The sequence below is a fragment of the Candidatus Eremiobacteraceae bacterium genome, assembly GCA_035295225.1.
Classification (GTDB): domain Bacteria; phylum Vulcanimicrobiota; class Vulcanimicrobiia; order Eremiobacterales; family Eremiobacteraceae; genus JABCYQ01.
In genome coordinates this window covers 1-228,569 of the sequence record DATGJI010000058.1, presented here as the reverse complement: position 1 = coordinate 228,569, position 228,569 = coordinate 1, and the positions used below count along the sequence as shown (strand labels likewise).

Genomic DNA, 228,569 nt, shown 5'->3' with positions numbered 1-228,569 from the left:
CGCGTTGACCGAATAGACGTCGGACGTCGTTCCGGCTTTCACGAGTGCGCTTGCCGCGGTCGTGGTGACGTGACCGAGGACCTTCGTCGAAGCTTGGGTCACGAGCTTTACAGCCTGCGTGTTATCGGCGAACACCGAGACACCAGGTTGTGAGATCGTGTCGTAGCCGTCTTTGCTCGCCGTGACTTCATACGTGTCAGGCTGGAGCGAGACGAACGTGAAATGACCGCCGCTGTCGGTGGTCGTGGAAACCGACTCGGACGGAGATGATGCTGTGACCTTCGCGCCAGCGAGCGGAGTGCCGTCCTTTAACGTCACACTTCCGTTCAGCGCGCCGGTCGTGCCTGCCAGTGCCCATGTTCCCTGGAAGAGCAGCACCAACGCCGCCAAGAGGGCTATTCGAACCCAACCGTTTTTCAACATTGAGGTTCCCTCTTGAGAGAGTTTGAGTGAGCACGCACTTCGTGCGCAAATCGCCGTTTTGTGCGTACCAAAATGGAGCAAGCGGCCCAGTGCCACTCACTTTCCACGAGGCGCGCTTCCATGTTAAGCAAATCCTAACCTTGCTCTAAGGAAGCTCTTTGCGGGACAGGTGTCGCTGAAGGGGTCTCGATGAAGGGGCCGACGCCAGTCGGCCCGCGGGATTAAATCTACGCGATCGCCTTCTTCACCAACGCCGGAATATCGGACGGGCTATCGGCGACTGGCACTTTCACACGGGCGAACGCTGCGAGCTTCGATTCCGGCGTGCCAGAGTTGCCGCTGATGATCGCGCCGGCATGACCCATGCGCTTGCCCTTCGGCGCGGATCGCCCGCCGATGAATGCGACCGCATGCTTCGTGAAGCCGCCCCGCTCGATGAGGTCCGCCGCGTCCTCTTCGTCGGACCCGCCGATCTCGCCGACGATCACCACCGCGTCGGTACCCGGATCTCTCTCGAAGGCCTCGAGGCAATCGACGAAGACCGTGCCGATGATGGGGTCGCCGCCGATGCCGACGCAGGTGCTCTGGCCGATGCCGTTGCGCGTGAGGTGGTCGACGATCTCGTAGGTCGCCGTGCCGCTGCGGCTGATGAGTCCGACTCGGCCCGGCTTGAAGACGTGACCGGGCATGATGCCGGCAAGCGCCGCTCCCGGCGTGATGACACCAGGACAGTTCGGGCCGATCACGCGCGTGTTCGGCCCGATGACCGCAAGTGCTTTGATCATGTCGTGGACGGGAATGCCTTCGGTGATGCAGATGACGAGCCGAAGGCCCGCGTCCGCGGCTTCGAGCACCGCGTCCGCAGCGAATGGCGGCGGCACGAATATGACCGACACGTCGGCGCCCGTTTTTTCACGCGCCTCGGCGACGCCGTCGAAGACCGCAAAGCCCTCGACCGTCTGACCGCCCTTGCCCGGCGTGACGCCGCCGACGAGATCCGTGCCGTAGGCTCGCATACGATTGGCGTGATACAGACCTTCTCGGCCGGTGATGCCCTGCACGATCACTTTTGACGTCTTGTCGAGATAGATTGACATTCGCTCTCCCGTTCCGATCCTGAAGGGGCCGACGTCAGTCGGCCCACGTTCTGTTTGCTTGGGCCGACTGACGTCGGCCCCTTCGGGCATCGATTGTTACGCCGACTTCGCTAACGCCACTGCTTTGCGCGCGCCTTCGTTCATGGTCTCCACCGAGGTGATGCCGCTTGCGGCGAGCAGCGCGCGGCCTTCCTTTTCATTCGTGCCGGTCAGTCGGATGACGAGCTTGTCCTTGCTCCAACCGCCGCTTGCGAGCGCTTCGATCAGACCTTTTGCCACTTCGTCGCCGCGCGTGATGCCGCCGAAGATGTTGATGAACAACGACTTCACCTTTGGATTCGAAGTGACGATGTTCACCGCTTCGCGCATGAGCGCGGCTTGTGCGCCGCCGCCGATATCGAGGAAGTTCGCCGGGTTTCCGCCTGCCTGCTTCACGGCGTCCAGTGTTCCCATCACCAGGCCGGCGCCGTTGCCGATGATCCCGACGTCTCCATCGAGCTGCACGTAATTATTCTCACCGAGTCCGGCTTTGATGGCGCGTTCTTTGAGCGGATCCGTCTCCGCTTCGGTCTTCCATGAATTGAGCTCCGGGCGCCGGATCAGTCCGTTGTCGTCGAGCTCCACTTTTGCGTCGGAAGCGATCAGCTTCCCATCTTTTGTGATGGCGAGCGGATTGATCTCGACGAGCATCGCACCGGAGCTGAAAAAGACATCGTAAAGTTTTCCGAGCAGCGATGCGAACTGATTCCAGATCTCTTTCGGCAATTTGGCTTCGCGTGCGACGCGGCGACCGACAAACGACGAATACCCCATCGCCGGGTCGATCCGGTAGCGCGCGATCGCGTCGGGGTGTTTTTCCGCAACTTCCTCGACGTCCATCCCGCCCATCGCCGACGCCATGATGATCGGCCGCTTGCTGGCCCTGTCGACCGCGATAGAGAGATAGAGCTCTTTTGCGATGTCCACGCGCTGCTCGATCCAGATGCGATGCGCGACTTCGCCTTCCGGATTCTGTGCATTCGCGATCCGCATGCCGAGGATCGCCGTCGCCGGCTCGACGACATCGTCGGCGTTCGAGCAGAACTTGATGCCGCCGGCTTTGCCGCGCCCGCCGATGAGGACTTGCGCCTTCACGACCGATGGCGCCGGATTGGCGCGCATGATCGCGACCGCTTCTTCAACCGTCGAGGCGACGTGGCCAGGCGGCGTCGGAATGCCGGCTTGGGCGAACAGCGTCTTGCCTTGGTACTCTAAGAGTCGCAAATGACAGCTCCCTTTAGGATAATGTGGGGCCGACCTTTACGGTCGGCCGGCGGACCATAAAGGTCCGCCCTACAGTATTTGAATCATAATCTGCCCAGCAGTTCGCGCGCGATGAGGATACGCTGGACCTCGGACGTGCCTTCGTAAATCTCCGTGATCTTTGCATCGCGGTAGTAGCGCTCGGCTGGAAACTCCGTTGTATAGCCGTAGCCGCCGAGCACCTGCACGCACTCCGCGGCGTGCTTTCGCGCCGCCGTGGACGCGAAAAGCTTCGCTTTGGACGATGCATCGAGAACTTGCATGCCTTGGTCTTTCATCCACGCCGCGCGATACAACAGCAAGCGCGCGGCGTCGAGATCAACCGCCATGTCGGCGATCTTGAACGCGACGGCTTGAAAATGGCCGATCGGTGCGCCGAATTGTCGACGATCCCGCGCATAGGCCTGCGCCGTGTCCAAGCACGCCGCCAGAATTCCGACGGACTGGGCAGCGATTCCGAGCCTGCCGATGCCGAGGCTCGCGAGCGCGATCTTGTAGCCCTCGCCCTCGTTGCCTAAGAGGCGATCGGCCGAGACGCGCGCGCCCTCGAGCACGACATCCGTCGTATCTGACGAGTGAATGCCGAGCTTTTCTGTCTTTCTCCCGAGCATGAGTCCCGGCGTTTCGCGATCGACCAGAAATGCGGAAATGCCTTTCGGTCCGGGTCCGCCGGTGCGCGCAAAAACGACGAACACCTTTGCAAAGCCCGCGTTCGTGACCCACTGCTTGCGTCCGTCCAACGTATAGTGGTCGCCGTCGCGCACCGCGCGCGTGCGCAACGCACTGGCATCCGATCCCGACTCGGCTTCAGTCAGCGCAAAACCGCCGAGCCATTCTCCCGCGCACATCTTGGGAAGGTATGTCTCGCGCAATGCTTCGCGCGCGAACTGCTCGATGATGCGCGTTATCAGGCCGGCATGGACCGACACGGTGACGCCCACGCCCGCGTCGGCGCGGCTTATCTCTTCGATCGATATCGCGACGCTGATCGCGTCGAGTTGCGCGCCGCCGTATCTCTCCGACACCGACATGCCCATGATGCCGATCTCGCCAAGCGCCGCGAACACATCAACGGGAAACGTGTGATCGCGATCCCACGCGGCCGCATTCGGGGCGATTTCGCGCGCCGCAAACGTCGCGACGGCCTCGCGGACGGCCCGCTGATCGTCGGTGAGGTTGAAGTTCATGGGTAGGTGTAAAAGCCGCGGCCGCTCTTGCGCCCGAGTTGCCCCGCGGCCACCATCTGCTTCAAGAGCGGGCACGGCCGGTACTTCGAATCGGCGAAGCCGTCGAAGAGCACTTGCATGATCGAGAGGCACGTGTCGAGCCCGATGAAGTCAGCAAGTTCGAGCGGACCCATCGGATGATTCATGCCGAGCTTCATCACGGTGTCGATCGCTTCGGCCGACGCGACTCCTTCGAAGTGCGCGTAGATCGCCTCGTTGATCATCGGCATGAGGACGCGGTTGGAGATGAAGCCGGGAAAATCGCGGACCTCGACCGGCGTCTTCCCAAGGAAGAGCGCGAGATCGCGCACGGCCGCAAAGGTCGCATCGCTCGTCGCAAGGCCGCGGATGATCTCCACGAGCTTCATCACGGGGACCGGATTCATGAAGTGCATGCCGATCACGCGATCGGGGCGAGAAGTCGCGGCGCCGAGGACGGTGATCGAGATGGAAGAGGTGTTCGACGCGAGGATCGCGTCGGGAGGCGTCGCCTTGTCGAGTGCGACGAAAAGCTTCTTCTTCAGCGTTTCGTCTTCGGTCGCCGCCTCGATCGCGATGCGCACCTCCGCGGGCAGCGTGATGTCGATGTGCGGCGTGATGCGGGCAAGCGTCGCGTCGGCAGCGGCTTGCTCGATCTTGCCTCGCCCGATGGCGCGCTCGAGATTCTTCTCGATGACGCCGACGCCGCGGCGAATCGCGGCCTCGGAGACGTCGTGAAGCAGAACGTCGTGACCGACAGAGGCGAAGACATGCGCTATGCCGGCGCCCATTTGACCGGCGCCGACGATGAGAACGCGCACGTGCCTAGCGGACTTCCACCAACATCGCGTCGCCTTGGCCGCCGCCGCTGCAGATCGCAGCGACGCCCAAGCCGCCGCCGCGCGCGCGCAGTGCGTGCACGAGATGGCCGACGATGCGTGCGCCGCTGGCGCCGAGCGGATGGCCAAGCGCGATCGCGCCGCCGTCGACGTTGACTTTGTCCAGGTCCAAGCCGAGGCGGTCCGCCGAAGTCAAGGTCACGGCCGCGAAGGCTTCGTTGATCTCCCAGAGCGCGATGTCCGACGCCTTGAGCCCGTGGCGTTCGAGCAGCTTTTGGGCGGCAAGAGCGGGAACAAGCGGCAAGTACGGTGGATCCCACGCGGCAGTTTCGTGGCCGCGGATCGTCGCAAGCGGCGTCAAGCCGTTGGCTTTCGCGAACTCTGCGCCGGCGAGCACGAGAGCGGCTCCGGCGTCGTTCACGCCTGGGGCGTTGCCGGCCGTGATATTTCCGTTCTTCACGATCGGCTTGAGTTTTGCGAGCGTCGCGAGATCGGTATCTTTGCGCGGCGATTCATCGCGGTCCACGAGATTGAAGGGCGCGCTTGGATCCGCGAGGTACGGAGAGAACTTCGCGGGGTCGGCCACGAATCGCTCGGGCGTCTGATCGGCGAACATCGCGCCGACACCCACGGCGACGCGCGGCGCGGGCACGCGCTCCGCGATGAGCTTGCCGCGCTGCTTCGTGGCGACTTTGAGCGGAATCAATTCTTCTGCGAAGCGGCCTTGTTCGTGCGCGGCGATAGCAAGGCGGTGGCTGCGCAGCGCGAACTCATCCTGCTGTGCGCGCGTGATGCCGAAGTGCGTGGCTACTCCATCAGTCGCGTCCGCCATCATGCAATGGAAGTACGCCTCCCACAACCCGTCGTGCACCATCGCGTCGAGCAATTGTGCGTTTCCCATCTTGTAGCCGAAGCGCGCCTGCGGCACGAGATACGGAGCGCCGGACATGCTCTCCATCCCGCCCGCGACGACTGCTCGCGCGGCGCCCGTTTGGATCAAGCGATGGCCGTTTGCGATCGCGAGCATGCCGGAAGCGCACACTTTGTTGACGGTGTCGGCCACGATCGTCTTCGGCAGGCCGGCGAAAAAAATCGTCTGACGCGCTGGGGCCTGGCCCGTGCCGGCTTGGATGACCTCGCCCATGATCGCGTGATCGAGGGCCTCGGTTGCGATGCCGCTTTTTTCCACCGCGACCCGCACCGCTTCGCCGCCAAGGGTCGTCGCCGCGAGGGATGAGAGTGCGCCGCCGAGTTTGCCGATCGGTGTTCGAACGGCGGAAAGAACGACCGTATCATTCATAGTGCTCATGACATCCGGCGTATTTTCCCGATTCGCCGGATGCGCCTCCGAAAAAAGAGGCCGCCTTGCGGCGGCCGTGCGTTCCAGAATCCCCGTTCGACTAAGTCCTTAGCCTTGAGTCTCCGCAGAATCGACCAGTGGCACGTCGGACGGGGATGATTGCATTTCGCACCGGACCCTCGCCTTTGCTTTCGCAAATCGGCCCTGTTTTTCGACCAAAGCCTGTGATTTGGTCCCACGATGCGGAATATTTTGGCGCCCGGTCTTGTCTTGATCGGCAAGGCATTCCGACCGGGACAACCGCTCAGAAAAACACCCCATAATCGCGCCACGGCCCCAATTTCAGGGCGACCACCACGATCATCACGACGAAAAACGCCAATGTGATGATCTCGGCGCGCGCGATAACTTCTGCTCGCCATTTGCCGTAGCGATCTTCGGGGGCAAGCCGGCTGCCGACCGGCATGATGCTCGGCACCGCCTTGACGTAGCGCCGATACCTCTCACCGAACACGCCGGCGAGATAGGATTCTTCCAGCGGAATGATGATCGCGTACACGCCGCAGACGAGCAGCGCGACGACCGCCGTCATGATGGCGCCTTCGAGCGGTGAGACGCCGCCGGCGAACGCGATCAAAAATCCGAGCGCGATTATCGCGTTTGCCAAGTAGAGCGGGTTGCGCACTGCACCGTAGGGACCGCCCGTGATGAGCGTCGGCGCAGTGACGATCGCGGCGCGCGTGGTCACGCCTGAGTAGCCGACGGCCCAGATCCGAATCGCCTCCCCGATCGCCGCGACGATGACGCCGATCAGCGCGCTCTGCATCGTCGGTCTGCCCAAGACGAGCAGCACGAGCGCAACGGGCACAAGTAACGCGCCGCGATTCTTGAAGACGAGCGTTCGGAACCCGCCTGAGTTCACGTGCATGGCCCGCTAGATTTATTTCGAACGACGACGCGACCTTTATCCTATCTGAAGGGGCCGACGCCAGTCGGCCCTGCCGAACGTGGCCTGGGCCGACTGGCGTCGGCCCCTTCTTTCAAAAAAACGACGCGTACAAATCGCGTAGCGTGCGATCCAATGGAATGGTCGGCTTCCAGCCGGTGTCGCGGCGCAGTGCCGAGGCGTCGCCAACCAGCAGCGGCGTATCCGATGGGCGCATGCGAGCCGGATCTTCTTCGATCGACACTTTCACGCCGGCGATTTCCAAGAGCGCGTCGACGATCTCGCGCATGCTGACCGAATCACCGCTGCAGACGTTATATACTTTGCACGGCGCGCCGCGTGCGCCGAGCGCGCGATATGCGGCCGCGACATCGCGCACGTCGAGAAAATCGCGCCGGGCCGTCAGATTGCCGACGCGCAGAACGGGCTTCTGGTCGCCGCGTGCGATCGCGGCGACCTGTCGCGCAAAAGCCGGTGCCGCGAAGAGATCGCTCTGTCCGGGCCCGGTATGATTGAACGATCGCGTCGCAAGCGCGCGCGCCCATCCGCACCGCGCATATTGCAGCGTCGCGACTTCGGCTGCGGCTTTACTGGCCGCATATGGATTGAGCGGCCGGAGCGGTGCGCTTTCGCGCAGCGGCATCAAAGCAGGATCCGCGTTGCCGTAGGCATCCGCTGATCCCACGACGATGACGGCCGCATCGGGTGCTTCCCGCCTGCACGCTTCGAGCAGACGGATGGTGCCCATGAGGTTGACTTCAAGGGTGTCGGCCGGATCGGCGATCGAGGCGGGGACCGAAGACTGCGCTGCGAGATGATAGACCACATCGGGCCTTGCATCGCGAACGGCGGCTGTTAAGGAATTGGCATCCGAAAGATCGAGCTGCCGCCATTCCACGCGCTGAGCAGCGGGTTCGCCGAGCGTGTGAAGCGCCATGCGACGCGATCGCGCGCCGCCGAACACGGCATCGCCCGCGTCCAACAGCTCGCGGACGAGCCACTGCCCGACGAAGCCATCGGCTCCGGTGACTAGCGAGCGCATGTATTTCTAACTGCGCAGCCTTGCGAGATCCGCATCCACCATCATCTTGATGAGTTCGGCGAACGTCGTCTTGGGAGACCAGCCGAATGCGGCCTTCGCTTTGGACGCATCGCCGACGAGCACGTCGACTTCGGCGGGCCTGATGAACTTCGGATCGAGCACGACATGTTTGCGCCAGTCGAGTCCGACGACGCCGAATGCGGCCTCTACGAGCTCCTGGACGCTGCGCGTCTCGCCCGTTGAGATGACGTAGTCGTCGGGCTCGTCTTGCTGCAGCATGCGCCACATCGCGTCCACGTAATCGCCGGCGAATCCCCAGTCGCGGCGCGCGTCAAGATTGCCGAGCCGCAGCTCTTCAGCCAATCCGAGCTTGATGCGCGCGGCAGCATCGGTCACCTTTCGAGTGACGAATTCCAACCCGCGTCGCGGAGAGTTGTGGATGACGCATTCTCCTACGCCGGCGTGAAAACGCTCACTGGTGGTGGACAAATCATAGAGCCAACCGTCGTATGCGGGCAGCGGTGTAACTCGTTTGACTTCTGCGAGCTCTCGCCGCAGATGGCGGCCTTTGCCAGTCAAGAGCGGCGTGCGCAGATTTATCGCGTAGAACGCACCAGGCCGCTCGCTCGGTCCGTGGTCGACGTTGAGCACGAGATCCACGTCGAACGCCGTGCGCGCCATCCACCACAACCCCATAGCGAGCACCGGCGAATTGGTCTTGAAGTTCTTGAACGGGTGGCGCGCATTGCCGCGCTTGAGGCCATCGGTCGCGTTGTATCCGTCTAAGAACCACGTCCACGTGTGCGCATCCGCGTTGAGAACGATTTGGGGAACGCGTTTCATGCCGTCTTCGGTATAGCAGATGTCGTGCATCCAGGCAGCGAACGCGGCCGCGCCGTTCAGGGCCAGTGCACCGACGGTCGCATCCGGCCGGAAACCGGACGATGTCCGACCCTCGGTCGACCAGCCGCACGAGACGCGCTGCCATGTGTCGGCGAATCGCTTTCGCAACTCTCCGTCGTTGTTCGTGAACTTCGCGCGGACGTGACCATCGCGTTCGTAAGCCGAACCGTCGCCGACGAACGCGCCGAGGAGCCACGCCAAATCGTGGCTGATCGCGGTCGTCTCCGGCGGAGCGGGCAGCATCGCGCGCCGCATCGAGTCACCCGGTAAGACCTCGCCCGCTGGGCGCTCGCAGCCGTCCATGAACACGACGTGGTCGCGTGTCGCCGTGACCGTGCCGCAGCGTGCCTCGATGCGAGTGACGCCTTTGTCAGAGCGCGAAGGCGCATGGTGGTACGCGGTGCCGCCGAGGACGTCGACAAACCGCTCGCCGTCCCAGACTTCGAGGGCCTCAGTCGCGAAGCGCTGCAGAGCCGGCCCCTTCGGCCGCACACGTAAGACTTCACCGATCGGCACGACATCGATGAGGCCGCGCTGGCGGACGATGACCGGCGTGTTCGCCGGCACGCTTTCATGATTGAAAAGTATGCCCGAACAGGCATATAAGCCGTACGACTCGCGGTAGTTCACCGTTATCCAATGGCCATAGACCTTGGCGACGCCGTAGGGGCTGCGCGGATAGAAGGGCGTGCTTTCGTTCTGCGGTGTCTGCACGACTTTGCCGAACATCTCGCTGCTCGAGGCTTGATAGAAGCGCGCATCGGGTTTCAGACCGCGCAGCGCCTCGAGCAATCGCGTGACGCCGACCGCTGTGAACTCGGCGGTGAGCACGGGCTGCGCCCACGATGTGGGCACGAACGATTGCGCCGCAAGATTGTAGACCTCGTCCGGCTGCGCTTCGCGGATCGCGGTCGCGAGCGAGTGCTCGTCGAGCAGATCGCCCGAGAGCAATGTGATCTTGTCGACGATGTGCGCGATCCGGTCGAACGAATTGGTGCTGGAACGGCGGGTGATGCCGTAGACATCGTAACCCTTCGCCAGCAGAAATTCCGCCAGATACGATCCGTCTTGACCGGTGATGCCCGTGATCAGCGCACGCTTAGCCAATGCTGCTCCTTCAACGCCGCACCGCGACTGCCGCTCATTCCCCGCAAGTGGCCGGTGGCACCTCGCATCAGATCGCGCCGGCTTCGATGCCGGGATTTTTCAATTCGTTCGCATACGCGACAATACCGAGCCCCGCAAGCGCGACAAGCCCTCCGATGGCCGTCGTCAACGGAATCGTCTGATGCAGGAAGAGATACGCGAGCAGTGCGGCGATGGGCGGCTGCGCGAGGATCGCCACGCCGACGACGGTGGCAGGCATGAGCCCCAGTGAATGCGAGATGAGCGTGTGTCCGCCGACCGTCACGACGAGCGCGAGCAGCAGCGCGAACCCGAGGTCGTGGAGACTGACCGCAGGCGATGTGCCGGACGCGAACATCGCGATCCACATGCAAGCCGCACAGGCGGCATAGACGATGGTTGCGTAGCGCGGCGCATCCACGCGCATGCGCACGCGTCTGCCGAGCAGGAGGTACCACGTCTCGACGAGCGCTGCCGCGAGCGCGAGGCCATCGCCGAGCAGTGCGGTCCCCGACACGCGCATATCCATGCCGGCGACGATCGCCGTGCCGCAGACGGCGACGCCGATCCCGACGATCGCGAGCGGTCGCGGCCGTTCTCCGAAGAAGAGCGCGCTGAAGAGCGCGATCCAGATCGGATCGGTACTGACCATGAGCATCGCGCTCGAGACGGTCGTGAAGCGGATGCCCACGGCCCAGAGCGTGAGATCGGCGGCGAAGAGCGCGCCTGCGACCGTCGAGAGCGCGATGTCGCGCCCGGCGAAACGCGTCGCGCTGTCGCGCGACTTGCTCCACCGTCCGATGAAGACGAGCGGCAATATGAGCACCGCGGCGAAGAGACTTCGATACGCGACCATCGCGATCGGCGGCGCGGCGCTAAGCGAATAGAATATTCCTGCGCACGCGAGGCCGGTGACCCCTGCCAACAGCAACGCGTAGCGTGCGGCGATCGGACCGCCGCGCTGCGTCTGCGCGATCAACTATTGTGCGCGGCGTCGTGCAGCGCACGTTCCTGCTCGCGCGTTTCTTTGCGTTGGCGATAGCGCAGTTCGGCTTGCTGATAACGGAGCTTCTCGGCCTCCGATTGCGGAACGACGCGCGGAATCCGCACCGGCTTGCCGCTTTCGTCGAGCGCGACGAAAATGAGATATGCGGAGGCGACGTGATGTCGTTCGCCCGACGCGAGATTTTCCGTCTCGATGTGGACGCCGACTTCCATCGACGTGTGGTGCGTGTAGTTGACGGCGGAACGAAGTTCGATCATGTCGCCGATGCGAACGGGATAGAGAAAGTCGAGCCGGTCAATACTTGCCGTGACGCACAAACGCCCCGCATGCCTGATGGCCGCGGCGGCGGCCGCTTGGTCGACAAGCTTCATAATGTGACCGCCGTGAACGTTGCCCATCGGATTTGCGTCGGCGGGCTCGGCGAGCGTGGCCAAAACTGACGCCGAAGCGGAAACGGGCCGTTCGGATTCTCGTGATCGACTATGCTCTGTCATGGGCCCACCAGTTCGCCTCGATGCGCGCTTTGGCTTCATCGCATTGATGAAGGGGCCGACGCTAGTCGGCCCGTGCTGCCATGACGTGGGCCGACTAGCGTTGGCCCCTTCAGACAAATCCGGGACGAAGGCGGGCTGGGACCCTTTACCGCAGTAGTGTGGAACTTTTCTTCAGTTTTATGGTATCTAAACTCGACGGGAGGTTCGGTCATCAACGCGACGGGCCTGAGTGACGAGACGCTAGCGGCCCTCGTCCTTACGGGAGACACCCAAGCCTTCGCGCCGCTGGTGGAGCGGCACCAGCGAGGAGTCGTCAACTTCATCCATGCGAGCGTCCGGTCGGCCGAGGACGCAAACGATCTGTCTCAGGAGACGTTCATGCGGGCCTACGCTCACCTCCGAACCTTCAACCCCGATCTTGGCAAATTCTCCACGTGGCTTTATCAGATCGCACGCAACGTCGCCCGCACGCACCTCGGCAAAGAAGGCCGGCGGCCGCCGACCGAAGACCTCTACGAAGACGAGACCATCGAACAACGCATTCCCGACACGCGCCGCGACGCTGCGCCCGACGCCTCGCTTATCGCGGGCGAAGACGAGGCGCTCGTCCGATCCGCGCTCACGCACATACCGGAGAAGATGCGCGCGGCGCTGGCGCTTCGCTATTTCAATCATCTCGAATACCAGGAGATCGCCGACACGATGCAAGTGACGCTCGGCAATGTGAAGACACTGATACACCGCGGCAAGGCGGCGCTCGCGCGCGAGCTTGCACAAGATCATCCGACCGGTTTGATCGGCGCAGGCGCTCAACAGGAGATACGCGGACGTGAATTGCTCAGCTTGTAGTTCGAGGCTAGCGGCCTACCGCGACGGCGATCTGTCGCGCGCCGACGCGCGTCTCGTGAGCGAACATCTCGCGGGGTGCCCGGGGTGCACTGCCCTCGACGCACGGCTGCGTCGCGTGGATGAGGCGCTCACGAGAGTCGTGCTGATCGAACCTGCGCCCGGCTTCACCGCCACGATCATGGCGAAGATCGCCGCGCTGCCGTCGCCCGCGCGGCGCCGCGTCGTGTGGCCGTGGTTTGCCGCGTACGTCTTCGCGACGTGGGCGATCGTGGCGATGCTCAGCGCGCTGCATATCGTGAACTTCAGCGCGATCATCGGCCGCGTCGGCGGATTCGCCGGCCAAGCCGGAGTCGCACTTGAGACCCTTTCCCGTCTTGGTGGTCATTTCCACGTCGCCGACGTGGCCGCTATCGCGGTGGCCATCGAGGTCGTACTACTCGCCGTCGCAGCGACGGCAGGACGCAAGTACCTGCCGCGCCTCGGTTCGGCACTGCTTGGAGCCCGATCGTGATCAACGAAGTTTTTCTACAACGAGTGTGGCGCTCGCCCGCGTCGGTGCTGGCGGCGGCGGTCGCAGCCATCTGCTTCGCGACCTGTTCGCAACCGGCGGCTGCCGCGTACGGACACAGCCAAGGCGACCGGGTCGTCTTCGGATCGAGCGTGGTCATACCGGCAGGCGATGAGGTCAAAGGCGACCTCGTCGTCATGGCCGGCAGCGCCGAAGTCCACGGCACGGTCGACGGCGACGCGGTCGTCATGGCCGGCAGTCTCTACATCGCGCCGGAAGGCGTGGTCAAGGGCGAGACGGTCGCGCTCGGCGGGAGCGTGGACAACGAGTCTTCCTATAAGAAGTCGAGTGGGTCCAGCCCCTTCACCTCGCCGTTGCCGATCATCACGCCGATCGTCGTTCCGCCGATGCACGTCGTGCCGGACGATAATTCTGCAAGCGACTATAACGGCTACAGCGCCAAACGCGACTGGATCGAAGTGCTGATCACCTTTGGCGTGTTGACGCTCCTCGCATTCGCGCTCTTCCCTGGCCGCACGCGGCTCACGCTCGATCATTTGCTCCATCGGCCGGCGCTCGCCGGCGTGCTCGGGTTGACGTGGCCGTTCACGCTCAGCATCATCACCGTCGGTCTCGCGATAACGGTGCTCGGTATCGTGCTCATCCCCGTGGCCATTGTCGCGGTTGCGCTCGGCTATCTCGTCGGCCGCGCGGCGCTCTCGATGTATCTTGGACGACAGTTCTTCGAGTTCAGTAAAGTGGCGGAGCCGAGTCCGCTCGCGTCGATCGGGCTTGGGCTTCTGATCATCACCGTGCTCGAAGGTATTGCGCCGCTCTGGCTCGGCATCGTGCTCGAAGCGATCGTGAGCGCGCTTGCGATCGGATCCGCCATGTTGCCGCTGCTCAACAAACAGGGTTGGCCGCACACGACCTTCTCGGCTCCGCCGCCGGGCAGCCCGCAGATGAGTCCGCCGGCGGGCCCGATGTACGCGCCGCCCACGGCGCCGCCGCCGAGCGGCCCTCCCGCGATCCCGTAGTCGGCACAAACAAATGTGGGGCGGACCTTTATGGTCCGCCTATTTTTTTTCGTAACGTCCACATTGGGGGCGGACCACAAGGGTCCGCCCTACATCATCGCGGGGGCGCGATACCCAGATATCGGTAGAACGCGTCATAGCTGACCGGCCGGCCCAGGAAATGCTCGAGCAGCACGTCCGGTTCGTAGACCGCGCCGGGCTGCAAGATGTCCTTGCGATAGCGCATGCCGGCGACCGGGCTTTCCAGACCGTAGCGCTGGAACACGGTGAACATATCTTGCGCAAAGACGCGTGACCAGAGATAACCGTAGTAGCCCGCGTCGTATCCGCTCATCAGATGCGTGAACGACGCCTCCGGATACGTGCCGGGGATCATGTGGCCGACGGTCATCTGCTTGACGAGCTTTGCCCAAAGCGCGTTAGCATCGACGGTCGGGCCCGAGCTGTGCAGCGTCATATCGTAGGCCGCATAGAAAGCCTGGCCGGTGTAGTCGGCTCCGTCGCCGACATGCTGGAGCGCGACCATCTTTGTGATGAGCGCATCGGGCAGCGGCTTGCCGGTCGTGACGTTGCTCGAGACGATCTTCAAGATCGACGGCTGCCACATCCAGTTCTCGAGCATCTGCGACGGCGCTTCTACAAAATCACCTCGGACGTTTGTGCCATACAAGGTCTCGTACGGAGCGGTGGAAAGCGTCGAGTGCATCGCATGACCGAACTCGTGGAAGAACGTGACGACGTCGTCGTGGCTTAAGAGCGCAGGCTGACCGGGCGCAGGTGCGGGCCAATTGCCGACGATAGCGGTCACCGGCTTTTGGTACGAGCCGTCCGGCAGCACGCGGCCGGGCCGGATTCCGAAGTTCGCGAAATGGCCGTATTTGCCGTCGCGCGGAAAGAGATCGAGATAGAACCACCCGATCGCTTTGCCGCTTGCGGCGTCGTTTATAGCATACTCGCGTACGCCGGGCGCCCAAGCATCGGGCGCAGCGATCGGCGTGAAGCGGACGCCGAGCAGCTTCTGATAGATCGAGAAAACGCCGGCGATGACGTGGTCAACCGGGAAATACTGGCGGACGACCTGATCGTCTACCGCATAGCGCGTCTTGACGAGCTTGGTCTCGTAGTATGCTCCATCCCAGCCCGCGAACGGAGTCGGATCGCCCGATGCTTTCTTCAGCGCGACGAGCGTCGCTCGCTCGGCCCGCGCCTTCGGTAGAAGCGTCGTGTCGATCTGGTTGAGAAATGCCATCACGCGCGTGGGCGACTTGGCCATTTTCGCTGCGAGCTGGTAGTCGGACCATTGCGCAAAGCCGAGCGCTCGGGCGAGCTGATAGCGAAGCGCGACGGCGCGCTCGAGACGCTGCACGTTGGTGGTGCCGCCGCGACGCTCGTACGCCAAATAGTAGGCTTTGCGCGCATTGCCGTCGCTCTCGTTGTCCATGAATTGCGAGAACGTGCTCTCGTTGACCGGCACGCGGTAGCCGGTTGAAGTCTTCGAGAGTGTCGCGACGAATGCCGGCGGCAGCGACGACGCATCTGCCTGCGATATCTCAACCGCGCTCTTGTCTTCGTCGATCGCGCGCTGAAAAGCGATCGTCTCGCCCGTGAGCGTGTCGAAGAGCTTTGTGACGCGATCGCGCTCCGCCGGCGGCAGTGCGACGCCTGCGCGGATGCCGGTGAGGACGTAGCTCTCAACGAGCTTTTTGGCAGCGTCGGTCTTGGCATCGCCGAGCGCCTGCACGCGTGCGGCAATCGCGTAGATCTTTGGATCCGCACTCAGCGCGTTGTAATAATCCGAAAGTTTCTGCTGGCAGTCACTGGCGGCATCGCGCACGTCTTTCGTCGGCGCGACAGCGGAAAGGAACGACTGCGCGGCGGTCTGATCGTTGAGCTCGGCTTCTGCCGTCTCGATCTGGAGCAGCGAATCGTCGAACGTCCATTCCGGAGAAGACAGCGACTCGATCTTCGCGATCGTCGCTTTCGCGCTCGCGATCCCGTCATCACAGGTCTGCGCGACTTGCGCGGCGGTCTGATGCCACTGCAGGCCAGTATTCGCCGGCAAGTACATCTCGTACATCGCGGCGGCGGACGCTGCGCGCGCGCAGGCGAGCGCGATGACGCACGAGAGCGCCGCGGCGCAAAGAGCGGTAGGAATGCGCGGAGTTGTCATCTGTCAACCTCATTTGCGTGGGCCGACAAGAAGCCGGCCCTTTCAGGATTATTCAGAGATAGAGCCTGTCCGGGTCGAGCACGTCGCGTAGCAGATGAAGTTCGTGGTCGGTCGGCGGCGGAATCTGTTCGAGCGTTGCACGCACGCGCAACGGCCAGCCGACCTTGGCTTTGACAGCTTCGACTTCGACGTTGGGATAGATCCCGACCAGTTCGAGCTCGCCGTCTTTCGGCGATGGTTCGAGAATGCCGACGTCGGTGACGATCCGCACCGGGCCGCCGCCGGGCTGGTGCAGTTCCTTCCGTGTTCCGTGCTTCCCCGCGTGACCGGGGGACGTGATGAAGTCGACCTCCGCCGGAAACGATCGCGCCGAGAGCGGCGCCGCCACGATGACGCGCTCCGCGTGGACCGCGATCTCACACGCGCCGCCGCTTCCGGGCAGCCGCACTTTCGGCGCGTCGTAGCGTCCGATCACGGTGGAATTGATGTTGCCGTAGCGATCCACTTGCGCGCCGCCGAGGAAACCGACTTGGATGCGCCCACCCTGCAAGTAGAGCATGAAGATGTCGGCCATTGATGCGACGGAAAGCGATCCGGTCACGAGCGCGGGGTCGCCGATGGAAACAGGCAGACGATCGGGCACCGCTCCGACCGCCCCCGACTCATAGATGAGCACGAGATTCGGCGCGTGCGTCGCCCGAGCCAAATTGCACGCGAGGTTCGGCAAACCGATGCCGACGAACACGACGTCGCCGTCGCGCAGCTCCTTGGCGGCGCGCACCGCCATCAACTCGGAATTCTTGTAGGCCGCGATTTCAGAAGCCGTAGTTGACCCCTTCGCAGACCTGATCTTCAGCGTTGAGGCGCTCGCGCAGCGTCGGGCCGAGCTTCAACAGATATTCGTTCCGATCGGCAACGCCGTAGACGAACTCGTCGAGCCATGCCGCGAGGCTCGCCTCATCTTTTGAGATGTTCTCCCATGCGACGTAGAACTCGTTGTCGCGATCGTAGTAGCCTTGCGCGTACGACGGGTGCGCGCCCCATGGCTCGTGCACGACCGCGTCGACGATCAATCCGGGGATGAGCGTGCGGTTGGGATCCGCGCGGATGATCGCTTCGCTGACGATCTCCTCCACGACGAGGATGACGCGATCGGCCGCGAAGGCCGCCTCTTTCTGCACGCCGTACAGGCCCCAGATCTGCGCGTCGCCGCCTACGTCGGCGCGCTGCGCATGGATGATCGCGACGTCGGGATTGATAGCCGGCACCGTCGCGAGCTCTTCGGACGTGTATGGACAGGTGACGGTTCTGATCAGCGGGTTGACGTCGGGGAGATCGCTGCCGCGGTAGTTGCGCATCGGCCAGAACGGTAGTTTCGCCGCGCCGGCGGCAAAGCGCGCCATCAGGCCGTAGTGCGAATACTCTTCGATCTCGAGCTTGTGCGGGATGCCCTTCTCGACCGCGCGGCGCAGCGCGAAGAGCGATCCGACGCCCGGGTTGCCGGCCCACGAGAAGATCAATTTCTTGGCGCAGCCGGCCGCGATCATCTGATCGTAGATGAGATCGGGCGTCAGCCGGCAGAGCGTGAGGTCGCGCCGGCGCTGGCGGATGATCTCGTGCGCCGCCGCGAAGCAGATGAGGTGGGTGAAGCCCTCGATGACGACGGTGTCACCGTCGTGGACGAAACGCGAGACGGCGTCGCGCATGGACATCAGTTTCGCAGACGAGGCCGGTGCGCGCGCACCGGCGGATCCGCTCGAGCCGATGCCCGCAGCGGTCACGCCGGAACCCGCAACTCCGTCAGCACCTCGTCGAAAATGCGGAGCGCGATGCGCACGTCTTCCGCGTCGATCACGAGCGGCGGCGCGATGCGGATCGTGCTCCGGCCGCAGCCGAGCAGCAAGAGGCCCTTCTTGAACGCCGCCAGCTCGATCTCGTGGACGAGATGCACGATCGGTTCTTTCGTGCTTCGATCGCGGACGAATTCGACGCCGATCATCAAACCGACGCCGCGCACGTCGCCGATGAGGTCGTGCTTTTTCTTCAGTTCGTTGAAGCCCGCGAGCAGCAGCGATCCCATCGCAGCCGCGTTCGCCATGAGGCCGCCTTCGACGAGGTCGAGCGTGGCAAGCGCAGCAGCGCAGCCGACCGGATTGCCGCCGAACGTGCTGCCGTGGCTTCCGTGACCCCACGACATGACGGATTCCTTCGCGATGATGGCGCCGATCGGCAAGCCGGAGCCCAAGCCTTTTGCGAGCAGCGTGACGTCAGGCGTGACGCCGAGCGCCTGCGACGCGAACATCGAGCCTGTGCGGCCGACGCCGGATTGCACTTCGTCGAAGATCAGCACGGCGCCGTGCTCGTCGCAGAAATCGCGCCAATAGTCCAAGAACGCTCGCGACGGGATCACGTAGCCGCCCTCGCCGAGGATCGGCTCCATGACCACCGCCGCGATCTCGTCTTCGCCGACGCGCTCGCGGAAGAGATTCTCCGCAGCTTCGCGCCAATCGGTGGGGTGATACGGGTTGTCGTACGGCAGATGGTGGACTCCCGGAAGCAGCGGACCGAAATGCCGGCGGTACTTCACCTTGGACGAGCCGAGCGAGATCGCTCCCATGCTGCGGCCGTGGAACGAGCCGTGGAACGAGATGATGTACTGTCGCTTCGTGTGGCTGCGCGCGAGTTTGATCGCGCCTTCGACAGCTTCCGTGCCGGAGTTGGTGAGGAACACGCGCTTCGGTTCCGGGCCCGGCGCGAGCTTCGCGAGCCGTTCGCAGAGCTGCGCGAAGACCGGATAATAGAAATCCGTCGCGCACATGTGCGAGAACTTGTTGAGTTGGTCGGTCGCTGCCGCGACCACCGCCGGATGGGCGTAGCCCGTGGAAGAAACGGCGATGCCGGCCATCATATCGAGGTAGCGGTTGCCGTCTACGTCTTCGACCATGGCGCCCTGGCCGCGCGCCGCGACGAGGGGGTACTCTTTGATGTAGGAAGTCGATGCGTACCGCTCATCTTGCGCGATGATCTTGAGCGCGTTCGGCCCCGGCGGCACGACCCCGATGAAAGGATAATTCTTCGCCATAATAATCGTTCGTTCGGGAAGGCCTTTCATCCGTCCTTTTTAGGATAAACGTTGAGAGAACCGGTTATACATTCGCCGAAAATAGGCGTTACGTCATATATGTTAGGTCATCCGCGTCCGGGATTGTTCGCGCAGGAACTGCGAGACGTAATACGGGCCGCATCCGCCCTTGCCAGTGATGCCGGAGCCCTTCCAGCCGGTGAACGATTGCACTCCCGGCCAGGCGCCGGTGGTCGCGCCCGTGCGACGGTTGACGTAGAGCACGCCCGCTTCCATCTCGTCGAAGAAACGCGCGATCTCCGTCTCGTCGGCGGAGAAAAGGCCGCCGGTCAGGCCAAGATCGACTTTGTTCGATTCGTCCAACGCCTGATCGAACGATCGGACCACGCCGACTGCAAGGAACGGCAGAAACAGTTCGCGTGAGAACAGCTCGTGATCCAGCGGCAGCTTGGCGACGGTGGGTTCTACGTAAAGACCGGCGGCGAGTTTTCCGCTTTGCATGCGCGCGCCGCCCGTGAGGATCTCGCCGCCGGACTTGGCCGACTTGACGCTCTCCTCGAAGGTGCGCACGGCGGACTCGCTGATCACCGGGCCCATGTAGATATCCTTGTCCGTCGGATCGCCGATCGCGAGTTTCTGCGTCTTTTCTTTGAGCAGTGCGAGAAATTTCTCCGCGACGCTCTCATGGACGTAGACGCGCGAGCATGCGCTGCATTTCTGTCCTTGAAGCCCGAACGCAGAGCGCATGACGCCTTCGGCTGCCATATCCAGATCGGCGCTCGCCGCGACGATCGCCGCGTTCTTCCCGCCGAGTTCTCCGAGAACCGGTTTTGCGAACGGCCCACCCGCACCGAACTCGCGCATGAGGCGCATGCCCACTTCTTGCGAACCGGTGAACGCGATACCGTCGATTCCGCGATGCCGCACCAACTGTTCGCCGACGGACGATCCGGAGCCGTAGAGCAGATTGAAGACACCCGCCGGCATGCCCGCGCCCTCGTAAGCGCGCGCGAGCATCTCCCCGGTCAACAGCGCGAGGCCGGCGGGCTTGAAGACGACCGTGTTTCCGGCCACGAGCGCCGCGCTCGACATGCCTGTGGCAAGCGCCATCGGAAAATTGAACGGCGAGATGACGGCAAAAACGCCGAACGGCCGAAGCACATCTTGCGTCTGCTCGTTCGGCGCGAGCTTTCCGAGCGGACGTACGAATCCATCCGCGTGTTCCACTTGATCGGCGTAGTAATCGATGAGATCGGCCGACTCTTCCGCGTCGCCCAGCGACTCCATGCGGTTCTTGCCGATCTCGACCGTCATGACCGCGGCGATCTCGAAGCGCATCTCGCGGATCTTCTCGGCGGCGCGGCGCATGATGGCGACGCGCTCTTTCCACGGCATGCCGGCCCATGCGGCTTTCGCGTTCTTGGCGGCCTCGACCGCGTCGTCGACTTGGGCCGGCGTCGCGCCCGTGAACGAACCGATCTTCCAACCGCGATCGATCGGCGAAAGCGAGTGCAGCGTCTCGCCGCCGCCCTTCACCCACGCGCCGTCGATGTACAGGTGATGCTCGGCACCAAGTTTGCCGCGCAGGGCGGAGATGGCAGCGTCGAACGACTTGTGGATCTCACCCATGTCGGCGCTGATGGCGGAATAGGTGATCTTCGGTGCCTTGGTCGCGGTGGTTGCGGTCATGATGTCCTCGTGGCGGCAGCAAGTGGTGGATGCGTCGCGTGTAAAGCGCTTGCCGTCGCCGCGAGGGCTGCGCGCAAGCTTTCGGTGAGCTCATCCAATTCGGCGAACGAGATATTGAAGGGCGGCGCGATCATGATGAGGTCGCCGTTCGTTCCGTCGGCTTGACCCACGTTGGGCCAGACGCAGAGTCCGGCTTTCAGGCACTCCTTGACGAGCGTTTCGACGGCCTTGGCGCCGCGCGGGAACGGAGTCTTCGTCGAATGATCCGCCACGATCTCCACGCCGGCGAGCGCGCCGATGCCGCGGACGTCGCCGACGATATGCGCGCCGTCGCCGACCGTCAAAAGCGTGCGCAGGCGGCGCTGAAGTTCCGGCTCCAGGCTCGCGGCCCGCGCGACAAGGTCGTGCTTGCGCACGTACTTCGCAACGGCAAGCGCTGCGGCCGCGGCGAGCGGATTGTGTGAATACGTCTGCGCGTGCTGAAATCCGCCGCTGCCGTTCTTGATCGTCTCGAAGATCGTGCGTTTGACGAGCAGCGCCGAAAGCGGCGCATAGCCGGCATTCAATCCTTTGCCCATCGTGATGATGTCGGGCACGACCGGCCCGCCGCTGCGCGATGTATAATGCTCGAGTCCGAAATATTTCCCCGTCCGGCCGGCGCCGCACAGCACTTCATCGGCGATGAAGAGAATGCCGTGCTCGTCGCACAGCTCGCGGATGCGCGCATAGTAGCCGTCGGGAGGCACCGACGCTCCGGTCGACGATCCGCCGATCGGCTCGGCGATGAAAGCGGCGATGTTGCCCGCGCCGACGCGCGCTATCGCCTCGGCGAGCGCTTCGCCGGTCATGGCAGGCGCGTCCACGCCGAGCTCTCCGGCACGGTACGGATATGGCGCATCGATCATGACGACGTCGAGCAGCCAGGGCGCGTACATCTTCCGATAACTTGCGCGCGCGGATGCCGAGAGCGCAAGCAGCGTGTTGCCGTGATAGCCTGGCGAACGCGCGATGATGATGCGCCGCTGCGTTTCGCCGCGTTCGACGTGATACTGGCGGCTGAGTTTGAGCGCCGCTTCCACGGCTTCGGAACCGCTGCTCAGGAAATACGAGAGATCGACACCGGGCGGCGCGTGCTCGGCGAGCATGTCGGCCAGTTCTTCCACCGGACGATTGGTGAATGCCGTTCCGTTGACGTATGCGATCGTGCGCGCTTGCTCGGCGATGGCATCGGCGATTTCATCGACGCCGTGGCCGATGCAGGCGACCATCGCGCCGCCGGAGCCGTCGAGATAGCGTTTGCCGTCGGCATCGTAGAGATAGACGCCCTTGCCGCGCACGATCGTCGGAAGCTCGACGTTGAGTTTGCGATAGAAGACATGTCCGCGCATGGGATGATCAAACTTCGGCGATGGGGGGCATGACGGCCTGCGGCAGCTCCGACGCAGCGCGGTTGTCGCGCAGCGCTTGCCACACGCAAAAGGCCACTGCAGGCAAGAGCAAGCCGTTGACTATGATAGCGGTCGTGAGCAACCGTACCGCGGTCGTGCCGAAAAGCGCCATCAACACGGCCTCCAACGCGACGGCCACGATGAGGAAGCGGCCGATGCGATAATCGCGCACGGCGATGAGATACGCAAATCCCAGACCGCACGCGCCGAGCAGGCCTTGATCGATGCCGTACAGCCGAAGCAGCGGGATCGCTCCCGCGTAGGTCGCTCCATATGAGACGGCGATCACGAGCTTCGGCACGGTGACGAGTACCGCGACGACGACGCCGGTGACCAGCAGGCCGGCGCCAAAGCATACCGCGAGAAGCCGCATGAGCGACGACCGGCTCGCGTGCTGCGCGGCGGCCGCTTTCGGCAAAAGGATGAGTCCGATGAGACCGACGCCGTACGGGATGATGCGCGCGATCGTGCCCGCGGCTCCGTAGTAGCCCGCATCGACGCCAGTCAGATGATGCTTGGCGAAGATCGTATCGACGAACATCAACGCCGCCGTGCACACGCTCACGCCGAGCACCCGCGACGATTCGCCGCCCAATCGCAGATGGTCGTGTTCGGCGACGTCGTACGTCGCCGGTTTGGCGATGCGTTGAAACGGCGGCAAGAGAATCGCCGCCCCGAAGGCGATGCCGCCGGCGAATCCGCCGAGGGCGCCCAGCGCTTGCCAGCCGATCGCGACGAGCACAAGCGCAAGGATCAATTTCACGATCGATTCGCCGAGCAGCGAGGCGGCGAAATAACCAAAGCGATGCGCGCCTTGTGCCGCTCCGCGAAGAAACGACGCGACGACGTTGAGCATGCAGAACGCGGCGAACGCGATCCAGAGATCCCATCGAGTGATGTGGAGGTACGGACCAAGCGGCAGGCTCGCGACCAGTATGCCGAGACCTACGACCGCGCCGACGCCGAGCGCCGCAGGGGCCGCATGGCGGACGAACGCAGCGATGTGATCGTCGCGATGCAGCACCCACAGCTTTGCGGTCTCTTGAACGGCGACGTTGTTGAGCGCCTGTCCGATCACGCCGATGATGCCGAAGATCGCCAGCATCGCGACGAGCGTGCCATACTGGTCGGGCCCGATCCGGCGCGAGATGATGAAATGGAACAGATAGCCGATGAGGTTCGCGAGGAGCGCGCTGCCCACTACGAGGCCGGCCTCACCCGCGAGCTTCCGAAGGTCGAATTCTCCGCGCGCGGTCACCGGACGGGGCTTGTGCGATCCCATCGTTCGGGCAATTGTCCGGCCCCGCCCGAGCGGCCTTTAGGCAGAGGGCGAGGCTCGGCGCGACCCGAATGCACAGGCTCCGCGGACCAAGTGCGGTTCGCTGCTTGTCCATTGAGGGCTCAATCGTGGCAACCGTCGTAGGGATTTTTCCGGATCATTCGAGCGTCTCCAAGCTCATCGAGAATTTGAACGCAGCGGGTCATGACGTCTCGCGCGCGCACGTGCTCTGCAACGAAGATATCCCTACCGATATCTGCGAGAGCGGCGTCAAGTGCACGTGGATCGGCGATGTCAACCGGACGATGGCCGGCGGTGGATCGCTCAGCTCCGCGGATGGCCTCAACATCAGCGTGCCCGGACTCTCAGGTTCGGGCGGCGGCGACGTGGTGTACGGCGATTCGATCAACGACTATCTCGCCGAGCTGAACGTACCTGACGGCCGCACCGACGATTATGCGGTCGCGGTCGAAGCGGGCAGAACGGTCGCCGGGTACCGCGCCGACGACGGCCAAGCCGAAGCGCTGCGCGGCGCGTTCTCTTCCGCCGGGGCCACGGTGGTCGATATCTTCTGACCATTGGGCAAGCGATGTTTGCCCTACTACGAGGGACGGAGCCTCATGTGGGGCGATCTCAATGTGGGGCGGACCTTTATGGTCCGCCTCACTGGTCATATGGCGGCGAAACAATTTCTTTCATTTTCTCGATACCGGGCTCACACTCCATTGGGCTGCCGTCGATCCGATAGATTTCTAGTTCAGATAACCGACCGTGAACAACATGCAGCGCAAAATTTATTTGGATCCCATCAACGTCATGAGACGTGGCTTCGACCGGAACTTGAAATTCCACATTGGCACGGGGCGTGTTTGGCAAGTGGAAGTCAAATCTCAATATCTCCCCAAGACTCGTCACGCTCATGCCTGGGTCGACGAGCTGTTGTCGCAACTCGTTCGATCCAGGAAATGAATTTGAGAGAAGAGCGTCAAGTATGCGGCGCTCGCAGGCAGTGAGGTTCCGCTGCAAGCCTTCTTCCGCAAATCTCCAAGCCATGAGTCCCGCCTAGAGGCGGACCATAAAGGTCCGCCCTACATTTTATTCGTTGAGCGAGCCGGTGCGATAGCCGCGAGCATCGATCTCTAGCTGCATATACCCGACGTCCGCGAAGGCGCGTTCGACGCGCGAACGCATCTCGCTGAGCCGATTGACATCCGCGACCGGGACCTCCACGCGCGCCAGCGTTCCGTAGTGCCTTACGCGCACGACCGGGAAACCCGATGCGCGCAGATAGCTTTCCGCCAGGTCGATCCGGCGCAAGTCCGTCTCCTCGATCCGCGTGCCGTACGGAACTCGCGATGAGAGGCACGGCGTCGCCGGTTTTTCCCATACCGACAGGCCGAGTTTTTTCGCAAGCGCGCGGACGTCGGATTTGCTGAAGCCGGTCTCGGCGAGCGGGCTGCGAACGCCGAGCGCGCGCGCGGCCCCGCGACCCGGCCGCACGTCCAGCGCCGCGATGCCGTCGTCCGCGTTGAAACCGTCGACGACGTGCGCGATTCCGCGCTCGTCTGCGAGCGCGCGCAATCGTGAGAACAATTCGTGCTTGCAATGATAGCATCGGTCGCGTTCGTTCGCGCGATATTTCACTTCGTCGAACTCGCGCGTCTCAAGTATTTCATGGCGAGCACCGATCGCGCGCCCGACCGCAACCGCCGCCTCGAGTTCGCCGCGGGCCATCGAAGGCGATACACCGGTGACGCCGAGCGCCGATGCGCCAAGCTCTTGCACGCAAATCGCGAGCGCGACAGCGCTATCCACACCACCGGAGTAAGCGATGACAGCACTCCCAAGGCCGCGGATGGCGGATCGAAGCTCGGCCTCAGGCATCTGCCGCGACCTGGAGCAACTTCTTCACCTCAGCGATCTTCCGCGACCGTCGGCGGGTTGGCCGTAAGCCATTCATCTGCCGCGCGTTCGGCGACGCGCATCACGTCGACGAGCGCCGTGCCGTCGCGGTGCGCGATCGCCTTGACGTCGTCGTACTCCGGGCGCGCGCGCGGTCCGGCGGGCGTCTGCACGACCTTCACGCGAATCGCGCCGATGCCGGTCTCGATCGTGTGGATGCTGCGCGCACTTACGGCGCGCCGTGCCGTCCAATGACGAATGCCGATCGAGGTCGTCTCGGTCAGCAGCGAAGCGATCACCGCTTCGGCGCGTTCGGCCGGCGCGAGCGCGGTGAGGAGTATGCCGGGCCTGCCCTTCTTCATGTGGGCGGGCGTCGTCCACACATCGAGCGCGCCGGCAGCGAACAGCCGCTCGAAGACGTGTTCGTACGCCTGCGGATTCATGTCGTCGATGTTCGTCTCGATCTGTTCGACCGCGTCCGGCGAGGCCGCCGTTCCTGCGCTGGGCGCCGCCGCCACGTCGCCGATGATCACGCGCAACACGTTAGCGAACGGGAAGTCCGAACGTCCGCTTCCGTAGCCGATCGCGCGTACCGTCATGGGCGGGCGGGGCGCAAACGTCGCTACCGTTGTCAGGATCGCCGCGCCCGTCGGCGTGACGAGTTCGCCATCCACATCCACGTCGTACGTCGGAGCGCCGCGCAGCAATTCCATCGTGGCCGGCGCCGGTGACGGCAATCGCCCGTGCGCAGACGAGATCGTTCCGTGACCGCAGGGCAGCGGCGAACAATGGACTTGGTCGATATCGAGCATGTAGAGGCCGAGGGCGGCGCCGACGATGTCCACGATCGCGTCTATCTGTCCGACCTCGTGGAAAGCGATCTCGCTCAGCGGCTTGCGATGCACGCGCGCTTCCGCTTCACCGAGACGATGGAAGATCGCACGCGCGGTCTTCTCGACCGCCTCGGGCAGCGCACCGCCGCGAATGACTGCCAACACGTCCGCAAGCGTGCGATGCGGTCCGTGTTCGTGGTCCGCTGCGTCACCCTCGTGACCGGCATGATGATGATCGTGATCGTGGTCGTGATCGTGATCTTCGCCCGGAACGCTCACGTCCAAGTACAGCGCACCCAATCCGCGCTTATGAACCGGCCTCGCGTTCATCGTCCAACCGCTCACGGGAAGGCGACGGAGTTCGCGCTCGAGCGCATCGAGGCTCAAGCCCGCATCCACGAGCGATCCGAGGATCATGTTCCCGCTCGCGCCGGCGAAACAGTCGAAGTACGCGATGCGCACTATGCGCGATCCGTCATGGCGGCGGCAGAAAGATTGATGCGCGATGCGACGCACGCGGCGCCGAAGCCATTGTCGATGTTCACGACGGCCACGCCGCCGGCGCACGCGTTGAGCATGGTCAACAGCGCCGCAAGACCGCCGAACGACGCGCCGTACCCGACGCTCGTCGGAACTGCGATCACGGGTTTGTCCGTCAGGCCGGCGATGACGCCGGGCAGCGCGCCGTCCATGCCGGCGACGGCGACGATGACGTTCGCGCTTCGCAGCGCGCCGATGTGGCCGAGGACGCGATGGAGTCCCGCGACGCCGACGTCGTCCACGCGCGCGACGGCATTGCCCATGACGTCGAGGCAGACCGCGGCCTCGGCGGCCACGTTTCGGTCGGCTGTGCCGGCCGAGACGACACACACGCTGCCGAGGCGCGGAAGCGGCTCGCGTTCGATGGCGATGATGTGCGCGTCGCTCTCGTAACGCGCGTCGGGCGCGAGCGCTCGGACTGCCTCGAAGTGTTCGCGGGCCGCGCGCGTGGCGAGCACGGTCGCGCCGCGGCTCAACATCGCCAGCGCGATCGCGCCGACTTGCTCGGGCGTCTTGCCGGGGCAGTAGATCACCTCGGGGAATCCGGTGCGCGCCGCGCGCAGATGATCGAGCGTTGCGAATTCCAATCCGTCGCCCGCGTCGCGCGCGCCGAATGCGGCGACCGCTTCGTTGACTGAAATTTCGCCTTCGCGAACGGACTCGAGAATGCGTTCGAGGGTGGAGCGGAGTTCGTCGGGCACAGCGTCCGCGATTCGCCTTTGGATCAACGCTGCCCCCTCGCGAAGACGCGTGTCGTATGGCAAAGGAGAACGCGGGAATCCGCGGCGTCCTGGTGAAGCGGTCGTCATGTCTTTAGCCGCGCCCGGCTCGCCGGAAAACGCCTCTGTCTTTCGCTTCGCAAAACGCATGGCCGGCCTCAAGGCAAGCGCCATTCGCGAAATTCTCAAAGTCACCGAGATGCCCGACGTCATCTCGTTCGCCGGCGGACTTCCTGCGCCGGAACTCTTTCCCGTCAAACAGTTCGAACTCGCGTGCCAAGAGGTGCTGGAGACGCAGGGGCCGGCCGCCCTCCAATACAGCGTCACCGAGGGCTATCCGCCGCTGCGCGAGTGGATCGCGACGTATCTGCACGAGACGATCGGGGTTGAGTGCACTTCCGATGACATCCTCATCGTGAGCGGATCGCAGCAAGGCTTGGATCTCATCGGCAAAGTGCTGCTCGATCCCGGCGACACGGTCATCATCGAAAGCCCCGCATACCTCGGCGCGATTCAGGCGTTCGATGCGTACGAAGCCCGCTACGTGACCGTCAAGACCGACGACGACGGCATTCTCGTCGACGATCTCGAGCGCGTTCTGCACGAGTGCGAGCGCGCGCGCACGAGACCGAAGCTGCTCTACCTCGTGCCCAATTTCCAAAATCCGAGCGGCATCACGCTCGCATTGGCGCGGCGCAAAGCGGTCATCAAGCTCTGCGCACGCTACGGTGTGCCGATCTTCGAAGACGATCCGTATGGCCGGTTGCGCTATTCCGGGATCCATATCGCCGCCATCAACGCGCTTGCCGGCGGTGACGGCTGCATCTACATGAGCACGGTCAGCAAGACGATCGCGCCTGGCATGCGCGTTGCGTGGCTCGTGACCAAAGATCGCGCGCTCTACGAAAAGATCGTACCCGCGAAACAGGCAGCCGATCTGCACACGTCGTCTTTCACGCAGCGCGCCGTCTTCGCATATGCGCGCAAGGGAAGCCAATTCGAAGACCATGTCCAGGAGATGCTGCCGGTCTACGCGCGACGCCGCAACGTGATGCTCGAAGCGCTGGCCGAGCACATGCCGGCCGGCACGACATGGACGCGACCGGACGGCGGTTTATTCCTCTGGGCCCGCATGCCCGAAAGCATCGACACGCAGCGACTTCTCGCGCACGCGTCGGAACAGAAAGTCGCATTCGTGCCGGGCGCGCCATTCTGGGTCAATGCCGACGTGCGCAACACCATGCGCTTGAACTTCTCCAATGGAACGGACGAACAGATCGCGACCGGTATTGCCCGGCTCGGCGCGCTCGTCAAAGCGTCCTTGAGTGGCCGACTCTCGTAAGTCGCTCCGGATACTTCATCCGACGGCGGGGCCGGCGGCGATTCTGACGCTGACGTCTCTCTTGGCATTGTGCGGCTCGCCCGCGCGCGCGGCGACGAGCCATCCCGCAGTGAGCGTGTCGGGCGGTACGGTGGAGTTCTTCGCCGGGCATGTCGTCCTCGACGCCCGCGGCGGGGCGCGCCTTGACGACGGTGTGCTGCACGTCAGCGCGGATCGTATCGTCGTCGACCTACGTTCCAATCGCTACGTCGCTGCCGGTGACGTCATCGTGACTCAAGCGCATGGTACTGCAGCTGCGGTGACCGGAGCTGCGATGGGCGTCGATCTCACGACCCATCGCGGGTTGTTCGTCTCGCTTGTGCCCACTGCGGTGCGCACGGCGGTCGACGGTCCGAACGTCGATGCGCAGCTTGATCCTACCGCGTTGCCCGCGCAGCCGCTAGCCTTGCCGGATGTCTCGGGCGAGCTGCCGTTTGCGCTTGCACCGCGCGCGGTCGCGCATTTGGGCGCGGACGTACGGCTCGAACGCACGACGGTGCTCGTGCCGGGCGGCCGGCCCGTCAGTCTGCCCTCCTACGTCTACACGTTTGCGTCCGATCCGGGATACAACACGAGCAACATCAACACGAACGGCGAAGACGTGCCGATCACGTTCGGCAGCACACGCAACTCGATCCAGAGCGCGCACTTCTTCTACGATCCCGTCGTCAAACTCGGCGCCGGCATCTCGGAGAACATCGTCGACGGTCAGCGCGCCTACGTCTTGGCATCGCTCGCGCCGCTGAACGGGCCGCGCCACAACGGCGCATTCACCTGGTCGGACGACGTCAACGATCATACGGTGCAGTCGTACACCGCAAACGCGACCACGGGCTTTGGAACCGCGCAAGGCTACGATCTCCGCGACTCGATACACCGCTCGTATTTGGAATTGGCTGCGCAATCGTTCTCAGGAGTCGGTCAGCGCGGTTCGCATATAGGCTGGCAGAGCTACGATCAGCAAGTCGGCTCACGCGGGCTCGGCTCGCTGCTCTATTATCACTTGCGAAGCGAGTGGGGCGTCGGCTATGCCTCCACGCAATCCGAATTCGACCCGTTCGTATTTCCGCCGCCGCCGCCGTGTCCGCATCCGCCTTGCCGGCTAGCTCCTCAACCGCTCCAACTCCCACGATCGATCTGGCACACGGCGCTCGAGCTCTACACCACCACGTCGGCGTTTTCGGTCGGCCCCGGTTCCAGCGTGACGCTTTCGGCGGACTACCACGATTTGCACGAGACGCTCGCGCACACGCAGTTCGCAGAGACGTATAGCGCGAGTCTCGCGCATGTGTGGAACTCGTTCGTCAGCACGAGCATCTCGGAAAACCTGCAGCCGACGCATGACGGTTACCCCAGCCCGATGGCCGGTCTGCCCGGCGTCGGATACCGCACGGTGTTCAACGATCAGCAATTCGCCGTCTTCTACACGAATCCAAACGCGTTTGCGCTCGATCTCAACGCCGTCCATCAGACAGCCGGTTCCGACTCGCCGAACGGCGCCATCGCGCAGCCGTGGGGCGTCAGCGCGCTCGTGCGATTCCGCCTGACGCCATCGCTCTCGCTGCAGCTCAGCAGGTCATACAGTTTCGGCTTTGAAGGCCAGCGCTTCGGCGCGTTTGGCGTGCAGATATTCCCGTGAGGCGGATCTGATAGCATGAAAGTCCTCGTCACCGGCGGCGCCGGCTACATCGGCGTCGTCCTTTGCGAGCGGCTGCTCAAGAGCGGGCACAGCGTACGCATCCTCGACCGCCTCTACTGGGGAAGAGCGCCGCTCAAGCACCTCGCCGATCGCGTGGAGCTGGTGCAAGCCGACGTGCGCGACGTTCCCGACACGGCATTTGCCGACATCGATGCCGTCGCTCATCTCGCCGGACTTTCAAACGATCCAACGGCCGAGTACAATCCGAGCGCGAACTGGGAGATGAACGCGATCGCGACAGAAACGCTCGCGCTCGCGTGCAAGCAGCGCGGTATCCGGCGCTTCACGTTCGGATCGAGCGCATCGATCTACGACGGACTTGGCGAAGGCGTTTTTGACGAGAACACGGCCGTCGATCCGCGCGGCGCTTACTCGCGCTCCAAACACGAAGCCGAAGCGCGGCTGCTGCGAGCGGCCGGGCCCGACTTCGAGCCGGTCATTCTCCGCCAGGGCACAGTCTACGGCTTCAGCAGCCGTCTGCGTCTGGATCTCGTCGTCAACACGTTCATCAAAGACGCGCTCCTGCGCGGCGCCCTTTATCTGCACGGCGGCGGCTGGATGTGGCGCCCGCTCGTCGACGTCAACGACGTCGCAGAAGCGCACGTACGATGTCTTGAAGCGCCGGCAGATGCCGTGGCGCAGCAGATCTTCAACGTGGTGCACGACAACTTCCAGATCCGCCAGCTCGCCATGCTCGTCACTGGATCGCTTTCGATCATGGGCCGGCAAGCCAGTCTCGAGACGGCGCCGGTCCCCGCGATCAACCGCGACTATCGATGCACGAATCGCAAGCTGACCGAACGGATCGGCTTCACGCCGAGCATCACGGTGCTTGAATCGATCGAAAAACTCTTATCGTCGCTGCCGGTGACTGAGCCCACGCTGCTTGCGCATCCGCGCTACTACAATATCGCGTGGATGACGCTGCTCGATGAGATCGTGGAAGAGCACAGCCCGTTTGCGTCTGTCTGGGAAAGCGCGCGCCGGCCCGCCTAAATTTCTGAAGGGGCCGACGTCAGTCGGCCCGCGTTCTAAATATCTGAAGGGGCCGACGTCAGTCGGCCCACGTTCGTTCGCTTGGGCCGACTGACGTCGGCCCCTTCAGAAAGAAAGCAATCTTCTTTACAGATGGCCGCGGGCGCGCAGGTAGTCGGTCAACGCATCGCGCCAGGGGCGCGCTGAAAGGCCGAACGAGGAAAGGCGCTCGCTTGCCAGCGCCGAGTATGCAGGCCGCCGCGCGGCTGTCGGCATGGATGCACTCGCGACCGCGGTGATATCCGCATCAAGACCTGCGCTGCCGATGATCGCCGTTGCGAACTCGTACCACGAACAAGCGCCTGCGTTCGTCAGATGATACGTGCCCGGCGTTGCCCGGCGCGCAAGAAGCGCAACGGTGAGGTCGGCTGCATCGGCCGCATACGTCGGCGTCATGACGATGTCGTCGACCACTTCGATCTTCTCGCCGCGGCGCGCTTTGGCAAGCATCGTCTCGACGAAATTTCCGCCCTTGCCGCTCGAACCGGCCACGCCGAACACCGACGCGATCCGAAGCACGAAGGCCTGCGAGTTGGCGAGTCTGACGAACGTCTCGCCCGCGAGCTTCGACACGCCGTACGAATTGATCGGCGACGCGAGATCGCGTTCCACGTACGGCCGCGCCCACTGCGCGCCGTCAAACACGTAGTCGCTCGAATAATAGACGATCGCCGCGCCGCGCGCGTGCGCGCTGAGCGCCGCGTTTCGCGCTCCCACGGCGTTGATCGCAAGTGCTTCTTCAGGATGGTCTTCGCAAGCATCGGTCCGGTGAAACGCGGCGGTGTTCACGACGACGTCGCCGGGCGCCAGCGGCGAGAGCGCTTCATCCAACGCGGCGCGATCTTCGACGGGACTCTGCTCGTGCGAAAGAGCGAGGACCTCGAAGCCGGCCGCGCGAGCGGCGCGAACGACCTCGGTGCCGACCTGGCCGCCCGCGCCGATCACGGCTACGCGCAACGCGTAGCTCCGGTCATAACGGCAGCGGCAACGGGCGCGGTTCGGGTGCCCTGCGCATCGCCGGTATCAGCGCTATCGCCACGAAAAATGGCAAAGCCATCTTCGGAAACGTGAACACGTCGTCCACGAGCCCATGAAGACAGAGCGCGAACAGAGCGCCGTACGCACCGACCGCCACGGGGCTTGCCCACAATTCGGCGGATCGCGCGCGCAACAACATCAAGCTCAGAAATGCGATCAGCATCGCAAGCCCGACGACACCGAGATCCACTGCTGTCTCCAAATAGAGTTGGTTCGCGTTGCCGTGCCACGCCGTCCGCGGTGCGTTCGCGCAGCGCGCGTTCGCGTCGGCGAAATTACCGGCACCGTAGCCTTTGAGCGGCGCAGTCGCGATCAACGATTCTGCGCACTGCCACAGCTGCGCGCGCGCAGCCATGGAATACGTCGCAGACGGCGTGGCGAGAAGTTCGTGGCGAAGGCCGTCGAGCGGTATGTTCGCGCCGGCCACCGGAATCACGAAGAGCGCGACCGACGCGGCGACGACCGCGCCGCGCTTCGGCAACGACGAGACAGTGACGGAATCGGCGTAGCGCTTGGCCCAGATATAGGCAGCGACGACGACGCAGACGCCCGCGGCGCACGCCCAGAACGCACCGCGCGAAAAGGTGAGGATCAGATCCGAGGTGAGCAGCCCGAGCAAGAGCGTGCCGGCGATAAACGCGAGCCTGCTCACGCGCGAGAAGAGCAATATCGCCAATAAGATCGGGATCACCGTCTCCAGATAAGCGCCGAATTGGTTCGGGCCCTCGAGCGTCGACGTGACGCGCTGCACGAGCAGTCCGTCGGTGGCGCGAAAAACGTCGGGCGCGCCGGCGAACGTCTGCCACAGACCATCAAGCCCCACGATGACGCTCGAACCGAGGAAGACCACGGCGACGCGCATCGCATCACTCGACGATCGCACGGTCGCCGCGGTAAGACAGAACGCGCCCGCATACCACGTCCAATGCAATGCGTCGCGTACGGCGTCTGCTCGTCCGGCGGCCCATGCGATGCTGATGAGTCCGAATGCCGCGAATGCCACGAGCACCAAGGGCGCGCGGTCTGCGAAGAGCGCGCCGCGCATGCCTTCGCGTTCAGACGAATCGAGCGCGGCCCGCAGCAGCACGCCGGCGAGCGCTCCAGCGAAGACGGCCTTCGGCAGGGTCATGAGCGTGGGGCCAAGCGTGTGATACCACGCGAACGGCGCCGTTGCGGCGATCGCGGCGCCTGAAGTCCAAGGAAGACGATACGAAGCGATCGCTACCGCCAAGCCGCATGCGGCCATAGCCGCGGCGACGGGCAACGTGAGTGGCAGCGCATCGGTCATCGAACGTCGAACCCAGCTGTCTTCAATTCGGCCGCTCCGTCGGATTGTACGACGCCCAATACCAACGGTTGGCGCTTTGGCGGTGTCGTACCCACCTGATACGTCTGTTCAAGCAAACGCACGATGCCCGCGTCGGGTTCCGCGGCGATAAAGCGCATGATCGGCTCACCTTCGCGGACCTCGTCTCCTGGGCGGCGCATAAAACGCACGCCGATCCGCGGTGATGCATGCGAAGGTGCGCGTGACTTGGCTTCAGCGACGATCTCGCCGACGGCCCGCGTGTTGATCCGGCCCACGACTCCTGACGCCTGTGCCCCGACTGCGTAACCTTCGGCAAACGTCCGGTCGAACCGGTCCAACCGGCCGCCCTGCGCGCCGAGCATCTCCGAAAATTTCGACCGCGCGGCGCCATCCCGTAACGCTTCGTCGACCCGGACCATTGCCTCTTCGCTCTCCGCGGCGCCGCCGGCTTCGAGCAGAGCGGCCGCGATCAGGCGCGACGCCTCGCGCAGACGCGCTCCTCCGCCGCCCTCCAACACGAGAAGCGCCTGATCCAATTCGAGCGCATCGCCGGCCGCGTCCGCGAGCGGTTCATCCATCGACGTGAGGAGCACGCGCATACGGCGACCCATAGCCGCGCCGATCTGCGTCATCGTACGGGCAAGTTCTCTGCCCTCGTCGACGTCGCGGAAGAACGCGCCGTTGCCGACCTTGACGTCGAGAACGATTGCCGGTGCGCCGGCCGCGATTTTTTTGGACATCACGGACGCCGCGATCAGCGGGATGCTCGCGACCGTGTCCGTACGGTGCCGCAGCGCATACATCTTCCTGTCGGCGGGCGCCAACCGCTCGCTGGCAGCTGCGATCGCGCAGCCGACGCGACGCACTTGATCGCGAAATTCCGGAATCGTAAGTCCGACGCGCGTTCCGGGCACGCACTCGAGCTTGTCGAGCGTGCCGCCGGTATGGCCGAGCGCACGGCCGGAGAGCTTTGCAACGCGGACACCGCAGGCCGCGGCAAGCGGAACGGCCACCAGCGAGACCGCATCGCCCACGCCGCCCGTCGAATGCTTGTCGACCACGTTGCCGTCGGCGGCGCTCCATGCGATGCGTTCGCCTGAGTCCGCCATTGCCTGCGTGAGCGCGATCGTCTCGCGCAGCGTCATGCCGCGCGCGCAGACGGCGCGCAGCCATTCTGTCATCGCGTCGTCACCGATCTCATCGCTGACGTACGCACGGACCAGTGCGGCGATGTCTGCCGGCGTATGTTCGCCTCCGGCCGCTTTTGCGTCGGCCATGCGCCGCGCATCTGAATTCGAGATGTTCAACCTTCGAGCGCGCCGACGACGCCGCGCACGAGCGCGAGCACGTCGCCGGACGCACCGCGCACGACCTCCTGCACCGACTCGTGCGTCGGTTCTTCGAGGTGCCCGCACGTCGAAGCGTCGGGCACGGCCGCGTTCGCAATCACGGATATCCCAAGCGATCGCATGCCTGCATGCCGCGCGGCGATGACTTCCGGCACGGTCGACATGCCGACTGCGTCTGCACCCAGATGCGCAAGCATGCGGAGTTCGGCGTCGGTCTCATATTGCGGCCCGATCATGGCGACGTAGACGCCTTCCGCAACCGCGATGCCCGCTGCCGCGGCGACGCGGCGCGCGCTTTCGCGTAAACCGGAATCGTACGCGTCGCGCATGGACGGAAACCGCGGACCGAGTTCGGGCGCGTTCGGCCCGATCAGCGGGCTCGTCCCCGTCAAGTTGATGTGATCGCGGATCAACATGATCGTGCCGGGCGAGAACGCCGGATTGATGCCGCCCGCGGCGTTCGTGACGATCAATGCCGTCGCGCCCATCTTGTGCGCGACGTACACCGGAAACGCGACTTGCCACATGGGATGGCCTTCGTAGAAATGGATGCGTCCGTCGAAGAGCGCGACTGGTCTGCCTTCGAGCCGCCCCACGATCAGCCGGCCGCGATGTCCCGCCACGGTCGTCGCGGGGAAGTGCGGCAACTCGTGATAGCCGAAAGCCACCGCGTCGGTGAGCGAATCGGCGAGTCCGCCTAACCCGGATCCGAGGATCACCGAGATCTTCGGCTTGAGCCGCGTGTGCTTGCTGATGAAGTTGACGTTAAGGGTGACGTTATGCGTGAGCGAACTCAAGATTTTCCTTGTCTAGCAGCGGATGCCGCGCGGCGGCCGACATAATCCGCCATCACCGCGAGGAGCTGTGCGAGTTCTTTCACGCGCAGCAGCGTTCCGACCGCGAGGAACGTCGCGCCGGCCGCGACGATGTCAACGGAAAGCGTGGCGACATGCTGCCAGATCGTGCCCGCGTCATGCCAGAGAATGCTGTTGAGCGCGTAAGCCACCACAGCCATCGCGCCGGATGCGACCACGACACGCCACACGGGTGAACCCACTGCATCGCTGTCGCCCGAGCCGACGCGAGTGCGCAAGATTCCGAACAGCACCGCTGCTTCGGCAAGCGACGCGAGCGAATTCGCCGACGCGAGTCCGTTGACGCCGAATGGCCGTACCAGCAGCGCCGAACAGACGACGTTGAGGACCATCACCGAGGTTGCCACGATCACAGGCGTCCGCGAGTCGCGCATGGCGAAGAAACAGCGCGTCAGCACGATGCTTGCCGCAAGCCCCAGCAGTCCGACGGCGTAGAACTGCATCGCGCCGGCCGTGCGCACGAGGTCGCCGTGCGTGAACTCGCCCCGTTCGAAGAGCACGCTGATGACGGGCTGCGCGAGCACGATCAAACCGAGCGCCGCCGGCAGCGTGATGAGCGCCGTCATGCGCAGACCGGTCGAGGCGGTCAGCCTGAGCGACGGCAGCTCTTTGCTTGCGAATTGCGCCGAAAGGATCGGGAAGATCACCGTCGCGATCGCCGCCGCGAACAACTGCTGCGGAAAGCCCACGACCTTTGTGGCGTATTGCATCGCGGCGATCGCGCCGTTGGGCAGACTCGCCGCGAAGTATTTATCGAAGAGCAGATTCGCCTGGCCGACAGCCGAGCCGACGACGATCGGACCGAGGATGACGAAGAGACTGCGCAGACCTGGATGGTTGAAATCGATGATCGGCCGGTAGACGCAACGGCGGAAATAGCTCGGCAGCTGCACGAGCAGCTGCGCGACGGCGCCCGCAGCTGTGCCGAAGACGAGCGCGTAAATGCCGTAGCGCGGGAAGAGCCAGAGCACGGCCGCGATCGCGCAGACGTTGAGCGCCATCCCCTGCAGGCTCGCCGCCTTGAAGCGCTGCTGCGCGTTGAGCAGCGCCTGCACGACGCCGGCGATCGACGTCGCGATGATCGTCGGCATCATGATCTGCGTCATGTGCGTCGTCTGGCCGGACTGGCCCGGCGGAAATCCGAATACCGATACGATGTACGGCGCAGCGAACCAGCCCACGATCGCGCAGACCGAGAGCACGATGAGCAGCATGTTGATGACCGTGCTTGACAAGCGCCACGCCTCTTCGGCTTCGTCGGACGCGAAGTAGCCGCTGAGGACCGGCACGAGCGCGCTGACGAGCGCGCCGTTGAAAACGCCGAACACCATCGTTGGGATGATCGCTGCGATCAGAAACGAGTCGAGTTCCCAGCGCTCGCCGAAGTAGCGCGCGTTGACCATCTCGCGGCCGAAGCCGAGCAGCATGCTCACCAGCGTGGCCGACATGACCGCGATCGTGCTCGATGCCACGCTACGACCGGCTCGGTCTTGTCGCGGCACGACGAGCGCCGGACGCTTGGCGGTTGCCATGTGCTTGGGGCGTTTCTCAAAGTCGGGCGACGACGCCTACCGCGGGGGAACGATTGCGGCAGGCCCGTAATTCTACGGCCCTGGTGAAGATCGACGCCATTTTGCAGAGCCGTCGCCCGAGCTTCTCGTTCGAGTTTTTCCCGCCGCAGAGCGACGACGGCGTCGCGAGGCTCCTCAAAACCGTTGAAGTGCTTCGCCCGCTAGCGCCTGCGTTCGTCTCCGTGACGTACGGCGCCGGCGGCAGCACCCGCGCGCGGACGGTCGAAGTGACGCGCTCGATCAAGAACGACCTCGGCGTGGAGACGATGGCCCACCTCACATGCGTGGGAGCGGACGTGTCGGGTCTTCGCAGCGTGCTGGATGAAGTCGCCGACGCCGGCATTGAAAACGTGCTCGCCTTGCGCGGCGATCCGCCGAAAGGCGCCGCGGCATTCACGCCGACACCGGGCGGCCTTTCGCACGGTTCGGATCTCGTCGAACTCGTCAGCAAGAACTACGATTTCTGCGTGGGCGGCGCGTGTTATCCCGAGAGGCACGTGGAGTCGGCTAGCGCTGAGGCTGACCTCCGGTATACGCGCGTGAAAGTCGATGCCGGGGCGAAATTCTTGATCACGCAGCTCTTCTTTGACAACGAGCGCTACTTCGCGTACGTGGAGCGCGCGCGCGAAGCCGGCATCGAGATCCCGATCATCCCCGGCATCATGCCCATCACCAACGCGGATCAAGTCGCGCGGTTCACGAGCAGGTGCGGCGCCACGATCCCGGCCCGGCTCCGCGCCGAGCTCGATGCGCGCAAAGATGAACCGGAGGCCGTGGCCGAACTCGGCGTCGCATACGCCACTCTCCAGTGCGTCGATCTCTTGGAGCGCGGCGTACCTGCGATCCATTTCTACACGCTGAACAAATCGCCGGCGGCGCGGGCCGTCGTATCCGCATTGCTCGCCGATCGGCCGTGGGAGCGAGCAGCGGGGCGCCGCTATCTCGATGCGCCCGAGCGCGAGGCCGAGGCCGCCCTCATCGCGCGCGAAGGTCCGGTCTATTGACGACTCTTCCTTATTATTTGCGCAAAGGCGTTTCGTCGCTGTACAGCCGCGCGATGCAGCGGCGCTATCTGGCGAAGCACCCGGGAACGCCGTACGCGATTCCGCCGCTGGATGTCGAGGGAATCGTCGCCCGGCTGCGCTCGCTCGCACCGGAGGTCGAGGTCCGGCGCTACGACGTCGATCCCCACCGCATGCGCGAATGGGAACAGAAAGGTCGATATCCGGCGTTTGCATACGTCGTCTCGCGCGACGAGAAGATTCTCGAGCATCAGGTCTCGTGGGATCTCCTCGAAACGCCTACTGGCGGAACGGTGATCGATGTCGCGTCGTGCCGATCGCACTTCCCCTCGATCGTGCGCGCCACCGGCCGGCGCTGCATTGCGCAGGACCTTTCGTATCCGCAAGGATTGCGCGGCGACGTCCTCGGCGGTGACGCCGCCGCGATGGATCTGCCGGACGCCTTCGCAGACGGCATGACGCTTCATTGTTCGTTTGAGCACTTCGAAGGTGACGCGGACACGCGATTCGTCCGCGAAGCAGCTCGCGTTCTCAAACCCGGCGGCAGAGTGGCGATCCAGCCTCTCTACGTTCACCAGGACTACTTCGTCTTGAGTGATCCGTACGGTCCAGAGGGCGTCGGACCGATAGACGACGGCGCATACTTCATCGCGGCGTTCGGTTATTCAAATCGTTTTGGCCGTCACTACGATCCGCAGGCCTTCGTGCGCCGTGTCGCCGCGCCGGCGATGGGAGCCGGACTTCGTCCGATCTTCTATATAATTGACGGCGCTCACAAGGTCTCGCCCATCTGCTATTTGCAATTCGCCTTGGTACTCGAACGAACGCACAACGCCGCGTAGGAACGTCATATGGAAAAGATGGTTCCTTCGCGCCGGGGTCAAACATATGTTCGAGGATGTCTCTACGGCGCCACGTGAGCCGCTCGTAAGCACCATCGAATCGGCGGTTTCCCGCGCCTTTCGACAAGGTGATGGCTGATAGAAAAACTTGCTTAGGTCACCTCTCACCGGCACTTTGTACAAAGTGCCGGCGAGTCGTGTTTTGCTGTTGAAAGTCTGGGAGGGCTCAAGGTTATGCGTAGTTCTTTTCTGCGCCGGTTGAGCGGTCATCGTGGCCGCACGGCGCTTTTCGTCGCGGTGACGGCCGGCGCGGTCTGCGCCGCGGCGTTCATCGTACCGGCCGTTGCGCGCGGCCGCGCCAATCCTAATCTCACCGTGGCTGGGCAGACGCAATTTGTCGACAACGTCGACGCGTACGCCGTGCAAGGCGTTGTCGGCGGACAGAACAATGCGACGGCGATCGAAGGCTTTGTCACCAACGCCAGCGCGACGTTCGACAACGCCATCTTCGGCTACACGGTCGCACCGAGCGGCAACGCGGTCATCGGCATCGCGCAGCCGTCCAGCGGCACCGCCACTGCTCTAGTCGGATATTCGTATCGCGGCTACGGCGTGATCGGACAGACGCCGTACACCGGGGCAACGGTGGCCGGTGTGCTCGGGCAAGACCTCTCCGGAACCAGCACGTCTAACGCCGGCGTCATGGGGACGACGACGGCGGGCTACGGCATCACCGGCTCGGGGACTGGATCGCTTGGATACGGCGGCAATTTCAACGCGAGCGGATCGGGCGGTTACGGTCTGTACTCATCCTCGTCTCTCTCCTATGGCGGCTATTTCGCCAGCTCCACCCTCGATGGCATCTACAGTTACACGTTCAACGACCCGCACTCGTCGGGATACTCAGCGTACGGCGTTGAGGGCGTGGATGCAAGCAGCGACACCGCTGGAACCACAAACTCGGGCGTCTTCGGCTATTCAACCTACGGCACCGGACTCACAGGTCAATCGGGCGCGGCAAGCGGCACGGCTCTTGCGGGCAGCGGCGTGATTGGAATAACGAACAACGATTCGTCTGCCACGGGCGCTACAATACAGTACGGCACAAAGGGCGTTGATAACGATCCAAATCCGGGTTCGTTCGACGCCGGCGCGTACGGTTCGACGATCAACGGGTACGGCGTCGAGGCGATTAGCTCGACTTATATCGGATCGTTGGGGTACAGCAACGGATACATTGGCGGTGAATTCGAGACTGGTTCTACGGGCAATCCGGCACTCATAGCCTACGCGGCAAACTCAAACAGCAGCCTAGAGCCCGTGTTCGAGGCCCTTGGATCTGGCTTTACTCCCCTATTCTCCGTCGCCGGCGACGGTTCGGCCGTTGCGGCAGGTAGTATCACACAGTTCGGGTCGCCGCTCATCGCAACACGCACGCAAGGCGGATCTGCTGAAATCGCCTACGGTTCTCGCGAAACGCGGCCTACGATCGAAGACGTCGGCGAGGGGAATCTTGTCGGCGGCTCCGCGTACGTGCCGATCGATCACGCCTTTGGCGCGACGATCGACCCGAATGTGAACTATCTCGTTTTCGTGACACCCCAAGGCGACACGCAGGGCCTTTACGTCACCGGCAAGACGCATGCCGGTTTCTACGTCCGCGAGCACGGCGGATCATCGAACATCGCGTTCGATTATCGTATTGTCGCGAAACCGGTATTCGACAACGAAGCGCGTCTGCCGGATGCTCGTACGTTGCCGGCCCTCGCTCATTTCATGATGCAAACGGCTCGGGTGAAAGAGCAGTCAGCGGCTAGCCTCATCGCGCAGGATAGACGCATGCGAACGGATTTGGCCAATCGCATGCTTACCGCAGACAAGCTCGCAAAAGAACACGCGACGATCAAGTACAATCTTGCGAGAGAGGCGCAGCTGCGCAAGATGAAGGTGCCGCACGTGCCGACACCTGCTGAACTCCACGTTCCAGGCACGACACCTCACTAGCGCCTCAAACGCAACCATCCGCTACAAAAGGGCGGCACGCAAGTGCCGCCCTCGATATTTCACTCTGCATTCATCTAACACGGCTCGACTTGCTGTGCAGATGCTGCTGCTTTAACGCGCCTCTCGTTTCGGTTTTTGTGTAGTGCTCACATATCGTAGCCGCAATGCGTCGTCCAAGGAGCAGCAGCAAGCACCGCGTAAGAACGAAAAAAGCGCACCGCTTGCCTGCTCTCCAGATTTATCACTTCGTCGGAGGACGCTCATTGGCCGATTCCGCCAAACGCAAAGCGGTCGTCTTCGCGGAATATTTCCCGCCGTACATGAGCTCCGACCGGCGGCTCTTCCATCTTGTCGAAAACCTGAAGCGTTGGGATTGCGACATCGTCGTGACTCCGCCGTTGCGCTGCATGACGGGTCTCTGCGAGGACTCGCTCAAGAGCTACGCCGTCAACTTTTCGCCGCCGGCTAAGCCGCTGCGCGTCGGCGACATACATGGTTCCTATCTCGTCGTGCCCGACGCATTGCACAGCCTATTTCCGAATCACGTCCTTTTGCCGTTGGCCTACGCGCTGACGATTCCGGTGCTCACGATCGAGGCCATCCGTATCCTGCGCGCGAAAAAACCGGATGTCGTCATCGTCGGTCATCCGTCATTCATCACGGGAGTCGTCGGCACGCTGGCCGCACGATATTGTCGGATCCCCATCGTCCTCGATTATCCAGATGCATGGACGCCGCTCGCTTTGGAGACGGCGGGCGCCAAGCACGGCGGCGGTCTCGAACGTGCCCTCCGGACGATCGAATCATTCGTCGCGCGCAGTGCTTCATCGATCATCTCCATCACGGACGAGCTGTCGAAATACATCCGCCATCTCGGCGCGCGCGCGCCGATCACCACGATCGCGAATGGCGCCGACGTCGAGCTGTTCACCCCGCCGGAGCGCCGACCGCCGAGACGCGGCAATGCACCATACAGCATTCTGTACACGGGCCGTCTGGAGGCGTGGGCCGGGATCGACCATCTCGCCGATGCGATCGAGAAGATCGCCGAACGCCTCGGCGATCGCGCGGAATTTGTCTTCGTCGGCGATGGAGGGGCGGCCAAGCGCTTCAAGGCCGAACTTCGCGCCCGCAACCTCGACCGCTATTGCCGATTCGAAGGCTATCAGCCGTATGACGCGATGCCGGAGTTCATCGCCGGCTGCGACCTCGCGATTCTGCCGTTTCCGAACACAGGCACCACGCGGCCGTCGTCGCCGCTGAAGCTCTTCGAATATATGGCGATGGCGAAACCCGTGATCGCGACGAATCTGCCGGGCGTCCGCGAGGCGGTGACCGATCAGGTCGTGCTCGTCGAAGGTCTTGACGACCCGCTGTTCGTCGAGAGCGTGGTGCGCCTCGTCGACGACGCGCACGAACGCGAACGCTTAGGCGCTGCCGGGCGCGCTCTCGTGGCGGGCAGTTATTCGTGGCCTCGACTTTCAGAGCGCTTCGAGACCGAGCTCGAACGCGTTGCCGCTTCCCGCGCGCACGGCCTTGCGCCGTCGCCGCCGGCCGACGAACGCATCGTCGGTCCTGCGGTGCCCACGGCCGTGAGCGTCGACCGAGCGATGATCGTGTTGCCCACCTATAATGAATTCTCAAATCTCACGCCGCTCTTGGATGCGATCTTGGCGGCCAGCGACAGGATCGACGTGGTCGTCGTCGACGACAATAGCCCGGATGGTACCGGCGCAGTCGCGGATGCATACAGTCACGCGACCTCGCGCGTGCACGTGGTGCATCGGCGCACCAAACTCGGATTGGGCTCGGCGTATCATTCGGGATTTCGCTATGCTCGCCGTCTCGGCTACGGCATGATCGGCTCGATCGACGCCGACATGAGCCACGATCCGTCGCGCTTGGGCGCCATGCTCGCCTGCGCGGACGAAGGCGCAGATATCGTGATCGGGTCGCGCTATGTGTCTGGAGGTCAAACGCAAGGCTGGCCGCTGTGGCGCAGGGTGCACAGCAGATTGGCCAACGCGTTCATCCGGACAGCACTGCGCTTACCCGTCCACGATTGCACGTCGGGCTATCGACTTTATCGCAGTTCGGTGTACGACGGCCTCGATAGCGCCGGTTTGTTCAGTCAGGGATTCGACGCGTTGGTCGAGATCTTACACCGGGCGACGCGCGCGGGCGCGCTCATCATCGAAGTGCCGATCACGTTCACGGATCGGCACACCGGTGCATCGAAGATGGGATCGCGCGAAATCGCCGGATCGCTGGCCACCGTCCTCAGACTGTGTGTCGAACGTCCGGGGTCAAGGCGCCGGCCTGCGAGCTACGATGAGGGTGTCGTAACCCAGCCAGCGGGGAACGGCGTAGTAGTGCAAGCCGAGCCACTTGTGCAGAACGGGCAGGACGTGGTACGTGCCCGCGCTGACGATCTCAAGACCTGATCGTTCGATCAGCGCGGTCCAATGTTCGGGTGGATGCTCGTTGACGTGCGTCGGATCCGCCTGATATCGGCGATACCAGCTCACCGACGCCGGGTTCGGCGTGGCGAGCACGAGATGCCCGCCCTCGTTCACCGCGTCGGCCAGACATCTGACTCCCGCGCCTTCGTCCGGCAAGTGCTCCACGACTTGCAGCGATACGACCAGATCGAAGCGTTTCTGAAATGGATTCGGCGCCTGTGCGTCGGCGACGGCGAATCTTTTTGGCTCGCCGCCGTCTGCGATCGCACGCTCCACGGCGTATTCGGAGATGTCGGTACCGTAGATATCATAGCCGAAGTCTTTGAACACCGCTATTCCGTAGCCGAGCGCGCAACCCACCTCCAGCATCGTCTTGCCGCGGCCGATGGCGATCGCCGGCACCGCGCGCACCGCCAACCGAGCGTATTCCCGATAGAACGCAAGGACGGTTTGCGACATCCCCGCATACCCGCCGGACTTTCCATAGGTGGAGGTCTTCTCGAAGTAGTCGCGCTCGAACGTCTTCACGCGCCTTGTGCGCCCACCGCCGGCATGCGCGCATCCATCCAAGCAACGAAGCGCTTGATGCCCTCGTCGAGGCTGACCTCCGGCAATCCGATCACTTCGCGGATCCGCGTGTCGTTGGCGAGCAGATAGTCCACGTCGCCGAGCCACGTCGCGCCGCTCGTCTCGATGCGCAGGTACGGCTTGCCCATGATCGCGGCCACGCGCTCCGCGAACGCCCGAACCGTGATTGGCTGTTTGCCCGGCACGTTATAGATGCGGTGCGGCGGATTATTCACTGCGATTACCGCCAGCACGGCGGCCGCCGCATCCGTGCAGTACAAGAAATCGCGCTGTTGATTGCCGCTCCCCAGCAGCTCGATGTGATCGGTCGCGGCGCGCACTTTTCGATAGAGATCGAAAAGGATGTAGCGCGGTGCGCGCGGCCCGATGACGTTCGTGAAGCGGACGACGCGCCCGTCCACGCCGAAGTTGCGCGTGAAATCGTCGACGGCCGCTTCTGCGAGCAGTTTTGTCGAAGCGTATGGCGAAGGCGCGATGGTCGGGGCCGTCTCTTCGAAACGGATCGGCGTCGCGCTGTTGCCGTACACCGACGCGGACGAAGCAAGCACCATCGTGGCTTTGGGAGCGTGGCGCCTCAGTGCGTCGAGAACGTGGACCGTGCCCATGGTGTTGATGTCGTAGGACAACGCGGGGTCCTGCGATGCGCGCGGCACGCTCGCGATAGCGCCGAAATGCAGCAGATAGTCCGCGCCCGCGACCGCGTCGCGCAATGCGATATCGTCGCGGATATCTCCGACGATCAGACGCGCGGCCGGGTTGACGTTCTCGCGCGCGCCCTCCGCGAGGCTATCGAAAGCGATGACATCGGCTCCGGCGTCGACCAACGCGTCGACCATATGGGAACCCAAGAAGCCGGCGCCGCCGGTCACGACTGCGCGCGCGCCGCGCAAACTTCGGAGATCGGGAGCGTTCAATCTTCAACCTTCCTGATGAGGGTGGTATTCGGAGGCGCAGCGTCGATTTCGGTTGAATCCTCCGCGGGCTTGAGCGTAGCCTGCCAAGATCCGCATTCGTCAGAGCGCCAGAAACGCGGAACGGATCGGTGACATGCCAAGGCGACAACTCCTTCCAACGGTCCTTGCGCACACGATCGGCGTCGGCAACCCCACGATCAGCCCGCTCGCAATCGCGAACGTTTTAGAAGTTCTGCGCTCAAACCGCTTGACGTACGGGCCGTTTAGCCGTCGCTTCGAGCAAGAGTTCTCCGCGATGCACGGCGCGGATTTCGGTATCTTCTGCAATAGCGGCACAAGCGCACTGCAAGTCGCCCTTGATGCGATTCGCATTTCGCGCCGTCTCACGGACGGCGACGAGGTGCTCGTTCCGGCGCTGACATTTGTCGCCACGATCAACACGGCGCTGCACAACCGGCTGAAACCGGTCCTGGTCGACGTGGATCCGGACTATTACCTGTTAGATCCGGAAAAGATCGAGGCGCGAATAACATCGCGAACGCGCGCTATCATCCCGGTTCATGCGTTCGGCCAGCCTGCGGACATGGCGCGCATCGCGCCTATAGCCGAGCGTCACGACCTGTCGGTCATCGAGGACTCGGCCGAAGCAGTGCTCGTACGGACGAGTGGTCGTGCCGTCGGGTCCTGGGGAAACGTGGCCTGCTTTTCGACATATGCCGCGCACCATCTCTCGACCGGTGTCGGCGGCTTGGCGACAACAAGTGATCCTTCGCTTGCGCAGCTTATCCGAAGTCTCGTCAACCATGGGCGCGATACTGCGTACACGAGCATCGACGACGATGACGTCGAAGATCGCGACACGTTGGCCGAGGTCGTTTCTCGCAGGTTTCTGTACCACCACATCGGTTACTCATACAGGGCGACCGAATTGGAGGCCGCATTGGGCTGTGCAGCACTCGAGGAGCTGCCGGAAATTGTACGAGGTCACCAGTCGGCTGCAGCGCGGCTTTCAGCCGCGCTGGCGCCTTTGGAGTCGGAAGGACTCGTTCAATTGCCAAGAGAGCGCGACGGTACCGAACATTCGTACATGATGTATCCCATCGTCGTCGCCGCGCATGTCGACGTCGGGACGTTGATATCCCATCTTGAATGTTCCGGAATAGAAACCCGCCCGATGCTGCCGATACTGCAACAGCCGGCATACGCGAATGTCTGGACGCAAGATGAGATCGACGGATGCCCTGTTGCGGAGAGCCTGGGTGCGCGAGGCTTTTATATCGGGTGTCATGACGGAATGACCGAAGAGGCAGTCTTGCGAGTGGCGCAAATCCTTGAAGATCAGACATGGCGCAGCATGGCATCTGGCGGTTAACTCGGTGACCTCGGCTGGATCGCGATTCTCCGCGCAAAAGAAGATGTGGGATGACCTTGCTGCGCTGGACCCGATGTGGACGATTCTGTCGCGGCCAGACAAAATCGGCAATCGCTGGGACGAGGCCGCTTTTTTTGCGACCGGTGAAGCTGAGGTCACGGCCCTATTCGAATTCATGGCCAATGCCGGCATCAACCCGGTCCGCGAACGAGCGCTGGATTTCGGCTGCGGAATCGGAAGGCTTACGCGCGCGCTCGCGAAGCGCTTTGAACAATGCGACGGCATAGACATATCTGCGGCCATGATCGACGCGGCCGTTGATCGCAATCGAGATCACCACAATATCCGTTGGACCGTCAACGAAACTGACGACCTTGTTGCGTATCCTTCCGGAGCCTTCACGTTTGTCTATACGAACATAACGTTGCAACATCTCGAGACCGAGTCGGCCATCCGTTACATCGCGGAGCTTCTTCGAGTGCTCGCAGCGAATGGAACCCTCGCATTTCAGATGCCTGACGCCGGACCCTACTCCGCTAAACGGCGCCTGACTGAATTCATAGCTCCGCTCGCGTTCCGGGCCCCGCGACCTCTGTTGCATGTCTATCGCCGCTTACGCTACCCTCCCGAGGCGTTTGTGACGTTGGCGTCGTTACCACGTCGCGTGGCCGAGATGCATGGCATGTCGCCGGATCGGATCCGGACGGTCGTAGGGTCTTCTGGGGCCACGGTTGTCGCGCTCAAAGAAACCGACGATGCCGGACCGGGGTGGCGTAGCTACCTTTATTGCGTGCGAAAGATTCCGAGCAGCTCATCGTAGATCGCTGCGTTCGTCTTCGCAAGCGCCGCCCACGAGCGCCGATTCGCAAAATCGACAACTTTCTGCACACGCTCTCTTAGCGCATCCGGCGATGCGAGCGCGGCTTTCATCGCTGCGACGATCGCGGTTTGGTCCCCCGGTTCAACGAGATCTATCACCGAGCGGAGCGCGGCGTTGTGGCCGGCGCTCGTCGCGATGATGGGCCGCCCAGCAGCGATGGCGATGTGGAGCGGGCCGCTCGCGCCGACGTTGCGCAGATATGGCAGCACGACAAGGCTCGAGTCGGCGACCATGCGCTCAAGCTCGTCATCGGGAACAAAACGCCGCTCGAAGCGACAGCGGCCTGCGGGCACTTCACGCGCCAGTTGCTCGAGCTCGTCGGCATAAGACTCGTCCGCCGCTGCTTGCGGCCTTCCGGCGATGAGCAGATCGCCTTGCCCACCCTCGCGCACGTACTGCGCGAACGCGCGCAGCAAGACATCAAAGCCTTTATCCGGTCGCACGAAGCCGAATGCGAATATCTTCGGCGCGCCGGTAGCCGGCAAAGGCACGAAGTGCGGCGAGCAGCCGAATACTTCTTCTCCCAGATCTTTAAGCTGGTAGCTTTCGCCGAGCGCGCGCGTCATAGGAGAATTCTCGTTGGCCGCGAGGCAGAGGATGCGCGCGGCGGCCGCGTTGAGCCGGCGCATAAACCGGCCGAAGTATGCGACGACGAGCGGCCGCAGGAATGACGGAAGGCGCCCCGCGGCCGGCGAGGATCTGACGTCTTCAGGCAGCCAGAGGCTGTGCAACGTGATGACCGTTGGAATTCCAGCGGCGCGGAGCCGACGGATCGCCTCGACGAGCGGCTCGCCCAATCGTCCGCCGTAATCCTGATTCGGCCCGTATGTCACATGGACGACGTCCGGCCGGTGACGCAGCACAGCTTCGACGAGTTCGCGCTGCGGTGCATACGACGGTCTGCCGAGGCTGCGATCGCGAATCGCGCGATCCACCGCAAAATCGCGCCACGAGTCTTTCGAAGGCGCGTCGGTATATTGTGAGACCACGACAATGGACTCGGGCCCGATCTCTTCGCGCAACGCAAGCGCGTACTCACCGAGATACCACGCCTCGCCCTTCTGCTGCGGAGGAAACGCCCCGACGAGTGCGACCTTCACGATGTCACTTGCGTCCTGCGATGGCGGCGCGCAGGGTCAACAGCGCGAGCATAAAGTAACCCAGAAGCACGGTCGCGCAAAGCCACATGAATAGTTCTTGCGGAGCATAGTAAAGAGTGATCTTCGTCTGCGGCCCATCCACGAGCCACGCGTTGGCATATCCGTCCGCCATCCCGTGCCACATCGCTCGGGCGCCGATGACGCTCCATCCCGGAGCATAGCGATCCCTGAAGATTAGAAGCGCGGGCCCCTTTGCCGGCGTGCGCAGCGTCAGGTCGATGCGCCACGGCAAAGGACGAGTCACTGCGCTGATGGCGATCGCCGGATACTTTTCGCTCGGGGTGTTTGAGGCACCGCGCGCAAGGCGGTAGATGACCGTGGCGCCCGTCGGCCGCACCGCGATGTAGTCGGAGAGACCGGTAAGCGCCGTCCATTGCGGGTAGCGCGACGGCGCGATCGCTTTCGTGCTCTTGACGCCATCGATCGTCAACGCCTGCACCGACGACGTGAGGATCGACCAGCCGCCGCCTGCCGGCAACTTCAGCTGCAACGGCCGTTGCGACTCGGTGAACACGCCGCCTGCGATCGCTGCAGACGGATCCGGCGTTCGCGCGCGCCATCGTTCCGCGTCCACCCAGTTGCGCGTCGGGTCGTCGGTCGCGCGAGACGGCGGCGGCAGTTCCACCGCGGCCGCACCGGCGCCGTCGGGCGGCAGCGGACCAAGCGCAGACTGAAGGTACACACCGCCGCTCATTTGATCGAACGATAACGGCATCGGTGCGAGCTGAGCGGCGAACGAGACAAGCGGTTGCGGCGTAAGCGCTATGACGCGAGCCGGGGAAGCGCCCGCGATGCCGGCCGCTGTGGAGTGAAGCCGACCGGCTTCAGCACTCACCATGTCATCGCGGACGACGACGCCGCTTGCGCCGAGCGCTTCGGCGAATGCTCGCCACGAGTCATCGTTTGGTTGGCCTGCCGATGCGAGTGCCGTGACGGGAAAGCTCGCCAAATACTCCGTCATGCTTGGGTGCCGGTCGTCGGATGGCGCGAATGCGTCCACGCCGCCGACCGCCACACCGCGCACGCGGATCGGCGTGAGCAGCGGCAGCGGCACGATGCGCCCCGCCGGCAACGTGGCGACTGCCGCCTCCGTGTTCTGCGCCGAAACCGGTATCTCCACATTTGTCACGGTTTTGCCGACGCCGCCGGCCAGCGTCGGCAACGTCGCGGCGACGATGGCGATGAAAAGCATCGCGGCATATTGCCGCCGCGCCGCATGAACGCAAAGCCCCGCACCCCATGCGATCGCAAACGAGATAAGCGTCCCGGCCGAGTAGAGTTCGCGAAACGCGGCGCTGGCCGGCACGGCATCGAACGCGGCGCGCCATAGACCGGCGAGTGGACCTTGCGTGCCGGTCACGAATGCGAGCCCGACGAGACAGAGCAATAAGACGCCCTTCGCAGCGGGCCATGAACGCCATGCGACGAGCCCGACGGCAGCGACCGCGATCGGAATCCACGGCAGCCACGCATACGAGCCGAATGCGAGCGCCCCGTACGGTTCGATGTAGTGGACGAGCAGCAGCGCGTCCGGCAATTTGACCGATTGCGCATCTTCCCAGCTCTGCAGCGGCGGCGGCACATCGATAGCGACCGCGCCGTGCGATTGCACAAACGCCCAGAGCGTCGGCGCGAGCGCGAGCAGCGCCGCTCCGCACGCGATGGTCAACGCCTTGGTCGATTCGGCGAACGTGGCGCGCGTGACCAACGATGCGGCGAGCACCGCGACAGCGTCATACACGAGAAATTGCGGCGCGATTGTGGAGAGCGCTGCGCACAGCGCCAATCCAAACGCGGCGCCGCGTTCGCCTTTTTCATACGCCACCGCGCGTTCGAAACACCACGGCAGCAGCGCATAGCCGAACCAAAGCGTGATGTGTCCGGCGCCGAGTTCGTTGACGACATACGGCGACGCGACGTACGCGAGACCCACCGCAGCGGCAGCGAGATCGGAGGCGTCGTATGCTGTGCGCGCCGCTCGCGCTGCGCCGAGACCTGCGATGACCAATGCAAGCAACAGCATCGCCTTGGCCGCAAGAATCGGCGAAACGAGCAGCGCCAGGCCCGCGAGCACGAGCGGCACCGGGTTGGCTGTCGCGAACGGGTTGGGATGCCCGAGCCCCGCCGGATCCCAGGTCGAGAGGTGCGCGATCGCGCCGTCGGCGGCTGCCGCCGTCGTGAATGGCAGACTCCAATCGTGATGATATGCCGGCATGCCGGGGGTGAAGAGGATCGGACCGCTGCATGCGACTGCCGCGACGATGGGCACGACGTACGACGCGAAGCGCGGCCTCAATAATCGCCTGCCGGAACAGACGCCGGCACGCGGTCGCGCGAAAACCGCAACAGATCGGTGGCGGCGGAAAGCGGTGTCACGCTGTCGGCGAAATCGCGAAAGCGCCGATCGGACGCGGCGGTCACGAGTGCGGCTTTGTCCGAGCGCCGCAGAAATGCCAAGACATCGCTGCCCCGCCATACCGCAGTGACGCCGTGCGCGCCTCCGACGGTGACGAGTGCCGTGGGAATGGGCGAGCCGGTAAGCGCAGCGGCAGCGCTCGAATCCCATGCGTAGCCGATCGTCGCCGACGTCACGTGGACCGGCCTCGCGCGGCGCGCCGATGCCGGCCAGATGTCGGCGTGAGCGATGATGCGCATGTGGTACGCCACACAGTCGGAGAGCGGCCGTTGCGTGACCGGCACGAGCGCGCGCATGTGCGTCGGTCCGAGCCAGAACACCGCCGCGTCGACGCGTTGGTCGAAGAGGCACGAGAGTGTTACGCGTGCATGACCGCTCTGTCCGATGGGCCGGTCGAGCGTGATGTTGGCGCGCAACCCGTCGTCGAACGCCGGGTGCAAAGTCGACGCTGGGATCACGACATCGAGCCCGATGCGGCCGGGCCGCTTCGCAGGCTTGAAGCGGAGCGGCGCGAGCACGCGGTACGAGTCGAGTGTGGGAAGCGCATAGGTGGCCGCGCCGGAATTGCTTGCGAGCGGCTGTTCGAAACCACCGAGCGCGGCCTGCAACGCAGAATTTTGACCGGCGATGGCAATGCCGCCGCCTAGTCCGACGACGTCGGCGAACGATCCACCCCAACCGGTCGGCAGCGGCAGCACGACTTGGTTCTCGCCGAACGCCGCGACGAACTCATCGCGGTGGCCGGTGACGACGATGCGCGTCGTGCCGGCCGGCACGAGCGGCAACACCGTTTGCGGATCGGGCGGTACGTCCGGCAAGTCGGCAGATGTCGCGCTGTCCGACTCGTAGATGCGCGGCGAGCCTTCCCGCGGCGAGCCGGTCCAGACCAGATGCAGGCTCGGAACCAATATCTGTTCGTCATCCGCATCGGACCATGCGTTTGCGACGACGAATTTAACGGGAGTCGATTGCAGCGCCGCCTCCTGTTTGTGAACGCGCGGCTCAAGGAAGAGATGGAGCACAGGCCGGTCCGGCAGTTCCGCTTGCAACACGTGTGGCGATATGAGAGCGCCGATCGCATCGCCTGGTTTACTATGCGCGACTAACCAGCGCGCGGCGTCCGCGAGGCCGTACGTCGGCTCGGCGACGCCATATACCCGCGCGGTGCACGCAAAATCGAAGCATCCGATCGCCGCGGCACCCGGATAGGGAAAGAACCATGCGGCCCACGCCAAGTCCGCGGCGACGGCTATTGCGCCCGCGCGCGCGAACATCCGCGCATCAAGCGGGAGCGCGTCCAAACCGAACGCGGCGAGCAACGGAACGAACGGATATGCGAACAGCAAATAGTGCTGCAGATAGAGCGACGTCGGAACGACGAAGATGATGCCGATCAATACGCCGGCCGCGCACCAGGCAGCTGCGGTGTGACGGCGCACGAATGCTGCCCAGAGACCGATGACCATGAGCGCGAGCATCGCGGGCCCGCAATGTCCGAGATCTTGCCCGATGGCGATGAGGATTCGCTGGTCGAGCGGCCGCGAAACGCCGATGAGCGCATCAAACGCGATGCGTTGGCCCCAGACGAAAGCAAGCCGCTGCAGCGTGTCTTTCCAAAGGAATGGCCAGAGCGCGACGAGACCTGCGATGGCCGCGACGCCTTGCAGCAGCGCGATCGAAACGGCTTTGCGCCACGATGCACCTGCGGCCAGAACGACGAGTGCATCGAAGGCTGCGATAAGCGGCGCCGTGAGCACTTGCTTGGAAGAGACTGCGATCGCCGCGAGCACCGCCGCCATGCCCAGACTGCGCGCGCTGCCGTTCTTCACTGCGTGCACCGTCAGCGCGAACGACCAGCACGCAGCGGCTAGGTAGCCCGACTCTTGGTAGAACGCGCCGGCGTACTGCAGTACGACAGGCGAAACCGCGAACAGTCCCGCGGCCACCCAGCCGACTCGCTCGGATCCGAGCAGCCTTCCGAGGACGTACGTCGCGGCGACGGCGCCGCCCATGCCGACGCACGAGATGGCCGCCGGCAGTATCGTCGGTAACGCCGCGGCGCCGAGCAGCGCTGCGATCGCTTGATATGCGATCGGCTTGCCCATGCTCTGCGCGTCGATGAGGCCGTTGAGGCCGTGATGTATCGCCCCGACTGCGACCGCTTGCATCGTGTCGATATATCCGAACCCCAGGTAGCCCCAATTGCGCCACTGGTCGCCGCCGATCGTGTCGTTGTGATACTCGTGCGGCGTGAGGATATACATCAGCGCCGCCGACCCTGCCCAGATCGCGGCGACGATGCGTGGATCCGCGAGCGAACTTTTCTTTGCTCCGCGCAGCACCTTCGATGCTGCGAAGACCGTGAGACAGAACGCGGCGATGAACAAGAGCCCGATCACGAACGGCGGCGTGTCGGGCATCGCGCGAAAAAGCTCGACACGCGTGGCGCGGTCGACGCTTGTGCGGACGTAGTAACTATCCGCTCCGCTGCTGCGGAAGACAAACGGCTTCTCGGGTGTCGCGCGACCGCTTGCGACGGCAAATATCCCTGAGATGATCGTGACGCGCGTCGGTGCGAAGGGCCGGACGACGATCTCATCCCCGATGAACGCGCCGACCGGCGCCCGGCTCGGCACGATGGCGCTCCAAACACGCTCGTCGTGCACGCGCGCCAAATACATCCCGGCTGCACCAAGTGATACCGCGGTCGCAAGGATCACAAAGACACCGGCGCGACCAACGATTGCTCCGCTGCGTGAGCTGACGGGGATGACGTTCCTCCTTTACTGAAGTCCTCGCGTCGCTCGCATTCGCGCCTTGCGGGCATTTGCCCCCACAGGAGGTCGCTCCAACCGACCGTGTCGCGCCGATTCGCGTTGTATAGCCCGCTCGATCCGGCATTCGTCGGCGGGCTTCGTTCGTGGCTGACGGATTTTTGGGTGCCGTTCACGCGCACGCGCGACGCTTCGTTGACGGTCTTGCACGCAGCGACTCGTCCGCACGCAGCGCACGGCAGCATGAGCGCCGTCGCGATCCCGTCCGCGATCGATGTCGTGGAGGTGAAGGCTGCTTCGGTTCCCGGTTTACCCGGAAGACTGCCATCGACGGCAGCGCTCGCCGCTGCATTTCGGGGCTTCGATCTGGTCTACGCGGACAACGGCTATGCGTTTCAGGATCGGATCGCGCTTGCGGCTGCGCGCCGCGCTCGCGTTCCGGCGATCTCCGGGCATCATGCGGTCATCCGCTTCGGCGGACTGCACGATCTCGCGTGGGCTGTCTCCGGTCGCGGCGCGATCCGCCTCTTTGACGCCGTACACGTCTTGAACGCAACCGATCGCGACTATTTGCTGGGGCTCGGAGCACGCAACGTTTTCGACGTGCCGATCGCTGTCGACACCGACTCATTTGTGCCGCGCGCTCGCCCGGTGCAGTTCACGGTCGCATTTATCGGCCGCCTCCATGTGCAAAAGGGCGTGGACAGGCTTGCGGCTATCATCAAGAAGTGCTCTGCCAAATCTGGCACTTCGATCTCGTTTGTGATCGGCGGAGCGGGTCCTGAAGCAAACGCTTTGCACGATATCGCGAATTTTCCGAACGTGCGAGTGCTTGGAGCGCTGGACCGCGCGGCTTGCGCCCGCGTGTTCGGCGATGCACATGTCGTGCTCGTACCGTCACGATACGAGACGTTTGGGATTGTCGCGGCAGAAGCGCTTTCTGCCGGCTGCCACGTGATCGCAAGCGATATCCCGGGCTTGCGCGACGTCGTCGGCGGCGTGGGCACGCTTATCGGCGCGCCGGATGACATCGACGCGTGGGTTGGTGCGATCGAGTCGGCGCGAGAATCGTTTGCGGCGAATCCGCTTGCGCTCGCCTCCGCGTCCGAGCAGGCTCGCGCGCGAGCTCTTTCGCGCTATTCGTTCGACGCCGTCGCCGATCGTTTCGACGCGCTTCTGACGGCCGCGATGTCCTCATTCCGCGCGCGACAATCCTGAATAACGGGGCAAGCGATGGTTGCTCTGCCACGAGAGGCTGCTACGGCAAGTCGGCCCAGCGGTAGATCGTCGCCGCGATGTCGAGAACGTCGCCGCCTTCGATGACGAGCTCGCGCGCGGGCCGCTGCAAACCGCTGCGTTCTCTCTCCACAGACGTCCACGAACCGCGCGTGAACAAGTAATGAAAGTCCGTTCCGCCCTGCAGCTCGGTGACGATACGGAAGTGCCGGCCGTCGACGCGCTGCATCTTTATCGCCTGGGCGTTCCATCCGCTCGTGTCGGTCGCGATGTAGACATCCGCATCGAATGGCGTATCCGGCGGCACGAGCGCGTTGATCGTGACTTGAACTGCCGCAGACAGCTTGCTCGTATAGCGCGTCTTCGGCGGGGCGAGATCAGGGTTCGGTTGCGGCGACGACGCGGCGATGACGTACGAACGCGGCACCTCGGCGATCGGCGTGGCGTTTGGACGCGGCGTGCGGGCTAGTCGCAGCGAAGTGACCAGTCCGGTGTCCGGCGCGACGATCGCGATCGCGTAGAGCCCGGGCTCGACGGCATAGCCGGGCGCCGCGCCGGTATCGTCGTCGACGATGGCGACGTCCGGTGCGAGCTTGAGCGCATCGCCCGTGCTGAAGACGACGTATCCGCGTTCGACGTCGAGCAGTTGACCGGAATAGCGCGGCAGCGTGGGCGCGGGCGTCGCGGCGACGTCCGGCGGCGGCGTCTGCGACGCTTGCGGAATCGGCGTCGCAGCCGCGAGCACTGTAGGGCCGACCTTTATGGTCGGCCGGGCGGACCATAGAGGTCCGCCCCACATTGAAGGTCCGCCCCACATCAGTGGAACGCTCAGCAGCAGCGCGATCATTGCGCGCTCACCTGGATGCCGAACTGCGGCGTCCAAACGCGCCCGCCCCAGTTGAAGAGATAGCCGCGCGACACGTCCGCGAAGAGCGTGCGCGTGATCCGGAATCGAGCATCGCCGTTCAACTGGTAGCGCGGCACGCTCGTGAGGCCGGGCACCTGCACCGGGGAATAGTTCGTCTGTTGCGCCGCGGCGGAGAATTGAAACGCCGTCGACGGCTGCCACGATCCGCTCAGTATGTAATTCCGGCTCACGGCGTCGGGCACGACGGTCGCTATGCCGTATATCGGCAGCCCGTTCAGCGACTGCGGCGCCGGCGTCAGCCCTGTCGCGGTGTTTGGGGACGCAAACGTCAATGCTGCACTCGTCGCGCTCACGGTTTGCGTCAGCTGCGTCGCGACGAGGTAGATGTGCGGCGTCACTTGTCTGCTTGCACTGGCGGTAAGGGTCGTCGTCGTGATCGTGTTCGGAAAACTCAACCACGTGCGCTGGATCTGCGCGGTTGCGTCCAAGCCGATTCCCGCGGGGCCTTGGTACTGCGGGGTCGCAAGGTACGCGCCGAGATAGTGCGACCAGACATCGGGAAGCGTCTGGCCGGAGATTCCAAATGCATCGTGGATGTGTGCAAGACCTGACTGCAGCCGGTAGGTGAAACCGCTCCTGAAGAGCGGCTGATCGTAGCCCGCCCATTGCGATCCGAGGACGAACGGATGATTGGGCTCTCCGGTCGCAAGGAGCGAGTCGTACGATTGCGTCGCGTCGACACGCAGCGCCGATTGCGCAAGCGCCTGCGTGAGCTGGACATCGGCGAATCCGTTGGACGAAGCCGGCTGCGCGAGCCCGGATTGGACGGTGAAGAGCTGCGCGTTCACCGCAAAGCCGGTGCGAGTACCGACTTGATCGTATCCCAGCAGATTCCACTGTTTGGTCGGCTCGCTCGCCGGGTTGAGGCTGAAGACCGCATATCCGGCATCGCCGAACACCGAGTGGTGTTCGAAGGACCAGAACGCCTTCACCGGCCTCGTCTGATCGTAGCGAAGGTGCAGCGCGTCGAGCGAATCAGCCGAGCCCGCGAACGCGTACGGCGCGTCGAAACTCGCGCCGGACAGCGAGTTGACGCCGAAATTCTGATTCGCGGAGTAGTTGTAGACATACACGGGAAGCGCCGGTGTCGGGACTGCGTCGAACACGCGGATCGTCGCCGGCGCGAAGCGTGCGAACGTCGTGAAATCTATCGCCGCGCTCGTGCCTTCTATGTACGGTTGGATGTTTTGCAAGTCCGGCAAGGCGAACGCGTCGCCCGGCATCTCGCGTCCTTTTTCCGGCGTGCTCCAATCGCCGTTCAAAAACGTCCAGCGATCTGCCGCGGGCACGAGCGGCAAGAAATACGCTCGCCGAAACGCAAAAAAATCCGCGAAACCCGCGCCGGCGTAGTCGCCGGCGGCCGTGTGCAGCGTGACGTGCCCGGCTACTGCGATGCGGCGCAAGCGCAGATCGACCGTCGCGATGTCGCCGCGAACCACGGCGCCATCGGGAAGTCTGACTTCGACGCCGTCGCGTGCTTGCACGACCGCTTGATCTGCGAAATAACGCACGTGCCCGGCGCTGACGCGGAGAAGCGCATGACCGACGTCCTGCGGTGCTTGATCGGATCTCGCCGGTATCGGTGACATCGCCGCGAGCGCGGCTGCAAGCGCGATGGCCCGCTTCACCAGGCCCCTTCGCGGAAGATCACCGCGGGGATAGTCCGGACGAGCAATGCGAAGTCCACGGCCGGCGTCCAATTGCGCACGTACCAGACGTCCATGGCCATCCAGCGCCGGAACGGCACGTTCGCCCGGCCGCTCACCTGCCACAATCCCGTGAGCCCCGGCGTGACGTTCAACCGCTCGAGATACGGCGGGGCGTAGTTGGCGACTTCATTCGGCAGCGCCGGACGCGGACCGACGAGCGTCATGTCGCCGCGCAAGACGTTCCACAGCTGCGGCAGTTCGTCAAGGCTCGTGCGGCGCAGGAACGGGCCCAGCCCGTGGAGCCGCGGATCGTTGGCGATCTTGAGCGCAGGGCCATCGCATTCGTTGAGATGCGCGACGCATTCGTGAAGCAGATGCGCGCCGTCGACCATTGTCCGAAACTTGTAGAATCGGAACAGCGAACCGTTCTTGCCCACGCGCGTCTGCGTGAAAAGCACCGGACCCGCCGACGTCAACTTGACCGCGATTCCTATGATGATATACAAGGGCGAGAGCACGACGAGCAGCACGGCGCTGACGCACACGTCGAGCAGTCGCTTCCATACTATCCACCAACCCGGCACGGCCCGCTGCTCGAAAAATGTGAGCTTTGCCGGGTAACGCGGCTCGGCATCGCGCGCCGCTTGCGGCAGGATGGCGGATGGAGTGCTCATACGATGAGCGGCGTCCAGGGTTCGGTGATCCCAAACGTCTGCAAAACGCGCTCGCCCACCTGAGAGAAAGAGTTGAGCTCGCCGAGCACGCGGCCGGCTACGCCCGGCCGGTAGTCGACGAGGGGCGTGAACTCGCGCGTGTGGTCGGTGCCTGAAGCGGTCGGGTCGCATCCGTGATCTGCCGTGATGAGCAATCGATCTCCCACATGTAGGCGATTCAAGAGCTGGGGCAGCGCGCGGTCGAGTGCGATAAGCGCTTTCGCATAGCCGTCTGCATCGCGCCTGTGCCCGTACTTCGAATCGAAATCATTGAGATTCGTGAAGCACAGGCCGCCGGGTCCATGGTCGAGCCAGTCGAGCGTTCGGGCGATGCCCTCGGCGTTGTCGGCTGTTCGGCTCGCGGCGGCGATACCCTGGCAACAGAAGATGTCCTGGATCTTTCCGAGGCCGCACGTCGGAACGCCGGCACGCTCGAGCGCGTCGAGGATGCTCGGCCGCGGCGGTGCGACCGCATAGTCGCGGCGGTTCGGAGTTCGCTCGAATGAGCCGGGCGCGCCGCGGAATGGACGGGCGATGACGCGGTTGACGCGATTCGGAGGAACGAGCATCGCTCGCGCTTGCTCGCACCACGACCAAAGAGTCTCAAGCGGAACGATGTCTTCATGCGCCGCGATCTGAAAGACGGAATCCGCCGACGTATAGACGATCGGCCGGCCGGTGTTCATGTGTTCACGGCCGAGCCGTTCGATGATCTCCGTACCGGACGCGGCCACATTGCCGAGCACTTTTGCGCCCGCGATCGCTTCGAAGCGCTCGATGACGTCTGCTGGAAATCCGTTCGGATATGTCGGAAATGCGTGGCGGATGACGATACCCATCATCTCCCAGTGACCGGTGATCGTATCTTTGCCGGCGCTCGCCTCGAGCAGACGCGCGACCGTGGCGCTCGGCTGCGCCACCGGATCCACGCCCGGAATCTTTGTGATGCACCCGAGACCGAGCGCCTCAAGCGTCGGAAGCGCTAAGCCGCCCGCTGCTTTCGCGGTGTTGCCGATCGTGTTCGCGTTCGGCGAATCACCGAAGGCGAGGACGTCGGGCGCCGCTCCCACGCCCCCTGAATCGATGACGAGCACGACCGCGCGGGCATGAGCCAACTTACCAATCCACTCGGACGTCGACCGATCGCGTCGCGCGCGCGCCATCCCGGCGCACCGCTGTGATGATCAACTTCTGCGGACCGATGGGCAGCGGGATGTTCGGGAGCTGCATCGAGATGCGGAACTTTCCGATCGCGACACGCGGCACACCGACGCGGATCGTGCCGACTTCCGCGGTCACGGCCGCAGCATTGCTCGTGGTGATCACGCGGCCGCTGACAAGGTCGCCGGGATGGAAGTCGGTGGACGAAAGCGAGACCGAGACGATCCTCACCGGATCCGAGTCGGCGGCGACCGGAACGCCCGAAGGCACGGGCTCCGGCGTCGCGGCTGTGAGGAACACAAGCGCCGCGAGCCCTGCGAGCGCACGTATGAAAACCATTGTTGACACGTTCTTCGCTTGGCTCCCCGCTTCCGGCTTCGCCTTGGGCCGACTGGCGTCGGCCCTTCAAATATAACGTATAAATCTGACGTACGTCTTCAAATATAACGTAGATGTGGTAAAATGCGGTTCTAAAGCACATAGGCCGGGTCGAGCGCGACCCGGCCACTCACCTTTTGGAGACTCATCACTCGGCCGCGATGCAAATCGGTAACCGTCTGCTCGACCTCTTCTCTTCCTCAAGCCCGCTCGTCGGCGAAATGCAGCGTTTCATCCGCGCGCGCATGAGCACCGACATCCTTGCGACAGCGCAAGGCGCCAGAACGTTCGTCGTCGCCGCGCTGTGGGGCGAAATCGGCGGCCAGATCGTCGTCTGGACCGGAACGCAGGAATCGGCCGACCGTTTTGCGTCCGATTGCGCGTTCTACCTCGAGCAGCACGGATCTCCGGTCTGGTCGATCGCGGCGCGCGACGAGGTGTCCGACGCACCGCTCAATCCGACGCTGCAGAGCGCGCGCATGGAAGCACTCGCTCATCTTGCGGACGGACGGCCGGGCGTCTTCTGCATCCCCCACGAGGCATTGCGGGGCGCGGTGCGCACCGCGGACGATTTCAGGCGTGCGACCCGTCGGCTGCGCGTCGGCGATACGCTCGCATGGGAGACGCTGCTTTCCGATCTCGTCTTGCTCGGCTACGAACGGGTCGACACAGTTGGCGCAGCCGGCGAGTTCGCTGTGCGCGGCGGAATCATCGACGTCTTTCCGCCGCTGACGGATCTCCCGCTGCGCCTTGAGTTTTTCGGCGACACCCTGGAAAGCATCCGGCCATTCGCGCTCGCCGATCAGCGCTCCGTCGGCGAAGAGAAAGCAATCGTCATCTCTCCGTGGTCCGACATATCTGATGGCGCGGCCGGCTCTCTCCTGGATTATGCACCTGAAGCGGTGGTCGTCATCGAGGATCAGGATATGATCGCGGCGGCGGACAGCGCGCCGCTCGCGGAGAGCGGCGGCGACTCGATCATCGCAGCGGATGAGGACGACGATTCGGCCAGTAGTACGGCGAGCACCGCTCGCCCAGACGCGGATCGCAGGAGGGCGAACAACGCTCGCCCGGATACGGACCGAAACTTCACGCTTACGGAGCTGGTCGAGCGCACGGCGCAACGCGCGGTGCTGACGTTTCCGTCCGAGATCGCGAATGTCAGGATCGCGCGCGACGCGGACGAAAAGGTCGCCATCGGAGCGAGCGTGGCGCCGCAATACGGCCGCAGCGTGGAGCGGTTCGTGGATGACGTTCGAACGAGGATCGCTCGCGGGCAGACGGTCGCGATCGTCTCCGTCGGCCACCGTCGCGTGCGCGAGATGCTCGATGAGGCCGACATCGCGGTGGAGGGGCGCGGCCACGGTCAAGTGATCGTCGTCGACGGCACGCTTGATGCCGGCTTCGTGATGGATCGCATCAACCTTGTGGTGATCGGCGACGCGGAATTGTTCGGCCATTCCGCGCGGCGCCACAAGATGAAGGCGGCGAAGGAAGGCGTGCCGCTGAGCGAAGCCGACTTGAAGGCCGGCGAATATTTCGTTCACGCCAATCACGGCATCGGCCAATACGTCTCGCTGGAACGCCTCACGATCGACGATGTCGAGCGCGACTTCATGCTGCTCAGATACCTCGGCGAGGACCGCCTCTACGTCCCGATCGATCAGATGCATCTCGTGCGCAAGTACGTCGCATCCGACGGCGCCGCGCCGCGTCTCTCAAAAATGGGCGGCAGCGACTGGGCGCGCACGCGCGCGCGCGTCAGAGAAGCGGTGGACACGATCGCGCAGGGCCTCGTGCGGTTGTATGCGGAGCGCGAGACCGCGCAGGGGCACGCGTTCGCGCCCGACACGCCGTGGCAGGCGGAGCTGGAAGAGTCGTTCCCCTACGACGAGACACTCGATCAAGCCAGCGCGATCGAAGCGGTCAAGGCGGACATGGAGCGGCCGCGGCCGATGGACCGCTTGATCTGCGGCGACGTCGGCTACGGCAAGACCGAGGTCGCGATCCGCGCCGCGTTCAAGGCGATCATGGATCGCAAGCAAGTCGCCGTGCTCGTGCCGACCACCGTCCTTGCCGCGCAGCACTTCCGCACGTTCTCCGATCGCTTCGCCGCTTTTCCGGTGCGGATCGGTCTGCTCTCCCGCTTCCGCACGCGCGAAGAACAGAAAGAGACCTTGCGCGACCTGCATGCGGGCAGCGTCGATATCGTGGTGGGCACGCACCGGCTGCTGCAGAAGGACGTCGGCTTCGCGCGGCTCGGGCTCGTCATCGTCGATGAAGAGCAGCGCTTCGGTGTGATGCACAAAGAGCGCTTGAAAGAATTGCGCCGTTCCGTCGACGTGCTCACGCTCTCTGCGACGCCGATCCCGCGTACGCTGCACATGGCGATGGTGGGTGTGCGCGACCTCTCGCTCATCCAGACCGCCCCTGTCAATCGCGTCGCGATCAAGACCGTGGTCACTCCGGCGAGCGACGCAGTCGTCGGCCAAGCGCTGCGGCAAGAATTCGAGCGCAATGGTCAAGTCTATTTCGTGCACAACCGCATCGAGACGATCTACGGCGTCGCCGCAGCGCTGCAAGCGCTTGCACCGCGCGCGCGCATCGTCGTCGGACACGGTCAGATGCGGGAAGGCGAATTGGAAAAAGTGATGGTCGCGTTCGTCAACGGCGAGTTCGACATGCTCGTGTCGACGACGATCATCGAGAATGGCCTCGACATTCCGAACGTCAACACGATCATCGTCAACAACGCGGATCGCTTCGGCCTCGCGCAGCTCTACCAACTTCGCGGCCGGGTGGGGCGCAGCGCGCATCAAGCCTATGCGTACTTTCTTCATCAGCCGCACCGCAAGCTCACGATCGAAGCCGAGTCGCGGCTCGATGCGATCCGCGAATTCTCGCATCTCGGCTCCGGTCTTCAATTAGCGATGCGCGACTTGGAGATCAGAGGCGCCGGCAATCTGCTCGGTCAGCGGCAGTCGGGATTCATCGCCGCTGTGGGCTTTGAGACCTATTGTCAAATCCTTCAAGAAGCGATCGCGCAGCGCCGCGGCGAGCCGCAACCGCCCGAGATACCGCCGCCTGTCCTCGACCTCCGAGTCAGCGCGTATCTGCCGTCGGAATACGTCAAAGGCGCTGGTCAAAAGATAGACATGTACCAGCGACTGGCCGCCGCTCGTACGATCCCAGAAGTGGACGCGGCCGGCGAGGAATTGCGCGACCGATTCGGACCGCTGCCGGCACCGGTGGAGGCGTTGCTTGAGCTGACGCGTGTGCGCGTGCTCGCAGCGGCCAAAGGAGTCGAAAAAGTTGCGCTCGAACAGCGGCGATTGACACTCGAGATCGGGCGACGGTTTTCATTCTCCGAACAAGCGCTTCCAGCGCTTACCGCCCTAACCCGGGGAAACTTTCGTTTCACGCAGAGCGCTATCGTCATCCACCTGCCAACTTCGATGCAGGCGCGTGACGGCATGCTCGGCACCGTGCGCGAGATCTTAACCGCTCTTTGACGGCGATGGCGCGGCACGATTCTGCAGGAGGTTATTGATGAATCCCACGCCCGCGATGGCCGCGATCCTCGCCGCAGGCCTGATCACGACGGTCGCCGGCTGCGCGACCAGCAAGCCCGTCATCACCGTGAACGGCACGGCGATCTCGCAAGCTGAGTTCGATAAGAAGCTGGAGTCGAACACCCGTGCGAGCCAACAAGTTCTGCAGCAGATGGTCGACAAGCTGCTCATCACCCAATATGCTGCCGCCAACAACATCACCGCGAGCGACGCCGATGTCACGGCAGCGCTGAACAAAGTTGAAGCGAACTTCCCGGCCGGTCAATTCGATGAAGTGCTCAAACAGCAGGGCATGACCATGGACGACGCGCGCGACATCATCCGCGAGCAAGTGCTTCTGAAAAACGCAGTCGACAAAGACATCAAAGTCGACCAGTCGCAGATCGACGCGTACTTGAAGACCAACAAGATGACCATGAACTCGCCTTCGCAAGTCCGCGTCCGTCACATCCTCGTGAAGACGCAAGCGGAAGCGATCATGATCGAGCAGAAACTGAAGAGCGGCGCGGATTTCGCGGCGCTCGCCAAGCAATACTCGATCGATCCGTCAAGCAAAGACAAAGGCGGAGAGCTGCAGCCGTTCGGTCCGGGCCAGATGGTGCAGCCGTTCCAGGACGCAGCGTTCAAGCTCAAGGTCGGGCAGATCAGCCCGCCGGTGCAGTCGCCCTTCGGTTGGCACGTGATCCAGAGCGAGGCCATCACACCGATGTCGCGCGCTTCGATCGTCGCCGCGATCCAGGCGCAGCAAGAGCCGACCGCTACGACGGACTTGATCACAAAGCTTCGGCAACAAGCGAAGATCGAATACAACGATCCGGCGTTCAGCGGATTGTTCCCATCGCCCCAGCCGCTGCCGCCGACGAGCGGAGCGCCTGCGGCAACACCGCACAGCTAAGCATCGCGACGTAGTGGAACGAACGGGCCGGCATCAACGCCGGCCCTTTTTTTCCCTAGGTGGGGCGCGCTGCTGTTCGAAGGGCCGCCGCGGCTACCGCGTCAAAGCACACTCCCGATGCCGACGTTGACGGTTATCGGGCTCGGCCCGGGCGATGCGTCACTCCTGACGCTCGGCGGGCTGGCGGCCCTAGAAGAAGCGCCACGCGTCGCGCTGTGCGGCATCGCGCCCGACCTCGAAGAGCACCTTCGCGCGCGCGGTATCCGTTTGATCGCGGCGCCCTTTCACGGCACATCGCTGCTGCGCGGCGTGCCCGAAGCGGTTGAAGCCGCTGCGGACTTCGCGCAGGTCGGTGACGCAGCGCTCGGCGTGCCCGGACACCCGATGCTTGACGTTCCCGGCTTGCCGCACATTCTCGCCGGCCTCGGAAGGCGCGGCGTGCGCGTGCGTATGGTCGCGGGCGTGCCGCGCGCGGCGCTCTCCGCAGCCGCCGCCACCCCGCTCTTGCCGTTGCCGCCCGTCGCGGTCCATCACACGTGGGATGAGCTCGTAGAGGTCATGGCGCGGCTGCGCGTGAGCTGTCCTTGGGATAAGGAGCAGACGCACGAGTCGCTGCTGCCATATCTTGTCGAGGAAGCGCACGAGGTCGTGGAGGCGGTGGACGAGCGCGATCCCAAAAAGCTCAGCGAAGAGCTGGGCGACCTGCTGCTGCAGATCGTTTTCCACGCGCAGATCGCATCGGAGAAAGGTCAGTTCTCCGTCGCCGACGTCATCGACGCGCTCTCGAACAAGATGATCCGCCGGCACCCGCACGTGTTCGGCGACGCGCGCATCTCCACGACGCAAGAACAGATGAAATCGTGGGAGATGCTCAAGACGCAAGAGGCGTCGATCAAGCATCGCGAGTCGCTGCTCGACGGTATTCCGAAGAGTCTGCCCTCATTGCTCGGCTCGCAGCGCATGCAGGAAAAAGCCGCGACCGTCGGCTTCGACTGGCCGCAGACCGACGAGATCGTCGCAAAACTGCGCGAGGAGCTCGCCGAGCTTCACGCCGCAATGGCCGGTGAATCGCGTGACGAGATCCGCGACGAGCTCGGCGACGTCTTCTTCACGCTCGTCAATCTGGCGCGTCGTCTCGGCGTTGACGCAGAGGCCGCGCTGAGGGGCGCGAATGCGAAATTCCGCGCTCGCTTCGCTTCGATGGAGCGCTTTGCCGGCGGCGGCGCCACGGCGCTCGCGGGCCGCAGCCTCGAAGATCTAGACGCCTTGTGGCGCCGGGCGAAGGACCATGAGGCTGGACAAGTTTCTTAAAGTAGCACGCTTGGCCAAGCGGCGAACGGCGGCCAAAGATGCGCTCGATGCCGGACGGATCGAGTGCGGCGGACGAGCCGTGAAGCCGGCGCATGTCGTGAAGCCCGGCGACGAGCTGTTGATACACTATGCGAGCCGCGATGTGCGAGTGCGCGTACTGGCTGTGCCGGAGCGGCCCGGCGCGCGCGTCAAGCCCGACGATCTATACGTGCTTCTGTCGGATCTGCCCGCTTCGTGACGGCGCAAGCGCTGACGGACCGCGTCGCGGGTCCGCTCACCGTGGGAATGTTCTCAGATTCATATCTGCCGGAGAAGAATGGCGTCGCCGCGTCGGTGGTGGTGGCCGCCCGCGCTCTTCGCAGGCGCGGCCATCGCGTGATCATCGTGGCTCCGGCGCACGACTCGACGCCCGAAGATGAGCCCGACGTCTTTCGCTTTCACTCCGCTTCGTTTCCATTCTACCCACAGCTGCGCATGGCGTTTCCGCTGCCGGCGAAACTGCTGACGTCGCTGCCCCACGTCCCGTTCGACGTCGTCCACTGCCACTCGTTCTTCTTCGTCGGATGCATGGGAGCGTATCTGGCCCAGCGGCGCAAGACGCCGCTCATCTTCACCTATCACACGCGGTTCACGCAGTACACGCACTACGTGCCGCTGCGTCAGGCGTTTACGGAATCACGCTTCGTCTGGTTGTCACGCGAGTTTTCGAACCGCTGCGACCGCATCATCGCTCCGACGCGTTTCACCGCCGACGAACTCAACGGGTATGGCGTCAGCAAGCCGATCGACGTGCTGCCTACCGGCGTCGATCTCTCGATGTTCGAGGGCGGCTGCACGCAAGCCGAGACGCTGCGCGCGCGGTGCGGCGGCCCGATCGCGCTTTATGCGGGGCGCCTGGGCAAGGAGAAAAACGTCGACCTCGTGTTGGACGCGTTTGCGCTCGTCGCTTCTCAAGTGCCACGCGCGCGCCTCGTGATCGTGGGCGAAGGACCGCACGAAGCGGAACTTCGACGACATGCGGACGCGCTGCCGTGCGCGCACGCCGTTGAGTTCACCGGCGCGCTGGAAAAACCGGAACTCGGCGCATGGTATCGCGCCGCCGATGCGTTTGCATTCGCGTCAACGACCGAGACGCAAGGGCTCGTGCTTGTCGAAGCGCTGTCGCACGGCGTGCCGGTCGTCGCGATCGATTGCCCGGTATCGCGCGAAGTCATCGGCCGCGGCGCATCGGGCAGATTGGTCGACTGCTCGCGTGAGGCGTTTGCCGACGCGTTGATCGCGATCTTGACGAGCACGTCGTCCGAGCGCGCTTTGCATTCGGACGCCGCGCGCGTGGCCGCGGCCCCCTATGCGATGGATACGGTCGGCGAGCGCCTCGAAGCGATCTACCTGACGGTCTAAGGATGGCGAATTTTTGAAGGGGCCGACGATTTGAAGGGGCCGACGATTTGAAGGGGCCGACGCTAGTCGGCCCTCATTTTTTTGAAGGGGCCGACGCTAGTCGGCCCAGCGAACGTCACGGGGGCCGACTGACGTCGGCCCCTTCAGGCGTTCTTTACGGCGTGTGCAGCGCGCAGCCGCCGATCTTGTTGCTCCACAGCGGCTGGACCGCGTACTTTGCGGTGCCCAGGGTGATGTCGGCGAGACTCTGCCAAGCGCAAAGGTCACCGATCTCCTCCCCTTGGTTGTTGGCCCATGCCGTTTGGAGATTGACTTCGGGGTCCGTCTGGCTCTCGGCTTCTTCGTGACCCGCGACGATGCTCACGCCATCGAGGAGACCAGACGCACCGGGGTTGACGCTGTTCTCGCCGCAGTTTCCCCCGGCGTCCGTCATGTATGGCAGGTTCGTGTACGAGATCTCACCGCCGCCCGAGCTCGTGGGGCTGTGGTAGGCGCAGAATGAGGTGCCGAATCCGCTCGAGTTGTGGAGGTGCGGCGTCGCGACGATGTAGTTGCCGTCGACGTTGTAGCCGAAATGCGCTTCACCCTTCGCTGCTTCTGCCTGGATCTGCGCGTCGGTCGGCGACGTCGGAACGGCCGACGCATCGACCCACGTGCCTTTGAGCTGACCAGTCGGGTTGGTGATATGCTTCTTGACGCTGCTGACGATTGCGTAGTACTGGGTATCGGTGGCCAGCCACGGGCTATGGCCGATGCCCTTTAAGAACGCGGTCAAGTACGCCTTCTCGTGCGACGGATCGGCGCTAGCCTTCTGGAATCCCCAGAAGATAACGTAGATGCCCGGGTGTTGCTCAACCGGACCGCCTAAGTATTGTAGGTTGTTCGGATTGGCAAACGGTCTGGCGGAGTTCACGGTGCGCATGATGTGCACGCGCGTCAGGTCGATGCCCGCCGCTGCGAGCGAGCTGTCGCGTTGGACGATCGATTGCGGATTGACGGGGCTCTGCGGTCCCGGAAGCGAGCTGCCCGCGCCGTTGCAAGCCGTCAGCGCCGCGAGGGTCAGACCGACTGCCGCCAATTTCAAAGACTGGTGCATGCTACGAAGTATCCTCCTCCACGATATGGGTTGAATGGCTCGAGATAAAGCGCGAGCCGTACGCCGCCCTTAGCGGTCTCCTAATACGAGACCTTGGGACTAAGAGAATGCATATGCGATACGAGATGATGTGATGATCCGCACAACCATCGCATATCTAGAAGATTCGTCGCGCGTCTGGGGGCCGACTCGCGTCGGCCCCTTCAAAAAAACTAGGCCGGCGACTCATCGCCGGCCCAGTCCGTTCCCAGATCGATGACGGGCGTCTCTTAGAGAGGCGCACCTGCATCGGCTGCGACGCCGAACGGCGGGCTCGATGAGCCGAGACCGCTCGAGATCGTGTTGGTCTCAACGCCGCCCGGATACGTGTATTCGTGGACGACGCCGAAGACCGCATCTGACACGTAGACGTGCCGCTCGTTGCGCACGAGCGCAACGCCGAGCGGATCGCCATTGTCGGTTGCGAACTCGAACGACGGCGTGCCTGACGGCAGCTCGTAGATCGATGCGAACCCGCCGCCGAAGGTCGGGCCAGTTTGGTCGAGTCCGAGCAGATCCTGCGTGTTGTCGAACTGCAGGCCGCCGGGGAACCCTGTCGTGACGGCTGTCGGATATGCGCTGTTGCCGCCCGGATAGAATTTGACCATCGCGCCGAGACCGGTGTTCAGGTCGATGTAGTTGACATACAGCGTGCTGCTGTCATCGAGGGCGTCGAACAGCACTTTCAGGTTGTTCGGCACTTTGTAATGGTGCGTCGGGGTGTTTGCGCCAGGCGCGTACACGGTCACCGAGCCGGCGATGGCGCTTGTGTCGAAGATGTTCGACGCATAGACCGTGCCGTCATTATCGACCGCGACGTCGACGGGATACTGGCCCGGATCGGCAAGCGTGCGGTACGGGTTCAGGTGGCCCTTCTTAAAGACGAGGATGTTGTTCGCGCCGGTGTTTGCGACATAGAGGTCGCCGTTCGCGGTGACCGTCATGCCCTGCGGGTTGATCACGCCGTTGACGATCGTGCCGACCGGGCTCTGGCCTGTGCCGGTTTGCCGATAGACCTGGATGTCATTCGTGTAGAACTGCGAGACGTACAGAAGCGACAGGCCGGAGGTGACGTCTTTCGACATCCAACCCTTTGGTTGCACTCCGGAAGGATGAACGAGCATCATCTTAGCCGGGTTCATCAGTGAAGGAACATGCGACATCGACATCGGGCTGACGTGTTGACCAGACTGATTCGGCTGGCTGCCCTGCATCGGGTTGACCGCAGAGGCGCCGCCCGAGCAGCCGGCCAGCGCCGCGATTGCCGCAGCTGCGCCGAACGCATAGAGCGGGGTAGGAATACGCATTCAGTTTATCTCCTCGAAACGTTTCTGGTGATTGAGATGCGCCCACCCGGGCGCAAGCGTATGCAGGTTATCGCCACCGTTCGCAGATGTCGAAGCATCGAGCAGCTTTTCCTCGATACTTTGGCGCCTTTGAAGCGATGGACGGAAGCCCGCCCTTCCCCGCGGGGATGGGAAAGCTTCCGCCAGCCTGCGCGTCGTCATACGTCATATCCTGTGCCAAAAACGGCACTGCGTGATGATTAGAGCTTTTTTCCCAACTCGCTTGCGCGAACGCAAAGGTCCCATGTACCTTTGACTCAAGCGAAGTGGCCGGTCGAAGCCGTTCGAAGAGAGCAGCGACGAGTCGGTCGCCGCGGGAGCCGCCGATCGGGAACGCCAAATCGCGACGCAATGGCTTCAGCCCGCGAACGGAAATCGCGCATAGCAGTTTTTTCGGCCGACGCAAAGGATGAGATCGCCCGCGCATCATTCAGGCGCGATTGCTGTCCGCGCGCGTTTCTCGCGGCTTTCGCGGCGTTGGGGCGGCGCGGTTCGCGTTCGATCGAGAACGGCGGCGTGACCGTTCGAACGGCGCGCGTTTCGATCGCGCGCGCCGTGCTTAAGGCATCGGCAAAGGCGCACATCGCGGCGCACGCGCACGATCTGGACGCCAAACGCGCGCGCGATTCGCTCTCCGTCTTAGTCACGCTTGACTTGCCGGAAGTGAGCAAGCCGTCGATACCGGCGCGAGCGTGCTGCCGCGGCGCCTGGATTCGCGGCGCATTTCTCGCGTGCGGATCTGTCGCCGATCCCGCGCGCGGCTACCACCTTGAATTCAATACGCGTGACGATGGGGCGGCGCGCGCAGTTGCGGCAGGCCTGGCCGCGCTCAAGGTCGACGCCGGAATCTCTCGGCGCAGAAAAATGCCTTTCGCATATGTGAAGGACGGCCAAGCGGTAGCAGATCTTCTCGCGCAAATGGGCGCCACGCAGGCGGTTCTCCGGCTCGACGACATACGCGCTCGGCGCGAGACGAAGAACAATATCCGGCGAACGGTGAACGGCGAGGCTGCGAATGCCGCGCGCGCAGGCACGGCTTCGGCGCGTCAACTCGAAGCGGCGACGTCGCTGCTGCACCCAGCTCGCTCCCACATTCTTTCCGCGCCTCTTCGCGAGGCCGCGCGATTGCGCCACGCAAACCCGGATCTGACTTTGAGTGAACTTGGGCGCCGCGCACGGCCCATGGTGACAAAATCCTCGATGGCCTATCGACTGCGTGAGATCGAGCGTCTCGCCCGCTCGCGGCACCGCCGTTGAAGGGCAATCGATGCTTGCCCTCCCACGATGTCGGTCCGTTCGTTCGACAAACGTCGATGGACGATTCCCCGGCGCATTTAACCGTGCAGGTTCGGCCACGTCAAGAGGGCTAAAACTCTCGATACATCCGGCCGATTTCGGCCAGTCTTTGAGGAGTCGAGCGTGGCATTCCGCATCGCCATAAACGGGTTCGGTCGAATCGGCCGTCAGGGCTTCCGCGCTTTGATGGAACGTCATCCGGATATCGACGTCGTGGCCGTCAACGATCTCGGCGACGCCGCTACCGCAACGCACCTATTCAAGTATGATTCCACGTACGGACGATTTCCGGGAACCGTGACGCATACGAGCGATTCGTTCACGATCAACGGCAAGACCATCCGCCTCGTGCAAGAACGCGATCCGGCAAAGCTTCCGTGGCGCGAATTGAACGTCGATCTCGTGATCGAATCGACCGGCTTTTTCACCGATGCCGCCAAAGCGCGGGCGCATATCGATGCGGGAGCGAAGCGCGTCATAATCTCAGCGCCGGCGAAGAACGAAGACATCACGATCGTGCTCGGCGTCAACGAAGAGAAGTTCGATCCGGCAAAACATTTCATCATCTCAAACGCGTCGTGCACCACCAACTGTCTGGCCCCGCCCACGAAAGTGCTGTTGGATGAACTGGGAATCGTCAAAGGCACGATGACGACCGTGCACTCGTACACGAACGATCAGCGCCTTCTCGATTTTCCGCATGAGGATCTGCGCCGTGCGCGCGCTGCCGCGCTCAACATCATCCCGACCACGACCGGGGCTGCAAAAGCCATCTATCTCGTCATCCCGGAGATGAAGGGCAAGCTCGACGGATTCTCGCTGCGCGTTCCGACGCCCACAGTCTCCGTCGTGGATCTTGTCGTGGAAACGGAGAAGACGTCCACGAAGGACGAGGTCAACGCGCTGATGCGCAAGTGGTCTGAGTCGGAGCGTATGAAGGGCATCCTCGGCGTCACGGACGAGCCGCTCGTCTCCATGGATTTCCGCGGCGACTCTCGCTCATCGGTTGTGGATTCGCTCTGCACGATGGTGGTCGGCGGCAATCTCGTGAAGGTCGTCGCGTGGTACGATAACGAGTGGGGTTACTCGTCGCGAATCGCCGACCTCACGGCCTATGTCTTGAAGAAATCTGCGTAGCGCCGTGCCGGCGCGTTTTCTAGCCGACGCGGACGTGAGCGGCAAGCGCGTCCTCGTGCGTGAAGACCTCAACGTGCCGCTCGAAGACGGCCGCATCACGGACGATACGCGCATCGTGGCTGCCGCTCCGACGCTGCGCGCCTTGAGCGATCGCGGGGCAAAGGTCATCGTGCTCTCCCATCTGGGCAGGCCGGACGGCGTCGTCGTCGAGTCGCTCCGGCTCGCGCCGGTCGCAACGCGGCTAGCGGAGATCCTTGGCCGTCCCGTCCTGACCGCGCCGGATTGCATCGGTCCGCAAGCGCAAGCCGCGGTAGACGCGCTCCACGACGGCGATGTGCTGTTGCTCGAAAACGTCCGCTTTCATAAGGAAGAAGAAGAAAACGATCCTGGCTTTGCGCGCGCGCTCGCGCAGCTCGGCGACCTCTATGTGAACGACGCATTCGGAACGGCGCATCGCGCGCACGCTTCGACGACAGGCATCGCCGCATACCTGCCCGCTTACATGGGACCGCTGATGGCGCAGGAGCTCGAAGTCCTCGATTCGATCCTCTCGGATCCGCACCGTCCGTTTGTGGCGGTTCTCGGCGGCGCGAAAGTGTCGGATAAGATCGGCGTGATCGAGCGACTGCTCGAGCTCTGCGACCAGATCGTCGTCGGCGGCGGCATGGCCAACACGCTGCTTGCGGCTGAGGGCATCGACGTCGGCAAATCGCTGCGCGATCCCGACCTCGAACCGGCGCGCCATGTCTTCTCAAAGATCCACGACGGGCACGTGCGCGCGCACTTGCATTTGCCGACTGACGCAGTCGTCGCAAAAGAGCTCAAAGCGGGCGTCGACACGCGTTTTGTCGACGTCAAACACGTCGCGCCCGACGAGATGATCCTCGACATCGGTCCTGGCACGGCCGAGCACTTCCGCGGCACGATCTTGCACGCAAAGACGGTGCTCTGGAACGGACCCATGGGCGTGTTCGAAAACGACGCGTTCGCGGCCGGTACCGAAGCGGTCGGCCAGGCGATCGTAGATTCCGGCGCGATGTCCGTCGTCGGCGGCGGCGACTCCGCTGCCGCGGCGCATAAGCTCGGCTTCGCGGCGAAGATGTCGCACATCTCAACCGGCGGCGGCGCTACGCTCGAGTACCTCGAGGGCAAGGAACTGCCGGGTGTAGCTGCATTGCGTCAGGCGCCGCCCGCTTGAGCGCACGTCGGCCGCTCTACGCCGCCAACTGGAAGATGTATAAGTCGCCGCTGCAGACGCGCGAGTACGTCGAAGCGTTTGCGCCCGAAGCCGCCTTGCTGACGGATCGTGTCGACATCGTTTTGTGCGCCCCGTTCACCGATCTTGCGGCGCTCGTCGAATCACTCGGCGATTGGCCGATCGGTGCCGGCGCACAAGACTGCTATTGGGCGCCCGAAGGCGCCTTTACCGGCGAGGTCAGCGCTTCGATGATCGCGACGATCGGCTGCCGCTATTGCATCGTCGGGCATTCCGAACGCCGGCAACATTTTGGCGAAACCGATGCGATGGTCGCGAAGAAAGTACGCGCGCTGATCGCCGAGGGCGTGACGCCGATCGTCTGCGTCGGTGAGACGTTGGAGGAGCATAAAGCGGGCGCCACACTGCAGCGGGTCATGCAGCAAGTATCGGATGGCGTCGGTCATCTCAGCGATGAGGAACGCGCTGCGATCGTCATCGCGTACGAACCGATCTGGGCGATCGGAACCGGCCTTGCCGACACGCCCGAAAACGCCAATCGCACGATCGCGCTGATCCGGCAGACCGCCGGCGGCCTCGATGACGCACGCATTGTGTACGGCGGGTCGATGAAAGCCGAGAATGCAATGGCTTTGTGCGAGCAGCCCGATATCGACGGCGGTCTGGTCGGTTCGGCTAGCCTTCATCCGGCGGCATTCCTTGCGCTTGTCAAGAGCGGCCTCGGCGATGCCTAGAAATCGGGTCGTCCTCTGTATCCTCGACGGCTTCGGGTGTTCGACCGAAGTGCGCGGCAATGCGATCGCCGCCGCCGACATGCCGAACTGGCGCGCGCTCTTCGCGAATAACCCGCATACGGAGCTCGGCGCCGCCGAAGAAGCAGTGGGTTTGCCGCACGATCAACAGGGCAACAGCGAAGTCGGCCACTTGAATCTCGGCGCGGGCCGCGTCGTGCTCCAGAGCGTGACGCGCATCGACGATGCGATCGCTCGCGGCACCTTCGCGTCGAATCCCGTCCTGCAAGGTTGCTTCGCGCATGTCAAGCGGACGGGCGGCACGCTGCATCTGCTGGGCCTCGTTTCGCCGGGCGGCGTTCACTCTTCGATGCGGCACCTGTATGCGACGATGGACGCGGCGAAGGCTGCCGGCGTTCCCGTCAAGATCGCTGCGTTTCTCGATGGGCGAGATACGCCGCCGCGCAGCGCGGGAGAATATCTGCGCGAGCTCGAGTCGGCGTGCGCGGCGAACGGCAATGCTTCGATCTCAATGATCTGCGGCCGCTTCTTCGCGATGGATCGAGACAAGCGATGGGAGCGGACGCAGCGTGCGTATGATGCGCTTGCAGACGGAGCCGCTCTGACCGCCCCGTCCGCCTCGGCCGGTTTGGAGGCGGCGTACGCGCGCGGCGAAGACGATGAATTCGTGCAGCCGACGATTTGCGCCGGCGTTGCCGCGCCTATCGTGAAAGACGGCGATGCATGTTTCTTCTTCAACTTCCGGCCCGACCGCGCGCGTCAGTTGACGCGGGCATTCTCGGATCCGGAGTTTACCGAATTCCCGGTCAAGCATTTCAACGATTTTATGTTCGCGATCATGACATTATACGATGCGTCCTTCACGAATCCGGTGATGTTCGGGAAGATCTTCGAGCAGCAGACGCTCGGTGAAGTGGTCTCAGCTGCCGGGCTGCGCCAATTGCGTCTCGCAGAGACCGAGAAATATGCGCACGTCACGTATTTCTTTAGCGGCGGTCGCGAGGAGCAGTTCCCAGGAGAGGATCGCGAGCTCGTGCCTTCAGCGCGGGAAGTCGGCACATACGATCATCTGCCGGCGATGCGCGCGAGAGAGATCACGGATAAAGCCGTGGCGGCCATCCGCTCGCGCGACTATGCGCTCATCGTCATGAATTACGCGAATCCGGATATGGTCGGGCACACCGGCAAATGGAAGCCGATCATCGAGGCGCTCGACGTCGTGGACGAGTGCCTGGGCAAGCTGGTGACTGCCGTGCGCGAAGCCGGCGACATTCTCATCGTGACTGCCGATCACGGCAACGCGGAAGCGAAGATCGATCTTGCGACCGGCACCGAACTCACGGCCCATACGACCAACGTCGTGCCGCTGGTCGTAACCGGCGCACCAGGTGTGGCCAAGTTGCGCGATGGCGGGCGGCTATGCGACGTCGCGCCGACCATCTGCGCGCTCATGGATCTTCCACAGCCTGCGGTGATGACGTGCCACTCGCTTCTCGCTGACTGAAGGCGCCGACGCGATCCTGAAGGGGCCCAAATCCTGAAGGGGCCGACGCTCGTCGGCCCAACTCGCAATCATCTCGCTCTCGACGAACGCCACGCCGCACGCGTTTCGCCTTTCGGCATCCGTGTTCATAAATTGGCCGCATATCCGCGGTAACGCAGACACTTTCCCGACGTATCGTCCTCGCACCAATCGCGCCAGTGCAATGCCGGAGGACGAGCGATGGAAGCACCCGATAGCCTAGCGTGCGCAGCCGCTGGAATGCGGTTCCAGCAAGCGCGTCTCGATGCCATCGCGGCCAACCTCGCCAACTCGAACACGCCCGGGTTCGGCGCACTGGACACGAGCGGTGAATTCTCCGCTCGCCTCACGGCCGCGCGGAACACACAAGGTTCGTTGCGCCCCACCGGAGTGGCCACGGATCTTGCACTGACGGGTCCGGGCTATTTCGCGGTCGCCGCGCCCGAAGGCGTTCGCTATACGCGAGATGGCCGGCTTTCGGCCAGCGGCGACACGTTGCGCGACATTGGCGGCCATGCGTTGCTCGGCTCGCTTGGCGCCGTCCGGTTTCCGCGCGGCGCTTCTGTCGATACGGATGGCCGCATCGTGGCCAGCGGGCGGGTGATCGATCGGCTGCGCGTGGTCGACCTCGGGCAGAGCGCCACACGCGATGCCTCGGGTTACTTCTCAGCGTCCAGCAGCGCTGCCATCCGCCGCTCGGCGGCGCAGATCAGAAGCGGTTTTCTCGAAGATTCCGGCGTCAATCCGCTCTTGGAGATGACGGCGCTCGTATCGGCGCAGCGCGCTTTTGAGGCGGATCAAAAGACCGCCCAGCGCGCAGATGAGACTTTGCGCCGCGCGGTCACAGATGTGCCGGCGGTGCACGCGTGAATCGCGCGCTTGTCGCCGGCGCTGCCGGCATGGCCGCGCAACAGGCTATCATCGACGCGATCTCGGTCAACCTCGCCAACGCTGATACGCCGGGCTATCGCAGCGATCGCCCCGAGTTCGCCGCACTCGTCACCCCGGGCGGTTCGGTGGTCGGCTCGGTTGACGACGGCCAACGAAAGCTCTTCTCGCAAGGCAAGCTCGAATCCACGAACAACGCCGACGACCTCGCGATCGATGGTTAAGGTCTGTTTGAGGTGCACACCACCGCGGGTCGCGCCGCGTTCACCCGCGCGGGGAACCTCACGCCCGATGCGGACGGACGGCTGCGATTGCCGAACGGCGCCGGGCTTGCGGACGTGAAACTGCCGCGCGGCACCACACAGATCAAGATCGCGGCAGACGGCCTTGTCCGCTGCCGGGTCGCCGGAAAGTCTGCCGACGTCATCGCCGGGCACATCCGCCTGTGCGCGTTCGCGGACAACACCAAACTTCGCTTCGACGCGGACGGCCTGTTCTATCCCACGCAAGCGTCCGGCAAATGCTTTCGGGGAACGCCCAGCACGGGCGGCTTCGGATCCGTAAAGCAGCGCTGCCTTGAGCGCGCCAACATCAACGTGATCGGCGCGATGATGGCGGTGCTCGCTGCTCAGCGCGCATATGAAGCAAGCGCGAAGACGGTGCAGGCCGCTGATGAGCTTTTGCGCCTCGCGAACAATCTCGAGCGCGGCTAGAATCACATGACGGATCGGCTCGTGCAGGCGTGCCGCCAATTCGAAGCCTCGCTTCTGAAACAGTCGCTTCTCGAAGCCGGCTTTGGCCGCCGTCTTCAGATCGAAAGCGACTCGAATGGCGACGACGCTGACAAGGCCGCTGCCATCTTCGCCTCAGACGACACGAACGCCGATATTCTGCAATCGCTGTATGCGGACGCCATGGCGCAAGCGATCGCCAATGCCGATCCTTCCGGCTTCAGCACATCACTCGCGACGCAGTTGGAAAGAGCGCATTCATGAATTCCACGCGCCCACGACAAGTGCAATCCTATCCCACGTCCGCCGCGATCGCCTCCGATGCGGCGCTCGAAGAACACGCTCGCGCATACGCGGCATCACGAAACCAAAGCGATCGCTCGCTTGCGTGCGAAGCCGCGCTCCCTATGGTGCGCCGGATCGCGTCCGGCGTCTTACGGCGGCTCCCCTCGTACTTCGTCAGCGACGATCTGATCGGCGACGGCTGCGTCGGATTGCTGCGTGCGCTTGACTCGTTCGATCCGGCTTACGGTGTGTCGTTCGACGCCTGGGCAAGCCGCATCATCCGCGGCGCGATGTTCAATGGCCTGCGGCGCATGGACGCCATCCCCGAGCGAACGCGGCGCGATGCACGCATGCTCGACGCCGCGCGATGGAACCTTGCACAGACGAAAGGCGCGGCGCCGGACGACCATGCGGCAGCCGCGGGCGCCGGCCTCAATGCCGAAAAGCTCGGCGCCGTGCAACTCGCATTGCTCCGAGCCACGCCGGTGTCGCTCGACGCGGCTATGCCGGGTTCGCAATGCGGCACCACGGTCGGCGAGCGTGTTGCCGCAGCCACCGACGATCCCGCCGATGTCGCCGCGCGCCGCGATATCGAACGCGCCGTGGGCGCTGCGGTCAAAGCGTTATCCCCGCGCGAACAGGTCATCATCGGCGCGGCATATGCCGGCTTGTCGACGTTTCGCGAGATCGGTGGACGCCTCGGCATCAGCAAGCAGCGGGTCTCGCAGATCCATAGCAGAACGCTCACGGGTCTGCGCTCGGCACTCGCACAGCATGCCGACTGACCAATGGGCGGGCCGCGATCTTCACCCGCTCTGGCTCCCGTCCGCAATCCGAGCGCGCGAGTCGTCGACGGCGTCGATCAAGCAGCGCAAGGCGGATCACCCGAGTTTGTCGCGGCTCGAACCGACGCGATCGCACTGAGTGCGCGAGCGCTATCTCTGCTTCGCGCTGGGTTGGCGGTCCGCGCGTATGTGATGAGCGGCTGGGAACAAGTCAGGCGCATCGTCACGTTCGCAAACGGGCGCACGCTCGTATTCGAGAACGGGATCTATCGCTGACTGTTCCGCATCCCGAGCGAGGCTGATCCGCGGCCGGTTAGGCCGTGGCTTTCGTATCCAGCCCGAATCGCGCGATCTCTTTGTCGAGATCCAATCGCCTGATGGTCGCGCGAGCGTCGCGTTCGCCATCATTCAGCAGGCGTTCCGGCACCGGCCACATGATCTCAAACTCAAGTCCGTCGGGATCCATCCCGTACAGACTCTTGGTCGAGCCGTGATCCGTCGCGCCGGTCAACTTGCCCGCCGCCTCGAGCTTCTCACGGTAGCCGCGAAGATCGCGCAGGCTCTCAACCTCCCACGCGATATGATATAGACCGACCGTCTCTCGTCCGGCGGCAGACTGCGCAGCCGTCTCGCCGACGGAGAAGAACGCGATATCGTGGTCGTTCGCCGACCCGGGCGCCTGCATGAAGAGCGCGTCTTCCATGCCGAACGCATCGCGAAAACCGAGGACGTCTCGATAGAATGCCGCCGTCTTCTTGGCGTCGCGGACGAATAACACGGCATGATTCATGCGGATGATTGGCATTTGGGATGTGCTCCTGGCGCGCCGGACGGCGACGAGCGGTTACGAGGCGGCTGGTGCCGAGTTCTTCTGGATCTTGGGATCGTCCACGAGCGCGAGATGGCGCGTGAGGAACGATCGCAGATCGTGCTTCACGGTCTCGATCTGATCGCGCATGCGCGCGAGTTCCGACTTGGCGTCGTCGATCTGGCGGCGAACGCCGAGCAGCTCTCCTTCGACTTCCATCTTCGCCCGGTCTTTGATGAGGTCGGTCTCTTTGTGCGCCGCAGCTTTGACTTCGTCGGCTGTGCGCTGCGCAAGCACGAGCGTGCTCTGGAGCGTTTCCTCGATGGCTTTGAAATGGGCGATGCGCTCCCGGAGATCCGTCAGTTCCGACTCGAGCTTGCCGCGTTCCTCGATCTCTACTTCGAGCGACGCGACGATCTCGTCGAGGAACTGGTCCACTTCCTCGCGCGCGTAGCCCTGCAGCGCTTTCTTGAACTCGCGGTGCTCGATGTCGAGCGGCGTGATCTTCACGCGACGATCCTCTAACCTAGTAGCCATCGTACGTGCCTGAGGCAGCGTAGTCGGTGTCTTTGGCGTTGACGTGCACGTTGTTCGGCACGAACAGATAAATGCTTTCGGCGAGGCGCTGCATCTTGCCGTCCATCGTGTAGACGACGCCGCTCAGGAAATCGACGACGCGCTGCTGCAGCGACCGGTCAGCTCCGACGAGATTGACCACCACATGATGGCGCGCGCGCAGCGAATCGGCGAGCTCCGAGACGTCATCGAATCGCCTCGGTTGGTAGACCGAGACGACGGTGCGCCGCGATGTCTTCGCGTCGCGCAGCGAGACGACGGCTGGGCGGCCTTCCTCGTCGAGGAGCTCGTCCTCGAATTCGTCGTCCTCGCCGAGCCCGAAATGGCTTTTGAATTTCGTCCAAACGCCTGCAGCCAGCATCCCTGCCTACCCTTCTCCACGCGGAGCGTCAACTCGTTTCGGCGGCCGTGCTCCGAACAGCGCCGTTCCCAATCTCACCATGGTCGAACCTGCGGCAACCGCGGCCTCAAGATCCGCCGACATGCCCAACGACAAGGTCGGCTCGTCGCCGCACAGCGGCCGGACCGCGTCGAACATCCGTTCAGCGCGTTCGAACGCTGTAGGGATCTGCGCCGGATCATCGGGACCGATTGCCATGATCCCGCGCAGCCGCAGATGTTCGTAGCGGGCGACCTGCGCGGCGAATCCGGAAGCGTTTTCGAATGCGACTCCGGCTCGCTTGTCGCCGACGACGTTCACCTGTACGAGCACGTCCAGCCGCTTTGACGCGGCCTGCGCCGCGCGGTCGAGCGCGTCGGCGGCGGCCTTGTCGTCCAGCGATTGGACGACGTCGAAAAGTTCCGCGACTCGCTTTGCTTTATTGCGCTGCAGCCCGCCGATGAAATGGCGGCGCGCCGATGCGCCGGCGCTCGCCGGCAGCGCTGCGAACTTCGCGGCGGCTTCCTGCAGGTAGTTCTCGCCGATGTCGGTCAGCCCAAGCTTCACGGCCGCTGCCATCGCCTCCGGACCGAATCCTTTGGTCACTGCAAGCACCGCGACGGTCTCTGGCCGGCGCCCGCATTGTGCGCACGCACGTGCGACCCGGTCGCGCACTTTTTGAAGGTTGATCGCGACAAGCCGCTCGAACGAAGCGCCTTCGGATTCGCTCAAACGTTCGATACGTTCCAACCTGCGGTCCAACTATCCTGGGCCTTCTGCCTTTCGAATCTGAAGGGGCCGACGTCAGTCGGCCCGCGTTCTAAATATCTGAAGGGGCCGACGTCAGTCGGCCCAGGTTTTGTTCGCTTGGGCCGACTGTCGTCGGCCCCTTCGGGTCAAGATTTCGGATCTAATCGAGCCATGCGTTCGTCGCGAAAGTCGGCAAACCGCCCGCTGAGAATCGCGTCGCGCGCGCCTGAGGCAAGCCGGATCATGAACGTGATATTGTGCAGACTGATCAGACGTGCGCCGAGCATCTCTCCCGCCCGCATGCAGTGGGCGAGATATGCACGCGTGAATCCGGCGCACGCGGCGCAATCGCACTCGTCATCCAGCGGCGTGAAATCGTCGGCGAAGCGCGCGTTGCGGAGATTGAGACGCCCCGCCGAGGTGAGAGCGAGCGCGTGGCGGGCGCAGCGCGTCGGATAGACACAGTCGAACATGTCTACGCCGGCACCGATCCCGGCGAGGAGATCTTCGGGCGTGCCGACGCCCATGAGATAGCGCGGCTTGTCAACGGGCAGTTCATCGCACGCAGCGCGCGTCATCGCTATGCTCGACGCGCGATCTTCCCCAAGCCACAATCCGCCGATCGCGTAGCCGGGGAAATCCAGCGACACGAGATCGCGTGCATTCGCGCGCCGCACGTCTTCAAACGTCGCGCCTTGCACGATCGCAAACGTCAACTGATCGTCGCGCGTCTTGGCGCGAAGCGAGCGCTCCGCCCAGCCGAGAGTGCGTCGCGCGGCGTCGGCGATGCGCTCGCGATCTGCATCTGATGGTGCGACGTCGTCGAGGACCATCGCAATGTCGCTTCTCAGCGTCTCCTGCAACGCGACGACCGATTCGGGCGTGAACGTATGGCGTGTGCCGTCGAGATGCGACGAGAAATGATATCCGGTGTCGTCGACGCGCGAAAGCTTGCTCAGTGAGAACACCTGGAAGCCGCCGCTGTCCGTGAGGATAGCTTTATCCCACGACATGAATCCATGCAGTCCGCCGGCACGTCCGATGATCTCGGCGCCCGGCCGCAGATAGCAGTGGTACGCGTTCGCGAGGATGATGCGTGCGCCGCTCGCGTGCAGTTCGTCCGGTGCAAGGCCCTTGACGGCGGCTTGCGTGCCGACCGGCATGAAGACGGGCGTCGGCACGTCGCCGTGGCGCGTATGCAGGACGCCGGCTCGCGCTTCGCCGTCGACTTTCTCAAGCGTGAACGCCGGATGCACCGCCTTCATCCGGCGCGTTCTGCGCGCAAGCGCGACACGAGTGCGGCGAAGTCGTCTGGCCACGGCGATGTGAACGAGAGCGCCTCGCCTGAGACCGGATGTACGAAGCGCAAGCGAGCGGCGTGCAGCGCTTGACGATGCATGCCGAGATTGTCGCGGCCGGCGCCGTAGGCGCGATCGCCGACGATCGGATGACCGATCGCCGCGCAATGGACCCGTATCTGATGCGTGCGGCCCGTTTCGAGGCGCAGTTGCAAGAGCGTGACATCGGTCGATGTTCCCTGTTTCCCGAGCAGCTCGGCGACGCGGAAATGCGTGACGGCCCGCCTGCCCTCGTCGCGCACGGCGAAGCGCGTGCGGTCTTCGGGATCGCGGCCTATCGGCGCATCGACCGTTCCGCTCGCTTGTGCGATCCTGCCCCAGACGAGCGCGTCGTATTCGCGTTGGATCTCGCGTCGTGCCATCGCCTCCGACAGACCGCGCATGGCGCGCTCGCTCACGGCGACGACGAGCAGTCCGCTCGTGTCCTTGTCGAGGCGATGCACGATGCCCGGACGCAAGACGCCGTTGATCGCGGGGAGTGGGCCGAGCGCCGCGAGCAACGCATTGACGAGCGTTCCGCGAGCGCTTCCCGGAGCCGGGTGTGTCGCCATGCCGGCAGGTTTGTCGACGACGCAGATGTCGGCGTCCGAATAGAGGATCTTGATGGGGATGCGTTCAGGCAGAGCGGCCGGTGCGCTGTCCGGCGGGAGCATGACGTCTACGCGGTCGCCATCGGCCAAGATATACGAAGCGCGCTCCACTGATCCGTTGACGCGCACGCACCCGTCACGGATGAGCGCCGCGCTTGCGTGGCGAGACCGGTCGAGATGGCGCGCAACTGCAAGATCGAGACGGCTGCCGGACTCGTCCATCGTGGCCGTGAACGCCACGCTGCCGGTCACGGCGCCTGGGCGGCCTTCTGCTTGTCGTGGATGAGCATCCGGATAAGAAGCAAAATGACGCCGACGGATATCGCCGAGTCAGCCACGTTGAAAACCGGCCACACACGGAAGTCGATGAAGTCAACGACGTAGCTCAAGCGCATGCGATCTGCGATGTTGCCGATGGCGCCGCCGAGTATCATGCCGAAGGCGATATGCGTGGTCAGGCCGGCGTTGCCCGTGCGCCGGTACCAGAGGAAGAAGCCGATCAGCACGACCGACGCAAAGGTCGCGAGCAGCAGCGGATGGGATCCGAACAGTCCGAACGCGCCGTGCGTGTTCTGAACGTACGTCAGATAGAGAACGTGCGGGATGACGATGCGGCTCTCATCCGGCAAGAACGTGCTTGAAACGACATGTTTCGTGTACTGGTCGCCCGCGACGATGAGCGCGGCGACGATGACGAAGACGATCGACAGTGTCTTGGCCCTCTACTTCTTGACGTCGTACGCGGCGACTAAGCTTTCGATGCTCTGACCCGTGAGATACGAGATATAGACCGGCACGAGCGGCAGCACGCAAGGTGAGATGAACGACACGAGTCCGGCCAGGAAGACAGCGCCGATCGTGATGACGTCGCCCGACGCTTCCGGTCCGGTGCCGACATTCGCAAGCGCCGGGAACGTCTCATACAGCCACGCCGTGAATCGAAGGAACGAATCGGTGAATAGGACGAGCCCGGTCGCGACCACGAGAAGACCGGCGACGAATTCGATCGCCGGCAAAAACCGTTTGATGCGATTGAGGAACGGCAGCACGTAATGCAAGCCGATCGCGGTCGCCAGCAGCGGCACGCCGAGTCCCATTGAATAGATGAAGAGCAGCCAAATCGCCTGACCAACCGTCTGCTGCGCGCTTGCCATCGCGAGAACTGCCGCGAGTATCGGTCCGATACACGGCGACCAGCCTGCAGCGAAGCCGACGCCGACGAGCACGTCGCCGGCATATGACACGCCGCCCTTGCGGAATTGCAACCGTTTGTCCATCGCGAGGAACGGCAGCCGGAACAGGCCCATCATATTCAGGCCAAGAATGATGATGACGATCCCAAGCACGCGCGTTATGGCCGTTCGATACTCTTCGAACAGCGTTCCGAGCGCGCTTGCCGAAGCGCCGGCCGCTATGAATACGAGCGTGAATCCGAGGATGAAGAACAGCGAGTGGATGACGACGTCCCGGCGTCCGGCGCCCGGTGAGGCCGCCGCGCCGACCGCTTGCGTGCTAGAACTCATATCTGCTGTGCGGCCTGCCGTCCTTGATTTCGCGCTCTCGCGTGACGAAGGAGATTCTGCTTGACCGCTGCGCTAGCAACGGCATCGCATTGGTTTACGTATCCGAATATCAATCCGGTTGCATTCCATATCGGAATACTTTCAGTCCGATGGTATGGCATCACATACCTTATCGGCGCCATGCTCGTCTACCTCCAGATGCAGCGAGCCGGAAGTCGAGCGCGCACCGGCATGACTGTCGATCAGGCACAGGAATTCGTCGTGTATGCCATGATCGGCGTCGTGTTGGGCGGACGGCTCTTCTTCTTGTTGGCCGATGTGCTGACGCCGGCTTCGGCCGGCGGCAATTCGATCTCACACTACATTCAGAATCCCATCGACATCATCGCGATCTGGAAGGGGGGCATGGCGTTTCACGGCGGCCTGATCGGCGCGATCGTCGGGATCCTGCTTTTCGTCCGCCGCAACAAATTGGCTTTTTATCCCGTCGCGGACGAAGCGGCGCTTTGGATTCCGGTCGCGATCGCACTGACGCGCTGCGCCAACTTCATCAATGGTGAGTTGCCCGGCCGGCTGACCGCGTCGCCCGTGGGAATTCTATTTCCGGACTACCCCGGCTATCGATATCCATCGCAGCTCTTCGAAGCGGTCGGCATGCTCGTCATCGTGTTACCGCTGCTCTGGTGGATCCATGGCGCCGTTCGCAGACGCGACGGTCAGGTGTTGTGGGCCTTTATCGCGGGCTACGGCCTCGTGCGCACGATCGTCGAATTCTATCGCGAGCCCGGCATCGTGTTCCTCGGACTCACCGGCGCGCAATATCTGACGATCGCTATGTTCATCCTTGGCCTTGTGATGTATTGGCAGGTCTCTCGCCCGCGGCCGACCACAAGTGCGAGCGGCCGCGTCCGCGCCGCGTGAGATTCGGCCCCCGGCCAATGGAATAACGGGCCGACGTCAGTCGGCCCAGCGAATGAAACGTGGGCCGACTGGCGTCGGCCCCTTCGGGCTCTTTGTCAGACTCGAGCAACAGTCACTTCGAATGGGCCGCGCGACAGATCCCACTTCGTCGCGAGCGTCTGCTCCTTGATATAGTCGCACCATTCGGTCGCCGCGTTGAACATGTCGTCGTCGGCCGTGATCGAGAGCTCGATGCGATCGCTCACGTTCAGGCCGGCTGCTTTGCGCGCATCTTGGACCGCACGCACGATTTCCCGCGCCGCACCCTCCAGTTCGAGCGCACGGTCGAGACGCGTGTCGAGCGCGACCAGCATGCCGTCGCCTTCGGCAAATGCGAAGCCCTGCGCGGATTTGCTGTCCACAAGCACGTCGTCCGGCTCGAGCGAGAACGTCTTGCCGTCCGTCCGGACATCGAACTGCTTGCCCGCGGCGACCGCTATCGCGACGGAGCGCGCATCGGCCGACGCGATAGCCTTGCGAAGCGCGCCGAGTTCCTTGCCGAAGCGCGGCCCGAGCCGCGGAAGATTCGGACGCAGACCGTATTCGATGAACGACGCGTCGATGCCGACGACTTGAACGTCTTTCACGTTGAGCTCGTCGAGCACGAGCGCGCGAAAGCGGCGCAGCGCCGCATCGTCGCCCGCCGTGCGTGCGCGCACGAATGCGATGGAAAGCGGCTGACGCGTCTTTACCTTTGCGGTCGCGCGCGCTTGGCGGCCGAGCTCCACCGCCCGGCGCACTGCATCCATCTGCGTCAGCAATGCGTCATCGATCGCAGCCGATCGGACGGCCGGCCAGCTCGCGAGATGCACGCTCCCCGGCGCAGATGCATCCATGGGCGCGACGAGGTGACCATACAGCGATTCGGCGAGAAACGGCATGAACGGCGCGATGAGCAGCGTGACGCCGGTGAGACATTCATAAAGCGTCCGAAACGCCGCGCGTGCATCGTCGCCGGTCGCCGATCCCCAGAAACGATCGCGCGAGAGGCGCACGTACCAGTTCGAGAGATCGTCGGCGAACGTCTCGATGGCCTTTCCAGCCGATGCCGCGTCGTACGATTCGAGCGCGCGCGTGACGTCGCCGATCGTGACATCCAGCCGGCCGGCGATCCAACGATCCATCTCCGGGCGGCTAGCGAGCGGCACATCGGCGGGCACGCCTACGCGTTCGGCATTTGCGTACATCCCGAAAAACTTCGCCGTGTTCCACAATGTGTTGATGAAGCCGCGCGCGCCGTCCGCAACGAGTTCTAGCGAGATCCGCTTGCTGGCGCCGGGCGCCGAACCGGTGAAGAAATACCAGCGCAGCGCGTCGGCGCCCAGCGTATCGAAAATCGAATACGGGTCAACGATGTTGCCTTTGCTCTTGGACATCTTCTCGCCGCTCGCGTCCACGACGTGGCCGAGGCAGATCACGTTCTTGAACGCGGGCGTATCGAAGAGCATCGTCGCGATCGCGTGCAGCGAATAGAACCAGCCGCGCGTCTGATCCACGGCCTCACAGATGAAGTCGGCCGGGAAGAGGACGCCGTTATCGATGTCCGCGGCGTGCTCGAACGGATAGTGCCATTGCGCGTACGGCATCGAGCCCGAATCGAACCAAGCGTCGATCACTTCGGGCACGCGCCGATACTCGCGCCCATCGCGCACGAACGTCACGTCATCGATCGCCGGGCGGTGCAGGTCGAGTCCGGTCAGGTCGCGCCCGCACAGAGCCGAAAGCTCTGCGATCGAACCGATGCAATGGAAGCGCTCGCCGTCGGTCCAAAGCGGCAATGGCGTGCCCCAGAACCGCTCGCGCGAAAGTGCCCAGTCCACATTGTTCTCAAGCCAATTGCCGAACCGGCCATACTTCACGTTTTCCGGCACCCAATTGATCTCGTCGTTGAGCGCGAGCAGGCGGGCCTTGCGCTCGGTCGTGCGGATGAACCACGCGGTCTTCGCGATGTAGAGCAACGGGTCACCGGTGCGCCAGCCGAACGGATAGCTGTGGCGGAACGTCTCGGCGCGGAACATCAGACCGCGCGCCTGGAGATCGTGGATGATCGGCTTGTCGGCGTCTTTGAAGAATAAGGCCGCCGCGACGGTCACTTCCGGCACGACGTGGCCGGTGAGGTCCACGCTATAGTAGATAGGAAGGTCGCGCGCCTTGCCGATCGCGAGATCCTCCGGACCGTACGCCGGCGCAATGTGCACGATGCCGGTTCCGTCTTCGGTTGTGACGAAAGATTCTGCGACGACGTAGTAGCGGTCACGCTCATCGCGGCAATAGTCGTATAGCGGCAGGTAACGGATGCCTGCGAACTCGGCGCCGCGAGTTCGGCGCTCGACCGTGACGGCTTCGTCGCGGAAAACCTTCGCTAACAACGGTTCGGCGACCACAAGCTTCTCGCCGTCACGCGCGACCGTGCAATAGGTGACGTCGGGATGGACCGCGAGCGCCATGTTGGCCGGCAACGTCCAAGGCGTCGTCGTCCACGCGAGGAACGACGTCGCGGGATCGTCTTTCCAGCGGAAGCGGACGAACACCGATGGGTCGTCCACGTCCTTGTAGCCTTGCGCCACCTCGTGATCGGAAAGCGTCGCGCCGATGCGCGGATCGTACGGCACCGACTTGTAGTCTTGCTGGATGAGTCCCTTATCCCAGAGTCGCTTGAGCAGCGCCCAGACGCTTTCGATGTAGTCGTTTGAGAGCGTGAAGTACGCGTCGTTGAGATCTACCCAGTAACCCATGCGCTCGGTCATGCGGTTCCAGTCGCCGACGTATTCGTGGACGCTCTCGCGGCAGAGGCGCGTGAATCCCTCGATGCCGACTTCCGCAACGATGCGGCTCTTGTCGAAAATGCCGAGCTTGCGTTCTACTTCGTGCTCGACCGGCAGTCCGTGCGTATCCCAGCCCGCTTTGCGCAGCACGCGCTTGCCGCGCATCGTCCAAAAACGCGGGAAGAGATCTTTGAACGCGCGGGCCAGCACGTGGTGCACGCCCGGCTTGCCGTTGGCCGTGGGCGGGCCCTCATAGAAGATATACGGCTCGCCGCTCTTCGTCTGTTCGAGCGATCGCGCGAAGACGTTATCGCGCTTCCAAAACTCGAGGATCTCGTGTTCGCGTCGCGGCGAATCGGGCTGGTCGGGCATGACGGGAAAGAGCTGCGACGCTTTGCGCTCGTCGCTCACGTTTGCGTGCTGCCCTTCTTCGAGAGCGCGGCGAAAATCGTATCGTGCGTCACCGTGCCCATGAGCGATCCGCCGTCGAAAACCGGCAGTTCGCGCACGGTGTGCATCTCGAGCTGGGAGAGCGCATCGCAGGCCGCGGCATCCGCATTGATGCTCGACAACCGATGCGCCGGCGTCATGACGGCGCGAACGGGCGTTACGTCCCAAAGATTGTGCGGCACGGCGCCCGTGTCGCGCACGGCGATCAGGCCGATGAACCGGCCATCGTCCACAACGGCGTATGCCGCCGAAGGATCGGCGACGACGATCGAGCTCACAAACGCGGAGACCGACGTTTCAGCCGGCACGGAGATGAGTTTCGGCGAAAGACACTCGGTCACGCGCATACGCTCGAGCGCGAGATTAATGCGTGCCTGCCGCGCGCTGACCAACGACGCCTGGAACAGAAATCCGCCGATGACCACGGGCCACAGCGCGAACGACCAATTCGGATCCGTGTGGTACGAGAGAATCGCAAACAATATTCCGGTGAGGATCAGCATCGAGGCGACGACGGAACTGATCAGCGCCGCGAATCCGGTCGCGCGCGCTTGGCTCTTCAGCGATCGCCATAGAGCAGCCCGAACGATTCGGCCACCGTCGCTTGGAAAGGCCGGCAGAAGGTTGAAGAGGCCGAGCAATGCGTTGCCGAGCGTCAAGAATTCCGCCAGCGCCCAACCCCACTCAAAGTGGACTGCGCGGAAGACGAGCCAGAGCAGTCCGAAGAGCGCGGAAAGACAGAAGCTCGCGAGCGGTCCGGCGCCAGCCATCCACACTTCATCCGATGGAGAACCGGGCTCGCGCAGGATCGTCGCGACGCCGCCGAAGAGGAACAGCGTGATATTGCCGATCGGAATGCCTTGGCGTCGGGCGACGAATGCATGGGCGAACTCGTGGACCACGACGCTCGCGAACAACAGCAGACTGACCGTCAGCCCGAGCGCCACTCGCTGCGCGTGCGAGAGCGGAAAGTCGAGCAGCGACGAGCCTTCGAACGCGGAGTACGCGAAAAGCGCATACACGATCAGCCAACTCGGGTGAACGCCGATCTCGATCCCGGCGATGCTGCCTATCCGAACGGTCCAACGAAGCCGCATAGCGGCCCTTTCCGTTTCCCCGCCGCGGTTTCCGCCAACAAACGTTCGCGCTTTCCCTGAAGCGGCCGACGCTAGTCGGACCGCGCGACCAAGATGTGGGCCGACTGGCGTCGGCCCCTTCAGCTAATTTGCGTGATGTGGGCCGACTGGCGTCGGCCCCTTCAAATTTGCCGACTGGCGTCGGCCCCTTCAGGCAAGCGGAGAGCGGGTGACGCGCTCCACAAGTTCCTGCAGCCAGTCAAAGGAGAGGCGGGCTCGCGCGGCAAGGGGCGGCGTCGCCGCCGCGAGATGCGCGGCGAGCGCAGGCCGGCGATTCCAGAAGCCGTCGGCCAATTCGTCCACTTTCGTACCCGGAACGAGCGCCGCTTGCGGATAGGACAAGTTCTGCATCAGCGCGCCGATCTTCGGATCGTACGGCACGGCGATGAACGGAACGGCCGCGAGCGCTGCGACGATCAAAGCGTGCAGCCGCATCGAGACGACCGCCGAGCAAGCGCGGATAATCGCTGCCAGCGACGGCAAGTCGTAGCCTCCGGCGAGCAGCACCGGCGCGCTCTTGCAGCGCCGGATCACGTGCGTCGCTGCGTCGGCATCATCGGGCGCCTGCAGCGGAACGAGTATGACTTGCGCCCGATGTTCGAGCGCGAGTCTGTCGACAAGCGCCGCAATCTGCGGCAGCAGTCGATCGAAGATGGCGGCGTGGCGCACGATCACGGCGACCATGTCGCCCTGCACGCCGCGCAAGCCCTCGCGCGCGAGCACCGCTCCGCCTGCGGCGGGTTCCGGTAGGTCCGCGGCCAAAACGGGATCTGCAGCGAGGCGCACATCGACGCGCGGCAACAGCGACCGCAGCAAGGTTGCGCTGCCCTCGTCGCGCACGCAAGCCAATTCGATATCGCAGCACGTGCGCCGGACGATCTGCTTGCCGAGAAAATCGAGCGGACCGATGCCCTGGGCGAATATCGCCGCCGGCCGGTTCGCGGTCTGTGCCTCACGGATCACGCCCGCGTAGTAGATGAGGCTGCGCAAGCTCGTGGCGGTCTGAAGCAGGCCGCCGCCGCCGCTGACGACGACATCCGATGCGCGCACCGCCTCCTGTACTGTGCGCCACTCCATTCGAGGAAGCGCGCGGACCCCGAATGTTTCCGCGGTCTGTTGCGGCTTCGCCGACAGCACTGTCAAAGTGTCGTCGGGTCTGCGCCGCCGCCATTCGTCGACCATGACGCGCAAGATCGCCTCGTCGCCGAAATTCCCGAATCCCCAGTAACCTGATAGCAGCAGCGACGCCGGCCGCGAGGTCATCGCTCGCCGGGGGCCGCCTGCCGCGCGAAGGACAGACGATAGACGATCTGGAGCACGACGCCGATCGCAAATCCGAGCACGACACCGTTGATCGTCCTCAAGATGCCCACGTACAGCGGTGTATGTATATGAGAGAACGTGTCGAGCACGTCGGCAAGTCCGACCCCGCCCGCCAGCACAACGAGCCATCCGATGAGCGCGCGATGCCGCGCGAGAAGCGCTGGAAGCAAGACGATGAGCGGATAGCCGATCGCGAATTCCTTGAAGCGCGGCCTCGCGCCGGTCAATTGGGCGAGCCAGCCGCGCAGCTGTGTCTCGATGCCGGACACGCCGATGTCAGGCTGGTTGCCCGACCGCAAGACGAGCAGAACGGCTGCGCCGGCGAGCAGCACGAGCGCGGCAAGGTGCCATGCCTTTATCGGCGCGCTTGCCGCATCGCCCGGTTTGGCCGCGGCGCCGAACTTCGGTGTGAATGCATATAATAGAAGCAACACGAGCGGCGGCACGACGAGCAGCATCTTGACGCCGGCGAACATCTCGATTTCCAGCATGAATGCGGCCTGTGCCAAGAGAGCCGTCAGGTATACGGCGCCGGCGCAGGCAATAGCCACGCACGTCACGAGGGCCAACCCACCGTCCGCAACGGTCCGCGTCAGGGCCGCTCGCGGATCGGGTTCGCGCAGGAACCAGCGCGCGAGCGACGTGCCGGCAAGCACCGCAAAAGTCAGCGCCGCGCCCAGCGCCGCGGCCTTGCGCACGAACTCATCGTGATGGATGGCAAATGCGCCCCAGTACGCCACAACGCTCGCGGCGTACAGCGTCCACGACATCCACGGGCGCGCCGCACCATACGCATCGAGCAAGAGAATGAAAGCAGCTGCAGCTCCGAGCACGGCGAGGAACCAGAGCACCGGCAGCGGACCGCCCTTGAAGTCCACGAACACGCCTGGCCGCCCCTCGCGAAAGCCGTTGGCGGCAAGGCGATCGCGCAGCTCGCTCAACATCGTGAGGTTTGTCTGCTCGGCGGAAAGCGTCTGCAGTGATCCGTCGGGAGCCGTCGTCTGGATCACGTGCGGAAACGTGCGCAGGTAGATGACGCGGATATTCCGCTCGCGCACGCCGAGCACGTACGTCCCGACGACGTCGTCGAGCTGCATCTTCTGCAAAAGCGGTTGGGCGATCGCTTGGACGCGAACGGTCTGCCCAGGGATCTCGCGCCCGAGCGACTGCGTGCCTTTTTGCACTTGGTCGTCCGAGTACGCTTCCACGTCGCCAAAGTTGGCATGCGAGCTCTTGAACTCGCCGGCCGTTGCGTCGAGTTGGAACGGGAAGCCGAGAACCTCGTTGCGCTGACCGAAAAAGATGATGGTACCGATCTCGCCGCCGCGCAGCATCTGATCGAAGACCGCACCTATCCCGCCGGGATCGAGCCGTTCGTTGTTCTGCACGCGCGGGTCTACGAGCAGTCCGAGGCGGCGAACGCGTGCGGCGAAATCTTGCGGAATGCCGAGGCCGATCGAATTGAAGAAATCAAGCTGCGTCTTGACGGCGATGAGTGCCGGAAGACGCGCACGCAGCACGCGGACGGTCTTCGGCTCGAACTGCGTCCGCAGCACGGCGCGATAGCGATCGAGCGTCGGGCGGTCGTAGACGAGGATGTAGACGCTGAGCGGATCGATGGACTTGTTGCGGACCATCGCCGCGAGCATCGGATCGCCCAGGGGGGAGGTCCGCGCGGCGTTGATGATCTGCTGACCCGACTGCACGTACGCGCTCGAACCGTCGTTGACGCGCTGGCCTTGCTCTTCGTATACGGCGACGGACGTCAGGCCGGCACGGCGCATCTCGCGCAGCAGTTCATCAAGATCGTAGCCGTAGGCTTGCGCGAACTGGACGAGATCTTGCTGATCCATCGTGACTTCGACGGAGCGGTTCTGCGCTTCGTAGCGCCAGCGATCGAACGCGACGGCAAGAGAAGCGAGAAGGCCAAGCGCGACGAGAACGACGGCGATGCGTCGCGGCATGGAAATGCGCATGGGGTCGAGCCTTTGCGCTCAACCCCATCGTTGCCTGTCATCGCATCGCGCGCTAAGAAGTCCGGTTCTTGAGCTCGTCGGCGGCTTCGCGCAATTTCCCGGCGGCGAAGTCCAGCGCGGCGGCCGCGGCTTCTACCGATAGGCGCGCGACGTGTTCGCCTTTTTCCGCTGCGATTCGCGCGAATTCTTCCATGCGTTCTGAGAAACGGCCGTCGCGAAACGCCTGTGCGACGCGATCGCCTGGCCACTGCCACGTGCTTCCGTATACACCGGCGGCGCCGATGCGGCGCGCGCACTCTTCAGGCGTTCCCAGCACGGCGAGTTGCGCGCGCACGACGTCCTCGTCGATCATGATCTTCGAGGCGGCGCTCGCAGCTTGCGCGCACGCAGACGAGATGTCTTGGTGGAGCCGGTCGGCTGCAGCCAAGCGGGCGGATGGCGGGAGCGGCAAAGCGTTGCGCACGCTGTCCACATAGGTGTTCAGCAGGACTGTGGCATCGGATGCGAATTGCATGGTCATAGATTCGGCCCCATGGTGAAAGAGTCTGCCGGAACGAGCCGGCGTTGTAGTATATCGCCGGATGCGGCAGCTTGTTTCAGCGGTTCCAAGACAACGGTCGCGGTCTGTCCCGAGGCAAGACTGCCAAGTACGATGCTCGTGCCCGATGGCGTTGCGACAGCAGTCGTACCGGTGGCGCTCGCCACGCGGACGGCGCCCGGCGTGTCGAGCGTCAACCCTGATATCGCGGCCGGCGCAGTGACCCGCACCGTCTCGGCATCGCCGTTGAACGACGTCGCGATCTGCACGCGGCTTCTGTTCAGCCAGAAATTCCCGAACGAATCCAAATCCCCGACCCAGAATCGCCCTTTGACGTGCGCGTAGAGCGCGAGTTCCGTCGGCAATTTATCGGCCACCACGTCCGGATGGATCAGGACGACGCAGACACCGTGCAGCACGGCTTCATCGTCCAGCACCTTGTTGAAGTCGGTGACGAGCGGCAGCATGGGCACTTTTGAGTCGGTGATCAGGATCGGAAATTCGGTGACGGCGGATTCATGATCGTACGAGCCGTCTGCAAGATGACGAAACGGAAAGACGGTCAAGAGATTGCCCGCGGTATACGAGGAATCGAAACGGTAACCGCTGCGCGTCAGCGCTTCGAACTGGCGCGGATGGATGTAGAGATATCCCGAGCGGAATGCGTCGACCGCGATCCCCGACGCGGCGCCATCCAGCAACGCCTTGCTGACCAGCATTTCGCCGAGAAGGGATCCGCCGAGCGTGCGGCCCTTGACCACTTTCGAGCCTCCGGCGACCACTTTAGGGTGGTAGTTCGACGGCGTCTCTGTGCCCGTCCCAAACGGGTATTGCGAGAAATCGCGGGCGTGCGCGACCGTATGGCTTGCGATATCGCCGCCGAGTGAAAAGACTTGGACCGTATTCGCTTTGCCCGTCGCATCGAAGAACGCGGAGTCGGCTTGGTCGTTCACGTTCTTGGTCTGTATGAAGTACGTGGCGCGGATGCCGTGCGCGTGCTCGGCTTTGGCGTACGCGACCATGTTGATGATGGAGAGCGAGTAGTCCACGTCATGCGTGAAGATCAGTGCGCCGGTCATGCCGTCGGGAACGGTGTCCAACGTGACCGCGCCGCGCACGTAGGCGAGATACCAGTCGCGCACGACGTACTGCGGCGAATCTGCGCTCGGTTCGAAGTGGTTGTCGTACCAGCGAAACGAATCCGGCGCGTGATTGTTCTGCGGTATGACGACGAGATCATAGAGCGCCGCCCCAAGGGCGATGACGCGGCCGCGCCCGATCGGCCGGACGGTGATCGCGCCGGATCCGTCGTCGAAATGCGCGATGATCCGCGCGCCGCTCCCCGCGATGGGCGTCACGCTCTGCGTCACGTCGGCCGTGTTCTCTTTCGGGTTGCCGATCTCAATCGTCTGCGATTGCCACGCTCGCAAGTGCGCGAGTCCTGGGTCGCCCGACGAGACGTCGAAGTGCAGTTCATAGCGCTTTTGCGATGCGATCGTCGGCTTGATGCCCGCGAGATCTTGCGCGCCCATAGATTCCGGATCGTTGATGATGAGCGTGCCGCCGCCGTTGGCGTAAGCGCGCATGGCGGCTTCTACCGACGCGGTCATCTCATCGCCGCTCAGTTCGCCGGCGACGATCACCATCGGCTGCCGCAGCGCTTCGGTGACATCGTGCGTCACGAAGAGCGGGATGCCCATGCTCGTGGCAATATGACGGTCACCTAGCGGATCGTATGTCGGTGAGAGGACTAAGGACGCTGCCGCGCGCGGATCGCGCGAGTCTTGTGTCGCGGCCCCGACGGGGTGGGCATAAAAAAAGCACGCCGCCGCAAAGAACACGGCGACGGCGCTGGCCCTGGACTTTTTCATCTCTATCCTTATAGGCGAATCGCCACGTTGAGCTGGAGTGTATTGGCTGAATAAGGTATCGGCAGCCCACCCCTGCCCCCGGAGTAGCGCACGACGGCATCGTCCACCGAAAACGTCATGCGCGTCGTATCCAACGTGATGTACGGTTCCAGTCGAAAGATCCCGGTCGCTCCGGTCGGTCCATAGAACGTGGTCGTCGTGCGCGTGCCGGTCGTGAGCTGCACGCCGCCGCTCACGTGGTCGTTCACGCGCTCGGAGTAGGTGAGTGCGAGCGTCGCGTCGCGTTGCGCGAGATAGTCGTAGTAGCCGTGCGAGTGGTTGATCAGGTTGTAGGGCGGCTTCAGATTATTCGACGAGTACGAGTAGCTGTTCGCAAATCCGGCATCGCGGTAATTGATGTCTCCCACAAGCGACGCGTTGGCAAAATTCAGCGGTTGCGTCCGGTTGACGTCGAGGTCCAATTCCCGAAACGTGTTCCCGTCGCTGTAGTACGCCGATTGGAGCGCGACGCCCGCCATGTTGCGGCCGAAGCGATGATCGCCGTTCACGGCAAGCGTGGTCAACCGGATGACGGCCGACTGCCCGTTGAGCACCGGAACGCCGCCGTTCGCCGCGATGCTGCCGTCTACGCCGCCGTAGACCAAGCTTGCGCCGTAATCGTTCAACCCGGACGAACCCGAGAAAGCGAAAGACATGTCTGTCGTCGCGGCTTGACCGATGAACCTCGATTCGTCGGCGCGCAGATCGAAGCTGGCTGCGGCGCTGCGTGAGTAGCCGGCGACCACGCCGATTCGATCGGCGGACGTGGATACGCCGCCGCCGGCGATGGAATATCGCGCCGCATACAAGCCGAAGTAGGTCGCCGGATCTGAGTAGAACCGCTGCACGAGTTGGAGGTTGCGTTCCAGGCCATCGCTGCCGGTCGTCGTGACGGCGGTGACGTCGGTGAGCGGCGCGATGCGCAGGTCGACTTGCCGAAGTATGTCGAGCGCGTCGCCGTCTTCGGGTGCCAATGCCACCGCGCGGCGCGCGATCGATTGTGCGGTCGCCAGATCGCCCTCCCAATACGCGACGCTCGCGAGGCCGACGAGAGCATCCACGTCGGTGGGTTGCGCTGCGAGGACCTGTTCGTAGTCCGCGCGCGCGCCGCTGAGCCGGTTCGTATACGATTCCACGGCAGCCAGTCCAACGCGAGCGTCGCCATTCTTCGGATCTTTCGCGAGCACCGCGCGATACAGTTTCTCGGCGTCTGCGTATTTGCTCGCGAACGTGTACGTGTCGGCGAGGCCGACTTGCGCGTCGGTGTCGCCCGCGTTCGCTTTGAGTTCAGCGGTGAATTGGGCTTCGGCATCGGCGTAATCGTGGTTGTAGGCGTAGGCGCGCCCGAGAAGCACGCGCGCCTCGCCGTCGGTCGGGTCTTTTGCGAGGACCGCGTCCAAGACCGCGATCGCTTTTCCCTGCGCTCCGGTATAGGAGTACGCCTGCGCGAGTGCCACTGCCACGTCGCGGTTCGAAGGATCGGCGCGATAGACCGGTTCGAGCAGCGCGATCGCCTGCAGCGGGCGGCCGGTGTTCATCAACGACTTTGCCGTTGCGACTTGGGCGCCCGGATCGGGCGCGGAGGTCGGCGCGCTCGTCGGCGGAATGGCCGTCGTTCGTGCGCGCGCTTCGCCGGCACTCACGAACACGAGCGCGGAACTCGCTGCGAGGAAGAGAGCGGCCACGGCGATGCTGCTGCGCAACGATTCCCTCAAGTGTGCGGGGGCAAGAGGCGCGCGCGAAATGGTCGAAGGCCGCAACGTGATCGCCTCGCGCCGGCTCCGCGCCGGATCACCGCGACCTTCGAAGGCGGGGCGTGGTGCGCCTCCAGCCCCATGACGGTCAACGTCACGTGCACGGTCTGCGACGATGCGCCGGCGTGCGCGGGCTGCATCGCCGCTACGCGGCTTCTTTCATCCGCCGGTCATTCGACCTATCACACGTCGCGTTATTCAGCGCTGCGCGCGGCGGCCGCCGGGTCGTTCGGCTTCGAAGCGGTTATCGTGCCGATCGGATCCAACGAGCGAGCGGTCGCAGACGCGGCGGTGAGCGTTCTAGCGGACAAGCGAGTGGCGTTCGTCCTCGATGATGCGGCGCGACCACCCGTCGCACTGCCGCCGCACTTTGCGATTCTGCGCCGCACCCGATTCGATCAAGGCGCATTCTCACTCGATTGGTTGACGTCGCCCCCGCCCGCGGCTGCGCCGTCCGACGAAACGCATGCAGCCGCCGCTTCAGCGGGCGTGGACGACGACGACCGGATACGAGCAACACGTCGCATCCACGCATATGCGACGACACAACGTCAAGAACTGGCGACGCGCGACAGCCCGTCCGTCGGACTCGACATGCTCGCCGTATTGGAAGATGAAGTGCACTGGTGGCGCGCGAGCGGCAGCGGTTTCGGCATCGTGCTCTTGCACATCGGCGGTCTCTTCGAGCACGCAGCGGACGACGCCAACCGCGAAGCTACTGCGGAAGCCTTGTTCGCCGCCGTGCGATCGGCGGCCCGACACGGCGATACGGTTGCTCGTCAGCGCGAGGACTATGTCATCATTCTGCCTGAGGCCGATGCCGACGGCGCCGCGAACGTGGCACGCCGCGTCGCTGCGGCGCTCTCGCTCGCGCACGAAGGACTGCCGCCGCGTCCGCGGCGCGCCAAAGGCCTTGCGGCGTGGAGCGCCGGCGTCGCAGCGTGCCCGGGCGATGGATCATCGAGCGAGGCTCTCATCGCGCGGGCAAGCGCGACATTGCGTCCGTTCGATCAATGGATGAGAGAGCGGTGAAAGACGACCGCGAACCGGCGGACGCATACGATCGCGGCGAGCTCACGGTCGCGCGCTTCAACGACTCGTGCCGTGATTGCAGTCACTCCCGACCATCGGGGCGCTCGTTTCTCTGCGAGCACAAACAGATGCGTGTGTTTGCAGATGCGACATGTTCGTCATTCGCGCCGCGCGATCCGGGCTTGCCGTTCGCGACGCTTGCTGTCCGCCGCGCGCTTTATCATGCGAATCTCACTGTAGAGATCGCCATCGAACAACATATGGAATTGCAGACGCGCGTCGCAGCCGCAAACGGCGGACGAGTCGGCTAGAATCTCTGCCAACCCTCACGGCCGGTTCATCCATCGCTCATGCGCCCGCGGCGTCCGCAACGTATCCTTACGACATGAAACGGTCGCGCTATTCGCGCGGCTCACTTTGTCGAAAGGATAACTTATCCAATGCGCACTCAATTTGCAAGCGCGCTTCTCGCGACCGTCCTCCTCGCCGGATGCGGCGGCGCGGGCAGCGGCGTTCTCACGAATCCCGGCGGCGGGAATCCCGGCGGCGGCGGGTCGCAATCGCAGTCCACGACGCAAGCCGAAGCGCAATCTTCCATGGGCACCGTGCAGGACGACAATCTCACCGTCGGTCTCTTCGACGGCACCGCCGGCGCGACGCTCAATGCGGCGCGGCGGAATGCCGACGTCGCAACCGGCACTTGCCGCGACGGCGTTGAACGAACCGTGACGCACGTCAGCTCGACCGAGACGATCTACGAGACCAAGTATTTCTACGATAACGGCTGCACCGTTCTTGCCAAGGACGTCGTCGCCGACGTCGTGCAGAACACACAGTCGAATGAGACGATCAGTCGTACGGCGACGTGGTACAACCATGCCAACACCGTACTCGGCGAGCGCAAGAGCCAGTATGCGATCACCGGAGCGCCGGGCAACTTCTCTGCGGTGATCACAAGCGACTTCTTCATCGGCACTTCGACATCGCCGGAATCGCAGCGCGGACACCAGATCACGGTGTCGCCGGCCGGCAATAATGTCTACAACGTCGCGGGCAACGGCGGCTGGGTGGACAACGACGGCGTGCCGAAGATCAACGAGTCGTTCGGCGGCCAAGGCCAATTGCAAGGCGTCACCGCAACCGTAGACGGCGCGGGCGACGTGACGTTCGCCGGCTCGCACCTCGAGACGATCTCGAAGGGTTCGCTCGGCAGCATCACGTTGTCGTCCACACCGCCCTTCACGATCAGCGGCGGCTCGGTGCTCGGCGATCGCACGGCGAGCGGGTCCGTCGAGTTCGATGCGAACGGCAACTTGGTCGCGCTCTCGATCAATGTCTCGCTCATCAATGGCGGCTCGGCCGTCATGACGAGCTCGGGCACGCCGCCGACGGTCAGCATCAACGGCACGATCATGAACTCAAGCAGCACCGTGGTCGCGACGTTCACGGTCGACCAATACGGCGACGGCGTCATCACCTACGCGAACGGCCAGCAAGGCATCATCCTCGACTGGCACGTGGTCGACTAACCGAATCAACGAAAACGCGGAGTCGGGACGAAGAGGCCGGTCATTGACCGGCCTCTTTCTCGCGTCATCGAAATCTGGCTTACCTAGGTATGCACGAGCACGATTCCGGGGTCGAAGAACTTGCTGTTGAGGTAGCCTTTGCGCCCAAGCGAAAAGGCGGTTTGGATGTGCACGTGCGGGTGTTCGGTGGCTCCGAGATAGCCGATCAACGGATGATCGCGGAGTTGATCGACGCTGAGCTTCGCTCCGTTGGTCATCGCAGACCCGAACCCGGTGCAGCCCAATTGCTTTGTGACGTAGTCGCCTTCGCCGATCGTGTTTCCCTGATTGTCGATGTATGCTCCGGCGTCGTTTCGAGGAAGGTACGGCGGCGCGATGAGGTGTTCGTATTCGATATAGACCGTCATGCTTTCGTTCTGACCAAGACTATAGTGAGCGGCGAGGCCGACGACGCCGCCGTACGCAGAGTTCGTGCTGGGGTTCGGGCATTGGCCCTTGCCGGTGCATCCAGGGAACCAGGGTTGAACGATGACCGTCGCGTCGGTCAGCGTCGCCGAACCCGTGCCGGGTATGCCGAGACCCGTCTCCTCTTTCGTGGAGAGCAGCCTCGCGGAGTTAAGGTCGCTTATCGGAACGTCTTCGCGAAGGTTTGCGAACACGGGATCATCGCGCAGGTGCGTGATGTCGACGCCTGGATGCGCGCCCTTTGCCAAAAAGGCTTGCATCATCGAACCGGAGTGCACGCCGTAGAAGTCGCCCGCGTTGCCGGTTATCGTCTTATCGCAGGGCGTCGGTGGCGTGGAAGACGATGTGGGCCCGGACGGATTCGCAGCGAGCCCTTTTGCGCAATATTGAACTGCCGGGTTGATTCGATGCCATGTCGTCAGATGATACGTCTCATTTGGGTCCGCCGACGAAATGCCGAGACCAGCGGCGTTCCCGACTTTGAGCGACAGCTCCATCGTCGCTTGCTGGCACGGGATGAACGAATCCATCGTTCCAAAATCCATGAGTCCGGACGATGTTATGAGTTGTACGTATGAGCCGCCCGCCGGCAAGCCGGACTGGGCAGCGAGTTTCGATGCATATCCGCTCTGTGCCAAAAGTTGTTTGGCCCGATCGGCAAACGCTCCGTTATCGGACTGCAGACTTTCCGGCGCGATTCCGGGCTTGAGCTCGAGTTTCGGCAGCGAAAGGGCACCCACGAAGGCCGACGCGGCGATCGGACTGATCGCGTTTGTCGCTGGATCGATTTCGACCGTGTCTTTGAGCGCCCCGACCCTGGTGGTCACGCCATTTGCGACCGAAAAGCCCTGATCTCCGGAGAAATTCACTGTAAAGTGAGCCTGCGAGGCTTCATTTGCCGCCGTAAATCCCGGCTCGACGAGCATGGCCGAGTCGATATTGAGCGTGAACGGCATACCCTCGAGATCCAGCGGTATGGAGACGAGGGGAGGCAATGAGACGAACCGGTCTTCTTTGGGCAACGTACCGACACCGGGTTGCGATTTTGTAGCCGTCCAACGGAAATCGATCGTGCCGGTGAGGTTCTTGTTCACGTATGTGAATTTCACGACCTGACCATTGCTGATCTCGATGTCAGCCGAACTGTTGAAATTCGAGAATGTGCCCTTCGCCTGCATCGTGATCTGCATGCCGCCTGGAAACTCGCGCGTGAGTGTCTCGTTTATGGCAAGCTGGTTCTCGCCGACGGTGGTTTGCGTCGTGTACTGCCAGCCGTTCGCGGTGCCCGTATGGTTCACGGTCACCGGCCCCGACGTGTCGGCGAGAGCGGGCTCGGCCGCAGTCCAGCGCGCCGGGCTATCGTCTGAGATCTGACCCGAAGCACCAAACGTGATCGCGTGGTCCCAGGCGATCGTTCCGTCACTGATGGCGTCGGTCAACGCCGCCGGGGTCGTCTGCACCAACGCGAACTCGCCGTTGGTTTCGACGGACACGATCTTGCACAGCGCAAAACCGGCAAGCAGCAACGTCGTACCGGGTGATGCGTTTAGCACGGACGCTGGAGCATGATCGAGGACGAAGGTCGAGCCGTCCGGACTGATCGCGACGATGCTTTGCGCCGCTGACGCGTGATCGACTTGAACGAGATCGGGTCGGTACGTCACCTTGAACGTCGTCGTCGGCTCGTGAGCGAGCTCAATCACGTTAGCGGCGGTGCTTGCAGCCCCTGAACCGCCCGCATGCGAGCAGCCGGCCAAGACAAATGCGGCCGGAAGCACGGCCAATACGAATATCAAGCGATTCATGTAGCTCGACATTTCTTTGACTCCCGCCAACGCGCGAAGCAATTCTGGTGGGCGAAGAGGGGCTCGAACCCCCGACATCTTCCTTGTAAGGGAAGCGCTCTACCAACTGAGCTATTCGCCCAAAACGTTGCGCGGCGATTCGTCTGGGACTGCCGCTCCCGCCGACTTCCACGCTCCTCCGTGGAACTCCCAGAGGCGAGCGTCGATCGGCAGCATGTCTCGAGGTAAAGCGCGGGCGCTCGGGTGCCCACGAGGACGTCGAGGTCGTGGGCCAGAGGGTGTCAAAGTAGACGTGCAAGGACATCGGTTTGGGGGCGCTTCTATGCGGACACCGATATTTTTATTTGCGGCGATGCTAGCATTTGTAGTGGCGGGCACCAGCATGTCGCGCGCCGAGGACATCACGCCCGCAATGATCTTTGTGAAACATGCAACCGCTGTCGGCTATTCGTTGAGCGACGGCCGTGCAAAAGCGTTCGTGATGAAGAGTTCGGATTCGTGGGTTGATTTCAACGGCGGCCGCCACGCAGCGCTCGTGACGCTCAGGCGAGCCGGCGCGCTGTATCGCGAAGACAGGACGTACGCAGGCGGCGTCACGACCAACGGCTTCGACGGTTCGGATTTTTGGCGTGGTTCTGCGAACGACACAGTGACCGCGGACGGCGGCTATTCTCGGCCGTTCGATGTGTCGTGGGCGGTCGTGGATTCTGAGGGATACGATGCGTCGCTCTCCGCAGAGCTCCATGACACGACTCGGAGCGCGTATGTCGTGCGCATCCATCCCGCCGGCGGGATGCCTGCCGACGTGTATTTTGATCGAATGACATGGCTTGTGGACCAGGTCATCGTCGATCCAGATGGCGACGCCATACGCGAAGAGTACGCCGATTACAAGACCTTCGGAGCGGTTCAGGTCGCGACGACACGACGCATCAACGGCGACACGATCTCGGTCACAAAGTTCGATTGGGATGTACCGGTCGCCGCCGACGAACTATCCGCTCCGCCGCCCCAGAACTACATCTCGTTCCCAACAGGCGGGAGCGTCACCGTACCGTTCGATCCTCATGGCGGCATCATCGTGAATGCGTCTATTAACGGCTATTCGGGCCATTTCGCCATCGATACGATGATCAGCGGGATTTCCGTGGATCCTTTGATGGCTGAACGAGCAAGGTTGGTCGATTCCACCGACGCTCGCTTTGATTTTTTCAATCCCGATGATCTCGTCAGCACGAAGAAGGCTGCGATTCAAATCGGCGGACTCGCTTTGAACAACGTCCAAGTCGAAGTCTTTAGCAACAATCTCGCTGATGGATTTACGCCCTTCGATGGGTATATCGGGCTCGATCTCTTTGCAAAGGCTATCACATCGGTGAATTTCGACTGGAAGACGATAACATTTTCGGACCCCGCCAAGTTTCATGCGCCGCCAAACGCGTATCCGCTGCCGATCGCCTTGGATCAGGGAATCGCGCAGACCATCGTGACGTTCAATGATAAGCAGCGGGCATACATGCTGCTATCGCCCAGTTTCCAATCGTCGGTCGCGTTGTGGCAGATCTACATGAAACGTCACCCAGAGGTCGCCGATTCGGATGGCACGATCATCAGCTTCAATACGCCCTCTTTCGCCGAGGCCGGAAGGCTTCACAGTTTGAAGGTTGGCCCGTTCGAACAAGATCTCGTTCCGGTTATGCCGCTGGGATTTCCGCAAGGTGAGTCATTCAACACCGGTGCCGAAGGTATACTCGGCGAGGGCGTGCTCAGCCCGTTCAACATCGTCATCGACTATCCGGATCTCAAGCTGTTCCTTACGCCAGCGGGCAGCGCGAGGTGACGATCGAACTTCGAACTACGCGGCCGCGGACGCGATGAACAACGCGGCTTCTTTGGCGTCGGTGGCGGATGCGTTTGAATAGTCGCAAACGGGAGAACCTTCAAACCACACGGTTGCAAAACAGTCATCGCAGCCCATCACAAAAAGATCCTTGCCGTTAAGCTTTGTTGCATAGTGACCGTCTTCATCGGGGCCCGATGGCGCCGCGAATCCCTTTGTCTTCTCGCCCAATCGGGCAAAGAACAGCGAGCTCCAATCAGATAGAGTCATTGTTCCATCGCAAGTCGGCAGTCGACAAAGCGAATGGCCACCGAGAAGTCATGGTTCCCAATAGCCGCCTCCGTCGAACGAGTACACTGACGCGGTGGTCTCTGGGTAGATAGTTTGCACTTCGAAACAGTCGGCGATAATCTTGGAACTGTCATACATGCCCAGATCAGCGACCGTTAGGCCATCGGCATCTACGACGTATCGGGCGCAACCCGTCGATCCTATTGACGTTCCGGCCACTGCTGCTCGCAAGAAATAACCTCCAGGGCTGAGGGAAATAAACGAAAAGAAACCGCGCGAATTCGGCGTTGTCTCTACGCAGGCTGAAGCTTGGAACGCGCGACAAGCGTCGACGCGCACCGGCCCCTGAAGAAATGGCAAGCGCGTGCCGTCAAAGTGCTCGTCGAAGATATGCCCGCTCAGCACGCCTGTAGTACTCGCGTCGAGTGGCGACAGCGAACTCGCCGCGATCACGAGTAGCGGCACGGCGATCAGAGTAACTTTTCGAAGCATGGGCGTTGCTCGTTAAGACGATGTACCCCCAGGGGAATTCGAATCCCCGTCGCCGCCGTGAAAGGGCGGTGTCCTAGGCCTCTAGACGATGGGGGCGCACAGTTCGACCGTTTGGGCCCGGCAGGACTTGAACCTGCGACCAACCGGTTATGAGCCGGCCGCTCTGACCAACTGAGCTACAGGCCCGCGCCGGCCACCTCCATAGTATAGGAAGGAACAAGATGCGAGTCAACGGGATTCGCGGCGCCGCTTCGTTGGGGCAAGCGGTGCTTGCCCCTCTGCGGATCCGCTGTATGCCGATGCGCGGAATGCGGATGCGCCCGGGTAGACGGCATTCTCGCCGAGCGCGGCTTCGATCGCCATCAACCGGTTATACTTCTCCACGCGATCGCTGCGCGAAAGCGAACCCGTCTTGATCTGGCCTGCATTCAAGGCGACCGCGATATCGGCGATCGTCGTATCGCCCGTCTCACCAGACCTGTGCGAGATCACGGTCCGATAGCCCGCGGCTTGCGCCGTGCGCACGCAATCCACAGTCTCCGTCAGCGTGCCGATTTGATTGACCTTGACCAAGATCGCGTTGGCCGCACCGCGCGAGATGCCCCGCTGCAGATACTCCACATTCGTGACGAACAGATCGTCGCCGACAAGCTGCACCCGATCGCCGAGCCGCCGCGTCAGCTCTTCCCATCCGGCCCAATCGTCCTCGCCCAGGCCATCCTCGATGCTCACGAGCGGAAAGTCGCGCAGCAGCTTTTCGTAAAGGTCTATCATCTGGCCGGACGACAGCGGTCGCTTATCACGTTCGGCGAGGTAACCGCCCTTCTCGCGGAATTCGCTGGCAGCGGGATCCAGCGCGATCGCGACGTCGCGTCCGGGTTTATAGCCGGCGGCGGCGATCGCGTTCGTGATCAGTTCGAGCGCCTCGGCGATGTGCGTCAGCGGCGGTGCGTATCCGCCCTCGTCACCGACCGTTGTGGCAAAGCCTTTCTTCTTCAGGATCTTGCCGAGGTGATGGAAGACTTCTGCTCCGTAGCGCACTGCTTCAGCGAGAGAAGGCGCGCCGAGCGGCACGATCATGCACTCCTGGAACTGCAGCGCGCCGTCGGCGTGCTTGCCTCCGTTGATGACGTTCATCATGGGCACGGGCATGACACGACCCTGCGCTCCGCCCAGATAGCGGAATAGAGGAAGGCCGAGGTTCGCTGCCGCCGCGTGAGCACAGGCGAGGGAAACGCCGAGGATCGCGTTAGCGCCGAGCTTCGCCTTGTTCTTCGTGCCGTCGAGCGCGATCAGTGTGCGGTCGATCTCGCCCTGGTCGGTGACATCCATGCCGCGAAGTTTGCGTTCGATCGGTCCGTTGACGTTGTCGACCGCCTTGAGGACGCCCTTGCCGAGATAGCGCTTCACGTCGCCGTCGCGCAGTTCGATCGCCTCATGCGCTCCGGTCGAGGCGCCGGAGGGGACCATCGCTTCCGCCCTCACGCCGTCGGACGTCGTCACTCGCACGGCCACGGTCGGATTGCCGCGCGAATCGAGCACTTCACGCGCTCGGATTTCCGCGATCGCCGGGGCGGTGAGTTCAGGCATTGTGTTACTCCGTGATCCAGCGCTGCATGGCGCGCTTGTATGTCAGGAGCTCGGAAGCTTTGAAGAAGAGCTTGACTTCGCGCTTCGCGCTCTTCGCGCTGTCGGAACCGTGCACGAGATTTCGGCCGACCTGCATGCTGAGATCACCCCGAATCGAACCTGGCGTGGCCGCAACGGGATTCGTCGCGCCGATCGTCGCGCGGCACAATTCGACTGCGTTCGGACCTTCCACGACAATGGCGACGACCGGCGTCGATGTGATGTACTCGACAAGCGGTTTGAAGAACGGTTTGCCGACGTGTTCGCGATAGTGTTCTTTGGCGAGCTGCGTCGAAATGGCCAGCAGTTTCAGGCCTACGATCTGCAGGCCGCGACGTTCGAAGCGGGAGATGATCTCGCCGACCAGGCCGCGTTGAACTGCGTCCGGTTTAGCGAGCAGCAGCGTTCGTTCCACTAAAGAATTCCTTTCGCGAACGTGCGGCAGGCACGCTATCGCGCCAGCCGCACGTACTCTATCTTCCGCTCGAGGATGTCGACGGCATGGTCCCATGTGAACCGGGCAGCCGTTTCCAGGCCTCTGGCCCGTATGTTTTTCTGAAGCTCGGGCATGTCCTGGAGCCGCGCGACGTACGAGGCCAATTCCGTGCCGTCGTTGGTATCGACCACCAGCGCGTTGTCAAAGGGCAGCGCGTAATCCTCGCCGGTCGCACCCGTGACCGCCACGCCGCCGACCGCCATCACTTCCAATCCGACGAGCCCGAACGGTTCGCGGCCGCTGTTCGCTAGCACCGCGTCGGCGGCGGCGTACAACGCGTCGCGATCGGCATCCGAGACGAAGTATTGCAGTTCGACCACATCCTCGACTGCGCTCGCAATTGCCGCTGCAAGACCGTTCGGCACCGAGCGCACGACATGATGGGAAAGGCCGCGTGCGCGCACTCGTTCGCGCACCGCGTTGCCGTGCGGCTCCGACCCGCCGCGCATCACAAGTTTCGGACGGCGCCCGATGCGCTTGAGTTCAGCGACCGCATCCACAGCCATGAGCCAGCGTTTGTCCGGATCGAATCTGCCAAATTTTACGAGCCCGATACCGGCGCCGAGCGCGCGCGAGATCTCGCCGACATATTTCGGCGGTGGCTTCGCGGCAAGGCGCGCCTTTGGGATGCCGTTCGGGATGATCAGCGGATCCTGGCCGACGGCCGCCATCATGTGTTTCATCCAACGGCTTACCGTGGTGACCGTCGTGGCGCGTTGGAGCCGCCGCCAATCGATCCGGTCGAAACCGTAGACGTTGTTCGCATTCCATAGGATATCGACGGCCCCGCCACAGCCGACGACATCGGCGAGTTGACGGATCATGATCGCGGTCTGCGTCGTCTGCCATTCTTCGGCGAGCACGACGACGCGGCCGCCGCGTTCGGCTGCCGGCTTCACGTGTTCGTCTACGACCCGTTGTGGGATCGTGCGCTGATAGTCGAGCACTTTTCCCCACTCGCCGTCGTAGACGCCGTCGGGATGATAGCGCGAGATCCACTGACACCAGCGATGCCACGTGAGCCCAGGCGTGGGCGTCTCCGTCGGCGCGAGTTCGGGATCGCCGACGAAATAGAGATCCGTCTGGGCGCCGCGCGCTGCGAGCGCGGTCGACAATTCGGCAGCGCGCACGCCGAGACCGCCGGCGCGGCTATACACGTCGGGACCTTCGAACGACAGCATCACGTAGGACGTCGCCATGCACGGGTGTACGCTACATGCGTAGGGGCCGACCTCTCGGCCGGCCCCTTTTGCGATCGTCGCTTGGGTCAACTAGGAAGCGCGGAAGAACACGCTTTCACGGTGCACGAACTCGCGATGGTGATGCTGCAGCCGTAAGAGTATGTCCGCGTTGCCGTTGCTCGCCATCCAGGTGCAGACGACGATGATCGGGAGTTTGGCCGCCCACTGCGTGATGTGCGCTTCGTACGCCGCGAGCACCGAGTCATCCGTGCCGTCGGGATCCATCTCGGGGTGACCGAGCAATCGAAGCGATTGCCAGCCCGCGTTGAGGATACCCATGACGGTGTCCTGGAATGCATCCACCTGCTGAGACGCGACGAGGTGCGCCGGCGCAGACTCGAACCACGTGAACGTGAGCTGCCTCGACTTCTCGAGCTGCTGAAGATCGAAGCCGCTCGCCGCGACGAGATGTTCGAGCGGTTCGCGATTATCCGGATGCACGACGAGCATGACCGCCTGATCCCCGCGCAGCGCGTTGACGATGAAGTCGCGCGCAAATGCGTGGTATTCGTCAAGATCCTGCACGACGTAGAGCACGTGGCGCCCGTGTGAGACGTTCGGCCCGGCGATGCCGAGATCGAGCGGCGCGAACCCGGACGGACGTGCGTCGAGTTTCTCTCGTATCAGCGAGAGCGAGTAGCCTTTGCTCTTGAGACGGTTGATCTCGTCGACGCGCGCGACCGCTTCTTCCTCGTCGAAGAGGTTGGTGCGCCCTTGCACCGAGTCGACGTCCAACAGGCCGCACTCGCCGTACTTGCGAAGCGTCGGCACCGAGACGTTGAGGCGAACTGCGAGTTCTTTGATCGTCACTTTACGCGCCAAGACCGTTGTCCTCCGGAATTCGTTCCATCTTTTTCCGAGGTGTATCCGTTGACCGCCGATGCGTCGTTCCCGCCCGTGCTGCTCGATGAGGTCGCGATCGCGGCCGGCGTCGCAGCGTTGCCGAGGTTCGGTCGGGTTCGTTATTCGGTCACGGTGGACTCGACCAACGCTCGCGCGCTCGAGTCACTGTATGCATATGATGCGCTTGGCATATCATTTGTTACGGAGTCACAGGAGGCCGGAAGAGGCCGAGGCGGCCGCTCGTGGGCGTCGCCGCCCGCCGCGGGTTTGCTCTGTTCCACGATCCTTCCAACCGAGATACCCCATGCGAGCCTGCCGGCCGTCGGCTTCTGGGCAGCGCTCGCGATACGGGGTGCGATAGAGCGCGTCGCGCACGTCGCGACGGCCTTCAAATGGCCGAACGACCTGCTTTTGCGGGCACGCAAGTGTGCCGGGATCTTGTGCGAGGCGCGGTCCATCGGTGCGTCGTCACGGGTCGTCGTCGGCGCCGGCATCAACGTCAATCGACCGAAGAAAGTACCGTCCGATCTCGACGCCGCATGGTTGACGGACGGCTCCGGATCGCTGATCGATCGTACCGCCCTGCTTGTGACGCTGCTCACAGAGTACGAGCAATCGTTTGACGAGCTGCTTCGCTATCCGGCGCGCGTCGTCGAACGATGGGCGGCAGAAGCCGCGCTCAGTGGCCAGACGGTGGCAGTGAAAGCACTCGACGGTTCAGTGTCGCATGAAGGATCGGTGCTCGGCGTCGGTTCGGATGGCGCACTCTTGCTGCGCACTTCGAAAGGCGACGTGCGCGTGACGTTAGGCGACGTCCGCGCCGTTTAGTTGCGGCCATTTGTTTGAAGGGGCCATTTGTTTGAAGGGGCCGACGCTAGTCGGCCCAGCGAACCATTTGTTTGAAGGGGCCGACGCTAGTCGGCCCAGCGAACGTAACCTGAGCCGACTAGCGTCGGCCCCTTCAAAACTCTAGACGATCGTTGTGAACGCTTGTTCCGCGTGATACGACGAGCGCACGAGCGGCCCGCTCACGACTTGATGAAAGCCCATCGGCTTCACCTGCGTCGCGAACCATGCGAATTTCTCGGGCGTCACGAATTCCACGACGTTGAGGTGCTTCTTCGTAGGCTGCAAATACTGGCCAAATGTGATGATATCGACGCCGACGCCACGCAAATCGCGTGCTGCCTGAAGGACGTCATCATCGGTCTCTCCGAGACCGAGCATGATGCTCGACTTCGTATAGTTGTCAGGGCGCTGCCGTTTCGCATAATCGAGGACGTTCAGCGTCTGGTCATAGCCGCAGCGACGATCACGCACGCGCGGTGTCAATGTCCTCGTCGTTTCGATGTTGTGCGCGTAGACGTCCGGCTCGGCGTCGAGTACCGTCCGCACCGCGGTGAGGTCGCCGCGATAGTCCGAAGTCAACACCTCGACCTTGACGTGCGGCGTGCGTGCACGTATCGCGCGGATCGCAGCAGCCATTGCAGCGGCGCCGCCGTCCGGTAGATCATCGCGATCAACGCACGTGATCACCGCGTAGTTCAAGCCTAGATCTTCAATCGAACGCGCGAGCTTGTAGGCTTCGAGCGGATCAACCGGATTCGGCAGACCGGTCTTGACGTTGCAGAAGCGGCAACCGCGTGTGCACGTGTCGCCCAAGATCATGAACGTCCCCGTACCGACGCCCCAGCACTCGGCGATGTTCGGACACATGGCTTCCTGGCAGACGGTGTGGAGGCCGCGTTCTTTCACGATGCCGCGCAAGCGCTCGTAATTGTCGCCGCTCGGCAATTTGACTTTGAGCCACTCGGGTTTGCGGGCTATCATGGGCTACGACACTTGGGCCGACACAAAGTCGGCCCCTTCAGGCTGGTTGATGAACGTCAGATCGAAGACGGCGGCGAACGCGTCGAGCAAGGGTTGCTTCATCTTAGGTATGCCGACCTCGCGTCCGGCAGCCAACGAGACGGTCGTGACCGCAACCTCCGGCATGCCGCACGGGTTTATCAAGCGGTAGTACGAGAGATCCGTGCACACGTCGAGCGCGAAGCCGTGATACGTGACGCTGCGGCGAACGGCGGCACCGATCGATGCGACCTTCGCGTCGCGCACGAACACGCCGGGATGATCGCTGCGGCGCACGCCTTCCACGCCGAAATGAGCGAGCGCTCGGATTATGCTCTCTTCCATGCGCCGCACGAAGCCTTGCACTTCGCGCAAGCGCTCGAGTTTGAAGATCGGATAGCCGACAAGTTGCCCGGGACCGTGATAAGTGAGGTCGCCGCCGCGCTCCACCTCGAAATAGTCGACGCCGCGCCGGCGCAGATCTTCGGCGGCGACGAGCAAGTTGTGCTTCTTGCCGGACTTGCCCATCGTGATGACCGGCGTATGCTCGCAGAGGAGGAAGGTGTCGCCGATCAGACCGTCCGCGCGCGCTTCGAGCATCGCTTTCTGCATGCGCCATGCCGGTTCGTAGGCGATGACGCCGAGATCACGCAGCGCGGCTGAGGCCATGATGGATCAACCTGTCTTGGTGTTGACGATATGGATCGCTTTGCCGTGCAGCGCTTCGGCCGCTTCCATGATCGACTCGCCGAACGTGGGATGCGCGTGGATCGAGAGGCCGATGTCTTCGACTGTGGCGCCCATTTCGATCGCGATCACCGCTTCGCCGATCATCGCTTCTGCCATAGGTGAGACCGCGTGAATCCCGAGGACGAGATCGGTCTTCTTGTCGCCGACGATCTTGACCATGCCGTCGGTGATACCGACCGTGCGCGCACGGCCGAGTGCTGCAAGCCGGAACTTGCCGACGCTGATCTCGTAGCCCGCTGCCTTCGCTTGTTCTTCGGAGAGACCGGCTGTCGCGACTTGCGGGTCGGTATAGACGCAGTTGGGAACCGCCATCGGATCATACGCGGCCGGCAAGCCGGCGATCACTTCGGCGGCGACCACGCCTTCCTTCATCGCCTTGTGCGCGAGCAGCGGACCGCCGGCGCAATCGCCCACTGCATAGACGCCCGCGACATTGGTCATGCGGCGCTGATCAACGCCGATGAATCCGCGTTCCATCTTGATGCCGAGTTTATCGACGCCTTTCGGCGTGCGCGGCCGGCGGCCGACGGCGACGAGCACCTTGTCGAACTCGCGCGTTTCGGTCAGCTCGCCCTCGAGCTTTGCCGCGACCTTCGATCCACGTACTTCGACTGACGCGCACTTCGTCTTGAGGTGCACGTTGATGCCTTGCTTTTTGAGCGACCGCAAGAGCGTTTGCGAAATCTCAAGATCCGTGTCGCCCAGCGCGCGATCCATCATCTCGACGACGGTCGCGTCTGCGCCCAACCGGCGGTAGATCGTCGCGAACTCAAGGCCGATCACGCCGGCGCCGAGGATGAGGATGGTCTTGGGAAGATCCGTGAGCGTGACCGCATCGTCGGAATTGAGAATCGTCTTGCTGTTGCGCTCCATGTTGGGAAGCGGAATGGGTTCGGAACCGCTCGCGATCACGAGCGCTGCGCACGTATACGTTTCCGAACCGCCGTCAGTTTTGGCTACCTTGACCGTGCTCTTGTCCACGATCTCGGCGACGCCGAACACGGACTCGACTTTATTCGACTTATACAGTGAGCCGATGCCGCCGACGAGGTCGTCGATCATCTTGGCTTTCCATTTGTTCAGCGTGGCGAGATCGAGCTTCGGCGCACCGAACGTCACGCCCATGTGCTCGAGCTCTTTCGCCTGCATGATCACTTCGCCGACATGGAGCAGGGCTTTGCTCGGCATGCAGCCCCAATTTAGGCAGACGCCGCCCAAGCGCTCTTGCTCGACGCACAGCACCTTTTTGCCCAACTGGCCCAGACGGATAGCGGCGGAGTATCCGCCCGGTCCGCCGCCGATGACGATCACGTCGTAGGATGTCGGCACGCGACTAGTTCCCTTCCATCAAGAGCAGCTCTGGTGCGGCGAGAAGATCCGCGATCTCTCGCAAGAAGCGCGCGGCGAGCGCGCCGTCGACGACGCGATGATCGAAACCAAGCGAGAGGTAGACCATGCTGCGCACCACGATCTGGCCGTCGCGCACGACCGGCCGCTCTTGGATGCTGTGGGTTCCCATGATCGCCACTTCGGGGTGGTTGATCACGGGGAACGTCAGCAGTCCGCCGACCGATCCGACGTTTGTGATCGTGAACGTGCCGCCGGTGATGTCGTCGTGCGAAAGCTTGCCGCTGCGCGCCTTCTCGGCAAGGTTGACGATCTCGCGGGCCAGATCGAAGATGCTCAGACGGTCGGCGTCGTGGATCACGGGCACGACAAGCCCGGCCTCGGTGTCGGTGGCGATGCCGATGTTGTAGTTCTTCTTCAGCACGATCTCGCTGGCCGCGTCGTCGAGCGAAGCGTTCACGAACGGATACTTCTTGAGCGCTGCGGTGGCGGCTTTCACGAAGAACGGCAGATACGTGAGCTTGACGCCGCGCTCGGCCGCGCGCTCTTTGCTGCGCGCGCGCCAGCGCACGAGCTCGGTCATGTCGGCTTCATCCACCTGGAGCGTGTGCGCCGCGGTGTGCTTGCTATGGACCATATGCTGCGCGATATTGCGCCGGAGTCCGCGCAGAGGCACGCGTTCCGGAAGCGCGCTCGGTGCCGCTTGGGCCCGCGGTGCCGCGGCGGGAGCGGCCTCGCTCGCACCGGCTTTCGATACGCGTTCGACGTCGCCGCGCTGAATGCGCCCGCCTTCGCCGGATCCGCGAACCGCGGCGAGGTCGACACCGAGTTCACGCGCGAGTTTGCGCACGGCGGGTGCGGCCAGCGGCTTACCGGCAAGCGACGTATCCGCCGTTTCGCGCGCGGTCGATGCTGCCGGCTCTGCGGCTCTCGCATTCTTCGGAGCTTCGGAGGCGGCGGCGGTCTGCTGCTCGACTTTGCCGTTCGCAGGCGTTGCCGCTTCCACCGGTTGCACGTGCGGCGTGACGTGCTCGAGCTTTGTCGTATCGTCTATCTTCTCGCCTGGTTCGCCGAAGATCGCGATCGGCTTACCGATCGGAACGACCTCGCCTTCCTTCGCCACTTGCTTCAACAAGATGCCGGCGTACGGCGACGGCACTTCGACCGTCACCTTGTCCGTCATGACCTCGACGAGCAGCTGATCTTGCTCGACTCTATCGCCCTCGTTGACGAGCCATTTCACGATCTCGCCTTCGACGACTGACTCGGCCAGTTCGGGCATCTCCAGTTCGACTGCCATGTTGCATCCTTCTTCGGCTGCGGCCGGCGCACGGCCGCCATGTAGAAGCGGCGACGACTAGAAGTTGAGCGTCTTCTTGATGGCGCGGTTGATGCGATCGACATTCGGCATGTACGCCTTCTCGAGGGCATAGGGAAACGGCGTATCCCAGCCGCCCACTCTGACGATCGGACCCTCGAGGTATTCGACGCCGTTCTCGGCGATATAGGCCGCGATCTCGCCCATGAATCCGCCGATGCGCGGCGCCTCCTGGAGCAGGACGACGTGACCGGTCTTCGCGACCGTCGTCATGATGGCGTCGCAGTCATACGGCTGCAGCGTGCGCAGATCGAGCACCTCGACATCGACGCCTTGCGGCTTCATCTTCTCCGCCGCTTCGAGCGCGAGCTGCACCATCGCGCCGAAGGTGATGAGGGAGACGTGCTTGCCTTCGCGAGCGATGGCCGCTTTGCCGAGCGGCACCTCGTACGCGCCGTTCGGAATCTCTTGCTTTTGAAACCGATAGATCTTCTTCGGTTCCATGAAGACCACCGGATCGTCGTCGCGGATCGATGAGATGAGGAGCCCCTTCGCGTCGTACGGGTTGCTGGGCGCGACCACTTTCAGCCCCGGTGTGGCGACGAAGTACGATTCCGGCGATTGCGAGTGATAGCCGCCGCCGCGAACGCCGCCGCCGTAGGGTGAGCGCACGACCATCGGGCAGTAGAACTGCCCGGCGGACCTGTAGCGCATCTTCGCGGCTTCGGATACGAGCATGTCGAATCCAGGGAACAGAAAGTCGATGAACTGGATTTCGGCTATAGGCCGCAGTCCGAACATCGCCATGCCGACGGCCGCGCCGATGATCCCAAGCTCGGCGAGCGGCGTGTCGATGACGCGATCCTTGCCGAACTTGTCGATCAGACCTTCGGTGACCAAGAAGACGCCGCCGCGCGGACCGATGTCCTCGCCGAGCGTGACCACGTTGGGGTCGAGCGTCATCTCGTCGATCATGGCCGAGCGCACCGCCTGCACCATGGTGGACAGCGTCGTTTTCTTTTCTACTTCTACGGTTGCCATTTCGTCGCAGCCCCTTTAGACGCCGAGCTCGGCGGCGAGCTCTTTGCGCTCCCACTCGAGCTGCGGCGTGTACGTCGCATAAGTGTGGTCGAGCACCGTCATCATCTCCGGCACGGGACTTGCTTCGGCTTCAGCCAGCGCCTTTGCGACTTCGGCCTTGACGTCGACGAGCAACGCTTCTTCCTTCTTCTCGTCCCAGAGCTTCTGCGATGCGAGGAAGTTCCGGAAGCGCGTGATCGGGTCGCGCTGCGTGCGCCACATCTCGAGCTCGCCTTTGGGCCGATAACGCGTGTCGTCGTCGGCGGAGGAGTGCGGACCGTAGCGGTACGTGTATGACTCGATCAAGCTCGGTCCGCGACCGGCGCGCGCTTTGTCCGCGCAATGCTTGGTCACCGCGTAGACCGCGAGCAGATCGTTGCCGTCCACCAAGAAGCCTTCCATGCCGTACGCTTTCGCCTTCTCGGCGATGGTCTTCGTATGCGTCTGCTCTTCGAGCTTCACGCTGATCGCGTATTGATTGTTCTGGCAAAACAGGATGATGGGAGAGCCGTAGACCGCTGCGAAGTTCATGCCGACGTGAAAGTCGCCTTCGCTCGTCGCGCCGTCGCCGAAGTAACAGATCGTGATGCCATCGGTTTTCTTGATGTGCTGCGCCATCGCCGTGCCGACCGCCTCGGTTATCTGATTGCCGACCGTCGACGAGGGCGGCGGCATATTAAGGTCGCGTCTTCCCGGCCCATGCGGCATGAGGCGGCCTTGGCTCGGATCGAGCATCCTTCCGAGCTGGTGCGCAAACCATTCCGATGCTTTGAGCCCCTTGACCATGAGGCTGCCTTGCGATCGATGGTCGCCGTACATCCAGTCTTGGGTCCGCAGCGGAAGCGCGCTGCCGATCTGGCTCGCCTCTTGTCCGGCGATCTGCGCGAAGAATCCCGAACGGCCTTGGCGCACGAGGATGTAGCATCGATCGTCGACCGCTCGCGCGAACACGAGCCAGCGATACATGCGGAGGTAGTCATCGGAGGAAAGTCCGAGCTCTTTGACGTCGCCTGACGGGCGGCCATCGTATTCGAGATATTTGATCGGCGTATCGGTGAACGGCTTGATCTGCATCGTGCTCTCCGTAGGCGGCGGACCACTCGAACCCGAGTCCTCATAAGGAAGCCCGGCAGTCCCGACGCGATGGGTATAAAGAACGAAAGATTGCGGCGGTTTTTCCTGGGCCTTCTTGTTTCTCTTTCGACCAATCCCTCCGAAAGATGGAATTTGCGACCCACACGACCCGGCCCGGGAGCTTAACGTTTCTCCTGCCGGATTGATGTTTTCATTTCGATTGGCTGAAGGGGCCGACGCTAGTCGGCCCGCGCGAAAACGCGCCTTACCCGGATACTATCGTGGAGAGGGCTGCGAGTTTGAGCACGGTATTCCAATTGCGGCCCGTGCCCGACGTGCCGGTCTTTCGCTCGATCGCAACATTTGTAAGCCGCGATCTTCCTATACCATCAGGGAAGTAGATGTAGAGCTGCTTGCCTTTCGCGCGGACTTTTTCTCGACCGGTAATGCTTGCCGTAAGCTCGGACACGCGGCCCTTTTCAGCTTCTGCCTTGCAGAACAACACGACCAGATGCCCCGGATCGCTCTTTGCCTCGACGCGGAATGGATTTGCCGAGACGATCGCCGCGAGTTCCTCGGCCGAGCGGACCATGATGTCTGTTTTCAGCGCCAAACGTTTCGCGGACTCACGTTCGAGAAGATCTTCGAGCTCATCGGTCAGCTTCGCGCTTGACCGGAAGATCAGATTACCGCTTTGCAAGATGCTCTGAGGCTCAGCCAGGCCGATCGCGGCAAGCATGGCCCGGAGATCGGCCATCGCGACCGGCTGATGACCGGCTACATTGACCGCGCGCAGAAACGCAAAATACATCCGTGCGGCGTCCTTCATGGCTTGCGCGCCAAGATACTTGGCTGGGGACATGGAATCCGCCCCACCGTCGGATCATGTAGGGCGGACCTTTATGGTCCGCCGATGGGGGACGCTGCCATCAATCTCGCGCCGTTCAATTTTTTCAAGATCACGGTTGGCCTCTATCGCATCGTGCCGGGACCGCCGCTCGATCCCGGCATGCAGGGCGAGCTGCTGAAAGAACTGCATCGCGATTACCCGTCGCTGACGCAGATCCAGGGCGGCGTTCTCTTCTCAGACCCGCCAAAAGGCAGAACCCTCGTGATCGATCAGGCTCGGGTCGAATCCAGCGAGACAAGCCCGAGATCGGCAAGTCAGGCGATCGAGCGGATCGGTGAAGAGTTCCAGAAGACGCTGCGTATCGTCGCCTATCCCGCGCCGTACCGCGTGAAAGTCGAAGCCGACGGCACGATCCAGGCTTGGGAAGGGCTTGATCCAGTCGCCGTCCTGAAACGTCACGCGCCCCCGCGCGCGGAGTGGGATTCGCTCGGCGGAGCGTGCCGGTTCGCGTGCGTGCGTTATCTTTTCGCCACGCCCGACGGTGGACAGCGCGACATCCGCGTCGAGCCCTTGTTTCAAGCCCCGGACAAATTTTACACATCGGCGATATCCATGCCGGGCGCGACCGCGTGCGCGACGCTTGAAGCGGCGATGGAGCGCGCGCGTCAGGAAGCCGACATCATCGAGCGGTTGAGCGATCGCCTCGTCGCCGACATCGCGAAGGATGCGTGAAGTGAACCCACAGATATACGTGAATATCGCAATTGGGTTATTGCTCGTCGGTGTTATCGCATTTCGAATCGCGCGCGAGCGAAAGATCCCAATCGGCAGCTTGTGGATACTTCCCGGTATCGTCCTCTTGATCGCTCTTGCTAGCATCGTGTATCAGCGTGTCGATTCGCCGCTCGATGTCATCTCTATGCTGCTCGGTTTGGTCGCCGGAACCGCCCTGGGCTGGTATCAAGGCGTGCACAGCACGGTTCGCGTGGACAAAGCGGCGAAAACGGCGTTCGTAAAGACGTCGCCGTTCGGCGCCTTTCTTTTTGTAGCGGCTATCGCATTTCGTTTCGGCGCGCGCTACTTCACCGGCGGCCTCGCCGCGCCGGATCCCTCCGGACGGCTCTCACCCGAAGCTGCTCTCGTCAGCGCGATTGCGCTCATGTTCGCGGTCGGCATACTTTTTGGACTGCGCCTTTATGTGAAGCGCGCCTATGACGACGCACCCGCGCCGTCATAGGCTGACGTAATGGCCCGCGCTTAGCCGGCGTTCACTACGATCGGTTCAGACGCGGGGCGATGCCGCGACGGACAGGAGTCATGGGAAGTCGCTGCGCGTTCACGCCGTAGCGCTTCGCGACGATGCGGTACTCGAACGACACGTTCGCGTGACCGCCTTGCAGCTCTCGCACCGTAAAGCCGCGCGCCGTCTGACTTGCGATGTACAGTCCGCGGCAGTCGCCTTCGGGTGTCAACGAGACGAAATACGTTGCGTTTGGATCGATCACATTGGCGAATTTCGGATCGAGCGCGACGTCGGCGCGGCCGTTTGTAAGAATCCCATCGCCGAAATCCTCGATCGTGGGCTCGGATTCCGCCGGCGTATACTCCGTCACCGCGCGAGTCTGATGAGGACCGGCCACACAGCCGTGTTGGCACGTTCCGTTGGTGAAAAGTTGTCCTGGTATGAAGACGTTTCCGACGTCGGTGACTCCCATCACCTCGCTTCCATCGTGGGCTTCGATCTCCACCACAATCGCTCCAGTGCCGACGGTGCCGCCGAGAACGCCGAGCGCCGGTGAGAAATCACCTGAACGATTGTTGAACAAACCGGCGACGCCTAACGTCGATACCGCGTGCAGTCCGTTATCGTTTGGTCCGCCGTCCGCCAAAATGCCGGCGCCGTTCGGGTCGTTGGTGGATGCCACGTTGCGTCCGGCGATCCCGTAGCCGCTGGCCGCGGCGTTCTGGCCGTACACGCCGCTCGTTCCCGCTCCCATTGTCAGGCCTTCCATGCCGTTCCAGTTGGTAGACGTGCCTACGACGCCGGCACCGTTCTTGGAGACGCCGCTAACACCGGCGTCGAGATTTCCCGTGGTGCTCAGGTCCTCGCCAAGCACGCCGGCTTTCCCCGCGGTTTTTCCGGCGCTCTTGAACTTCGTCTGGCCGTGGATCGCATTGCCGCTCGTCGAAACGCCTTTCACGGAATCGCCGCTCGAGGTGTTATCCCATTCCAGACAGGGTGTGGATTTTGCGCACGACATCGCCGCCTCGATTGCCGCGCGCGCCGGCGGAATCCACGCGGCGGCGACGCCCAGTACCGAAAAAACCGCCAGCGCGGCGAAAATCTTAGCTCTCGAATCTTTCATGGCTGACCTTCCCCCGGGCGATGCCCGCGCGTGGCGGGCCGCGCCGACGTGCGGCTAGGCCCGTGCGATGCTGCCAAAGTAGCAGCATCGCGTGCGGCTGCCGTGCGGCAAGGTCGGGAGGATCAGACTCCGAGCGGGTTCACCGGCTTCGTGCCCGTGTACATCACGACGCCTTTGGTCTCCGTGTACAGGTCAAGCGTCTGCATGGCCAGTTCGCGGCCGAATCCGGACTGTTTGTAGCCGCCGAACGGCATGCCGGGGTGGATGGAAAACGGCGTGTTGATCGCGACGCCGCCCGAACGGATGGCGTGCGCCAGACGGATCGCTCGCCCGGCGTTTTGCGTCCACACGGACGCTGCGAGACCGTACACGCTGTCGTTGGCCAGGCGGATCGCTTCGGCTTCATCGGCAAACGTCGTGACGACTGCGACCGGACCGAAAATCTCTTCTTGCGCCACGCGCATGTCGTTGCGCACGTTATCTAATACGGTCGGAAGTAGGAAGTTGCCCTTCGAAAGCGCTCCGTCGGGTCGCGTGCCGCCGCATGCGACGCGCGCGCCTTCTTGCGCGCCGATCCCCACGTAGCCCTCGATCTTCTCGAGCTGCGAACGCGAGATGATCGCTCCGACCTGCGTCTTTGGATCGAGCGGATCCCCAACGCGCAAACCCTTCGCCTTTTCGACGAACTTCGCGATGAAGGCATCGTACGCGCGCTCGTGCACGAGCAGCCGTGAGCGCGCGTCGCACGATTGACCGGCGTTGTGGAAGATGCCGTACACCGCCCCCGCGACCGCGGCATCGATATCGGCGTCGTCGAAGATCACGCTCGGCGACTTGCCGCCCAATTCGAGCGTCACGCGCTTGATCGTGGCGGACGCGAGCTCCATGATGGTGGCTCCGGTGCGCGTCTCGCCGGTGAACGCGATCTTGTCCACGCCTGGATGTTGCGCGAGGTGTGCGCCGATGGTCGCGCCGGGTCCGGGCAACACGTTGACGACGCCCGGCAGGCAGCCGGCTTCGAGGCAGATCTGACCGAGGATGATCGCGGTGAGCGGCGTGGGCGAAGCAGGTTTGAGGATGACGGTATTGCCGGCTGCGATCGCCGGCGCGACTTTCCACGCCGCCATCAGCAATGGATAATTCCAAGGAACGATCTGGGCACAAACGCCGAGCGACTCTTTTAAGGTGTAATTGAAGTAGTTAGGAATCGAAGGGACCGTCGAACCGGTCAGCTTGGTCACGGCGCCGCCGTAGAATTCAAAAAGCTCGATGATCTGACCGATCTCGCCCTTCGCTCCGGCAATCGTCTTGCCGGTGTTGAGCACTTCGATGTGAGCGAGCTCTTCGGTCCGCTCCGTCAGGATATTTGCGATCTTGAACAGCACGCGCGCTCGCCGGGCCGGCGGCATCGTGGCCCATTTGCCTGCATATGCGGCGCGAGCGGCCGCTACGGTCGCGTCTGCATCGTGAATGCCGGCCGCCGCAACTTGTGCGATCTCCTCATTGGTAGCGGGATTGATCACCGCGATATACTTCTCTGACTGCGGCTTCACAAATTCGCCGTTGATGAACAGATCGTAGGTCTTCTTGTCGAGCGCGAGAGCCATGCATGATTCCTTTGCCGTGGGGCGCGAGGTGGACCGTACAGGTTCACACTTGCAGGCAGCTTCTCTTGCCGATGGAATCGTTGAGCATGTTCTCTTCGACGTCGGGCTACGAGCGCTTCATGGGACGATGGAGCCGCCGGCTTGCAGTTGCGTTTGCCGAGTTCGCGGGCATTCGCGATGGCGACCGAGTGCTCGACGTCGGTTGCGGCACGGGTGCTCTATGCGCCGCGGTTCTTGCGCGGTACTCCCGGGTTAGCGTCACGGGAATCGACCCCACGGAGTCCTTCATCGAGAGTTGCCGTAAGGAATTTCCGGCATCTCGCTTTGCCGTGGGCGCTGCAGAGCGCTTGCCCTTCGGTAATCGAGAATTCGACGCTAGTCTCGCCTCGCTCGTGTTGGCGTTCGTTGCGAAACCGAGCGCCGCAGTCGCGGAGATGTCACGGGTCACGGTGGCCGGCGGAACCGTCGCGGCGACGGTATGGGATCATTCGCAAGGCAAGACGATGCTGAGCCAGTTTTGGGAAGAGGCCGATCGCGTTGACGCATCGCTCAAGCCAGGCGAGGCACAGCCCAACATGAGTCGCGACGTCATCGCCGCGCTCTGGCATGAGGCCGATCTCAAAGATGTCGCCGTTGAGCCGCTGATGGTCGAAATGACGTTCTCTTCATTCGACGATTACTGGTCGCCGTTCTTGGCCGGACAGGGACCGGCGGGTGCATATGTCGCGGCCGCATCAGAGAACAACCGTACTGCGATCATGCGCAGCTTGAGAGACCGATATCTCGGCGTCGGCCCGGATCGGCCGTTCGTGATCCGCTCGCAAGCATCGGCGATCCGCGGCACGGTCCCCGGCTAGAGCCAGCCCCGCCTCAAACGCGTTCGACGATCGTGGCGATGCCCTGGCCAACGCCTATGCACATGGTCGCGAGGCCGCGCTTCGCGCCACGCGCTTGCATGGCGTGCAGCAACGTCACGAGTATGCGCGCACCGCTGCAGCCCAACGGATGCCCGAGCGCGATCGCGCCGCCATTGACGTTGACGCGCTCCATCGGCAACTCGAGCTCGCGTGCGCACGCAAGCGCCTGAGCTGCGAACGCTTCATTCAATTCGATGAGGTCGAGGTCGTCGACCCGCAAGTTCGCACGCGACAGCGCCTTCTGCGTCGCCGGAATCGGACCGAGGCCCATGCAGTTCGGGTCTACACCGGCGACGGCCGACGTGATGATGCGGGCGAGCGGTCGCAGGCCGCGACGCTTGGCTTCATCGGCGCTCATCAATACGACGCCGGCGGCGCCGTCGTTGATGCCGCTCGAGTTTCCGGCCGTCACGCTGCCGCCTTCGCGAAATGCGGGCTTGAGTTTTGCGAGCTGCTCGATCGTGACATCGACGCGCGGATGCTCATCGATGGTGAACATCTCCGGCGGTGCGCCTTTCGCCTTTCCGTTTCGGCTGACCAGCGGCACGCCGACCATCTCAGCGTCGAACGCACCCGATTTCTGTGCGGCGCCCGTCTTGTGCTGGCTCGCCAGCGCAAACGTGTCTTGTTCTGCGCGCGTGATGCGGTAGCGCTCCGCGACGTTCTCCGCCGTCTCGCCCATGGAGATCGGCGGCCAGCCGGCCTCGGTCAGTTTCGGGTTGTACATGCGCGCGCCGAGCGTCGTGTCGTAGAGCTGCGGTGCACGCGCGAATTCGGTCTCGGGTTTCGGCATCACGTACGGGGCACGCGTCATGCTCTCGACACCGCCGCCGATGAAGACGTCGCCGCAGTCGGACGCGATCGCCTGCGCCGCGCTGTTCACCGCCTGCAAGCCGGACCCACACAGCCGATTGAGCGTCGTGCCGGGAACGTCAACCGGAAATCCGGCGGCGAGCACCGCCATGCGCGCGACGTTGCGGTTATCTTCGCCGCCTTGGTTGCTGCAGCCCCACATCACATCCTCGATGTCGAGCGGATCGAGACTCGCGCGATCGACGAGCGCGCGCATGATCAGCGCCGACATGTCGTCGGGCCGCACGTGGCGCAAGGCGCCGCCGTATTTCCCGATGGGCGTGCGTGCGGCGGCGACGATGACGACTTCGCGCATGGATTTCCTTTTGTCGAGGTGAAGTGACAGGCCCGGACTGATCTGCGAACGTGATTCGCTCTGCGAACGCGCCGCACCCGCGTGCGACACGCCCGGCCTTGGCGCCAAAGGATGCTTGCGTTGTCCGAAAACCTGAACACCATCGCCGCGCTGGGCACGTTCGTCGTCATCGCGGCGACAGCGGTGGCTGCGATCGTGCAGTTACGCCATATGCGCGCCAACAATCAACTCGCGGCGATCCTCGCGCTCTATCGCGAGTTCGGCGACAAGGAGCTGCAAGAAGCGTTTCGCTACGTCCAACAATATCTTCCCCAGCGCATGACCGACCAGAACTTCAGGCAAGAACTCGCTGCGCGCGGATTTATCGACAACCGTCAGCACTTGGAGATCGAGGTCCTCAACTGGTTCGAGCAGATGGGGACGCTGCTCAAACACGACGTCGTGGACTCGGCGATCTTTCTCGACATCTTCGGACGACTCACGTCCGTCTATTGGGATCTGCTCGAACCGACGCTTGCCATCATCCGGCGGCGGCGCGGCGCAAGCCAATACCAAAACTTCGAATATCTCGCGATTCGCGCGCGAAAGTGGCTCGCGTTGCATCCGCACGGCACGATGCCCAAGGAGATCCAACGTCTCGGCCTGGCCGATCCGTGGCTTGCCGCGGATGCGAACTTGATGCAATAGCATGGCCCGAATCCACGGAACGCGCCGCATCTTCGAAGGCCGCGTCATCAGACTGCGCGTGGACGACGTCGAATACGACAACGGCGCGCGCGCAAATGTCGAGATCGTCGAGCATGACGGCGGTGTTGCGATCATCGCACAGCCGACGCCGCGTTCCATCGTCCTCGTGAAACAGTTGCGGCCGGCGACCGGACGTGAGCTATGGGAAGTACCGGCGGGAAAGCTTGAGCGCGGTGAGGACCCGCTCGACTGCGCGAAACGCGAACTTGCCGAGGAAACGGGTTATCAGTGCGGTGCGATCCGTCAGTTGTGGACGTTCTACACGGCGCCCGGATTTTGCAACGAGCGGCTGCACTTGTTCGTGGCCGAAGACCTGACGCGCGGAACTCCGCGACCCGAGGCGACGGAAGTGCTGCACGCGCGCGAATTCGATCTCAATGAAGCATGGGCTATGGTGGAGCTTGACGAGCTGCCCGATGCGAAGACCCAGATCGCGCTCGCGTGGTGTAGAGCGAACTCGTAGTGGACATGCGCGAAATTACGCTGCCGGAAACAAAACCGGCGCTGGAGTGGGTCAACGGTCGGGCGCTGCAAAAAGTGAGCCCCAAGCGGAAACACGCGTTGGCACAGATCCAGTTCGCCGCCGCCCTCAACGCATGGGCACGTTCCGCCCACGCCGGGATGGTGGGCACCGAGTGGCGATTTCGGATCGCGCCACCCGACGAAGTGAGACGTCCACTGGTGCCGGATGTTGCATTTCTGTCGTATGCTCGAATGCCCTACGCCGCGCAGCTCGAAACCGAAGAGCCAGATATCGCACCCGATGTCGCGGTTGAGATCCTATCACCGAGCGATCGACCGGCGGACATCGCGGAAAAAATTCGCGTCTATCTAGCTTCAGGTTCGGCTGTCGTCGCTCTCATCGATCCGGCCTCGCAGAGCATGACGATTCACGAGGGTGGCGGCAGCCGATCGCTCGGCCCAGATGACGCATTCGAACACGCCGCGCTCCCAGGTTTCCACCTCCAAATCGCGGAGTTATTCACACCGCCACCGCCGCCACGCGCGTCGTCAATCTCGTAGTATGGCGAGCATCGCTCGCCCCGGGTTTTTTGGCGCGAGGCGTTGAGAACCTGGGCCGACTAGCGTCGGCCCCTTCAATGAGACCCTTGCAATTTAGACGATCCGTCGGTCCGGTATCTGCCGGTCAGCGGTTCGCGCGAACGCGTTTGTCGCATGCGTCGCAGAAATACGTCAGCTTGGCGTCGATGTCGAAGACTGAATGGCTCAAATACATCGCGCAACGCGTGTTGTGGCAATGCTTGAGGGCAAACGAGTGGCCGAGCGCGTGCACGCATTCTTTGAGCGTGCGTTGGAAAAGCGCGTCGTCGTCGGGCGGCTCGTTTGTGAATTCCGGTCGAAGCCGGAATGTCGAGACGACGCCTACGCGGTCGGTGTCGCTCGCATCGCCGTAGATGAACGGGTGCGAGGTCTTATACAGATCGCTCGCGATGATGCCGAGCAGAAACCCGTCGCGCGCCGGGTACGCCGCGAGAAGACGATTGAAGACCGTGTTGAGGAAGAACTGACCGCGCGTGAGGTTGGCTTGCGTCGGTGAGAGGGTGAGCGGCTTTTCAATTGCGAACTTATGGAAGAATCTCTCCTCCAGACAAGGCGCCAATCGTTCGCAGAAACCGGATCCGACTCCATTGATCGGAACGAGACTTATCTTTTCCAATACCGATCCGGCCGCGCAAGCTCGGCCGCTCCAACGCGCCGTGAGTTCGGTCGGATTCCGGGTCAGTCCTCCGGACATGTTCACATGATCGTGGGCGTCGGCATCGATGTCGCAGAAGTTGCGCGCTATCACTTCGATGAAATCAAACTCGCGCGATTTGCGAAAAAGATCTATACCGAGGCGGAGATGGCGCACGCGATGAAACATCGTCACTTCGCCGAGCGGCTCGCCGGTGCGTTTGCGGCAAAGGAAGCGACGCGCAAGGCATTCGGCCATGCCATTCCGTGGCGCATGATGGGCGTGCGGCACGAGCGGAGCGGCAAGCCGTACATGGAATTGCTCGGACGCGCATCGGCGTTGCCGGCGCTGCGCGGCGTCAGGAGGATGCATTTGAGCATCACGCACACGAAGTCCACTGCCGTGGCCGTGGTCATTTTGGAAGGCGACGAAGCGAAAGCGGCCGCTGCGGAAGTGGCCGCGCGATGAACGCACTCACAGCCGCCGAGATGCGCGCTGCCGACTTGCGCACGGTCGACGATGTCGGCATCCCGGAATCCATCCTCATGGAATCAGCGGGTCGCGCCGTCGCCGATCTCGCGCGCGATTTCGTCGACGACCTGGAAGGCGACCCCATCCGCATCGCGATCGTCGCCGGTCCGGGCAACAACGGCGGCGATGCGCTGGTCGCGGCGCGCCATCTCATGCAGCTCGGTTTCGAACCCGACGTCTACATGGCGGCGAAGGCCAGCGACTGCAACGACCTTTGCCGCGTCCAACTCGACATCATGGAAGGTCTCGGTGCGTCGATCAGCTATCTGCGCGATCAATCGCCCGAGTTCTTCCGGTCGGGCCTGCGCGCAGCGGCGCTCATCATCGACGGTCTTCTCGGGACCGGCGCGAGCGGCGCCTTACGCGAGCCGTACAAGAGCTGGGTGAACGAGATCAACATCGCCGGTCGCGAAGTGATCGCCGTGGACGCGCCCACCGGCGTCGACCCGTCGTCTGGCGGCGTCCCCGGTCCGGCGGTCACAGCCACCGCGACAGTCACGATGGCGGCGCCGAAAGTCGGACTGCTCTTGTATCCCGCAGCGTCCTATGTCGGCGAACTCTGGGTCGCGAATATCGGCATTCCGCCATCGGTACTCGCAGAATCCGGCGGGCGCTATCACGTGATGACGAAGGAGCAATTCTTCTATTGGCTGCCGCATCGCAGTCCGCAGGCCGATAAGCGGACGGCGGGCGATGTCGTCATCATCGGCGGCAGCGCGAATTTCGTCGGGGCACCGGTGATGGCGGCGCAAGGAGCGTTGCGCGCGGGTGCGGGCTATGTGACCATCGCCTGCCCGGCCAGCGCGGCGGCGGCGATCAGCTATCACACGCTTGAGCCTGTCCTCGCGCCGTGGCCCGCCACCGAAGATGCGCAAACGGTCGTCAATGCGCTGCTCGAGACGACAAGGCACGCCGGCGCGGTCGTCATCGGCCCGGGTCTCGGGCGCGACGAATTCACGCAGACGATCATCCGCTCGTATCTCGCAGCCACGGCGCGACCGCTTGTCGTCGACGCCGACGCGCTCTTCGCTCTATCGGGCCACACCCATATCATCAAAGATAAGAAGGCGGTGCTGACGCCGCACGCCGGCGAATTCGCGCGCTTGCTGGGGGAGCATGCCGATGCCGCGATCGCCAATCGCATGAAAGCGGCCGACGAATTCGCAACATCACTCGATGCGACGCTGCTGTTGAAGGGCCCGCGGTCGATCGTCGCCACGAAGGAAGCGTCGTACGTCAACCTGACAGGCAACGCGCTGTTGGCGACGGCCGGGTCCGGCGATGTGCTGAGCGGCATGACGGGAGCCATGCTCGCTGCCGGTTGCTCATCGCGGCAGGCCGCGGCGATCGCAGCGTTCTGGCACGGCGTCACGAGCGACTATCTTGCGTCGCTCGAAAAGCACAGCATCACCGCGGGCGACATTCCGGCCGCGCTGCAAGACGCGCTGAAGTGGCTCGACGAACTCGAGGAAGACGACGACGGTTACCTGACTCGCGTGGTCTGATTGAACGTTTGAAGGAGCCGACGCGAGTCGGCCCCTCTTACGGGCCGGTATGAAGGGGCCGACGCCAGTCGGCCCTCCTAAGGGCTGCGGACGGTCGATTTCCCTGGGTTTGCTTGCTTCGATGTCGCTGAGGCGACCGATGGCTGTTTCTTCCACAGCGCGTCTGGTCCGGGCGGCAGCTTGTCCATATGCTTGAGGAACATCGTGACCTGCCAGATCTGCGAATCGGTGAGCGAGCTCCCGAATGCCGGCATGCCGGTGAGTCTGATTCCGTGGGCGATCTTCCAATACGTCTCGCCTTCGGGATCGTCTTCGACTCCGAAGTGGGCGAAGCGCGGCGGATGCTGGTACAAGCCGCTCGCTATGTTTGAGGAATTCCCGTCTGACGCTGCGTGACAGACCATGCAATTCGAGGCATAGAGCTTGATGCCGGCGTCGAAGTTCTCATCGGTAAGGGGGAGCGGATTCGCGGCCGCGCTCGCTTCACGTGCGACCGTGGCCTGCAACGACGTCCGGGCAGCCCACCGCTCTAGTGCACTCGGCCTTGCATCGGCGTTTGCAGGCACGAGGCCGAACGAAAGAGCGGCATAGGCGGCCAGTACGCCAAGCACCAGGATCAGCGCGGCGCCGGCCGCCATCCATCGGATCATCATCGGTCTCCTTGAGCGTATCGCTCGAGAATCTCTGCTACCCCGTCGTCGTCGTTTGAACCCGAGATCTCGTCTGCAGCGGCAAGCGTTTCCGGCGCGGCGTTCGCCACCGCGACACCGCGACCGGCCCACTTCAGCATACCCGCATCCAGCGCGCCGTCCCCGATAGCCAGGACGTCTTCGCGCGCAATGCCCCGATGCTCTGCGAAGCGCGCGAGCGCGCAATGCTTAGAAACACCTGAGCGCATGAGCGTCAATTCGAAAGTGTCGTTGAGCCAGTCGTCCACGTATTCGATCCCCAGGTGTGCGAGGTCGCGGCGCGCTTCAGAGAACATATGGTCACCGAAATAACGCACCATGAGCGTGGATTGTTTCGCGACGACCGTTCGGAGGTCGTCCGCGCGCTCCCATTGATGTGCATAGCCGGTCCCATATTTCGCGATCACAGCAGCGGAGCCGACGTAGCATTCGCCGACGAACAGGCACATCTCGTGACCGTGTTTGACGCCGTATTCGACAGCTTCTTGGGACGCGTGCGCAGGCATCGGAAATTCTTCGAGCACGCGATCGTCGCTCGCGTCCTTCACAAGCGCGCCGTTGACGCAGATCAAGGGTACATGCAGACCAAGTTCCACAGCATACGGCTTCGACGACCGGTACGCGCGAAACGTGACGATGATGACACCGATGCCGCGATCTCGCACCATCGCGACTGCACGTTTCGTCCGAGCGGAGATACGGCCGGATGAGTCGAGCGTCGTACCGTCGAGGTCCAGCGCGATCAGCTTGGGAATCACGCCCAATTGCGGATCACGGCGATTGCCCGATCATAACATCGCGCGCAATTCGTCTTCGCCGATCACGGGCACGCCGAGCGACTCAGCCTTCGCGAGCTTGCTCCCGGGCTTGTCGCCGGCCACGACGAAGTCGGTTTTCTTGCTGACCGAACCCACGACTTTGCCACCCGCGTCCACGATCGCCGCGGCCGCTTCCTCGCGCGTCATCCCCCCAAGCGTACCCGTGAGGACGAATAGTTTTCCTGCGAGCTTGCCGCTCGCTGAGGCGGCCGAACGCGGCTCACCGCGCAAGTTGACGCCGGCGCGCCGGAGTTTCTCCACGACTTTTCGATTGTGCGGTTCATGGAAGAATTGCGCCACGCCCGCGGCGATCTTCGGTCCGATCTGCTCCACTTCGACGAGTTCGCTTTCGTCTGCCGCGGCGAGCGCGTCGATGTCGGCGAAATCGCCGGCAAGCAGTTGCGCCGTCTGACTGCCGACAAATCGGATCCCTAATCCGTAAAGCACCCGCCAGAACGGCCGGCCGGCGCTCTCGGCGATGTTGCGCACAAGATTTGCCGCCGATTTCTCGCCCGACCTCGGCAGATCGCCGACCTGCGCTGCGGTCAGAGAATAAAGATCGCCGACGTCGTGCACGAGATCGGCTTCCACGAGCTGCTCGGCGATTTTGTCGCCAAGCCCTTCGATGTCCATCGCTTCGCGCGAGGCGAAATGCCGGATGCGCTCCTTGCGTTGCGCGGGGCAGGCGGCGTTGGTGCAGTAGGCCATCGCCTCGCCCTGCGCTCGCTCGATCGGACTGCCGCACGCCGGGCAGATAGTCGGCATAGTCCACGTATGAAGCCGCCGGCCTTTGCGATCCTCGAGTACCGGCCCGACGACTTCGGGTATCACTTCGCCGGCCCGCCGAACGATCACGGTATCGCCCGGCCGCAGATCCTTCGCGCGAACGTAATCGTCGTTGTGCAGCGTCGCGGTGCTGACGGTGACGCCGCCGACGAACACGGGTTCAAGCACGGCGTACGGATTGATGCTGCCGGTCCGCCCGACGTTGACTTCGATGGAGAGCAGCTTGGTCGTCGCCTCCTCGGGTTTATACTTGAACGCGATCGCCCAGCGCGGATCCTTACCGACAAATCCCAGCCGGCGCTGCTGTGCAAGCGAATCGACCTTGATGACCAATCCATCGATCGCGTAGTCGAGGGAGGCGCGCCTGGTCTCCCAGGCTTCGCAATGGGCGACGAGCGCGTCAAAATCCACAAAGCGTTTTGCGTGTTCGTTGACGGGAAAGCCGAATTCGCGCAGGCGCGCCAGCAAGTCCCACTGCGTCGTCACCTCGAGCGGCGGCGCGCACTCGCCGAGAGCGTATGCATAGAATCGAAGCGGCCGCGATGCGGTCACCTTCGGATCGAGCTGGCGCACGGCGCCGGACGCCGCGTTGCGCGGATTCACATACGTCTGTTCACCCGCAGCGGACCGACGCGCGTTAAAGCGCTCGAATTCGCTCCCGCGCATGTAGAGCTCGCCGCGCGCTTCGAACACCGCGGGCGGATGGTCGTGGAGGCGGAGCGGAATGGCCCGCACGGTACGCAAGTTGTGCGAGACGTCCTCGCCGGTCGTGCCGTCGCCGCGGGTGCCGCCGTCCGCGAACAGACCGTCGCGGTAGCGGATCGCGATCGCGAGCCCGTCGATCTTCAGCTCTGCGACGAACGCGATATCTTCGTCCGGCAATTGCCGTCGCAATCGAGCATGCCATGCGCGCAGCTCGTCCGCGCCAAACGCATTGCCGAGCGAGAGCATCGGCGTGCGGTGGCGGTACGGCGCGAAAATGCTTGATGCCTCGCCGCCGACGCGCTGCGTCGGGCTATCGGGCGATGCGAGTTCCGGGTGCTCCGCTTCGAGTTCGGCGAGTGCGCGCAGTGCGACGTCGTACTCCGCATCGGACACGCTCGGCGCATCGAGGACGTAGTATTCCCTGCTCCAGCGTTCGAGCTGCGCGCGCAGCTCTGCGGCGCGCTTTTTTGCTGCGGCGGCGGTCATGCGCAAAATTTCGAAGGCGGACCATAAAGGTCCGCCCTACATGGCGATGACGATCGATCTGAAGGGGCCAGGAAATTACGCCGCGGGGGCTCCGTCGCGCTGCCACTTGCGGATGAGATACGAGATGAGGTCGGCCGTCACTTCGCTGATCCGGACGAACGAGACGCCGACGCCGCGAGCGTCGTTGCGCACCACGGTACCATAGACGTAGATAGGATCGTTCTCGCCGTCTACGTCGAGATCGATCGAGACGAGATCGTTCGTGCCGATCGGCATGGATGTCCGAAGCAGAACACCGCCCGCGCCGATGTTGACGATCTCGCCCGGAAATGACTCCGGCGAACGCTCCCGATGGACGTGAACCGGCAGCGCTTTCGCGACGCGGTCATGCTGACGGCGCTCCGAGCCCGTTTCTTCGTGTCCGTGTGTCATGGGGTGTTGTTATACAGCTTGACGTCGCCGACATGCCACGCCCAGTACCACATCCGCGAAACGCCCCACGCGAAGTGGCTCCAGACGTAGTATTCCCATGCGCGCCCTTGCGGGAAGATGGCGACGACGGCGAGGATCGCGACCGTGTAGCCCGATACGCCGATGCTGTTCCAGAACTTCGTGCTCTTCGTCGCTTCCGCTTTGCCGCGCGTGGGGGCCGGTTCGAAATACGCTTTGCGTTCTTTCGCAACGGAAAAATCCGGGCTGTTAGGAACGGCGCGCGAGTAGACCGGCTGCACGCCGATCTGATCGGTTGCGAAATTGCGCGTGGCTCCCGGTCCGCCCGTCGAGTTGAACCCGCCCGCGTTCGGCGGCGGCGGCGTTTCGGCGAGCCCGATCAGACGATCGATCTTCTGTTTACCGTCATCGTTGATCTCGATGAAATCGGCGAAGGTCTCGTAGCCGGCGCCCTCACCCATGGTCGTCTGCGTCCGTACGCGAACGAGACCGCGCGCGGTCGCGTTGAGCGTGCGCATGTCGATCGTGGTGAATAGCACGGTTCCGTCGGGAATGGCCACCGCGAGAGTAGCGACAAAGCCGGTCTTGTCGATGCGCTTGACCCGACCGGTCTCATTGAGCCCGAGGTCGGCGTTTCGCACGGTCACGACCACCGGCAATGTTATCGGCGGTGGAACATGCTCGGCGCCCAAGGCGTCCGCCATAGAGTTCGGATGCAATCCTTAATGAAGACGGTAGGAGCGGGAATCCGCTTCCCTTCTAGTCTTCGGACAAAAACCGATGCCACTTGACCCCGGCGTGACCTTCGTCACAGCGCGGAATGGCGCCTTGGTTAGGCCGTTTTCGTGCCTTCGAGGCTGCGGAGCAGTTCGTCGTTCACGCGCTGGTACTCCGCGACCGCCCCGTGCTCGCTCGAAATGGCGATGTGGGCGCGCGAATCCGCGAGCACGCGCTTGAGATACTGCCCGGTATGCGAGGCCGGATCCGCCGCGACTTCCTCGGGCGTGCCTTCCGCCACGAGCCTGCCGCCCTTTTCGCCGCCTTCTGGCCCGAGATCGATCACGTGGTCGGCGGTTTTGATGACGTCGAGATTATGCTCGATGACGAGCACCGTATTGCCGCTGTCGACCAAGCGCTGCAGGACGCGCAGCAGATGCGCGACATCGGCGAAGTGCAGGCCTGTCGTCGGTTCGTCTAAGATGTAGAACGTTCGTCCGGTGCTCCGCCGCGACAATTCGGTCGCGAGCTTGACGCGCTGCGCTTCGCCGCCGGAAAGCGTGGTCGCCGATTGGCCCATCTGGATATAGCCGAGCCCGACATCGCAGATGGTGCGCAGTTTGCCCGCGATGCGCGTCTGGTTCTCAAAAAAATCCGCCGCCTCGTCGACGCGCATTTCGAGCACGTCCGCGATCGACTTGCCTTTGTACTTCACTTCGAGCGTCTGCTGATTGTAGCGCCGGCCTTTGCAGGTCTCGCACGGAACATAGACGTCCGGCAGGAAGTGCATCTCGATGCGGATGATCCCGTCGCCGTCGCACGTCTCGCAGCGCCCGCCCCTGACGTTGAAAGAGAATCGGCCCGGCGCGTACCCGCGGGTGCGCGCGTCCGGCGTCATCGAGAAGAGCTCGCGAATCGGGTCGAACGCGCCCGTGTAGGTCGCGGGGTTGCTGCGCGGCGTCCGTCCGATCGGCGACTGGTCGATGACGACGACCTTGTCGAGCCTGTCCAAACCTATCAGCTTGCCGTAGGTCTCGTCCGGCGGTTGGCCGTGGAGATGATGCGCGAGCGCGCGGTGCAGCACCATTTCGACGAGCGTCGACTTTCCCGATCCCGAGACGCCTGTGACGCAGGTGAAGACGCCGAGCGGAAACGCTACATCAAGATCGTGAAGATTGTTGGCGTTTGCTTTGCGCACGAGCAGGGTGCCGGTACGCTCGCGCCGGCGCGGCGGGATCGGGATGAAGGCCTCTCCCGTGAGGTAGCGCCCGGTCAGCGATTCCGGATTTGCCGCGATATCGCCGATCGTGCCGGCTGCGAGAACGCGGCCGCCATCCTTGCCGGCCCGCGGACCGATATCGACGAGAAAGTCCGCTTCGCGCATCGTGTCTTCGTCGTGCTCGACGACGATCAACGTGTTGCCCAGATCGCGCAGCGTTTTCAGCGTGGCGAGCAAGCGCGCGTTGTCGCGCTGATGCAGTCCGATCGAAGGTTCGTCTAAGACGTAAAGCACGCCGACCAGAGACGACCCGATCTGCGTGGCGAGCCGGATGCGCTGGGCCTCGCCGCCCGAAAGCGTGGTGGCGCTCCGGTCGAGCGTGAGATACTCGAGGCCGACGTTGACGAGAAATCCGAGCCGCGCGCGAAGCTCTTTCATGATCTGGCGCGCGATCTGTTCCTCGCGCGCGTTCAACTGCAATTCCTGGACGAACGCGAGCGAGCGGTCCACGGGCATCGACGTGAGCTTCGCGATGTTCAGTCCGCCGATGGTGACCGCCAACGATTCAGGTTTCAGGCGCGCCCCGCCGCACGCGGCGCACTTGACCGTGGTCATCAGTTTCTCGATCTCGGCTCTGACGTAGTCGGAGGACGTTTCTTCATAGCGCCGCTGCAGGGTTGGGATCACGCCTTTGTACTGCGATTCGTACGTCCACTTCTTGCCGGCCTTGGTCTTGAACGTAAACGCACGCTTCGAATCCAGACCGTACAAGATCAGATCGACCACGCTCTCGGGCAGCTTGTTCACCGGCACTTCGATGCCGTAGCCCTCGGCCTTGAGGATCGCGGCTACTTGCTGGAAGTAAAACGCGTTCATCCCCGCCGAGAGATTCTTGGTGAACGGCACGATCGCGCCTTCGCGCACGGCCTTCGTGCGGTCTGGGATCACGAGTCGCGGATCGATCTCGATCTTGACGCCGAGCCCGGTGCATTCCGGACAGGCGCCAAACGGGGAATTGAAAGAGAACATCCGCGGCGCGAGTTCATCGAACGAGAGGCCGCAGTCGATGCACGCGAACTTCTCGGAGAAATTCATCTCTTTCTGCGCCTGCGATCCGGGCGGCGAATGCAGGACGATCATGACGCCCTGCGTGAGCTTGAGCACGGTCTCAACGGAGTCGGTGAGGCGCCGGCGCAGATCGGGCTTGATGACGAGCCGGTCGACCACGATCTCAACGCTGTGCTTGCGCTTCTTGTCGAGCGTGATCTTCTCGCGCAACTCACGCATGGTGCCGTCGACCCGCACGCGCGCGTAGCCGTCTTTCACCGCCTGCTCGAACAGCTTCTGATACTCGCCCTTTCGGCCGCTGACCATCGGGGCAAGCAGCTGGACGCGCGAACCTTCCGGCAATGCCAACAGTTGTTCCACGATCTGCTCGGCCGACTGGGGCGTTATCGCCTTGCCGCAATTCGGGCAGTGCGGGGCGCCGATGCGCGCGTAAAGCAGCCGGAGGTAATCGTAGATCTCCGTGACGGTGCCGACCGTCGACCGCGGATTGTGGCTGGCCGATTTCTGGTCGATGGAGATCGCGGGCGAGAGCCCTTCGATGTAGTCGACGTCGGGCTTGTCCATCTGACCGAGGAATTGGCGCGCGTACGACGAGAGCGACTCCACGTAGCGGCGCTGGCCCTCGGCGTAGATCGTGTCGAAAGCAAGCGAGCTTTTGCCTGAGCCTGAAAGCCCGGTGATCACGATGAGCTGATTGCGCGGCAGCGTCAGGTCGATGTTCTTGAGATTGTGTTCGCGCGCGCCTTTGATGACGATCGCATCCAAGCCATGGCGCTGCGGAACCGCTGCGGCGGGCACGGCGTGGCGATGGGGCGTCTTGCCATTTTTTCGATCGGCCATGGAGGACGGTACAAGTTCGGGTTGCGCCCGTGAGCGCCCTTGGTAAAACAAATTGAAGACGTAAAACAAATCGAAGGGGCCGACGTCAGTCGGCCCACGTTACGAGTGCTTGGGCCGACTAACGTCGGCCCCTTCCGCTTTCAAGTCGGGGCCGTCGGGATTTCGCTACATCAATGGAAGGTGTACGTATAGTCCGTGCTGGTGTCGCCGGTGTCAACTTTGAAGAACGATTTCTTCGAGAAGTTGCAGTCGCTGTCGGCATGTTTGAGCGTGAAGGCAGTGCTCGGATCGACACAGTTATCGTAGTCGCCGGTCCACGTGTGCTGGTCGCCGTCGGCGAAGAGATAATAATAGCGATTGTCGAGGTCTTTCGCGATTGGCGTGGCGCAGTCGCCGTCGGCGAGATTCCACCAGCCCTCACTGACCCAGCCGTCTTCATCGCTTCCATAGTATGCGATCGCCACGGCGATCTTTTCACCGGACTGATTGCAGACGCGGAAGCTCGCGAGCGCAGGCGCCGGGTGCAGCGCCGTGAGAGCGAAGAACGCGATCGCGCCGGCGGCGGCTACGGCGATGTGCTTGAACATGTTTGGTCCTCCCCAGTCGTGTGTTCGTATCATACGACTAGGCGCAGCACCGCAAATTTCACGGACGCGCCAAGAGTGACCGTGCGCACGCGATTTTTAAAGGAAACGCGGTTAGGCGATGCGCTCGAGGGCTAGCGGCAGCTCACGCATCGATGCGATGATCGCCTCCGCCGGCCGAGCTCCGGCAGGAGCGGGCTCGCCATGAGGGTTGACCCAGATCGCCCGCATGCCGGCTGCGTGCGCGCCTTCGACATCGCGATTGAAACGATCGCCCACCATCACGCTTTCCTGCGCCGTGACGCCCAGCAGACGCATCGCATGATGGAAGACCGCCGGATCAGGCTTCACGAATCCCAAGTCGCCCGCCATGACGACGTGATCGAAGAAGCGCCCCAACTCGAGCGGCGCGACGCGCGCTTTGTGCGTTTCGGTGAATCCGTTGGTTATGATCGCAAGCCGGTAGCGGTTGTGCAGACGCGCCAACACGGGTACGGCATCGGGAAAATATTCAACCCTCTCCGCGCGGATGATGTCATATCGGCGAGCGAGCGCAGCGGCCAGCTCTGCATCCTCGACCCCGAAGTGTTGAAGCGCGCGGCTCCACATAGCTCGTCTGATGCCGCCTTCGGGCGGGCGGCCGGCGCCCGGCCCTAGGCCCTCCCAAAACGCGATCGCAGCATCGAGATACGCTTTCGCAAGTTCCGCGGGCGCGATGCCGCGGTCCGCCGCAAGTTCTTGCGCGACGAGCTCGGCGCAATGCTCGGTCGAGATCGTGTCATCCACGAGTGTGTCGTCTAAATCGAAAAAAATTGCCCGCAACATGCCGTCCCACCAATGCGTCGGCAAGCCGCAAAGGCCCTTGACCAAAGGGACTGCAAAAGCACAATGACTTCGACGCCCGCGTCGAGTATAGCGCCGTCATGACGACATCAGTGCGAGCGAATCAGATAGCGATGAGACCTATGAGTGCGGCCCTCCTACTGGCCGCGACGATCGCCGCGTCGGGCTGCGGCCATCGCGGCGGCGGCGCGGGCGGTTACGGCGGCGGGGCCGCGTTTTCGATTCCGGTGGCTGCCGCCCCGATCAAACGCGGCGATATCGCTCAGACATTTCGTGTGGTCGGGACTGTGGCGCCGCTGCAGATCGCTTCGCTGTCATCGGTCGTGTCCGGCAACGTGTTGCTGGTCAATGGCCAGATCGGTCAGCACGTATCGCAAGGTCAGCTCCTCGTGAAAATCGACGATAGCGTCCTGCAAGCGGAGTTGCGTCAAAACCAGGCGCAGTTGGAGGCCGCCCAGGCGCACTACGCATCGGTGCTGGCGAACGCGAGCGGCACCGTGTCGAGTGCCAATGCCGGTCTCGCATCGGCTCAAAGCGCCGCCGCGACCGCCGACTCGACATACCAGCGAGATCGCGCGCTATTCAAGCAAGGTTTTGTCTCACAGCAGGCCCTGGATGAAGCCCAATCCGCCGCCGCGGCTGCCGACGCCGCGCTTCGCTCCGCACAAGTGACGGCCGCAAACGCCAGCCTGTCGCCGCAAGGCCCGAGCTCCGCCGTGGCGGATCTGCGCAATGCCAAGGCCGCGGTAGACACGGCATCCGCCGCCGTGGAAGGCGTCCTCAGCCAAATCGATCTGACAAACGTGCGCGCGCCGTTCTCCGGCGTCATCGTCTATCGCGCCGTCGATCCGGGCGCGCTCGCCGCGCCGGGCTCGCCGCTCATGGAAGTGAACCAGTTGGATTCGGTCTATATCAACGCAAACGTCTCCGGCAATAGTCTGGCATATGTGCGCGCCGGAACGCCTGTGACAGTCAGCGTGAGCTCGATACCGGGCCGCACGTGGCATGGCACGGTGTCCTACTTCAATATGGCGGCCGATCCGGGAACGGTATCGTACACGGCGCGTATCCGTATCGCAAATCCGGATCTCGCCCTGCGACCGGGTATGGTCGCGCAAGCATCGTTCGTGCAATCGCGCAAGACGGGCGTGCTTCTCGCGCCGACGGCTTCCGTTTTCCAGACCGACACCGGCTACGGCATGTTCATCATCGACAAGGGGGTAGCGAAGCAGCTTCCGGTCGACATCGGCATTCAGAATGATGACTTCACCGAGGTGACCGGTCAAGGACTCGCGCCGAACGTGATGGCGATTCTAAACCACTCCGTCACGCTCCAGCCCGGGACTCCGGTCCAGCCGATCGGATCGACAGGCGGTCCGCCGGCGGGCAGCGCGCCGGGAGGCAAGGCGAAGAGCAGCAAGCCGCAAGGCAGCGGTCAACCGACGGGCGGGCAGCACTAGCCGATGCAATTCTTCATCACCCGGCCGATCTTCGCATCGGTGTGTTCGGCAGTCATCTTGCTTGCTGGCGCGCTTTCGATCCCGTCGCTGCCCGTCGCGCAGTATCCGAACATCGCTCCGCCGCAGATCTCAGTGCAGTCGGAGTACATCGGCGCGAACGCCGAGACGGTGGAGACTTCGGTCACCAATCCGCTCGAGGCAAGCATCAACGGCGCCGAGGGCATGCGCTACATGTCGTCGAGCAGCACCGCCGACGGCGCGAGCTCGATCACAGCCACGTTCGACCTCGGCCGCGATCCGGACAAAGCGGCGCAAGACGTGCAGACGCGCGTCAACGAAGCGCAAGGTCTCTTGCCGGCGCAGGTCAAGCAGACCGGCATCATCGTGAACAAGAACTCGTCGTCTTTTGTCATGGCGCTTGCGATCACGTCCGACGACCCGAAACTCGACAGCCTGTTCTTGAGCAATTACGCGGACCGCTACGTCACGGAAGCGCTGCAGCGCGTGAAAGGCGTCGGCAGCGTCCTCGTGTTCGGCGAGCGCAAGTACGCGATGCGGCTCTGGCTCGATCCCGCCAAGCTGCAGTCATACGGCCTGACGGCCGACGACGTCACGACGGCGCTATCGGAGCAAAACGTCCAAGTCGCGGCTGGACAAGTGGGCGCGGCGCCGTCGCCGCCCGGACAGCCGTACACGCTCAACGTGCGGGTCGCCGGCCGTCTCACCACACCGCAAGAATTCGCCAACATCGTCATCAAGAGCGGCGCCGGCTACTTGGTTCGCGTCTCGGACGTGGGCCGCGTGGATCTCGGCGCGCAGGATTATTCCACGAATCTGAAGTTCGACGGCAAGACGGCGATCGGCATCGGAATCCTGCAGCTCGCGAACGCGAACTCGCTAACGGTCTCGCAGGGCGTCAACGACGCGATGGCGCGGCTTGCGAAAGATTTCCCGCCGGGCGTCCACTATAACGTAGCTTTCGATGCGACGACCTTCGTCAACGAATCCATCCATGAAGTGCTGCAGACGTTGGCGCTCGCGATCTCACTCGTCGTGCTCGTGATCTTCCTCTTCTTACAGGATTGGCGCGCCACGCTCATCCCGGCATGCACGATTCCCGTTTCGCTGCTCGGCACGTTCGCGTTGCTCAAGGCCTTCAATTTCTCGATAAACACGCTCACGCTCTTCGGCCTGACGCTCGCGACCGCATTGGTCGTGGACGACGCGATCGTCGTCGTCGAGAACATCGTCCGTTACATCCACGAGCACAAGAAATCGGCGAAGGAGGCTGCGCCGCTCGCCATGGCCGAGATCGCGAGCGCAGTCATCGCGACGTCGCTCGTGCTGCTCGCCGTGTTCGTGCCGGTGGCGTTCTTCCCCGGAACGACGGGCGAGCTTTACAAGCAGTTCGCGCTGACGATCGCGTCGACGATCACCATCTCAGCCTTCACAGCATTGACGCTCGCCCCCGCGCTCGCAGCCGTGCTGCTCGAAGGTGAAGCGCCGAGCCACAACGCCTTCATGCGCGCGGTCGGCGGATTCATACAGCGTGTCCGCGATTTCTATAAGCGTCTGCTGCCGGGCATCGTCCGCCAGCGCGCGTGGGTGCTGTGCGTCTTCGTCGTGCTTCTGGTCGCCACGGTCTTCATGTTCAAGATCGTTCCCACCGGATTCATACCCGACGAGGATCAAGGCTACTTCATCGTCGTCGCGCAAGGTCCGCCGGGGTCGCCGCTCGAGTACACGGACAAGATCATGGCGCAAGCCTACGGCGTCTTGAAAACTGAACCGGACGTCACGGACGTGTTCAGCGTCTCGGGCTTCTCGTTCTTCGGGTCCGGCTCGAACAACGGCATCATGTTCGGCAAGTTCAAGCCGTGGTCCGACCGGCGCGCTTCGAATCAATCGGCGCAGGCGATCATCGGGCGGCTCAGCGGCAAACTGTTCGGGATCACCGGGGCGTCGGTGTACGCGTTCAATCCGCCCGCGATTCAAGGCGCCGGCAGCATCGGCGGCTTCGACTTAGAGGTGGAAGATCAGGGCAACCTCGGCATCCCGGCGCTCGCGCAGACGGCGGGCAAGATCGAGTACATTGCCAACACCGACCTGTCGCCTGCCAAAACCCCGATACTGAGCTCCGTCTTCACGACCTTCCGCGCCGACAGCCCGCAGCTCGAGCTGAACATCGATCGCGACGCCGTGCAGGCGCTGCACGTGAAGCTCAGCGACGTGTTCGACACGCTGCAAGTGTTGCTCGGCTCCGACTATGTCAACGATTTCAATTATCAGAACAAATCGTATCGCGTGTACGTGCAGGCGGATGCGCCGTATCGGTCGAGAATCGAGAACCTCAACAACTACTACGTGAAAAACGATGCAAACGCCATGGTGCCGCTGAGCTCGTTCATGACGGTGCAGCGCACGCTCGGGCCTCCGGCCATCTATCATTACAATCTCTTCCGCTCGATCGAATTCAACGGAAGTCCGGGCCCCGGCGTCTCGTCCGGTCAGGCCATCGAAGAGATGCAGAAGCTGCTGGGCCAGATACTTCCCAAAGGCATGACGTACGATTGGACCGGCACGTCGCTCGACCAGATCGAAGCGGGCAGCGTCACCATCGTCATCTTCGGTCTGGCCGTGGTGTTCGTATTCCTCGTGCTCGCGGCGCAGTACGAGAGCCTCGTGGATCCGCTGATCATCATCATGGCCGTGCCGCTTGCGATCCTGGGTGCGCTTGGCGCGGTCTACTTGCGAGGCACGCAGAACGACATCTTCTGCCAGGTCGGTCTTGTGATGCTCGTCGGCCTTGCAAGCAAGAACGCGATTCTCATCGTGCAGTTCGGGAATCTCTTGAGAAATCAGGGCGTACCGGTCGCCCAGGCCGCGTTGCAAGCGGCGCAAACCCGGTTGCGCCCGATCTTGATGACGTCATTCGCCTTCATCTTCGGCATCATGCCGCTCGTGTTCGCGAGCGGCGCGGGTCAGAACAGCAGGCATTCACTCGGCACGGCTGTCGTCGGCGGCATGCTCGTCTCAACGCTGCTGAACCTCGTGATCATACCGTTGCTCTACATGATCATCGCGGGAGCCGAAGACCGATTCCGCGAGCGTCGCGCTCGTCGGGCAGAGCAAACCTCGGACTAAGTGCCCGCACAGACGACGGCGGCCGGCGCGCCTTCTCACGTGGAGATCGCGCCGCGTTCGCTCGCGCTCGTCTCCGCGACTGTCATGCTCGGCGTGATCATGGCGATCATCGACTCGACGATCGTCAATGTCGCGCTCGACAAAATCGCCGGCAATCTCGGCGCGTCCATCGACGAAGTGGCATGGGTCGCGACCGGCTATATCCTGTCCGCGCTCATCGTCATGCCGCTCAACGGCTGGTTGACGGCGGCGCTCGGACGCAAGCGCTTCTATGCGATCTGCGTCGCGATCTTCACGCTCGCGTCGCTGCTATGCGGCACGGCGACGAACATCTGGCAGCTCGTCTTCTATAGGATCGTTCAGGGCTTCGGCGGCGGGGCGCTTCAGCCGACCGCGCAGGCCATTATGTTCGAATCATTCCCCCGCGATCAGCGCGGCAAGGCGATGGCGATCTTCGGCATGGCGGCGATGGCCGGGCCCGCGATCGGACCGCTGCTCGGCGGATACCTCGTCGCCAACTATGATTGGCCGCTGATCTTCTTCATCAACATCCCGCTCGGCATCATCGCGTTCTTGATGACGCTCGCATACATCGAAGATCCGCCGTACCGGGTGAAGCCCGCAGGTTCGTTCGATTACATCGGTCTCGGCTCAATGGTGCTCGGACTCGGCTCGCTTCAATACGTGCTCGAGCGCGGTCAGCACGACGACTGGTTCAACTCGCCGACGATCGTGATCTTGAGCATCACCGCGGTCGGAGGGCTCATCACGTTCATCGCGCGCGAGATCATGACCCGGTATCCGCTCGTGGACTTGCGCATATTCAAGAATCGATCGTTCGCCGCGGGCAACGTGATCAGCATCGTCTCCGGCTTCGGACTTTTCGGACTGAGCCTCGTCCTGCCGTTGTTCATGCAGACGCTTTTGGGTTGGGATGCGTGGCAGACGGGCGTCGCACTGCTGCCGGGAGCGGTCGCGACGGCTTTGAGCATGGTGGTCGTAGGCAGGCTCTCGTCGCGCATCGACGCGCGCGTGCTCATGGCTGCCGGCTTGATCGTGTTCGGCATCGGTTCGTGGGTGATGGGCTATCTCTACCAAAATGCGGGCTACTGGGATCTCTTCTGGCCGCGCGCCGCGCAAGGATTCGGGATCGGTCTGCTTTTCGTTCCGCTCACGGTCGTCACCATGTCGTCCGTGCCGCTCGATCAGACGGCGAGCGCGTCCGGCCTGCTCACTCTCGTCCGTCAGCTCGGCGGGAGTCTGGGCATCGCGGCGCTGACGACGTACTTGCAGTCGGATACGGCGTCGGTGTATGCAGGACTATCATCGGGCGTCAACACCGGAAGAGCGGTCGTCGGGCAGACGCTCGCACAACTGCAGGCATTTTTCGAACAACACGGTTACGGCGCTGTGCAAGCGCATGCTTTAGCTCTTGCGCAAATCGCGCAGATGACGCAACTCGATGCGAACGCGATCGCCTATGAAAACCTATTTAGGATCTCGGGCGTGCTGTTCTTCGTGTCGTTGCTCGCGCTGCTGCTCTTGGCAAATCCTAAGGTTCGCAGCGGTCCTTCAGCGCAACAGGTGATAGCGCCGGATTGAAGACAATACGACATGGGAACGCTACTTTTTACCCCCTTCTCATCAAGCGGACGCTTGTCTGGAGTATGATGCTTGAAAATGAGGGCGACTGTCGAGGAGTGCAATGATCAGTAAGACTTCCTCTCGCACGTCATCGGTTATGTCGGCTGCATCCATCGCCGCTGCGTGCGCATTGTTCGCGGGCTGCGGCGGATCCGGCGGGGGTGGTATTCCCATCGGACCAACGCCGCCGCCGAGCAATGGTTCGATGTATATCACGGATGCGAGCAATGAATCTGGAGTTCAGGAAATCGACCAAGTACTCGTTTTTCCGCAGTCGGCCAAGGGCGGACAGTTGCCGTCGCAGCAGATCATTGGAACGTCGACCGGTCTTTCCGTTCCACAGGGCGTCGCCGTGGATAATGCGGGGAATATCTGGGTGACGAACAGCAATACGAGTAGCATCACGGAGTACCCGCCGGGTGCGAACGGAAACCAGGCGCCGATCAACACGGTTATCGGAAATGCGACGGGGCTATCCACGCCGGTCGGTATCTGGATCGATTCATCCCAGCACATATGGGTGGCGAATTTTAGTTCGAACAGCGTCGTCGAATACGGCCCGAATCCCACCGGCAATCAGGCCCCGATTGCCACGATCGCCGGGGCGACCACGCTTTTGAACCAGCCGCAGTACCTCGCCGTCGACGCCAATGGTTACGTCTATGTGACGAACATTAACAGCAACACGATCACGATCTACGCGCCGGGCGCAACCGGCAACGTCGCGCCTTATGTCTTTTTTGGCGGCAACTGCAACCAACCCGACGGCATCTCGCTCGACGCTGCCGGTCATATCTATGTCTCATGCGACTTCGATGCCACGGTTCGAGAATACACCGCACTGAATGGCACAAACCGCCCTACGCAAACGCGCGGACTCGGCATCGGGTCGCCGAATCCCAATCTTTACAACCCATCTGGCATCGCGGTGAACTCCCTCGGCACACTGTTTGTGGCGAATTCAGGCTTCGTAGGCAATCAATTCGGCTATATCACGATTTACGGACCCGGCTACACCAACGCTTCGTTTCCAGGCGCAACATTGGGCGGGGGCAACAGCTTTCTCATCCGCCCAGCGGGTATCGCGTTGCATTAATCAAGGGCAACGCCAAGGCGCCTCGAAGGCCGATCAAGGCCGCGAGCTCAAGCTCGCGCCGTGGTTGGCTTTCTTATTTGCAACCTGACGAATAGGGGCGGCATCATGCAGCACTCCGATCCGAGTATTCGACATAAGCGACTAGCTTTGGCGCTCTCGATTCTTTCATTGTGTTCTCTCGCTTCTCCGCAAGCGAGCATGGGCGCATTACAGCAGGGGACACAGGCATCGCCGTTGTTCGAAGGATCGCCTGGCGTTTTCTACGGTACGATCCCGACGCGCGGAGCGTTCGGCTATGGATCTATATTTCGGGTCACCGCTGCTGGATCGTTTGCCTTGGAATACAACTTCGGAGGCGCCGGCAACGTTGGTAACGGCACTAACCCGCAAGACATCATGCTTGGTCCGGACGGTAACTTATACGGCATCACCTCATCAGGCGGCAACCTGACGCTGAGCTGCGGCACAGTGTTCGGGTTCGACGGCACCACGCTATCGACGCTTCACCAATTTGGTTCAGGCGAGGGATGCCATCCGAGCGGCGGACTTTACTACGGATTCGGTCAGGGCGGATTGCGAACACTCTATGGTACAACGGGATTGATAGGCGGAAGCCAGACGATCTATAGCTTAGATTTTTTCGGCACGCTGACCACGCTGCACACGTTCGGGTCAAGCGGCGACGGCTCGCATCCGAACTCACCGCTTGTAGTGATAGATCCTACATCGGGAACACTCATTGGTACGACACAGAGTGGTGGTGGATTCGGCTATGGAACGTTGTATGAATTGCAATTTCATCAGGGATCTCAACCTACTGAGTCGGTTGTTTACAACTTCTCGGGGTCGAGCATGCTCGCCAATCAATCGCCCGTGGGCTGGCTCGCGCCCGCCAATGACGTGGTATACGGTAATGTAAGCGGACTAGGCGGCTATCAAGACGGTAATCTCTTCGCGTTTCAGTACTCAAACTTGTTCACCGCGCTCCTAATATTTGCGCCCCCGCCCCACCAATCCGGCGCTTGCTCCGGGCCGATGTTTGGCAATGATGGATATGTATACGGTGCGACGTGCTTCGGCGGTACGTTCGGCTTGGGCTATGTCTACAAGTACAATCCGTCAACCCAGATCGCGACAACAATCCACTCGTTTTCATCCTCCGAAGGTTACACCGTGCTAGCACCTTTGACATTGGGAAGCGATGGGAATCTCTACGGCACGACGTTTACCGGCGGTCAATTCGGTTACGGTACGATCTTCAAATTAACGGAGAACGGCGCGCTTACGGTGTTGCATTCTTTTTCAAAGGCCGACTAACGAGGGAGGGTCCGTCTCCCGTCCACTGATTGCCGTCTAGACTACCCACCGACCGGTTGGCCCGATGCTAAGGGACCGTGCAGTCGGTGGGTCTTTCTTATCATTATTTCGCCGCGGGGACTTGGCCGGGATGCTACGCGGACGCCTGCGATGTAAACTAAGCCCGGTTGGTCGTGCGCGTGAGAAACAGGGCGCCGGTCAAGTCTATCGCTACTCAATTGTCGGAGGGGAATTTCATGCAATCGAAATCTTGGCGGACGCTATTAGCGGTCGCCGCCGTGACGGCGTCTGCCGGCATTCTCGCGGGCGGATTGGCCTTGGGGCCGGCGCTCGCAAACGGCGATGCAGTCAAGTTAGGGCCGTTCAGCATCGTGACGTGCACGAGTATGTCGCCCTGTCAGCAGTACAACAACAACGGCGCCGGCCCAGGTCTGGAAGGCAAGACCGGCAAGGGTTTCGGCCTCGAAGGTGTCGCGAACAAGGGCTTCGGCGTCTACGGCCAGTCAACGAGCGGGCCGGGTGTCGACGGCAATAGCCAGTCGGGTAATGGCGGTCAATTCGGCAGCGATGCCGGCGGATACGGTGTCTATGCGATCAGCTTCGGCAGCGATGCGATCTATGCTGACGCCGACGGCGGCAGCGCTTTCGACGGCGTCGTGGGGACGTCGTCCGGTCAAGGCTATGGCGTTCTCGGGATCTCATATACCGGGAATACTGCGATGTACGCGCTCGCCGGCACCGGTGATGCATTAGATGCCGCAGCGGATGCGGCAGGTTTGCAAGCGATCCAAGGTCGCAATCCGGCTTCCGGAGGACGCGGTTCCGACATCGAGGGCCAATACATCGGTATGATCGGCCGCTCGGATGCTTCGAGCTGCTCGACCAGCAAGACGTATCCTCTCGTCCTCACGGATCAAAATGCGAACGATGTGTTCTTCGTCGATTGCGCCGGCAACGTCTTCTACCATGGCTCGCTCAACACGTTCACTCCGACCCGCGGCGGCCAAACGGTGAACGCGTATGGCTCCAAGACGACATCGCCGACGATTGAGGATAACGGCACGGGTCAGCTCGTGAACGGTCAAGCTATCGTTCGTCTCGACTCGACGTTCGCTCAGACGATCGATCTCCGTTCGGCGTATCATGTCATGCTGACGCCGGATGGCGACACTCGCGGGCTCTACGTCGCAAGCAAAGCTCCGGGCTACTTCGTCGTGCGCGAAGTGCAGGGCGGCCGCAACTCGCTGAGCTTCGACTACCACATCTACGCGCCGGCGCTCGGCACAGCCGGAGCGCGCATGGCGCTGGCGTCGGGCAGAACCGGACCAGATGCGCATCTCGTGCATATGAAGATCCCGGTCCGCAAGCGGGTTCCCCCGCAACTACCGAGACTCTAGGCGCGAGGGCAAGCATTGCTTGCCCTACGACGGAACCCGAAACGAGGGGTCGACCTTGCGTCGGCCCCTCTCTTTTTACGGGAACGTCACGCGTTGCGGTGATTGACCGTCCTGCAAACCCTGTGCGAATGCCGCGTCCAGCGCAGCTTGCTCGTTGAATCCCAACACGGAGAGCCCGAGCGGCTCTTTCGGCCGCACGCTCCAAAGATCGATGACGATCTTATGCTTCGCGCCGCGCGTCGTCGCATCGAGATCGTTCACGGTGCACGCAAGCTTGAGGTCGTCTTCGAGGATCTTCTGCTGCATGACGTCGTAGCTCGCAAACGCGATCTGCGCGAGGTTGTTCGCCGACTGCTGGCGCGGCTTGTCATCGGACGGATCCATGAAGACGACCGTGACGTCCGTGGCCCCGGCGTCCACCGCAAGCCCGATCGGCGTGTTGTTCGCGACGCCGCCATCCACGTAGTCGAATGCGATCGAGCCCGCCGGCGCAAAGTTGACTGGGGTGAACGCGCCCGGAATCGCGGCGGATGCGCGGACCGCACTGTTGTACGTCTCGGCGGCGAGAGGGAACCGTGTGGCCCCAGCCTTGTCGGCGAACGTCGCTTCGATCGCCGCGCGGCTTGTATGAAAGCGAAAGAATCCTTCGGTCGTGCCGCGCGTCAGGTTGGTTCCGGTGACGACAAGCGTCGTCGGCGATGCTTGGAGTTTTTGCCAATCCAGACAATCCTGTAGGATCTGGATGACGGGGTCGGAGCTGACCGCACCCCGCAACCCCATGAGATTTGCTGGCGCACCAAGTGCGCGATAGTCGTGCCACAAGTGCAAGAGGTCGCCGATTTTCTTGAACGCGTTGTCCGCACCAACGGCGCCGGCGATAGCGACCATGTTCTTCAGGATGTCGACTTGCGGGATATAGCGGATGATATCGCGCGCTGCGATACCATGCCATAGGCGGCCGAGCGCATCGATGTCGCCCTGTGCGACGAGCGATGCGTTGATCGCTCCGATCGAGGTGCCGCACACGATGTCGAATTGCTTCGCCTTGCAGAGCGACGTGACGACGCCGGCTTCGTACGCGCCGCGCGCCCCGCCGCCGCTCAATACCAACGCTCTCATCGCTGATTCGCCTTTCGATGCTCGTGTTCTAGAAGAATTATTGACGGGTCGGCGCACCACCATGATATACTTCGAGTGAGTTCATGGCAATGCGCGAAATCATTTTGCCGGAGACCAAACCGGCGCTCGAATGGATCAATGGCCGAGCCGTTCAAAAGGTGAGCCCGCAGCGCAAGCACGCGCTCGCGCAGACGGGCTTTGCCATAGCGCTCGGCACGTGGGCTCGCACCACTGGCGCCGGCATGGTGGGCACGGAGTGGCGATTCCAGGTCGCGCCGCCAGGTGAGGAGCGGCGGCCGCTCGTACCGGACGTCGCGTTCTTGTCGTATGCGCGCTTGCCATACCTGGTGCAATTGGAGACCGAAGTTCCTCGCGTTGCGCCCGACTTGGCGGTGGAGATCCTCTCCCCCGACGATCGTTCGAAGGACGTTGAAGAGAAAGTACGCGTCTATCTCGCCGCCGGCGCGCAAGCGGTCGTGCTTGTGGACACAGCCGAGCAGACCGTGACGATTCGCAAGAGCACGGGAACACAGCGGCTCGCTCGCTCCGATGTGTTCCAGCACGAGAGTCTGCCGGGCTTCAGCATGTCCGTGATAGACCTGTTCACGCCGCCGCAACCGAAGTAGTTCCGCCGTTTGAGATTTAGGCCGTCAGAACAGGGCTGCTTCGCGCACCTTCTGGCCGAAGATCGTGGGCGCTTTCTTCGAGAGCGTGGAGTCGCCGCCGTCCGGAAGCTGCTTGCGCAATTCCCATAGCTCGTCGCGCAGTGCGGCAGCCTTCTCGAATTCCAGCTTCGCGGCAGCCTCGCGCATCTCGCGGTCGAGTTTGGTGATGGTCGCCATGAGCACGTCGCGCGGCACGTCTTTGAGCACCCGCCGCGACTTCGTCTCCGACGACTCATACGCCGCGGTCAAGATGTCGCGCACCGACTTACGGATGGACTGCGGATCGATCCCGTGCTCGGTGTTATAGGCGACTTGTCTGGCTCGCCGCCGTTCGGTCTCGGACATCGCGCGCTCCATCGATGCCGTCACATTATCCGCGTACATCAACACCATGCCGCTGACGTTGCGCGCCGCGCGCCCGATCGTCTGGATGAGCGACGTCTCAGAACGCAAGTAGCCTTCTTTATCGGCGTCGAGGATAGCGACCAGCGAGACTTCCGGCAGGTCCAGGCCTTCGCGCAAGAGATTGATGCCGACGAGGCAGTCGAATTCACCCAACCGCAAGTCGCGCAGGATCGCGATGCGTTCGAGCGTTTCGATCTCCGAGTGCAGATAGCGTGCGCGGACGTTCGCCTCGAGCAGATAGTCCGTGAGATCCTCGGCCATCTTCTTCGTCAGTGTTGTGACGAGCGTTCGCTCACCGGCCTCCGCGCGGGTGCGCACTTCTTCCATCAAATCGTCCACTTGGCCGGCCGTCGGCCGTCGCACGATCTGCGGATCGACCAAGCCGGTGGGTCTGATGATCTGTTCGACGATCTGCGAGGCGTTCGTCCGCTCGTATTTTCCGGGCGTCGCCGAGACATACACGACCTGGTTGAGGTGTTTGTCGAACTCGTCAAACGTGAGCGGCCGGTTGTCGAGCGCCGACGGAAGCCGGAAACCAAACTCCACGAGCGCCTCTTTGCGCGAACGATCGCCCTGATACATGCCGTGCACTTGCGGCAGCGTGACGTGCGATTCGTCCACGAACAGCAGCCAGTCGTCGGGAAAGAAATCCAGCAAGCAGAACGGAGTCTGACCTGGTGCGCGACCCGTCAGATGGCGCGAATAATTTTCGATGCCGTTGCAGTAGCCCAGTTCGCGCAGGCTGTCCAGATCGTTGCGCGTGCGCATCTCGAGGCGCTGCGCTTCGAGCAATCGGCCTTCGCGTTTGAAGAACGCCAGGCGGTCGTCCAGCTCTTCTTGGATCGAAAGGCACGCACGCCGCAATTTCTCTTCAGGCGTGATGAAATGCTTGGCGGGAAAAATCGTCAGGCTGTCGACCTCTTCGATGAGCTCGCCGGTGACTTGGTTGATCCGTGTGATGCTCTCGACCTGATCGCCGAAGAAATCCAGGCGCGTCACGATCTCGTCGTCAACCGCGACGAATTCGAGCACGTCGCCCCGCACGCGGAAGGTGCCGCGCACCATCGCGATGTCATTGCGCGTATACTGCATGTCCACGAGCTTGCGCAAGAGCTTGTCTCGATCGAACTCTTGGCCGCGGCGCACGCTAAGCGACATCTCCATATAGTCCGACGGCGATCCCAAACCGAAGATGCAGGAGACGGACGCGACGATGAGCGTGTCGGGGCGCGTCAGCAGCGACTGCGTTGCGGAGTGCCGCAGCCGCTCGATCTCATCGTTTATGGACGAGTCCTTCTCGATGTATGTGTCGGACGACGGGATGTACGCCTCGGGCTGATAGTAGTCGAAGTAGGAGACGAAATATTCGACTGCATTTTTCGGGAAGAATTCCTTGAATTCGCCGCATAACTGCGCCGCCAGCGTCTTGTTGTGGCAGAGCACGAGCGTTGGTTTTTGGACCGCTTCGACCGTCCATGCCATCGTCGCGGTCTTGCCGCTGCCGGTCACGCCCAGCAGCGTCTGCGCGCGGTCGCCGCGGCGAATCCCGTCGGCGAGACTGGCTATCGCCTGCGGTTGGTCTCCGGAGGGAGAAAATGGGGAAACGACTTCGAATTTCGGCACAGCGCGGCGCTCCATCGCCAGGGGTTTGCTGGAAGGCTTCGTAGAAGTCCATGCGGCGCCTGCGGCTTACGACTCTGGCCTGGTTCCGGTCGCTCGGCCGTGCGCGGTGGAGATGGGCAAGCGATGCTTGCCCTACTACGGGAGAACCGCTGTTATGGCTACGGCAAAACCGGTCCTCTTCTCGGGCACGTCCAATCCTGCGCTCGCTGAAGATATCGCCAAGAGTTTAGGAACGCGCCTCGGTAAAGCGCTCGTGACGACGTTCGCCAACGACGAACGCCGCATCGAGATCCACGAGAACGTGCGCGGCGCCGATGTCTTCGTGATCCAATCCATCTGCAAGTCGGCCGACGGCCTGTGCGGCGTGAACGATTCGATGATGGAGATGCTGCTGATGATCGATGCGCTTCGCCGCGCGTCGTCGGCGCGCATCACGGCCGTGATACCGTACTACGGCTACGCGAAGCAAGATAAGAAGACCAAAGGCCGCGAGCCGATCTCCGCAAAATTGGTCGCAAATCTGCTCGTGACGGCCGGCGCGGACCGTATCGTGACCGTCGATCTGCATGCCGCGCAAATCCAGGGTTTCTTCGATCAGCCGGTGGACAACCTCACTGCAAGTTATATCCTCGCGAATCATCTCATCAATTCGAAGAAGCTGCAGGGTCCGGGCATCGTGGTGGTCTCGCCCGATGCCGGCGGCGTCGCGCGCGCCGAAGCGTTTGCAAAGCGTCTCCAGGCAACGGTCGCCATCGTCTTCAAGCGGCGGCCGCGGCCGGACGTCAACGAAGTGAGCGAAGTGGTCGGCGACCTTCAGGGGAAGACGGCGGTCATTATCGACGACATGATCTCCACCGGCGGCACGCTCGTCAAGGCGGCCGAAGCGCTCTTGGAGCGTGGTGCCGTATCGGTCGTCACGTGCGCGACGCACGGCATTTTCGCGGGTGATGCCGCAAAGAAATTTATCGACTCGCCGATTGCGGAAGTGATCGTCACGAACACGATTCCGGTGCCTCACGACATCCGCGGCGAGAAGATCAAAGTGCTCTCGGTCGCGCCCATGCTCGCCGAGACGATCAAGCGGATCAGCACCAACCGTTCGATTTCCGAACTCTACGAAGAGCAAGAGGGCGAGCTGGCGGCGACGCAGCGAACCGGCTCGCTGTTCGACAAACTTTCTGTCGGCGAGCCGGCGTCGCTCGCACATCGCCCATAGACACAAGTTCGTCGTGGGGCGAGCATCGCTCGCCCACTGACACAAAGGAACATAATGGAACAGATAACCCTTGCCGCTAAGCCTCGCACGGCCATCGGCACAAAATCAGTCAAACGCCTGCGCGAAGAGGGCAAGGTGCCGGGCATCGTCTACGGGCACGCGTTCGGCGAAGCCGTCGCGATCGTCATCGAGGCCAAAGACCTGCGCGCTGCGCTCAGCCACGGCGCGCACTCCGTCATCAACCTTGAGATCGACGGCCGCAGCGCGACACCGGTCTTGCTGCACGAGCGCCAGCTCGATCCGATAACCAAACATCTGCTGCACGTCGATCTGCACGCCGTCGATCTCAACGAAGAGGTCGAGACGATGGTGCGCGTCGTCGCGATCGGCACTGCGGCCGGAGTGAAAGAAGGCGGCATCCTCGACATCGTGGCGCGCGAAGTCACGGTGGCCGCGCTACCCGGAAGCATCCCCGACCACATCGAGGTCGACGTTCGCGATCTCAACATCACCGATGCGATCCATATCCGCGAGCTGCCCGTCATCGAGGGCGTCCGCTACGTGGACGAGCCCGATGATGTGGTCATCGCCGTTCTGCCGCCGTCGAAGGTTGAGGAAGTCGCGCCTGTTGCCGCGGTCGGCGAACCGGTCGTGGCCGAGCCGGAGCTCATCGGCAAGAAGCCGGCGGAGGAGCCGGAAGCCTGATCGGGGCGTAGTCGCCTATGCGCTTGATCGTGGGCCTCGGCAATCCCGGGGCCCAATACGTTCGCACTCGCCACAACATCGGTTTTCGTATCGTGCGCTCCATCGCGGCCGCCGAGCAGCTCGAGACGTGGCGCTCGCGCTTTGACGCCCGCATCGTGCAGGCACCCGCGCTCGACGCGCTGCTCGTCTTGCCGCAGACCTACATGAACGCCTCCGGCGACGCGGTGGCGCCGATCGCCGCCTTCTATAAAATAGAGATCTCCGATATCCTCGTCGTATGCGATGACATCAATCTGCCGTTCGCGCGCCTGCGCGTGCGGCGGGGCGGAAGCGATGGCGGCAACAACGGTTTGAAGTCCATCACGTACGCGCTCGGAACGCAAGAATATCCGCGATTGCGATTCGGCGTCGGGCGCGCGACCATGGACGCGATCGGCACGGTTCTGGGCGCATTCACGGGTGAGGAAGAGAAGGCACTTCCGGAGGCGATCGACCGCGCGACGGCCGGCATCCGCACATTCTGTCAGGATGGTCTTAGTGCCGCAATCGATCGAGTGAACGCTTTCGGCGGCGACCCGCCGCCCGTCGAAGCGCCGCCCGTCGACGCGCCTATTGACCCCGTGGACCCGTAATATTTATTGAGGAGTCGACGAGCGGCGGCTGCCCGGGTCCTGGAGCGGCACGCCGCGCTTGCAAAGCTCGCATTCATCCGGTCGAAAATCTGCGAGCGGAAGATCGAGCAACGCGGTCACCTCTATGGGCAGATGAACGCGGCCGCGTTTGACCACCGCGCCGATCGCCACGACGTCGCCGCCGTGTGCGCGCACGACGCGGATGATCTCTTCCGTGGATTTACCGGTGGTCATCACATCTTCGACGACGGCGACGCGCTCGCCGGCCGCGATCGAAAAGCCGCGCCTCAGCGTCGGCTCGCCGTTCTCTTTTTCGATGAAGATATCGCGCACACCAAGCGCCTTTGCAACGATGTAGCCTGGAATCACGCCGCCGATCGCCGCCGCGACCACGACTTGCGGTTTCGAGTCCTTCAGCCGTTCCGCTAGCGCCCCGCACACTGCTTCTGCCGTTGGGGGATCCTCAAAGATCCGGAATTTTTGGATGAAGCGATCGCTGTGCAATCCGGAAGACAACACGAAATGCCCTGTGAGCATGGCGCCGCGGCGTTCGAGAAGCGCGAGCACTTCATCCGATGTCATGGCCGTTGGTTGGCGCGAAATCGCCGCGGAACCTACGGTGTCAGTGAGGCCGGAAGAGCGGGCAAAGCCGGGGCAATGTTTGTGTCGGATTCGAAACGTGCGCGATGTCGATGCGGGGCGAGCGATGCTCGCCCTACTACGACAGGCGCAGTTGGTCGACGATCGCGCGAGCCGCCGCGCCTGGATCGTCGGACTTCGTCACAGGCCTGCCTACGACGATGAAATCGGCGCCCGCAAGCGCGGCGTCGGCCGGGGTCGCGACGCGGCGTTGGTCGCCGGCCGGCGCACCCGGCGGCCGAACTCCTGGGCAGACGATCGCGAAGCCAGGTCCGCACTCACGCCGTATGCGCGCAGCATCCTCAACCGCGCAAACCACGCCGTCGATGCCGCAGTTCCGAGCAAGCAGCGCGAGGCGCAGCGCCTGATCCTTCGGGTCCGACGCGATGCCCACGCTGCGCAGATCTTCAGCCGTCAGACTCGTGAGCACTGTGACGGCGATGATGCGCAATCCGGCGGTCTTCGCCGCGACTGCCGCGCTGAGCATCGTCGCACCGCCGCCCGCATGCACCGTCAAGAGCGTGGCCCCGCTGCGTGCGCTTGCCCGCACCGCCGCGGTGACGGTGTTCGGGATATCGTGCAGTTTCAAGTCGAGAAATATCTGCTTGCCGGCTTCGCGCAGCAGCGTCAGAATGAGGTCGCCGTAACCGTAGTACGCTTCGTAGCCTACTTTATACCACTCGACCGCCGGCGCGGTCCGCTCCACGACGACACGAGCGTGTCCATAGTCCGGCTCGTCGAGCGCGACGATCAACTGCGTCACCTAGCGCAACCTTTCGGCGGCAAACCCCGGATTCGCTAAACCAACCAGTTCCCGGACCGACGCGACCCCGCGTTGCTCGGCTGCGACACACAGCGCGTCTGCGACGTGAGCGGCGACGTCCGGATTTCGAAAGTTCGCGGTGCCGATCGCAACCGCGCTTGCGCCCGCCAAGACGAATTCGAGCGCGTCGCGGCCGGTCTCGATGCCGCCCATGCCGATGATCGGGACACGCACCGCTTGCGCCGCCTCCCAGACCGCCAGCACCGCCACCGGCCGGATCGCCGGACCGGTCAATCCCCCGCTCACGTTAGCGAGCCACGGGCGCGCTTGCGCGACGTCGATCGCCATGCCGCGCACCGCGTTTATCAGCGAGATCGCATCCGCGCCCGCGCGTTCGGCAGCGCGTGCGATGGGTTGTATGTCGGAGACGTTCGGTGTCAGCTTCGCGATGACCGGAAGACGCACGCGCGCTTTGACGGCCCGGACAACTTCAGCCGTGCTGTCCGGATTTGCCGCGAAGCACTCGCCTTCGCGATCCACATTCGGGCATGAGACGTCGAGTTCGATGGCGACGACGTTCGCCAACCCGTCCATGCGCGCGGCCACTTCGGCGAATTCCGCGACCGAAAAGCCGGCGACGCTTGCGATCACCGCCGTGGGAACTTCGTGAAGATGCGGCGCTTCGTGCTTGAGAAAGTGCTCGATGCCCGGCCCCTGCAGGCCGATCGCATTCAGCATTCCCGCCGGCGTGGGCAGCACGCGCGGCATCCCGTTGCCCAGCCGCGGCTGCAGAGCGACGCTCTTCAGTGTGATCGCGCCATACGCGCTCACATCGGTGACGCGCGCGAACTCGGCCCCGCGATTGTAGCAGCCGCTCGCCGCGATGACAAAGTTCTTGAGCTCTGCATTTCCGATGCGCGTTGTGGGATCGATCCGTTCGCCCGGCAGCTGGGTCATGTGCTCCACACGAGATCCGCGGCAGCATATACGGTGCCGTCGGCGCAGACCCGTGAATAGTCGTACTGGCGCGACTCGCCCGGCGCTTTCGGATATCCGCTCCCCTGCTTCGCACCGCGGCGGACGGGAACGACGCAGCCCCAGCACGTGCCCATCGAGCAGCCGAATGTCTCTTCCATAGATATCTCGCACGGAACTCGCGACGATACGGCGTGCGCGCAAAGCGCTCGAAGCATCTGCGGCGGCCCGCAGCCGTAGATGATGTCCGCAGGCGGGCCATCTGCCAGCACGTCAAGCACGGTGCCGCGAATACCGTCGCTTCCATCATCCGTGCACAGTTCGACGCGCAAGCCGAGCGCTCGTAATTCCGAGGCACCGACGAGCAGCGACGCCGTTCGCGCGCCGAGCACGACTCTGGTGCGCACGTGATCTTCGAGTAAGCGTTTGCCGAGGAGCCAGAACGGAACGACTCCGAGGCCGCCCGCCACGATAGTCGCGCGCGAGCCTGCCGCCGGAGCGGAGAACTCATTCCCGAGCGGACCGATGAGATCCACGGACGTGCCGACGCCGCTCTGCGCGAGCTGCGTCGTCCGCTCGCCCCACTCTCGGAAGAGAACCGTGATCTCGTCGCCCTCGACTGTCCAGATGCCGAGGGGGAGCCGCACGGCGAATCTGCCTGGTTGATCGATCGCGACGTACTGTGCCGCTCGGGCCTCACGGGCGATGCGCGGCGCCCGAAAGCCCACACACCAAAAGCCGGGGGCTACACACTCCCGGCGCGTGATCTTCGCTATTTCGTGGGCGAGCGGGCGATGAGCCATCTCGGCTTCGCGCTTTCGCGTCCCGTTCGAGGGCCACCTAGGGCGTGCGCGGCGTCAACATATGACATTCCCACATCGTAGCCGGGACATCGCTGTAATAGTTGCCACCTCCGCGCCGTTATACAGATAGAACGAAACAACGGAAAGGGGGCCCGGCAATGCAAGGAGTGCTCGTTTTCAGAAACCTCGACGAAGCGGAACGGTCGGGCTTCCTGTTCTTCGATCGCCAAGGCGGTACGACGCTCGTCCGCAAGATGACTGCCCGCGGTTGGGCACTCGCGTTCGTGCAATCGAACCAAACGAACTAAACGAGGTTGTCACCGCGCTAACCTGATGGGGGTTCGCGAAAGGCGGTCGGCCGCAAAGGCCGGCTCTCTTTTTTGTGCGCTCTTGCTGGAGGTATGCGCGCCGTCGTGTAGGAACGCAACGGCTCTTTTCGCTCGGGGACGTTGGGGGGACCACCAGTGGAAGTTTCGCCGTACATATTTTTCGACGGGGATTGCGAAGCCGCGCTGACGTTTTATAAAGATGTGTTCGGCGGCGAGATCGTCGACCTCATGCGCGTGAGCGACACGCCCATGGCCGCGCAGATGCCCAAAGATCAGAGCAATCGCGTCATGCATGCGACGTTCAAAGGCCCCGGAATCAACTTCATGGCCGCGGATGGCCAGACCGGAGAATCGCGCACGAAAGAGCGCATCTCGATGTCGATCGGAACCGGTGATCTAAACGAAGGCGAGCGCATCTTCAAACGGCTCTCCGAAGGCGGCGACGTGACGATGCCGCTTGCAGACCAATTCTGGGGCGCGCGATTCGGCCAAGTCACTGACCGATTCGGCATCGATTGGATGATGAATATCGCCAAGAATTAAATCGGCGGACCGTAAAGGTCCGCCCAACAATGGGAACGCCGCAGAGGTGCAGGGTGCAAAGCACGAGAGCGGCGTTCGTGTCCTGAAACGCAATTCGAGCGTCAGGGGTTCCGTAGGTCGACCGATTCGATCTCGTCATAGCGTACCGATCCGGCTGCGGGCACCGACGCGAAGAGCACGAGCCGGCGGACGGGCATTTCCACCGAGGAGGGGAGCGCCGGTGCGTCGATCGGCGAACGACCGTCCGATCGGGCGATCGTCACGTGCGCGATCGCGTCGTCGTCGAAGCGAAAGCCGAGTCCGGTGAATTCCGAGCGAACCGCAGCTGCGGTTCGCGCGAACCCGTCCGCCAGAGACTCTCCGCCGACATACACCGCACGCGGTCGGCGCAGATTCGGAAAGGCGCCGATCGCTGCGAGGCTCAGCCGGAACGGTTCGCACAACGCGGCGACTCGAACGAACGCCTGGCGCGCTTCGGCAACACGAGGTTCGGCGAGTTCGCCCAAGAACGCAACCGTCACGTGCCAGTTCTCGTGGCGAACCCACTTCAATGAGACGCCGGTGCGAGCAAGCCGATCGGCGGCATCCGCGACGAACGCTCGGGCGGCCTCATCCAATGGAATACCGGCGAACAACCGCACCGACTTATATCAGGCGAAGCCCGGCGATGTTGATCCCCGCAAGCACCATCGCTGCGGCGGTCAACAAGGCCGGCCACATCGTCCGATTCTTCACGCGCCGCTCGGTTCGCATGCGGGACCGGTCGCTCCCCCGGTTGCTTTCACGTCCCGTTAATGCGGATGGGCCATGCAGCCGTTAACGTATGGTAGAGGAGAGGCGCGTGCGCGGCATCGCGACCGCCGAAAATGGTGCATGGAACAACTCGCAGCTTCTGGGCCGTCGGAAAAGCAATGGATCCTCATCGTCGAGGACGACGAGAAGATCGCGCGCGTCCTTCAGCTGGAACTGGAGCACGAAGGTTTCCGCGTCGAGATTTGTCATGATGGCGCGAGCGCGATCGAACGCGCGTTGAAGGGCCCCGATCTCATCGTGCTCGATCTGCTTCTGCCGCGCATCGACGGCCTGGAAGTCTGCCGCCGCGTCCGCAGGCATTCGTCCGTCCCCATCATCATGCTCACCGCCAAAGACGCGGTGCCCGACCGCATCGCGGGGCTCGACACCGGCGCGAACGATTATCTGACGAAGCCATTCTCAATAGAAGAACTGCTAGCACGCATCCGCGTGCAGCTGCGCTCGCATGAGCCCGGCGCACGCACGTTGAGCGCCAAAGATCTCGTGCTTAACCGCGATACGCACGAGGTGACGCGCGCCGGCAATTCCATCACGCTCACGGCCAAAGAATTCTCGCTCCTCGAGTTCTTGCTCATGTACCCCAACAAAGTGCACACGCGCGACGAGATCTTCAACAGCGTGTGGGGATCCGATTTTCTCGGTGAGTCCAATCTCATCGACGTTTACATCCGGTACTTGCGCAATAAGGTCGACGAAGCCACTGAGGACAAGCTGATCCACACGGTCAGAGGTGTGGGCTACGCGCTCCGTACCTGAGATAAAGCGACCGCCCTTCTTCTCCAGCCTCCGATGGCGCATGATGGCGTGGTACGGGGGACTGCTGCTCGTGCTGTTGGTGGCGTTTTCGGTCGTGGTGGACGCGGGCGCGAACCGCTACATGATGAGCAGCACCGCAGACCGCATCAACGGCGTCACGCAGCAGATCGAAGCGGTGACGCGCGGTGAGCGCAACGAGCCGTTCGGCGTGGTCAGCGTGCGCACGCTCCTTTCGGACGAGTCCACTTTGAACACGTTCGCCGGCGCCGGCCTGTTCGTCGAAGTGTTCACGCCCGGCAAACAGCTGTTCCCGATCGGGCGCAGCGGCAATCTCAGCGGATTTGACCTGCCGACATCGGGCTACATCCCCTGGCGCGCCCCCGGCGGGTTCGGTGATGGATGGGGAACGGCGAGGACCGACGTGGGGCCCGTGCTCGCGCATTGGATCACGATCAACGGCCCGCAAGGTCCGGAGGTCGTCGTCTATGTCGCCGAGTCGCTGACGCTCGTCCAACAAACGATCGCCGCGTTTGGCGTGTTCTTGCTCATCAGTATGCTGATCGCCGCGATCGCGGTGATCGTGACGGGCACGTGGCTTGCCCGTACCGCCGTCGCGCCGATCAACGAGATCGCGACCGCCGCGCGCGAAATCGGCGGCGAGGATCTCGCCAAACGTCTCAACTGGCAAGAACGACGCGATGAGCTCGGCGTTCTCGCCTCCACCTTCGACGAAATGCTCGGGCGATTGGAGGCCGCATTCGCGCGTGAACGCCGCTTCATCGCCGACGCCTCACACGAACTGAAAACACCGCTCACCGTCATCAACGGCAACGCGCAAATGCTGCAACGGTGGGCCGATCGCGATCCCGCGCTGCGCGCCGAAGCCATGGAGACTATCCGTTCCGAGAGCGCGAGCATGGCGCGCGTGATCAATGCCATGCTGACGCTCGCCAAGACCGATGACGCGGAAGCGCTTTCGCTCGAGCCGGTTTCGCTCTCAGCTGTGCTGCACGACGCAAGCGCGGCGCTGCGGCCATCCGCCGAACGGAAGGGACTGGCGCTCGAGGTGCGCAGCGATGCCGACGCCACGGTCAGAGGCGAGCCCGGTCTCTTGCGTCAGCTCATCACAAATCTCACGGAGAACGCGATCAAGTTCACGCAGTCCGGTCGCGTCACGCTCACGCTCGAACGCGTCGGCCCCATGGCCCGCATAACCGTGAGCGACACCGGTCCCGGCATCCCCGAAGAAGCGTTGCCGCACGTCTTCGAACGATTTTATCGCGCGGATCCAGCGCGCTCCCGCAAGGTAGAAGGCACCGGATTGGGCTTGGCGGTCGTACGCAACATCGTGCGCGTGCATGGCGGTGAGATTCGCGCTGAAAACCCGCAAACGGGCGGCGCTGCTTTCGTCATCGAACTGCCGGTGCTGCAGAATGGCGCGTGATCAGCCCGTCCGCACGGCTGCTGACGTCCCGGCGAGCAGCAGCAGCGCTGCCGCTGTGATGAGAGTTGTTCGCAGCCAGTGCGTTTGAAGTATGCGGTGCAAGTACGGGCTGCGAGCTCCGAGTGGATCGGCGCTTAGCGCGGCCTGCCATCGTCCCCACGTCAGAGCAGTCAAGACCAGTGAGAGCGCTTGGCAACCGAAGAAGCCCCACATCGCCCACGACGGCAATTCCGCTGGATGATACCAAAAGAGTGCGATTGATCCGGCTAGCGCAAGCGCCACAGGCGCGAATACCCAGTAGGGTAACTTCTTCCAGTGCGTCTGCTGAACGCGGTGGAAATCGGCGCCGATGTGCTGCCACGAGCGGAAGATATCGACCTCATGCGCCCAGATCGTGCCGACGTTGTACCATGCGAGCGCGAGGCTGATGAGAAGAACCGTCACAAAACTCGGTTACCCGCGTTGCCCCTCAGCAAACTGGCAGAGCGGACCGCCGCCCATAGTGGTCCCGGCCGCCGCAAGCGTTCTCACCAGGCCCTCATCTTCAGTTCACAGCGGGTTCATGCGCAGGGGACGCGCGAGGCGTAGTGTGAAGGTTGGGGAAGTAGCCGCAAGCGCCCCCCGCACCTACGGACATGCCACTTAGCAACCGCGGCCTCGCGCCGCTCGCCGCCACGTTCGCCGCCGTCGTCACGCTTTCAACGGGCGCCGCCGCCTGGGCCAATCAAAGCACGCCGCTCAGCGGCGCCGGTGTAATCACGATCAAGTCGCCCGAGGCAAACGTGACGGTGCTCGTCGGTAACCCGGGCGAAGTGCGCATCGTCGGCGACGACAGCGTCATCGTGACGCACTTCGCAGTTTCGGCCGATGCCGACGGTCACATCGTCCTGCCCGGACTGAATCCGCGTCCAGCGGCAGGCGCGAGCCCAAACGGCAATGCGAACTCCAGCAACGCGACGGTCGTCACCGGACGACCGGGACTCGGCCAGCGAAGCTTTACGATACCGGGGCTGCAAGACGGGAGCGACGGGCTCAATATCGTCAACCCGGGTACGACCGAAGTAACCGTCTACGTGCCGCCGCAGGTCGCGGCGCTCTTTGTCGGCGGCGGACGTGGTGACGTGAGCGTCAGCGACACGCGCGGCGGATACGTCATCGTCACCGGACGCGGCGCGATCAATCTGCAGAACGTCGCGGGTCGGGGCTTGGTCCGTTCCGGCATGGGTCCGATCACGCTCAACGGCGTCGGTGGGGCGATCGGCGTCGAGACTCTCCACGGCGTGGTCACAGCGCGCGAGATGGCGGTGGCTCGAGCCGACGTCTTCACGCAGACCGGCAACGTCGATTGGCAGTTCTCCTCGCTTGGCCGCGGCGGCTACCGCTTCAATTCGCGTCGCGGCGATATTCGAGTGGGACTTGCGCCCGATGCGGCGGCGAACGTGGACGCGCAGAGCGAGACCGGCGATGTATTCAACACGTTCGGCCGTCCTGACAGCGATATCCATTTCCTCAACCGCCACGCGCTCTCGATGGCGCTGAACGGCGGCGGCCCCGAGATCAACGTCTCGAGTGGTTTCGGTCGGGTCACGATTTCGCCGCACCGCCCATTCCGATGATGTAACGGCTGGTTGAAGGGGTCGACGCCAGTCGGCCCACGTTACTGGTTGAAGGGGCCGACGCCAGTCGGCCCGCGTTATGTTTGCTCGGGCTACTGGATGAAGGGGCCGACGCCAGTCGGCCCGCGTTACGTTTGCTCGGGCCCGCTTGCGTCGGCCCCTTCAACAGAGGTCGGCGCCACGCGCCGACGCGAACGCCCGTGCCGTGGTCGCTCGCCGCTTCGCCTTCGCCGCAGCCGTCTTCATCGCGGCGTGCACCTTTACTATAGGCAGATCGTCGGCGTCGGATCCGACGCCGGCGCCGACGACAGTCGCCTCACCCGCCGCGTCGCCGAGCGCGACTACCGAACCCGGACCGACCAACTCGCCGGCGACAACGCCGTCGCCGTCGGCCACGGTCTCGCCTACGCCGTCGCCCTTACCCTCAGCGTCGTCGCTGCCGACGCCGCCGCCCTCACCGTTGGCTTCGTCGCTGCCGACGCCGCCGCCGCGCCCGATTCCGCTGCCGCCGGCAAGACCGCGCGACGCCACAGGCATCAACGTCACAGCGCCGCCCGTGATCGTTCCTTCGCCCGGACCCTCGCCAACGGTGCCCGCCGCGCTCTGGCTGGCCGCGGCGGATACATCAACGATTCCGATCGATGTCCACGACGGCGTCGTCTTCATGCCTGTCGTCGTCGACGGGAGACGGCGCACGTTCTTGTTGGACACGCGCGTCAACACCGCCATCGATTACTCGATGTCGGAAACTCCCCAAGAGCGGCTCATCCTTGGAACGTTGCAGATCGGAGACGTCCGCCTGACCAATTTGGTGGTCGCCCCCGAACGCATCAAGCCGTTCGCGTTGACGTATCTTGGCGCGGGGGCGGAAGGCACGATCGGCTGGGATTTGCTCTCGCGCTTTCCCCTCACGATCGATTATCTGAATCATCGCCTCACCCTATATCGAAACTCGGCTAGCGCTGAAAATGCTGCGCTGCCATCCGGCGCCGCCCAATTGCCGCTGCGCCTCGCAGGCGGTGTTCCGGCGGTGACCGCGCGCGTGCTCGGATCGGCGGACGGCACCTTTGCGCTCGACACGCTGGCAACGACCGAGCTCGTAGTAAGCAACGGATTTGCGCGCGCACATCAGCTCGAAACTTACGGCCGTTGGGTTGAACCGCCGTGGCTCGCTGGTCCGACCGGCGAAGCCGCAGGGCAGATGGGTCGCGTTCCGTCTGTGACGCTCGGACAGCTCAGCGTGACGCGGCCGATCACGATCAGCGCCGGTCCGATGGACTCAAGCGCGTTACCGGCCACCGCGGACGGCGTTCTCGGGGCATGGCTGCTCGAGCGATTTGAGGTGACGATCGACGTACCCGGCGCAAAGCTCGTGCTTGCCCCGCCAAGCTCGGGCGCGATGGGCGCAATACCCTTTGATCGCAGCGGCGCATGGCTTGTCGAACGTGACGGTGCGGTCGAGGTGCGTGCCGTGCTTCCCGGATCGCCGGCTGACGCCGCGCGCCTGCGCGGCGGGGATAGATTGCTCGCGCTCGACGGGCATGCGATTCAAACTCTGGACGACGCGCGGGCAGCATTCGCCGGTGCGCTCGGCACGTCGATCGCCGTGACCTTCCATCGCGGATTTTTCCACCGCACGACGTTGCTCACGCTGCACACGGTGATGTGATGACCGCATGGTGAGGATCCGCGACCTTTCTCACATCCGCATCGAACTGCTCTCGTTTGACAGCGCGGGCGGCGTCGTTCGCGGTCTCTTCTATCACACGGGGAGCAAAGCGACGTGCATCGTTCTGTGTCACGGGTATTCGTCGTCCAAACATAACGTCGATCCACTGGCGTTTCACCTCGCAGCGGATGGATACTGCGCGTTCGCATTCGATTTCTTGGGCCACAAGCTTGGCGCAAGCTCGGGCCCGCTGCGCACCGGCGCCGATCTCATCGAAAACGCGCTCGACGCGGTCGCATTCTCTCGATCGTTGCCCGGCGTCACCCGAATCGTGCTCGGCGGTCACTCGATGGGCGCCGCGGCGACGATCGGCGCGACGGTTCGCTCCGAAGCGGTCGAAGGTGCGATCGTCATGGCAACGTCGCTGCATCGCGGCAACGTCTTGACCAACGACACCATGCTTTCTGGTCTGCAGAACCGCGCCGCGTATGTCGACGGCGCGTCGCCGTCGGCGATTGCAAGCGAGATGGATGCAAGCACGGCGCGGATAGCCGAGATCGCGCCTCGACCGCTGCTCGTGATCGCGGGCAGCCGTGACGGGCTCGTCGGCCCGACAGCGGTGCGCGAGCTATTCGACGCAGCGGCAGAGCCGAAAACGTTTGAAATCGTAGATGCAAATCATACCGATTGCGCCGAGCGTTCGCGTTTTGTCATCTCGCGCTGGCTGAAGGCGCGCGGGTTCGGTGCCCCGTAGTACAACGCACGGTCGTCGGGCGGACCTTTATGGTCCGCCGGTTGTAGGGCGGACCTTTATGGTCCGCCGGTTGTAGGGCGGACCTTTATGGTCCGCCGGGCAAGCGTTGCTTGCCCTACTACGAGAATTAGGAGACCCATGAACATGCGCTCTCGCCTCGTCTGGATCGCGCTTCTGACCTCCGCGTGCGGTATCGTCGCTGCGACATGGGTCGCGCCCGAATCAGCGGCTCGCGCTGCCGTCAGCGCACGCACAACCCCGGTGCCGGCGATATCCGCCACGACGCTTCCGGCGTTGCCGCAGACACCAGCGCCGCTCATGACCGCGCCTCCCCCGGGCGCGCCGACGCCGCCTCCGATCACAGCCCCGCCCGGCTCCGTCATACAGGTCACTGGGGCGGTGGCGAATCCCGTGGTCCTCACGCTCAAAGACCTGCAAGCGATGGCGAACACGACGTTGACGATGCGCGTCCTCGATCCCGACGGCCGCCGCCGCATCCACATCTTCACTGGGCCGCTGCTGAGCGACGTCCTCGATCGCGCGAACCCCACGACGTCAACCGGCGTCGACATGGCGACCCACGCGTTCGCCCTGGTCACGGGCACGTCGGGCGCCTCAGCGATCATCGCCTTTGCCGAATTCAACAAAGACTACAACGCCAAACGTATCGTGCTCGCGTACGAAGAAGACGGGCGGCCGCTGCCCGGCAACGGGATCAGCGAACTGATCGTGCCTGAAGACGCAACGCAAGGCCGCTTTATCATGGGCGTGACGACGATCGACGTGGGAACGCCGTAACGCAGCACATGACGGCCGTCGTCGAGGCTCGTCGCGCCGCCAAGAACTTCGGCCACGTCGAGGCGCTCCTTCCTACCGATCTCACGATCGGGCAGGGCGAGATCGTCGCACTGCTCGGCCCGAACGGCGCCGGCAAGACCACGTTCATCTCGCTCATGCTCGGCGTGCGCAAGCCGACCGCGGGCAGCGTGACCTTGTTCGGTCTCGATCCGCGCGACCGGCGCGCGCGCTCGCGATGCGGCGTCATGCTGCAGGAGTCAGGCGTGCCGGAATTCTTGCGGCTGAGCGAGATCGTCGACCAGTTCCGATCCTACTACGCCGCGCCGCTCGCGCTCGACACGACGCTCGAAATGGCGGGTCTCCAAGACAAATCCGCCTCGCTCATCCATACGCTCTCCGGAGGACAGCGACAACGTATGTATTTCGCGCTTGCGATCTGCGGCGACCCGCAAGCGCTCTTCCTCGACGAGCCGACGGTGGGCATGGACGTGGAAGCGCGGCGCAACTTCTGGCGGCGGCTTCGCGATTTCGCGGCTGCCGGGCGAACGCTGCTGTTGACCACGCACTACATCGAAGAAGCCGATGCCGTCGCCGATCGCATCATCGTGATCGACAAAGGCCGCGTCATCGCCGACGCGCCGCCGCGCGTGCTCAAGGCAAGCGTCGAAAGCAAGCGCGTGACGTTCGATGCTTCGCGGCAGATCGGTGAGGCAGAGTTCGCCGGTCTGCCCGTTCGGCGCATCGTTCAAGAAGACGGACGGGTGTCGATATTCACGGCCGATCCGCAAGCGCTGCTGCGCGGGCTGTTCGCGCGCGGTTTTGATCTTCCAAATCTTGAGGTTGTGGGCGCTTCGCTCGAGGACGCTGTCGTGGGACTGACCGAAGTGCGGCATGGCTGAGGCACGCGCGGTTCGTGTAGCCCCGCTCTGGCCCATGATCGTCGCGCAGACGCGATCGGAGTTCTTCCGACTCATCCGCGTGCCGGCATTCAGCATCCCGGTCATCGCGTTCCCGATCATGTTCTACGCGCTGTTCGGGTTGCCGTATGCACACGAGCACATCGACGGCATCGCTGTCGGGAGCTACGAAGTCGCGTCGTTCGGCGCGTATGCCGTGATCACCGTCGCCCTCTTCTCTTTTGGCATCACGGTCGCAAATGACCGCGGCAGCAAGACCACGCTGCTCATGCGAGCCACGCCGCTAAGCCCGTTTGCGTATCTCGTCGGCAAGACCATAGCAACGCTCGTCTTCTCTGCGATAACCATCGGCGCGCTGTTTGTTTTTGCTGCCGTCACCGGCGGCATTCAACTGCAACCGCTCTTATGGATCGGGCTCAGTGCGCGGTTGCTGCTCGGCGTGTTTCCGTTCATCACGCTGGGCTTTGCCATCGGTTATCTTGCGGGCCCTAACTCTGCCGCCGCTATCCTGCAGCTGATCAGCCTGCCCATGTCATTTGCGTCGGGGCTCTTCGTACCGGTGGACGACTTGCCGGCATTCGTGCGCTCGATCGCGCCGTACTTGCCCGCATATCATTTCGGCCAGCTCGCGTGGGGCGCCATGGGTGCGCCGGTCGAACCGATCGCGACCACGACAATCTGGCTTGCTGGTTTCACCGCGGTTTTCGCGGCGATCGCGCTGCGAGCGTACTATCGCGAGGAAGCGAAAAGCTTCGGCTAGGTCCTGTTGGGCGGACCTTTATGGTCCGCCGACGTTGTTGGGCGGACCTTTATGGTCCGCCGACGCTGTTGGGCGGACCTTTATGGTCCGCCGCCGGAAGCGTGAAATGAACTTCGAACCCGGCTGCCGCGTTGCACGCCCAGACTCTTCCGCCATGCGCTTCCACGAGTTGCTTCACGATAGCGAGACCGAGGCCGGCGCCGCCCGTTGAGCGCGCGCGCGATCGATCGATCCTATGAAAACGGTCGAAGATCGCGACGAGCTCTTCATCGTCGACATGCGAACCGGAATTGAAGACGACCGTCTCGATCGACCCGCTGACGCGATTCGCGTTGATTTCCACCCGGCCGCCGTCGGATGCGTAGTTCACGGCGTTTGCGAGCAGGTTCTGCACGATCTGCCTGAGGCGGTACGGATCGGCGACGACCACGGCATCGTCGGGTACGTTGCGATCAACAGTCAATGCCTTTCGATCGAGCGTTGCTCGGAACGCGTCGACCGCCGCGGTCACAACAGGGCCTACGTGCAGCGCGGCCAGGTCGAGACGCAGCGCGCCGGCGTCAGCCAGGCTTAGATCCTGCAGATCCGAGACGAGTCGTTCGAGCAATCGGCTCTCCTCGGCGATGGATTCGAAGGAAGCGGCATCCGGCGCGATGCGACCATCCTGCAACGCTTCGATATGTGCCCGGATGTTCGTGAGCGGAGATCGGAGCTCGTGTGCGATGTCCGACACGAGATTCTTTCGGAGCTGTTCCAAGCGCGCGAGGTTCCCGGCCATCGAATCGAACGATTGGCCGAGCGCTGCGATCTCATCGTGACCGCGCAGATGCACGCGTGCGCCGAAGTCGCCGGATTCCATGCGGCCGGCCGCAGCCTGAAGCGCCCGGATAGGACGAAGTATCTGCGCCGAGAGCACGAGGGCGGCGCACAACGCCGCGAAAACGCCCACCGCTGTCGCTGTCCAAATCGATTCCCGCGCCCGGGCGGCAGCCAGAGCCGGCAGCTGCGATGCGGCGCCACGATCGGATTGCGGCAGCGCAAATATCGTAGCGACGATCGCACCCGACTTGTCGCGGATGTCACCGATGGCGCCGCGAATGATGAGTCGCGTCTCAGCGGCCCCTCCCGCGTCGCTGTTCGATGCGATCTGCAGCTCGTCTCCCTGACGCGTGATGCGAGCGTGCGCAAGCGCCGATGACGATGCACCAAGCAACGCTCCGGACTTGGAGATCGCCACAAGACCGACGTGGTGTTCGTTTCCCAATGACCGCAGCTCGCCGCTGAAATCGGCGACACCGTGCGAAGCATAGTACGTCTGCAACTGACCGCGAATCGCTTCGCCGGCCATGGAAGGTTCGGCAACATCCATGTTTTGGAGCAGCTCCGTCGTCGCACGCGACGAGAACGCGCCGACTGCGCCGAGCGTGACGACGCTGACAAGGGCGATCACGAGGAAGAGCCGCAGGCGCAAACCCGTCATGTGCGGCGGCCCGTGAACCGATAGCCGATACCGGAGACGGTCTCGATGAAGCGACGCCCGCCATCATCGCCGAGTTTTTTCCGGAGGCTGGCGATATGGACGTCGATCGTCCGCGGCGACCCGTCGAAATCCACGCCGAACGCCGATTCGATGAGACGATCTCTTGAGATAGCGGTGCCCGCGCTCCGACAGAGCGACTCGAGCAAAGAAAACTCGGTCGGCGTCAACCGGATGTCTTTGCCGTCAACCCGGAGCAAGTGTGAAGTCCCATCGAGTTCGAGGCCGTCGAACGTGAAGAGTCGGCGGCGCCTCGGTTCGCTGTCCGCTGCGCGGCGCAGTACGGCGTGGACTCGGGCGACGAGCTCGCGCGGACTGAAAGGCTTGATCAGATAGTCGTCGGCCCCAGCCGTCAATCCGGTGATGCGGTCATCCTCGGTCGAGCGCGCGGTGACCATGATGATCGGGATCTCGCTCTCCTGACGCAGCTTCGCGCACAGCGCAAGGCCGTCGAGCTTGGGAAGCATGAGATCGAGGAGCATGATATCCGGATGATGCTCGAGCGCAAAGGCGAGCGCAGCGGGACCTTCGTTCGCAAGCGATACCTGAAATCGTTCGGCTTCAAGATAGAGCTTGATGATGCGGGCCGTCTTGGGATCGTCCTCGACGACGAGGACATGCGGCCGAACACGCGACCTCACCTGACGTTCACGAATGTGCTCTCATAGCCCAAGCCACGCGCGGATCTGCGCATCGACGGCCTCGGCGGACGGTGGATCGTAATTTGAGAGGACGACGATGATATACCCGCTTTGCGGATCGATTTCCAGCGCCGCATTGCAACCGGCGGTGCCGCCGGCGATCCCAATTCCCGGGCCGAGCACGAGCGCGGTTCCGAGGGTGTTCAAAAGTCGGCCGCCCTCGAGCGCGCGAGCGAACTTCAAGAGGTCGAGCGACGTCGAATACCCGCCGCCGGCCGACGATCCGCGAGCGGGCAATTCGTAGATGTTGGACCGGAGACCACCCGGTGTCTGCGTGTACCCCGTCGCGACGCGCGTGACTGGATCGTCGACGTCATACCAGCCCGAGTCGGTCATGCCGGCAGGCGCGAAGATATGACGTTCGACGTAGTCGTAATACGAAGTACCCGTGACGCGTTCGATGATCAGCCCGAGCACGACGTAGCCGCCGTTCGAGTAGAGGTGCGCCGATCCGGGGGCAAAGGCGAGTGGCCTTGTGCCGAACAGCGGCAGGTAGTCCTGCAGCGAGCGAAACCGATCCTTTGGCGAGCTGTCGAACTCGGCGCCGAAAAAATCTCCGATCCCTGACGTCATGTCGACGAGCTGCTGCAGATCGACGCGCCGCGCGGCGTCGTGATTGGGATACGACGGCAGAAGAGAAGCGAGCTTGTCGTCGTAGTGAAGCCGGCCGGCCTCGACGAGCTGCTCGATCGCGATACGCGTCATGAGTTTGTCGATCGAACCGAGATTGAATCGCGTCGTCAGGGAGTTCGGGATGCCGAATGGTTTGTTCGCCGACCCGTACGCGTTGCCAAAAACAGTTGATCCGTGATGTGCGACAAGGACAGAACCGGAAAATTTTCCTTCGCCAGTTCTCGTCTTGAGAAAGGCGCGAAGCGCGACGCTGAGCTTGACGTCGTCTAACGTGTGGTTGACGGATGGAAGAGGCGGAACGGCGCCGGCGCCTATCCTCACGCCAAGACCCGTCACGCGCTCGAGGGGCGAGCCGTCGAAGCGAAAATCCATTGTGACGGGATCGCCGCTGCCTCCCCGAACTTCGATGGTCAATTCCGCGGGACCACCTGAGAGAACACGGAGGAACTTCAGCGACTTCAGATCACCGCGCATCCTTTGGTAGAGCGCGATCTGATCGGCGTTCGTGCGCGCCGCTATTGCTTGCGCGGTCATGTTGGCTTTGACCCATGCCAGCATCTGTGCTTGGCCGGCATTGAACGCGACGACGTATGAGCTAACGCGCTGACCCATCGGCCCTGCAGGCAGCTGAGACGTGTCGGCAAGAGCGCGGCAGGCGAAAGCAAGTGCGATGAATGCTGCGGCAAGAAATTTAAAACGCATGATGGTTTCTCTCCCTCAAGCGGAAGAGTACATCGTGCGTGTTAAGATTATGTTTGTATCGTTACCGCTGAACGATCTGGCTTTCGCCGCTTCGCATGCGCCGGCCGAAGGTCCAAAATGTGTGTCCGCCGGCCGCTGGGGTCTGACGCGTGACCGGCACGAGCTGTTCCTCGGCTCCGAAAACATCGTCGAGTATGCCGGTGATCGCCTTGCAGCCGAGCCACCAGAAGGCCGCCCAAAGAACGACGGACGCGATCCTGCGAAGCATGCCGACGAGGCCGTTATGATACTCGCGCACGCGATAGGCCGTCGCCCCGTCCAGGTTCGCGAGCTTCGCACGGACGCGCGCGAGCTTTGTCGCTAGCCGGGCTTGTCTTTTGATCAACCGTGCGCCGATAGTCTGTCCAACCACAGGAAACTCCCATCAATTCGAAGCGGAGCTGCTGCAGAGCATACCACCTCGCGAGGACTTTGTTGCATAGCGACCCCAGGTGCGCCCTTCGCGAACTGGGCCACGGACCGGGAAGGCCATCTTGGCGGCCAAAGCGCGCTGGTTTCGGTCACACCCTTCAACTCCGGAAGGTCGACGCCGCTCCAAGCTCATCAACCTCGTAGCGATGGTGCGACTTCGGTCCCCACGTTCCCGCTGAAGGGAAATCGCAACAGCGCACCCACAACGCTGATGACGGAGCGAAGTCCGCGCCGCGTTTCCGTTCGGTGTCTTTCGACAATAGAAACCATCACGGATGAATGGCGCAAGCGGCAACTCTTGGGCGGCAACGACGATTGCGAGATCGCCGGCACAAATAGTTATATCTTTCGGCCTTGCAGTACACTAGAGAAGTGGCGCTAGAGATGTCCGCTCGGTCCTCGAATTTGCAGGGCCAAGCGGGTCATGCTATAATCTTCGACTGGACCCGTGGGGATGTAGCTCAGCTGGTAGAGCACTTGCTTCGCATGTAAGGGGTCAGGGGTTCGAGTCCCCTCATCTCCACCATTGGAACCCGCGTCCTATAAGGACCGCGGGTTGTTTTTTTACGTTCGATTTCGCTGATCGAGTTCTATTTGGAGCCTAACTTTAGCCAATGGCCTCAATTCGCGAGCATTTTTGCAATTTATCCACGGCATCGCGTTGAGTGCCGAACGTCTAAGCAGCCGCTATCAAAGTTCACGTCCTCCCATCTGAGGGCCAATATCTCACCCTGTTGTAGATCGCTTCGCGCATCGCTTTGTTCGAAACGAGTGGCCGGGGAAGCGGTTGCCTCAGGTGTACTTTGATCCCCGTGGGTTAAGCCAAAATCCACGTGAGCGTTCAGTGTTACATGCGAAGGTGATTGTTGCCGACCTCCGCAAGGCAATTGTTACCTCAGCAAATCCAACTCATGCAGCCTACCAGCGGAATATTGAACTGGGCATCGTCATCGACGACGTAAGCGTCGCTTCGCAAATCGAGCAGCACTTTAGTGGATTGATATCTGAAACCGGTACCGTTCGATCCTCCGCTAGAGGCAATCCGGATTCCGCATACCTGGTCGCCCTAGTCAAATTGCAAAACGTCTAGGTTTCATATCCCGACCATCTTGTTTTTCCGATTAAGTTCTCGATGCGACTCCAGTTCACTGAGTTCGCCATGCTGGGAGCGTCCCGGGTCAGTCGGTTAATTCAATCAGTTAAACTCTGCACTGCAAAGTGCCGTCTTGCAGTTTCGACAACGCTGAACTTAGGGGGTGTGGAGCAGCGCCAAGGCGCATAACCGTTAGCGATTAACCACTTACCAATTACGTGACTTACGATCTCACGACACGTAGAACTCCAAAATGACTTCTTATCGATATTCACTTCTACCGTAGCTTGCTCTGGGCCAGGAAGATCTACAAGGACCGTTTTCCACGCGCGGGAGATATGGCGGTCACGGTCGGCGGCTTCGATTTTGAAGCCGTAGCCTCCACCAGAACGAAGATGACTTCCGTTGTTCCATGCCGTCCAAATCATTTGTTCTCCTTGCCTATGTTCGCGCCGGGACCGCTCGCACGGGTTCTTCAACTAGCGTATCAGCAGCGGGTGACGCAAGCTGTCTCTCGAGAGCAACGAACGCGTCCACGACGTCAGTTGCCTGGTACACTTGTTTCCGCTTACGCCCCACCACCGTTGGCACGATAATCTCTGCAACTTGAAGCCGCTGTATAGCTTCGTTAACGCTCGAGGCACTAGCGCCAGTCATTTTCTGCGCCTCGGCAATGGTGAGGATCGGTGTGCCGGGCAACAGTTCGATGATTCGGAGCGCGACGGAGTGTTTCCGCACGCTACCTAGGCGGCTACGCCAGCCATCTTGGATTGCGCGAATGCGTTCTTCAAAGACAGCCGCGTCGGCGGTTGCACGCTTACATGCCGCCGCGAACTCACCCAACCATAGGTTAAGTCCTTCGCGCGCTTTTGGCGAATCGGGTGCTCCCTCGTACCGCGTCGCGGTCAAACCTGCGACATAGTCGCGCGCGCGCGTCGCCAGGATGAGCGAAACTGGCGGGGAGACGCCAGTTGTAAGCTTTCGGCGCCGGAAGATCAAGTGAATCAGAGCGCGGCCGACTCGGCCATTGCCATCGATGAAGGGATGGATGGTTTCGAATTGAGCGTGTGCGATCGCTGCCTGCGCGACAGCTGGAAGTGAATCGCCGTTAGAAAAAGCGCAGAGATCTGTGAGCAGTTCGTCGACCATTTCCCATGGTGGCGGGATGAATGCGGCAGAACACGGATTGTACGAGCTACCGCCGATCCAATTTTGCTGCGTACGCGTTTCTCCGCCATGTATAGCGAGTGAAGTTGGCGCGAGCAAACGTCGATGCGTTTCGCTAATCAGCGCTGGCGTGATCAACTCTCCGTTGCTTACGGCGTGAATGGAGTAGGCCATTGCGTCGATGTTGGCGAGAACTTCGGCAGCGGTGATGTCGCGTGGCTCATCCCCGTATCGACGCGCAGCGTCAGCCTTCAGTAGTCGGCGGGGGCCAATCTGCAACCCCTCAATATGCGAGGAAGCGACCGACTCCGCGCGTAGCAGCAGCCGGGCAAGTGCTTCAGTATCGACCAGCGCCGTCGCCGTCCGGTCGAGTTCGATAATTGCTCGCTCAGCGTCGGCAACGTCGGCCGCCTCGGTTCCCCCTATGGAAAAGGTTCGTGCCGTCAGTAAATCAGGGATGTAGACGTGATAAGCGCCGCCTTGCCGGGCGCTGCGCGGCAACCCAATGGCGTCTGGTGCAGGCGTCCAGATACGGTTCTCAAAATGACTCATAGATTAATTTTGATTTTATACATGAAGCCATAATTGCGCAATATATAATTACGGTTTTTTACCAAAAACCGAAAATATAAGGCTAAATTCGGCATCTAAGCGTACCAGACTTTAAGGACGCCGCTAGGGATATTCCAGATCACGGGACGAACGCATGGTCTGTGCGCGTTGGTATGTCGAGATTCGGCTTTGTTGCGGGGCCAGGGCTAATGGCACTAATCGGCATCCTGCAAACAACGTATCCGAACACTGTGCCATATCCTTGGGTCTGGGTCGTTATCAATCTCGTCGCTGGAGCCACTATCGGGTTCTTCGCCTATCGCTACGTGGCTTGGAACGACGACAGGATAGATAAAATACTGGAGTTCGCACCCAAAGCTAGGAGTGAGTTTAGCATTCAGGAGAGAGCGGCTGAGGCGGCCGTGCCGTCTGAAATCGACGCCATTGATGCTGGACGCACGCAATCCATTTGCACGCCAACCCCCGCAACCCCAGGCAGTAAAGCCGAGATTCATATTAGGGACCTGAGCAATCAGCACGAGTCAGATGTCAAGGTCGCCGCACGTGCGAGGGAGGTAATCGATTCGCTTCCCCGACCACGGAGCCTTCGGCAACAGGCATTCGATCTCACAAGGGCGATGCAAGACGTTCTAAAAGCGGTTCATGGCAGCCTCGACGCCGACTCCTTCGTAGCGCCCGAGGTTTCGAAGGTGTTTACAGCGCGGTTGCTTGCGGTTAAGAACAAGATTCAGAATTTCTTGCGGCGAGACATACTCCGCCACGACGCGAAGTTTCCGGTGACGGTTAAACGTATGGCGATGTTCTTGGACGACGTGCAGCAGGCTGCTAACGATCTGCGAGATGACATTCCGCCGGTACCGTAACACAGCTTTACCGTCTGTTCAGTTTCCGTTTGGACGCTTCGGCCGTTCGAGTCGAACTATTCGACTTCGCGCTCGGGGATTCAACAAATAGTCGCAATGTCGGCGAGCACTACCTTCGGATTCCACCGCATTATTGACGGGTTAATGGTTGACGGCTGGCGCAATCCGATGCGGGATATTATTATTGTACCGTCGCGTTTCGAAGGTCGCGCGCGCCGCTTGCAAGGATCGCCTCCAGAGCAACTTCGCTTAGGCGTACAGCGGATATGTCGTGCCCGAGCGAAGCAATCGTCTTGTCAACGCGTGCCAAACTGAAAGCTTCTCTGTAGTCGCTGGCTGCGACGATTACTGGATTTTCACGCGTGCCCCTCTGCGCGACCGCGTAGATATAGCGCGCGCCTCCATAATCACATTTCGGTGTCTGTGTCGGCGCTTGCGGCAGGAGGAACGCGCTCGGATTCGCGAGCACTGCATCGACCTGCGCTCGCAGCGCCTCAAACGCTACAGGTGCAGTCAATGCGCGCAGGCGCTGTTCCGAAATTGATCTGGCAGACGCAAACCGCTCTTTCAACGTATCAGTATGCACAACGAAGAATTGCCACTGTTGCATGTCAAGTACGTTCGCGCTCGGAGCCTCAAGGTGCGCGAATAGGCAAAAAACGAATGCGTCCGCCACATAGCGCGGGTCACTAAAGAGACCAGTTTCTTCGTCCCATTGTTCGCGTTCACCGATACCGAAGATAGGGCGCGAAAGGGACCTCTGCTTCCAACTCTGCAGATAGGAGCTGGATTTGACCTCAATCCTATCGTTGCCATACAACAAGTCATAGCCTGTCCACCCGACGCGCATCTGATCCGCAATGCCCAACGCTGTGGCGACGACGTACTCCGCGAATATCCCGCGCTGCACGTTCTCAAAAAGGTCCGAGGACCAGCGCCAGAAGTCCACGATCGTCTTTCCACTGTTGCCGATGTGCTCGTCACCCCGGAAGCGGCGGGCTATTACCTGTAGCTGGCTGACGTCCTCCATGGCTGGCGCTTGTGACACGGACTCGCTTAATCCTGGACAGCGCATTTGCCGCGAACAGACCAGGATCGGCGACGGTGGCCCATGGACCGACTTACTGAGTCCGAAAGCCTAGCGGCTTCCGTGCCGGAGCGGACGCCCACGACTGTAGCCAGACTGTAGCCAACTGGGCGTTTAGCGGCGAGTATAGGTGGATATTGGCGGAGTTGAAAAGCGGCGTCTTGCCTTGTTTCACGGCTTTTTACGGACATTGGCAGACAGTAGCGGAAAGTTTTGGGACTACTTCGCATGGCGTCAGGGGTTCGAGTCCCCTCATCTCCACAAACGTCGGCTTGCCACGCAGCGAACGGATGCGAAAGCTTTTCACCCGCGTCGATGCGATGCGCTGGCTCGGCCCAACCGTGGAGTTTGTAGCGCTCTGCGAGCGGCTTGGCATTCCGCGAGTCGCAGAGCGTGCCGCAGCCCAGCACCGAGCCGCAATGCCCCACAAGTAGTGTTTCCACGTATATGCCTACTGCGTGGTCAAAGGTATCCTTTCGTAGAGAAAGGACCTCAACCATGAAAACTCTCGCCAAGATCATGCTGCTTTCCGCCTGCCTGAGTCTGGCTGCGTGCGGCTCCGCGAGTCTGGCCCCAAATGCGGGGGCGGCTCGCAATTCGATTGTCCCGAGCCTGGGCGGTGCCGGCCCAGTCTGGCCCATGCAGGCGCAGACGAACGCCGTGGCCGGAACGATCTTCGTCGTGGACGCGGGCGCGAACGAAGTCGAGACGTTCCCCGCGAACGGCAACGGCAACATCGCGCCCAAGACCGTGATCGCCGGTGCGAACACGCAGCTCAACGGGCCGATCGGCATGGCGGTGAACGCAAAGGGCGATATGTACGTCGCCTGCAACGGCACGAACACCGTGAATGAGTACGCCGCCGGTGCGAAAGGCAACGCAAAGCCGATCCGCCAGATCTTCGGCCACAACACCGATATCGCCAATCCGATCGGCGTCGCGTTGGACTCGAAGGGCGAGATCTACGTTTCCACCGGCAACCAAAATACCATCATCGTCTTCGCGAGCAACGCGAACGGCAACGTGGCTCCGATTCGAAGGCTGCGCGGCAACTTCACGCTTCTTGCGGCGCCGGCTGGCATGGCAATCAATTCGAAGGACGAGCTGCTCGTCGCAGATGTGCAGTCGAGCGCGGTGACGGTCTACGCGCCGAACGCTGGCGGCAACACGCCGCCCATCGCTCAGATCACTGGGCCGAACACGGCGATCAAGCTGCCTTCATCCGTCGCGGTCGATACGTCGGACCACATCTTCGTGTCGAACGAGAGCGAGAGCACGCTTGTCGAATTCACCTCGACTGCCAATGGCAACGTCGCTCCGATCCGCGAGATCAACGGTTCGAAGACGAACATCGACCAACCGGCCGGCCTCGCTGTGGACAAAGCCGGAACGATCTTCGTCTCGAACCTCGCGAACAGCACGATCACGACGTATGTGCCCAAGGCGAAGGGCAATGCGCCGCCGGCGACCACGATCGCGGGAGCGAAGACGCAGCTGAACACGCCGTTCGGATTGTCAGAGCTCTAGAAATGCAGAGCGCGCCTTTACGGCGCGCCGAAAGACGGCAGACCGTAAAGGTCCGCTTCGGGGCCCGCGCTGCGGGGCCGCACTGCAGAGGTCCGTCGGCCAACGCTATGATCGCGAGAGCAGCAAGCCCAGTTGAACGCGCGATCGCAGATTCAATTTGCGCAACGCGGAGGAGATGTGCTTTTCGACGGTTCGCAGGCTGAGGTGCAGCGCCCGTGCGATCTCGTCGTTCGAATGACCCGACGCCGCTAAATCGGCGACCTCCCGCTCGCGCGGTGAGAGTATGGCGGCGGTGGCGTCGGGTCTCCCCTGTTCGACGCGGCGCACATCGCGAACGGCGCCCAGCTCGCGAAATACTGCCAAAGCGCGGTCGGTCTCGTTGGCCAGCTCGTAACCCAGCGCAGCCAGCCACGGCCAGCCGATGCCTTCAAACAGCTCCGCCGCATGACGCGCGCATTTTTGCACGTCTGCCTCGATGATCCCACGACGGCCGGCAAACGCCTCGAAGAGCGCAAGCCCCGCTTTGTTGACGCGATCGCCCGGTCGGGAAGCGGCTTCCGCCAGTTGAGCGCGCATCGACTTCACATCGTCGCTGCTGCCGAACTGCGCGCATGCAAGATACGCGAATAAGAACCTGTGCGGTGACGGCAGGACCGATGCAATGCGCGCGGCCCACGCTGCAGCTTTATCGACGTCACCGCGCGTTCCAAGCGCCCAAACGTACGGGCCGCCCAGGAGGCCGAGCGCAAGGTTCATGCCATGGGTGGCCGCATAGTGGAGCAACGGTTCCGCGTCACTGCGCCAAAGGCGAGCTTGATCGCCCGAACTCAGGCCGAGCGCGAGCTGAGCGGTTCTTACATGAACGAGGACGGCGAAGCCGTGGTTGAACTCGCGCACGCTTTCTTCGAGCAGCCGCGCCGCGGTGCGGAAGTCGCCGCGCAGCGTGTGCTCCAATGAGGAAGCGGCCGCGACGAGGCCCTTATTGGGCTCCCCGGGCTTGACGTCGCCGGGAATCGCCGCGCGAAATTGCTCACGAGTGATGTTCAACTCGCCCAGCCCGAGCGCATCGAGCGCGATCTGGCACTGGATGAAGCGTAGGCGCGAGCCTTTGTCGGGAACCTGGCGCGCCGCATGCATGGCCAGTTGCGTCTCGGAGCGCCACAGGTCGATATCGCCGCGCATCGCCGCCACTTTGAATCGCGTCAAATGCACGTGCGAAGCGGTCAGCGGATCGGCGACCGGCTCGCGTATGCCCGTGAGGAGCATCAACGCGGCGTCGAAATCGAGCGCCGCAATGCTGTTGTACGACAAGCGCGCGCGCAAGAGATCGAGTTCTTCCGGCGGCAGCTTTGTTTCAAGCGCATCGAGCGCGTCACGCACAATGCGTGTCGCAGCTGTCGGGTCGCCGGAATTGTATAACTGCGCGCCGAGCGCTGATATGTTTCGGGCAAAACCTTTGAGATCGCCGGCGCGCCAGTAGCGATCGCCCGCCTCTCGCAGTCGTTCGATGCCGATGCCGAGCTGGTCAAGGGCGCCGTATGCGAGACCCGTCTTGTGCAGGAGATTGGCAACGGCGGAGTCGGCGATGCCGTCCGCTGCGGCGCGCTCGTAGAACATAATCGCGTCAGCCGGCGCGCCGACGGCGAAGGCTTGATCACCCGCGAGCACCGAGTACGCCGCCGCGCGCCCGCGATTGCCTGCGCGACGCCAGTGATGCGCGAGCTCGACGCTGACCGTCGCGACATCGGAACGCTCCTCGAGTTCCTGCGCGATGCGCTCGTGTAGCGGACGAACGCGCTCGGCGAGCAGTTCGCCGTACAACGCTTCCTGCGTGAGGGCGTGACGAAACGCCACCGTGCCGGCGTCATCCGGTCGATCATAGATGATCTGCAGTGCCCGCGCATGTTCCAGCGCCTTGAGCGTCTCTTCGCGTCCTTCATCGCGTAACCGCAGAAGGCGCTCGACCGAAAAACGCTCGCCGAGAACGGCTGCCGTGGTCAGAATCTCACGTTCGCTCGGGGAGAGCATCGCCGCGCGTGCGAGCACTGCGGCGCGAATGGAAAGCGGCAGTTTCTGGGCGTCGCCGGCACCATGTGCAAGTGCTGCCTTGAGCAACTCTTCCAGGAAGAACGCGTTACCCTGACTTCGCCGCACGATGTTGGCGGTCACGGAGGCGCTGAGCGCGTCTTCGCGCGGCAGTAACGAGCCGATGAGCTCGCGACTGGACCGATCGTCGAACGGCGCGACCTCGAGCGCCGTCACCGAGCTCTTGCGCAGGAGGGACGCGACCTCAGCGAGGCGCGGATGCGACGCGTTGATCTCTTCGGATCGGTAGGTGGCGACCACGAGGCTGCGGCGGCGCGCGACGCGATCGGCGAGGTACGATAAGAAAGCGATAGTCGAACGATCCGCCCACTGAAGGTCCTCGATCAACAAGACAACGGTGCGGCGCAATGCGTGCCGCGCAAAAACGTCGTCAATCGCGTTGAACAGCGCTTCGACCGGCACATCGGGATTCGGACGCTCAGCGCTTCGAGCAAATTCGAGCTGATCGACGATGTGCGCGGTGGCAGCGACGTCTTGAGCAGACGCGCGAACCGCCAATTGGCTGAGAAGATCGTGGAGCGGCGACAGCGGGGTCTGCACGAATTCCACGCAGCGCGTGAGCACGCAGACCGACCTTGTGGCGGTGATCGAGGCTTGAAAATGCGAGAGCAACCGCGATTTTCCGACGCCGGCCTCGCCCGAAACCAGCAGGAAAGAGCCATGGCCGTCGGCGGCCGAGCGGCGTTGCTCGTCGAGGATGGCAGTTTCGCGCTCGCGCCCAATCAAAACAGCAATGCGTTTCTTTGAATGTGGCGCTTAGCGGAGGGGTTTCGAGTCTTCGTACGCGGGCCCGGGAGCGAGCGCGACAATGGCCTTCTCCGGTTTGGATCGATGGGGACGTCGGGTTTCATGCCGACGGTAATTCGAACCTCCAATACATAGGTGAGCGTATCGGCGCCGGTTTCATATGCAAATCAGTGGTCGTCGCACGAACAATACCTGATTTTCGACTATCCGGATTTATGCGACAAAGGATTAGCTCTAGGGCGAAGCGCCTGCAAGGCGCAGCAGCTGGCGCATATGCAGGTTCTCGATCCGCACGTATGCCTGTGCGGCGGTCTGGCAAAGCGTTTCGAGAACGTCGACCTCGTCAGGGTCGAGCTCCGTGCCATCACGATGAAGGCCATATAGAGCAAAGCCGCGCAGATCGTCGCCTTCAAAGATCGGAACGGCGATTGCGGGCATGACTCCCGGTTCCGCAATTTCTACCTTCGCACGTTTGCGCAGGTCGCGAAGCTCCAAACGGCGTCGCTCCGTCGCAAGGAAGCGCACGACGTCGTGCTCGCGTTCGAAGGAGGGCACGGCGCCGTTCCAACCCTGAGCCGAAATGAGCGAATAACGGTCGCCATTGAAACGGAACAGCGCGGCCATTGCGAGTTCGAGCCTTTCGTGAGGATCATCCACGACGGCTCGGTCGATCGTTTCTTCGCGCTCGGCGCGCAGAAGCGTGAGTGCAAGCCGTTTCAAATAACTCTCGGCCTCGTGTTTGCGCCGGTAGATGATAAAATCGACCGCATTTTCGATCGCACCGTACATACGGTGGAGCGCTACGCCCAGCGCAATCGTCACCAAAGCGTCGATCGCGAGCGCGATGCGAAGTCCATAGAGATATTGACTAGTAAGAAAGTCGACGACGGCGATCACGCCGACGATCAAGGTCGTGACTGCGCCGTAGACGACCGTGCGGCTAATGACAAACCGAACGTCGATGACGTGGCGCCTCAAAATAGCGTAGAGCAGCGTGATTGGCATTACAACCGTCAGCGTGCCGGCGAAGCCCGTAAACAATGCTGCTGACGGAAGCAAGCGCAGATAGTTTGCGATAACACCGACAACAATGCCGAAGGCTACCCAGCCGAAACGCGCGCGATCTGCCGGTCGCATCCCGGCCAACCGGCCCAAAGTCACCCCAACTACGGCGATAGCTGCGATGAGGTTCATGTTGCGGGTAAGCGGATCGCCAAAAAAGCCGGTCGTGACTGGCTCGTTGAGTTGCAGATCCTTGAGAACGAGCGCGAAAAAAGTCACGGCGCCGACCAACCAGAATGCCGCTCTGCGCCAGCCTCGCGGCAGCGACGAGTCCGGAAAAACAAGTGTGAAGAGCAAGAGCGACGCAGTGCTTGCGAACTGTCCAAGTTGAGTGGGGATCGTAAAAAGAAAGTAGCCCGTCGGCGATAAGGATGTGAGTCCATCGCTTGCTGCGGCCGCTGGTGAGGTAAGCACGCAGAACACGAAAAGCAGCCACGTCATGAGCGATGGCCGCATAATAACGAGCGCCGACCCGACAAAGAGGAACACGCCGTACGCAAAGACCCTTAAGAGGACGAACCCAGGTCCTCCGTAGATGTCTTTCGCTGGAGGCCCGGGCCGAGCAATGAATTCGAACGGTCTCTCGGTGCCGTTGCGGACGACGCAGCCCCGAATTGGTGACGAACTATATCCAGGCGATTGGAACGAAGGAAAGAGCATCTCGTAGTCGCGGAGATGAAGGCAGCGAATCGTGTCGCCGTCGCGCAATCCCGCCATTGCAGCGGGCGACCCAGGATCGACCGTAACATGGGCCTCTGCCGGAGTCGTTCCAAGTTCGCCGACGTGCACGCCGGTGTATGCCGACGGGTAGCCTGCGAACATCGAGGGGACGACGATCCAAAAAAAAGCGATCGAAACCCCGACCGTGATGATGGCGTTAACGACGCGCGGCATTACGACGACCCCAGAGATAGAACCATGCGTGGTGACGGTTGCGGGGGCCAACCCTCCGGCCCTTCACGTAGGCGGTCGCGGCGGCTTACCGCGGTGGCCCCTCATAGACACCTCCGTGACATCCAACCGGCCGACCCCTATCTGCGCGAATACGAGCGAACAACGGCGAACACGCGCGGTCGAAGAAGCGCTTAGGACCGACGCCGCCCGAGACGCCACGTCGCGAGAAGCCTAACGACTCTCGAAAGCGAAATAGTTCCGACTATGCTTTTGAAGCCGGTGAACACTGCGACACTCGATTTTGATCCGCTGGTCGAGGATTGGTTTACGCAGAAGTTTGGCGAGCCGACTGCGCCCCAAGCCGCAGGTTGGCCCGTCATCCAGTCGGGCCGTGACGCGCTGATCTGCGCGCCGACGGGATCGGGAAAGACACTCGCTGCCTTTCTCGTGGCCGTCGACCGGCTCGTGCGCGAGGCGAGAAATGGATTGACTGCGCAGACGAAAATTCTCTACGTCTCGCCTTTGAAGGCACTCGTCAACGACGTCCACGCGAACCTCGAACAGCCGTTGGCGGAGATATACGATCTCGCCGAACGGCAAGGAGTGCCGCTCGATCCCATTCGCGTGGCGCTCCGAACCGGCGACACGACAGCTCGCGACCGGGCCCGCATGCTCAGGGCAACACCCCACATCCTCGTCACAACGCCCGAATCGCTGTTCATTCTCTTGACGGCGCAGCGCTCGCGGGAAGCGCTGCGCTCGATCTCCACGGTCATCGTAGACGAGATCCACGCCGTCGTCTCGAACAAACGCGGACCGCATCTCGCGCTATCGCTTGCACGGCTCGATCGACTCGTCACTGAAAGCGGCGGCGCAAAGCCGCAGCGCATCGGCTTGTCTGCGACCGTCAAACCGGTCGAAGGCGTTGCTCGCTTCCTCAGTCCGGGCGCTGCCGTCATCAATATCGGTCATCGGCGCGAGATGGAGCTTGCGGTCGAAGTGCCGCGAGACGAACTCGGCCCGGTTGCGAGCAACGAGATGTGGGGCGAGATCTACGACCGTCTCGCGGAGCATATCCGCGAGCATCGGACGACGCTCATCTTCGTGAGCACGCGCCGCTTGTCCGAGCGTTTGGCGCATAATCTCGTCGCGCGCTTAGGGGAAGGCGAGGTGATGCCGCATCACGGCAGCCTTGCGCGTCATATTCGCCTCGACACGGAACGCCGCCTGAAGCGCGGTGAATTGCGCGCCGTCGTCGCCACCGCATCGCTCGAGCTCGGCATCGACATCGGCTCTGTTGATCTCGTCGTGCAGGTCGGATCACCGCGTTCGATCGCGGTCGCGCTGCAACGCGTCGGACGCTCCGGCCACTGGGTGGGTGCAAAGCCGAAGGGGATTCTCGTCGCGGCGACGCGCGACGAACTTTTGGAATGCGGTGCGGTGGTTCGCGCGATCCGAACGGGCGCCATGGACCGCTTACGGCCTGCGGAACAACCGCTCGACATCCTGGCGCAGCAGCTTGTTGCCGCTTGCGCGGCCGACGACTGGGCGGAAGACGACCTTTTCGCACTCGTTCGTTCGGCGCACGCATACCGAAATCTCGATCGCAACGAATTCGATGCGGTGTTGACGATGCTCGCCAACGGCATCGCTACATCGCGCGGCAGGTCCGGGGCACTCTTGCATCGCGACGGTATCCATGGTCGCGTGCGCGGCAGACGCGGTGCAAGGTTGGCTGCAATCACCTCCGGCGGCGCGATTGCCGACACGACGACGTACGCGGTCGTCGCCGAGCCCGACGACACGACCGTCGGCACGGTGGACGAAGATTTCGCAGTCGAGAGCATGGCGGGCGACATCTTCTTGCTCGGTATGCAGTCCTGGCGCGTTCGGCGGGTAGAGCAGGGCAGGGTGCGCGTCACCGACGCACAGGGCGCGCCGCCGTCCGTTCCTTTCTGGAACGGCGAGGCGCCGGGGCGTACGCTCGAACTTTCGCAGGAAGTCGCGCGATTGCGTGCGCGCATCGCAGAGATCGTGCACACCGAGGGGAGCGCGTCCGCCCACGATTACCTGAAAAGCGAATGCGGCATGGACCGCCTGGGCGCCGAGCAAGCAGTTCAATACGTCGTCGATGGCAAGGCCATCCTAGGCGCCGTGCCGACGATCGACCATGTCGTGGCTGAGCGATTTTTTGACGAAGCCGGCGGCATGCAACTGGTGCTCCACGCACCGTTTGGTGTACGGATCAACCGCGCGTGGGGTTTGGCGCTGCGCAAGCGGTTTTGCCGGAGCTTCAACTTAGAGCTGCAAGCAGCCGCGACCGACAATGGCATCGTGATATCGTTGAGCGAGCAGCATGCATTCCCGCTCGCAAGCGTCTTCGGGTTTCTCAGCGCGGACACGGTCGAAGATGTGCTGACGCAAGCGATGCTGCCGGCACCGATGTTCACCGCGCGTTGGCGCTGGAACGGGCAGCGCTTCCTAGCGCTCCTTCGGTTTCGCGGGGGGCGGAAGGTGCCCGCGAACATCCAGCGCATGCGGGCCGACGATCTGCTCGCCGCGGTGTTTCCGGATCAAGCCGCGTGCCCGGAGAATCTCGGCGGCGAAAAAGTCCGAATCCCCGATCATCCGCTCGTCAACGAGACCGTCTCGGATTGTTTGCATGAGGCCATGGACATCGATGGTCTGAAAGATGTGTTGCGCGGCATGAACAGTGGTGCGATCCGGACGCACGCAGTCGAGACCTCCGAGCCTTCAAAGTTTGCGCACGAAATTCTCAACGCGAACCCGTTCGCGTATCTGGATGACGCGCCGCTTGAGGAACGCCGCGCACGCGCGGTGCAGTTGCGCAGCACGCTGCGCACAGATGTGACGCACAGCGTCGGCATGGTCGATCCCGACGCCATCGCTGAAGTCGCCGAAGAGGTCTGGCCGGCCGCGCGCGACGCTGACGAACTGCACGATGCCCTCATGACGCTTGTCTCGCTTCCGCCGACTGACGTTTGGGCAACGTTCTTCGCGGAACTCGTCGCTGCGGGGCGCGCCGCGGCATTCACGCTCGGGGACCGCGTTTTTTGGGTCCCCGCTGAGAAGCTTCGCACGTTTGAGAGCGCACATCAGCTTCCAAGGGCGAGCGATGATGCGGATCGCAACGCGTCGGTCGCCGAAATCCTTCGCGGTTGGCTCGAGTCCACGGGACCGTGGACCGCACAGGCGCTAGAGGAGCGGCTTGCGCTCCCGCGCGACGTCATCGAAATCGCGCTCGCGCAATTGGAAGCAGAGGGTCAAGTCTTCCGCGGCACGTTCTCGTCGGAGTCGTGTGAAGAGTTCTGCAACCGGCGAGTGCTGGCGCGTATCCACCGCCGCATGCTCAGCACGCTGCGGCGCGCGATCGAGCCGGTGAGCACGGCGCAGCACGAGCGCTTCGTGGAGCTCTGGCAACACACCGCCCCCGATACTCAACTGCACGGAGTGGAGGGCGCGCTTCAGATCATCCGCCAGCTGCAAGGCGCCGACTTTCCGGCATCCACCTGGGAGCGCGAGGTCCTTCCGAAGCGCATAGCGCGCTATAAACCCGAACTGCTCGACACATTATGCGCGTCGGGTGAGGTGATGTGGGGGAGGCTATCTCCGCATCCAGCCTTTGAGGACGCCTCGCGAACGAACGGCAGGCGAATCCGTCCGTCGCGCGTCGCGCCGATTTCACTCTTCTTGCGTGAAGACGCGGCATGGCTCGTACCCGATCGATCGATTGATGAGCAGCGTCTGAGCAGCGCTGGCCGAGAAGTATTTGCGGCGCTGCAGCGCGAGGGCGCGTCATTCTTCGCGGACCTGCTCCGCGCCACAGGCTTGCTCGCAAGCGAAGTCGAGGATGGGCTCTGGGAACTCGTCGCCGCGGGCCTCGTGACCGCGGATGGCTTCGACAATCTCCGCTCGTTGATCGATCCCCGGCGCCGGCTCGCACTTGGGCGGCATAACTTATCGCGTCCGCGTAACGCCATCGGCCGATGGGCGCTGCTTCGCTCCGGCGAGAAGAGCAGCGATGTCGAACGATTTGCAAACCAACTTCTCGCCCGTTGGGGTGTAGTGTTTCGCGATATCGTTCAGCGCGAGTCGCTCGCACCGCCGTGGCGCGATCTGCTCGTGGTCTATCGTCGCCTGGAACTGCAAGGCGTCGTGCGCGGAGGCCGCTTCGTGTCGAGCTACGTCGGTGAACAGTTCTGCCGCCCGGACGCCCTAGACGCGCTTCGTGCATTGCGCAACGGAGAGCACGCGCATGCAAGCCCTAGAGCCGTTTCAGGATAAGGTCCGGTCTACGTATCGAAGGCGCTCGCTAGCCGTGCTTGCGTTTGTGAATCGCGAATCCGTTACCGTCGGGGTCCGCGCCGAACGACATAAAGCAGACCGGCGTTTCCAGCACGTCGCTCAACTGCGCACCGTTGGCGCGGAAGTGCGCGACCGCAGCATTGATGTCGCGAACGGCAAAGAGAGCCATATACCCGCCTCCGGGCTTCGCATGTTCGGGCTGATACACGCCAAACGTCGTCCCGTCGGGAAACTCGAACTCGGCGCCGGTGTCTTCGGGATCGCCGCCAGCGGTAGGCGTCATCCCAAGCGTATCACGATAAAAAGCGATGAGCTTCTTCCCATCATTGGTCGACGGACCAAATATATCGACGCCCACGATTTTCGCGCCCTCTGGTGTAGTCGCACTCATAGTCATTCTCCCTTGCGAGTTATGCATTTTACGCTTCAGAGCGTTTTATCGAACGGCGTTGAAATAACTGCTCGCGTCAATACATACAGCGTATGCAGGCTCCATACTCGCGCAGGTCGTCGATTGGGTGGCGCAAACCCTAGTCTTGATTTTCCAGCTGTCAGGTTGGCGACTTGACCACTTAATTGACCACTTAAGTAGCACCGTTTGGCGATGTAACGCGAAGGACGACAAGATCCCTCAATCGCGTCGTCCCTGTCGTATCGGTACTTTCCTCGATTTTGCGGCGTCTTACGGTAACGCGAAAAACCGATTTGTTTGCTTCTCGCCAGGTGTATGGTCATTCCGCGACCGTGTCTACGAATCCGAGCGATCCCCGATTCAATGGTCCATGATAATCAGCAGCTTCCAGTTGCTTTGGCGGGCTTGAGATATGCGATGTGTTCTACTTCCAGGGCCCTTAGATCGCTGACGAGCTTTGACGCTACGGCACGTGGAACGGCGGAAAAACCCACGCCGACCAGATCCTGCACTGAAAGCGGCGATCCCATACTTATTTTTCCAAGGTTCCAATGATCACAGAGGTAATAAAAGGCCACTTGACCATGCGGCTTACCATCTACGGATCGCCAGTCTGCTAGTGCGAATTGGCCGTCGGTCGCGGCCGCGCCGATCTCCACAAGGTTTGTCTGGAATCCATTCGATTTTGGGTAGTCGTGGATGTAGCTCGCGACGGTTTCTGACAACCTCACCCGCGTTTCCACTGACGCTTGTCCGGCAATCACAGACGCGCTGCCTGCGAACACAAGTATCACGTTAAGAATGACCACATTCATTAATCGGTGACGCATTACAACCTCGGTCATGTGAAGGGAAGCCTGATTCGCCAGCGATGACTGTCGTCCCCCAAGACGCGTGGAAAAGCCGTCACCCGCCTCGAAAAGACTACCCGCTCAATGTGGAACCCAGTTTGACATCACAAATCCAACGCCAGTAGGAGTCTGCTACGGAAGCAAATTACGTTAAGAACCGCGCAAAAAAACAAACACGAATGAAGCTAGGTAAAGCGGAAATCGAAAGAAAGCTGTACGTCGCAAAGTAACCTCGTGGGTCAGACCATCAGATCAACTCAAGGCGGCGCAACCCTATTGTAGTAGGTCCAGTTGATCGTGTCATGCATCGCCTCTCCCGAACCTAAACAGCGTCGGAGTTTGGGTTGTTCGGGCCGCGAACGAGGGGCCATGTCGCTGCTGACTCCGCTAACATGGCGTCGAAGAGTTCCTCCAATGTGGACGCACCGAGGTGCTGAGCTTTGAAGAGCAAGAATCCATCAAGGTACGCATCGACCCAGCCCTGATCATGTATAAGCGCGAGCAGTATCTTGCGCGCATCTCGATCTCCCCGGGCGGCCAATAGGTACAAGATGTTTGCGCCGACGATGTCATCGGTAGACGAACCATCGAATACGCCATGCATATGCAGCAGGAGCGCGTCCAGCGCGTATCCCACGGCAGTTGTGTATCGGACGAGCGCAATCAACGCGTGATGTCTGTTGCTTCGAATCGGCGACGATAACAAACGTTCGAGAAGGGGCACGGCTTCAGCCGTGACCTCATACTTGAAGTAATACGGCTCTATTGCGGCCGGTTGCGATAGGTCCCATTGAGAAAGCTCTTGCAGCATCGCTAGGCCACCGTTGTCCGCTGTTGGTCTCACCATGTTCACCTAGTCGAAAAGCCCGACGTCGCTTTCGAACCCTTCGGTATACGCGTATCGGTCCCCTAATATGCTTGCTGAAACCTGAGTTCGAGACTAGGCAAGTCCACATCTGTTTGACAAAGTGCAATATGCGACTATCATTGCGGGAGCGTCACGGCTAGGCCATACGGACTGGTGCCCGCTGCAAACGGTGACCCGACCACCGGCGTTAGTTTACCGCTGGTCGCGTTGATGCGGTAAGCGGAAATGTTGGCGGAGCCATGATTGGCCACGTAGACGAACTTGCCCGTACTATCGACTGCCACGCCAATGGGCTGGCTGCCAGCCCCGAACGGGGACCCCGCCACCGGCGTGAGCTTACCGCTGGTCGCGTTGAGAGAGTAGGCGGAAACATTGTTGGAACCGTAGTTTGCCACATAGGCGAATTTGCGCGTAGAAGTGATTGCCACGCCGTAGGGATTGCTGCCCGCCCCAAACGGCGAGCCAGCCACGGGCGTTAGCTTACCGCTGGTCGCGTTGAGAGAATAGGCGGAGACATTATTGGATCCGAAGTTCGCCACATAGACAAATTTGTTCTTAGGCTCGACTGCCACGGCGGTGGGATCGCCGCCCGATTTGAACGGCGACCCTGCCACGAAAAACAGCCCGCCGGTGGCCGCGTTGATGATGTAGGCGGAAACATCGCCGGAGATAAAGTTGGGAACAAAAACGAACTTGCCCTTAGGATCGATCGCCACAGCATAAGGCTCTTGGTCCGTACCCCACGGCGAACCCGATACCGGTGTCAGCGCGCCGCTAGACGCGTTGATGGTATAGCCCCAAACGCTGTTTCCGCCGCCGTTGTCGGCACTGTTGGTCACATAGGCGTACTTCCCGTTGGGATCGACTGCCACGCCAGAAGGTAAGAGGCCGGCCGCAAACGGCGATCCCGCCACCGGCGTGAGCTTACCGCTGGTCGCGTTGATGGTATAGGCGGAAACATTGTTGGAACTATCGTTGGCCACGTAAGCGAACGTGCCCTTAGGATCGACCGCCACACTAAGGGGGGCGGTGCCCGCACCAAATGGCGACCCCGCCACTTTGGTCAGCGCACCGCTTGTCGCGTTGATAGTGTAGGCGGAGATATTGTTGGAACCAACGTTGGCAACATAGACGTGAGCGTGCAAAACATGGGGGCCGGCAGCGCTTTGCTCCAGGCGCGTTTGCACATCGGGGATCGCCACGCGTGGCGTTATCCCGGAATATCCGAAACCCGAACAGGCGGCGAGGGTCGTCGCGATTCCCAGCACCGACAACGTTCGAACGACGAGGTATGTCTGCCGCATGAAGAATCTGTCGCGTTCGGGCCCGCCGAAAAAATCAAACGAAGTGCTTCGCTAGAAGCGCCCTGCCGAACATTCGGGTGTCGAACTTGCGCAGGCCCAGAGACGTGCTCGAATCCGAGGAATCGGTACACCGACAGTTAGTGTCCAACGCGAGCAAAGCCTTCGGCTATGACCCGATCTAGCCCGCCAGTCTCCGCATCGCACGTCTTCATACGAATTGGTGTCGGCAGCGGAATCACGGAAGTGCGGCGGCGCCGCGTACCTCGATTAGAGTAGCGCGCACAAAACGTAACCGCCCCGCAGATGCCAGGTTTTTTATCGCTGCGGGTCTACCGCTATGCCTCCTCGTAGTCATCTCCATGACGCCCAGCCGGATCGAGCAGTTCGCAGACGGGATCTTCGCTATTTCGGCGACGCTGCTCGTTTTGAACTTCACGGTCCCGGCGCTCGGCAATGCGAGCAGCGGAGCACTCGCGCACGGCCTTGCCTCACAGTGGCCGAGGTTGTTGGCCTTCCTCTTGAGCTTTTTCATCATCGTGAACTACTGGCGGCTGCACAGCGCCATGTTCCACAATGTGCGTGTCCTCGACCACACGACGGTCATGCTCAACATCGGGTTCCTTGTTGTGGCTGCCTTCATCCCATACGCAACAAACGTGGCGGGAGCCTATCCGACGCTTCCGGCGGCCGCGGTATTGTACTCCATCGTGCTGCTGACGGGAGCGCTCTTTGGTTTTTTCATGGTGCGCCACCTCATCGAAAGCAGGGCGTACGCGGTGGACGTGACCCCAGAACTTGCGCGCGTCACGTACAGCCGCATCCGATTCTCGCTCTACATCCGTGTCGTCGGTCTCATCTTCGCGTTCTTCTTGCCGGTCATTTCGTACTTGATCTACTGGGTGATGATCATCTACTTCTTGTCGTTCAGCGCCATCGACAATCTGGGGTAACCTAGCTCGCTAACCGTCTGCGCCGCCGAATGCCGCGTAACGCGCGTCGTTCGTGATGTATGGGATGTAGCGGTAGTCGCGGATGAGCGAGACGCGGCCCGCGCTAATTCCGAGCACGACGAAGTACGAAGGATCTCGGCGCGATGGCGGACTGAAGATCGCGATCACCGGAACGCCGTCCACGAAGCCCGCTTCCGCGCGGAGGTCTTCGGTCTTCGTGTACCCAGCATAGCGATCGTAGTATCCCGCGTCCACCGCACGTGGATGCTGCACGCGCGAAACCACCTCGAGGCGCGATTCCGCTGCGAGCAGCTGCCGCAGCGCGTCCCAGTCGTGGGCGTTGAAGAGATCGGCGTAGCGCCGCAACGTCATCCGCGTTTCGGCAGTGACGGATTGCGTCGCTTCAGCAAGACGCGCGCGCGGCGTCCTTGCGATATTCGCACGCGCCCTCGACAACGCGGCCTTGACCGCACCGACGGTCGTTCCCATCGTGTTCGCGGTTTCCTCGAGCGATTGTCCGAGCACATCTTTGAGGATCGCGGCACTGCGCTGCGTCGGCGGCAGGTCTGCAAAAACCGTCAGCGCCGCTTCCACAAGTGCAGGATCAACGCTGGATTCTTCGAGCGCTGCGCGGTCTGGGACGTCCGCAACGGAATCCACGTGTTGGCGTTCGTAGCGTTTGATAAAATCCATAGCCGTGTTATGTGCGATCCGGAAGAGCCAGGGTCTGAGGTTAGGCGGCTGCACCATCTGGCCAAGAGCGTAATACGCTTTTGCCAAAGTCTCTTGAACGACGTCTTCGCCATCGAAGATCGACCCGGTCATGCGCGCGGAGTACCGATGGAGTTCCGGGCGAATTTCTTCGACGAGCTCCATGAATTGGTCGCGCGCCTCCATCATCGCCGGCAACAGCGCGCGCGTCTGATCTTCCATCTTCACCCCAACGGCTCGACGCCTTCACCGGTCACCCCGATCGCGGCGACTCCCTCGGCGAGATCCCCTCGCAAGCCACCGACGATCGCCACGCCGACTTCATCGGTCATTTTATCCCCTTCGAACAGCTCGGTGCTGTTATGAAGACGATTATGTCCGCTGAAAGGATACGGGTCTCTCCGCTGTCATCCTGAAACCAAAGAAATTATCTGCGCGAGCGCCGCCGCTTTTACTCCGCGATCGTCGCGCAGCCAATCGGTGATCGCCGTTAGCTGCCCGCCGGCGATATGGATCGCTCGCAGCCGCAGCGTCTGTAACGGGGCAACCTGCGATCTTTCGAGCTCTTCCTCGAGCAGGTCTGCGAGAGCGCACAACACCGCGTCGTGCGCTTCAATCGCAAATATCGCCAGCGCGCGCTCGCGATGCTCCTGAAAATGCTCCAGCACCGCTTGCGTTTGAGCGAGGTTTCCGCGCCCGCAGCCGGCCAGCGCAAGTATTCGCAGCAACGGCGCGAGACTCTGGCGCAGCAGATCGTCTTTGGCTTCGAAATGCTCGTAGAAGCTCGACCGGCCCACCCGCGCCGCTCGTGCGATGCGCTTCACGGATAGCTCTGGATACGGAATACTGACGACGACCTTTGCGAACTCCTCGAGCACGCTGACGCGGACGCGATCGTTACGGACATGTCGCCTCGTCTGTCCATTGGAAGTGCGCTTCATCGTGTTATCCTGTCACCCGTATGGCAATAACGCAGCCCCCTCCGCGTCCGTCGGGGAAACTCGCCGGCGTCATTCTTCTTGTCAGCTCGGCGCTGATTCTTGGGGCGCTGGCGCTACACCCGGTCGCGGGAACCGCCCCGGCCGCCGATCTCATGCGCAGGATCTCGGCGCTCGCGCCTCAAGATGAGGGCGTTCATGGCGTGCTACTGCTGTTGATCTTTGCGGTGTCGTTCGCCATGTCGGTCTTCACAATCCGTCGCGGAATCGATCAACAGGCGGTGCTTGCGGCGTCGATCGCGTTCGGCGCGTGGGGATTCGCCTTGGTGATTGCGGCGCTCATAGACGGATTCCTCACGCCGGCGATCGCAGCGCTCTATCTTCCGGCCAAGGGCAACGATCTCAGCGATGCGCTCGGCATGCTGCGCGAAGGAGCGCTGTTCATCCAGATCGTGACGAAGTTCGGCCTCGTTGCGGGCGGCACTGCGGCGTTGTTCTGGTCTCTAGACTTATTGCGTGGACCGGGCTGGGTCCGGGCCGTCGCGGTCTACGGCTTGATCGCGGGAATCTCGACCGCGTCGATAATCGCCTTTACCAACAATCTCACTCCGCAATCGCTTATCGGATCGCTCGCTCCGCAAGTGATTTGGTATGCTGCGGCCGGCGTATTACTGCTTCGAGGGGATGTCTAGGACTCGCGACCGGTACGGCATGACCGGCTTAGTGCGTCACCTCTCAGCGACGCCTTCGCAAAGCCCTCCTTAGCAAGGCGGCGAGCCATATCACCGTTCCCGCGCCGGCTCCGCTCGCAAGCGGAGCCAACATCTCTTCCACCGGCACCGCCCCGATGTGCGCGAGCACGATCACGTCAGCGTCTCCTGCGCGGCATCCACGACGTCGCTCCACTTGCCGTCTTGCTCCGCTCCATACGAGTCGTGCCAATTCCACCATTTGTAAGGCTCGGTCTGCGGATAACCCGGCGGTGAATCTTCCCAGTTCTCTTGACGCCCGAGCGGCGTGATGTCGAGGTAGGCCCACGTGCTTCCCAGAGCCTCGTCTCCGCGATTGTTGAGGAAGTACGTCCGATACACGTTCTCGCCGTCGCGGAAGAAGACGTTGGTGCCGTGCCATTCGTCAACGCCGAAGTCGGCGTCGAAACCGTCGGTGATCGTATACCACGGCATGGCCCAGCCCATCCGCACTTTCAAGCGATCGATGTCGGCTTGCGGAGCGCGCGAAGCGTACGCGAAGCTCGTGCCTCGCGCGTGAAGGTGCGAGACGTGCGCGACCTGATCGGCCATCAACGAGCAGCCGCGACAGGCGTGCTCAGGCCAGCCGTACACGCCGGGTTCGAAAAACGCCCGATAGATCACCAGTTGGCGGCGTCCTTCGAACAAGTCGAGTAGTCCAACCTTGCCTTTGGGTGAGTCGAACGCATAGTTTTTCTCGACCTTCATCCACGGCATCCGCCGCCGCTCCGCGGCGAGCGCGTCGCGTGAGCGGGTGGAAGCTTTTTCCTTTACCAGCAGCTGCTGGCGGGCGACTTCCCACTCCTCAGGCGATACGACAGGAGGTGCGTCCAGTAACCGGTCGGTCATTTGTCATCCCCTTTTGAAAGCGTCGGTACTGTCATGAAGACGATTGCGGCCATCAAAAAGATACGGGTACGCCGCTCTACCGGCGCTGTGCAGTAAACGCCTGGAACCGTGCAGGGAGGGGACTCGCGGCGCGCCGGTGCGCAATGCGAGACTAGTATGCATGATGGTTTGTTTTCGCACGGCACTTGCCTCGGCGGTACTCATGATTCTTGCGTGCGTTCCGTTCGTCGCGTTCGCTGGTGCCGAGTCCGACGCCGCTCCCACGGTGACGGTGCCTTTGCTCCCGACTGAGCCGCCCCTCGATGCGGCGCTCGACGGCGCGTGGAGTTCGGCGGCGGCGGTTCACCTCACCTACGAGGCGACATATCACAAGCCCGCGCCGGAGGACACGACCGTGCGCATTGGGCGCTACGGCAGCGCGCTCTACGTCGCCTTTGAGGCCAAGCAACGCGAACCGATGACCGTGACGCAGTTGACCGACGGCACCGGCGTGCTCAACGGCGACGCCGTCATGGTCCATATTTGGCCGAATGGGTTGAACGGTTTCGCCTATTGGTTCGCGACGAACCCCTTCGGTGCTCGGGATCAATCTTCGAGCGAGAACTCCGCCTACGCGCCGACGTGGTTTGCGTTCGGTCACCGGACGAGTGACGGCTACATCGCGATCCTGAAGATACCATTGAGTGCAATGCACGTGCAGAAGAACGCCTCGTGGCGCATGCAGTTCCATCGCATTGTCGTCGCTTCCAACAGTAATTACGTCTGGGAGCTCAACTCCGAGCAGGCCAATCCCATGGACGCGCGTTACGCCGGGCACGTCGCCGGTATCGAAGAGGCGCAAGCGCCGGCTCTTCATCCGCGATTGCAATTGTACGGTTTGGGCGAAGTCGCGTCGGCCGCGGCCGGCGGCTCCACATCGCACGTCGGCGCCGACGTCTCGATTCCCGTCACGGGATCGTCCTCGCTTTTCGGCACCGCGCATCCGGACTTCTCAAACGTCGAGATCGACCAGCAATCCATCTCGCCCACGGAGTTCGCGCGACGCTTCTCTGAAGTCCGACCCTTCTTCACACAAGCCGCATCGAATTTCGGACAGCAGGCCGATATCAACGCCCCCATGACGGTGCTCTATACGCCGGTGATCCCGACTTTCAGCGACGGCTTCGGCGCCGAAGGGCGCCAAGGAACGCTGTCGTTCGGCACCTTCGATGCTATCGGCGAAGACCGGCACGACAACGCACTCGCGCTCTTTGCGAGCGACGCGCACCAGGAACTGACCGTCGGCGCGCAACGCGTCGGCGTCGACGCGACCGACACGGGCTTCCGCGATCTCGTCGGCGAAGAAAGTATCTCGCTCTTCAACCCGCACAGCCACTTCACGTCGTTCGCCAACGTCGCATCGGAGAGCGGAACGTCCGTCACCGCGCCGGGCCAAGCCGGGTACGCCGACTTCGGCGAATACTACCAGACCTCGACTGGGTTGGCGGCCGTCGCGCTGCAGAAGATGGGTTCGCAGTTCTTCCCCGCCGACGGCTATGCAAACCAGCCGCCCGGGGAGCCCGGCATTGCCGGCTACACGAGCGTTGCGAGCAAGCAAGTCAACTTCTCGCAGACGGCTCGCGTGCTCGACGTCGCGTTCTCGGTTAGTGCGGATCGCTTTCATGCGCCGGGCGGCACCGTGAATCAGTCTGATTTCTCTGATAGCGCGCGCATCGACTTCAAGGACCTGATAACGCTGACGGGTATGCAGGGCATCTCTTCGCTGCAAACGTGCGTTCCTCAGTCGCCGTCCACATGCTCGCAAGAGTTCTTGCCGTATAACGCCGGCGGTTTCATGGCGCAATATGCGGCGAACACATCCAACCCGTCCACGATCATGTATTTGACCGGCGAATACTATCACGGTCGCTTGGACTCGTGGTCGAGATCGTTTGCGTTGCCGCTCGGCAAGCGGACGACGCTTGTATTGGAAGCGGACGACACGAGCTACGTGTCGGCACTCTCGGATGAACCGAGCACAAAGCAGTGGCTCGACCGCGCGAGCCTCAACTTCCAATTCAACCGGTCGCTCTCCGTGGATCTCGGCGCGCGCCGGATTCTAGGGACGACGCAGCCGTATGCCTTTGCGCCGATCGGTCCGGCAAGCGCGTTCACGCCCTCCGTGTGCCGGGGGAGCGTCAACGTCTTCTATCCGACGAACCCGGGATGCACGGCGACGGACGACGCGACGAACCTCTCCGCCGCATTCCATTTCTTTCGCGGCCCGAACGAGCTGTACGTGGTCTACGGAGATCCGAGCCGCCTATCGACAGTCCCCGCGTTGTACGTCAAACTCATACGTTACATCGGCGCCGGCAAAGGTTCGTGATCGTGGCGGAGCGCCGTCGTGCGCTACTCTCCTTGTTCGAGGGCTGCCTGGAGCTCGCGCCGATGACTGCGGCTCACGCGATGCTCCGAGCCGTCGTGCAGATGCACGTCGTACTCGCCTGCGTCGTTCAGCGCCAAAGCGCGCACTCGCTCGATGTTCACGATGGTCGAACGATGGACGCGGCGGAACGCATAGGGAAGCAAGTCCCTTTCCAGGTCTGCCATGCTGCGCCGGATGAGGTGCGTCTTTCCCCCGACGTGCAGACGGGAGTAATAGTCACATGCTTCGATCCAATCGATGTCCGCGATATTCACAAAAATGACCCCGCCGATGCTCTTGATCGCGAGCCGTTGTGCCGCGCGCGGCACAGCGCGGTAAGCAGTGATCCGGTCCTTCGCGCGCTTCAGCGCGATCGTGAAACGCGCGGCGTCGAAAGGTTTGAGCAGATAATCCAATGCGCCGACCGCGAAGGCTTGGATCGCGTACTGGTCATACGCGGTCACAAAGACGACAGCCGGCGGAACCTCGGTCCCGAGCATTTCGAGGACATCGAACCCGCCACATTCGGGCATCTCGACGTCGAGAAAGACGAGGTCAGGGCGCAGCCGGCGGATGTCGGCCAGCGCCTGTGCGCCGGAGCCGCACTCGCCGGCCAGCGCCACATCAGGATCGACGCGCAATTCTGCGACGACGCTGCTGCGCGAGAGCGGTTCGTCGTCGACGACGAGCGCGCGAAACATCGCCTGGCTCACGTGCGCCCTTCAGCGCTGCCGATCACGCGGAGCGGAATCCGGATAGCGATCTCCACACCGCCGCCATTGCGATTGCGGATGTCAAAGCTCGACGCGTCGCCGTAGAGACTGTGAAGACGCCGGCAGACGTTGGCGATGCCGATGCTCCGTTCGCGCTGATTCCAATCGTCGGGCAGGCTCGGGCCGTCGTTTGCGACATACAGGTCGAGCGATTCTCCCGAGGCGGATGCCGCGACTCGTACGGAACCGCCCTCCGTGCGTTTGGCAATCCCGTGCTTGACCGCGTTTTCCACGAGCGGTTGCAGGATCAGATTGGGCACCGCAGCGTTCTGCAGCCCATCTTGCACGTCGAAGTCGAGCCGCAGCCGGTCGGCGAAGCGCGTCTGCTGGATCGTGAGGTAGCGTCGAGCGAATTCAACCTCGTCGGCGAGCGGAACTTCCTGCCGGCTCGCGGCCGAGAGTGTTCGTCGCAAGAAGTCGCTCAGCTGCACCACCGTCTGAACGGCCGCATCGGCTCGCCCTTCTCGAATCAGCCCGGCCAGCGCGTTGAGCGAGTTGAAAAGAAAGTGCGGCTCGACCTGACTGCGCAATGCAAGGAGGCGCGCTTGCGCGAGCTGCTCGTTCAACTGCGCGACCTCGGTTTCGCGCGCAGAGACCTTCGCGCGCGACTCGATCAGCCAATGACCGAGGAGCGCTAACGCATAAAGCACGAGCGTCAGCATCAAGTTGTCGTAGAAATCGGCCGGCCATGTCGGGGTCCAATGCGCGAATTGCGGAGCGAACGGTTGAAAGCGGAGTGTCAGTTGATCGGACCACACGGTGTAAGCGAGTCCGATCAACGCCGCCGCTATGACGTGTCCGGTCCACGCGAGCACAGGCTTGACATCGTGTAGGCGGTCGGAAAGCCACACGATCAACGGTAGGGCGAACGCCCAGGGCAACCAAGACAGGACTTCGACCGCGTAGAGCGTCACCCAGTAGTGATGCATACCTTCCGCGTGCATAGAGCCGACCGTCTTCGCTGCATCGGCGAGGGCGAAAGCCAGCCAGGCGATGGGGATCCATACCTTGGGAGCAAGCCGCAAACCGGCGTTTCGTTCGAGCATTTCGATGCTATCTTAACCGGCGGCGACGCACGTGAATAGTTCCATGCAGTCAACGCCCATAACCGCGCAGGCAGCGGACTCGCCGCGGGCGGCTGCGCGATGCGAGACTAGGATTAGCGACCGCTTCGAGGCGACCCACCGCAAACCCGCGCCGGCGGCCGCATCCAAGGTCATTATGGCGTAGATTACTGAGGAGGCCCCATGAAGAACCTCGCGTCTCTTGCTCTTGCTTCGTTGCTTGCGTCGTGCGCCGTCGCGAATAGCCAAGCAGCGCAGGCGGACACGTATCCCGCGATGGCGCCGCTCGCGAAGTATTTGATGTCGAGCGCGGCGGCCGAAATCGCCTTGGCTCGCACCGCGGCGCCGGCGTCCGTCTCCGACGATGCCGAGTATCTCGTGCTGACGCCCAAAGGCTACGTTGTCGCTGCCAAAGGCACGAACGGCTGGGTTTGTTTTGTCGGGCGGCCGTGGTCGGCCGGTCTTGACGATCCCGAATTTTGGAACCCGCGCGGTCTCGGTCCAGCGTGTCTCAATCCGCCGGCCGTGCAAAGTGTGCTCCCGCAGTACCTCGCGCGGACGAACTGGGCGATCGCAGGTGCCACGCGCGAAGAGATCGCCGCGAAGTGTAAAGCCGCCTACGACGACCACCAATTCACCGACCCCGCTCCCGGGTCGTTTGCGCTCATGTTGTCGAAATACGGCTACCTGCTCGGTGCGGACGGGCCGTGGCATCCACACGTCATGCCGTTCATCGCGTACGACCAAATGAGCACGTGGGCCGCAGGCTTTAAGGGGTCGCCGATCTTCGGGCCATCGGACATCGCTTATTTTCGCCGGTACGAGCCGGTGACGATCGCCATTCCGGTGTCTCACTGGTCCGACGGATCGCTCGCCCGGATAGCGCCTGTTTCGCCGTGAGGCGAGCGCATAGCTCGTAAGCTAGACCTTCGGTAAGCGATTGCGCGGCTTCCCGCTTGCGGCCAGCTTCGTCGCGCGGGTCAAGAGATTGGGTGCGGCGATGCGATCGCAAAAGGCGTCGAAGTTCTTTGTCGGACGATGCCACTCCAGGGCGTCGATCTTACGGAACAGCTTGGCATCGGTTCTAAGCGTCGCCAGTTTTTTGAAAAGCAGCGCAAGCTCGCGGCGATCGCCGAGCGCGTTCCGCGGAAAGCGTTCGAGCTTGCCGTATCGGTTGAGGAGGCCCGCCGCGCCCCTCGGCCCGATGCCGGCGATGCCCGGATAACCGTCCGCGCTGTCCCCGACAAGCGCAAGGTAATCGGGGATCAGCGTGGGCGGTACGCCGAATTTTGCCACAACGCCGTCGGCATTGCGAACGGCATTGGTTTTTCGGTCATACATTTGGACGACGCGGTCGCCGCGCACGCACTGCGCGAGGTCCTTGTCGGGCGTCCAGATGCGGATCTGCTTTACGCGACGATCCTTGGCGGCGATGGTCGCCGCAGAAGCGAGCGCGTCGTCGGCCTCGAGCTCGATCATCGGCCAAACAGCCACGCCCATCGCCGCGAGACCGTCTTCGAGCGGCTCGAATTGCGCGCGCAGCGCGTGTTCGACGCCGTCGCCCGTCTTGTAACCGCTCCAGAGCTTGTTTCGAAATGATTCGATGACGTGATCGGTCCCGACGCCTATATGCGTGGCGCCGTTTTCGATCATCTGCAATGCCGTGTTGAGCACCCCGACGACCCCGCCGAACGGGCGGTCCTTGCCTTTGGTGAATCGTCGCAGGCCGTAAAAATGACGAAAGAGCTCGTACGTCCCGTCGACAAGATGAACGATCACGCGACGCTCGTTCAACGCGATCGCCTCCGTCTCCTAAATGCCACCATCCCCGCCGCGACGCGCCATGAAAGACTCTGGATGCCAGCGAATGCGGCTTCATCGTGACCCCGCAACGCGACGATGTTATGCTAGCAACGCTGAACTTGCCGCCTCATGCGCGCATCATAAGAATGGACTTTACTGCGTGCGCCGGAGTGTGCCGTATCTCGCTCGACGACAATTCGGACAGAGTCGTTACGGGTGCGGACATTCGATCGCTGCATGGCGCTCGAATTTGTCGCGAAACCGTTCGACTCGTTCGAAAGCTGCCTCCTCTGATCACGTTGCTGTCGGCACGAATGGCCAGATTCGGATCATATTCAACCCAGGAGCTCTTTCGGCACACTTACGATGAAGAAACGACCGAGTCGTCGAGTTTCGCGCTCGCGTTTCGTGCGACCGGCGTCATCGAGATCTGTTATCTCATCGCGGATTCGTTCAATTTTCGAAACACGTTAGGCGCAGAATGTTCTCTCCAAACCGAAGGTAATCTCCACACATTGCTGCGACGACTCGTTGAGTTTGCGCCGCACGCGACGCAGGATGCTTTCGTCACTGCGTTTGCGCGATCGGCGCGGCTGCCGCGGCCCGCAGGTTCACTCATGGAATTCCTCTGGGCGGTTTCGCGCAGCAACCCGCCCGACTTGAGCTTGGGGTGACGTCAAAGGAAGCTGTTCAGTGAGGCCGCATCGTCCTCGCATGCCGCGAGCGGACGGCGCGCGCCGCCGTGACCATCGGCAGCCGTTGCGCAGCGACACCGAAGCGCTTTGCGACGATCCGGTATTCGAATGGCACGTTCGAGCGGCCGCCTTGGAGCTCGCGTACGATGAAACCGCCGGGCGAGCGCGATGCAACGTACAGGCCGCGGCAATCACCATCGGGCGTGACGAACACCCGATAGCCGGCGTTCGTATCGATCACGTTCGAGAACGACGGATCGAGCGCGACTTGCGCGATGCCGTCCATGAGCACCGCGTCGCCCGTATCCTCGACCGTCGGCTCGCTTTCGAGAGCCGAATATTCCGACACCGAACGCGTCCGTTTTCCACCGACCACGCATCCCGAATGACACGCCCCCGCGGTCGTGAGCAGACCGGAGATTTTGAGATTCCCGCTGTCGTCGAGGTTCATGAGCATCGCGTCGTTCGCGTCGAATGCGGACATGACATAGTCGGACGTGTTCGCCTCGCCGGCGAACATCCAGACGACTGGATTCGAGCCCGACGACGTGAACTCGCCCGCGGGCTTACAACAGCCGCTCTCCGCATCGAATCCCGAGGTCACGAGCGTGCCGTCTTGTGACGTGACCGCGAAGATGTCCGAGCCGCTCGCGTCCACCGCTTCGATCATGTCGTTGAGACTGCCGGAACCGCCTTGGACGAATACCTCGGGGGCACTCGCGTTCGGCCCTTGATTCGCGAACAGGGCGGTGCCGTGTTGGGCAAATGCATACACGGCGTTTGCGTTTGAACCATATGCGAACGCATGTAATGCGTCGCTCGCTGTGCTTCCGTCGGCGAGCACTCCCGCGCTGTTGCTGTTGTGGGTGGAGGACGTGTTCCGGCCGGCGACGCCGAAACCGCCCGCCACTGAATTTTGTCCGTAAACGCCGCTTGCTCCCGAGGCGCTGAAGCCTTGCACGCCGTTGAGGTTGGTCGAAGTGCCGGTCACACCCGCGCCGTTGACCGACAGACCGCTCACGCCGGAGTTGAGCGCGCCGCTCGTGCTCGTGTCCTGACCGACCACACCCGCTTTACCCGCGGACTTCCCGGTGCTGTTGAACTTCGTGAAGCCTTCGAGACCGGCGCCGCCGGACGAAACGCCTTTCACGCCGACGCCGCCTTTCGAGTTATCCCATTCCAAGCAAGGTCCGAACGATGCGCAGTTCATCGCCGCTTCGATGGTCGCTCGCGCGGGACCGATCGTCACGGCCCCGATGAGCGCACCGACTGCAAACGCCGCGCCAAGGCCGATTCGAGTTACCGACTTCATGACCGGCCACCCAAGACGTGTGTCGTAAGGCGGTGTGCTCGTCCGTTCATCTGCACATCGATCATCGGCAAGCGCGCCGCGCTCACCCCGAAGCGATGTGCGACAATCCGAAACCCAAAGCCGACGCTCGAGTGTCCGCCTTGCAGCTCACGCACCACGAAGCCGCGCGCCGAACGCTGCGTCACGTACAGTCCGCGACAGTCGCCTTCAGGCGTCACGGTGACGATGTATGGCGCGCTCCGATCGATAACATTTGCGAATCGAGGATCAAGCGCCACCTGCGCGACGCCGTCGACGAGGGCCGCCTCACCGTTATCCTCTATGGTCGGTTCGCTCTCGGTCGGCGTATATTCGCGAACCGCATGTGCCTGCCGGCGGCCGACGATGCAGCCGCTGCTGCACGAACCGTTCGAAAAGAGAAGGCCGGCGATGCTGAGAGTGCCGATGTCCGTGATGCCCGCAACTTGGTTGCCGTTGACGTCGTTAACGGTGAACACGGCGAAATTGGTGTTGGTTCCTCCGCCGTACACGTTCAGCGCCGGCGTCTGATAGTCGGCGCCTTCGAATACCGAAGCTTCGGGAGCACTGACCTCGAAATCGGTGTGGAACCACGTCGTGCCGCTCGACATGCTCAGCACAGGCCCATTCGGTCCGTCGGCGTGGATGATGTCGTTGGAATTGCTCGGATTTGTGTCTTCAAGCGCCAGCTCGGGAGCCGTATCGTTGCCGCCCTGATTGGCGACGAGCGAGGATCCGTGCTGAGAGAATGCGTAGATCGAATTAGCGCTAAGGCCGTACGAAAAAGCGTGCAGCGCATCGCTCGCGGTGCTGCCGTCGGCGAGCACACCTGCGCTGTTGCTGTTGTGCGTCGATGCCGTATTCCGGCCCGCAACGCCGAAGCCGCCTGCTACCGAATCTTGTCCGTAAACGCCGCTTGCTCCCGAGGCGGTGAAACCTTGCACGCCGTTGAGATTGGTCGACGTGCCGGTTACCCCCGAGCCGTTGACGGAAACACCGCTCACGCCGGAGTTGAGGGCGCCGCTCGTGCTCGTGTCCTGACCGACCACACCCGCTTTGCCCGCGGATTTGCCGGTGCTGTTGAACTTCGTGAGGCCTTCGAGACCGGCGCCGCCGGACGAAACGCCTTTCACGCCGACGCCGCCTTTCGAGTTATCCCATTCCAAACACGGCGAGGTTGAACCGCAGGTCATCGCCGCTTCGATCATCGCACGCGCGGGCGCGCTGGAAAGTATGCCGATCGTTCCGCCTGTCAGCAAGGCGACGACGACGCCTAGCCGCAACTGTACTCGTTTAGACATGTCACATGCCCCCCTGCGCGGATACTAGCAAGCCGTCGTGCGGCGCGCGTGCGCCGGGGATGCGGAACCGCCGGATCCGCGCGACCAAAAGGGCACCCGTCCGCGTCCGCTCAAACGCTCCGTATGAACCGTGCGCGTCTATGGCGCAGCGCCCTGCTTGCATTGTGCGTCGTCGGGATCGTCGCGATCAGCGAATGTGCCTGGGCGACGTACTATCTCGACGGCGATTTGTTCGGCGGCTCCGTCTACGATCCACCGACGATTGCTGCGTTTCTCGACCGGTTCGATGCGATAACGCCAGGCTCGGTCACCCAACGCAGCGGCATTCAGCCCGGCGACGAGGTCGATCTCCTTCGCATGACGCCCGCTGCTCGGTACTACGAGCGCGATGAGCTGCTCGCCGGAAAGCCCATACAGCTTGCCTTGCGACGGGGCGGCGTTGAGCGAGTCGTCACTCTTACGCCCGTTCCGTACACGACGACTGCGTTCTGGCTGCAGACGCAGTGGTGGCTCGCGTGGGCGTTTTGGATCGGCTCCGCATTCAGTCTCTTCATCGCCGCACTGCTCGTGTGGCGTCGGCCGGAGAGCCTTGAAGTTCGTCTGCTCGCGCTCACGTTGATCCTCATCCAACTCGGGGAGAACCTGTTCCCCATAAATGGTTTTCTCACGCCGTGGATCGCTCTAGACGTGGCGCTCAACGTCGTGGCCCAGTTTCTGTTCTGTGCCGGCGTCGCGCTGTTTGCGGGTTACGCGCTCCTGTTTGGCCGTCCGGTCTCACTCGCGAGGAAGATATTCACGGGCGTCGCGTTCGCCGTTGCCGGGTTGTCCGCACTTATCTGGACCGGCGCTGCGCAGGGAGGTCCGAGTCCGGCCGGTGCGCTCGGCATCGCAGGCCTTTGGTCCGGCACGCTCGACATCCACGCCTGGCTCGCGACAAGACCATTGCCGCTTTTCCTCGCCATCGTCGGGCCGCCGGCGCTTGCGCTGCTTTGCGCGGTCCTCGCCGTTCGGTCGGCGAGCGGCGAAGAACGCTCGCGCGTCGCGTGGGCGACCGGTTCCCTCGCCGTCCTCTACGTCTTCGGCATCGCGACAGTGCAGTCGTACTTCACGTCGAACTCCGTGGTCTTTTATACGATCCTCAACTTAAGCTGGGTCGTCGCCCCTTGCGGTCTCGCGTATGCGTTGCTGAGCCGCCGGTTGCTCGACGTCGGCTTTGTGCTCAACCGCGCCGCCGTATTTACGGCCGTCTCGATCCTTGTCGTGGGATTGTTCACGCTCGCGGAATGGGCGCTCGCCGGGTGGCTCAACACGGCGGGCCGCGTCGCCAACGTCGCGGTGAGCGCTGCGATCGCCCTCGCTCTCGGACTCTCGCTGCATCAGATCCATGGCCGCGTCGACCGCTTCGTCGATCGGGTCTTCTTCCGTAAGCGCCACGAGGACGAGGACGCGCTGAAGCGCTTCGCGCGCGAAGTCGCTTTCATCACCGACAGAGACGTCGTCATACAACGCGCGACCGAGATGCTCGTGCGCCATGCGGACGCCTCGGTCGTCTCGTTCGTTTTGGATGATGGTGCCGGGCACTATGGGGCGATCGGCGAGAACGATGCCGCGCTCGTGACGATGCGGGCATCGCATGAAGTGGTCGATCTCCGACTCGTCGAGTCTGCACTCGTGGGAGAATTCGCCTATCCCATGCTCGCGCGCGGCCGGCTGATCGGGGCGCTTATTCTCGGTGCCAAAACGAGCGGCGAGCCGTATGCGCCGGACGAGTCGGGTGCGATCGCGCAACTCGCACATGGCGTCGGCATCGCGCTCGACTTGCTCGGCGTCAGGCAAAGCGGCGACGACGCGGCGATCATCGGTGCGCTTCGCTCGCTCGAGACGCTGAGTCGCGCCGCAAATGAGGCACTCGCGGACTTGCCCGACGCCGTCGCTGCGAAATTGCTCAAGCAGCACCTCTGATGGACGCCGATCGGGCGGGGATGAGCGCCCGCTCCGTTCTCTAGTGGACGACGATGACGGTCCGCATCTTGTCGGCGTTATAGTCGTATCCGTCGCCGATCATGTAGAATCCCGGATTTCCCGACTCGTAGTAGCGGGAGTCCGACCCCGCGGCGATGGTGCCTGTAGAAAAGCCGGGGCTCCCAATTGACGCTCCGGCAGGCGAGGCGGTCTTACCTCCGCTGAACGATGTGGGCCACGGGGCGCTGTTCATCGTGGCGTCGCCCAAGAACGACGCTGTATGCGGGATCGTGTCGTAGTTATGGAAGAGAACGGACTCTCCGGCGCTGACGGAAATCGTCTGCGTTTGCGTCGTGCTGCCGATCGCGTAACCGAGCTCGAGACCATAGTGCGGATCGTTGAACGAGAGTTCGCCGTTCAGACGGACGCCGATCGTGTAGAGCGTCTCGTCGTAGACCTCTATGTACCCTTTGCCGGTCGACCCGTCGTAGATGGTCAGCCAAATATCGCCGTCCGGGCCGAGCGTGACCCCTCCAACTGCAAGGGCGCTGTGCGGAAGAACGGCCGTCGTCTCGGTGTGCTTGACCGTGTCAAATCGTAAGAGTACGTCGGGCGTGTGCGCGCTATTCGTCCCCCAGACCTCGTTGTCCGGACCGAGCACGAGCTGGTTCGCATCGACCGCTACACCGAAGGTGAAGATGCCGCCGCTCGGGGTTGCTTCGAAGAAATCGAGCCCGGTGCCGCATGAGCCGGTAGCCCAGAGGTTACCCCCGCTGTCCTTCACCATCGTCGCGTCGACGTAGTTCACTGTGGTTGGACACGAGTTCGAAATCGGGAATTCGGTGACGGCGCCTTGCGGCGTCACTCTTGCGAAGCTGTTCGTCGCATTGTCGAGGAACCAGACGTTCTTGTCTCCCCCGACGGCGAGGGCAACGGGATTTTCGCCCGCAGGCAAAGCGTACTCCGTGATCTTTCCGGCCGAAGAGATGAAGCCAACCGATGACGGTGAAGACTGCGCAAACCATTCGTTCCCGTCAGCGCCCTTGGTCAGCGCGGTCACGTGGCCGCTGTCCGGCAAATCGAAAATCTTTTGGGTTCCCGTCGTCGTCATCGAAATGACCGCGCTCCCCCCGCCCCACCAGAGCTTCTTATCGATGCCGGAATTCAGCGAACGATTGTCGGAGAGAGCGAATGGCCAAGCATTGGTCTGGACGCCGCTCGCACTGATTTGAAGTAAATCTTCGTTCCCAAAACCTAACACGTATAGGTTGCCGTCCGGACCGGTGACGATCCGTCCACCTTGTCCTTGATAGAAGACGTTTGGGTTCAAATATGACGCTACGAAATTCTTCCCGACGACGCCGGCGTCTGGCTCGATCGCGGGGTAGCTGCTTGCAGTCAAGGGTCGAGCACCGGCGCTCGGCAAGACGGCTGTACCGTGCCCACACCCTGCGGCGAGAAACGCAATCGCGGACGCGACCAAAATCGTCCGTTTCATTCCGGAATAACTCCTAGAGGATACCAGCGACGAAGACGATTCATTCGTTGTCTTTGCGCCTCATGTCCTCGGAACCGTCGGTGCTCGTGACCACGGCGGCGGCCATCGCGATCTTGTGATCTTTGTTCCAGGGCGGTCCGACGGCCCGCCGGAGTTTGAGAAAGTATGCGTCGAAATCCGCGACGCGCAACGCCTTGCCGGCCGCGGCCAACACCTTCTTGGCATCGAACCAGCGGACCGGCCAGCCGCGCGCCTCTGCAGCGCCGGCGAGCGCCCTGCGATACATCACCCAGTCGGCGACGTTTCGTGCGCGGTAGTCCGCAATTCGTTCGGAAATCGTAGCCGGGAGTTCTGGACAATCACGAAGGGCGATGCCCAAGATCCGCGGCACGGCCGCGCTGACTGCGTCCAATGCGAGCGCTGCGTGCTTCTCCGCCGACGCGCGCACGCGTTCGACGAGCGCGACCGCCTCATCAGGCGGCAGCAGCTGGCCCTCGTGATGATGGGGAATCGCGGGCAGGTCGTCGTCCACGAGCTCCACGCGGCGGCGATCGAGCAGCGTCCCGTCGCGCGCCACGGTCACGAGGACTGCCCAACCGCCGTGATCCGATACGCCGACCACGCCGCCGTTCTTCGACATGCCGCTCGGTTTCGGCGAAAAGCAGACGGCGCCCCGGCTTAACGGCACAATCGGTTTGCTTCTCCATATGTGATTCGGAACGAGCAGGTCGGGCACGCGCTCGTGCGAAGCGAGCGAGCAACTATTACGTTGACGCGATGCACGCCGACCATTTTGGAGAAGCGATGAAAACGACGCACGTCCTCTTGCCGCTTATCGCCGCCACACTGGCATGCACAGCGCCGAGCGGTGCAGCTCTCCCAACAGCGACGACTTATACGTATGTGGATCTCGGCGCCGGACCAAACGGCAAAGATGCGTACGGCTACGGCGAAAGTCCCACTGCGCAAGCCGGTTCGTACTTCGATCACACGATCTCGTGCGGCAAGGCGTGTTCGTCCAAGATCTACTATCCGCTCGCGTGGTCGGGACCCGGCTCGCATCCGATCGTGCTCTTGCCTCAGTTTTATGCCGAAGGTTGGGCGTATGGTGCAGGCGGCTCGCTGATCGTGGGGACCCTGATCACAAACAACGGCGGCTACTTCGGATTTCCCCACGCCGCGTTGTGGCAGGGTTCGAAGCACGTCTTCACCGACCTCAACCCGAACGGCAGTTGCGGAAGCTGTTCGCCGGGATCGAACGCCTACGACACCAACGGCACGTTTATCGCCGGATCAGGCGGATCGCCGCTTCACGCGCTGTTATGGAAGCTCGGGCAGTTGAATACGCCCGTCGATCTAAATCCCACCGGTGCCTCGTATTCCGAAGCCTACGTCGTGCGCGGCACCGAGGAAGCGGGCTACGCCTTCTCGACGACCACGAATTCCAACCATGCCGTGCTTTGGAGCGGCACCGCCGCCAGCGCCGTGGACCTCACACCGTCGACGCTATCGAGCGCCTATGCAACCGGGTTGGGAAACCGGAGCGAGGTCGGCTGCGGCACGCTCGTCGGAATGACAGCTCTCCACGCGCTTCTCTGGCACGGCACCGCCGCGAGCATGAAAGACCTTCACCCGCAGGGGTTTACCGATTCGTGCGCGCGCGCCGCCCATGGATACGTGCAAGTCGGATACGGACACTATAGCGGCACCGGTGCGATTCACGCACTGCTCTGGAAAGGAACCGCAAAGTCCGCGGTCGACCTTCAGCAGTTCTTGCCGACAGCGTTCACGAGTTCCGAGGCCTATGCGATCGACATTGCCGGCGATGTTGTCGGCTCGGCGTACTCGACAACCACGGGATCGTGGCATGCGGTGATCTGGGTGCCTTGATTTCTGCAAAATAGTGCGCAAAAACCGATGCAGCCGCCGCCACGACGCGGATTGTGCGAACGAAACGAGAACTCGTCAGACGATCTCCCTTGGGGCGGACGGCTGCGCATGGAAAATGACTTCTGGTTTGAGCCCGCTTGCAAGTGTCTGATAGACGACACAATAGCGCTCCGTCAGTTTTTGCAGCGCCGCAAGTTCTTCAGCTGTCGCATCGGAATCAAGGTCGAAACGAAGCCGGATGTTCTTGAACCCGACCGGCGCGTCTCGGTCCACGCCCAAGGTCCCGCGGAAATCTAGGTCGCCCTCCGCCGATACGGTGCCGCCGCGCAGGCGAATGTTTTTCGCCGTTGCGACGGAGCGCAGCGTGACGCCCGCGCAGGCGACGAGCGCCTGAAGCAAAATGTCGCCCGAACAAGCGAGAGTTCCGTCACCACCTGTTGCCGGGTGCAGACCGGCCTTCACGAGCGCGCGCCCGGTCTCAACGCTACAGCTGAGTCCGTCGGGATCGTCCACGCGTCCGTGTGCCCGCAACGTGATGAGCGCGGCGGCGGGTTCGGCTCGGTAGCGGTCTTTGATCGGCGCCTGTAACGCGCGCAAGCTGTCAGAATCCACGTTTTTTCTCCGTGCCGTTCGAGAATGGCGGCCTTCGGCTGCTCGTCGTCGGAGCCCTAGCCGGCGCCGAAGGTCGAGGCCGCAGGCGTCACGATACGCATGCTAAAAGTGGCCGCAGTCGCTGCTTGTTTTGCTAGAACCGTTGGAGGAACGCTATGCCTCGATACATGGTGGAACGCACGTTTAAAGACGGACTATCTATTCCTACCACAAACGAAGGGGCCAACGCTTGCCTTTCCGTCGTCGACAAAAATGGAGGCGTCGGCGTGACGTGGGTTCATTCGTACGTTTCAAAAGATCATACAAAGACGTACTGCATCTACGATGGTCCGAGCGAAGACTCCATCCGCAAAGCGGCCGAGCGCAACGGGCTGCCGGTTGACAGTATTTCCGAAGTCAGCGTTCTCGATCCGTATTTCTACCACTGAGCGATGTAGGGCGTACGCTCGATTACTTGATGATGGTGACCTCGACGCGGCGGTTCAGCGCACGGCCGCCTTCCGTTGAGTTGTCCGCCACCGGACGCGTCAAGCCGTAGCCCTTCGCGACCAGAACTTCTTTGGCGACGCCGTGCTGCACGAGCCAGGCGACCACCGACTGCGCGCGTTCATCGGAAAGGTTCAGATTGTAGGCTGCGCTTCCCTGATTGTCCGTGTGCCCGGAGATGATCCAGTGCGCCTTCGGATGGTTCTTGATCAATTGTAGGATCGTTTGGAGAGAGCTCGCGCTATCGGCGCGCAGTCGGGCGGACGCCGTATCGAAATGGATTCCGTAGATCGCGACGGTTCCGCTCAGGTCCAGCGCCTGCTGCGCCGCACTCACGTTTTCGCGATGGCGGTGCAGCACGAACGTCGCCTCGCCGACGGAGCCTGCCTTTAGGTCGACCAGCTGCACCGCGCTGTCATATCCGATCGCGTCCGCGTTCACCGAGACCAGACCCGCCGGTATCCCGCGCAAGGTGGCCTTTCCGTCGGACCCAGCCGATGCATTCATCTGCGCGGCAGCGAGCGACGCGCCGGCGATCGGTTTGCCCGTGTCGGCGTCGGTCACCGTGCAGTGGATCGCCACGATGTATTGGAACGGGCGCGGATTGACGAGGATGCGGACGAAATCAACGGCGTAGCCGTCGAGCTTATGCGTCGTCGGATCGTCGATCAAGAGACTGACCGTCCCTGACCTTAGAAGCGGCCAATATTCCGGAAGGAGACGCAGCGTGACGAGCTTGCCGATCGGGCCGGTTTGATCCATCTGGTTGATCGTGTCGCCAAAGTTCGGAAGAAGTGTGCCGTTGAGCGTGACCTGAAAATGCGATTTCCAGACTGGTGCTTGGAAATCGTCGAGGAACATCTGGAACAGCACCGCATGGATCGTCTGCGGCAGATCGCCGACATAGATGGAGATCGGTTGCGGCAAATTGTCTGGCCGCTTGCTGCAGCCAGCGTAACCGTCGCCTCCGCCGTTCTTGATGTCTGCGCCTGTGACGCCCGAGCCGAGCATGATGCGATCCGTGCCGGCCGGCGCGCCGGGGCGCGGCGTGCACGGGTATGGATGGGGCGGCGTCGAGTCGCCAGAGAACGGGGTGAAGTTCGGCGGCCATCCGTAACCGAGATTGTTGATGTCGCCGGTTCTCACGAGGAGCTCGGCTTCTGGGCCGCTGACGGTCCGCTCTGTCATGGAATCCCAGCCGTGCGCCAATCCGGTCGGTTCGGCTGGAACGGTCGGCGACGGGGACGGCGGTGGCGATGTCGGCGGCGATTCACCCGGGGCCGGCGAAACTTCGCCCGGCGATGCGGTCGGCTCCGCAGACGCCGACGGGCTTTCGGTCGCACCCGTCGCACTCGCGGACGACGCGGTTGGTTGCGCGGACTGCTGCGCCGTTGAAGACTGGCGCGAACACGCGGCAGTCGAAGCAACGGTAAGAGCAACGACCATCAGAGCGATAGTCCAACGTGTAGGCATTGTCGAAGTATTACATCGGTGATGAACGCTCACCCGCCCGCCACGGGTATCAAGAGATGCGAGTCGTACGTCGCGCCGGTATGGATTGAATGCCACCCCTTATTCACGGTCGGCCTATGCCGGAATGCCGGATAGCGGTCGGCGTCGCGGCCGAGAACGTCAATGCGCAAGGTGGATCCCGCTTCGAAAAGTGTGCTTGACGCGAGAATCTCGATTTCGACGGGAACGATTTCATTCGGTTGCACCGGATCGGCCTTGAGGTGGGAATGCCACGGCATTCCCGGTCGGCTGAGCCGCGGATCGGTCGCGCGATGGGATACGCGCAGCCAACCTTTCGCAACGCCGTCTTTTGCGAAGCCGTTGTAACCGTAGAAATACATCTCGCCGCCGACTGCATCGAACTTGCGCAGCTTCACGAAGAGATCTAAATCCGTCCCCGCGCTCGTTGACACCCACAACTTCAGACTCATCGTGCCGGTGAGTTCCGTTTCCGCCGCAAAGCGATGCGTGAAGCTCGCCCGATCGGGCGATTCTCCTTTTCTTGTTGCGTATCGGGCTTGATGTGTCTCCCTCGGAAGTCGCGATTCGAACGTGCCGTCAGCGCCGTTGAGGTACAACGGCGTGTAGGTGACGTTCGGAAGCGGCCATGCGCTTTCTCCGCGCACCTTCCACCGAGAAAGCGACATCCGCACCTCAAGCCTGACGCGGGGCGTCTCGTTCCAGCCGTTGTCTGCGCCTTTGAGAAAATGGTCAAGAAATCGCCGTTGCGTGTCGCGCGCCTCATCTCCATAGAAGGTCTCCCACTTGCGCCGGCCGTGCGTGAATAGCCACTTTTGCGTGGAAGCGATGTTTTCGAAGCCGAGCAACGAGCCGCGCGTGTGCAACCCTTGATCGGACCAGCTCGCGCAGACGAGCGCCGGAACGTCGATCATGGCTAGTGCAGGGCGTTTGCTCGCCCACCAATCGTCGTCGAACGGGCGCGCGTCGCGCTCGCGAAGAAAATCTTCAGCCATCGCAAAGCGTTTGTTCCGCCCGCGTTTCATGCGGTTGTTCCACCAGATCGGCACAAAGCCGGATTCCCGCACGCCATCTTGGTATGCGAACTCGCGAAGCAGATCGGTCGCACCCTCCCACGGGATGATCGCCTTGAGGGCCGGTGGGCGGAGCGCTGCCGCCTTCCACTGCGACATCGCCAGGTACGAAACTCCACATAGGCCGACGGCGCCTGTCGACCACGGCTGGCGCGCGCACCATTCGATGAGTTCAGCATAGTCCAGCGCGTCTGTCGGCGTCCATGCGCCCGCGCTCCCCTCGGATCTGTGCATCCCCCTTGCATCGACTTGGATTACGTTGTATCCGGCGTCAACCCAAAAGGCGGGATCCGGAGACTCAAAACCGGTCAATCGAGAGCAGTTCAGCTTTCCGAAGCTCACGCCGGCTAGGCGCATGAAGAGCATGCCGATTCGATCCGGCGTGTTGTCTTTGCCGTATGGCGTCACCGATAGCACGATCGGACGCGGCACCCCGTCATCCGGGCGAAAGACGCTTGCGAAAAGGCGCACGCCGTCTCGCATACGGATTCCGGCGTCGCGGTCTACGATCACGGTTTGCCTGCACTATCATCCGTCGCGCCTAGTAGATCCGCGCTCACACGCCGCATTGAATGGATCGCGATCGGGCACCGCCGACGGATCGACCAGTTTCTCGCTCGCGCAGATCTTGCCATCCTCGACTCGCGCGGTAGCCGTCGTGACCCGAGTAACGGGAAGTCCATACGAAGGTTTTGCCGTGGCCGGTGTCTCTATGATCATCAGCGTAGCGCTGTGCACGCTGTCCGAAAGAGCATCCGCTCGATGTGCGCGAAGCGTTGAGCGCGACGTAAGTTCGTTCGAAAGGTATATGCGATGTCGGAATATACGCTTTCACAGGCTACCGATCCGGAAACCGAACGACAGCGGTTGGCGTTGCTGCAGCAATGCTTCGACCCTTTATCCATTCCGTGTCTCGAGCGGACCGGAATCGCAGCCGGCTGGCGCTGTATCGACGTCGGAGCCGGGGCAGGGTCGATCTCACGATGGCTGGCCGAGCGCGTCGGGCCGGCCGGTTCCGTCCTGGCGGTCGACCTTGACCTGCGTCTGCTCGAACCGCATATTTCGCCGACTCTTTCGGTTCGCCGACTCGACATCCGGCGGGAAGAGTTGCCGGAGAATGTCGATCTCGTCCACTCTCGCCTTCTGCTAGAACACCTGCCGGAGTATGAGGCTGTTCTGCATCGGATGATTCGCGCGCTCCGTCCGGGCGGTTGGCTCGTGGCCTCCGATTCGGATTTTCGGGCCGTGCGCTTGAGCGCGCCGGATCCGGCATTCGATCGCGTCGCCGCTTCCTTCGCGGCTGCGACGCGAGCTGCCGGTTGGGATATGCAGCTCGGCCCGTCGCTCGCACCGCTATTTGAAACTGCCGGTCTGCGAGATGTCGCGTCTGAATCATCGCAGACCTATCAGCGAGGGGGCCCGCGTTCGGTGCTGCTCGCCTCATCGTATTTGCGCCTCCGCGACCTTCTGACTCAGCACGGCGCGACCTCATCCGACATCGAATACGTCGCCGGACGGATGGCGAGTCCGGCTGTCGGCACCTATGGTCCTACGATATGGACGGCGTGGGGCCGCAAATCCGGCGAGTGATCAGGAAGGCTGAACTCGTGACGGCGTCAGGTATTGCCGAGTTTCGTGGGTAACGGCTCCGACGGCATGACACCGGTGGAATCGGATGCGGACGCGATCGTGATCGGCGCGGGTGCGGCAGGTCTCGCGGCCGCGCGAAGTCTCGCCCGCCGATCGCTGCGCGTGATCGTTCTCGAAGCACGCGACCGGCTTGGCGGCCGCGTGGTCTCGCACACTTCGCAACCGTCCGGCGTGCGCGCTGAACTCGGCGCGGAATTTATCCACGGGCCGGCGCCGGAGACGAGGATGCTGCTGCGCGAGGCCGGCATCTCAAGCGTGGACACCGGCGGCGAGTCGTGGACGCGCGGCGAAGACGACGACTTGCATCGTGACGAGCGCGACTTCATGATCGCCGCGCGCATCTTCGAAGAAGCTCGCAAACTTCGGGAAGACGAAACGGTCGATCGATTTCTTCGCCGCTTCGAAAACGACGATTCGATGCGGGATGCGGCCGAGATGGCGCGAGCCTTCGTCGAAGGCTTTGACGCCGCGGACCCGGCGATCGCAAGCGTGCGCTCCATCGCGGACGAGATATATGCCGGCGCGGACTTTGCAAGCGCGCGGCCAGTCGGCGGCTACGGACCGATGTTCGATCGACTTCGCGACGACTGTATCGCGGCCGGAGTCCGTATCTCTCTTTCGACCGTCGTTCGCAGGATCTCGTGGCGCCGCGGTTCGATACAGATCGATGCGCAACTCGATGCTGGAGAAGGGCGCTCGTTTCGTGCCCGAACGGCAATCGTGACGCTGCCGATCGGCGTATTGCGCCAGGGCGGCGCCGACGAGGCGGTCGTCTTCGACCCAGATCTCCCCGCGTTCAAACACGAGGCGCTTCGACGCATCGAGATGGGCCACGTGGTCAAGATCAATCTCTGGTTCCGGACTGCATTCTGGGGGCGCCTCCACGGCGGGCGCTATCGCGACGCCGGCTTTTTTCGCTGCTTGGATCAGCCGTTTCCGGCGTATTGGACGCAGTTTCCGCGGCGAAGTAGCCTGATCGTGGCATGGGCAGGTGGCCCAAAGGCTATAGCGCTCCGAGGAATGTCCCCGAAGGAACGTATCGAACGCGCGCTCGACGGGTTCGGGTCCATGTTCGGAGCACTCGACCTTGCACGCCGGGAATTCGACGCGGCATTCATGCACGACTGGAGCGGCGATCCATTCGCGCGTGGCGCGTACAGCTACGTCACCGTCGGCGCCGATGGTCCGCGCGCAGCGCTTGCAGAGCCGCTCGATGACGCGTTATTCTTCGCGGGCGAGGCGACGTCGAATGACGGCCAGGGCGGCACGGTGAATGGAGCGCTTCAAACCGGTGAGAGAGCGGCTCGCGAAGCTGCGACGTCGCTTGGCGCTGTGAGAGATAGATGACTGAAACCGCTTCGTCGGTCCTTGGGCCGTGGTCGAATTTCTACACGATCACCGGATCGTCGGCCGGTGCACTCACGGGCCTGATGTTCGTCGTGATCACGCTTGTCACCGGTGTGGAGCGCAGCAAGCGCAACCGTGACGGGATTTCGGCGTTCAGCACGCCGACGGTCATTCACTTCGGGGCGGCGTTGCTCGTCTCCGCGATCCTCAGCGCGCCGTGGCCATCGCTTGCGTATCCGGCGTCGCTGCTCGCGATCGCCGGCATCCTCGCCGACCTCTATATACTTCGCGTGTGGCTTATCACGAAACGATTCAAGGATTACACGCCGGACTTCGAAGACTGGATATTTTACACGATCCTTCCTCTCGCTGCCTACAGCGTGATCCTCGCCGGCGCGATCATGTTGAATTCCTCGCCCGTGGCGCCCTTTGCGCTCGCCGCCGCTGCTCTGTTGCTGATCTTCATCGGCATCCGCAACGCATGGGACGTCGTGACGTATATCGCGATCGAACGCACCCCTTCGCCCTAAGATGGACTTTGCGTTGCGGCGTTGCGGCCCAGGTGACGAGTCAGCCTTATCGTTGATCGGCCAGGCCACGATTTTGGAGACATACGCTGGGATCGCGCAAGGATCGGATCTGTACGCGTATGTGACCAAATCCCTCGGCGCCGAAAACTTTCGAGAATTGCTCGCAAGCGATCGAGCGTGCATGTGGGTTGTCGAGACCGCCGTGGGCAGCTGTGCGGTCGGATACGCGCTCCTTGTGGGTGGCGAAGGCGAAGAGCCATTTGCAGCGACCGAACTCGAGCGCTTGTACGTGTTCTACCGCTTCCATGGGCTTGGCCTCGGCAAGCGGCTAATGGACGAAGCCCTCGCGTTTGCGCGGGCGAAGAACGCAACCTCGATGACCCTGCGAGTCAATTCGTTGAATGCGCACGCGATCGCGTTCTACGAGCGCTATGGATTCAAGACCGAATCCGAAGAGCCGTTTCGCGCGGGCGAGCGCGACTACCGCGTGCTCGTGATGCGGTTACGGCTGAATTCACCGCTATAGCGGTTGCGGATGGATGAGCGGATAGGCTACCAGTCCGACTACCGCGCCGGCAGCGACGAGCAACGGATCGGGCACCCGCTTGAAGTAGACGGTAGCAGCGAGCGCGGTGAGCCCGACGGTAATGGTGAGCGCGTCTGCCAACACCGATTTCCCGACGAGATATGACGTGCCGACCAATACGCCGACGACTGCAACCGTCACGCCGCGCACGAATCCCTGAAGACGTGCATTTGTCCGGTATCGTCGCAATAGAGGCGTGCCCACCACCGTGAAAAGGAACGACGGCAAGAAAATACCGATCGTTGCCGCGATCGCGCCGCCGAATCCGCTTAGCAGATAGCCCACAAAGGTCGCGGTTATCACGACAGGGCCGGGCGTCATCATGCCGATGGCGACCGAATCCAGAAACTGTTGTTGGCTGAGCCAGTGGTATTGGTCGACGACGTAGGTCTTCAGAAATGGCACGATCACGAGTCCGCTTCCGAAAACGAGCAACCCTGTCCTGAAGAAGAAAAAGAACAATTTCGACGTCATCGCAGGGGACGTCCAAAGGGCAAGCATGCCGACGAAAGGCGTCACTCCCCGCGCCGTCACGGTATCTTCGGGCTGCGGATGGTTGCCGTCATGACTTGGTGTACGCGAAGAGGCCGAAAAAATGAAGACACCGAGGACGCCGGCGGCCAAAAAAATTGCGGTCAGTTCTTTCTGCACCATCAAGGTGATGGCGCACGCCGCCGCAGCGATCAGCCACGCTATCTTGTCGTCACGCACGGTTTTTTGTGCTAAGTTCCAGCACGCCTTGACGATGAGCGCCACGATGACCGGACCGATGCCGTAGAAGAGCGCGCGGACCTCCCACGCAGTTGCGAAGCGAACGTAGAGGTATCCGGCGGTCACGACTATGGCAAATGGCGCGATCGCGAACGCGATCGCTGCGGTCAAAGCCCCGCTAAACCCGCGCAGTATGTATCCGCAATATATGCCGAGTTGGTACGCGAGGGGGCCGGGGCACGCTGTGGCTATCGCAAGGCCTTCATCGTACTCCTGGGGCGTCAGCCAATGCCGCTTCTCGGCAAGATCTGTGCGCATATGATTCGCCAGCGCGACCGGTCCCCCAAAGCCCACAGCGCCAAGTCGAAGAAAATATAGGCCGATCTCCAGGACGCTCGGAGCCTCACTCGGACTCCCCGTGCGCCCAGGCGCATGCAAAGTGGGCCGACTGGCGTCGGCCCCTTCATTAGTCTTGGCGGCCCCTTCATTCATCGATGCGAGGTCGATCGATTGTGCGCGAGGATATTGAAGAGTATTCCAGGCGGCGTGGCGTCGGGCCGCGAGAAGTCGAGCGTTTCACTGACGCGCGCGCCGAAGGCTGTCACCGAGTTTTTTGCAGTGATATCGACCATCGGTCGAAGCGCTCGAAATGGCGGGGCGTTTGCGGTCGCGGAAAAGGCGTGATACAAGGGTACGGCCATCGCGTCGTATGTGGAGAGCGGCCGCATGCCGAGGATGATCTCGATGGTTCGAAGCACGCTCACCGTGGCATAGTGATCGTGAATCACGCCGCCGCGAGCGAAGGGCGATGCGAGGTAGAACGTGGTGCGTTGATCGCTCACGTGATCGGCTCCGTCCTGCGAGTCATCCTCGATGATAAAAACGGCCGACGAGCTCCACGCGGGCGAGTGCGAGATCTTCTGCACGATCAAGCCGAGCGCGTAATCATTTTGCGCCACGAGAGCGACCGGAGTCAGCTTGCCCGGCCGGCTGCCGTATGTGTGATCGTTGGGCAACCAGATGTACTCGAGCTGCGGCAGAGTGCCGCTCTTTTCGAACGCGTCGAATTCGCGGCTCCACTCCTTGACGCGGTCCACATCGCTGTAATCGAGATCCCAGCCTACATAGTTCGGATCGTAGCGTCCGTGCAGCGTCGGAGCGATCGGTTCGGTAGCGACGAGCCGCTTGACGGTCGCCAATTCGCCATAATCGCGAAATGACACGTGGGCGGCGGCGGCTGCATCCCACATGTAGCCATTGCGCGCCGTGCTGGCGCCCCATCCGGTGAACGTCTCGTCGTCGTCGCGTCTGCCGCCGTATGTCGGCGGCCAGAACCGTTCCACGAAGTCGTTCGCGAACGCCGCATCCGACCAGTTGTGCCCGGGGTCGCTGACCTCCCCGCTTGTGTATGTGTCGTCGAACAGCCCGAACTGCTTCGCGAGCGAGTGTTGGTTCGGCGTGACCTTGGCGCCGAACCAGACGAGTTTCGGATCGCCGTTTCCGGAGCTCATGTCGCCGAGCACTTGATCGTACGACCGGTTTTCCTTCAGTATGAAGAAGACGTGCTTGATCGGGCCATGGGGCCGGACGACGGCATCCTGACCTGCATCTTGCCATCCAACTGCGCCTTGCGGATTGCCTTCGCTCGCTCCAAGGCGATCGAGATCGAACGTCCTGATCGAGCCGTATTGGATCGCGCCGATATAGTCGACGTTGCTCGTGCTCCTCGGATTGAAGCGCGGGTTAGCGTGCGTCCGCTCGCCTTTGCCATCGATGATGTACAGCTGTCTTCCGATCGGCACCACGTCGGTCGGATACCATCCGGCGGCGATGCGCGTGACGAAACGATGATCGCGCAAAACCGCCACTGAATTCGCGGCACCCAAGGTCACAAACACAAGAGCGTCATGCGCGGCGAGCGCATTGGGCGACGATCCGGAAAGGCGGTCGCCGCCATTCTGATCGCCCACGAAAATAGTGGCCGACCTTCGGTGGGTGGTGGTGTCGATGACATCCACGGCATCCGCGTCGCTGGCCGCGACATACAGATCCGAACCTTCGATCAGGAGATCAGATGGATGCAGCCCGGTGGAAATTCTTGTTGTGAGGAGAGAAGTTCGATCGATAGCGACCACGCGGCTGCCCGATCGGTCCGTGGCGAAAACGGTCCGGCCATCCTGAGAGAAAACAAGCGGTCCGGGATGCAGTCCGATTTTGGTCGGCCGTGCGCGGGCGAGTTCATCAAGCGCGCCGATCCGCACCGAGCCGTCGCCGTCGCCCGCCACAGCGTAGATGCCGCCGCTCTTAGCGATCGCGATCGGATGTGATCCGTGCGCCATCGGTATCGTGCGAATCGACTTCGAGGCGAGATCTATGTTGAAGAGGGCATCCGCGTTATCTCCGGCGACAAGGACATGATCTGCGTCCAGCCAGAGTGGGCGGCCAAACGCTCCCGCAAGAGGTATTTCTGCCTTTTGAGCGAGCGTCGCGACATCGTACACGAGCAGTGCCGCGGGGTTGACGCCGGATGTGACCACTGCGAGGGAAGTCCCGTCCGGCGACGCTGCCGCACCTTGAGGCATGGTCTCCGTCTCTCGCGAAAGTCCGTTCGGCGGCCGGACTATCCAGCCGTTCGGCAACACCGAGTCGCCGCCGCGCGCGTACGACGCCGCCCCGCCCGTCAGCGCCAGCGCGGCCGCGATCGCCGCCAAACGTGCGTTCATGCTTTTTTCTCCGCGAGCACAATCTCGATCGGCATCACGTGCTATCCCTCAGGCCAACATTCGAATCGAACGCGCCTCGACGCCTGCCGGATCTCTTAGCTGGTCTCTTAGAAGAGGTCGTTGATGGAGAGTGTTTCACCGACCCAGCCGCGCGTGAATTGCGCCTTCACGTAAGCGGCGTCGTCGGCGCTGCCTTCCCCCTCGAGCGCGATCGAGAGGCCGAAGAGCGACCGAGGATTGCGTGGATTGCGCGCGAGGTCGTCGCGAAAAACGCGCTCGGCGCGCGAAAAATCGCCGGTCTCGCAGTACGCCGCTCCAAGCGCTTCGCGCGCAGGTCCGTACCAGTCCGGCGGCTCGATATAGAGAAACGAATCCTGAATCCTTACCGCGTCGCTAAGTTTGTCGATCGCACCGCTTCGATCGGAGGCGGCCCACGCCAGTTTTGCCCCGAGCAGATCCCGCGCCACACCCAGTATCTCGTGAGAACCGTTGAGAAAACCGTTGACGCTTTGGACCTGCATCAAGCGGTAGAATTGCTCGACCGCCGCAAGGTCACCACGCGCTCCTTGGAGGTCACCGGTTTCGACGCTCGCCATGCCGCGCGCGAAGCGCCAGACCGGCATCCGCAACGGCTCATTCGCTGAATCTTTCGGGGCCGGCATCGCCAAGATGTCGTGCCAGCGCCCAAAGCGCACGTAGACGAAGAGCAGCGGTTCGATCGCGTCTTGGCCGACCATCTCTGCGGCAGCCCGTCGCGCCGCCGTGTAGTCTCCTTGCATGGCCGCCGCGGAAGATAAGAAGAAAAGGTCGTGGCCGAAATATCCGCCGCCCTCTCGCTCGTGCATCGCGCTTCGATCGTGCATCGTTGCCGCAACATTGCTCGCGATCGCGTCGGCATAGTCGCCGGTCCGCATGAATGTGTGCGCCGGCATGTGGACAAGGTGCGCGGCGGCGGGTTCGAAGACCATGCGGCGCAGTCGGAACGCGGAAGGCAGTGCGCGCTCGGGCGACGTCGATGCCTCGGTCGCGTGGATAAGAAAATGGTTCGCGCCGATATGCTCGGGATCGCGCGCGAGCACCGTCTCGAGCGTCGTGACGATTTCAGCCGTGCCTGCGATCGGAACGCCTGCGGTCGTGTAGAGTGCCCATGGATGAAGGTCCATCTCGCTCTCTGCGAAGAGCGCCGCCGCGTCGCTATCGTCAGGGTACTTGTGATAGACGGCGCGCATCGCATCGCAGTACGCGTTTCCCAGAGCGTCGCCATCCGATTGCGGCTTGTCGGAGTAGCGTTGGGCGAGTGCCGCGATGAGCGCCCGTTCTTCACCCGTGGCGCTGCCGCCGGACGCGAGCGACTCTGCCCGCGCTATCGCTGCCATCGCGGCGCGTTCCCCGGCCGGGGTAATCCCCTCGTTGATATTGGGGCCGTACGAGAGTGCGACGCCCCAGAATGCCATGGCGAGCTTCGGATCCGCGGCCGCCGCTTGTTGGAAAGCCCGGCGCGATGCCTCACGATTGAACGCGTAGATGAGGGTCAAACCCTGATCGAAATACGCCTGTGCCGTCGAGTTGGACGTCGACACCGGATGGTGTGCGCGCGCGAAAGTCTGCGCCGATGCTGCCTGTCCGACGATCATGACCGCCAACAGAAAGACGGCTGCCCGTTCAAGCATGCGACCACCTTACGCGAGCGCGCATTCATTCTCTTTTCAGCAAGCCTCGTAATCATATGAGCGCGGGGCAACTTGGGAGGGGGATTCACTTTATGCGTTCTTCGATCGTATTGGCAACCGCTGTGTTCGTTCTTTCATGCGCCGCCGTAGCCAGCGCGCAACAGGCCGGCGCGCTCGATACGGCGTTTGGTCAGAACGGCAAGATCACGACGAACATCAGTGCGGTGCCGACGGACGTGCACGTCCTCGCGGACGGACGCATCGACGTGGTCGGCGGAGCCGGCGTCGTCCGCTTTTTATCCAATGGTGCGTTCGATACGGGCTTTGGGAGGGGCGGCGCTGCGGCCGTAGGCTTCAACGCAGTTTCGGAGGCGATTCAAGCCGACGGCAAGCTCGTCGTCGTCGGCACTCTGCTCAACTCGTATGGCAGCCCGCTCAACGCGGCGGTCGCGCGGCTGGACCCGTCCGGCAAACTCGATCGGACATTCGGCGCCAACGGCGTCGTGAACATCAACTTCGTCAACGGGGCCGTGTCGTCGGGCGCCGTCGTCATTCTTCAACCCAACGGCAAGATCGTCGTCGGCGGGTTAGCGCGCATCGGCGTCTGTCGTCTGACAGTGGATACCGGCTTCGCGCGCCTCAATTCGAATGGTTCATTCGACGGCAATTTCGGTTACGGAGGCATCGTCGCGATCCAAAGCGCCTACCGTTCGGCGTTCAACAGCCTCGCGCTGCAAAGCAACGGCAAGATCCTCGCGCTCGGCGACGGCACGTCGGTGTTGCGTCTCCTTTCGAACGGTGTTCGTGATTCGAGCGTCACCGGCGGAACGATCGCATCCATCGCCCACGTGGGCACCGGAACGTTCCAGCCGGACGGCAAGATCGTTGTCGGGGCGAACTACTATGAAGACAACGGTTACGACTGGGATCTGCAGCCGCAGCGCTACTTGCGCAGCGGTTCCACCGACCCCGCATTCAGCGGACCGGTCATCGACTACGGCGGGAATTATCCGCCCAACGACGTCGTTGCCGACAACCCGTATGCGATCGTGGTCGATTCGGTCGGCCGAATCGTGATCGGTGGGATGTCGCAGGCCCCGGACTATTCGAGCAAATTTGGCCTCGCGCGGTTTGTGCCTAACGGCAGTCTCGATACGACGTTCGGAAAAGGCGGCACGCTTATGACGCCGTTCCTCATGCATGCGGAAGTGACGGCGTTAGCGATTCAGCCCGACGGCAAGATCATCGCCGTCGGCGCGACGAGCACCGCAAAGCAATACGCTCCGAATCGTCTCGTGCTCGCTCGGTACCTGGGACCCTAGTCTGGATCGATCGCAGGGGGCCGGCGCCCGTCGGCCCCCTTCGTCGTGAACTACCTAGCTGAGGTTCCGCCCGTAGTCCAATAGCGGTTTCGCCCTTTTTGCAAGATCGATGACACGAGCGACGAGTTGCCTGCTCGTGACCTCCTTGTCGGTGAGGTCCTCGCCGACCGTGAAGGATCCGAGCCGGAAGTAGCGTGCGATCGGGCTGTCGGCGCACGATTCGAAACCGCGCGGCATCCGTTTCAACGCCTCGTGTTCCACGGAGAGCTTCAATCCGTTGCGTTCGAGTGCTTGCAGCATCGTCTGAAAGCGTTTGGGATTTCTCGCCATCTCCGACCGCCAGCGCTGCAAAACCGGTTTGTCCAGCTCGTAGAAAGCGATCGCTGCGAACGACTGCTTCGGCTGTATGTGGATGTAAAGCCCGCCAGGCTTATCGCGCGTTCCATCCGACGGAAGGTAGGCGCCCAAGTTCGTTTTGTATGGCCGCTTATCCGGCGAAAAGCGGACGTCGCGATAGATGCGGAAGGTGGAACGCGTCGGGTCTGCGCCGATCGGGATCCTCGCTCGGCGTAACGAGTCTGTCACGTCCGAGACCAAGGCTTGCAGCGGCGCGAGCAGTTCCGTCTCGTAGATATGCTTGCGCGGAACAAACCAATCGCGCTCGTTGTTCTTCGCTAGCTCCCGCAAGAATTTCATCGCCGCAGGCGAGAATCCGGTGAACTTCGGTCCGGCCTTGGACGTCATGACCGCGCCAATTCCCGCCCCCGGACGGTGACCCTGCAGTCTGCAATGAAGAAGACACCGCCGTCGGCGGTGTCTTCTTCGTCTTCAAGCGCTAGGGGCGTCAGTAGATCGCCGTCGCGAAAAAGTTCTGGTCCTTCCAATAACCGTAGGCGACGATCACGCGGCCGACGGCCACCTGACCGGTCTGCTTGGCGTCGAGGGCAGGCTGGTCGTCGATGACTATCGTTCGAGTGGCCTGCTGCACGGTCACGAGGTGACCTTTCACGATCGTGATGGTACCACTGACCGTATCGTGTCTCATACCGTCCGGGCAATTGCCGTTTGGCACCCAGACGTCATTCACCCACGTTCCGCATGACGTATCGACGTACGGCGGCGGGTCGGCGAGCGCAGGGGCAAGCCCGAACACGGCTGCCAAGAGAACTGCGTAAACGTATTTCACAAAACCACTCCCTTCCATGAATTCTTATACCCCTGGCGGAAGTGGTCAAATCGTATACTCACGCTTGGTCGGTCGGCGTCCCGATCGCGATATTCGATTCGCGAATATCACACGAGCGCCACGACACCCGTTTTCAGTGTATAGACCCCGCCGAGAATCTCAAGCGTTCCCGCCTTCACGGCTGGTCCGATGACCGGCCCCATCGACTTCAGTCGAGCTACGTTTTCTCGTACGTTTTCGGCGATGGTGTTAGCATAGATATCGCCGGGCTCGCGGAGCACGGCTTGCGCAGCCGGTTTGATCGCTGTGACGATGTCTTGGATATTGCCGGGCACAGGCGGGCTTCCCGCCTTCAGATTGTCGACGGTGGCGTGAACGGCTCCGCAACTCGAATGGCCCATCACCAGAAGAACCGGTGAATGGAAGTGCGCGATCGCGTACTCCATTGAGCCTATACCGCCCGACTCGGCGTAATTGCCGGCGATGCGGACGACGAAGAGGTCGCCAAGCCCCTGATCGAAGATGATCTCGGGCGGCACGCGCGAGTCGGAGCAGCTGAGGATCACGGCCCACGGCGCTTGCCCGGAAGCGAGCGCATCGGTTCGAGTGAGATGATTCAAATCAGTCGAAGCGCCGGTTGCGAAGCGCTTGTTTCCGGCGACGAGCCGTGCGAGCGCCTGGGAAGGCGAGAGCGTGGTGACGGGCGGCCCCGCTGCCGCGATTGCAGCAGCGCGAAAAGCCGGCACGAGACTTGCCGCACTCAAGACCGCGCCAGAAAGCATGAAATCGCGTCTTTTCAAACCCATAGCATTCTCCTAAAGGAACGCGACGACGCAGGGTGGCATCGAAATTACCGTGATCTCGAGGCGCTCCTCATATGCCTACAGGTCAGTCGATTCCGTCTCTTTCTCCTTTGAGAAGCGATGATCGCGAGGATTTGGCACGGCACCGTGCCCGTTGAAAAAGCCGAACGCTATCTCGAACTCATGCGAACCGTCGCGCTCCCGGACTATCTGCGAAGCCCTGGCAACAAGACAGCTCTCGTGCTGCAACGCCGCGATGGCGATCTCGTGCACGTCACAACGTTCACGCTGTGGGATTCGGTGGATGCGATTCGCACGTTCGCGGGCGACGACCCGGAGCGCGCCAAATACTACGATTTCGATCGCGACTTTCTCACGGAGCTAGAGCCTACCGTTCGTCACTTCGACGCGTACGACTAATGACGCGCTAGGCGCTGTCGGTGCGCTCAGCTGTCGTCGGCTGCCCATCATCGTGAAATTCGGCCGAGCGATGCGCCTTGCGATTGATGCGCAGCTCAAACACGTCCGGCCGTCCGTAGTGCCCGGCGACGTCGAGCGTCCGACGTGCGGACGCTGACGCCGCGGGATCGCAGTCCGCAAAAAGAATGCCCTTCTCTTCGTGCAGGGGCCCTGCGACGATCTTTCCGCCGGGCGCTACGATCACCGAATCTCCGGGATTGATCCACATCTCTTCGCGATAGATCTCCGAACGAAACGGAAACGTCGCCGGGATGTCGCTTGTGTGGATGCAGCTTCCCGAGCCGATGACCCAGCAGCGTCCTTCCGACGCGATGTGCTGCATCGACGCCGCCCACGTCGGTCCCTCATCCCATGTGGAGGCGATATAGATCTCGATGCCCTGCGCGTAGAGCGCGTATCGCGCGAGCGGCATGTAGTTCTCCCAGCAGATCAGACCGCCCACGCGGCCCGATGGCGTGTCGATGACGCGAAGTCCGCTGCCGTCGCCGATCCCCCAGACCATGCGCTCCGGATTCGTCGGCATCAGCTTGCGATGGCGATTGAGGATCGCGCCGTCCGCGCCGATCGTTATGAGCGTGTTGTACATCGTCGTCCGGCTGAACTCGCTGTTGAGCTCGTCGATGCCGCATACGATCGTCACGCCGTGACGGCGCGCCGCCTCCTGCAGCGGCTGAAGGTCGCCGCGCGTCAGATCGACGGCGTTCTCCAAGAGCTTCGTGTAGACCGGCCCATTGATATCGTATCGATCCGGCGCCACGCGCCAGACCCAATCTGGATAGCCGGGAATATACGTCTCGGGAAACACGATGAGCTGTGCGCCGCCGGCCACCGCCTCGTCGACGGCGGCGACGGCTTGACGTAGCGTCGCTTCACGGTCGTAGTAGACCGACGGATATTGGACGACTGCGACGCGGTGCGATGTGCTCTTCATGATGCGGCGATTTCCGCCGCACGTGCGCCGTCCCCCGCCTTAGCTCGTTTCTTCGAGGCGCAGCGGCCGTTGGGCGGCGATCGGCTGGTGGCACAGCGCGCAGCAGAGCGCTGTTTCGCGCTGCATGCTCTCCGTCGTGTGCGAGTCGAGTTGATCGATCGCGATGGCGAGCGCTTCCATGGCGTCCGCGCGACAGCGGAAAAATTGTCTTAGCGAGAGGTGCATGCCGCCCGCCGCGGCGGTCGCCTTCTGACCCTGGAGGTCGCAGCGCACGAGTATCTCACGCAGCCGTTCGCCCGCGGCGTCGCGAGCGAAGGTCCGATCGACGAGAAACTCTATCGCTTCGCGGCAGGTACCCACGTTCAAAGTTTCCCGAAGCCGAAGAGCAAGCGGGTCTCTTGAGAGCAGATGCGGCCTGCGCAGCTGGCGCAGTAGTTTGCGGACCGCGATAACCGGCCGGTCAAGTTGGATCATCGTGCCTAATGGTTAGCATATCCGTGGCTTTTTGTGCTTCAAAGGGGTATCACATGATCATCAAATCCCTATCAAATATGGCGATTCCGCCGGGGCGATGCGATGAAGGGGTCCGCAGGGCGGGAACCGCTCGCGTCAAACCATACCGGACATCCAGCAGCCCGGGGAATTAGCCTTGAGTCAGGTGTTTGAGTTCGGTCCGTTCCGTCTCGATTCGAGAAGCGAATCGCTATCGTGCGACGGACGCGAGATCCACCTCACGGCAAAGGGGTACGCGACCCTCCTTCTGCTTGTCGAGCGCGCCGGCTCGCTTGTCTCTAAAGACGAGATACTGGCATCCGTCTGGCCGAGCGGCTTTGTCGAGCCGGCCAATCTCACGCAAACGATCTACGTGCTGCGCAAATCGCTTGGGGACGCGGACGGGCGGCTTATCGAGACTGTGCCCAGCCGCGGGTACCGGTTCACACCGCCCGTGCAGTCAAGCCCGTCGTCGAACGGCGCGACCCATGCCTCCGCTCATTCCAATAAGGCGCGAACACGGATTTTCGCCGTTGCGCTGCCGCTCGTCATCGCGGCGCTGCTCTTCGCCGTGTTCGGAAACCGTCTGTTCCCGCCGGCCCATGCGATCGCAGCACCTAATCCCCAAGCGCTGCGCGACTATATCCTCGGCCGCCACTACTGGAACGAGCGCACCATCCCGAACATCAAGCTCGGTTTGCACTATTTCAATGCGGCGCTCGCGATCGCTCCCACGTACGCGGCCGCAGAGTCCGGAGTGGCCGACAGTTATTCGGCACTTGCCTATTACGGGCCGTACAGCGCGCAGCACATGCAGAATTTGAATCTCTCACGGTCGGCGGCGCTGCGCGCCATACGATTCGACCCGAACTCCGCGGAAGCGCATGCGTCGCTCGCGTTCGTCGACGAGTTCCTCGGTCGGGCATATCGCAATGAAGTCGGCGCAGAATTCCAGCGATCGATCGCGCTCGATGCTCGCTACGCGACTGCGCGCGAGTGGTATTCATGGTATCTCTTCAATCACGGAAAGCTGCAAGACGCGATCGCACAGATGGTGCAGGCACGGAGCCTCGATCCGCTCTCCCCCGTCATCAACGAGGCGCTCGGCACTCAGTTCTACTTCAGCCGCCGCTATACCGAAGCCGCAGACCAGTGGCATCTCGCTATGACGATCGATCCGAACTCCGAAAACGCCTACTATGGCGCGGGCTTAGCGGATGAACAGTTGCGTCAGGATCAGCGCGCCGAACGCGAATTTCAGCACGCGCTCACCATCGCTCCGACAGACCCGGATGCGATGAGCGCGCTCGCGCACGTCTATGCGAACGCGCGCGACCCGCGATCCGCGCTTCGATGGCTCGCGCGGTTCGCGAACATGAAGCCCACTCCGGCATAC

At 62.7% G+C, this 228,569-nt stretch carries 206 protein-coding genes, 4 tRNA genes and 1 pseudogene; 84 read left to right on the top strand and 127 right to left on the bottom strand.

What is annotated here, in order from left to right; all coding sequences use genetic code 11:
• The 11 genes from VKT51_12390 to VKT51_12340 all read right to left on the bottom strand — a co-directional run.
• Positions 1–423 (bottom strand): carboxypeptidase-like regulatory domain-containing protein (locus tag VKT51_12390; GenBank protein ID HLJ84963.1); only part of this gene is annotated, 423 nt, incomplete at its 3' end.
• Between the two features lie 227 nt (positions 424–650).
• Entirely contained in the window at positions 651–1,520 is an 870-nt protein-coding gene (gene sucD, locus VKT51_12385) for a succinate--CoA ligase subunit alpha (protein HLJ84962.1), read from the bottom strand.
• A gap of 96 nt (positions 1,521–1,616) precedes the next feature.
• The gene (sucC, locus tag VKT51_12380; GenBank protein ID HLJ84961.1) at positions 1,617–2,783 is read right to left on the bottom strand and encodes an ADP-forming succinate--CoA ligase subunit beta; all 1,167 of its coding nucleotides are present in this window, start codon (positions 2,781–2,783) and stop codon (positions 1,617–1,619) included.
• An 83-nt stretch (positions 2,784–2,866) separates the two neighbouring features.
• On the bottom strand, positions 2,867–4,009 hold the full coding sequence (locus VKT51_12375; protein HLJ84960.1) for an acyl-CoA dehydrogenase family protein: 1,143 nt from the start codon (positions 4,007–4,009) through the stop codon (positions 2,867–2,869).
• Positions 4,006–4,848, bottom strand: a complete 843-nt coding sequence (locus VKT51_12370; GenBank protein ID HLJ84959.1) for a 3-hydroxybutyryl-CoA dehydrogenase — start codon at positions 4,846–4,848, stop codon at positions 4,006–4,008. The genes VKT51_12375 and VKT51_12370 overlap by 4 nt, the downstream gene beginning before the upstream one ends.
• A gap of 4 nt (positions 4,849–4,852) precedes the next feature.
• The gene (locus VKT51_12365) at positions 4,853–6,175 is read right to left on the bottom strand and encodes an acetyl-CoA C-acyltransferase (GenBank protein ID HLJ84958.1); all 1,323 of its coding nucleotides are present in this window, start codon (positions 6,173–6,175) and stop codon (positions 4,853–4,855) included.
• Between the two features lie 295 nt (positions 6,176–6,470).
• The gene (locus tag VKT51_12360) at positions 6,471–7,094 is read right to left on the bottom strand and encodes a methyltransferase (GenBank protein ID HLJ84957.1); all 624 of its coding nucleotides are present in this window, start codon (positions 7,092–7,094) and stop codon (positions 6,471–6,473) included.
• Between the two features lie 112 nt (positions 7,095–7,206).
• On the bottom strand, positions 7,207–8,154 hold the full coding sequence (locus tag VKT51_12355) for a GDP-mannose 4,6-dehydratase (protein ID HLJ84956.1): 948 nt from the start codon (positions 8,152–8,154) through the stop codon (positions 7,207–7,209).
• 6 nt (positions 8,155–8,160) lie between these two features.
• Positions 8,161–10,164, bottom strand: coding sequence for a GDP-mannose 4,6-dehydratase (locus VKT51_12350; GenBank protein HLJ84955.1), 2,004 nt, complete (start codon positions 10,162–10,164; stop codon positions 8,161–8,163).
• Positions 10,165–10,231: 67 nt separating this feature from the next.
• Entirely contained in the window at positions 10,232–11,161 is a 930-nt protein-coding gene (locus tag VKT51_12345) for a DMT family transporter (GenBank protein HLJ84954.1), read from the bottom strand.
• Complete coding sequence (locus VKT51_12340; GenBank protein HLJ84953.1) at positions 11,158–11,682, bottom strand: acyl-CoA thioesterase; 525 nt, start codon at positions 11,680–11,682, stop codon at positions 11,158–11,160. The genes VKT51_12345 and VKT51_12340 overlap by 4 nt, the downstream gene beginning before the upstream one ends.
• A 156-nt stretch (positions 11,683–11,838) precedes the next feature.
• Between VKT51_12340 and VKT51_12335 the strand changes: the two genes are divergently transcribed.
• The 3 genes from VKT51_12335 to VKT51_12325 are packed head-to-tail and all read left to right on the top strand — an operon-like array spanning position 11,839 to position 14,076.
• Entirely contained in the window at positions 11,839–12,531 is a 693-nt protein-coding gene (locus VKT51_12335) for a sigma-70 family RNA polymerase sigma factor (protein HLJ84952.1), read from the top strand.
• 55 nt (positions 12,532–12,586) lie between these two features.
• The gene (locus VKT51_12330) at positions 12,587–13,042 is read left to right on the top strand and encodes a hypothetical protein (protein ID HLJ84951.1); all 456 of its coding nucleotides are present in this window, start codon (positions 12,587–12,589) and stop codon (positions 13,040–13,042) included.
• A complete protein-coding gene (locus tag VKT51_12325) occupies positions 13,039–14,076 on the top strand; it encodes a polymer-forming cytoskeletal protein (protein ID HLJ84950.1) in 1,038 nt (345 codons plus the stop codon). Before VKT51_12330 ends, VKT51_12325 begins: the two co-directional genes overlap by 4 nt.
• Before the next feature lie 94 nt (positions 14,077–14,170).
• On the opposite strand, the gene VKT51_12320 is transcribed toward VKT51_12325, so the two are convergent.
• The 7 genes from VKT51_12320 to VKT51_12290 all read right to left on the bottom strand — a co-directional run bounded on the left by VKT51_12320 (position 14,171) and on the right by VKT51_12290 (position 23,723).
• Positions 14,171–16,246, bottom strand: coding sequence for a M3 family metallopeptidase (locus VKT51_12320; protein ID HLJ84949.1), 2,076 nt, complete (start codon positions 16,244–16,246; stop codon positions 14,171–14,173).
• Positions 16,247–16,298: 52 nt separating this feature from the next.
• Complete coding sequence (locus VKT51_12315) at positions 16,299–17,033, bottom strand: CoA-transferase (protein ID HLJ84948.1); 735 nt, start codon at positions 17,031–17,033, stop codon at positions 16,299–16,301.
• A 28-nt stretch (positions 17,034–17,061) separates the two neighbouring features.
• Positions 17,062–18,027 (bottom strand): CoA-transferase, encoded by a 966-nt coding sequence (locus VKT51_12310; protein ID HLJ84947.1) that lies wholly within the window; start codon positions 18,025–18,027, stop codon positions 17,062–17,064.
• Positions 18,024–19,328, bottom strand: coding sequence for an acetyl ornithine aminotransferase family protein (locus tag VKT51_12305; GenBank protein HLJ84946.1), 1,305 nt, complete (start codon positions 19,326–19,328; stop codon positions 18,024–18,026). The genes VKT51_12310 and VKT51_12305 overlap by 4 nt, the downstream gene beginning before the upstream one ends.
• 102 nt (positions 19,329–19,430) lie before the next feature.
• Positions 19,431–21,017: an aldehyde dehydrogenase family protein gene (locus VKT51_12300; GenBank protein HLJ84945.1), complete on the bottom strand. Its 1,587-nt coding sequence runs from the start codon at positions 21,015–21,017 to the stop codon at positions 19,431–19,433.
• A complete protein-coding gene (locus VKT51_12295; GenBank protein HLJ84944.1) occupies positions 21,014–22,405 on the bottom strand; it encodes an aspartate aminotransferase family protein in 1,392 nt (463 codons plus the stop codon). The genes VKT51_12300 and VKT51_12295 overlap by 4 nt, the downstream gene beginning before the upstream one ends.
• 7 nt (positions 22,406–22,412) lie before the next feature.
• Positions 22,413–23,723 (bottom strand): oligosaccharide flippase family protein, encoded by a 1,311-nt coding sequence (locus tag VKT51_12290; GenBank protein HLJ84943.1) that lies wholly within the window; start codon positions 23,721–23,723, stop codon positions 22,413–22,415.
• A gap of 149 nt (positions 23,724–23,872) precedes the next feature.
• On the opposite strand from VKT51_12290, the gene VKT51_12285 reads away from it, so the two are divergent.
• Positions 23,873–24,319 (top strand): hypothetical protein, encoded by a 447-nt coding sequence (locus VKT51_12285; GenBank protein ID HLJ84942.1) that lies wholly within the window; start codon positions 23,873–23,875, stop codon positions 24,317–24,319.
• 88 nt (positions 24,320–24,407) lie between these two features.
• On the opposite strand, the gene VKT51_12280 is transcribed toward VKT51_12285, so the two are convergent.
• The 4 genes from VKT51_12280 to larB are packed head-to-tail and all read right to left on the bottom strand — an operon-like array spanning position 24,408 to position 27,720.
• Entirely contained in the window at positions 24,408–24,797 is a 390-nt protein-coding gene (locus VKT51_12280; GenBank protein HLJ84941.1) for a hypothetical protein, read from the bottom strand.
• Between the two features lie 42 nt (positions 24,798–24,839).
• Complete coding sequence (larE, locus tag VKT51_12275; GenBank protein ID HLJ84940.1) at positions 24,840–25,628, bottom strand: ATP-dependent sacrificial sulfur transferase LarE; 789 nt, start codon at positions 25,626–25,628, stop codon at positions 24,840–24,842.
• A 29-nt stretch (positions 25,629–25,657) separates the two neighbouring features.
• The gene (gene larC / locus VKT51_12270; GenBank protein HLJ84939.1) at positions 25,658–26,941 is read right to left on the bottom strand and encodes a nickel pincer cofactor biosynthesis protein LarC; all 1,284 of its coding nucleotides are present in this window, start codon (positions 26,939–26,941) and stop codon (positions 25,658–25,660) included.
• The gene (larB, locus tag VKT51_12265) at positions 26,941–27,720 is read right to left on the bottom strand and encodes a nickel pincer cofactor biosynthesis protein LarB (GenBank protein HLJ84938.1); all 780 of its coding nucleotides are present in this window, start codon (positions 27,718–27,720) and stop codon (positions 26,941–26,943) included. The genes larC and larB overlap by 1 nt, the downstream gene beginning before the upstream one ends.
• Before the next feature lie 106 nt (positions 27,721–27,826).
• Here larB and VKT51_12260 point away from each other — a divergent pair, with 106 nt between their 5' ends.
• The 3 genes from VKT51_12260 to VKT51_12250 are packed head-to-tail and all read left to right on the top strand — an operon-like array spanning position 27,827 to position 31,814.
• Positions 27,827–29,080: a PLP-dependent aminotransferase family protein gene (locus tag VKT51_12260; protein ID HLJ84937.1), complete on the top strand. Its 1,254-nt coding sequence runs from the start codon at positions 27,827–27,829 to the stop codon at positions 29,078–29,080.
• On the top strand, positions 29,064–30,758 hold the full coding sequence (locus VKT51_12255; GenBank protein HLJ84936.1) for a hypothetical protein: 1,695 nt from the start codon (positions 29,064–29,066) through the stop codon (positions 30,756–30,758). The genes VKT51_12260 and VKT51_12255 overlap by 17 nt, the downstream gene beginning before the upstream one ends.
• Positions 30,759–30,773: 15 nt before the next feature.
• Entirely contained in the window at positions 30,774–31,814 is a 1,041-nt protein-coding gene (locus tag VKT51_12250) for an NAD(P)-dependent oxidoreductase (GenBank protein ID HLJ84935.1), read from the top strand.
• A 126-nt stretch (positions 31,815–31,940) separates the two neighbouring features.
• Here VKT51_12250 and rfbD read toward each other — a convergent pair whose 3' ends face one another.
• Genes rfbD through murJ form a run of 5 tightly spaced genes read right to left on the bottom strand, consistent with a single transcriptional unit; the run spans position 31,941 to position 37,956 of the window.
• On the bottom strand, positions 31,941–32,810 hold the full coding sequence (gene rfbD / locus VKT51_12245) for a dTDP-4-dehydrorhamnose reductase (protein ID HLJ84934.1): 870 nt from the start codon (positions 32,808–32,810) through the stop codon (positions 31,941–31,943).
• A 13-nt stretch (positions 32,811–32,823) separates the two neighbouring features.
• Entirely contained in the window at positions 32,824–34,179 is a 1,356-nt protein-coding gene (locus VKT51_12240; GenBank protein HLJ84933.1) for an O-antigen ligase family protein, read from the bottom strand.
• A complete protein-coding gene (locus tag VKT51_12235) occupies positions 34,176–35,477 on the bottom strand; it encodes a thymidine phosphorylase (GenBank protein ID HLJ84932.1) in 1,302 nt (433 codons plus the stop codon). Before VKT51_12235 ends, VKT51_12240 begins: the two co-directional genes overlap by 4 nt.
• A gap of 26 nt (positions 35,478–35,503) precedes the next feature.
• Complete coding sequence (locus tag VKT51_12230; GenBank protein HLJ84931.1) at positions 35,504–36,346, bottom strand: purine-nucleoside phosphorylase; 843 nt, start codon at positions 36,344–36,346, stop codon at positions 35,504–35,506.
• Positions 36,343–37,956 (bottom strand): murein biosynthesis integral membrane protein MurJ, encoded by a 1,614-nt coding sequence (murJ, locus tag VKT51_12225; GenBank protein ID HLJ84930.1) that lies wholly within the window; start codon positions 37,954–37,956, stop codon positions 36,343–36,345. The genes VKT51_12230 and murJ overlap by 4 nt, the downstream gene beginning before the upstream one ends.
• Before the next feature lie 83 nt (positions 37,957–38,039).
• Between murJ and metF the strand changes: the two genes are divergently transcribed.
• The 4 genes and pseudogenes from metF to VKT51_12205 all read left to right on the top strand — a co-directional run bounded on the left by metF (position 38,040) and on the right by VKT51_12205 (position 43,956).
• The gene (gene metF / locus VKT51_12220) at positions 38,040–38,999 is read left to right on the top strand and encodes a methylenetetrahydrofolate reductase [NAD(P)H] (protein HLJ84929.1); all 960 of its coding nucleotides are present in this window, start codon (positions 38,040–38,042) and stop codon (positions 38,997–38,999) included.
• The gene (locus VKT51_12215; protein HLJ84928.1) at positions 38,996–39,859 is read left to right on the top strand and encodes a methyltransferase domain-containing protein; all 864 of its coding nucleotides are present in this window, start codon (positions 38,996–38,998) and stop codon (positions 39,857–39,859) included. Before metF ends, VKT51_12215 begins: the two co-directional genes overlap by 4 nt.
• 234 nt (positions 39,860–40,093) lie before the next feature.
• The gene (locus VKT51_12210) at positions 40,094–41,863 is read left to right on the top strand and encodes a hypothetical protein (protein ID HLJ84927.1); all 1,770 of its coding nucleotides are present in this window, start codon (positions 40,094–40,096) and stop codon (positions 41,861–41,863) included.
• A 164-nt stretch (positions 41,864–42,027) separates the two neighbouring features.
• Positions 42,028–43,956: pseudogene (locus tag VKT51_12205) on the top strand (glycosyltransferase).
• Positions 43,957–44,169: 213 nt separating this feature from the next.
• Here VKT51_12205 and VKT51_12200 read toward each other — a convergent pair.
• Both VKT51_12200 and VKT51_12195 read right to left on the bottom strand, forming a co-directional pair.
• Entirely contained in the window at positions 44,170–44,853 is a 684-nt protein-coding gene (locus VKT51_12200; protein ID HLJ84926.1) for a class I SAM-dependent methyltransferase, read from the bottom strand.
• Entirely contained in the window at positions 44,850–45,827 is a 978-nt protein-coding gene (locus VKT51_12195; GenBank protein HLJ84925.1) for an NAD-dependent epimerase/dehydratase family protein, read from the bottom strand. The genes VKT51_12200 and VKT51_12195 overlap by 4 nt, the downstream gene beginning before the upstream one ends.
• Before the next feature lie 133 nt (positions 45,828–45,960).
• On the opposite strand from VKT51_12195, the gene VKT51_12190 reads away from it, so the two are divergent.
• On the top strand, positions 45,961–47,199 hold the full coding sequence (locus VKT51_12190; GenBank protein HLJ84924.1) for a DegT/DnrJ/EryC1/StrS family aminotransferase: 1,239 nt from the start codon (positions 45,961–45,963) through the stop codon (positions 47,197–47,199).
• On the top strand, positions 47,159–48,019 hold the full coding sequence (locus tag VKT51_12185; protein ID HLJ84923.1) for a class I SAM-dependent methyltransferase: 861 nt from the start codon (positions 47,159–47,161) through the stop codon (positions 48,017–48,019). The genes VKT51_12190 and VKT51_12185 overlap by 41 nt, the downstream gene beginning before the upstream one ends.
• Here VKT51_12185 and VKT51_12180 read toward each other — a convergent pair.
• Genes VKT51_12180 through VKT51_12170 form a run of 3 tightly spaced genes read right to left on the bottom strand, consistent with a single transcriptional unit; the run spans position 47,983 to position 54,375 of the window.
• Positions 47,983–49,179, bottom strand: a complete 1,197-nt coding sequence (locus VKT51_12180) for a glycosyltransferase (protein ID HLJ84922.1) — start codon at positions 49,177–49,179, stop codon at positions 47,983–47,985. The two genes, VKT51_12185 and VKT51_12180, sit on opposite strands and share 37 nt — an antisense overlap.
• A 4-nt stretch (positions 49,180–49,183) precedes the next feature.
• Positions 49,184–51,535, bottom strand: coding sequence for a hypothetical protein (locus tag VKT51_12175; protein ID HLJ84921.1), 2,352 nt, complete (start codon positions 51,533–51,535; stop codon positions 49,184–49,186).
• Complete coding sequence (locus VKT51_12170; protein ID HLJ84920.1) at positions 51,532–54,375, bottom strand: hypothetical protein; 2,844 nt, start codon at positions 54,373–54,375, stop codon at positions 51,532–51,534. Before VKT51_12170 ends, VKT51_12175 begins: the two co-directional genes overlap by 4 nt.
• Before the next feature lie 138 nt (positions 54,376–54,513).
• Between VKT51_12170 and VKT51_12165 the strand changes: the two genes are divergently transcribed.
• Positions 54,514–55,647 carry a glycosyltransferase gene (locus VKT51_12165; protein HLJ84919.1) on the top strand — a complete coding sequence of 378 codons (1,134 nt, stop codon included), beginning with the start codon at positions 54,514–54,516 and terminating at the stop codon, positions 55,645–55,647.
• Between the two features lie 40 nt (positions 55,648–55,687).
• Here the strand turns inward: VKT51_12165 and VKT51_12160 are convergent, their stop codons facing one another.
• From VKT51_12160 to VKT51_12140, 5 genes are read right to left on the bottom strand one after another with little or no spacing between them, the layout of a single operon-like run.
• Complete coding sequence (locus tag VKT51_12160; GenBank protein HLJ84918.1) at positions 55,688–56,512, bottom strand: hypothetical protein; 825 nt, start codon at positions 56,510–56,512, stop codon at positions 55,688–55,690.
• Entirely contained in the window at positions 56,509–58,221 is a 1,713-nt protein-coding gene (locus tag VKT51_12155; GenBank protein HLJ84917.1) for a hypothetical protein, read from the bottom strand. Before VKT51_12155 ends, VKT51_12160 begins: the two co-directional genes overlap by 4 nt.
• A complete protein-coding gene (locus VKT51_12150) occupies positions 58,218–58,916 on the bottom strand; it encodes a sugar transferase (GenBank protein HLJ84916.1) in 699 nt (232 codons plus the stop codon). The genes VKT51_12155 and VKT51_12150 overlap by 4 nt, the downstream gene beginning before the upstream one ends.
• Positions 58,913–60,070, bottom strand: coding sequence for a phosphopentomutase (locus VKT51_12145; GenBank protein ID HLJ84915.1), 1,158 nt, complete (start codon positions 60,068–60,070; stop codon positions 58,913–58,915). Before VKT51_12145 ends, VKT51_12150 begins: the two co-directional genes overlap by 4 nt.
• A 1-nt stretch (position 60,071) precedes the next feature.
• Entirely contained in the window at positions 60,072–60,455 is a 384-nt protein-coding gene (locus VKT51_12140; GenBank protein ID HLJ84914.1) for a hypothetical protein, read from the bottom strand.
• A gap of 200 nt (positions 60,456–60,655) precedes the next feature.
• On the opposite strand from VKT51_12140, the gene mfd reads away from it, so the two are divergent.
• From mfd to VKT51_12115, 5 genes are all read left to right on the top strand, one after another.
• Entirely contained in the window at positions 60,656–64,006 is a 3,351-nt protein-coding gene (gene mfd / locus VKT51_12135) for a transcription-repair coupling factor (protein HLJ84913.1), read from the top strand.
• A 37-nt stretch (positions 64,007–64,043) separates the two neighbouring features.
• Positions 64,044–64,961: a peptidylprolyl isomerase gene (locus VKT51_12130; protein ID HLJ84912.1), complete on the top strand. Its 918-nt coding sequence runs from the start codon at positions 64,044–64,046 to the stop codon at positions 64,959–64,961.
• A 117-nt stretch (positions 64,962–65,078) separates the two neighbouring features.
• The gene (gene mazG, locus VKT51_12125) at positions 65,079–66,272 is read left to right on the top strand and encodes a nucleoside triphosphate pyrophosphohydrolase (protein ID HLJ84911.1); all 1,194 of its coding nucleotides are present in this window, start codon (positions 65,079–65,081) and stop codon (positions 66,270–66,272) included.
• Positions 66,273–66,282: 10 nt separating this feature from the next.
• Complete coding sequence (locus VKT51_12120; GenBank protein HLJ84910.1) at positions 66,283–66,510, top strand: S4 domain-containing protein; 228 nt, start codon at positions 66,283–66,285, stop codon at positions 66,508–66,510.
• Positions 66,507–67,673, top strand: coding sequence for a glycosyltransferase (locus VKT51_12115; protein HLJ84909.1), 1,167 nt, complete (start codon positions 66,507–66,509; stop codon positions 67,671–67,673). The genes VKT51_12120 and VKT51_12115 overlap by 4 nt, the downstream gene beginning before the upstream one ends.
• 154 nt (positions 67,674–67,827) lie before the next feature.
• Here VKT51_12115 and VKT51_12110 read toward each other — a convergent pair whose 3' ends face one another.
• Both VKT51_12110 and VKT51_12105 read right to left on the bottom strand, forming a co-directional pair.
• The gene (locus VKT51_12110; protein HLJ84908.1) at positions 67,828–68,769 is read right to left on the bottom strand and encodes a hypothetical protein; all 942 of its coding nucleotides are present in this window, start codon (positions 68,767–68,769) and stop codon (positions 67,828–67,830) included.
• A gap of 269 nt (positions 68,770–69,038) precedes the next feature.
• Positions 69,039–70,115 (bottom strand): hypothetical protein, encoded by a 1,077-nt coding sequence (locus VKT51_12105; protein HLJ84907.1) that lies wholly within the window; start codon positions 70,113–70,115, stop codon positions 69,039–69,041.
• Positions 70,116–70,505: 390 nt separating this feature from the next.
• Between VKT51_12105 and whiA the strand changes: the two genes are divergently transcribed.
• From whiA to VKT51_12050, 11 genes are all read left to right on the top strand, one after another.
• Positions 70,506–71,411 carry a DNA-binding protein WhiA gene (gene whiA / locus VKT51_12100; protein ID HLJ84906.1) on the top strand — a complete coding sequence of 302 codons (906 nt, stop codon included), beginning with the start codon at positions 70,506–70,508 and terminating at the stop codon, positions 71,409–71,411.
• 162 nt (positions 71,412–71,573) lie between these two features.
• The gene (gene gap / locus VKT51_12095) at positions 71,574–72,587 is read left to right on the top strand and encodes a type I glyceraldehyde-3-phosphate dehydrogenase (GenBank protein ID HLJ84905.1); all 1,014 of its coding nucleotides are present in this window, start codon (positions 71,574–71,576) and stop codon (positions 72,585–72,587) included.
• Positions 72,588–72,591: 4 nt separating this feature from the next.
• Positions 72,592–73,785, top strand: coding sequence for a phosphoglycerate kinase (locus VKT51_12090; protein HLJ84904.1), 1,194 nt, complete (start codon positions 72,592–72,594; stop codon positions 73,783–73,785).
• Positions 73,782–74,537: a triose-phosphate isomerase gene (tpiA, locus tag VKT51_12085; protein ID HLJ84903.1), complete on the top strand. Its 756-nt coding sequence runs from the start codon at positions 73,782–73,784 to the stop codon at positions 74,535–74,537. Before VKT51_12090 ends, tpiA begins: the two co-directional genes overlap by 4 nt.
• The gene (gpmI, locus tag VKT51_12080) at positions 74,530–76,059 is read left to right on the top strand and encodes a 2,3-bisphosphoglycerate-independent phosphoglycerate mutase (GenBank protein HLJ84902.1); all 1,530 of its coding nucleotides are present in this window, start codon (positions 74,530–74,532) and stop codon (positions 76,057–76,059) included. Before tpiA ends, gpmI begins: the two co-directional genes overlap by 8 nt.
• 219 nt (positions 76,060–76,278) lie before the next feature.
• Complete coding sequence (locus tag VKT51_12075) at positions 76,279–76,947, top strand: flagellar basal body rod C-terminal domain-containing protein (protein HLJ84901.1); 669 nt, start codon at positions 76,279–76,281, stop codon at positions 76,945–76,947.
• Entirely contained in the window at positions 76,944–77,189 is a 246-nt protein-coding gene (locus tag VKT51_12070; GenBank protein HLJ84900.1) for a flagellar hook-basal body complex protein, read from the top strand. The genes VKT51_12075 and VKT51_12070 overlap by 4 nt, the downstream gene beginning before the upstream one ends.
• Positions 77,190–77,201: 12 nt before the next feature.
• Positions 77,202–77,678 (top strand): flagellar basal body rod C-terminal domain-containing protein, encoded by a 477-nt coding sequence (locus tag VKT51_12065; protein ID HLJ84899.1) that lies wholly within the window; start codon positions 77,202–77,204, stop codon positions 77,676–77,678.
• 6 nt (positions 77,679–77,684) lie between these two features.
• A complete protein-coding gene (locus VKT51_12060; protein HLJ84898.1) occupies positions 77,685–77,960 on the top strand; it encodes a hypothetical protein in 276 nt (91 codons plus the stop codon).
• A complete protein-coding gene (locus VKT51_12055; GenBank protein HLJ84897.1) occupies positions 77,957–78,766 on the top strand; it encodes a sigma-70 family RNA polymerase sigma factor in 810 nt (269 codons plus the stop codon). Before VKT51_12060 ends, VKT51_12055 begins: the two co-directional genes overlap by 4 nt.
• Before the next feature lie 3 nt (positions 78,767–78,769).
• Positions 78,770–79,042, top strand: coding sequence for a hypothetical protein (locus tag VKT51_12050; protein ID HLJ84896.1), 273 nt, complete (start codon positions 78,770–78,772; stop codon positions 79,040–79,042).
• Positions 79,043–79,079: 37 nt separating this feature from the next.
• On the opposite strand, the gene VKT51_12045 is transcribed toward VKT51_12050, so the two are convergent.
• From VKT51_12045 to VKT51_12010, 8 genes are all read right to left on the bottom strand, one after another.
• Complete coding sequence (locus VKT51_12045) at positions 79,080–79,571, bottom strand: VOC family protein (protein ID HLJ84895.1); 492 nt, start codon at positions 79,569–79,571, stop codon at positions 79,080–79,082.
• Positions 79,572–79,610: 39 nt separating this feature from the next.
• The gene (locus VKT51_12040) at positions 79,611–80,084 is read right to left on the bottom strand and encodes a DivIVA domain-containing protein (protein HLJ84894.1); all 474 of its coding nucleotides are present in this window, start codon (positions 80,082–80,084) and stop codon (positions 79,611–79,613) included.
• A 16-nt stretch (positions 80,085–80,100) separates the two neighbouring features.
• On the bottom strand, positions 80,101–80,511 hold the full coding sequence (locus VKT51_12035) for a cell division protein SepF (GenBank protein ID HLJ84893.1): 411 nt from the start codon (positions 80,509–80,511) through the stop codon (positions 80,101–80,103).
• A 6-nt stretch (positions 80,512–80,517) separates the two neighbouring features.
• Entirely contained in the window at positions 80,518–81,261 is a 744-nt protein-coding gene (locus VKT51_12030) for a YggS family pyridoxal phosphate-dependent enzyme (protein HLJ84892.1), read from the bottom strand.
• Between the two features lie 164 nt (positions 81,262–81,425).
• Positions 81,426–82,544, bottom strand: coding sequence for a tRNA guanosine(34) transglycosylase Tgt (gene tgt / locus VKT51_12025; protein ID HLJ84891.1), 1,119 nt, complete (start codon positions 82,542–82,544; stop codon positions 81,426–81,428).
• Positions 82,541–83,479, bottom strand: coding sequence for an RluA family pseudouridine synthase (locus tag VKT51_12020; GenBank protein HLJ84890.1), 939 nt, complete (start codon positions 83,477–83,479; stop codon positions 82,541–82,543). Before VKT51_12020 ends, tgt begins: the two co-directional genes overlap by 4 nt.
• A complete protein-coding gene (gene lspA / locus VKT51_12015; protein HLJ84889.1) occupies positions 83,476–83,919 on the bottom strand; it encodes a signal peptidase II in 444 nt (147 codons plus the stop codon). Before lspA ends, VKT51_12020 begins: the two co-directional genes overlap by 4 nt.
• Before the next feature lie 30 nt (positions 83,920–83,949).
• Positions 83,950–84,750 (bottom strand): cytochrome c biogenesis protein CcdA, encoded by an 801-nt coding sequence (locus tag VKT51_12010; GenBank protein ID HLJ84888.1) that lies wholly within the window; start codon positions 84,748–84,750, stop codon positions 83,950–83,952.
• 60 nt (positions 84,751–84,810) lie between these two features.
• On the opposite strand from VKT51_12010, the gene lgt reads away from it, so the two are divergent.
• The gene (lgt, locus tag VKT51_12005; GenBank protein ID HLJ84887.1) at positions 84,811–85,671 is read left to right on the top strand and encodes a prolipoprotein diacylglyceryl transferase; all 861 of its coding nucleotides are present in this window, start codon (positions 84,811–84,813) and stop codon (positions 85,669–85,671) included.
• A 95-nt stretch (positions 85,672–85,766) separates the two neighbouring features.
• Here lgt and ileS read toward each other — a convergent pair whose 3' ends face one another.
• From ileS to VKT51_11970, 7 genes are all read right to left on the bottom strand, one after another.
• Positions 85,767–88,886 (bottom strand): isoleucine--tRNA ligase, encoded by a 3,120-nt coding sequence (gene ileS, locus VKT51_12000; protein ID HLJ84886.1) that lies wholly within the window; start codon positions 88,884–88,886, stop codon positions 85,767–85,769.
• Positions 88,883–90,022 (bottom strand): site-2 protease family protein, encoded by a 1,140-nt coding sequence (locus tag VKT51_11995; protein ID HLJ84885.1) that lies wholly within the window; start codon positions 90,020–90,022, stop codon positions 88,883–88,885. The genes ileS and VKT51_11995 overlap by 4 nt, the downstream gene beginning before the upstream one ends.
• Before the next feature lie 189 nt (positions 90,023–90,211).
• Positions 90,212–91,324, bottom strand: coding sequence for a polysaccharide pyruvyl transferase CsaB (csaB, locus tag VKT51_11990; protein ID HLJ84884.1), 1,113 nt, complete (start codon positions 91,322–91,324; stop codon positions 90,212–90,214).
• Positions 91,321–93,360 (bottom strand): DUF5693 family protein, encoded by a 2,040-nt coding sequence (locus VKT51_11985; GenBank protein ID HLJ84883.1) that lies wholly within the window; start codon positions 93,358–93,360, stop codon positions 91,321–91,323. Before VKT51_11985 ends, csaB begins: the two co-directional genes overlap by 4 nt.
• 52 nt (positions 93,361–93,412) lie before the next feature.
• Positions 93,413–93,874 (bottom strand): hypothetical protein, encoded by a 462-nt coding sequence (locus VKT51_11980; GenBank protein HLJ84882.1) that lies wholly within the window; start codon positions 93,872–93,874, stop codon positions 93,413–93,415.
• A 2-nt stretch (positions 93,875–93,876) separates the two neighbouring features.
• Positions 93,877–95,769, bottom strand: coding sequence for a hypothetical protein (locus VKT51_11975; GenBank protein HLJ84881.1), 1,893 nt, complete (start codon positions 95,767–95,769; stop codon positions 93,877–93,879).
• Between the two features lie 8 nt (positions 95,770–95,777).
• Positions 95,778–97,511, bottom strand: a complete 1,734-nt coding sequence (locus VKT51_11970; GenBank protein ID HLJ84880.1) for a tetratricopeptide repeat protein — start codon at positions 97,509–97,511, stop codon at positions 95,778–95,780.
• Between the two features lie 132 nt (positions 97,512–97,643).
• On the opposite strand from VKT51_11970, the gene VKT51_11965 reads away from it, so the two are divergent.
• The 3 genes from VKT51_11965 to VKT51_11955 all read left to right on the top strand — a co-directional run bounded on the left by VKT51_11965 (position 97,644) and on the right by VKT51_11955 (position 100,123).
• Complete coding sequence (locus VKT51_11965) at positions 97,644–98,594, top strand: hypothetical protein (GenBank protein ID HLJ84879.1); 951 nt, start codon at positions 97,644–97,646, stop codon at positions 98,592–98,594.
• On the top strand, positions 98,591–98,905 hold the full coding sequence (locus VKT51_11960) for a hypothetical protein (GenBank protein HLJ84878.1): 315 nt from the start codon (positions 98,591–98,593) through the stop codon (positions 98,903–98,905). The genes VKT51_11965 and VKT51_11960 overlap by 4 nt, the downstream gene beginning before the upstream one ends.
• Before the next feature lie 129 nt (positions 98,906–99,034).
• Positions 99,035–100,123: a hypothetical protein gene (locus VKT51_11955; protein ID HLJ84877.1), complete on the top strand. Its 1,089-nt coding sequence runs from the start codon at positions 99,035–99,037 to the stop codon at positions 100,121–100,123.
• 83 nt (positions 100,124–100,206) lie between these two features.
• Here VKT51_11955 and VKT51_11950 read toward each other — a convergent pair whose 3' ends face one another.
• Positions 100,207–102,393 (bottom strand): hypothetical protein, encoded by a 2,187-nt coding sequence (locus VKT51_11950; GenBank protein HLJ84876.1) that lies wholly within the window; start codon positions 102,391–102,393, stop codon positions 100,207–100,209.
• A gap of 45 nt (positions 102,394–102,438) precedes the next feature.
• Positions 102,439–102,514: transfer RNA gene (locus VKT51_11945), tRNA-Val, on the bottom strand.
• A gap of 261 nt (positions 102,515–102,775) precedes the next feature.
• Here VKT51_11945 and VKT51_11940 point away from each other — a divergent pair.
• Positions 102,776–104,233, top strand: a complete 1,458-nt coding sequence (locus VKT51_11940; protein HLJ84875.1) for a hypothetical protein — start codon at positions 102,776–102,778, stop codon at positions 104,231–104,233.
• A gap of 15 nt (positions 104,234–104,248) precedes the next feature.
• On the opposite strand, the gene VKT51_11935 is transcribed toward VKT51_11940, so the two are convergent.
• From VKT51_11935 to VKT51_11900, 8 genes are all read right to left on the bottom strand, one after another.
• Positions 104,249–104,503 (bottom strand): hypothetical protein, encoded by a 255-nt coding sequence (locus VKT51_11935; protein HLJ84874.1) that lies wholly within the window; start codon positions 104,501–104,503, stop codon positions 104,249–104,251.
• Positions 104,504–104,551: 48 nt separating this feature from the next.
• Positions 104,552–105,016, bottom strand: a complete 465-nt coding sequence (locus VKT51_11930) for a hypothetical protein (GenBank protein ID HLJ84873.1) — start codon at positions 105,014–105,016, stop codon at positions 104,552–104,554.
• 23 nt (positions 105,017–105,039) lie between these two features.
• A tRNA-Glu gene (locus VKT51_11925) sits at positions 105,040–105,112 on the bottom strand.
• A 16-nt stretch (positions 105,113–105,128) separates the two neighbouring features.
• Positions 105,129–105,202, bottom strand: a tRNA-Ile gene (locus tag VKT51_11920).
• A 42-nt stretch (positions 105,203–105,244) separates the two neighbouring features.
• Entirely contained in the window at positions 105,245–106,606 is a 1,362-nt protein-coding gene (gene eno, locus VKT51_11915; GenBank protein HLJ84872.1) for a phosphopyruvate hydratase, read from the bottom strand.
• Positions 106,607–106,610: 4 nt separating this feature from the next.
• The gene (gene ndk / locus VKT51_11910; protein HLJ84871.1) at positions 106,611–107,060 is read right to left on the bottom strand and encodes a nucleoside-diphosphate kinase; all 450 of its coding nucleotides are present in this window, start codon (positions 107,058–107,060) and stop codon (positions 106,611–106,613) included.
• 35 nt (positions 107,061–107,095) lie between these two features.
• Complete coding sequence (locus VKT51_11905; GenBank protein HLJ84870.1) at positions 107,096–108,340, bottom strand: glycosyltransferase family 4 protein; 1,245 nt, start codon at positions 108,338–108,340, stop codon at positions 107,096–107,098.
• A gap of 72 nt (positions 108,341–108,412) precedes the next feature.
• Entirely contained in the window at positions 108,413–109,204 is a 792-nt protein-coding gene (locus tag VKT51_11900) for an MEDS domain-containing protein (GenBank protein ID HLJ84869.1), read from the bottom strand.
• Positions 109,205–109,252: 48 nt separating this feature from the next.
• Here VKT51_11900 and VKT51_11895 point away from each other — a divergent pair, with 48 nt between their 5' ends.
• Positions 109,253–110,053: a biotin--[acetyl-CoA-carboxylase] ligase gene (locus VKT51_11895; GenBank protein HLJ84868.1), complete on the top strand. Its 801-nt coding sequence runs from the start codon at positions 109,253–109,255 to the stop codon at positions 110,051–110,053.
• A 141-nt stretch (positions 110,054–110,194) separates the two neighbouring features.
• On the opposite strand, the gene lipA is transcribed toward VKT51_11895, so the two are convergent.
• The 7 genes from lipA to VKT51_11860 all read right to left on the bottom strand — a co-directional run bounded on the left by lipA (position 110,195) and on the right by VKT51_11860 (position 117,504).
• A complete protein-coding gene (gene lipA, locus VKT51_11890; GenBank protein HLJ84867.1) occupies positions 110,195–111,055 on the bottom strand; it encodes a lipoyl synthase in 861 nt (286 codons plus the stop codon).
• Between the two features lie 3 nt (positions 111,056–111,058).
• Complete coding sequence (lipB, locus tag VKT51_11885) at positions 111,059–111,742, bottom strand: lipoyl(octanoyl) transferase LipB (protein ID HLJ84866.1); 684 nt, start codon at positions 111,740–111,742, stop codon at positions 111,059–111,061.
• Positions 111,743–111,748: 6 nt separating this feature from the next.
• Positions 111,749–113,152, bottom strand: a complete 1,404-nt coding sequence (gene lpdA, locus VKT51_11880) for a dihydrolipoyl dehydrogenase (GenBank protein HLJ84865.1) — start codon at positions 113,150–113,152, stop codon at positions 111,749–111,751.
• Between the two features lie 4 nt (positions 113,153–113,156).
• Positions 113,157–114,470 (bottom strand): dihydrolipoamide acetyltransferase family protein, encoded by a 1,314-nt coding sequence (locus VKT51_11875; GenBank protein HLJ84864.1) that lies wholly within the window; start codon positions 114,468–114,470, stop codon positions 113,157–113,159.
• 57 nt (positions 114,471–114,527) lie between these two features.
• Entirely contained in the window at positions 114,528–115,529 is a 1,002-nt protein-coding gene (locus tag VKT51_11870) for an alpha-ketoacid dehydrogenase subunit beta (GenBank protein HLJ84863.1), read from the bottom strand.
• A 15-nt stretch (positions 115,530–115,544) separates the two neighbouring features.
• Complete coding sequence (locus tag VKT51_11865) at positions 115,545–116,642, bottom strand: thiamine pyrophosphate-dependent enzyme (GenBank protein ID HLJ84862.1); 1,098 nt, start codon at positions 116,640–116,642, stop codon at positions 115,545–115,547.
• A 265-nt stretch (positions 116,643–116,907) separates the two neighbouring features.
• Positions 116,908–117,504, bottom strand: a complete 597-nt coding sequence (locus VKT51_11860; GenBank protein HLJ84861.1) for a DUF1697 domain-containing protein — start codon at positions 117,502–117,504, stop codon at positions 116,908–116,910.
• Between the two features lie 51 nt (positions 117,505–117,555).
• On the opposite strand from VKT51_11860, the gene VKT51_11855 reads away from it, so the two are divergent.
• Positions 117,556–118,224, top strand: coding sequence for a hypothetical protein (locus VKT51_11855; GenBank protein ID HLJ84860.1), 669 nt, complete (start codon positions 117,556–117,558; stop codon positions 118,222–118,224).
• 1 nt (position 118,225) lies between these two features.
• Positions 118,226–118,729, top strand: coding sequence for a hypothetical protein (locus VKT51_11850; GenBank protein HLJ84859.1), 504 nt, complete (start codon positions 118,226–118,228; stop codon positions 118,727–118,729).
• 34 nt (positions 118,730–118,763) lie between these two features.
• Here the strand turns inward: VKT51_11850 and VKT51_11845 are convergent, their stop codons facing one another.
• Both VKT51_11845 and VKT51_11840 read right to left on the bottom strand, forming a co-directional pair.
• Entirely contained in the window at positions 118,764–119,858 is a 1,095-nt protein-coding gene (locus VKT51_11845) for a hypothetical protein (protein ID HLJ84858.1), read from the bottom strand.
• 122 nt (positions 119,859–119,980) lie between these two features.
• The gene (locus VKT51_11840; GenBank protein ID HLJ84857.1) at positions 119,981–121,465 is read right to left on the bottom strand and encodes an aldehyde dehydrogenase family protein; all 1,485 of its coding nucleotides are present in this window, start codon (positions 121,463–121,465) and stop codon (positions 119,981–119,983) included.
• Between the two features lie 71 nt (positions 121,466–121,536).
• On the opposite strand from VKT51_11840, the gene VKT51_11835 reads away from it, so the two are divergent.
• Complete coding sequence (locus VKT51_11835) at positions 121,537–122,322, top strand: class I SAM-dependent methyltransferase (protein HLJ84856.1); 786 nt, start codon at positions 121,537–121,539, stop codon at positions 122,320–122,322.
• Between the two features lie 13 nt (positions 122,323–122,335).
• Here VKT51_11835 and VKT51_11830 read toward each other — a convergent pair whose 3' ends face one another.
• Positions 122,336–123,550 (bottom strand): thiolase family protein, encoded by a 1,215-nt coding sequence (locus VKT51_11830; GenBank protein HLJ84855.1) that lies wholly within the window; start codon positions 123,548–123,550, stop codon positions 122,336–122,338.
• Positions 123,551–123,670: 120 nt separating this feature from the next.
• On the opposite strand from VKT51_11830, the gene VKT51_11825 reads away from it, so the two are divergent.
• From VKT51_11825 to VKT51_11815, 3 genes are read left to right on the top strand one after another with little or no spacing between them, the layout of a single operon-like run.
• The gene (locus VKT51_11825; GenBank protein ID HLJ84854.1) at positions 123,671–124,237 is read left to right on the top strand and encodes a hypothetical protein; all 567 of its coding nucleotides are present in this window, start codon (positions 123,671–123,673) and stop codon (positions 124,235–124,237) included.
• A 1-nt stretch (position 124,238) separates the two neighbouring features.
• A complete protein-coding gene (locus VKT51_11820) occupies positions 124,239–124,760 on the top strand; it encodes an NUDIX hydrolase (GenBank protein ID HLJ84853.1) in 522 nt (173 codons plus the stop codon).
• 5 nt (positions 124,761–124,765) lie between these two features.
• A complete protein-coding gene (locus VKT51_11815; GenBank protein HLJ84852.1) occupies positions 124,766–125,320 on the top strand; it encodes a Uma2 family endonuclease in 555 nt (184 codons plus the stop codon).
• 124 nt (positions 125,321–125,444) lie between these two features.
• On the opposite strand, the gene VKT51_11810 is transcribed toward VKT51_11815, so the two are convergent.
• A complete protein-coding gene (locus VKT51_11810) occupies positions 125,445–126,170 on the bottom strand; it encodes a hypothetical protein (protein ID HLJ84851.1) in 726 nt (241 codons plus the stop codon).
• On the opposite strand from VKT51_11810, the gene acpS reads away from it, so the two are divergent.
• Complete coding sequence (acpS, locus tag VKT51_11805) at positions 126,060–126,461, top strand: holo-ACP synthase (protein ID HLJ84850.1); 402 nt, start codon at positions 126,060–126,062, stop codon at positions 126,459–126,461. The genes VKT51_11810 and acpS overlap by 111 nt on opposite strands.
• Positions 126,458–128,029, top strand: a complete 1,572-nt coding sequence (locus VKT51_11800; protein ID HLJ84849.1) for an NAD(P)H-hydrate dehydratase — start codon at positions 126,458–126,460, stop codon at positions 128,027–128,029. Before acpS ends, VKT51_11800 begins: the two co-directional genes overlap by 4 nt.
• Before the next feature lie 77 nt (positions 128,030–128,106).
• Here VKT51_11800 and VKT51_11795 read toward each other — a convergent pair whose 3' ends face one another.
• From VKT51_11795 to VKT51_11760, 8 genes are all read right to left on the bottom strand, one after another.
• Positions 128,107–128,682 carry a cytochrome c gene (locus VKT51_11795; GenBank protein ID HLJ84848.1) on the bottom strand — a complete coding sequence of 192 codons (576 nt, stop codon included), beginning with the start codon at positions 128,680–128,682 and terminating at the stop codon, positions 128,107–128,109.
• Positions 128,679–129,476, bottom strand: a complete 798-nt coding sequence (locus tag VKT51_11790) for a Cof-type HAD-IIB family hydrolase (GenBank protein ID HLJ84847.1) — start codon at positions 129,474–129,476, stop codon at positions 128,679–128,681. Before VKT51_11790 ends, VKT51_11795 begins: the two co-directional genes overlap by 4 nt.
• Positions 129,477–129,506: 30 nt before the next feature.
• The gene (ligA, locus tag VKT51_11785; GenBank protein ID HLJ84846.1) at positions 129,507–131,513 is read right to left on the bottom strand and encodes an NAD-dependent DNA ligase LigA; all 2,007 of its coding nucleotides are present in this window, start codon (positions 131,511–131,513) and stop codon (positions 129,507–129,509) included.
• 75 nt (positions 131,514–131,588) lie between these two features.
• Positions 131,589–131,945, bottom strand: a complete 357-nt coding sequence (locus VKT51_11780; protein ID HLJ84845.1) for a PilZ domain-containing protein — start codon at positions 131,943–131,945, stop codon at positions 131,589–131,591.
• Positions 131,942–132,667, bottom strand: coding sequence for a hypothetical protein (locus VKT51_11775; protein HLJ84844.1), 726 nt, complete (start codon positions 132,665–132,667; stop codon positions 131,942–131,944). The genes VKT51_11780 and VKT51_11775 overlap by 4 nt, the downstream gene beginning before the upstream one ends.
• 128 nt (positions 132,668–132,795) lie before the next feature.
• Complete coding sequence (uvrA, locus tag VKT51_11770) at positions 132,796–135,807, bottom strand: excinuclease ABC subunit UvrA (GenBank protein ID HLJ84843.1); 3,012 nt, start codon at positions 135,805–135,807, stop codon at positions 132,796–132,798.
• A gap of 170 nt (positions 135,808–135,977) precedes the next feature.
• Positions 135,978–136,394 carry a DUF1036 domain-containing protein gene (locus tag VKT51_11765; protein ID HLJ84842.1) on the bottom strand — a complete coding sequence of 139 codons (417 nt, stop codon included), beginning with the start codon at positions 136,392–136,394 and terminating at the stop codon, positions 135,978–135,980.
• A 111-nt stretch (positions 136,395–136,505) separates the two neighbouring features.
• Positions 136,506–137,216: an HAD family hydrolase gene (locus tag VKT51_11760; protein ID HLJ84841.1), complete on the bottom strand. Its 711-nt coding sequence runs from the start codon at positions 137,214–137,216 to the stop codon at positions 136,506–136,508.
• 140 nt (positions 137,217–137,356) lie between these two features.
• Between VKT51_11760 and VKT51_11755 the strand changes: the two genes are divergently transcribed.
• From VKT51_11755 to VKT51_11730, 6 genes are all read left to right on the top strand, one after another.
• Positions 137,357–138,694, top strand: coding sequence for an efflux RND transporter periplasmic adaptor subunit (locus tag VKT51_11755; protein ID HLJ84840.1), 1,338 nt, complete (start codon positions 137,357–137,359; stop codon positions 138,692–138,694).
• Positions 138,695–138,697: 3 nt separating this feature from the next.
• On the top strand, positions 138,698–141,838 hold the full coding sequence (locus VKT51_11750; GenBank protein HLJ84839.1) for a multidrug efflux RND transporter permease subunit: 3,141 nt from the start codon (positions 138,698–138,700) through the stop codon (positions 141,836–141,838).
• Entirely contained in the window at positions 141,839–143,440 is a 1,602-nt protein-coding gene (locus tag VKT51_11745) for a DHA2 family efflux MFS transporter permease subunit (GenBank protein ID HLJ84838.1), read from the top strand.
• A gap of 103 nt (positions 143,441–143,543) precedes the next feature.
• Positions 143,544–144,578 (top strand): NHL repeat-containing protein, encoded by a 1,035-nt coding sequence (locus VKT51_11740; protein ID HLJ84837.1) that lies wholly within the window; start codon positions 143,544–143,546, stop codon positions 144,576–144,578.
• Positions 144,579–144,683: 105 nt separating this feature from the next.
• Positions 144,684–145,895 (top strand): choice-of-anchor tandem repeat GloVer-containing protein, encoded by a 1,212-nt coding sequence (locus tag VKT51_11735; protein HLJ84836.1) that lies wholly within the window; start codon positions 144,684–144,686, stop codon positions 145,893–145,895.
• 236 nt (positions 145,896–146,131) lie between these two features.
• Positions 146,132–147,292 (top strand): hypothetical protein, encoded by a 1,161-nt coding sequence (locus tag VKT51_11730; GenBank protein HLJ84835.1) that lies wholly within the window; start codon positions 146,132–146,134, stop codon positions 147,290–147,292.
• A gap of 75 nt (positions 147,293–147,367) precedes the next feature.
• Here the strand turns inward: VKT51_11730 and VKT51_11725 are convergent, their stop codons facing one another.
• A complete protein-coding gene (locus VKT51_11725) occupies positions 147,368–148,411 on the bottom strand; it encodes a patatin-like phospholipase family protein (protein HLJ84834.1) in 1,044 nt (347 codons plus the stop codon).
• Positions 148,412–148,500: 89 nt separating this feature from the next.
• Between VKT51_11725 and VKT51_11720 the strand changes: the two genes are divergently transcribed.
• Positions 148,501–149,037: a Uma2 family endonuclease gene (locus tag VKT51_11720; GenBank protein HLJ84833.1), complete on the top strand. Its 537-nt coding sequence runs from the start codon at positions 148,501–148,503 to the stop codon at positions 149,035–149,037.
• Between the two features lie 24 nt (positions 149,038–149,061).
• Here VKT51_11720 and uvrB read toward each other — a convergent pair whose 3' ends face one another.
• The gene (gene uvrB, locus VKT51_11715; GenBank protein ID HLJ84832.1) at positions 149,062–151,104 is read right to left on the bottom strand and encodes an excinuclease ABC subunit UvrB; all 2,043 of its coding nucleotides are present in this window, start codon (positions 151,102–151,104) and stop codon (positions 149,062–149,064) included.
• A gap of 154 nt (positions 151,105–151,258) precedes the next feature.
• Between uvrB and VKT51_11710 the strand changes: the two genes are divergently transcribed.
• The 3 genes from VKT51_11710 to pth are packed head-to-tail and all read left to right on the top strand — an operon-like array spanning position 151,259 to position 153,657.
• A complete protein-coding gene (locus VKT51_11710) occupies positions 151,259–152,320 on the top strand; it encodes a ribose-phosphate pyrophosphokinase (protein HLJ84831.1) in 1,062 nt (353 codons plus the stop codon).
• Between the two features lie 54 nt (positions 152,321–152,374).
• Positions 152,375–153,025 (top strand): 50S ribosomal protein L25, encoded by a 651-nt coding sequence (locus VKT51_11705; GenBank protein HLJ84830.1) that lies wholly within the window; start codon positions 152,375–152,377, stop codon positions 153,023–153,025.
• Between the two features lie 17 nt (positions 153,026–153,042).
• A complete protein-coding gene (pth, locus tag VKT51_11700; GenBank protein ID HLJ84829.1) occupies positions 153,043–153,657 on the top strand; it encodes an aminoacyl-tRNA hydrolase in 615 nt (204 codons plus the stop codon).
• A gap of 3 nt (positions 153,658–153,660) precedes the next feature.
• Here pth and pyrE read toward each other — a convergent pair whose 3' ends face one another.
• The 4 genes from pyrE to VKT51_11680 form a co-directional block, all read right to left on the bottom strand.
• Positions 153,661–154,239 (bottom strand): orotate phosphoribosyltransferase, encoded by a 579-nt coding sequence (gene pyrE / locus VKT51_11695; GenBank protein HLJ84828.1) that lies wholly within the window; start codon positions 154,237–154,239, stop codon positions 153,661–153,663.
• A 136-nt stretch (positions 154,240–154,375) separates the two neighbouring features.
• Positions 154,376–155,059 carry an orotidine-5'-phosphate decarboxylase gene (gene pyrF / locus VKT51_11690; protein HLJ84827.1) on the bottom strand — a complete coding sequence of 228 codons (684 nt, stop codon included), beginning with the start codon at positions 155,057–155,059 and terminating at the stop codon, positions 154,376–154,378.
• A complete protein-coding gene (locus tag VKT51_11685; GenBank protein ID HLJ84826.1) occupies positions 155,060–156,016 on the bottom strand; it encodes a dihydroorotate dehydrogenase in 957 nt (318 codons plus the stop codon).
• Positions 156,013–156,837, bottom strand: coding sequence for a hypothetical protein (locus tag VKT51_11680; protein ID HLJ84825.1), 825 nt, complete (start codon positions 156,835–156,837; stop codon positions 156,013–156,015). The genes VKT51_11685 and VKT51_11680 overlap by 4 nt, the downstream gene beginning before the upstream one ends.
• Before the next feature lie 167 nt (positions 156,838–157,004).
• Here VKT51_11680 and VKT51_11675 point away from each other — a divergent pair, with 167 nt between their 5' ends.
• Together VKT51_11675 and VKT51_11670 are read left to right on the top strand one after the other, a co-directional pair.
• Complete coding sequence (locus VKT51_11675) at positions 157,005–157,145, top strand: hypothetical protein (GenBank protein HLJ84824.1); 141 nt, start codon at positions 157,005–157,007, stop codon at positions 157,143–157,145.
• 156 nt (positions 157,146–157,301) lie between these two features.
• Positions 157,302–157,709 (top strand): VOC family protein, encoded by a 408-nt coding sequence (locus tag VKT51_11670; GenBank protein ID HLJ84823.1) that lies wholly within the window; start codon positions 157,302–157,304, stop codon positions 157,707–157,709.
• Positions 157,710–157,810: 101 nt separating this feature from the next.
• Here the strand turns inward: VKT51_11670 and thpR are convergent, their stop codons facing one another.
• Positions 157,811–158,350 (bottom strand): RNA 2',3'-cyclic phosphodiesterase, encoded by a 540-nt coding sequence (thpR, locus tag VKT51_11665; protein ID HLJ84822.1) that lies wholly within the window; start codon positions 158,348–158,350, stop codon positions 157,811–157,813.
• Positions 158,351–158,582: 232 nt separating this feature from the next.
• On the opposite strand from thpR, the gene VKT51_11660 reads away from it, so the two are divergent.
• Positions 158,583–159,278, top strand: coding sequence for a response regulator transcription factor (locus VKT51_11660; protein ID HLJ84821.1), 696 nt, complete (start codon positions 158,583–158,585; stop codon positions 159,276–159,278).
• 43 nt (positions 159,279–159,321) lie between these two features.
• A complete protein-coding gene (locus tag VKT51_11655) occupies positions 159,322–160,722 on the top strand; it encodes a HAMP domain-containing sensor histidine kinase (GenBank protein ID HLJ84820.1) in 1,401 nt (466 codons plus the stop codon).
• Here the strand turns inward: VKT51_11655 and VKT51_11650 are convergent, their stop codons facing one another.
• Positions 160,723–161,166, bottom strand: a complete 444-nt coding sequence (locus VKT51_11650) for a hypothetical protein (GenBank protein ID HLJ84819.1) — start codon at positions 161,164–161,166, stop codon at positions 160,723–160,725.
• 191 nt (positions 161,167–161,357) lie between these two features.
• On the opposite strand from VKT51_11650, the gene VKT51_11645 reads away from it, so the two are divergent.
• Positions 161,358–162,338 carry a DUF4097 family beta strand repeat-containing protein gene (locus VKT51_11645; GenBank protein HLJ84818.1) on the top strand — a complete coding sequence of 327 codons (981 nt, stop codon included), beginning with the start codon at positions 161,358–161,360 and terminating at the stop codon, positions 162,336–162,338.
• 162 nt (positions 162,339–162,500) lie between these two features.
• Here VKT51_11645 and VKT51_11640 read toward each other — a convergent pair whose 3' ends face one another.
• The gene (locus tag VKT51_11640) at positions 162,501–163,004 is read right to left on the bottom strand and encodes a hypothetical protein (GenBank protein ID HLJ84817.1); all 504 of its coding nucleotides are present in this window, start codon (positions 163,002–163,004) and stop codon (positions 162,501–162,503) included.
• On the opposite strand from VKT51_11640, the gene VKT51_11635 reads away from it, so the two are divergent.
• The 5 genes from VKT51_11635 (at position 163,003) to VKT51_11615 (ending at position 167,236) form a co-directional block, all read left to right on the top strand.
• Complete coding sequence (locus VKT51_11635) at positions 163,003–164,007, top strand: PDZ domain-containing protein (GenBank protein ID HLJ84816.1); 1,005 nt, start codon at positions 163,003–163,005, stop codon at positions 164,005–164,007. The two genes, VKT51_11640 and VKT51_11635, sit on opposite strands and share 2 nt — an antisense overlap.
• Positions 164,008–164,017: 10 nt before the next feature.
• Positions 164,018–164,761 carry an alpha/beta fold hydrolase gene (locus tag VKT51_11630; protein HLJ84815.1) on the top strand — a complete coding sequence of 248 codons (744 nt, stop codon included), beginning with the start codon at positions 164,018–164,020 and terminating at the stop codon, positions 164,759–164,761.
• 144 nt (positions 164,762–164,905) lie between these two features.
• Positions 164,906–165,559, top strand: coding sequence for a molybdopterin-dependent oxidoreductase (locus tag VKT51_11625; GenBank protein HLJ84814.1), 654 nt, complete (start codon positions 164,906–164,908; stop codon positions 165,557–165,559).
• Between the two features lie 8 nt (positions 165,560–165,567).
• Positions 165,568–166,458 carry an ABC transporter ATP-binding protein gene (locus VKT51_11620; GenBank protein ID HLJ84813.1) on the top strand — a complete coding sequence of 297 codons (891 nt, stop codon included), beginning with the start codon at positions 165,568–165,570 and terminating at the stop codon, positions 166,456–166,458.
• On the top strand, positions 166,451–167,236 hold the full coding sequence (locus VKT51_11615) for an ABC transporter permease (GenBank protein ID HLJ84812.1): 786 nt from the start codon (positions 166,451–166,453) through the stop codon (positions 167,234–167,236). Before VKT51_11620 ends, VKT51_11615 begins: the two co-directional genes overlap by 8 nt.
• A gap of 49 nt (positions 167,237–167,285) precedes the next feature.
• On the opposite strand, the gene VKT51_11610 is transcribed toward VKT51_11615, so the two are convergent.
• The 4 genes from VKT51_11610 to VKT51_11595 form a co-directional block, all read right to left on the bottom strand.
• Positions 167,286–168,716, bottom strand: a complete 1,431-nt coding sequence (locus VKT51_11610) for an ATP-binding protein (GenBank protein HLJ84811.1) — start codon at positions 168,714–168,716, stop codon at positions 167,286–167,288.
• A complete protein-coding gene (locus VKT51_11605; GenBank protein HLJ84810.1) occupies positions 168,713–169,414 on the bottom strand; it encodes a response regulator transcription factor in 702 nt (233 codons plus the stop codon). Before VKT51_11605 ends, VKT51_11610 begins: the two co-directional genes overlap by 4 nt.
• Positions 169,415–169,435: 21 nt before the next feature.
• Positions 169,436–170,809: a serine hydrolase domain-containing protein gene (locus VKT51_11600; GenBank protein HLJ84809.1), complete on the bottom strand. Its 1,374-nt coding sequence runs from the start codon at positions 170,807–170,809 to the stop codon at positions 169,436–169,438.
• A 61-nt stretch (positions 170,810–170,870) separates the two neighbouring features.
• The gene (locus VKT51_11595) at positions 170,871–171,194 is read right to left on the bottom strand and encodes a hypothetical protein (protein ID HLJ84808.1); all 324 of its coding nucleotides are present in this window, start codon (positions 171,192–171,194) and stop codon (positions 170,871–170,873) included.
• Between the two features lie 536 nt (positions 171,195–171,730).
• Between VKT51_11595 and VKT51_11590 the strand changes: the two genes are divergently transcribed.
• Positions 171,731–171,806, top strand: a tRNA-Ala gene (locus VKT51_11590).
• 1,008 nt (positions 171,807–172,814) lie between these two features.
• On the opposite strand, the gene VKT51_11585 is transcribed toward VKT51_11590, so the two are convergent.
• On the bottom strand, positions 172,815–174,092 hold the full coding sequence (locus VKT51_11585) for a Fic family protein (GenBank protein HLJ84807.1): 1,278 nt from the start codon (positions 174,090–174,092) through the stop codon (positions 172,815–172,817).
• A gap of 209 nt (positions 174,093–174,301) precedes the next feature.
• Here VKT51_11585 and VKT51_11580 point away from each other — a divergent pair, with 209 nt between their 5' ends.
• Positions 174,302–174,976: a hypothetical protein gene (locus VKT51_11580; protein ID HLJ84806.1), complete on the top strand. Its 675-nt coding sequence runs from the start codon at positions 174,302–174,304 to the stop codon at positions 174,974–174,976.
• 181 nt (positions 174,977–175,157) lie between these two features.
• On the opposite strand, the gene VKT51_11575 is transcribed toward VKT51_11580, so the two are convergent.
• A complete protein-coding gene (locus VKT51_11575; protein HLJ84805.1) occupies positions 175,158–176,006 on the bottom strand; it encodes a hypothetical protein in 849 nt (282 codons plus the stop codon).
• A 555-nt stretch (positions 176,007–176,561) separates the two neighbouring features.
• Between VKT51_11575 and VKT51_11570 the strand changes: the two genes are divergently transcribed.
• Positions 176,562–177,590, top strand: coding sequence for an NHL repeat-containing protein (locus VKT51_11570; protein HLJ84804.1), 1,029 nt, complete (start codon positions 176,562–176,564; stop codon positions 177,588–177,590).
• A gap of 105 nt (positions 177,591–177,695) precedes the next feature.
• On the opposite strand, the gene VKT51_11565 is transcribed toward VKT51_11570, so the two are convergent.
• Together VKT51_11565 and VKT51_11560 are read right to left on the bottom strand one after the other, a co-directional pair.
• Positions 177,696–180,422: an AAA family ATPase gene (locus tag VKT51_11565; GenBank protein HLJ84803.1), complete on the bottom strand. Its 2,727-nt coding sequence runs from the start codon at positions 180,420–180,422 to the stop codon at positions 177,696–177,698.
• 255 nt (positions 180,423–180,677) lie between these two features.
• A complete protein-coding gene (locus VKT51_11560) occupies positions 180,678–182,399 on the bottom strand; it encodes a GAF domain-containing protein (GenBank protein ID HLJ84802.1) in 1,722 nt (573 codons plus the stop codon).
• A gap of 264 nt (positions 182,400–182,663) precedes the next feature.
• Between VKT51_11560 and VKT51_11555 the strand changes: the two genes are divergently transcribed.
• A complete protein-coding gene (locus tag VKT51_11555) occupies positions 182,664–186,704 on the top strand; it encodes a DEAD/DEAH box helicase (GenBank protein HLJ84801.1) in 4,041 nt (1,346 codons plus the stop codon).
• 28 nt (positions 186,705–186,732) lie between these two features.
• Here the strand turns inward: VKT51_11555 and VKT51_11550 are convergent, their stop codons facing one another.
• The 4 genes from VKT51_11550 to VKT51_11535 form a co-directional block, all read right to left on the bottom strand.
• The gene (locus VKT51_11550; protein ID HLJ84800.1) at positions 186,733–187,116 is read right to left on the bottom strand and encodes a VOC family protein; all 384 of its coding nucleotides are present in this window, start codon (positions 187,114–187,116) and stop codon (positions 186,733–186,735) included.
• Positions 187,117–187,514: 398 nt separating this feature from the next.
• The gene (locus tag VKT51_11545; protein ID HLJ84799.1) at positions 187,515–187,982 is read right to left on the bottom strand and encodes a hypothetical protein; all 468 of its coding nucleotides are present in this window, start codon (positions 187,980–187,982) and stop codon (positions 187,515–187,517) included.
• A gap of 328 nt (positions 187,983–188,310) precedes the next feature.
• A complete protein-coding gene (locus VKT51_11540) occupies positions 188,311–188,832 on the bottom strand; it encodes a hypothetical protein (GenBank protein HLJ84798.1) in 522 nt (173 codons plus the stop codon).
• A gap of 140 nt (positions 188,833–188,972) precedes the next feature.
• Positions 188,973–190,160 (bottom strand): beta-propeller fold lactonase family protein, encoded by a 1,188-nt coding sequence (locus tag VKT51_11535; GenBank protein HLJ84797.1) that lies wholly within the window; start codon positions 190,158–190,160, stop codon positions 188,973–188,975.
• A 359-nt stretch (positions 190,161–190,519) separates the two neighbouring features.
• Between VKT51_11535 and VKT51_11530 the strand changes: the two genes are divergently transcribed.
• On the top strand, positions 190,520–191,110 hold the full coding sequence (locus VKT51_11530) for a TMEM175 family protein (protein HLJ84796.1): 591 nt from the start codon (positions 190,520–190,522) through the stop codon (positions 191,108–191,110).
• Between the two features lie 9 nt (positions 191,111–191,119).
• Here the strand turns inward: VKT51_11530 and VKT51_11525 are convergent, their stop codons facing one another.
• Positions 191,120–192,043 (bottom strand): sigma-70 family RNA polymerase sigma factor, encoded by a 924-nt coding sequence (locus tag VKT51_11525; protein ID HLJ84795.1) that lies wholly within the window; start codon positions 192,041–192,043, stop codon positions 191,120–191,122.
• Positions 192,044–192,228: 185 nt separating this feature from the next.
• The gene (locus VKT51_11520) at positions 192,229–192,762 is read right to left on the bottom strand and encodes a helix-turn-helix domain-containing protein (protein HLJ84794.1); all 534 of its coding nucleotides are present in this window, start codon (positions 192,760–192,762) and stop codon (positions 192,229–192,231) included.
• 20 nt (positions 192,763–192,782) lie between these two features.
• Here VKT51_11520 and VKT51_11515 point away from each other — a divergent pair, with 20 nt between their 5' ends.
• Positions 192,783–193,451, top strand: a complete 669-nt coding sequence (locus VKT51_11515) for a hypothetical protein (GenBank protein HLJ84793.1) — start codon at positions 192,783–192,785, stop codon at positions 193,449–193,451.
• A gap of 43 nt (positions 193,452–193,494) precedes the next feature.
• Here the strand turns inward: VKT51_11515 and VKT51_11510 are convergent, their stop codons facing one another.
• Positions 193,495–193,626 carry a hypothetical protein gene (locus tag VKT51_11510; GenBank protein HLJ84792.1) on the bottom strand — a complete coding sequence of 44 codons (132 nt, stop codon included), beginning with the start codon at positions 193,624–193,626 and terminating at the stop codon, positions 193,495–193,497.
• Entirely contained in the window at positions 193,623–194,357 is a 735-nt protein-coding gene (locus VKT51_11505; GenBank protein ID HLJ84791.1) for a DUF899 domain-containing protein, read from the bottom strand. Before VKT51_11505 ends, VKT51_11510 begins: the two co-directional genes overlap by 4 nt.
• Before the next feature lie 202 nt (positions 194,358–194,559).
• Between VKT51_11505 and VKT51_11500 the strand changes: the two genes are divergently transcribed.
• Positions 194,560–196,725, top strand: a complete 2,166-nt coding sequence (locus tag VKT51_11500) for a hypothetical protein (protein HLJ84790.1) — start codon at positions 194,560–194,562, stop codon at positions 196,723–196,725.
• A gap of 23 nt (positions 196,726–196,748) precedes the next feature.
• Here VKT51_11500 and VKT51_11495 read toward each other — a convergent pair whose 3' ends face one another.
• Both VKT51_11495 and VKT51_11490 read right to left on the bottom strand, forming a co-directional pair.
• Positions 196,749–197,477, bottom strand: a complete 729-nt coding sequence (locus VKT51_11495) for a LytTR family DNA-binding domain-containing protein (GenBank protein HLJ84789.1) — start codon at positions 197,475–197,477, stop codon at positions 196,749–196,751.
• Complete coding sequence (locus VKT51_11490; GenBank protein HLJ84788.1) at positions 197,474–198,583, bottom strand: histidine kinase; 1,110 nt, start codon at positions 198,581–198,583, stop codon at positions 197,474–197,476. Before VKT51_11490 ends, VKT51_11495 begins: the two co-directional genes overlap by 4 nt.
• 201 nt (positions 198,584–198,784) lie before the next feature.
• Here VKT51_11490 and VKT51_11485 point away from each other — a divergent pair, with 201 nt between their 5' ends.
• Positions 198,785–199,501, top strand: coding sequence for a hypothetical protein (locus VKT51_11485; protein ID HLJ84787.1), 717 nt, complete (start codon positions 198,785–198,787; stop codon positions 199,499–199,501).
• A gap of 21 nt (positions 199,502–199,522) precedes the next feature.
• Here the strand turns inward: VKT51_11485 and VKT51_11480 are convergent, their stop codons facing one another.
• Complete coding sequence (locus VKT51_11480) at positions 199,523–200,380, bottom strand: 5'-3' exonuclease H3TH domain-containing protein (protein HLJ84786.1); 858 nt, start codon at positions 200,378–200,380, stop codon at positions 199,523–199,525.
• A gap of 338 nt (positions 200,381–200,718) precedes the next feature.
• On the opposite strand from VKT51_11480, the gene VKT51_11475 reads away from it, so the two are divergent.
• Positions 200,719–201,078 (top strand): hypothetical protein, encoded by a 360-nt coding sequence (locus tag VKT51_11475; protein ID HLJ84785.1) that lies wholly within the window; start codon positions 200,719–200,721, stop codon positions 201,076–201,078.
• 16 nt (positions 201,079–201,094) lie between these two features.
• On the opposite strand, the gene VKT51_11470 is transcribed toward VKT51_11475, so the two are convergent.
• Together VKT51_11470 and VKT51_11465 are read right to left on the bottom strand one after the other, a co-directional pair.
• Positions 201,095–202,411 (bottom strand): hypothetical protein, encoded by a 1,317-nt coding sequence (locus VKT51_11470; protein ID HLJ84784.1) that lies wholly within the window; start codon positions 202,409–202,411, stop codon positions 201,095–201,097.
• Positions 202,408–203,712 carry a hypothetical protein gene (locus VKT51_11465; GenBank protein ID HLJ84783.1) on the bottom strand — a complete coding sequence of 435 codons (1,305 nt, stop codon included), beginning with the start codon at positions 203,710–203,712 and terminating at the stop codon, positions 202,408–202,410. The genes VKT51_11470 and VKT51_11465 overlap by 4 nt, the downstream gene beginning before the upstream one ends.
• A gap of 141 nt (positions 203,713–203,853) precedes the next feature.
• On the opposite strand from VKT51_11465, the gene VKT51_11460 reads away from it, so the two are divergent.
• Positions 203,854–205,692: a hypothetical protein gene (locus VKT51_11460; protein ID HLJ84782.1), complete on the top strand. Its 1,839-nt coding sequence runs from the start codon at positions 203,854–203,856 to the stop codon at positions 205,690–205,692.
• A gap of 40 nt (positions 205,693–205,732) precedes the next feature.
• Here the strand turns inward: VKT51_11460 and VKT51_11455 are convergent, their stop codons facing one another.
• Together VKT51_11455 and VKT51_11450 are read right to left on the bottom strand one after the other, a co-directional pair.
• On the bottom strand, positions 205,733–207,190 hold the full coding sequence (locus VKT51_11455) for a hypothetical protein (protein HLJ84781.1): 1,458 nt from the start codon (positions 207,188–207,190) through the stop codon (positions 205,733–205,735).
• A 40-nt stretch (positions 207,191–207,230) separates the two neighbouring features.
• Positions 207,231–207,878, bottom strand: a complete 648-nt coding sequence (locus VKT51_11450; protein ID HLJ84780.1) for a hypothetical protein — start codon at positions 207,876–207,878, stop codon at positions 207,231–207,233.
• A 116-nt stretch (positions 207,879–207,994) separates the two neighbouring features.
• Here VKT51_11450 and VKT51_11445 point away from each other — a divergent pair, with 116 nt between their 5' ends.
• The gene (locus VKT51_11445; GenBank protein HLJ84779.1) at positions 207,995–209,080 is read left to right on the top strand and encodes a hypothetical protein; all 1,086 of its coding nucleotides are present in this window, start codon (positions 207,995–207,997) and stop codon (positions 209,078–209,080) included.
• Positions 209,081–209,155: 75 nt separating this feature from the next.
• Here VKT51_11445 and VKT51_11440 read toward each other — a convergent pair whose 3' ends face one another.
• A complete protein-coding gene (locus tag VKT51_11440) occupies positions 209,156–209,692 on the bottom strand; it encodes an OsmC family protein (protein ID HLJ84778.1) in 537 nt (178 codons plus the stop codon).
• Between the two features lie 155 nt (positions 209,693–209,847).
• Here VKT51_11440 and VKT51_11435 point away from each other — a divergent pair, with 155 nt between their 5' ends.
• The gene (locus tag VKT51_11435) at positions 209,848–210,120 is read left to right on the top strand and encodes a DUF4242 domain-containing protein (protein HLJ84777.1); all 273 of its coding nucleotides are present in this window, start codon (positions 209,848–209,850) and stop codon (positions 210,118–210,120) included.
• 22 nt (positions 210,121–210,142) lie between these two features.
• On the opposite strand, the gene VKT51_11430 is transcribed toward VKT51_11435, so the two are convergent.
• On the bottom strand, positions 210,143–211,366 hold the full coding sequence (locus VKT51_11430; protein HLJ84776.1) for an OmpA family protein: 1,224 nt from the start codon (positions 211,364–211,366) through the stop codon (positions 210,143–210,145).
• Between VKT51_11430 and VKT51_11425 the strand changes: the two genes are divergently transcribed.
• The gene (locus VKT51_11425) at positions 211,365–211,673 is read left to right on the top strand and encodes a hypothetical protein (protein ID HLJ84775.1); all 309 of its coding nucleotides are present in this window, start codon (positions 211,365–211,367) and stop codon (positions 211,671–211,673) included. The two genes, VKT51_11430 and VKT51_11425, sit on opposite strands and share 2 nt — an antisense overlap.
• A gap of 7 nt (positions 211,674–211,680) precedes the next feature.
• On the opposite strand, the gene VKT51_11420 is transcribed toward VKT51_11425, so the two are convergent.
• The gene (locus tag VKT51_11420; GenBank protein HLJ84774.1) at positions 211,681–213,255 is read right to left on the bottom strand and encodes a CocE/NonD family hydrolase; all 1,575 of its coding nucleotides are present in this window, start codon (positions 213,253–213,255) and stop codon (positions 211,681–211,683) included.
• A 15-nt stretch (positions 213,256–213,270) separates the two neighbouring features.
• Complete coding sequence (locus tag VKT51_11415) at positions 213,271–213,462, bottom strand: hypothetical protein (protein HLJ84773.1); 192 nt, start codon at positions 213,460–213,462, stop codon at positions 213,271–213,273.
• A gap of 93 nt (positions 213,463–213,555) precedes the next feature.
• Between VKT51_11415 and VKT51_11410 the strand changes: the two genes are divergently transcribed.
• The 4 genes from VKT51_11410 to VKT51_11395 are packed head-to-tail and all read left to right on the top strand — an operon-like array spanning position 213,556 to position 216,795.
• Entirely contained in the window at positions 213,556–214,332 is a 777-nt protein-coding gene (locus tag VKT51_11410; GenBank protein HLJ84772.1) for a methyltransferase domain-containing protein, read from the top strand.
• A gap of 33 nt (positions 214,333–214,365) precedes the next feature.
• Complete coding sequence (locus tag VKT51_11405; GenBank protein HLJ84771.1) at positions 214,366–215,739, top strand: NAD(P)/FAD-dependent oxidoreductase; 1,374 nt, start codon at positions 214,366–214,368, stop codon at positions 215,737–215,739.
• A complete protein-coding gene (locus tag VKT51_11400) occupies positions 215,736–216,269 on the top strand; it encodes a hypothetical protein (GenBank protein ID HLJ84770.1) in 534 nt (177 codons plus the stop codon). Before VKT51_11405 ends, VKT51_11400 begins: the two co-directional genes overlap by 4 nt.
• Before the next feature lie 52 nt (positions 216,270–216,321).
• On the top strand, positions 216,322–216,795 hold the full coding sequence (locus VKT51_11395) for a GNAT family N-acetyltransferase (GenBank protein ID HLJ84769.1): 474 nt from the start codon (positions 216,322–216,324) through the stop codon (positions 216,793–216,795).
• On the opposite strand, the gene chrA is transcribed toward VKT51_11395, so the two are convergent.
• The 3 genes from chrA to VKT51_11380 all read right to left on the bottom strand — a co-directional run bounded on the left by chrA (position 216,790) and on the right by VKT51_11380 (position 221,959).
• Positions 216,790–218,058, bottom strand: a complete 1,269-nt coding sequence (gene chrA / locus VKT51_11390; protein HLJ84768.1) for a chromate efflux transporter — start codon at positions 218,056–218,058, stop codon at positions 216,790–216,792. The genes VKT51_11395 and chrA overlap by 6 nt on opposite strands.
• Positions 218,055–220,289: an alkaline phosphatase family protein gene (locus VKT51_11385; GenBank protein ID HLJ84767.1), complete on the bottom strand. Its 2,235-nt coding sequence runs from the start codon at positions 220,287–220,289 to the stop codon at positions 218,055–218,057. The genes chrA and VKT51_11385 overlap by 4 nt, the downstream gene beginning before the upstream one ends.
• A gap of 107 nt (positions 220,290–220,396) precedes the next feature.
• Positions 220,397–221,959, bottom strand: coding sequence for a hypothetical protein (locus VKT51_11380; protein ID HLJ84766.1), 1,563 nt, complete (start codon positions 221,957–221,959; stop codon positions 220,397–220,399).
• 122 nt (positions 221,960–222,081) lie between these two features.
• On the opposite strand from VKT51_11380, the gene VKT51_11375 reads away from it, so the two are divergent.
• Positions 222,082–223,281 carry a hypothetical protein gene (locus VKT51_11375; GenBank protein ID HLJ84765.1) on the top strand — a complete coding sequence of 400 codons (1,200 nt, stop codon included), beginning with the start codon at positions 222,082–222,084 and terminating at the stop codon, positions 223,279–223,281.
• A gap of 54 nt (positions 223,282–223,335) precedes the next feature.
• Here VKT51_11375 and VKT51_11370 read toward each other — a convergent pair whose 3' ends face one another.
• The 3 genes from VKT51_11370 to VKT51_11360 form a co-directional block, all read right to left on the bottom strand.
• On the bottom strand, positions 223,336–224,025 hold the full coding sequence (locus VKT51_11370; protein HLJ84764.1) for a TIGR02453 family protein: 690 nt from the start codon (positions 224,023–224,025) through the stop codon (positions 223,336–223,338).
• A gap of 100 nt (positions 224,026–224,125) precedes the next feature.
• A complete protein-coding gene (locus tag VKT51_11365; GenBank protein ID HLJ84763.1) occupies positions 224,126–224,467 on the bottom strand; it encodes a hypothetical protein in 342 nt (113 codons plus the stop codon).
• A gap of 107 nt (positions 224,468–224,574) precedes the next feature.
• Positions 224,575–225,249 carry a carbonic anhydrase gene (locus tag VKT51_11360; GenBank protein ID HLJ84762.1) on the bottom strand — a complete coding sequence of 225 codons (675 nt, stop codon included), beginning with the start codon at positions 225,247–225,249 and terminating at the stop codon, positions 224,575–224,577.
• Between the two features lie 141 nt (positions 225,250–225,390).
• Between VKT51_11360 and VKT51_11355 the strand changes: the two genes are divergently transcribed.
• Positions 225,391–225,690: a hypothetical protein gene (locus VKT51_11355; GenBank protein ID HLJ84761.1), complete on the top strand. Its 300-nt coding sequence runs from the start codon at positions 225,391–225,393 to the stop codon at positions 225,688–225,690.
• Positions 225,691–225,697: 7 nt separating this feature from the next.
• Here VKT51_11355 and VKT51_11350 read toward each other — a convergent pair whose 3' ends face one another.
• Together VKT51_11350 and VKT51_11345 are read right to left on the bottom strand one after the other, a co-directional pair.
• Entirely contained in the window at positions 225,698–226,681 is a 984-nt protein-coding gene (locus VKT51_11350; GenBank protein HLJ84760.1) for a carbon-nitrogen hydrolase family protein, read from the bottom strand.
• Positions 226,682–226,720: 39 nt separating this feature from the next.
• On the bottom strand, positions 226,721–227,155 hold the full coding sequence (locus tag VKT51_11345) for a hypothetical protein (GenBank protein HLJ84759.1): 435 nt from the start codon (positions 227,153–227,155) through the stop codon (positions 226,721–226,723).
• A 184-nt stretch (positions 227,156–227,339) separates the two neighbouring features.
• Between VKT51_11345 and VKT51_11340 the strand changes: the two genes are divergently transcribed.
• Positions 227,340–228,569: winged helix-turn-helix domain-containing protein (locus tag VKT51_11340; protein HLJ84758.1), on the top strand; the 1,230-nt coding region annotated here is incomplete at its 3' end.

Coding starts and splice junctions, on each gene's coding strand:
- VKT51_11655 (HLJ84820.1), top strand. CDS start 159,322: ATGGCGTGGTACGGGGGACTGCTGCTCGTGCTGTTGGTGGCGTTTTCG.
- VKT51_11775 (HLJ84844.1), bottom strand. CDS start 132,667: ATGGCGGACGCCTTGGGCGCCGAGCATGTTCCACCGCCGATAACATTG.
- mazG (HLJ84911.1), top strand. CDS start 65,079: ATGCCGACGTTGACGGTTATCGGGCTCGGCCCGGGCGATGCGTCACTC.
- ligA (HLJ84846.1), bottom strand. CDS start 131,513: ATGACCGCCGCCGCAGCAAAAAAGCGCGCCGCAGAGCTGCGCGCGCAG.
- VKT51_11780 (HLJ84845.1), bottom strand. CDS start 131,945: ATGACACACGGACACGAAGAAACGGGCTCGGAGCGCCGTCAGCATGAC.
- VKT51_11760 (HLJ84841.1), bottom strand. CDS start 137,216: ATGTTGCGGGCAATTTTTTTCGATTTAGACGACACACTCGTGGATGAC.
- VKT51_11615 (HLJ84812.1), top strand. CDS start 166,451: ATGGCTGAGGCACGCGCGGTTCGTGTAGCCCCGCTCTGGCCCATGATC.
- VKT51_12340 (HLJ84953.1), bottom strand. CDS start 11,682: ATGACAGAGCATAGTCGATCACGAGAATCCGAACGGCCCGTTTCCGCT.
- VKT51_11455 (HLJ84781.1), bottom strand. CDS start 207,190: ATGAAACGGACGATTTTGGTCGCGTCCGCGATTGCGTTTCTCGCCGCA.
- VKT51_11865 (HLJ84862.1), bottom strand. CDS start 116,642: ATGCAGATCAAGCCGTTCACCGATACGCCGATCAAATATCTCGAATAC.
- VKT51_12320 (HLJ84949.1), bottom strand. CDS start 16,246: ATGACAACTCCGCGCATTCCTACCGCTCTTTGCGCCGCGGCGCTCTCG.
- VKT51_11550 (HLJ84800.1), bottom strand. CDS start 187,116: ATGAGTGCGACTACACCAGAGGGCGCGAAAATCGTGGGCGTCGATATA.
- VKT51_11415 (HLJ84773.1), bottom strand. CDS start 213,462: ATGATCATAGAGACACCGGCCACGGCAAAACCTTCGTATGGACTTCCC.
- VKT51_11855 (HLJ84860.1), top strand. CDS start 117,556: ATGGGGGACGCTGCCATCAATCTCGCGCCGTTCAATTTTTTCAAGATC.
- VKT51_11705 (HLJ84830.1), top strand. CDS start 152,375: ATGGAACAGATAACCCTTGCCGCTAAGCCTCGCACGGCCATCGGCACA.
- VKT51_12105 (HLJ84907.1), bottom strand. CDS start 70,115: ATGCGTATTCCTACCCCGCTCTATGCGTTCGGCGCAGCTGCGGCAATC.
- VKT51_11475 (HLJ84785.1), top strand. CDS start 200,719: ATGGCCAGATTCGGATCATATTCAACCCAGGAGCTCTTTCGGCACACT.
- VKT51_12045 (HLJ84895.1), bottom strand. CDS start 79,571: ATGCCAATCATCCGCATGAATCATGCCGTGTTATTCGTCCGCGACGCC.
- VKT51_12355 (HLJ84956.1), bottom strand. CDS start 8,154: ATGCGCTCGCTAGTCACCGGAGCCGATGGCTTCGTCGGGCAGTGGCTC.
- VKT51_11750 (HLJ84839.1), top strand. CDS start 138,698: ATGCAATTCTTCATCACCCGGCCGATCTTCGCATCGGTGTGTTCGGCA.
- VKT51_12190 (HLJ84924.1), top strand. CDS start 45,961: ATGCCAAGGCGACAACTCCTTCCAACGGTCCTTGCGCACACGATCGGC.
- VKT51_11985 (HLJ84883.1), bottom strand. CDS start 93,360: ATGCGCATTTCCATGCCGCGACGCATCGCCGTCGTTCTCGTCGCGCTT.
- VKT51_11935 (HLJ84874.1), bottom strand. CDS start 104,503: ATGACTCTATCTGATTGGAGCTCGCTGTTCTTTGCCCGATTGGGCGAG.
- VKT51_11500 (HLJ84790.1), top strand. CDS start 194,560: ATGATTCTTGCGTGCGTTCCGTTCGTCGCGTTCGCTGGTGCCGAGTCC.
- VKT51_11600 (HLJ84809.1), bottom strand. CDS start 170,809: ATGCGTTTTAAATTTCTTGCCGCAGCATTCATCGCACTTGCTTTCGCC.
- VKT51_11410 (HLJ84772.1), top strand. CDS start 213,556: ATGTCGGAATATACGCTTTCACAGGCTACCGATCCGGAAACCGAACGA.
- VKT51_11385 (HLJ84767.1), bottom strand. CDS start 220,289: ATGAACGCACGTTTGGCGGCGATCGCGGCCGCGCTGGCGCTGACGGGC.
- VKT51_11425 (HLJ84775.1), top strand. CDS start 211,365: ATGGAATCCCAGCCGTGCGCCAATCCGGTCGGTTCGGCTGGAACGGTC.
- larE (HLJ84940.1), bottom strand. CDS start 25,628: ATGCCTGAGGCCGAGCTTCGATCCGCCATCCGCGGCCTTGGGAGTGCT.
- VKT51_11430 (HLJ84776.1), bottom strand. CDS start 211,366: ATGACAGAGCGGACCGTCAGCGGCCCAGAAGCCGAGCTCCTCGTGAGA.
- VKT51_12140 (HLJ84914.1), bottom strand. CDS start 60,455: ATGGTTTTCATACGTGCGCTCGCAGGGCTCGCGGCGCTTGTGTTCCTC.
- VKT51_11640 (HLJ84817.1), bottom strand. CDS start 163,004: ATGAAGACGACGCCGTCGTGGACATCGATCGGAATCGTTGATGTATCC.
- VKT51_11860 (HLJ84861.1), bottom strand. CDS start 117,504: ATGTCCCCAGCCAAGTATCTTGGCGCGCAAGCCATGAAGGACGCCGCA.
- VKT51_11905 (HLJ84870.1), bottom strand. CDS start 108,340: ATGGCGACGTCCTACGTGATGCTGTCGTTCGAAGGTCCCGACGTGTAT.
- VKT51_12075 (HLJ84901.1), top strand. CDS start 76,279: ATGGAAGCACCCGATAGCCTAGCGTGCGCAGCCGCTGGAATGCGGTTC.
- VKT51_11820 (HLJ84853.1), top strand. CDS start 124,239: ATGGCCCGAATCCACGGAACGCGCCGCATCTTCGAAGGCCGCGTCATC.
- VKT51_11870 (HLJ84863.1), bottom strand. CDS start 115,529: ATGGCAACCGTAGAAGTAGAAAAGAAAACGACGCTGTCCACCATGGTG.
- acpS (HLJ84850.1), top strand. CDS start 126,060: ATGATCGTGGGCGTCGGCATCGATGTCGCAGAAGTTGCGCGCTATCAC.
- VKT51_11765 (HLJ84842.1), bottom strand. CDS start 136,394: ATGTTCAAGCACATCGCCGTAGCCGCCGCCGGCGCGATCGCGTTCTTC.
- VKT51_12360 (HLJ84957.1), bottom strand. CDS start 7,094: ATGCACGTGAACTCAGGCGGGTTCCGAACGCTCGTCTTCAAGAATCGC.
- chrA (HLJ84768.1), bottom strand. CDS start 218,058: ATGAATGAAGGGGCCGCCAAGACTAATGAAGGGGCCGACGCCAGTCGG.
- VKT51_11485 (HLJ84787.1), top strand. CDS start 198,785: ATGAAGAACCTCGCGTCTCTTGCTCTTGCTTCGTTGCTTGCGTCGTGC.
- VKT51_11835 (HLJ84856.1), top strand. CDS start 121,537: ATGGAATCGTTGAGCATGTTCTCTTCGACGTCGGGCTACGAGCGCTTC.
- VKT51_12240 (HLJ84933.1), bottom strand. CDS start 34,179: ATGACCGATGCGCTGCCACTCACGTTGCCCGTCGCCGCGGCTATGGCC.
- VKT51_11555 (HLJ84801.1), top strand. CDS start 182,664: ATGCTTTTGAAGCCGGTGAACACTGCGACACTCGATTTTGATCCGCTG.
- VKT51_11400 (HLJ84770.1), top strand. CDS start 215,736: ATGACTGAAACCGCTTCGTCGGTCCTTGGGCCGTGGTCGAATTTCTAC.
- VKT51_11610 (HLJ84811.1), bottom strand. CDS start 168,716: ATGACGGGTTTGCGCCTGCGGCTCTTCCTCGTGATCGCCCTTGTCAGC.
- VKT51_12210 (HLJ84927.1), top strand. CDS start 40,094: ATGCGTAGTTCTTTTCTGCGCCGGTTGAGCGGTCATCGTGGCCGCACG.
- eno (HLJ84872.1), bottom strand. CDS start 106,606: ATGCCTGAACTCACCGCCCCGGCGATCGCGGAAATCCGAGCGCGTGAA.
- VKT51_11525 (HLJ84795.1), bottom strand. CDS start 192,043: ATGGAAGATCAGACGCGCGCGCTGTTGCCGGCGATGATGGAGGCGCGC.
- VKT51_11355 (HLJ84761.1), top strand. CDS start 225,391: ATGATCGCGAGGATTTGGCACGGCACCGTGCCCGTTGAAAAAGCCGAA.
- VKT51_12250 (HLJ84935.1), top strand. CDS start 30,774: ATGAAAGTCCTCGTCACCGGCGGCGCCGGCTACATCGGCGTCGTCCTT.
- VKT51_11360 (HLJ84762.1), bottom strand. CDS start 225,249: ATGCTTTCTGGCGCGGTCTTGAGTGCGGCAAGTCTCGTGCCGGCTTTT.
- VKT51_11740 (HLJ84837.1), top strand. CDS start 143,544: ATGATCAGTAAGACTTCCTCTCGCACGTCATCGGTTATGTCGGCTGCA.
- VKT51_12150 (HLJ84916.1), bottom strand. CDS start 58,916: ATGAGCACTCCATCCGCCATCCTGCCGCAAGCGGCGCGCGATGCCGAG.
- VKT51_11620 (HLJ84813.1), top strand. CDS start 165,568: ATGACGGCCGTCGTCGAGGCTCGTCGCGCCGCCAAGAACTTCGGCCAC.
- VKT51_11520 (HLJ84794.1), bottom strand. CDS start 192,762: ATGAAGCGCACTTCCAATGGACAGACGAGGCGACATGTCCGTAACGAT.
- VKT51_11830 (HLJ84855.1), bottom strand. CDS start 123,550: ATGCGCGAAGTCGTCATCGTCGCCGCCGCACGCACGCCCATCGGGAAA.
- VKT51_11380 (HLJ84766.1), bottom strand. CDS start 221,959: ATGCTTGAACGGGCAGCCGTCTTTCTGTTGGCGGTCATGATCGTCGGA.
- VKT51_12130 (HLJ84912.1), top strand. CDS start 64,044: ATGAATCCCACGCCCGCGATGGCCGCGATCCTCGCCGCAGGCCTGATC.
- VKT51_11460 (HLJ84782.1), top strand. CDS start 203,854: ATGAACCGTGCGCGTCTATGGCGCAGCGCCCTGCTTGCATTGTGCGTC.
- VKT51_11350 (HLJ84760.1), bottom strand. CDS start 226,681: ATGAAGAGCACATCGCACCGCGTCGCAGTCGTCCAATATCCGTCGGTC.
- lipA (HLJ84867.1), bottom strand. CDS start 111,055: ATGATAGCCCGCAAACCCGAGTGGCTCAAAGTCAAATTGCCGAGCGGC.
- VKT51_11575 (HLJ84805.1), bottom strand. CDS start 176,006: ATGGAGGACGTCAGCCAGCTACAGGTAATAGCCCGCCGCTTCCGGGGT.
- VKT51_12365 (HLJ84958.1), bottom strand. CDS start 6,175: ATGAGCACTATGAATGATACGGTCGTTCTTTCCGCCGTTCGAACACCG.
- VKT51_11490 (HLJ84788.1), bottom strand. CDS start 198,583: ATGCTCGAACGAAACGCCGGTTTGCGGCTTGCTCCCAAGGTATGGATC.
- VKT51_11545 (HLJ84799.1), bottom strand. CDS start 187,982: ATGACCGAGGTTGTAATGCGTCACCGATTAATGAATGTGGTCATTCTT.
- VKT51_11535 (HLJ84797.1), bottom strand. CDS start 190,160: ATGCGGCAGACATACCTCGTCGTTCGAACGTTGTCGGTGCTGGGAATC.
- VKT51_11840 (HLJ84857.1), bottom strand. CDS start 121,465: ATGGCTCTCGCGCTCGACAAGAAGACCTACGATCTGTTCATCAACGGC.
- VKT51_11445 (HLJ84779.1), top strand. CDS start 207,995: ATGAAAACGACGCACGTCCTCTTGCCGCTTATCGCCGCCACACTGGCA.
- csaB (HLJ84884.1), bottom strand. CDS start 91,324: ATGACCTCGCGGCCGGCGTCGCTGCTGCTATCAGGTTACTGGGGATTC.
- VKT51_12050 (HLJ84896.1), top strand. CDS start 78,770: ATGGGCGGGCCGCGATCTTCACCCGCTCTGGCTCCCGTCCGCAATCCG.
- VKT51_11965 (HLJ84879.1), top strand. CDS start 97,644: ATGACGGTCAACGTCACGTGCACGGTCTGCGACGATGCGCCGGCGTGC.
- VKT51_12375 (HLJ84960.1), bottom strand. CDS start 4,009: ATGAACTTCAACCTCACCGACGATCAGCGGGCCGTCCGCGAGGCCGTC.
- VKT51_11560 (HLJ84802.1), bottom strand. CDS start 182,399: ATGCCGCGCGTCGTTAACGCCATCATCACGGTCGGGGTTTCGATCGCT.
- uvrA (HLJ84843.1), bottom strand. CDS start 135,807: ATGGCCGATCGAAAAAATGGCAAGACGCCCCATCGCCACGCCGTGCCC.
- mfd (HLJ84913.1), top strand. CDS start 60,656: ATGCAAATCGGTAACCGTCTGCTCGACCTCTTCTCTTCCTCAAGCCCG.
- VKT51_12060 (HLJ84898.1), top strand. CDS start 77,685: ATGACGGATCGGCTCGTGCAGGCGTGCCGCCAATTCGAAGCCTCGCTT.
- lipB (HLJ84866.1), bottom strand. CDS start 111,742: ATGGCCTCAGCCGCGCTGCGTGATCTCGGCGTCATCGCCTACGAACCG.
- VKT51_12160 (HLJ84918.1), bottom strand. CDS start 56,512: ATGATCGCGCTGCTGCTGAGCGTTCCACTGATGTGGGGCGGACCTTCA.
- VKT51_11995 (HLJ84885.1), bottom strand. CDS start 90,022: ATGCGGCTTCGTTGGACCGTTCGGATAGGCAGCATCGCCGGGATCGAG.
- VKT51_11530 (HLJ84796.1), top strand. CDS start 190,520: ATGACGCCCAGCCGGATCGAGCAGTTCGCAGACGGGATCTTCGCTATT.
- VKT51_11845 (HLJ84858.1), bottom strand. CDS start 119,858: ATGAAAGATTCGAGAGCTAAGATTTTCGCCGCGCTGGCGGTTTTTTCG.
- VKT51_12300 (HLJ84945.1), bottom strand. CDS start 21,017: ATGACCGCAACCACCGCGACCAAGGCACCGAAGATCACCTATTCCGCC.
- VKT51_12235 (HLJ84932.1), bottom strand. CDS start 35,477: ATGGCCGACGCAAAAGCGGCCGGAGGCGAACATACGCCGGCAGACATC.
- VKT51_11680 (HLJ84825.1), bottom strand. CDS start 156,837: ATGGCTCATCGCCCGCTCGCCCACGAAATAGCGAAGATCACGCGCCGG.
- VKT51_11570 (HLJ84804.1), top strand. CDS start 176,562: ATGAAAACTCTCGCCAAGATCATGCTGCTTTCCGCCTGCCTGAGTCTG.
- VKT51_12280 (HLJ84941.1), bottom strand. CDS start 24,797: ATGGCTTGGAGATTTGCGGAAGAAGGCTTGCAGCGGAACCTCACTGCC.
- VKT51_12315 (HLJ84948.1), bottom strand. CDS start 17,033: ATGGCGGTGCGCGCCGCCAAGGAGCTGCGCGACGGCGACGTCGTGTTC.
- VKT51_12295 (HLJ84944.1), bottom strand. CDS start 22,405: ATGCGCGGACATGTCTTCTATCGCAAACTCAACGTCGAGCTTCCGACG.
- tgt (HLJ84891.1), bottom strand. CDS start 82,544: ATGAAGGCGGTGCATCCGGCGTTCACGCTTGAGAAAGTCGACGGCGAA.
- VKT51_12010 (HLJ84888.1), bottom strand. CDS start 84,750: ATGAGTTCTAGCACGCAAGCGGTCGGCGCGGCGGCCTCACCGGGCGCC.
- VKT51_11470 (HLJ84784.1), bottom strand. CDS start 202,411: ATGAAGTCGGTAACTCGAATCGGCCTTGGCGCGGCGTTTGCAGTCGGT.
- VKT51_11735 (HLJ84836.1), top strand. CDS start 144,684: ATGCAGCACTCCGATCCGAGTATTCGACATAAGCGACTAGCTTTGGCG.
- VKT51_11505 (HLJ84791.1), bottom strand. CDS start 194,357: ATGACCGACCGGTTACTGGACGCACCTCCTGTCGTATCGCCTGAGGAG.
- VKT51_11875 (HLJ84864.1), bottom strand. CDS start 114,470: ATGGCAGTCGAACTGGAGATGCCCGAACTGGCCGAGTCAGTCGTCGAA.
- VKT51_12055 (HLJ84897.1), top strand. CDS start 77,957: ATGAATTCCACGCGCCCACGACAAGTGCAATCCTATCCCACGTCCGCC.
- VKT51_11725 (HLJ84834.1), bottom strand. CDS start 148,411: ATGAGAGCGTTGGTATTGAGCGGCGGCGGGGCGCGCGGCGCGTACGAA.
- VKT51_11635 (HLJ84816.1), top strand. CDS start 163,003: ATGCCTGTCGTCGTCGACGGGAGACGGCGCACGTTCTTGTTGGACACG.
- pth (HLJ84829.1), top strand. CDS start 153,043: ATGCGCTTGATCGTGGGCCTCGGCAATCCCGGGGCCCAATACGTTCGC.
- VKT51_12035 (HLJ84893.1), bottom strand. CDS start 80,511: ATGCTGGCTGCAGGCGTTTGGACGAAATTCAAAAGCCATTTCGGGCTC.
- VKT51_11370 (HLJ84764.1), bottom strand. CDS start 224,025: ATGACGTCCAAGGCCGGACCGAAGTTCACCGGATTCTCGCCTGCGGCG.
- gpmI (HLJ84902.1), top strand. CDS start 74,530: ATGCCTAGAAATCGGGTCGTCCTCTGTATCCTCGACGGCTTCGGGTGT.
- pyrE (HLJ84828.1), bottom strand. CDS start 154,239: ATGACATCGGATGAAGTGCTCGCGCTTCTCGAACGCCGCGGCGCCATG.
- murJ (HLJ84930.1), bottom strand. CDS start 37,956: ATGGCAACCGCCAAGCGTCCGGCGCTCGTCGTGCCGCGACAAGACCGA.
- VKT51_11580 (HLJ84806.1), top strand. CDS start 174,302: ATGGCACTAATCGGCATCCTGCAAACAACGTATCCGAACACTGTGCCA.
- VKT51_11815 (HLJ84852.1), top strand. CDS start 124,766: ATGCGCGAAATTACGCTGCCGGAAACAAAACCGGCGCTGGAGTGGGTC.
- VKT51_11585 (HLJ84807.1), bottom strand. CDS start 174,092: ATGAGTCATTTTGAGAACCGTATCTGGACGCCTGCACCAGACGCCATT.
- VKT51_11930 (HLJ84873.1), bottom strand. CDS start 105,016: ATGCTTCGAAAAGTTACTCTGATCGCCGTGCCGCTACTCGTGATCGCG.
- VKT51_11980 (HLJ84882.1), bottom strand. CDS start 93,874: ATGCAATTCGCATCCGATGCCACAGTCCTGCTGAACACCTATGTGGAC.
- VKT51_11515 (HLJ84793.1), top strand. CDS start 192,783: ATGGCAATAACGCAGCCCCCTCCGCGTCCGTCGGGGAAACTCGCCGGC.
- VKT51_11730 (HLJ84835.1), top strand. CDS start 146,132: ATGCAATCGAAATCTTGGCGGACGCTATTAGCGGTCGCCGCCGTGACG.
- VKT51_11685 (HLJ84826.1), bottom strand. CDS start 156,016: ATGACCCAGCTGCCGGGCGAACGGATCGATCCCACAACGCGCATCGGA.
- VKT51_11720 (HLJ84833.1), top strand. CDS start 148,501: ATGCGCGAAATCATTTTGCCGGAGACCAAACCGGCGCTCGAATGGATC.
- VKT51_11345 (HLJ84759.1), bottom strand. CDS start 227,155: ATGATCCAACTTGACCGGCCGGTTATCGCGGTCCGCAAACTACTGCGC.
- VKT51_11755 (HLJ84840.1), top strand. CDS start 137,357: ATGAGTGCGGCCCTCCTACTGGCCGCGACGATCGCCGCGTCGGGCTGC.
- VKT51_11710 (HLJ84831.1), top strand. CDS start 151,259: ATGGCTACGGCAAAACCGGTCCTCTTCTCGGGCACGTCCAATCCTGCG.
- VKT51_12305 (HLJ84946.1), bottom strand. CDS start 19,328: ATGGCGAAGAATTATCCTTTCATCGGGGTCGTGCCGCCGGGGCCGAAC.
- VKT51_11625 (HLJ84814.1), top strand. CDS start 164,906: ATGCGCTCTCGCCTCGTCTGGATCGCGCTTCTGACCTCCGCGTGCGGT.
- whiA (HLJ84906.1), top strand. CDS start 70,506: ATGGCTTCAGCCCGCGAACGGAAATCGCGCATAGCAGTTTTTTCGGCC.
- VKT51_11955 (HLJ84877.1), top strand. CDS start 99,035: ATGCGCACTCAATTTGCAAGCGCGCTTCTCGCGACCGTCCTCCTCGCC.
- VKT51_11645 (HLJ84818.1), top strand. CDS start 161,358: ATGCCACTTAGCAACCGCGGCCTCGCGCCGCTCGCCGCCACGTTCGCC.
- VKT51_11940 (HLJ84875.1), top strand. CDS start 102,776: ATGTCGCGCGCCGAGGACATCACGCCCGCAATGATCTTTGTGAAACAT.
- VKT51_11660 (HLJ84821.1), top strand. CDS start 158,583: ATGGAACAACTCGCAGCTTCTGGGCCGTCGGAAAAGCAATGGATCCTC.
- VKT51_11435 (HLJ84777.1), top strand. CDS start 209,848: ATGCCTCGATACATGGTGGAACGCACGTTTAAAGACGGACTATCTATT.
- VKT51_11975 (HLJ84881.1), bottom strand. CDS start 95,769: ATGAAAAAGTCCAGGGCCAGCGCCGTCGCCGTGTTCTTTGCGGCGGCG.
- sucD (HLJ84962.1), bottom strand. CDS start 1,520: ATGTCAATCTATCTCGACAAGACGTCAAAAGTGATCGTGCAGGGCATC.
- VKT51_12110 (HLJ84908.1), bottom strand. CDS start 68,769: ATGCACCAGTCTTTGAAATTGGCGGCAGTCGGTCTGACCCTCGCGGCG.
- VKT51_11795 (HLJ84848.1), bottom strand. CDS start 128,682: ATGATGATCCGATGGATGGCGGCCGGCGCCGCGCTGATCCTGGTGCTT.
- VKT51_11800 (HLJ84849.1), top strand. CDS start 126,458: ATGAACGCACTCACAGCCGCCGAGATGCGCGCTGCCGACTTGCGCACG.
- VKT51_12260 (HLJ84937.1), top strand. CDS start 27,827: ATGTCTTTAGCCGCGCCCGGCTCGCCGGAAAACGCCTCTGTCTTTCGC.
- VKT51_11950 (HLJ84876.1), bottom strand. CDS start 102,393: ATGAATCGCTTGATATTCGTATTGGCCGTGCTTCCGGCCGCATTTGTC.